At 61.3% G+C, this 223,923-nt stretch carries 224 protein-coding genes and 2 tRNA genes (2 of these 226 cut by a window edge); 116 read left to right on the top strand and 110 right to left on the bottom strand.

Annotation, left to right across the window (positions count from 1 at the left end):
• The 17 genes from ACX3VQ_RS07785 to ACX3VQ_RS07705 form a co-directional block, all read left to right on the top strand.
• On the top strand, positions 1-727 hold the 3' portion of the coding sequence (locus ACX3VQ_RS07785; protein ID WP_462580308.1) for a phage portal protein. 431 nt of this gene lie to the left of the window's left edge; the window shows 727 of its 1,158 coding nt (coding positions 432-1,158); its start codon lies beyond the left edge, outside the window; its stop codon occupies positions 725-727.
• Positions 724-1,032, top strand: coding sequence for a DUF6127 family protein (locus ACX3VQ_RS07780; RefSeq protein ID WP_462570602.1), 309 nt, complete (start codon positions 724-726; stop codon positions 1,030-1,032). Before ACX3VQ_RS07785 ends, ACX3VQ_RS07780 begins: the two co-directional genes overlap by 4 nt.
• Positions 1,029-1,430, top strand: a complete 402-nt coding sequence (locus tag ACX3VQ_RS07775; protein ID WP_462580307.1) for an HK97 family phage prohead protease — start codon at positions 1,029-1,031, stop codon at positions 1,428-1,430. Before ACX3VQ_RS07780 ends, ACX3VQ_RS07775 begins: the two co-directional genes overlap by 4 nt.
• Positions 1,431-1,510: 80 nt before the next feature.
• Positions 1,511-2,653 carry a phage major capsid protein gene (locus tag ACX3VQ_RS07770; protein WP_462580305.1) on the top strand — a complete coding sequence of 381 codons (1,143 nt, stop codon included), beginning with the start codon at positions 1,511-1,513 and terminating at the stop codon, positions 2,651-2,653.
• A 141-nt stretch (positions 2,654-2,794) separates the two neighbouring features.
• Entirely contained in the window at positions 2,795-3,340 is a 546-nt protein-coding gene (locus tag ACX3VQ_RS07765; protein ID WP_462580304.1) for a head-tail connector protein, read from the top strand.
• Positions 3,341-3,512: 172 nt separating this feature from the next.
• A complete protein-coding gene (locus ACX3VQ_RS07760; RefSeq protein WP_462580303.1) occupies positions 3,513-3,899 on the top strand; it encodes a DUF3168 domain-containing protein in 387 nt (128 codons plus the stop codon).
• A 14-nt stretch (positions 3,900-3,913) separates the two neighbouring features.
• Positions 3,914-4,321, top strand: a complete 408-nt coding sequence (locus ACX3VQ_RS07755; RefSeq protein WP_462570612.1) for a phage tail tube protein — start codon at positions 3,914-3,916, stop codon at positions 4,319-4,321.
• Complete coding sequence (locus ACX3VQ_RS07750) at positions 4,318-4,632, top strand: GTA-gp10 family protein (protein ID WP_462580301.1); 315 nt, start codon at positions 4,318-4,320, stop codon at positions 4,630-4,632. Before ACX3VQ_RS07755 ends, ACX3VQ_RS07750 begins: the two co-directional genes overlap by 4 nt.
• On the top strand, positions 4,629-4,835 hold the full coding sequence (locus ACX3VQ_RS07745; RefSeq protein WP_462580299.1) for a phage tail assembly chaperone: 207 nt from the start codon (positions 4,629-4,631) through the stop codon (positions 4,833-4,835). The genes ACX3VQ_RS07750 and ACX3VQ_RS07745 overlap by 4 nt, the downstream gene beginning before the upstream one ends.
• On the top strand, positions 4,819-5,394 hold the full coding sequence (locus ACX3VQ_RS07740; protein WP_462580298.1) for a tail tape measure protein: 576 nt from the start codon (positions 4,819-4,821) through the stop codon (positions 5,392-5,394). The genes ACX3VQ_RS07745 and ACX3VQ_RS07740 overlap by 17 nt, the downstream gene beginning before the upstream one ends.
• Positions 5,395-5,409: 15 nt before the next feature.
• The gene (locus ACX3VQ_RS07735) at positions 5,410-7,731 is read left to right on the top strand and encodes a DUF2460 domain-containing protein (RefSeq protein WP_462580297.1); all 2,322 of its coding nucleotides are present in this window, start codon (positions 5,410-5,412) and stop codon (positions 7,729-7,731) included.
• Positions 7,731-8,543 (top strand): DUF2163 domain-containing protein, encoded by an 813-nt coding sequence (locus ACX3VQ_RS07730; RefSeq protein WP_462580296.1) that lies wholly within the window; start codon positions 7,731-7,733, stop codon positions 8,541-8,543. The genes ACX3VQ_RS07735 and ACX3VQ_RS07730 overlap by 1 nt, the downstream gene beginning before the upstream one ends.
• On the top strand, positions 8,540-8,953 hold the full coding sequence (locus tag ACX3VQ_RS07725) for an NlpC/P60 family protein (RefSeq protein ID WP_462580295.1): 414 nt from the start codon (positions 8,540-8,542) through the stop codon (positions 8,951-8,953). Before ACX3VQ_RS07730 ends, ACX3VQ_RS07725 begins: the two co-directional genes overlap by 4 nt.
• Before the next feature lie 12 nt (positions 8,954-8,965).
• Complete coding sequence (locus ACX3VQ_RS07720) at positions 8,966-11,152, top strand: GTA baseplate fiber-binding domain-containing protein (protein ID WP_462580294.1); 2,187 nt, start codon at positions 8,966-8,968, stop codon at positions 11,150-11,152.
• Between the two features lie 18 nt (positions 11,153-11,170).
• Positions 11,171-11,629 carry a DUF2793 domain-containing protein gene (locus ACX3VQ_RS07715; protein ID WP_462580293.1) on the top strand — a complete coding sequence of 153 codons (459 nt, stop codon included), beginning with the start codon at positions 11,171-11,173 and terminating at the stop codon, positions 11,627-11,629.
• Positions 11,630-11,814: 185 nt separating this feature from the next.
• Entirely contained in the window at positions 11,815-12,888 is a 1,074-nt protein-coding gene (locus ACX3VQ_RS07710) for an OmpA family protein (RefSeq protein ID WP_462580291.1), read from the top strand.
• Positions 12,889-13,118: 230 nt separating this feature from the next.
• Positions 13,119-13,547: a superoxide dismutase family protein gene (locus ACX3VQ_RS07705; RefSeq protein ID WP_462580290.1), complete on the top strand. Its 429-nt coding sequence runs from the start codon at positions 13,119-13,121 to the stop codon at positions 13,545-13,547.
• Between the two features lie 81 nt (positions 13,548-13,628).
• Here the strand turns inward: ACX3VQ_RS07705 and ACX3VQ_RS07700 are convergent, their stop codons facing one another.
• The 7 genes from ACX3VQ_RS07700 to ACX3VQ_RS07670 form a co-directional block, all read right to left on the bottom strand.
• On the bottom strand, positions 13,629-15,236 hold the full coding sequence (locus tag ACX3VQ_RS07700) for an MFS transporter (protein WP_462580289.1): 1,608 nt from the start codon (positions 15,234-15,236) through the stop codon (positions 13,629-13,631).
• A 26-nt stretch (positions 15,237-15,262) separates the two neighbouring features.
• On the bottom strand, positions 15,263-15,958 hold the full coding sequence (queC, locus tag ACX3VQ_RS07695; RefSeq protein WP_462580288.1) for a 7-cyano-7-deazaguanine synthase QueC: 696 nt from the start codon (positions 15,956-15,958) through the stop codon (positions 15,263-15,265).
• A gap of 75 nt (positions 15,959-16,033) precedes the next feature.
• Positions 16,034-16,444, bottom strand: a complete 411-nt coding sequence (locus ACX3VQ_RS07690; RefSeq protein WP_462580287.1) for a DUF3617 domain-containing protein — start codon at positions 16,442-16,444, stop codon at positions 16,034-16,036.
• A gap of 88 nt (positions 16,445-16,532) precedes the next feature.
• Positions 16,533-17,441, bottom strand: coding sequence for an Hsp33 family molecular chaperone HslO (gene hslO, locus ACX3VQ_RS07685; protein ID WP_462580286.1), 909 nt, complete (start codon positions 17,439-17,441; stop codon positions 16,533-16,535).
• A gap of 36 nt (positions 17,442-17,477) precedes the next feature.
• Positions 17,478-18,410 carry an ornithine carbamoyltransferase gene (gene argF, locus ACX3VQ_RS07680; protein WP_462580284.1) on the bottom strand — a complete coding sequence of 311 codons (933 nt, stop codon included), beginning with the start codon at positions 18,408-18,410 and terminating at the stop codon, positions 17,478-17,480.
• The gene (locus ACX3VQ_RS07675; protein ID WP_462580283.1) at positions 18,410-19,594 is read right to left on the bottom strand and encodes an acetylornithine transaminase; all 1,185 of its coding nucleotides are present in this window, start codon (positions 19,592-19,594) and stop codon (positions 18,410-18,412) included. Before ACX3VQ_RS07675 ends, argF begins: the two co-directional genes overlap by 1 nt.
• 121 nt (positions 19,595-19,715) lie before the next feature.
• Entirely contained in the window at positions 19,716-20,480 is a 765-nt protein-coding gene (locus ACX3VQ_RS07670) for a cold-shock protein (protein ID WP_462570637.1), read from the bottom strand.
• A gap of 249 nt (positions 20,481-20,729) precedes the next feature.
• On the opposite strand from ACX3VQ_RS07670, the gene ACX3VQ_RS07665 reads away from it, so the two are divergent.
• A complete protein-coding gene (locus tag ACX3VQ_RS07665) occupies positions 20,730-21,218 on the top strand; it encodes a protein tyrosine phosphatase family protein (RefSeq protein ID WP_462580282.1) in 489 nt (162 codons plus the stop codon).
• Positions 21,219-21,238: 20 nt separating this feature from the next.
• Here the strand turns inward: ACX3VQ_RS07665 and ACX3VQ_RS07660 are convergent, their stop codons facing one another.
• The gene (locus ACX3VQ_RS07660; protein WP_462580281.1) at positions 21,239-22,660 is read right to left on the bottom strand and encodes an amidohydrolase; all 1,422 of its coding nucleotides are present in this window, start codon (positions 22,658-22,660) and stop codon (positions 21,239-21,241) included.
• Positions 22,661-22,719: 59 nt separating this feature from the next.
• Here ACX3VQ_RS07660 and ACX3VQ_RS07655 point away from each other — a divergent pair, with 59 nt between their 5' ends.
• The 3 genes from ACX3VQ_RS07655 (at position 22,720) to ACX3VQ_RS07645 (ending at position 25,805) form a co-directional block, all read left to right on the top strand.
• Positions 22,720-23,139: a hypothetical protein gene (locus ACX3VQ_RS07655; RefSeq protein WP_462580280.1), complete on the top strand. Its 420-nt coding sequence runs from the start codon at positions 22,720-22,722 to the stop codon at positions 23,137-23,139.
• Positions 23,132-24,091, top strand: coding sequence for a sterol desaturase family protein (locus ACX3VQ_RS07650; RefSeq protein ID WP_462580278.1), 960 nt, complete (start codon positions 23,132-23,134; stop codon positions 24,089-24,091). Before ACX3VQ_RS07655 ends, ACX3VQ_RS07650 begins: the two co-directional genes overlap by 8 nt.
• Positions 24,092-24,218: 127 nt before the next feature.
• Positions 24,219-25,805, top strand: a complete 1,587-nt coding sequence (locus tag ACX3VQ_RS07645; protein WP_462580277.1) for a GMC family oxidoreductase — start codon at positions 24,219-24,221, stop codon at positions 25,803-25,805.
• Between the two features lie 67 nt (positions 25,806-25,872).
• Here the strand turns inward: ACX3VQ_RS07645 and ACX3VQ_RS07640 are convergent, their stop codons facing one another.
• The 20 genes from ACX3VQ_RS07640 to ACX3VQ_RS07545 form a co-directional block, all read right to left on the bottom strand.
• On the bottom strand, positions 25,873-28,251 hold the full coding sequence (locus ACX3VQ_RS07640) for a TonB-dependent receptor (RefSeq protein ID WP_462580276.1): 2,379 nt from the start codon (positions 28,249-28,251) through the stop codon (positions 25,873-25,875).
• A gap of 263 nt (positions 28,252-28,514) precedes the next feature.
• Positions 28,515-29,903 carry an ammonium transporter gene (locus tag ACX3VQ_RS07635; RefSeq protein WP_462580274.1) on the bottom strand — a complete coding sequence of 463 codons (1,389 nt, stop codon included), beginning with the start codon at positions 29,901-29,903 and terminating at the stop codon, positions 28,515-28,517.
• 17 nt (positions 29,904-29,920) lie between these two features.
• On the bottom strand, positions 29,921-30,259 hold the full coding sequence (locus ACX3VQ_RS07630; RefSeq protein WP_462570646.1) for a P-II family nitrogen regulator: 339 nt from the start codon (positions 30,257-30,259) through the stop codon (positions 29,921-29,923).
• Positions 30,260-30,427: 168 nt separating this feature from the next.
• Complete coding sequence (locus ACX3VQ_RS07625) at positions 30,428-31,162, bottom strand: endonuclease/exonuclease/phosphatase family protein (protein WP_462580273.1); 735 nt, start codon at positions 31,160-31,162, stop codon at positions 30,428-30,430.
• The gene (locus ACX3VQ_RS07620) at positions 31,131-31,706 is read right to left on the bottom strand and encodes a pyridoxamine 5'-phosphate oxidase family protein (protein ID WP_462580271.1); all 576 of its coding nucleotides are present in this window, start codon (positions 31,704-31,706) and stop codon (positions 31,131-31,133) included. The genes ACX3VQ_RS07625 and ACX3VQ_RS07620 overlap by 32 nt, the downstream gene beginning before the upstream one ends.
• The gene (locus ACX3VQ_RS07615) at positions 31,706-32,587 is read right to left on the bottom strand and encodes an alpha/beta fold hydrolase (protein ID WP_462580270.1); all 882 of its coding nucleotides are present in this window, start codon (positions 32,585-32,587) and stop codon (positions 31,706-31,708) included. Before ACX3VQ_RS07615 ends, ACX3VQ_RS07620 begins: the two co-directional genes overlap by 1 nt.
• Positions 32,588-32,624: 37 nt before the next feature.
• Positions 32,625-34,160 carry a peptide chain release factor 3 gene (locus ACX3VQ_RS07610; protein WP_462580269.1) on the bottom strand — a complete coding sequence of 512 codons (1,536 nt, stop codon included), beginning with the start codon at positions 34,158-34,160 and terminating at the stop codon, positions 32,625-32,627.
• Positions 34,161-34,181: 21 nt separating this feature from the next.
• The gene (locus ACX3VQ_RS07605; protein WP_462580267.1) at positions 34,182-35,144 is read right to left on the bottom strand and encodes a hypothetical protein; all 963 of its coding nucleotides are present in this window, start codon (positions 35,142-35,144) and stop codon (positions 34,182-34,184) included.
• Complete coding sequence (pheT, locus tag ACX3VQ_RS07600) at positions 35,137-37,548, bottom strand: phenylalanine--tRNA ligase subunit beta (protein ID WP_462580266.1); 2,412 nt, start codon at positions 37,546-37,548, stop codon at positions 35,137-35,139. Before pheT ends, ACX3VQ_RS07605 begins: the two co-directional genes overlap by 8 nt.
• On the bottom strand, positions 37,545-38,645 hold the full coding sequence (gene pheS, locus ACX3VQ_RS07595; protein ID WP_462580265.1) for a phenylalanine--tRNA ligase subunit alpha: 1,101 nt from the start codon (positions 38,643-38,645) through the stop codon (positions 37,545-37,547). The genes pheT and pheS overlap by 4 nt, the downstream gene beginning before the upstream one ends.
• Before the next feature lie 216 nt (positions 38,646-38,861).
• Positions 38,862-39,221, bottom strand: a complete 360-nt coding sequence (rplT, locus tag ACX3VQ_RS07590; protein WP_462570658.1) for a 50S ribosomal protein L20 — start codon at positions 39,219-39,221, stop codon at positions 38,862-38,864.
• Between the two features lie 26 nt (positions 39,222-39,247).
• Complete coding sequence (gene rpmI / locus ACX3VQ_RS07585) at positions 39,248-39,451, bottom strand: 50S ribosomal protein L35 (RefSeq protein ID WP_165195972.1); 204 nt, start codon at positions 39,449-39,451, stop codon at positions 39,248-39,250.
• Between the two features lie 363 nt (positions 39,452-39,814).
• Positions 39,815-40,351 (bottom strand): molybdopterin-binding domain-containing protein, encoded by a 537-nt coding sequence (locus ACX3VQ_RS07580; RefSeq protein ID WP_462570660.1) that lies wholly within the window; start codon positions 40,349-40,351, stop codon positions 39,815-39,817.
• 8 nt (positions 40,352-40,359) lie between these two features.
• Positions 40,360-41,376, bottom strand: a complete 1,017-nt coding sequence (gene moaA / locus ACX3VQ_RS07575) for a GTP 3',8-cyclase MoaA (RefSeq protein ID WP_462580264.1) — start codon at positions 41,374-41,376, stop codon at positions 40,360-40,362.
• Positions 41,373-42,185, bottom strand: coding sequence for a peptidylprolyl isomerase (locus ACX3VQ_RS07570; RefSeq protein ID WP_462580263.1), 813 nt, complete (start codon positions 42,183-42,185; stop codon positions 41,373-41,375). Before ACX3VQ_RS07570 ends, moaA begins: the two co-directional genes overlap by 4 nt.
• Positions 42,178-42,933: a respiratory nitrate reductase subunit gamma gene (gene narI, locus ACX3VQ_RS07565; protein ID WP_462570665.1), complete on the bottom strand. Its 756-nt coding sequence runs from the start codon at positions 42,931-42,933 to the stop codon at positions 42,178-42,180. The genes ACX3VQ_RS07570 and narI overlap by 8 nt, the downstream gene beginning before the upstream one ends.
• Before the next feature lie 2 nt (positions 42,934-42,935).
• Positions 42,936-43,622, bottom strand: coding sequence for a nitrate reductase molybdenum cofactor assembly chaperone (gene narJ, locus ACX3VQ_RS07560; RefSeq protein WP_462580261.1), 687 nt, complete (start codon positions 43,620-43,622; stop codon positions 42,936-42,938).
• Positions 43,619-45,166 carry a nitrate reductase subunit beta gene (gene narH / locus ACX3VQ_RS07555; RefSeq protein ID WP_462580260.1) on the bottom strand — a complete coding sequence of 516 codons (1,548 nt, stop codon included), beginning with the start codon at positions 45,164-45,166 and terminating at the stop codon, positions 43,619-43,621. The genes narJ and narH overlap by 4 nt, the downstream gene beginning before the upstream one ends.
• Positions 45,163-48,900, bottom strand: coding sequence for a nitrate reductase subunit alpha (locus ACX3VQ_RS07550; RefSeq protein WP_462580259.1), 3,738 nt, complete (start codon positions 48,898-48,900; stop codon positions 45,163-45,165). The genes narH and ACX3VQ_RS07550 overlap by 4 nt, the downstream gene beginning before the upstream one ends.
• Positions 48,897-51,644, bottom strand: coding sequence for a nitrate/nitrite transporter (locus ACX3VQ_RS07545; RefSeq protein ID WP_462580258.1), 2,748 nt, complete (start codon positions 51,642-51,644; stop codon positions 48,897-48,899). Before ACX3VQ_RS07545 ends, ACX3VQ_RS07550 begins: the two co-directional genes overlap by 4 nt.
• A 216-nt stretch (positions 51,645-51,860) precedes the next feature.
• Here ACX3VQ_RS07545 and ACX3VQ_RS07540 point away from each other — a divergent pair, with 216 nt between their 5' ends.
• The 3 genes from ACX3VQ_RS07540 to ACX3VQ_RS07530 all read left to right on the top strand — a co-directional run bounded on the left by ACX3VQ_RS07540 (position 51,861) and on the right by ACX3VQ_RS07530 (position 54,383).
• Complete coding sequence (locus ACX3VQ_RS07540; protein WP_462580256.1) at positions 51,861-52,547, top strand: helix-turn-helix domain-containing protein; 687 nt, start codon at positions 51,861-51,863, stop codon at positions 52,545-52,547.
• A gap of 158 nt (positions 52,548-52,705) precedes the next feature.
• A complete protein-coding gene (locus ACX3VQ_RS07535; protein WP_462580731.1) occupies positions 52,706-53,170 on the top strand; it encodes a hypothetical protein in 465 nt (154 codons plus the stop codon).
• A gap of 22 nt (positions 53,171-53,192) precedes the next feature.
• Complete coding sequence (locus ACX3VQ_RS07530; protein ID WP_462580254.1) at positions 53,193-54,383, top strand: NnrS family protein; 1,191 nt, start codon at positions 53,193-53,195, stop codon at positions 54,381-54,383.
• Between the two features lie 13 nt (positions 54,384-54,396).
• On the opposite strand, the gene hisN is transcribed toward ACX3VQ_RS07530, so the two are convergent.
• On the bottom strand, positions 54,397-55,167 hold the full coding sequence (gene hisN / locus ACX3VQ_RS07525) for a histidinol-phosphatase (protein ID WP_462580253.1): 771 nt from the start codon (positions 55,165-55,167) through the stop codon (positions 54,397-54,399).
• Positions 55,168-55,460: 293 nt separating this feature from the next.
• Here hisN and ACX3VQ_RS07520 point away from each other — a divergent pair, with 293 nt between their 5' ends.
• Complete coding sequence (locus ACX3VQ_RS07520; RefSeq protein WP_462580252.1) at positions 55,461-56,423, top strand: helix-turn-helix domain-containing protein; 963 nt, start codon at positions 55,461-55,463, stop codon at positions 56,421-56,423.
• Here ACX3VQ_RS07520 and ACX3VQ_RS07515 read toward each other — a convergent pair.
• On the bottom strand, positions 56,420-57,355 hold the full coding sequence (locus tag ACX3VQ_RS07515) for a ribose-phosphate pyrophosphokinase (protein ID WP_462570679.1): 936 nt from the start codon (positions 57,353-57,355) through the stop codon (positions 56,420-56,422). The two genes, ACX3VQ_RS07520 and ACX3VQ_RS07515, sit on opposite strands and share 4 nt — an antisense overlap.
• A 194-nt stretch (positions 57,356-57,549) precedes the next feature.
• On the opposite strand from ACX3VQ_RS07515, the gene ACX3VQ_RS07510 reads away from it, so the two are divergent.
• Positions 57,550-57,954 carry a hypothetical protein gene (locus ACX3VQ_RS07510; RefSeq protein WP_462580251.1) on the top strand — a complete coding sequence of 135 codons (405 nt, stop codon included), beginning with the start codon at positions 57,550-57,552 and terminating at the stop codon, positions 57,952-57,954.
• 60 nt (positions 57,955-58,014) lie between these two features.
• On the opposite strand, the gene glpX is transcribed toward ACX3VQ_RS07510, so the two are convergent.
• A complete protein-coding gene (gene glpX / locus ACX3VQ_RS07505; protein ID WP_462570682.1) occupies positions 58,015-59,010 on the bottom strand; it encodes a class II fructose-bisphosphatase in 996 nt (331 codons plus the stop codon).
• A 55-nt stretch (positions 59,011-59,065) separates the two neighbouring features.
• Between glpX and ACX3VQ_RS07500 the strand changes: the two genes are divergently transcribed.
• Complete coding sequence (locus ACX3VQ_RS07500; RefSeq protein ID WP_462580250.1) at positions 59,066-59,728, top strand: hypothetical protein; 663 nt, start codon at positions 59,066-59,068, stop codon at positions 59,726-59,728.
• Here ACX3VQ_RS07500 and ACX3VQ_RS07495 read toward each other — a convergent pair.
• The 3 genes from ACX3VQ_RS07495 to ACX3VQ_RS07485 form a co-directional block, all read right to left on the bottom strand.
• Positions 59,688-61,013, bottom strand: a complete 1,326-nt coding sequence (locus ACX3VQ_RS07495) for a homoserine dehydrogenase (RefSeq protein WP_462580249.1) — start codon at positions 61,011-61,013, stop codon at positions 59,688-59,690. The two genes, ACX3VQ_RS07500 and ACX3VQ_RS07495, sit on opposite strands and share 41 nt — an antisense overlap.
• The gene (locus ACX3VQ_RS07490; RefSeq protein WP_462580247.1) at positions 61,006-61,425 is read right to left on the bottom strand and encodes an acyl-CoA thioesterase; all 420 of its coding nucleotides are present in this window, start codon (positions 61,423-61,425) and stop codon (positions 61,006-61,008) included. Before ACX3VQ_RS07490 ends, ACX3VQ_RS07495 begins: the two co-directional genes overlap by 8 nt.
• 82 nt (positions 61,426-61,507) lie before the next feature.
• On the bottom strand, positions 61,508-62,347 hold the full coding sequence (locus ACX3VQ_RS07485; protein ID WP_462580246.1) for a hypothetical protein: 840 nt from the start codon (positions 62,345-62,347) through the stop codon (positions 61,508-61,510).
• 375 nt (positions 62,348-62,722) lie between these two features.
• Here ACX3VQ_RS07485 and ACX3VQ_RS07480 point away from each other — a divergent pair, with 375 nt between their 5' ends.
• The 4 genes from ACX3VQ_RS07480 to ACX3VQ_RS07465 all read left to right on the top strand — a co-directional run bounded on the left by ACX3VQ_RS07480 (position 62,723) and on the right by ACX3VQ_RS07465 (position 65,319).
• On the top strand, positions 62,723-63,373 hold the full coding sequence (locus tag ACX3VQ_RS07480) for an energy transducer TonB (RefSeq protein ID WP_462580244.1): 651 nt from the start codon (positions 62,723-62,725) through the stop codon (positions 63,371-63,373).
• A gap of 62 nt (positions 63,374-63,435) precedes the next feature.
• Positions 63,436-64,212 (top strand): MotA/TolQ/ExbB proton channel family protein, encoded by a 777-nt coding sequence (locus ACX3VQ_RS07475; RefSeq protein ID WP_462570690.1) that lies wholly within the window; start codon positions 63,436-63,438, stop codon positions 64,210-64,212.
• Between the two features lie 85 nt (positions 64,213-64,297).
• On the top strand, positions 64,298-64,828 hold the full coding sequence (locus ACX3VQ_RS07470) for an ExbD/TolR family protein (RefSeq protein WP_462580243.1): 531 nt from the start codon (positions 64,298-64,300) through the stop codon (positions 64,826-64,828).
• A gap of 32 nt (positions 64,829-64,860) precedes the next feature.
• Positions 64,861-65,319 (top strand): ExbD/TolR family protein, encoded by a 459-nt coding sequence (locus ACX3VQ_RS07465; protein WP_462580242.1) that lies wholly within the window; start codon positions 64,861-64,863, stop codon positions 65,317-65,319.
• Between the two features lie 59 nt (positions 65,320-65,378).
• On the opposite strand, the gene ACX3VQ_RS07460 is transcribed toward ACX3VQ_RS07465, so the two are convergent.
• From ACX3VQ_RS07460 to ACX3VQ_RS07445, 4 genes are all read right to left on the bottom strand, one after another.
• Positions 65,379-67,853, bottom strand: coding sequence for a ligase-associated DNA damage response DEXH box helicase (locus tag ACX3VQ_RS07460; RefSeq protein WP_462580240.1), 2,475 nt, complete (start codon positions 67,851-67,853; stop codon positions 65,379-65,381).
• 53 nt (positions 67,854-67,906) lie between these two features.
• On the bottom strand, positions 67,907-69,310 hold the full coding sequence (pgmG, locus tag ACX3VQ_RS07455) for a phosphoglucomutase/phosphomannomutase PgmG (RefSeq protein WP_462580239.1): 1,404 nt from the start codon (positions 69,308-69,310) through the stop codon (positions 67,907-67,909).
• 63 nt (positions 69,311-69,373) lie between these two features.
• Positions 69,374-69,673: a J domain-containing protein gene (locus ACX3VQ_RS07450; RefSeq protein WP_462580237.1), complete on the bottom strand. Its 300-nt coding sequence runs from the start codon at positions 69,671-69,673 to the stop codon at positions 69,374-69,376.
• 4 nt (positions 69,674-69,677) lie between these two features.
• Positions 69,678-70,487: a division plane positioning ATPase MipZ gene (locus tag ACX3VQ_RS07445; protein ID WP_462580235.1), complete on the bottom strand. Its 810-nt coding sequence runs from the start codon at positions 70,485-70,487 to the stop codon at positions 69,678-69,680.
• A gap of 87 nt (positions 70,488-70,574) precedes the next feature.
• On the opposite strand from ACX3VQ_RS07445, the gene panC reads away from it, so the two are divergent.
• Both panC and ACX3VQ_RS07435 read left to right on the top strand, forming a co-directional pair.
• Positions 70,575-71,453, top strand: coding sequence for a pantoate--beta-alanine ligase (gene panC, locus ACX3VQ_RS07440; protein WP_462580234.1), 879 nt, complete (start codon positions 70,575-70,577; stop codon positions 71,451-71,453).
• Positions 71,454-71,511: 58 nt separating this feature from the next.
• The gene (locus ACX3VQ_RS07435) at positions 71,512-72,267 is read left to right on the top strand and encodes a helix-turn-helix transcriptional regulator (RefSeq protein WP_462580233.1); all 756 of its coding nucleotides are present in this window, start codon (positions 71,512-71,514) and stop codon (positions 72,265-72,267) included.
• Between the two features lie 244 nt (positions 72,268-72,511).
• Here ACX3VQ_RS07435 and ACX3VQ_RS07430 read toward each other — a convergent pair.
• A tRNA-Gly gene (locus tag ACX3VQ_RS07430) sits at positions 72,512-72,585 on the bottom strand.
• Between the two features lie 166 nt (positions 72,586-72,751).
• On the opposite strand from ACX3VQ_RS07430, the gene cysD reads away from it, so the two are divergent.
• Genes cysD through ACX3VQ_RS07415 form a run of 3 tightly spaced genes read left to right on the top strand, consistent with a single transcriptional unit; the run spans position 72,752 to position 76,352 of the window.
• The gene (gene cysD, locus ACX3VQ_RS07425; protein WP_462580232.1) at positions 72,752-73,663 is read left to right on the top strand and encodes a sulfate adenylyltransferase subunit CysD; all 912 of its coding nucleotides are present in this window, start codon (positions 72,752-72,754) and stop codon (positions 73,661-73,663) included.
• The gene (gene cysN, locus ACX3VQ_RS07420; protein ID WP_462580231.1) at positions 73,663-75,585 is read left to right on the top strand and encodes a sulfate adenylyltransferase subunit CysN; all 1,923 of its coding nucleotides are present in this window, start codon (positions 73,663-73,665) and stop codon (positions 75,583-75,585) included. The genes cysD and cysN overlap by 1 nt, the downstream gene beginning before the upstream one ends.
• Positions 75,582-76,352, top strand: a complete 771-nt coding sequence (locus tag ACX3VQ_RS07415; RefSeq protein WP_462570702.1) for a 3'(2'),5'-bisphosphate nucleotidase CysQ — start codon at positions 75,582-75,584, stop codon at positions 76,350-76,352. The genes cysN and ACX3VQ_RS07415 overlap by 4 nt, the downstream gene beginning before the upstream one ends.
• Positions 76,353-76,363: 11 nt before the next feature.
• Here ACX3VQ_RS07415 and ACX3VQ_RS07410 read toward each other — a convergent pair whose 3' ends face one another.
• The 6 genes from ACX3VQ_RS07410 to pepN all read right to left on the bottom strand — a co-directional run bounded on the left by ACX3VQ_RS07410 (position 76,364) and on the right by pepN (position 83,327).
• Positions 76,364-76,900, bottom strand: a complete 537-nt coding sequence (locus ACX3VQ_RS07410) for an adenine phosphoribosyltransferase (RefSeq protein ID WP_462570703.1) — start codon at positions 76,898-76,900, stop codon at positions 76,364-76,366.
• A gap of 78 nt (positions 76,901-76,978) precedes the next feature.
• Positions 76,979-77,827 (bottom strand): cytochrome c1, encoded by an 849-nt coding sequence (locus ACX3VQ_RS07405; RefSeq protein WP_462580230.1) that lies wholly within the window; start codon positions 77,825-77,827, stop codon positions 76,979-76,981.
• Positions 77,828-77,848: 21 nt separating this feature from the next.
• Positions 77,849-79,117, bottom strand: a complete 1,269-nt coding sequence (locus tag ACX3VQ_RS07400) for a cytochrome b (protein ID WP_462570705.1) — start codon at positions 79,115-79,117, stop codon at positions 77,849-77,851.
• Positions 79,118-79,134: 17 nt separating this feature from the next.
• Positions 79,135-79,710 (bottom strand): ubiquinol-cytochrome c reductase iron-sulfur subunit, encoded by a 576-nt coding sequence (gene petA / locus ACX3VQ_RS07395; RefSeq protein ID WP_462570706.1) that lies wholly within the window; start codon positions 79,708-79,710, stop codon positions 79,135-79,137.
• 232 nt (positions 79,711-79,942) lie between these two features.
• Positions 79,943-80,704 (bottom strand): peptidoglycan editing factor PgeF, encoded by a 762-nt coding sequence (pgeF, locus tag ACX3VQ_RS07390; RefSeq protein WP_462580228.1) that lies wholly within the window; start codon positions 80,702-80,704, stop codon positions 79,943-79,945.
• Positions 80,697-83,327, bottom strand: coding sequence for an aminopeptidase N (gene pepN, locus ACX3VQ_RS07385; protein WP_462580227.1), 2,631 nt, complete (start codon positions 83,325-83,327; stop codon positions 80,697-80,699). Before pepN ends, pgeF begins: the two co-directional genes overlap by 8 nt.
• Positions 83,328-83,379: 52 nt before the next feature.
• On the opposite strand from pepN, the gene ACX3VQ_RS07380 reads away from it, so the two are divergent.
• On the top strand, positions 83,380-84,162 hold the full coding sequence (locus tag ACX3VQ_RS07380) for an SDR family oxidoreductase (protein ID WP_462580728.1): 783 nt from the start codon (positions 83,380-83,382) through the stop codon (positions 84,160-84,162).
• Here ACX3VQ_RS07380 and ACX3VQ_RS07375 read toward each other — a convergent pair.
• Together ACX3VQ_RS07375 and ACX3VQ_RS07370 are read right to left on the bottom strand one after the other, a co-directional pair.
• Complete coding sequence (locus tag ACX3VQ_RS07375; protein WP_462580726.1) at positions 84,159-85,091, bottom strand: DMT family transporter; 933 nt, start codon at positions 85,089-85,091, stop codon at positions 84,159-84,161. The two genes, ACX3VQ_RS07380 and ACX3VQ_RS07375, sit on opposite strands and share 4 nt — an antisense overlap.
• Positions 85,092-85,111: 20 nt before the next feature.
• Positions 85,112-86,119 (bottom strand): threonine aldolase family protein, encoded by a 1,008-nt coding sequence (locus ACX3VQ_RS07370; protein WP_462580226.1) that lies wholly within the window; start codon positions 86,117-86,119, stop codon positions 85,112-85,114.
• A gap of 51 nt (positions 86,120-86,170) precedes the next feature.
• On the opposite strand from ACX3VQ_RS07370, the gene ACX3VQ_RS07365 reads away from it, so the two are divergent.
• Positions 86,171-86,473: a GNAT family N-acetyltransferase gene (locus tag ACX3VQ_RS07365; RefSeq protein WP_462580225.1), complete on the top strand. Its 303-nt coding sequence runs from the start codon at positions 86,171-86,173 to the stop codon at positions 86,471-86,473.
• A 3-nt stretch (positions 86,474-86,476) separates the two neighbouring features.
• On the opposite strand, the gene ACX3VQ_RS07360 is transcribed toward ACX3VQ_RS07365, so the two are convergent.
• On the bottom strand, positions 86,477-88,033 hold the full coding sequence (locus tag ACX3VQ_RS07360; RefSeq protein WP_462580224.1) for a PH domain-containing protein: 1,557 nt from the start codon (positions 88,031-88,033) through the stop codon (positions 86,477-86,479).
• Positions 88,030-88,527, bottom strand: a complete 498-nt coding sequence (locus ACX3VQ_RS07355) for a PH domain-containing protein (RefSeq protein WP_462570716.1) — start codon at positions 88,525-88,527, stop codon at positions 88,030-88,032. The genes ACX3VQ_RS07360 and ACX3VQ_RS07355 overlap by 4 nt, the downstream gene beginning before the upstream one ends.
• 103 nt (positions 88,528-88,630) lie before the next feature.
• Between ACX3VQ_RS07355 and mobA the strand changes: the two genes are divergently transcribed.
• On the top strand, positions 88,631-89,158 hold the full coding sequence (mobA, locus tag ACX3VQ_RS07350) for a molybdenum cofactor guanylyltransferase (protein WP_462580223.1): 528 nt from the start codon (positions 88,631-88,633) through the stop codon (positions 89,156-89,158).
• Positions 89,159-89,171: 13 nt separating this feature from the next.
• Here mobA and ACX3VQ_RS07345 read toward each other — a convergent pair.
• Positions 89,172-89,246, bottom strand: a tRNA-Thr gene (locus ACX3VQ_RS07345).
• Between the two features lie 89 nt (positions 89,247-89,335).
• On the opposite strand from ACX3VQ_RS07345, the gene ACX3VQ_RS07340 reads away from it, so the two are divergent.
• The 10 genes from ACX3VQ_RS07340 (at position 89,336) to ACX3VQ_RS07295 (ending at position 98,577) form a co-directional block, all read left to right on the top strand.
• Complete coding sequence (locus ACX3VQ_RS07340) at positions 89,336-89,494, top strand: hypothetical protein (protein ID WP_462570718.1); 159 nt, start codon at positions 89,336-89,338, stop codon at positions 89,492-89,494.
• A gap of 33 nt (positions 89,495-89,527) precedes the next feature.
• Positions 89,528-90,214, top strand: coding sequence for a 2,3-diphosphoglycerate-dependent phosphoglycerate mutase (gene gpmA, locus ACX3VQ_RS07335; protein WP_462580222.1), 687 nt, complete (start codon positions 89,528-89,530; stop codon positions 90,212-90,214).
• Between the two features lie 22 nt (positions 90,215-90,236).
• On the top strand, positions 90,237-90,716 hold the full coding sequence (purE, locus tag ACX3VQ_RS07330) for a 5-(carboxyamino)imidazole ribonucleotide mutase (RefSeq protein WP_462570720.1): 480 nt from the start codon (positions 90,237-90,239) through the stop codon (positions 90,714-90,716).
• Between the two features lie 117 nt (positions 90,717-90,833).
• Positions 90,834-91,919 (top strand): 5-(carboxyamino)imidazole ribonucleotide synthase, encoded by a 1,086-nt coding sequence (locus tag ACX3VQ_RS07325; RefSeq protein WP_462580221.1) that lies wholly within the window; start codon positions 90,834-90,836, stop codon positions 91,917-91,919.
• A gap of 2 nt (positions 91,920-91,921) precedes the next feature.
• Complete coding sequence (locus ACX3VQ_RS07320; RefSeq protein WP_462580220.1) at positions 91,922-92,422, top strand: dihydrofolate reductase; 501 nt, start codon at positions 91,922-91,924, stop codon at positions 92,420-92,422.
• The gene (locus tag ACX3VQ_RS07315; protein WP_462580219.1) at positions 92,419-93,672 is read left to right on the top strand and encodes a dipeptidase; all 1,254 of its coding nucleotides are present in this window, start codon (positions 92,419-92,421) and stop codon (positions 93,670-93,672) included. Before ACX3VQ_RS07320 ends, ACX3VQ_RS07315 begins: the two co-directional genes overlap by 4 nt.
• Complete coding sequence (locus ACX3VQ_RS07310; protein ID WP_462580217.1) at positions 93,669-94,604, top strand: bifunctional riboflavin kinase/FMN adenylyltransferase; 936 nt, start codon at positions 93,669-93,671, stop codon at positions 94,602-94,604. Before ACX3VQ_RS07315 ends, ACX3VQ_RS07310 begins: the two co-directional genes overlap by 4 nt.
• Positions 94,601-97,633 (top strand): isoleucine--tRNA ligase, encoded by a 3,033-nt coding sequence (ileS, locus tag ACX3VQ_RS07305; RefSeq protein ID WP_462580216.1) that lies wholly within the window; start codon positions 94,601-94,603, stop codon positions 97,631-97,633. The genes ACX3VQ_RS07310 and ileS overlap by 4 nt, the downstream gene beginning before the upstream one ends.
• Complete coding sequence (gene lspA, locus ACX3VQ_RS07300; protein WP_462570727.1) at positions 97,630-98,133, top strand: signal peptidase II; 504 nt, start codon at positions 97,630-97,632, stop codon at positions 98,131-98,133. The genes ileS and lspA overlap by 4 nt, the downstream gene beginning before the upstream one ends.
• Before the next feature lie 33 nt (positions 98,134-98,166).
• Positions 98,167-98,577, top strand: a complete 411-nt coding sequence (locus tag ACX3VQ_RS07295) for a DUF3035 domain-containing protein (RefSeq protein ID WP_462570728.1) — start codon at positions 98,167-98,169, stop codon at positions 98,575-98,577.
• Positions 98,578-98,812: 235 nt separating this feature from the next.
• Here the strand turns inward: ACX3VQ_RS07295 and ACX3VQ_RS07290 are convergent, their stop codons facing one another.
• Positions 98,813-100,114 (bottom strand): hemolysin family protein, encoded by a 1,302-nt coding sequence (locus tag ACX3VQ_RS07290; RefSeq protein WP_462580214.1) that lies wholly within the window; start codon positions 100,112-100,114, stop codon positions 98,813-98,815.
• Positions 100,115-100,274: 160 nt separating this feature from the next.
• Here ACX3VQ_RS07290 and ACX3VQ_RS07285 point away from each other — a divergent pair, with 160 nt between their 5' ends.
• The gene (locus ACX3VQ_RS07285) at positions 100,275-100,955 is read left to right on the top strand and encodes an OmpA family protein (protein ID WP_462580213.1); all 681 of its coding nucleotides are present in this window, start codon (positions 100,275-100,277) and stop codon (positions 100,953-100,955) included.
• Between the two features lie 183 nt (positions 100,956-101,138).
• Here the strand turns inward: ACX3VQ_RS07285 and ACX3VQ_RS07280 are convergent, their stop codons facing one another.
• Entirely contained in the window at positions 101,139-101,930 is a 792-nt protein-coding gene (locus ACX3VQ_RS07280) for a 3'(2'),5'-bisphosphate nucleotidase CysQ (protein WP_462580212.1), read from the bottom strand.
• Between the two features lie 138 nt (positions 101,931-102,068).
• Here ACX3VQ_RS07280 and sucC point away from each other — a divergent pair, with 138 nt between their 5' ends.
• From sucC to ACX3VQ_RS07265, 3 genes are all read left to right on the top strand, one after another.
• A complete protein-coding gene (gene sucC, locus ACX3VQ_RS07275; RefSeq protein ID WP_462580211.1) occupies positions 102,069-103,268 on the top strand; it encodes an ADP-forming succinate--CoA ligase subunit beta in 1,200 nt (399 codons plus the stop codon).
• 81 nt (positions 103,269-103,349) lie between these two features.
• Complete coding sequence (locus tag ACX3VQ_RS07270) at positions 103,350-104,102, top strand: electron transfer flavoprotein subunit beta/FixA family protein (RefSeq protein WP_462580209.1); 753 nt, start codon at positions 103,350-103,352, stop codon at positions 104,100-104,102.
• A gap of 28 nt (positions 104,103-104,130) precedes the next feature.
• The gene (locus ACX3VQ_RS07265) at positions 104,131-105,060 is read left to right on the top strand and encodes an electron transfer flavoprotein subunit alpha/FixB family protein (protein WP_462570734.1); all 930 of its coding nucleotides are present in this window, start codon (positions 104,131-104,133) and stop codon (positions 105,058-105,060) included.
• Positions 105,061-105,154: 94 nt separating this feature from the next.
• Here ACX3VQ_RS07265 and ACX3VQ_RS07260 read toward each other — a convergent pair whose 3' ends face one another.
• The 6 genes from ACX3VQ_RS07260 to ACX3VQ_RS07235 all read right to left on the bottom strand — a co-directional run bounded on the left by ACX3VQ_RS07260 (position 105,155) and on the right by ACX3VQ_RS07235 (position 112,387).
• Positions 105,155-106,447: a DUF445 domain-containing protein gene (locus ACX3VQ_RS07260; RefSeq protein WP_462580208.1), complete on the bottom strand. Its 1,293-nt coding sequence runs from the start codon at positions 106,445-106,447 to the stop codon at positions 105,155-105,157.
• A gap of 30 nt (positions 106,448-106,477) precedes the next feature.
• Positions 106,478-109,966: an efflux RND transporter permease subunit gene (locus ACX3VQ_RS07255; RefSeq protein ID WP_462580207.1), complete on the bottom strand. Its 3,489-nt coding sequence runs from the start codon at positions 109,964-109,966 to the stop codon at positions 106,478-106,480.
• Positions 109,967-109,972: 6 nt separating this feature from the next.
• Positions 109,973-111,172: an efflux RND transporter periplasmic adaptor subunit gene (locus ACX3VQ_RS07250; RefSeq protein ID WP_462580206.1), complete on the bottom strand. Its 1,200-nt coding sequence runs from the start codon at positions 111,170-111,172 to the stop codon at positions 109,973-109,975.
• 221 nt (positions 111,173-111,393) lie between these two features.
• Entirely contained in the window at positions 111,394-111,660 is a 267-nt protein-coding gene (locus tag ACX3VQ_RS07245) for a GlsB/YeaQ/YmgE family stress response membrane protein (protein ID WP_462580205.1), read from the bottom strand.
• Positions 111,661-111,817: 157 nt separating this feature from the next.
• Entirely contained in the window at positions 111,818-112,117 is a 300-nt protein-coding gene (gene sciP, locus ACX3VQ_RS07240) for a CtrA inhibitor SciP (RefSeq protein WP_462580203.1), read from the bottom strand.
• Positions 112,118-112,387: a hypothetical protein gene (locus ACX3VQ_RS07235; RefSeq protein ID WP_462580202.1), complete on the bottom strand. Its 270-nt coding sequence runs from the start codon at positions 112,385-112,387 to the stop codon at positions 112,118-112,120. It abuts the gene before it with no gap.
• 185 nt (positions 112,388-112,572) lie between these two features.
• On the opposite strand from ACX3VQ_RS07235, the gene mnmA reads away from it, so the two are divergent.
• Positions 112,573-113,742 carry a tRNA 2-thiouridine(34) synthase MnmA gene (gene mnmA / locus ACX3VQ_RS07230; RefSeq protein WP_462580200.1) on the top strand — a complete coding sequence of 390 codons (1,170 nt, stop codon included), beginning with the start codon at positions 112,573-112,575 and terminating at the stop codon, positions 113,740-113,742.
• 13 nt (positions 113,743-113,755) lie between these two features.
• Here the strand turns inward: mnmA and ACX3VQ_RS07225 are convergent, their stop codons facing one another.
• Complete coding sequence (locus tag ACX3VQ_RS07225; protein WP_462580199.1) at positions 113,756-114,121, bottom strand: hypothetical protein; 366 nt, start codon at positions 114,119-114,121, stop codon at positions 113,756-113,758.
• 49 nt (positions 114,122-114,170) lie between these two features.
• Here ACX3VQ_RS07225 and ACX3VQ_RS07220 point away from each other — a divergent pair, with 49 nt between their 5' ends.
• Entirely contained in the window at positions 114,171-115,307 is a 1,137-nt protein-coding gene (locus ACX3VQ_RS07220) for a serine hydrolase domain-containing protein (RefSeq protein WP_462580198.1), read from the top strand.
• Here the strand turns inward: ACX3VQ_RS07220 and ACX3VQ_RS07215 are convergent.
• Genes ACX3VQ_RS07215 through pdxH form a run of 3 tightly spaced genes read right to left on the bottom strand, consistent with a single transcriptional unit; the run spans position 115,300 to position 117,538 of the window.
• Complete coding sequence (locus ACX3VQ_RS07215) at positions 115,300-116,064, bottom strand: PhzF family phenazine biosynthesis protein (RefSeq protein WP_462580197.1); 765 nt, start codon at positions 116,062-116,064, stop codon at positions 115,300-115,302. The genes ACX3VQ_RS07220 and ACX3VQ_RS07215 overlap by 8 nt on opposite strands.
• Positions 116,061-116,978: a cation diffusion facilitator family transporter gene (locus ACX3VQ_RS07210; protein ID WP_462580196.1), complete on the bottom strand. Its 918-nt coding sequence runs from the start codon at positions 116,976-116,978 to the stop codon at positions 116,061-116,063. Before ACX3VQ_RS07210 ends, ACX3VQ_RS07215 begins: the two co-directional genes overlap by 4 nt.
• Entirely contained in the window at positions 116,975-117,538 is a 564-nt protein-coding gene (gene pdxH, locus ACX3VQ_RS07205) for a pyridoxamine 5'-phosphate oxidase (RefSeq protein WP_462580724.1), read from the bottom strand. The genes ACX3VQ_RS07210 and pdxH overlap by 4 nt, the downstream gene beginning before the upstream one ends.
• Positions 117,539-117,836: 298 nt before the next feature.
• Between pdxH and ACX3VQ_RS07200 the strand changes: the two genes are divergently transcribed.
• The 3 genes from ACX3VQ_RS07200 to fabI are packed head-to-tail and all read left to right on the top strand — an operon-like array spanning position 117,837 to position 120,606.
• Positions 117,837-118,781, top strand: coding sequence for a DnaJ C-terminal domain-containing protein (locus tag ACX3VQ_RS07200; RefSeq protein WP_462580195.1), 945 nt, complete (start codon positions 117,837-117,839; stop codon positions 118,779-118,781).
• Complete coding sequence (locus ACX3VQ_RS07195) at positions 118,778-119,773, top strand: YihY/virulence factor BrkB family protein (protein WP_462580193.1); 996 nt, start codon at positions 118,778-118,780, stop codon at positions 119,771-119,773. Before ACX3VQ_RS07200 ends, ACX3VQ_RS07195 begins: the two co-directional genes overlap by 4 nt.
• An 8-nt stretch (positions 119,774-119,781) precedes the next feature.
• On the top strand, positions 119,782-120,606 hold the full coding sequence (gene fabI, locus ACX3VQ_RS07190) for an enoyl-ACP reductase FabI (protein ID WP_462580721.1): 825 nt from the start codon (positions 119,782-119,784) through the stop codon (positions 120,604-120,606).
• Between the two features lie 112 nt (positions 120,607-120,718).
• Here the strand turns inward: fabI and ACX3VQ_RS07185 are convergent, their stop codons facing one another.
• Together ACX3VQ_RS07185 and ACX3VQ_RS07180 are read right to left on the bottom strand one after the other, a co-directional pair.
• Positions 120,719-122,410 (bottom strand): hypothetical protein, encoded by a 1,692-nt coding sequence (locus tag ACX3VQ_RS07185; protein ID WP_462580192.1) that lies wholly within the window; start codon positions 122,408-122,410, stop codon positions 120,719-120,721.
• 202 nt (positions 122,411-122,612) lie between these two features.
• Positions 122,613-122,870 carry a helix-turn-helix domain-containing protein gene (locus ACX3VQ_RS07180; RefSeq protein ID WP_462580191.1) on the bottom strand — a complete coding sequence of 86 codons (258 nt, stop codon included), beginning with the start codon at positions 122,868-122,870 and terminating at the stop codon, positions 122,613-122,615.
• Positions 122,871-122,899: 29 nt separating this feature from the next.
• Between ACX3VQ_RS07180 and ACX3VQ_RS07175 the strand changes: the two genes are divergently transcribed.
• The 17 genes from ACX3VQ_RS07175 to ACX3VQ_RS07095 all read left to right on the top strand — a co-directional run bounded on the left by ACX3VQ_RS07175 (position 122,900) and on the right by ACX3VQ_RS07095 (position 141,127).
• Positions 122,900-123,808, top strand: a complete 909-nt coding sequence (locus tag ACX3VQ_RS07175) for a tyrosine-type recombinase/integrase (RefSeq protein ID WP_462580190.1) — start codon at positions 122,900-122,902, stop codon at positions 123,806-123,808.
• A gap of 231 nt (positions 123,809-124,039) precedes the next feature.
• Positions 124,040-124,729 (top strand): polysaccharide biosynthesis/export family protein, encoded by a 690-nt coding sequence (locus tag ACX3VQ_RS07170; RefSeq protein ID WP_462580189.1) that lies wholly within the window; start codon positions 124,040-124,042, stop codon positions 124,727-124,729.
• A gap of 48 nt (positions 124,730-124,777) precedes the next feature.
• The gene (locus tag ACX3VQ_RS07165; protein ID WP_462580188.1) at positions 124,778-126,967 is read left to right on the top strand and encodes a GumC family protein; all 2,190 of its coding nucleotides are present in this window, start codon (positions 124,778-124,780) and stop codon (positions 126,965-126,967) included.
• A gap of 80 nt (positions 126,968-127,047) precedes the next feature.
• Positions 127,048-128,109, top strand: coding sequence for a GDP-mannose 4,6-dehydratase (gmd, locus tag ACX3VQ_RS07160; protein WP_462580187.1), 1,062 nt, complete (start codon positions 127,048-127,050; stop codon positions 128,107-128,109).
• Entirely contained in the window at positions 128,106-129,041 is a 936-nt protein-coding gene (gene fcl, locus ACX3VQ_RS07155) for a GDP-L-fucose synthase (protein WP_462580186.1), read from the top strand. The genes gmd and fcl overlap by 4 nt, the downstream gene beginning before the upstream one ends.
• A gap of 3 nt (positions 129,042-129,044) precedes the next feature.
• Complete coding sequence (locus tag ACX3VQ_RS07150; protein WP_462580185.1) at positions 129,045-130,310, top strand: WcaI family glycosyltransferase; 1,266 nt, start codon at positions 129,045-129,047, stop codon at positions 130,308-130,310.
• Entirely contained in the window at positions 130,307-131,020 is a 714-nt protein-coding gene (locus ACX3VQ_RS07145) for an FkbM family methyltransferase (protein ID WP_462580183.1), read from the top strand. Before ACX3VQ_RS07150 ends, ACX3VQ_RS07145 begins: the two co-directional genes overlap by 4 nt.
• Positions 131,017-131,787 (top strand): hypothetical protein, encoded by a 771-nt coding sequence (locus ACX3VQ_RS07140; RefSeq protein ID WP_462580181.1) that lies wholly within the window; start codon positions 131,017-131,019, stop codon positions 131,785-131,787. Before ACX3VQ_RS07145 ends, ACX3VQ_RS07140 begins: the two co-directional genes overlap by 4 nt.
• A 39-nt stretch (positions 131,788-131,826) precedes the next feature.
• Positions 131,827-132,774 carry a class I SAM-dependent methyltransferase gene (locus tag ACX3VQ_RS07135; protein WP_462580180.1) on the top strand — a complete coding sequence of 316 codons (948 nt, stop codon included), beginning with the start codon at positions 131,827-131,829 and terminating at the stop codon, positions 132,772-132,774.
• A gap of 42 nt (positions 132,775-132,816) precedes the next feature.
• Complete coding sequence (locus ACX3VQ_RS07130; RefSeq protein WP_462580179.1) at positions 132,817-133,608, top strand: class I SAM-dependent methyltransferase; 792 nt, start codon at positions 132,817-132,819, stop codon at positions 133,606-133,608.
• Positions 133,609-133,700: 92 nt separating this feature from the next.
• On the top strand, positions 133,701-135,098 hold the full coding sequence (locus ACX3VQ_RS07125) for a hypothetical protein (RefSeq protein ID WP_462580178.1): 1,398 nt from the start codon (positions 133,701-133,703) through the stop codon (positions 135,096-135,098).
• 427 nt (positions 135,099-135,525) lie between these two features.
• The gene (locus tag ACX3VQ_RS07120) at positions 135,526-136,833 is read left to right on the top strand and encodes an oligosaccharide repeat unit polymerase (protein ID WP_462580177.1); all 1,308 of its coding nucleotides are present in this window, start codon (positions 135,526-135,528) and stop codon (positions 136,831-136,833) included.
• A 77-nt stretch (positions 136,834-136,910) separates the two neighbouring features.
• Entirely contained in the window at positions 136,911-137,798 is an 888-nt protein-coding gene (locus ACX3VQ_RS07115; RefSeq protein ID WP_462580176.1) for a glycosyltransferase family 2 protein, read from the top strand.
• A 39-nt stretch (positions 137,799-137,837) separates the two neighbouring features.
• Positions 137,838-138,542, top strand: coding sequence for an acylneuraminate cytidylyltransferase family protein (locus tag ACX3VQ_RS07110; RefSeq protein WP_462580175.1), 705 nt, complete (start codon positions 137,838-137,840; stop codon positions 138,540-138,542).
• A gap of 44 nt (positions 138,543-138,586) precedes the next feature.
• Entirely contained in the window at positions 138,587-139,483 is an 897-nt protein-coding gene (locus ACX3VQ_RS07105; protein ID WP_462580174.1) for an NAD(P)-dependent oxidoreductase, read from the top strand.
• Entirely contained in the window at positions 139,473-140,216 is a 744-nt protein-coding gene (locus ACX3VQ_RS07100) for an SDR family NAD(P)-dependent oxidoreductase (RefSeq protein WP_462580173.1), read from the top strand. The genes ACX3VQ_RS07105 and ACX3VQ_RS07100 overlap by 11 nt, the downstream gene beginning before the upstream one ends.
• Entirely contained in the window at positions 140,213-141,127 is a 915-nt protein-coding gene (locus ACX3VQ_RS07095) for an SMP-30/gluconolactonase/LRE family protein (protein WP_462580172.1), read from the top strand. The genes ACX3VQ_RS07100 and ACX3VQ_RS07095 overlap by 4 nt, the downstream gene beginning before the upstream one ends.
• Positions 141,128-141,140: 13 nt before the next feature.
• Here the strand turns inward: ACX3VQ_RS07095 and ACX3VQ_RS07090 are convergent, their stop codons facing one another.
• Complete coding sequence (locus tag ACX3VQ_RS07090) at positions 141,141-142,574, bottom strand: sugar transferase (RefSeq protein ID WP_462580171.1); 1,434 nt, start codon at positions 142,572-142,574, stop codon at positions 141,141-141,143.
• Positions 142,575-142,919: 345 nt separating this feature from the next.
• On the opposite strand from ACX3VQ_RS07090, the gene ACX3VQ_RS07085 reads away from it, so the two are divergent.
• The 8 genes from ACX3VQ_RS07085 to ACX3VQ_RS07050 all read left to right on the top strand — a co-directional run bounded on the left by ACX3VQ_RS07085 (position 142,920) and on the right by ACX3VQ_RS07050 (position 154,918).
• Positions 142,920-145,496 carry an O-antigen ligase family protein gene (locus ACX3VQ_RS07085; protein ID WP_462580170.1) on the top strand — a complete coding sequence of 859 codons (2,577 nt, stop codon included), beginning with the start codon at positions 142,920-142,922 and terminating at the stop codon, positions 145,494-145,496.
• 694 nt (positions 145,497-146,190) lie between these two features.
• A complete protein-coding gene (locus ACX3VQ_RS07080) occupies positions 146,191-147,204 on the top strand; it encodes a GDP-mannose 4,6-dehydratase (protein ID WP_462570771.1) in 1,014 nt (337 codons plus the stop codon).
• 132 nt (positions 147,205-147,336) lie between these two features.
• A complete protein-coding gene (locus ACX3VQ_RS07075) occupies positions 147,337-147,894 on the top strand; it encodes a DUF4402 domain-containing protein (RefSeq protein WP_462580169.1) in 558 nt (185 codons plus the stop codon).
• A 112-nt stretch (positions 147,895-148,006) separates the two neighbouring features.
• Positions 148,007-148,567 carry a DUF4402 domain-containing protein gene (locus ACX3VQ_RS07070; RefSeq protein WP_462580168.1) on the top strand — a complete coding sequence of 187 codons (561 nt, stop codon included), beginning with the start codon at positions 148,007-148,009 and terminating at the stop codon, positions 148,565-148,567.
• A 136-nt stretch (positions 148,568-148,703) separates the two neighbouring features.
• Positions 148,704-149,183, top strand: a complete 480-nt coding sequence (locus ACX3VQ_RS07065; RefSeq protein ID WP_462580167.1) for a DUF4402 domain-containing protein — start codon at positions 148,704-148,706, stop codon at positions 149,181-149,183.
• 66 nt (positions 149,184-149,249) lie between these two features.
• On the top strand, positions 149,250-149,783 hold the full coding sequence (locus tag ACX3VQ_RS07060; RefSeq protein WP_462580166.1) for a DUF4402 domain-containing protein: 534 nt from the start codon (positions 149,250-149,252) through the stop codon (positions 149,781-149,783).
• A gap of 84 nt (positions 149,784-149,867) precedes the next feature.
• Positions 149,868-150,824: a fimbrial biogenesis chaperone gene (locus ACX3VQ_RS07055; RefSeq protein ID WP_462580165.1), complete on the top strand. Its 957-nt coding sequence runs from the start codon at positions 149,868-149,870 to the stop codon at positions 150,822-150,824.
• A gap of 101 nt (positions 150,825-150,925) precedes the next feature.
• Positions 150,926-154,918: a hypothetical protein gene (locus ACX3VQ_RS07050; protein WP_462580164.1), complete on the top strand. Its 3,993-nt coding sequence runs from the start codon at positions 150,926-150,928 to the stop codon at positions 154,916-154,918.
• Positions 154,919-154,980: 62 nt separating this feature from the next.
• Here ACX3VQ_RS07050 and ACX3VQ_RS07045 read toward each other — a convergent pair whose 3' ends face one another.
• The 9 genes from ACX3VQ_RS07045 to ACX3VQ_RS07005 all read right to left on the bottom strand — a co-directional run bounded on the left by ACX3VQ_RS07045 (position 154,981) and on the right by ACX3VQ_RS07005 (position 162,471).
• Positions 154,981-155,583 carry a hypothetical protein gene (locus ACX3VQ_RS07045; RefSeq protein WP_462580163.1) on the bottom strand — a complete coding sequence of 201 codons (603 nt, stop codon included), beginning with the start codon at positions 155,581-155,583 and terminating at the stop codon, positions 154,981-154,983.
• A 95-nt stretch (positions 155,584-155,678) separates the two neighbouring features.
• Entirely contained in the window at positions 155,679-156,215 is a 537-nt protein-coding gene (locus ACX3VQ_RS07040; protein ID WP_462580162.1) for a demethoxyubiquinone hydroxylase family protein, read from the bottom strand.
• A gap of 10 nt (positions 156,216-156,225) precedes the next feature.
• Positions 156,226-156,714: a disulfide bond formation protein B gene (locus tag ACX3VQ_RS07035; RefSeq protein WP_462580161.1), complete on the bottom strand. Its 489-nt coding sequence runs from the start codon at positions 156,712-156,714 to the stop codon at positions 156,226-156,228.
• An 18-nt stretch (positions 156,715-156,732) separates the two neighbouring features.
• A complete protein-coding gene (locus ACX3VQ_RS07030; RefSeq protein ID WP_462580160.1) occupies positions 156,733-158,109 on the bottom strand; it encodes a S41 family peptidase in 1,377 nt (458 codons plus the stop codon).
• Positions 158,110-158,270: 161 nt separating this feature from the next.
• Complete coding sequence (locus ACX3VQ_RS07025) at positions 158,271-159,518, bottom strand: murein hydrolase activator EnvC family protein (protein ID WP_462580159.1); 1,248 nt, start codon at positions 159,516-159,518, stop codon at positions 158,271-158,273.
• 4 nt (positions 159,519-159,522) lie between these two features.
• Entirely contained in the window at positions 159,523-159,945 is a 423-nt protein-coding gene (locus tag ACX3VQ_RS07020; RefSeq protein ID WP_462580719.1) for a 23S rRNA (pseudouridine(1915)-N(3))-methyltransferase RlmH, read from the bottom strand.
• Positions 159,946-160,004: 59 nt separating this feature from the next.
• Positions 160,005-160,370, bottom strand: coding sequence for a ribosome silencing factor (rsfS, locus tag ACX3VQ_RS07015; protein WP_462570786.1), 366 nt, complete (start codon positions 160,368-160,370; stop codon positions 160,005-160,007).
• A 138-nt stretch (positions 160,371-160,508) separates the two neighbouring features.
• Positions 160,509-161,159, bottom strand: a complete 651-nt coding sequence (locus ACX3VQ_RS07010; RefSeq protein ID WP_462580158.1) for a nicotinate-nucleotide adenylyltransferase — start codon at positions 161,157-161,159, stop codon at positions 160,509-160,511.
• Between the two features lie 34 nt (positions 161,160-161,193).
• On the bottom strand, positions 161,194-162,471 hold the full coding sequence (locus ACX3VQ_RS07005) for a glutamate-5-semialdehyde dehydrogenase (RefSeq protein WP_462580157.1): 1,278 nt from the start codon (positions 162,469-162,471) through the stop codon (positions 161,194-161,196).
• 249 nt (positions 162,472-162,720) lie between these two features.
• Here ACX3VQ_RS07005 and ACX3VQ_RS07000 point away from each other — a divergent pair, with 249 nt between their 5' ends.
• Both ACX3VQ_RS07000 and ACX3VQ_RS06995 read left to right on the top strand, forming a co-directional pair.
• On the top strand, positions 162,721-163,884 hold the full coding sequence (locus ACX3VQ_RS07000) for a peptidoglycan DD-metalloendopeptidase family protein (RefSeq protein WP_462580156.1): 1,164 nt from the start codon (positions 162,721-162,723) through the stop codon (positions 163,882-163,884).
• A 4-nt stretch (positions 163,885-163,888) separates the two neighbouring features.
• Positions 163,889-164,308, top strand: coding sequence for a bactofilin family protein (locus ACX3VQ_RS06995; RefSeq protein WP_462570790.1), 420 nt, complete (start codon positions 163,889-163,891; stop codon positions 164,306-164,308).
• A gap of 57 nt (positions 164,309-164,365) precedes the next feature.
• Here the strand turns inward: ACX3VQ_RS06995 and ACX3VQ_RS06990 are convergent, their stop codons facing one another.
• The 6 genes from ACX3VQ_RS06990 to ACX3VQ_RS06965 form a co-directional block, all read right to left on the bottom strand.
• Positions 164,366-166,039 (bottom strand): long-chain-fatty-acid--CoA ligase, encoded by a 1,674-nt coding sequence (locus ACX3VQ_RS06990; protein WP_462570791.1) that lies wholly within the window; start codon positions 166,037-166,039, stop codon positions 164,366-164,368.
• Positions 166,040-166,100: 61 nt separating this feature from the next.
• Positions 166,101-166,814 (bottom strand): DUF1013 domain-containing protein, encoded by a 714-nt coding sequence (locus tag ACX3VQ_RS06985; RefSeq protein WP_462570792.1) that lies wholly within the window; start codon positions 166,812-166,814, stop codon positions 166,101-166,103.
• A 135-nt stretch (positions 166,815-166,949) separates the two neighbouring features.
• Entirely contained in the window at positions 166,950-168,089 is a 1,140-nt protein-coding gene (locus ACX3VQ_RS06980; protein ID WP_462570793.1) for a glycosyltransferase family 4 protein, read from the bottom strand.
• Complete coding sequence (locus ACX3VQ_RS06975; protein WP_462570794.1) at positions 168,086-169,012, bottom strand: UDP-2,3-diacylglucosamine diphosphatase; 927 nt, start codon at positions 169,010-169,012, stop codon at positions 168,086-168,088. Before ACX3VQ_RS06975 ends, ACX3VQ_RS06980 begins: the two co-directional genes overlap by 4 nt.
• 108 nt (positions 169,013-169,120) lie before the next feature.
• Positions 169,121-169,750: a glutathione S-transferase family protein gene (locus ACX3VQ_RS06970; RefSeq protein ID WP_462580155.1), complete on the bottom strand. Its 630-nt coding sequence runs from the start codon at positions 169,748-169,750 to the stop codon at positions 169,121-169,123.
• Complete coding sequence (locus ACX3VQ_RS06965) at positions 169,743-170,765, bottom strand: NAD(P)H-quinone oxidoreductase (RefSeq protein ID WP_462580154.1); 1,023 nt, start codon at positions 170,763-170,765, stop codon at positions 169,743-169,745. The genes ACX3VQ_RS06970 and ACX3VQ_RS06965 overlap by 8 nt, the downstream gene beginning before the upstream one ends.
• A gap of 142 nt (positions 170,766-170,907) precedes the next feature.
• On the opposite strand from ACX3VQ_RS06965, the gene ACX3VQ_RS06960 reads away from it, so the two are divergent.
• From ACX3VQ_RS06960 to ACX3VQ_RS06945, 4 genes are all read left to right on the top strand, one after another.
• Positions 170,908-171,120, top strand: a complete 213-nt coding sequence (locus ACX3VQ_RS06960; RefSeq protein WP_462580153.1) for a DUF1192 domain-containing protein — start codon at positions 170,908-170,910, stop codon at positions 171,118-171,120.
• A 137-nt stretch (positions 171,121-171,257) separates the two neighbouring features.
• Positions 171,258-173,648: an ATP-dependent Clp protease ATP-binding subunit gene (clpA, locus tag ACX3VQ_RS06955; protein WP_462580152.1), complete on the top strand. Its 2,391-nt coding sequence runs from the start codon at positions 171,258-171,260 to the stop codon at positions 173,646-173,648.
• Between the two features lie 81 nt (positions 173,649-173,729).
• Positions 173,730-175,799 (top strand): S9 family peptidase, encoded by a 2,070-nt coding sequence (locus ACX3VQ_RS06950; RefSeq protein ID WP_462580150.1) that lies wholly within the window; start codon positions 173,730-173,732, stop codon positions 175,797-175,799.
• A gap of 9 nt (positions 175,800-175,808) precedes the next feature.
• Positions 175,809-177,071, top strand: coding sequence for a SulP family inorganic anion transporter (locus ACX3VQ_RS06945; RefSeq protein ID WP_462580149.1), 1,263 nt, complete (start codon positions 175,809-175,811; stop codon positions 177,069-177,071).
• Between the two features lie 12 nt (positions 177,072-177,083).
• On the opposite strand, the gene ACX3VQ_RS06940 is transcribed toward ACX3VQ_RS06945, so the two are convergent.
• The 6 genes from ACX3VQ_RS06940 to ACX3VQ_RS06915 are packed head-to-tail and all read right to left on the bottom strand — an operon-like array spanning position 177,084 to position 181,734.
• Positions 177,084-177,365 (bottom strand): DUF167 domain-containing protein, encoded by a 282-nt coding sequence (locus ACX3VQ_RS06940; RefSeq protein ID WP_462580148.1) that lies wholly within the window; start codon positions 177,363-177,365, stop codon positions 177,084-177,086.
• A 2-nt stretch (positions 177,366-177,367) separates the two neighbouring features.
• Positions 177,368-177,943 carry a gamma carbonic anhydrase family protein gene (locus tag ACX3VQ_RS06935; protein ID WP_462580147.1) on the bottom strand — a complete coding sequence of 192 codons (576 nt, stop codon included), beginning with the start codon at positions 177,941-177,943 and terminating at the stop codon, positions 177,368-177,370.
• A complete protein-coding gene (locus tag ACX3VQ_RS06930) occupies positions 177,940-178,497 on the bottom strand; it encodes a GNAT family N-acetyltransferase (protein WP_462580146.1) in 558 nt (185 codons plus the stop codon). The genes ACX3VQ_RS06935 and ACX3VQ_RS06930 overlap by 4 nt, the downstream gene beginning before the upstream one ends.
• Positions 178,490-179,065 carry a GNAT family N-acetyltransferase gene (locus ACX3VQ_RS06925; RefSeq protein ID WP_462580144.1) on the bottom strand — a complete coding sequence of 192 codons (576 nt, stop codon included), beginning with the start codon at positions 179,063-179,065 and terminating at the stop codon, positions 178,490-178,492. The genes ACX3VQ_RS06930 and ACX3VQ_RS06925 overlap by 8 nt, the downstream gene beginning before the upstream one ends.
• Before the next feature lies 1 nt (position 179,066).
• Positions 179,067-180,062: a porphobilinogen synthase gene (hemB, locus tag ACX3VQ_RS06920; protein WP_462580143.1), complete on the bottom strand. Its 996-nt coding sequence runs from the start codon at positions 180,060-180,062 to the stop codon at positions 179,067-179,069.
• Between the two features lie 40 nt (positions 180,063-180,102).
• Positions 180,103-181,734, bottom strand: coding sequence for a peptidoglycan DD-metalloendopeptidase family protein (locus ACX3VQ_RS06915; protein ID WP_462580142.1), 1,632 nt, complete (start codon positions 181,732-181,734; stop codon positions 180,103-180,105).
• Between the two features lie 197 nt (positions 181,735-181,931).
• Between ACX3VQ_RS06915 and ACX3VQ_RS06910 the strand changes: the two genes are divergently transcribed.
• From ACX3VQ_RS06910 to ACX3VQ_RS06885, 6 genes are all read left to right on the top strand, one after another.
• Positions 181,932-184,553: a helicase-related protein gene (locus ACX3VQ_RS06910; RefSeq protein ID WP_462580141.1), complete on the top strand. Its 2,622-nt coding sequence runs from the start codon at positions 181,932-181,934 to the stop codon at positions 184,551-184,553.
• Entirely contained in the window at positions 184,553-184,876 is a 324-nt protein-coding gene (locus tag ACX3VQ_RS06905) for an RNA-binding S4 domain-containing protein (RefSeq protein WP_462580140.1), read from the top strand. Before ACX3VQ_RS06910 ends, ACX3VQ_RS06905 begins: the two co-directional genes overlap by 1 nt.
• Entirely contained in the window at positions 184,873-185,211 is a 339-nt protein-coding gene (fdxA, locus tag ACX3VQ_RS06900; protein WP_462580139.1) for a ferredoxin FdxA, read from the top strand. Before ACX3VQ_RS06905 ends, fdxA begins: the two co-directional genes overlap by 4 nt.
• Before the next feature lie 280 nt (positions 185,212-185,491).
• Entirely contained in the window at positions 185,492-186,025 is a 534-nt protein-coding gene (locus ACX3VQ_RS06895; protein WP_462570811.1) for a CarD family transcriptional regulator, read from the top strand.
• A 123-nt stretch (positions 186,026-186,148) separates the two neighbouring features.
• Entirely contained in the window at positions 186,149-186,916 is a 768-nt protein-coding gene (locus ACX3VQ_RS06890) for a head GIN domain-containing protein (RefSeq protein WP_462580138.1), read from the top strand.
• A 128-nt stretch (positions 186,917-187,044) separates the two neighbouring features.
• Positions 187,045-187,332 (top strand): hypothetical protein, encoded by a 288-nt coding sequence (locus ACX3VQ_RS06885; protein ID WP_462580137.1) that lies wholly within the window; start codon positions 187,045-187,047, stop codon positions 187,330-187,332.
• Between the two features lie 8 nt (positions 187,333-187,340).
• Here ACX3VQ_RS06885 and ACX3VQ_RS06880 read toward each other — a convergent pair whose 3' ends face one another.
• Positions 187,341-188,279: an L-threonylcarbamoyladenylate synthase gene (locus tag ACX3VQ_RS06880; protein ID WP_462580135.1), complete on the bottom strand. Its 939-nt coding sequence runs from the start codon at positions 188,277-188,279 to the stop codon at positions 187,341-187,343.
• 67 nt (positions 188,280-188,346) lie between these two features.
• Between ACX3VQ_RS06880 and ACX3VQ_RS06875 the strand changes: the two genes are divergently transcribed.
• A complete protein-coding gene (locus tag ACX3VQ_RS06875) occupies positions 188,347-190,089 on the top strand; it encodes an acyl-CoA dehydrogenase (protein WP_462580134.1) in 1,743 nt (580 codons plus the stop codon).
• Between the two features lie 6 nt (positions 190,090-190,095).
• Complete coding sequence (locus tag ACX3VQ_RS06870) at positions 190,096-190,938, top strand: DUF815 domain-containing protein (protein ID WP_462580133.1); 843 nt, start codon at positions 190,096-190,098, stop codon at positions 190,936-190,938.
• Between the two features lie 15 nt (positions 190,939-190,953).
• Here ACX3VQ_RS06870 and ACX3VQ_RS06865 read toward each other — a convergent pair whose 3' ends face one another.
• The gene (locus ACX3VQ_RS06865; RefSeq protein ID WP_462580132.1) at positions 190,954-192,423 is read right to left on the bottom strand and encodes a PQQ-dependent sugar dehydrogenase; all 1,470 of its coding nucleotides are present in this window, start codon (positions 192,421-192,423) and stop codon (positions 190,954-190,956) included.
• An 80-nt stretch (positions 192,424-192,503) separates the two neighbouring features.
• Between ACX3VQ_RS06865 and ACX3VQ_RS06860 the strand changes: the two genes are divergently transcribed.
• Entirely contained in the window at positions 192,504-193,001 is a 498-nt protein-coding gene (locus ACX3VQ_RS06860; protein WP_462580131.1) for a GAF domain-containing protein, read from the top strand.
• A gap of 116 nt (positions 193,002-193,117) precedes the next feature.
• On the opposite strand, the gene ACX3VQ_RS06855 is transcribed toward ACX3VQ_RS06860, so the two are convergent.
• From ACX3VQ_RS06855 to ACX3VQ_RS06830, 6 genes are all read right to left on the bottom strand, one after another.
• Entirely contained in the window at positions 193,118-194,098 is a 981-nt protein-coding gene (locus ACX3VQ_RS06855) for a ParB/RepB/Spo0J family partition protein (protein ID WP_462580129.1), read from the bottom strand.
• The gene (locus ACX3VQ_RS06850) at positions 194,095-194,871 is read right to left on the bottom strand and encodes a ParA family protein (protein ID WP_462580128.1); all 777 of its coding nucleotides are present in this window, start codon (positions 194,869-194,871) and stop codon (positions 194,095-194,097) included. The genes ACX3VQ_RS06855 and ACX3VQ_RS06850 overlap by 4 nt, the downstream gene beginning before the upstream one ends.
• A gap of 24 nt (positions 194,872-194,895) precedes the next feature.
• Positions 194,896-195,507 (bottom strand): 16S rRNA (guanine(527)-N(7))-methyltransferase RsmG, encoded by a 612-nt coding sequence (rsmG, locus tag ACX3VQ_RS06845; RefSeq protein ID WP_462572528.1) that lies wholly within the window; start codon positions 195,505-195,507, stop codon positions 194,896-194,898.
• 8 nt (positions 195,508-195,515) lie between these two features.
• Positions 195,516-197,369 (bottom strand): tRNA uridine-5-carboxymethylaminomethyl(34) synthesis enzyme MnmG, encoded by a 1,854-nt coding sequence (mnmG, locus tag ACX3VQ_RS06840; RefSeq protein ID WP_462580127.1) that lies wholly within the window; start codon positions 197,367-197,369, stop codon positions 195,516-195,518.
• A 109-nt stretch (positions 197,370-197,478) separates the two neighbouring features.
• Positions 197,479-198,756: a tRNA uridine-5-carboxymethylaminomethyl(34) synthesis GTPase MnmE gene (mnmE, locus tag ACX3VQ_RS06835; RefSeq protein ID WP_462580126.1), complete on the bottom strand. Its 1,278-nt coding sequence runs from the start codon at positions 198,754-198,756 to the stop codon at positions 197,479-197,481.
• Positions 198,757-198,774: 18 nt separating this feature from the next.
• Positions 198,775-199,035 (bottom strand): DUF6489 family protein, encoded by a 261-nt coding sequence (locus tag ACX3VQ_RS06830; protein ID WP_462570824.1) that lies wholly within the window; start codon positions 199,033-199,035, stop codon positions 198,775-198,777.
• 115 nt (positions 199,036-199,150) lie between these two features.
• Between ACX3VQ_RS06830 and ACX3VQ_RS06825 the strand changes: the two genes are divergently transcribed.
• Together ACX3VQ_RS06825 and ACX3VQ_RS06820 are read left to right on the top strand one after the other, a co-directional pair.
• Positions 199,151-199,849 carry a dienelactone hydrolase family protein gene (locus tag ACX3VQ_RS06825; RefSeq protein WP_462580125.1) on the top strand — a complete coding sequence of 233 codons (699 nt, stop codon included), beginning with the start codon at positions 199,151-199,153 and terminating at the stop codon, positions 199,847-199,849.
• Positions 199,846-200,247 (top strand): nuclear transport factor 2 family protein, encoded by a 402-nt coding sequence (locus ACX3VQ_RS06820; protein WP_462580124.1) that lies wholly within the window; start codon positions 199,846-199,848, stop codon positions 200,245-200,247. The genes ACX3VQ_RS06825 and ACX3VQ_RS06820 overlap by 4 nt, the downstream gene beginning before the upstream one ends.
• Before the next feature lie 21 nt (positions 200,248-200,268).
• Here ACX3VQ_RS06820 and ACX3VQ_RS06815 read toward each other — a convergent pair whose 3' ends face one another.
• From ACX3VQ_RS06815 to hemE, 4 genes are all read right to left on the bottom strand, one after another.
• Positions 200,269-200,661: a BLUF domain-containing protein gene (locus ACX3VQ_RS06815; protein WP_462580123.1), complete on the bottom strand. Its 393-nt coding sequence runs from the start codon at positions 200,659-200,661 to the stop codon at positions 200,269-200,271.
• A 73-nt stretch (positions 200,662-200,734) separates the two neighbouring features.
• Positions 200,735-202,000, bottom strand: a complete 1,266-nt coding sequence (gene rho, locus ACX3VQ_RS06810) for a transcription termination factor Rho (protein ID WP_462570828.1) — start codon at positions 201,998-202,000, stop codon at positions 200,735-200,737.
• 198 nt (positions 202,001-202,198) lie between these two features.
• Positions 202,199-202,657, bottom strand: coding sequence for a CopD family protein (locus ACX3VQ_RS06805; RefSeq protein WP_462580122.1), 459 nt, complete (start codon positions 202,655-202,657; stop codon positions 202,199-202,201).
• 51 nt (positions 202,658-202,708) lie between these two features.
• Positions 202,709-203,728: a uroporphyrinogen decarboxylase gene (hemE, locus tag ACX3VQ_RS06800; protein WP_462570830.1), complete on the bottom strand. Its 1,020-nt coding sequence runs from the start codon at positions 203,726-203,728 to the stop codon at positions 202,709-202,711.
• A gap of 333 nt (positions 203,729-204,061) precedes the next feature.
• Between hemE and ACX3VQ_RS06795 the strand changes: the two genes are divergently transcribed.
• From ACX3VQ_RS06795 to ACX3VQ_RS06750, 10 genes are all read left to right on the top strand, one after another.
• The gene (locus ACX3VQ_RS06795; RefSeq protein WP_462580121.1) at positions 204,062-204,913 is read left to right on the top strand and encodes a pyruvate, water dikinase regulatory protein; all 852 of its coding nucleotides are present in this window, start codon (positions 204,062-204,064) and stop codon (positions 204,911-204,913) included.
• On the top strand, positions 204,910-205,494 hold the full coding sequence (locus ACX3VQ_RS06790) for a Maf family protein (RefSeq protein ID WP_462580120.1): 585 nt from the start codon (positions 204,910-204,912) through the stop codon (positions 205,492-205,494). The genes ACX3VQ_RS06795 and ACX3VQ_RS06790 overlap by 4 nt, the downstream gene beginning before the upstream one ends.
• Positions 205,491-206,345, top strand: a complete 855-nt coding sequence (aroE, locus tag ACX3VQ_RS06785; RefSeq protein WP_462580119.1) for a shikimate dehydrogenase — start codon at positions 205,491-205,493, stop codon at positions 206,343-206,345. Before ACX3VQ_RS06790 ends, aroE begins: the two co-directional genes overlap by 4 nt.
• Positions 206,342-206,938 (top strand): dephospho-CoA kinase, encoded by a 597-nt coding sequence (coaE, locus tag ACX3VQ_RS06780; RefSeq protein ID WP_462580118.1) that lies wholly within the window; start codon positions 206,342-206,344, stop codon positions 206,936-206,938. Before aroE ends, coaE begins: the two co-directional genes overlap by 4 nt.
• A 71-nt stretch (positions 206,939-207,009) precedes the next feature.
• Positions 207,010-207,702: a DNA polymerase III subunit epsilon gene (dnaQ, locus tag ACX3VQ_RS06775; protein WP_462580117.1), complete on the top strand. Its 693-nt coding sequence runs from the start codon at positions 207,010-207,012 to the stop codon at positions 207,700-207,702.
• Positions 207,703-207,760: 58 nt separating this feature from the next.
• On the top strand, positions 207,761-208,345 hold the full coding sequence (hpf, locus tag ACX3VQ_RS06770) for a ribosome hibernation promotion factor (RefSeq protein WP_462570836.1): 585 nt from the start codon (positions 207,761-207,763) through the stop codon (positions 208,343-208,345).
• 133 nt (positions 208,346-208,478) lie between these two features.
• Positions 208,479-208,940 carry a PTS sugar transporter subunit IIA gene (locus ACX3VQ_RS06765; RefSeq protein WP_462570837.1) on the top strand — a complete coding sequence of 154 codons (462 nt, stop codon included), beginning with the start codon at positions 208,479-208,481 and terminating at the stop codon, positions 208,938-208,940.
• On the top strand, positions 208,930-209,394 hold the full coding sequence (locus ACX3VQ_RS06760; RefSeq protein ID WP_462570838.1) for a PaaI family thioesterase: 465 nt from the start codon (positions 208,930-208,932) through the stop codon (positions 209,392-209,394). The genes ACX3VQ_RS06765 and ACX3VQ_RS06760 overlap by 11 nt, the downstream gene beginning before the upstream one ends.
• A gap of 16 nt (positions 209,395-209,410) precedes the next feature.
• On the top strand, positions 209,411-209,746 hold the full coding sequence (locus tag ACX3VQ_RS06755) for a DUF1491 family protein (RefSeq protein WP_462570840.1): 336 nt from the start codon (positions 209,411-209,413) through the stop codon (positions 209,744-209,746).
• Positions 209,747-209,949: 203 nt separating this feature from the next.
• Positions 209,950-210,618, top strand: a complete 669-nt coding sequence (locus ACX3VQ_RS06750) for a cell wall hydrolase (protein ID WP_462570841.1) — start codon at positions 209,950-209,952, stop codon at positions 210,616-210,618.
• Between the two features lie 63 nt (positions 210,619-210,681).
• Here the strand turns inward: ACX3VQ_RS06750 and xth are convergent, their stop codons facing one another.
• The 3 genes from xth to ACX3VQ_RS06735 are packed head-to-tail and all read right to left on the bottom strand — an operon-like array spanning position 210,682 to position 212,313.
• Positions 210,682-211,479 (bottom strand): exodeoxyribonuclease III, encoded by a 798-nt coding sequence (xth, locus tag ACX3VQ_RS06745; RefSeq protein WP_462580115.1) that lies wholly within the window; start codon positions 211,477-211,479, stop codon positions 210,682-210,684.
• Between the two features lie 38 nt (positions 211,480-211,517).
• Positions 211,518-211,847 (bottom strand): HesB/IscA family protein, encoded by a 330-nt coding sequence (locus ACX3VQ_RS06740; protein WP_462570844.1) that lies wholly within the window; start codon positions 211,845-211,847, stop codon positions 211,518-211,520.
• A 34-nt stretch (positions 211,848-211,881) separates the two neighbouring features.
• A complete protein-coding gene (locus ACX3VQ_RS06735; protein ID WP_462580114.1) occupies positions 211,882-212,313 on the bottom strand; it encodes a CBS domain-containing protein in 432 nt (143 codons plus the stop codon).
• 126 nt (positions 212,314-212,439) lie between these two features.
• On the opposite strand from ACX3VQ_RS06735, the gene ACX3VQ_RS06730 reads away from it, so the two are divergent.
• Positions 212,440-212,733, top strand: coding sequence for a hypothetical protein (locus ACX3VQ_RS06730; protein ID WP_462570848.1), 294 nt, complete (start codon positions 212,440-212,442; stop codon positions 212,731-212,733).
• Between the two features lie 9 nt (positions 212,734-212,742).
• On the opposite strand, the gene ACX3VQ_RS06725 is transcribed toward ACX3VQ_RS06730, so the two are convergent.
• The 4 genes from ACX3VQ_RS06725 to ACX3VQ_RS06710 are packed head-to-tail and all read right to left on the bottom strand — an operon-like array spanning position 212,743 to position 215,715.
• Complete coding sequence (locus tag ACX3VQ_RS06725) at positions 212,743-213,156, bottom strand: (2Fe-2S) ferredoxin domain-containing protein (RefSeq protein ID WP_462580113.1); 414 nt, start codon at positions 213,154-213,156, stop codon at positions 212,743-212,745.
• A gap of 13 nt (positions 213,157-213,169) precedes the next feature.
• On the bottom strand, positions 213,170-213,619 hold the full coding sequence (locus ACX3VQ_RS06720; RefSeq protein WP_462580112.1) for a DUF2497 domain-containing protein: 450 nt from the start codon (positions 213,617-213,619) through the stop codon (positions 213,170-213,172).
• Between the two features lie 57 nt (positions 213,620-213,676).
• Positions 213,677-215,161 (bottom strand): TolC family outer membrane protein, encoded by a 1,485-nt coding sequence (locus tag ACX3VQ_RS06715; RefSeq protein WP_462580111.1) that lies wholly within the window; start codon positions 215,159-215,161, stop codon positions 213,677-213,679.
• 2 nt (positions 215,162-215,163) lie between these two features.
• Entirely contained in the window at positions 215,164-215,715 is a 552-nt protein-coding gene (locus ACX3VQ_RS06710) for a protein-L-isoaspartate O-methyltransferase family protein (protein WP_462580110.1), read from the bottom strand.
• Between the two features lie 178 nt (positions 215,716-215,893).
• On the opposite strand from ACX3VQ_RS06710, the gene ACX3VQ_RS06705 reads away from it, so the two are divergent.
• The 3 genes from ACX3VQ_RS06705 to ACX3VQ_RS06695 all read left to right on the top strand — a co-directional run bounded on the left by ACX3VQ_RS06705 (position 215,894) and on the right by ACX3VQ_RS06695 (position 219,505).
• Complete coding sequence (locus ACX3VQ_RS06705; protein ID WP_462580109.1) at positions 215,894-217,420, top strand: fumarate hydratase; 1,527 nt, start codon at positions 215,894-215,896, stop codon at positions 217,418-217,420.
• A 98-nt stretch (positions 217,421-217,518) separates the two neighbouring features.
• A complete protein-coding gene (locus ACX3VQ_RS06700; RefSeq protein WP_462580108.1) occupies positions 217,519-218,754 on the top strand; it encodes a sensor histidine kinase in 1,236 nt (411 codons plus the stop codon).
• Positions 218,747-219,505, top strand: coding sequence for a LytR/AlgR family response regulator transcription factor (locus ACX3VQ_RS06695; RefSeq protein WP_462580107.1), 759 nt, complete (start codon positions 218,747-218,749; stop codon positions 219,503-219,505). The genes ACX3VQ_RS06700 and ACX3VQ_RS06695 overlap by 8 nt, the downstream gene beginning before the upstream one ends.
• Before the next feature lie 114 nt (positions 219,506-219,619).
• Here the strand turns inward: ACX3VQ_RS06695 and ACX3VQ_RS06690 are convergent, their stop codons facing one another.
• Positions 219,620-219,928 (bottom strand): UrcA family protein, encoded by a 309-nt coding sequence (locus tag ACX3VQ_RS06690; RefSeq protein ID WP_462580106.1) that lies wholly within the window; start codon positions 219,926-219,928, stop codon positions 219,620-219,622.
• A gap of 205 nt (positions 219,929-220,133) precedes the next feature.
• On the opposite strand from ACX3VQ_RS06690, the gene ACX3VQ_RS06685 reads away from it, so the two are divergent.
• Both ACX3VQ_RS06685 and ACX3VQ_RS06680 read left to right on the top strand, forming a co-directional pair.
• Positions 220,134-220,406, top strand: coding sequence for a hypothetical protein (locus tag ACX3VQ_RS06685; RefSeq protein WP_462580105.1), 273 nt, complete (start codon positions 220,134-220,136; stop codon positions 220,404-220,406).
• A gap of 42 nt (positions 220,407-220,448) precedes the next feature.
• The gene (locus tag ACX3VQ_RS06680; RefSeq protein WP_462580104.1) at positions 220,449-221,210 is read left to right on the top strand and encodes a metallophosphoesterase family protein; all 762 of its coding nucleotides are present in this window, start codon (positions 220,449-220,451) and stop codon (positions 221,208-221,210) included.
• Between the two features lie 67 nt (positions 221,211-221,277).
• On the opposite strand, the gene rpsI is transcribed toward ACX3VQ_RS06680, so the two are convergent.
• The 4 genes from rpsI to ACX3VQ_RS06660 form a co-directional block, all read right to left on the bottom strand.
• Positions 221,278-221,814 (bottom strand): 30S ribosomal protein S9, encoded by a 537-nt coding sequence (gene rpsI / locus ACX3VQ_RS06675; RefSeq protein ID WP_462570861.1) that lies wholly within the window; start codon positions 221,812-221,814, stop codon positions 221,278-221,280.
• A complete protein-coding gene (gene rplM, locus ACX3VQ_RS06670; RefSeq protein ID WP_462570862.1) occupies positions 221,814-222,293 on the bottom strand; it encodes a large ribosomal subunit protein uL13 in 480 nt (159 codons plus the stop codon). Before rplM ends, rpsI begins: the two co-directional genes overlap by 1 nt.
• A 281-nt stretch (positions 222,294-222,574) precedes the next feature.
• A complete protein-coding gene (cutA, locus tag ACX3VQ_RS06665; RefSeq protein WP_462580102.1) occupies positions 222,575-222,895 on the bottom strand; it encodes a divalent-cation tolerance protein CutA in 321 nt (106 codons plus the stop codon).
• Positions 222,892-223,923, bottom strand: partial view of a COX15/CtaA family protein gene (locus ACX3VQ_RS06660; protein ID WP_462580101.1) — the 3' portion only. The gene runs 42 nt beyond the window's last position; 1,032 of the gene's 1,074 nt are visible here — the last part of the coding sequence; the start codon falls outside the window, past its right edge; its stop codon occupies positions 222,892-222,894. Before ACX3VQ_RS06660 ends, cutA begins: the two co-directional genes overlap by 4 nt.

Here is a 223,923-nt window from a genome sequence, read left to right as displayed (position 1 = left end):
TGAATACCGCATCGGCGGAAAATGCGTCTCGATGCCCCTTGAAGACGAAGAAGGCTGGCCGGACCTGATCCACATCAAGGCCATGCACCCGGCCGATGACCACTACGGCGCAGGGGCCTTGCGCGCCGCCGAACAACCGATCGCGATCCACAACGCCGCTTCGGCGTGGAACCGCGCCTTGCTCGAAAACGCCGCGCGCCCCTCTGGCGCACTGGTTTACGATGCGGCTGATGGATCGGGACTGACAACCGAACAGTTTGACCGGCTCAAGGCTGAGCTAACCCAGGCATTCGCCGGGCACGGCAATGCCGGGCGCCCGATGCTGCTCGATGGCGGGCTGAAATGGCAATCGATGGCGCTATCCCCCGCCGACATGGACTTTGCCCAGCTCAAGAGCGCGGCGGCGCGCGACATCGCGCTGGCTTTCGGCGTGCCGCCGATGTTGCTCGGGCTACCAGGCGACAACACCTATGCCAATTACCGCGAAGCCAATAGGGCGCTGTGGCGGCTCACCCTGCTGCCGCTGGCGGCCAAGCTGCTTTCCGCCCTGCAGGAAGGGCTTGAACCCTGGTTCCCCGACGCCCGGCTCGCGGTCGATCTGGACCAGATCCCGGCGCTGTCGGAAGATCGCGAGCGGCTGTGGAAACAGGTCGCCGAAGCGGAATTCCTGAGCCGTGAGGAAAAACGCGCTATGCTTGGACTGGAACCTGCCGGAGCGGAGGCATGACGCGCGAGGATTTGCTGGCCCGCCTGATGGTCCAGGCCGCCAATGAAGGCAGTGACCTGGTGACCTTGCGCTCAATAGTAGAGGAAACCACCGAGCTTGCCGCAGACCGGGTGCTAGCGCGGCTCGGTCTGTCGGATGCCGATGCGCAAGAGGACCTTGACGAACTGCGCGAACTGCTTGGCGCATGGCGCGATGCCAAGGCGAGTGCATGGAAGGCGCTGGTCGACTGGTCCGTGCGCGGCATCCTGGCGCTGTTGCTGATCGGGATTGCGGTTCGGCTGGGCGTGACGGAACTGCTGCGATGAGCGGCCCGCTGCGCTTTGCCGGCTATGCGGCACTTTTCAATGTGCCGGACGGTGCGCGCGACACGATCAGGCACGGCGCCTTCGTTCGCACCCTCGGTTCCCGGTCTGCCCCCGTACCGCTGCTGTGGCAGCACAATCCCGATCAGCAGATCGGCGTTGTCGAGACCATGGCCGAGGACGGGCGCGGCCTGCGCGTGATCGCCCGGCTCGACAATCCCGATGGCCGCGCCGCTCAGGCGCTGCGCCAGCGCGCGGTCGACGGGCTCAGCTTCGGTTACCGCGCTCGCGGCTATCAGCGGGACGAAAGCGGGCGGACATTGACTGAAATCGAGCTGTTCGAGGTCAGCCTCGTCACCCATCCGCTCCAGCAAAAGGCAAGAGTTCATCTCGTCGCCTGAGAATCACTCACACCGGAACTCTCACAGCGGCCGCCCTTTGGGCGGCCTTTTTCTTGCCCAACAGAAAGGTTGAATGCCCCATGGAAAACACGCCCACGCACTCCGTCGACCAGCTCGAAGAAAGCTTCGATATTGTCACCCGCCAGGATCAGGTCGAAGAACAGGTCGCTACGCTGCGATCCGACGTCGATGAAGTGAAAGCCCGGCTCGACAGGGTTTCGCGCGCCGCCGCACGGCCCGCTATCGGATCCTCCAGCTCTGCATCGAGCGAAGTCAAAGGCTTTGTCGATGGCTATCTTCGCACCGGCCGCGAAAGCGAGATCAAGTCGATCAGCGGGACGGCCCCGGCCGACGGCGGCTATGCCGTGCCCGACGAGGTCGATGCCCGCATCGTCAGCGAACTGGCCGAGATCAGTCCGATCCGTGCCATCGCCCAGGTCGTGCAGACCGGCAGCTCGGGCTATCGCAAGCTGGTTGCCACCGGCGGCACTGCATCAGGCTGGGTCAGCGAAACTGCATCCCGTCCTGAAACCGGCACGCCCGCATTTGTCGAAATCGCCCCACCCACCGGCGAACTTTACGCCAATCCGGCAGCAAGCCAGGCCATGCTGGACGATGCCGGCTTCGACATCGAAAGCTGGCTGTCGCGCGAGATCGCAATGGAATTTGCCCGCGCCGAAGGTGCCGCCTTCGTCAATGGCACCGGCAGCAACCAGCCTGCCGGTTTCCTGACCGCGCCGACGTCAATTGCCGAGGACGCCGTGCGCGCCTTCGGCACGATCCAGTATATCGGATCGGGCAGCGCAACGGGCTTTGGCACCGCACCAGATTCCAGGCTGGTCGACCTGATCCACACTATGAAATCGGGCCACCGGCAGGGCGCCAGCTTCGTGATGAATTCCGCCACCCTGGCCGAAGTCCGCAAGCTCAAGACCGCCGACGGCGCGTTCCTGTGGCAGCCGGGCATGGTCGAAGGCCAGCCGGACCGTTTGCTGGGCTATCCGGTGGTCGAGGCAGAGGATATGCCCGATATCGCGGCTGGCGCCTTCCCGATCGCGTTCGGCAATTTCCGCCACGGCTATCTGATTGCCGAATCCGGCGCGACGCAGATCCTGCGCGACCCCTATACCAACAAACCCTTCGTCCACTTCTATGCCACCAAGCGGATCGGCGGACAGGTGCTCGACAGCGCGGCAATCAAGCTGCTCAAGATCGAGGCCTGATGACGCCTCCGGCCGGGCAAAGGTTTCCCCTTCCTTCCCGGCTGGCCCCTGCGCCCGCACCGCCGCTGCTCAGCGACAGCAATGTCCGGCAGGTGCGGGCGCCCCTGGCATCACGAAAATGCATGATGAACGGAGAAAAAGATGAAGCGGGCAATCCTCCAACCTGCCGATGTGACCGGCGCGGCCCTGGATGACCTCAAGCAGTGGCTCGGCATCTCCCGTGACGCTGAAGACAGCCAGCTTGTCGGCTTGCTCCATGCCAGTCTTGAACTGTGCGAGGGCTTTACCGGCCAGATGCCGCTCGAATCGGTCTGCGAAGAGGTTCACGCTTCTGCGGCACGCTGGCTTTGCCTCACCACTGCGCCGGTGCGCGCAATCACTGCGGTCAACTCCATGGCAGTCGACGGAACGCAGGTGCCGATCGATCCCGCCGCGTATGAAATCGATATATCAGCGGAGGGGATTGGCAGCATTCGCCTGCTCCAGCCGGTTTCAAGCGGCACAATTGCTGTGACATTTGTGGCTGGAATCGCAGCTGAGTGGAGCGCGCTGCCCGATGCGCTCAAACATGGCATCATCCGGCTTGCCGCGCATCACTATCTTACCCGAGATGCGGCAGGCCGCGACGGGCCTCCGGCCAGCGTTGCCGCCCTGTGGCGGCCCTGGAAACGCCTGAGGCTTCGATGATTGCAACCGATGCCGCGGCGCAAATATCCGCGGCCGTTCAGCGGCTTGAACGCCTCGCAGCGCGGCTCACCGCGGCAAGGGCAAGCCTTGTGGGCAGCGAGGCGCAATCGAACCATGACCATTGGTACCTGCCCGAGCTGCTCTGGCCGACAATTCTGAAAGACCGAAAGTGATGGAAAATCTGCTGAGAGCCGCCCTTCTCGAGTGGCTCCGCACCGATCCGGCCCTCTCATCGCTTAATGCAGTGGAAGAAGAAAGTCCGCTGTCATCGAGCGTGCCGTGGCTGGGCATTGCCGCTTCCGCTTCGACCGACTGGAGCACGAAAGATGCGACGGGACGCGAAATCCGCGTGGCGCTCGAATTGGCGACGCAGGGCGATGATCCGCTCGCCGATGCCAGCCTCGTTTCAGCAGTCGAGCAGCGCATCGAAAGCCTGCCGCAACTGCAGGGCAGCTTTGCCGTGATCAGCGCGCGATTTCTGCGCGCCAGAAGCGAACGCAGACCAAACAACCGGCGGGCAGTCCTGCTCGAATACCGGTTCCGTATCCTTGCCAACTAACGGAGTAACACGCGATGACCGCTCAGAAGGGTTCTGCCTTCCTGCTCAAGATCGGGGACGGCGCGCAGCCCCCCGTATATGACACTGTTGCCGGCCTTCGGACCACGCAGCTCTCGATCAATGGCGACACGGTGGTCGTGACGCACAAGCAATCCGGCGGCTGGCGCGATCTGCTTTCCGGTGCGGGCACCCGATCGGTATCAGTCAGCGCGGCCGGTATTTTCCTGGGTAGCGCCGCTGAAAACGCCGTCCGCAGCCATGCTCTGGCCGGAACCGTCGAGGACTATGAGCTCTCCTTCGAAGACGGGAGCAAATTGCAAGGCCGCTTCCTGGTCCAGCGCCTGGATTACGCCGGGGATTTCAACGGTGAACGCAACTACACGCTCCAGCTGGAAAGCTCGGGCCCGATTGTTGCGGCATGATCCAACCGGCAAACCCGCTGCGTGGCGAAGCCAGCATTGAACTGGGCGGCAAGTGCTTCGTGCTCCGGCCCAGCTTCGAAGCTCTTGTTGCCGCCGAGGAAGAGCTCGGCTCGCTTTTCGCCATTATTGATCGGGCGGCGCAAGGCTCTCTCAAGATTTCCGAGATTGCGGGCCTGGTTTGGCATTGCCTGCCGCCGCAAGATCGGCCGCAGCGCGTGGCAATTGGCGAAGCGGTGCTCAACCTGGGCATGGTCGAAGCCGCCAAGCCGCTTCGCGCGATCTTCGCCCAGGTGCTCAAGGGCCGCCAGTGAGTGACCGGCTGGCCGACGAACTGCCGCGTTGGATTGCCTTGGCCTCGCAGTGTCTCGGCTGGACCCCGGATGTGATCTGGCAGGCCACGCCGGACGAACTGCTGATGGCGCTGAGCCATCCCGATGCCGACAGCAAAAACCCGCTTACCCGCAGTGAATTTGAACATCTGATCGAAAGCGAGCGCAATGGAAGAGACGATTGAAGAGCTAGTGATCGACGTGCGCGCAACCACGGATGGTTTCGCAAGCGACCTGGCCAAAATGCGCTCGTCGCTGGACACAACGCTGGTCGATGGCTTCGATCGCGCCGGAAATTTGCTTGAGCGCGGGCTGCTGAGCGCCATCCGCAGGGGCAGCCTGGGATTCGAAGATCTCAAGCAGGCGGCTTTCCGGGCGCTAGACCAGATCGCCGCGCAGGCGATCCAGACCGGGCTGGGTTCGATCTTCGGTTCGGGCAGCGGCGGCGGAATTGGCGGGCTGCTTGGCAGCGCGCTGGGCGGCCTGTTCGGCTTGCCGGGGCGTGCAACCGGCGGGCCGGTTTCGCCCGGGCGTGGGTACCTGGTTGGCGAACGCGGCCCGGAACTGTTCCTGCCGACAAGCGCAGGCCGTGTCGAACCCTTGCCCTCAGGCCAATCGCCTGTGCGTGACGTGAGGGTAGCGATCCAGCTCGGCGCTCCTGCCGGAACATCTGCACCCACTGCGCTGCAGCGATCCTCGCGCCAGCTCGCGAGCGCCGTACGCCGTGCGTTGCAGGAAGTCTGAGAAGGAATAAGGGCGATGGCATTCTGGCTAGCGCGCAGCCGCCGCGAACAGCAAAGCTCGTTCATCCAGAGATTCGATCCACGTTTCTGGACGATCGATTTTCCGCGCCCGGCGATGGCTTCGGTCATTACCACCGGGCCTGACAGCATGCGCGTCGATTGCGAGTTCCATCACGAGGGAGAATTGGCCGGCCTTATCTGGGAGAGCGTCGATAAACTCGACCACCCCCTTCTCGCCTATGAAACCAGCCTGGACTATTCGCGCACCACACTGTCTTTCAGGTGGCAGTCGACGGGCTTGATCCCGCTCGATCAGGCCAACGGTCCGACATTGACGATCGAAGGGCGCGACCAGGCGGGCAATGCCAGGACGTGGTTCGTGCGCCTGTGGAATTATGCCATTGGCACGCCGACCGATGCGCAAATCAGCCTGCCATTCTCGAATCTGGGCGGGGGCTGGTTCCTGCCGGGCGACCCGGTGAATGCAGCCGCGATAGACCGCATGTTCATCTCGCTCGTCCCGCCCGGCTATGTCGCATCCAGTACCAAGCCGCTTCCCCAGCGTGCCAACGGTCATGCACTCGTTAGCGGGATCAATTGCGATGGTCACAACGCCATGCTCGAGATCGGCGACGTGTTTCTGCCCGAACATGGCGAAGGGCTCGCGACAGCCTATGACGATGCCTTCAATCAAACCCCCGCGCGCCTGGTGCGCAACATGTTCGGGCTCGGCTACCGCGAGGAGGTGATCCATTATGTGGGAATGAGCCACTTTCCCCGCCTCAATGGCGCAGGATCAGCTTCACTCAAAGTCGCTCAACCCGCCGCGCTCTGCACGCCCGCATCCCAATGGCATCAAAGCTACTTCGCAACTTGTCGCGAGTTCGGCTTTGACACGATCACTTCACTGTCCTTCGAGCTGTTCGATGAATATTGTCCCGACGACTGGAAACAGCGTGCGCACGACGGCACGCCCGCGCAAACCGGGTGGGTCCCGCCTTCTTCACTGCTATCGCCTGCCTCGGGCGCCGCGATGGCCTGGTTGCAGCAAGCCGCAGCAGAGTTCACAGCGCTCCAGCAGGCAGCACTTCAGACTGCCAAATTCCAGATCGGCGAACCCTGGTGGTGGGTCATGGCCGATGGGCGGCCATGCTTTTACGATGCCGCCGCCACAACCGCCTTTGGTAGTACGCCGCCGATCATTACCGACATGCGCGCGCCGCTCGACACGGCCCAGCAAGCGCTGCTCGATCAGGCTGGCGTGCTGCTCGCCCAAGCCACTGCCGATCTGGCCCAGGCAGTGCGAAACGCCGCATCGGACACGGCGGAAATCCGGCTGCTCATCTTCACGCCCACCATACTCGATCCGCAGATGCCCGAAATGCGCCGCGCCAATTTGCCGGGCGGCTGGGCCTACCCCGCGTATGACCGGTTGCAGCTTGAAGATTATGACTGGTTGACCAGCGGCGCCGATGCCCTGCGCAAGGCAGCCTATGCCGAAATAGACGAGCGACTGGGCTATCCGATCACCAAGCAGGATTATCTCGCCGGGTTCGTGCTCGACCCGGCTGATGCTGAGCTGCTGTGGCCACGGATCGATCGCGGCCTCGATCAGGCCAGGGCGCGTGGGATTGCGCGTCGCTTTGTCTGGGCGCTGCCGCAAATTGCCCGCGACGGCTACACCCGACTTGCTCCACCAGCAGAGGAAACCATGCAAGCATTCGACAATGTGCTCTATCCCTTCGAGCTTGGGCGGGCTGCCAGCGTCAGCCCCGAATTTTCCACCTCGGTACTGGTCACCGCATCAGGGCATGAGCGGCGCAACACACTGTGGTCTGATGCCCGGCTCCATTTCGACGTCGGACCCGGGATTCGGTCAGAAAAGGAACTTTCACAGCTTATTGCCTTTTTCCGCGCACGGCGCGGTGCAGCGCGCGCCTTCCTGATCAGCGATACGTTCGATTTCAGCAGCAACGGTATGACCGACAGCGCCACAGCCAATGACCAATTGCTCGGCACGGGCGACGGCAGCATATCGCAGTTTCAACTGGTGAAGCGTTATGGCGAAAGCGACCCGCAAGTCCGCCCCATCAGCCGCCCTCAAAGCAGCACAATACGGGTAAGCGTTGATGGTGCCGAAGTGTTCAATTGGTCGCTTCTGGAAGGCGGGAAGATCGAGTTCGATTTACCGCCAGCTAGCGGCGCAGAGGTGCGTGCTGGCTTCCTGTTCAACATTCCCGTTCGCTTCGCCGAAGACCGGATCGATGTTTCGGGCTTCAATTTCCTGGCAGGGGAAGCCCCCAGCATCCCGCTGGTTGAAGTGCGCGAGGCCATCTGATGCCTGTTTTCTTCAAGCAAGAGCTTGAGCCTGTCGCAACATTCTGGCGCATTTATCGCAGCGACGGTGTGACGCTTGGCTTTACAAGCCACGACCGCGACCTGTTCTTCGCGGGACTGATGCACCGTGCTGCTCCAGGCATGGTCCCATCTGCCATCCGCCGCACCCGTGACCTGTCACCGGACAGTGCCGAAGTACAAGGTGCGATCTCGCATGATTCGATCAGCCAATTCGACCTTGAAGCCGGGCTGTTCGACGAAGCGACCATCGAGATCGGCGCGGTGAATTGGGAGAGCCTGGCCTTCGACGTGATCTTCGCCGGTAATCTTGGCCGCATGGAAGAAGGACGCAGCGCCTTTACTGCCGAACTCAAGTCAGCAAAAGCACTGCTCGAACGCGATCTTGTCCCGCGCACCAGCCCTACATGTCGTGCGGGTTTTTGCGACAAGAACTGCGGCCTTTCCGCTCAACGCTTCACACAGCTAAAATCAACCAGCAGCATCGATATTGATGCGAACCGTGTGCAAATAAACGGCATCACCCCATCGAAATTTCTCGATGGACAGCTCCGCTTTCGAACCGGCCCGCAAACCGGCCTGGTATTCTGCATCATTGCTGTCGACGCATCTGGGTTCTTGCTCGATCGGCCGCTGGCAACCGGCACCGCGCAGCAACTTCCGGTCGAGCTCCGAGAAGGCTGCGATCATCGCTTCGAAACTTGCAGCAATCGCTTTTCCAACAGCGTCAATTTTCGCGGTGAACCTTTCCTGCCCGGCAACGACCTGCTGGCACGATACCCCAAACCGCAATGACAAGGGCGGGCGGGCGTGTCGCCGAAGCGGCTGCGGCCATGATCGGCACTCGTTTTCGCCTTCACGGCAGGCATCCGCGCCACGGCCTCGACTGCGTCGGCCTGGTTGTCTGCGCACTTGCGGCAAGCGGACACCCGATCAAATTGCCAATGGGCTACCGCTTGCGCAACAATTCGATCGAAAGCCAGCTGGCAGCTGCCGCGGCGGGTGACATGGTGGAAGTTTCAGGCGGCTTGCTGCCCGGCGACGTCGTGATGGCAATCCCCGGGCCCACGCAGCATCACCTGCTGATCGCCGAAACCCCGCGCTCCTTTGTCCACGCCGATGCCGGGATTGGCAGAGTGGTCAGAACCTTCTCGCCACTGCCCTGGCCGGTTGCGAGACGCTGGCGGATCAAGCCCAACATCTGAGGATTTCCAGTCATGGCAACTATATTGCTTACCGCTGCCGGCACCTTTGCCGGCGGCCCGCTCGGTGGGGCGATAGGAGCGCTTGCCGGGCGCCAGATCGATGCCGCGATCGCAGGCAACCCCGCCCGCGCCGGGCCCCGCCTGAAAGAGCTCTCCGTGACGACTTCCAGCTATGGTCAGCCGGTCGCCCGCCACTTCGGCCGTGTGCGGGCTTCAGGAACGGTGATCTGGGCCACAGAGCTCGTCGAAACAAGCGAGACCAGCGGCGGCGGAAAGGGCAAGCCGAAGACGACAAGCTTCAGCTACTCGATTTCCTTCGCAGTGGCATTGTCGAGCAGGCCGATACAATCAGTTGGCAGGATCTGGGCTGATGGCAATCTGCTGCGCGGCAACGCAGGCGACCTGAAAGCGGGAGGTCTGCTGAGAATTTACAATGGGTATCGCGACCAACTGCCCGACCCGCTGATTTCGGCTGCACTGGGATTAGAGGCACCGGCGTTTCGCGGCCTTGCCTATGTTGTCTTTGAAAATCTGGCGCTCGGCGATTTCGGAAACCGCATTCCGGCGCTGACTTTCGAAATCTTCGCCGACGAGCAAGGGCCAATCGCCCTATCGGACATTGCGCCAGATACGATTGCGGTCGGCGCATTGGGTGAGCTTCCGGAATTGCTTGGCTTTTCCGATGAAGGGGGAGATCTCGCAGGGACGCTAAGCATCGTCGATCAGGTTTTCGATATTGCGAGCGTTGCCGATGGAAAGGGCCTCTCGCTGAATCGGGTGTCCACTGATCAAGTCCAGATTATCGAATTGCCAGAGGAGATTACGGTCCGGGAAACGCGGACGTCAACTACCAACCAGGGACGCGAACGGACGCGCGCTACCGGCATCACCGGGGGCCCTAATGCACTCAGGTATTATGATCCGGCTCGTGATTATCAGATCGGAATTCAACGGGCGCTCGGCGACCCGCGAAAAGGCCTGGAGCGCACCGTCGAATTCCCTGGCACACTGGCAGCACAGGACGCACGGTCTCTAAGCTTGAAGATGGCGCAGGATGCTCGCTGGCGCAGAGAGCAGCTGACCTGGCGCATCGCTGAGCTGAACCCTGAGCTGATACCGGGAAAGATCGTCAGGTTGCCGGGGCAGCCCGGTCATTGGGTGATCGCGAGCTGGGAATGGCTAAACAGCGGCGTCGAGTTGGCGCTGGAACGCATTGTGCCGGCCAGTCCCACCAGCTTGCAGGCCGATCCGGGCACACCGATGCTCCCGATAGACATACCTTGGGCGTCAAGCTGGCTATGGACCTTCGAATTGCCACAGGACGGAACGGGCGCGGGTGCGAACGGGGCATACTTTGCGGCGCTTTCCGCAGAAAATGCAGGTTGGCCAGGGGCCTCGCTTTATCTTGATCAAGCAGGTGCGTTATTGCCGCTCGTGGGAACAAGCCGGAATCGCAGTGTAGCCGGAACGCTGGCTTTGCCGCTTGCTGCGTCAAAATCGCAAATCCTTGAACAGCGTTCGATTATCGAGGTCGAGCTGATTGCAGGCGATCTGGGCTTTGCGTCCAGCACCGCCGCCGGATTGGCAGCTGGCGCAAACAGGCTCCTGATAGGAGCTGAAGTTGTCCAGTTCCTGGAGGCCGAACAACTGACCGAGACACGCTGGAAGCTTTCCGGCCTGCTTCGCGGTCGCGGCGGAACCGAGCACCATGCCCTTGCGGGACATCCGGCCGGGCGCGAAGTCGTGCTGCTGGATGATACGCTAATACAGCTCGACGCAGGCCTGATTGCAGGTATTGCCGCGCAAGTTACAGCGATCGGCCTTGGAGACGATCAGCCCGTAGTCAGCCGATTGCAGCCAAGCGGCATCTCTCTCAATCCGCCCGCTCCGGTCCATGCGCGCATGACGTTGCAAGCGAATGGTGACTGGCACTTGCGCTGGGCTAGGCGTGGGCGCGGCCAATGGCGCTGGCCTGATTTGGTTGACACGCCGCTGGTTGAAGAGAGCGAGGTATACCAGATCGGGCTCGGCCCAGTGGAAACGCCGCTCGTTGACTGGACCGTTACCACAGCCGAGCTGCTGATCGACGTTGCGACGATCACCCAACTCGCCGCCATCCATGGCACCGAAGCGCTGTGGGTTCGACAAATCGGTACCTACGGCAAATCTCCAGCAACTTTCATTGCCAGTATTACTTGAATTTTAGCGGAGCGTACAATGACCCAACCAAGCATCTTCAACAGCACTACACCCCGCTTCTCATTACCGTTACTATTCGCGGGCCAGGCGCAAAAAGAGTTTTTCGTCAATGAAGCACATGTACTGATCGATGTCCTGATGCACATGTCAGTAATGGGGCTGGCTTCAACTCCGCCGTCGACGCCAGCCGAGGGGGAATGCTGGCTGGTAGATACGGCACCCACTGGAGAGTGGGCGGGGCACATTGATTCCATTGCCTTCTTTGCGGCCGGCGCCTGGAGCTTTCTCAATCCCGTTCCAGGCATGCGGGTATTCAACATCAGCCAAGGGCAATATCACCTGTTCGACGGTACGTGGAATGCTTCTGTTGCGGTCGCAATTCCGACCGGCGGTGCGACCGTGGATACTGAGGCGCGCCAAGCGATCGAAGGCCTCCTTTCAGCGCTACAGTCGCAAGGGATTTTGCCAAGTAGTTGAGGGAACCAAACCTGATATCGGGACGTTCCAACCCTAGCGGGATTGTATAGGCGCTGGATCACATGATCTCGCCCTATGAAGCTTTAATGCAACAGTTCCAAACTAATGTCTGCTTGCCTCCGCCCCGCCAAGAGGTTAGAAGAAACTACGACTTTTAGTTTGTACGTGAGAAAGGGAATTTAACTATGCGCAGACTTGTCATAGGACTGGCAATGGCGTCGACAGCGCTTGCCACGCCTGCACTTGCCCGCGATGGCCAATGGTATGTTGGCGTTGATGGCGGCGTGATGCTCGTTGAAGATGCCAATGTAAAAGATACCTCTATCACCGTGGATCATACCGAAGGTTTCGATTTCGGTGGCGTGGTCGGCTATGATTTTGGCGGTTTCCGGCTTGAATCCGAAGCCAGCTACCGCGAGGCAGATCTTGATACAATCGACACCGGTCAAGGAACTTTCGAAGGCCAGGGCAAGGGCAATTTCCTGAGCTTCATGCTCAATGGTTTGCTCGACTTTGGGCCTGATGACGGACTTCAGGGTTTTGTCGGCGGGGGTGTTGGCGTTGCGCGCTCGGATCTCACGGGAACGATCGACTCCAGCGGCCCGGGTCTTTACAATGACTCGGACACGGGCCTCGCTTGGCAGGTTCTGGCTGGCATTCGTGCGCCGTTGAGCGGGAACTGGGATGTTGGCCTGAAGTATCGTTACTTCAACGCTCCCGACGTGAACATTGTCGATGTGACTGGCAGTGCGCTCGAAACCAATATTACCACGCACTCTATACTGGGTTCGTTGATTTACAATTTCGGCGCGGAAGCACCACCTCCTCCTCCGCCTCCGCCGCCACCTCCTCCGCCTCCTCCGCCGCCGCCTCCCCCGCCGCCGCCGCCGCCTCCCCCGGCTCCGGTATGCAACACGGGCCCGTACATCGTCTTCTTTAACTGGGACGAATCGGACATCACGCCGGAAGCCGCGACGGTGCTCGATAACGCTGTTACCGCTTATGCCGATTGCGGCACGGCAAGCGTGATGTTGGCAGGGCACACTGACCGTTCGGGTACGGTGACCTACAACATGGGGCTGGCAGGACGTCGCAATGCTTCGGTCCGCGAATACCTGGGCGGGCGCGGCATTCCTGACAACCGTATTGCCAGCGAAGCCTTTGGCGAATCGCAGCCTCGCGTTCCGACCGAAGATGGTGTGCGCGAACTTCAGAACCGTCGGGTTGAAATAACCTACGGCCCCGGTTCGGGCATGTAAGCTTCGGCTCTCGTCAGAAAGCTGAAAACTCTGAAAGGGGCCGGAGCAATCCGGCCCCTTTTACGTTATAGGCAAGGCATGGGAGTAATAAGGTAAGTGACATGCGAAGAAGTATTTCAACATTTGCGTCCGTCTTCATCAGCCTGACTGCCGGATGTGGAGTACCCAGCAACAGCGGAGAACCGACTGAAGCTGGGGCGGAAAGACAAGTCCTCGCAGAGGGAATATTCATGGACCGAGATGGAGCGGAATTGGGAACTGTTCATTTCTTCCAGGATAAAGGTGCTGCAATCATTGATTTTTCAATCGCGGGGTTGCGGTCAGGTGAGCACGCAATCCACCTTCATACCAACGGTCTTTGCGAAGCGCCTGAGTTCGTGTCAGCAGGTGGTCACCTCAATCCATCGGGCGCAACACATGGAAGCCTGAGCGAAGGTGGAAAACATCTGGGCGATCTGCCCAACATCGAAATCCCTGGCACGGGCTCACTTGCCCAGCAAATTGTGATCGATGGCGACTTGGCCTCGATCCAGTCCGCAATATTCGACGAAGACGGAACTTCAGTCATGATTCACGCCGGCCGGGACGACTATATGACCGATCCGGCCGGGAATGCCGGTCCACGCATTGCTTGTGCCGTTCTCAACCCCGCAAGCTAGCTTCTGGGCTATTCTCGCGAATCTGAATTGGACTCAGGACTCATCGAGCGCCTGGCTAGGCCCTTATGAGTCCTTCCTTGCCTAAATTCCTGTTTCCCCAGCAGCCCTGGCTCGCGAAAGCAATGTCGCACTTGCACGAGGGACCAGCCTGATAGCTCCGGTAACCAGGGCAACGCCGATTGGCATGATCCACAGGGTGGAGATTACGCCCTTGGAAAGGTCCTCGTTGTTGATCGATGAAACATAGCCGGCGAGATAGGGCCCCAAGGCCAGGCCAACCAAGGTAGTGGCCAGAAAAAAGGTCGCCGTTGCGACGCCGCGCATCCGCGGCAAGACAAGCGACTGGCTCGTCGCCGCTGCGGCCCCGAGCGCAGAGGCGGTTAGGAATTGAGCAAAGAACGCCAGGATGAAGAAAAGTGTCAGGTTGTCAGTGGTGAACAGCCAGTATGCCACCGGCACCGGGCTCACCAGGCCAAACATCACCACATACAAGCGCCCGGCCGGATCGCGCTCAAACAGCCAATCGGCTGCACGCCCGCCTAGCGTGACCCCAAGAAATCCCGCTACTGCGCTCGGTCCACCGATCCAGAACCCGAGGCTCCCCTTGTCAATATCAAAGACGCGTTCTGCATAAGGTGCAGTCCAATACGCACTCGCATAAGCCATAAATGCGACCGTGCCGTATCCAAGAATCGTGCACATGAATGCCGCAGACCCCCAGGTCAGCCGGAAAGTCGGCAAGTCGCGGCTCCGCAGCGAACTCGCCCAGCAGAATACCGCATAGTATCCGATCGCCAGCAGGGTCCACTGATCGGTGATCGGCGCGTAGATCAATCCCTCACCCGAATCGAGCAACTCAGTAAGCAGTTTCGCAATGCCGAATGAAATTGCCAGAACGGAGACATTAAGCGCCAATGCACCTCCGCCTCGCCGTGCGGCACCCAGAATCGTGAAGGGCGGAATTACAGTCAGAAGCTCCGTCACAAAACCACGAAACGGCGCCGGGTCCGATGGGGTTTTTATGCCATCGATGGCTCCGCGGATCGGCTCCCTGAGCGTCAATACCCAAAGCGCCAAGAGCAGGCCCGGCAGACCTACCGCAATGAATGCTGCTTGCCATCCTGCGAGATTGAACGGCCCGCCATCGGGGAAGGCTTCGTTCCATCGCTCCACGATCAAGCCGCCGATAAGGAGCGAGATGCCTCCTCCAATATAAAGCCCCGAACTATAGATCGCGAGCGCGGTGGCGCGAAGTCGCGCAGGAAACCAATCCGAGATCAGTGAATAGGCCGAAGGGCTGGCAGTTGCTTCGCCAACCCCTACCCCCACCCTGGCCACAGTCAGTGTAGCTGTATCGCGCGCGAAACCGGAAAAAGCTGTCATTGATGACCAAAGCGTCAGGCCGATGGCCATAAGCCGAACACGTTTCCAGCTGTCCGCCAGCTTCCCTAGCGGGATGCCGAACAGGGCATAAAAAATGGCAAAAGCGGTGCCGTAGAGAAAGCCGAGATAAGCGTCATCAACGCCCAGGTCTGCCTTGATGTCATTGGCCAATATGGAGAGAATTTGTCGGTCGATGAAGTTCAATACGTAGACGAGAACCAGAACCCCTAGCGCGTACCAGCTATAGGCAGGCACCCCTTGGGCTTCGATCTCGGCGGACTCGTGCCGAGCGGCCTGTTCCGACATGCAATTCTCCTGAAAGCGGCGGCCAGTCAAGCCGCATAGCGGGTGCTATCGTGAACGCCCGCTTGGGCAAACCCCTTTTTTCGCAGTCGACAAGAATCGCACAATCCACATGCCGTTCCCGCTTCCGTGGGATCATAACACGACCAACTCCAGACCGGATCCAACCCCAACCTGGAACATTCTGACGCAATGTCCGCTTTGGTCATGTATTGAAGCGGAGCGTGAATCTGGAAAGCTTGGCCCTCTACTCCGGCCCTGGTGCCCAACCGCGCTGTTTCTGCAAAGCTGGAAATGAACTCCGGACGACAATCAGGATAACCCGAATAGTCGAGAGCATTGACGCCAATGTAGATATCGCGCGCATTGGCCGCCTCTGCTGCGGCAACAGTCAGTGAAAGAAATACGAGGTTGCGGGCCGGAACGTAGGTCACCGGAATCGATGCCTCAACTCCAGTCTTGGGGACATCGATATCCGCTGTCAGCGCCGACCCGCCAAAAGCGCGCAGGTCGAGCTCCAGTTCGATATGACGTTCTACCCCCAGCTTCTCGGCGATCCGCTTCGCCGCTTCCAGCTCGCGCCGATGGCGTTGACCATAGTCGATCGACAGCGCGTGGAGCGGATGCCCGCGTTCCTTCGCAATTGCTGCGGTAACCATGGAATCAAGCCCGCCGGAAAGCAGGACCAAAGCCGGCCCGGCCTCAAAATGCCCACTATCAGTCATCGATCCGGATTAGCGTTTGGCTCAACGGATGCAAACCCAAAGTCCCTGGCGGAAGGGTGAGGTTCAGCCCGATGACTACTCGCAGCTGCCGGTTCGCCGTGCCTCGGCCACCAAATGGAAGGGAAGGCCGCCCGCGATACCCTGGCTCTCGATCTGAGCCAATGTGGCCGTTTCGCGCCTGACGCTTGTTCGGCCGTAGCCGTTTCCGCGACAGGTATACTGCACCGTCGTCAGTCCCGGCGCATCATCCACCACAAAACGGCTGCAATTGCGTTCCTGGTGCTGGAGCTGGATCAATTCCTCGCCTGAGCGAAGGCAAATCTTGCGTGCGGGCGAACCATCACGAAAGCGAACGGTCCACTCGCCCTTCTGCAGGCTGTCAAACACGACCGGATGCTTTGGCTGTGCCTGCCCATGGGCAACAGCAGCCCCCGTGGCCAAAGCCACCCCGGCAATCACAGCCAACCATTTACGAGCGTTCAACATTCCAAAGTCCAAGCCATTTTTTCCGCGTGTATTGACTCCCATGCTAGCTAACTAGCGATAAACCGGTCCTGAACAGCGGCGAACCGAATTAGTGGCGAAGAACGAACTCACGCGAACAAAAAGCGCAGTCCACCACGATTTCACCTGCATCGTTGCGCATTTCATCGCGCTCGGAATGCGGGAATCGGGCAATGACACTTTCGAAATGCGCCACAGTGCAGCGGCAGCCCTTGGATAGGCGCGCGCCGGGCTCTGCCCTGATCTCGCCTTCCTCGTGGAACAACCTCCACGCGATAGCCTCCATCGACAACGCAGGATCGACCAGTTCGGCATGGCTGAGGGTTCCCGCCAATATTGCGACGTGCTCCCAGTCAGGATGATCCGGTTGCGCGTTCAGCCGCTCGCGCCCTTCCTCTCCTGCGGGCAAATGCTGAAGCAGTAATCCACCTGCTACACATCCGCTTTCTGTTGCCCGCGCCCCCACCTTGAGCAAGGTCGGAACTTGTTCCGACTGATAGAAATAACGCTCACAAGCGGCAGCCAAGGACGCTCCCTCCAGCGGCACAATCCCCTGGTATCGCTGACCTTTGCCAGTCTCGAAGGTAACGGCAAGCGCTCCCTGCCCGAACAGCGCCGCAAGCGACGTATTCGCGCCCAGCCCCTTGAGCGCGGCCGAGTCAAAATCGGCATAGCCGCGCAACTCGCCATCGCGATAGTCGCAAACGAGCAAGCGCACCGGCCCCTGCTGCGTTTGCGCCTGCATCGTCAGCTGTGCACCTTCCTCTTTCAGCAGGCTTCCCATCAGAGCCGCAATCACCAGAGCTTCCGCCAATAGGTGCTTGACCGGTGCAGGGTAATCATGCGCACTGAGGACTTGATCGAGCACGCGATCCAGCCTCACTGCGCGTCCGCGCGCATCGCGAGACGGCAGACTGAAGCCAAGAATCTGGTCTGCAAAGGTTTCAGGCAAGTCTGTCATGCGGGCAATATGGGCCATGGGCAGCAGAAGATAAGAGCCCGGCGTGCCAAAGGTTCAGAGTTGACCAAAGCACCAGCGCAGCACCGCCTTTTGCGCGTGGATGCGGTTTTCCGCTTCGTCGAACACAACCGATTGCGAGCCTTCGAACACGCTTTCAGTTACTTCATCCCCGACATGCGCCGGCAAACAATGCAGGAAGATTGCATCAGGTTTTGCCCTGCCCATCAACGCATCATTGACCTGATAGGGCGCCATTGCGGCGAGCTTTTCCTCAGCATGTGCCTGCCCCATCGAAATCCAGGTGTCGGTCACAATGACATCCGCGCCCTGCGCCGCAGCGGCTGCATCCTGAGTAAGCGTGACAATCGATCCGCTTGCCCGCGCCATGTCCACAAATTCCGGTTCCGGCTCATAACCCTTCGGGGTGGCCACTCTTACGTTGAACTTCATCAATGCAGCCGCTTCAAGGATCGAATGCAGCACATTGTTGCCATCGCCGAACCATGCGACCTCTAGCCCAGGCAGAGGCTTGCCGTGCTCGATCACTGTCAGCAGGTCTGCCACGATCTGGCATGGATGCGACCGATCGGTGAGGCCGTTGATCACCGGTACACTGGCATGCTGCGCCATTTCCTCGATCTTGGCATGGTCGTCAGTTCGCAGCATGATCGCATCAACCATTCGGCTGAGCACGCGCGCAGTATCGGCTATGGTCTCGCCGCGACCGAGCTGGCTCGACGCCGCATCGAGGACCAGCGTGCCGCCGCCAAGCTGGCGCATGGCGATATCGAAGCTCACCCTTGTCCGGGTCGAACTCTTTTCAAACACCATCCCCAGCACCCGCCCCGAGAGCGGATGATCGGTATCGGGTTCACCTTTCGGCAAAGCCTTGCGAGCTGACTTGCGGTCGATCGCGTCGTTCAGCATCGCAGCGATTGCGTCTCCACCCGCATCGCGGAGATTGAGGAAGTGACGCGGCTGCGACATCACGCATCCGGCGAATAGCTCGCCGTCCCAGCCGAAAGCCTTTCAAAAAATTCGTCAATTTCGGCGTCGCCGATTACCAGCGGCGGCAACACCCGCAGCGTGTTGTCGCCGGCAGCTACGGTCAGCAATTGGTGATTGTCGCGCAGGTGGACAAAGAATGGCCTGCTTTCGGCCTTCATCTTGATCCCCAGCATCAAACCCCTGCCGCGCACGAGTTCGAACAATTCGGGATAATTGCCGATGAACTGCTCAAGCCGGCTGCGCAGGCGCTCGCCCTTCTCGCGCACCGATGCGAGAAACTCATCATTGGCGACAGCTTCCATCACCGCACTTCCAGCAGCCATCGCCAGCGGATTACCGCCGTAAGTCGAGCCATGCGTGCCAAACACCATGCCGCGCGCCGCCTTTTCCGTCGCCAGACAGGCGCCAAGCGGGAAGCCGCCACCGATTCCCTTGGCCGTCGCCAGGATATCGGGCTCGATCCCGTATTGTTCATAGGCGTAGAGCGTACCGGTCCGCGCGACCCCGCATTGCACTTCATCGAGCACCAGCATCAGATCGTGCTGGTCAGCCAGTTCGCGCAGGCCCTTCATGAAGCTGTCAGATGCCGGGCGAATACCGCCTTCACCCTGGATCGGCTCTACCAGGAACCCAGCCGTATGCGGGCCCATCAATGCCTTGGCCGATTCCAGATCATCGAACTCGGCGTATTTGAAGCCCGCAAGCAGCGGAGAGAAGCCGTGGTGCATCTTTTCCTGATTGGATGCACTGATTGTGGCCATGGTGCGCCCGTGAAAGGCGTTCTTGAATGTGATCAGTTCAAACCGGGTCTCGTCACCATCATGCTGGTGATAGGCGCGCGCGGTCTTGATCGCGGTTTCAACTGCTTCAGCACCCGAATTGGTGAAAAAGACCGTGTCGGCAAAGGTGTTGTCAACCAGCGTCTGCGCCAGTTTCTCGCCTTGCGGGCTGCCGTAAAGGTTCGAAACATGCATCAGGGTTTCAGCCTGTTGCTGGATCGCCTTGATCAGGCCCTGATGCGAATGTCCGAGCAGGTTTACCGCGATACCGCTGGCGAAATCGAGATATCGCGTGCCGTTTTCATCAATCAGATGACAGTGCTCGCCGCGCACCGGGCGCACACCGCAGCGGGGATAGACAGGCATCAGGGGAGAGATCGACATGGGTGAAACCTCAGGCAATTTTCGAATCGGACAAATGAGAAATGGCGGCCCCAAGGACCGCCATTCCGCGTCGTTTAAATGCTGGCAGGCGGTCGGTCAATTGACCGCGCCAAGCAGGTGATCAACCCTGGACGGGGGCGAGGTTGACCGCCGAGTGCTTCCCTCGCCGGTCGACTTCGAGATCGAACTCGTAACGTTCGCCCTCATTCAAACCCTGGAGCCCCGAACGTTCGACAGCACTGATGTGCACGAAAGTATCGGGCTGGCCATCGTCGCGCACCAGGAAACCGAAGCCCTTCATCGAATTGAAGAACTTCACGGTACCAGTGGCCCTTTCGCCGGTCAGCTCGCGCTGCGGCGCCGCAGGGCGCTTTTCTACCGCGATCACATCGCCGACAACCTGCAGATCCTGGGCGGAAACCTTGCCGCCACGGTCCACCAGGTTGAATTCAAGCTCCTGGCCTTCGGCAAGACTCTCTAGCCCCGCACGCTCAACCGCGCTGATATGGACGAAGATATCTTCGCCGCCGCTGTCCTGCTGGATGAAGCCGAAGCCCTTCTGGCCATTGAAGAACTTGACCGTTCCCTTGCCAGTGCCGACGACCTGTGCAGGCATGCGATTGAAACCGCCGCCTCCGGCTCCGCCGCCTCCGCCAGGTCCGCGGCCACCGCCTCCGGGGCCGCGCCCGCCGCCACCGCCGAAGCGATCACCGCCACCGGGGCTGCGATCTTCACCAAATCCACGGCCACCACCACCGAATCGATCCTGCTGCCCAAAATTGTCGCGTGGGGGGAAATTATCGCCGCCACCGAAGGGATCGAAGCCGTCTTCGCCGAATCCGTCGCGCTTGTCCCGGCCCCGGCGGCGCCCTCTATCGTAACCCATAACTTAATTCGTACCTTGTCTCTCCGCCCGAACAAACTCACATCGATACCGTGAACGGAAGACGGTATCGTTGCTCGGCAGACATCGCGACATAAATGCCGCAACCCCTACCTGAATGCATGTAACATAGCGCACAAAGCCCTACGAGGCGAATAATTTAACATCGCCTCCCTTATTGCCGCAAAAATGTGACATTTTCGCATTCTGTTCGTTGCTGCAAATGCTTGCGCCGGAGCTTGCAATTGGGTGATGAGTCAGGCGAATCGCACCAATCCTGTGCGCAAATACGGAGACAATGCGATGAGCGAGTTTCGCGAACTTTCGCCAACCATGATGGTCAGCCCGCAAGTCAGGCCGGCCGATATAGCAGCAGCGGCCCAGGCGGGCGTGACGCTGGTGATCAACAACCGGCCAGACGGGGAGGCGCCCGACGAGCCGCAAGGCCCCGAAATCGAAGCCGCCGCCCGTGCCGCTGGCATGGATTACATCGCCATCCCGATCGGCCATTCGGGCTTCAGCGAACCGCAAGTAGAGGCAATGGAGCAAGCGCTGGCCGGTGCCAACAAGGTGCTGGGCTATTGCCGCAGCGGGACACGATCGACGCTGCTGTGGTCATTGGCGCAGGCGCGCAGCGGCGTTGATCCCGATGAAATCGCCGCTGCAGCGCGAAACGCCGGTTATGACGTGTCGCCGGTCCGCCCGGTTATGGACATGTTCGCCGCGCAGGCCCGGGGCTAGCTACGGGCAATCCCCAAGGCCTATTTGCGATAGTCGAGGGGAGGCGCACGATCTCCCAATAGTGAGCGATACTGGAAATCCGGGCCGCGCGACTGGTCGAACTCGGCCTTGGCTTCCGCACGCAATTCTTCGTTGGTGAACAGCTCGGCCGCCATCAGTGCCATCGCCTTGGCGGCGACCTGCGTTCCCTTGACGCCAATCGAATGGCCGCTTGCAGCCACCGCCTGCCAGCTATGCGCGCTGGTGCCGGGCACCCATGTCGCGGTGCGCACGCCCACAGTCGGCGTGGCCCATGAAACATCCCCCACATCGGTTGAACCGTACCCCAGGCTCTTTTCGTATGGCTGGACTTCAGCCGCGCTTTCAAGCGGCTTGGCTGCATCTCCCAGCGATTGCTGGATCTCCGCCGCCCATGCGCGTTCTTCGTCCGTATAATCGACCCCGCCCACCTGGCGCAGCTTGGCATCCATCACCCTCGCCAGCGTTTCGTTGACCAGCAACGGATTGTTGCCGTGGATGATTTCCCAATCGACCTTGGTGCCGGTGCCCAGCGCCGCGCCGCGTGCCGCGTCTTCCAGCCTTGCCCAGATTTCCTCGACACCCTCGGGATCGGGATGGCGCACGTAATAGAATACTTCGGCGAAATCGGGCACGACATTGGGCGCATTGCCGCCTGCTGTGATCACGTAATGCATCCGTGCCTGCTGCGGCATGTGCTCGTGCATCATATTGGCCATCGTGTTCATCGCCTCGACCCCGTCAAGCGCCGAGCGGCCGCGCTCGGGCGCGCCCGCGGCATGGGCTGAAATACCGTGAAAACGGAATTTGGCCGAACGATTGGCCAGGCTGGTTTGCGCGGCGGCGCTGTTTTCATCATCGGCGTGCCAATGAATCGCAATATCGACATCGTCGAACAGCCCGGCCCGGGTCATGTAGACCTTGCCCGATCCGCCTTCTTCCGCGGGGGTGCCATACAGCCGGATGCGGCCCGGCGTGCCGGTAGCCTCGAGCCAGTTCTTGACCGCAATCGCAGCAGTCAGCGATCCCGCGCCAAACAGATTGTGGCCACAGGCATGGCCAGCCCCCTTTCCATCAACCGGATCGCGCGCTGCCGAGACCGACTGGTTTATACCGGGCAGCGCATCCATTTCCGCCAGAATCGCAATCACCGGACCTCCCTTACCCCATTCCGCTACAAAGGCGGTCGGGATTTCGGCAATGCCTGCGCGGATGGTGAAACCTTCTGCGGCAAGCTCTTCCATCATCAAACCGCTTGATCGCCGTTCAAGATAGCCAAGCTCGGCCCAATCCCACAGCTGCCGGGCAACCCGCTCGGTTCGCTCTTGTTGCGCTGTTACTTGCGCAACGGGATCTGCTTCCTGTGCGGCGAGCGGCGCAGCGGCCAATGCCGTGACGGCAAGCAGTCTGGAAATTGATTTCATCGGAATTCCCCTTCTACATCGCAGCTTGCCGCAAAGTTCGCGCCGTGCCAATTGGCAAGATGATGAATTTGCCGCCTGAAATTCTCCAGTTCCTTGGCTCGCTGGTCGCCATCCTCGCGCTGGCTTGGATTGCCTATGCGCTGGGGCTTGGCGGCATGCCCAAGCTGACCGATGCGGATGCGGCGCACAAAGCTGCGGGCGAAGTGGCGGACGGTTTCCAGCCACGCGAGACTTGCGTCGACCGCGATGGCAAGGCCGCGATCCTGCGCGATACTGCTGGCCGGATCCTGCTGCTGAAGCCGCATGGAAACAAGTTTGCCGGGCGAATCCTGGGGCCAACGGCGCGCGCATGGCAGACAGACGGAATGCTGGTGGTTGACAGCGGCGAGCGCCGCTATGGCAAAGTTTCGTTGGACATCGCTGACCCTGACGCTTGGGCTGACGCTGTAAATGCATTAGGATCGCAGGGTCATGCCTGATTTCTCGCCTACCGATTATGCCGTGCCCGGATTTGTTGCGCTGGTGCTGATCGAGATGATCTGGGCCTGGCGCAGGCGCCCCGACGCCTATGAGCCGCGCGATACGCTTACCAGCCTGGCCTTTGGCCTCGGCAGCACGGTTGCCGGCCTGCTGACCGGCGGGGCATTCTTCGCGCTGTTCCTGGCCGTGTGGGAATTTCGCCTGGTCGATTTCGGCCCCGAATGGTGGAGCGTGTGGTGGGCCTGGCCACTGTGCTTCGTGCTCGACGATCTCAAGTACTACTGGGTCCACCGCGCCGGGCACCGCATTCGCTGGATGTGGGCGGCGCATGTGAACCACCATTCAAGCCAGCATTACAACCTTTCGACCGCGCTTCGGCAAAGCTGGACCGGGGCCTTGACCTTCGGCTTCGCCTTCGCCCTGCCGCTGGTGCTGATCGGTTTCCACCCCGTGATGATCGCCATTTGTGCGGGGTTCAACCTGATCTACCAGTTCTGGATCCATACCGAGGCGATCCACCGGATGCCACGCTGGTTCGAAGCGGTGATGAACACGCCCAGCCACCACCGTGTTCACCATGCCACCAACCCGCGCTATCTTGACCGCAATTATGCCGGCGTGTTCATCGTGTGGGACAAGATGTTCGGCACCTTCGAGCCCGAAGATGACCGGGAGCCGATCCGCTATGGCATCATCAGGCAATTGGGCAGTTTCAACCTGCTGTGGGCCGTGTTCCACGAATGGATCGGCATGGTGCAGGATATCTGGCGCGCGCCGTGGCAGCACAAATTGTCATATCTGCTACGCGAACCGGGCTGGAGCCATGACGGCAGCCGCGACACATCCGACACGATCCGCGAGCGTTGGCTGGCGCGGCAGGAAGGCGCAGCGGCTATCCAAAACCCAGTGGCCGATCAAAACCCGATTGCGGGACAGGGCGAGCCTGCCTAACACTCTCCCCATAGAGCGATTTCGAGCGCAGTGGAATCGCTGTGCGACTTGGAAATCGCGGTAAAACAAACGATTAGGGCGGGCAGTCTGACGCAGTCAGAGCGAAATCCGCTCTAGAGGAGAGAGCATGGACACGTTCGATTATATCGTGATCGGTGGCGGCAGCGCGGGCAGCGCGGTTACCGGGCGGCTGGCCGAGGATGGCAGCAAGACGGTGTGCCTGCTTGAGGCAGGCGGGCGCAACAACAACATACTGGTCAAGACGCCAGGCTTCATGCCCTTCCTGCTGAAGAACGCCAATTACCGCTATGAGACCGTGCCGCAGAAAGGGCTCAATGGCCGGATCGGCTACCAGCCGCGCGGCAAGGGATTGGGCGGTTCGAGCGCGATCAATGCCATGGTCTATATTCGCGGCGGCAAGTGGGACTATGACAATTGGGCCGCGATGGGTTGCAGCGGCTGGGCCTATGATGACGTGCTGCCCTATTTCAAACGCAGCGAAGGCAACATCAGGGGCGGAAGCGATTATCACGGCGCCGATGGCCCGCTGTCGGTTGCCGACCAGAAATGGCCCAATCCCACCAGCACCGCCTTTGTCGACAGCGCGGCGCAGCTGCAATTGCCGCGCAATGCGGATTTCAACGGCGAGAAGCAGGAAGGCTTCGGGCTTTACCAGGTGACGCAGAAGGGCGGTGAGCGCTGGTCAGCCGCGCGCGCCTATGTCGAGCCGCTGCGGGGCAAGCCCAATCTCGATATCCGCACCGGCACGTTGGTCGAAAAGCTGGTGATCGAGCAAGGCCGGGTCACCGGAGTCGCGATCAGGCGCGGCGGCAAACGCGAAGTGGTGAAGGCGCGGCATGGGGTTATCCTGTCTGCCGGCGCGTTCAACAGTCCACAGATCCTGATGCTCTCGGGCATCGGCCCGGCCGAGCATCTCAGACAGCACGGGATCGACGTCGCGCTCGACAAGCCTGCTGTCGGCAGCGAATTGCAGGACCATATCGATTACGTCTCGGGCTGGGCGACTGAATCGACCGACCCGATCGGCAATTCGCTGGCGGGTACCTGGCGGATGATCAAGGCGATCATCGAGCATCGCCGCCACCGCACCGGGATCATGACCACCTGTTATGCCGAAAGCGGCGGCTTCTGGAAGGTGATGCCTGATGCCCCCGCACCCGATGTGCAGTGGCATTTCGTTCCGGCCGTGCTGGAAGATCATGGCCGCGAGAAAGTGAACGGGCATGGCTTCTCGCTCCATGCCTGCGCGCTGCGCCCCGAAAGCCGGGGCACGGTGCGCCTGAATTCAGACAACGCCGCCGATGCGCCGCGGATCGATCCCAATTTCCTTGATGACGAGCGTGATATGGCGGTGATGCGCGCAGGCGTGCGGCTGTCGCACAGGATCGTCAGTGCTCCGCCACTGGCCGATTATCACCCGGTCGACCGGCATCCGATCAATATCGACAATGATGCCGAACTCGACCAGCTGATCCGGAGCCGTGCCGACACTGTCTATCACCCCGTCGGCACCTGCCGCATGGGCGCGGACGAGGGGAGCGTGGTCGACACGCAGCTCAAGGCACGCGGGATCGAGGGGCTGTGGATTGCCGACGCATCGATCATGCCGAAGATCGTGAGCGGCAATACCAATGGGCCGAGCATCATGATCGGCGAGCGCTGCGCCGATTTCGTGAAAGCCGCACCAAGCTGAGCCTCGCCAAACAAAAAGGGGGCGGACCTTTCGGCCCGCCCCCCGAATTCTCCGAACTAACCTCCGGTCAGAAGGTCTGGCGGGCAGTGATACCGAACGTCCGTGGCTGGCCAATGTTGTAGCCAAGCCGCGCCCGTCCGCCGCGTTCGCGATCGAACGAGAGCAAGGCGTTCTCGTCAAACAGATTGTTGACGTAAGCCGTCAATGACAGGCCCCTGTCGAATTCCAACCCGGCGCTGATATTGACCAGCTGATAATCGGGCAGCAGCAGATTGACAGTGGTCGATGCATCCGCCGGAGCGCCTCCAAACGGCAGGCCGTGCACGAAAGTGCGCGGGTTGTTTTCCTGGTCCGCAGGCTGTGTGAAACGAGAGCCGACGTGCTGGAACGAGGCGGCGAGGAAGGCGATTGTGCCGCTTGCCAAATCCCATTCGTAGCTGCCGCTGGCGGTCAGCTGGAACTCGGGCACGGAAGGCAGGCGGTTGCCCTCGCGAATGCCAGTAGCCGTGGCCAGCGGTTCGGGCAGGGTGGTGTCGAATTCGGATTCGATCACACTGCCCGACAGGTTGAAATTCAGGCCTTGCACTGGGTTTACCCCAAGCTCGAACTCCAGCCCGAGAGAATGGGCTTCCTCGACGTTGAAGACAATCCGTGACGAACAACTTCCGGCATCGAGCGTGACCTGCAGATTGCTGATATCATTATAGAAACCAGCCGCATTGAAGGTAAAGCCACTTCCTTGCGTCTTCACGCCCACTTCGTAGTTCCACAGCTTCTCGTCCTCGTAATCCTGAAAGCCGCCAAACAGCGCGAGATCCTGCGGGTTGCACAGAGGGGTGTTGAGCGGATCGTTAACCCCGCCAAGGCGGAAGCCGCGCGAAACCTGGGCATTCACCGTAACATTCGGATTAAGTTCGTAGCTGACCAGGAAACGCGGCGTGAAACCATCGGAAGAGGTTTCGTCCACCACCCCGCTGTCACCATTGGCGAACAGGCCGCCGGATGTAATCGTGCGGGTCTCTTCGAAATCGTAGTAGCGCCCGCCAACGGTGACCGTGAGAGCATCGCTCACGGCCAGGCTAGTCTCGCCGAAGATCGCAAGCTGTTCGATATCGTAAGGCAGATCGGAATTGAACGGTGAATCGGCCGGGAAGCCGTTGGCCACCGCGGCTGAGGTTCCCGCGCCCAGCACCTGATCCGTAAAGGCATCATAGCCCGGTGTTGGCAGGCGCTGGTTATAATCGCGCTTGGTATCGGAATAGAACGCCCCGATCAGCCATTGCAGCGGCCCGCTGGTGTTCGACGCAAGCCGCGCTTCCTGGGTGAAGGTTTCCAGCTTGGTGGTGTCGATCAGGTTTGACGGCAGCAATACCGCTTCATCGGGAAAGCCAAGGTCAACCGAGACCGAACCGGTCAGCGCGCTGGCATCGCGGCTCACCACGATATTGCGATCGATGTAGCTCGATACCGAGGTCAGCGTGACGCCGCCGATATCGAAATTCATCGTCAGGTCCGCGATGATCGTTTCATCCTCGAACCCTTCGCGCAGGAGCAGATATTGCTCGCGCTCACCCAGCTGCACCGGAGGGCGGGTGGTGGTGAACGGGTTGGCGAACAGGCTGTAGAATTCCTGCCGGTTGAACCCGTTCGCTTCGACCTTTTGATAGACGATCCGCGGCGTAATCGAGATCCCGTCGCTTGGCTCCAGCGTCAGCGCGATGCGCCCGCCGTAACGCTCGCCATCATTGACGTCTTCCCCGCCTGCCGGGCCGAGTGCATCAACGAAGCCAGCATATTTGGTGTAGTATCCAACCGCACGAACCGCCGCCATATCGCTTAGCGGCACGTTCACCGCGCCCTTGAGATGCCCGCCTACGTCGCCGCCATCGATCAGGTTGAGGTTGGCTTCGACCGCACCTTCCGTGACGCCCAGCTTGGGCTGGTTGGTGATGTAGCGGATGGTGCCGCCAACCGAACCGGAGCCGAACAGCGTGCCTTGCGGGCCGCGCAGAGTTTCCACCCGGTTGAGATCGAACAGATCGAGATCAGGCGTAAACAGCGAGAGCGAAATCACCGATTCGTCAAGATAGACGCCAACCTGTTCCTTCACCCCGGGCTGATCGCGCACGACCTGGCCGGCGGATACGCCGCGCACGGAAACCTGGCTCTGCCCCGGGCCGAGGTTCTGCACCGACAGACCAGCCACATTGCGCGACAGGTCTTCCAGTGTCACTGCGCCCGAACGCTGAATGTCCTCAGCCGTCTGCGCGTTGATCGAGAAAGGCACATCCTGAATTGTTGAATCGCGCTTGGTCGCCGTGACGATGATAACGTTGCCGGTTTCGGCCTCTTCACTTCCGGCGTCCTGCGCCATTGCCGGACTTGCGACTAGGCCAGTGGCACAACCTGCGAGCAATATGGCACGAAGGGTAGTCAATTTCTGCATGGGGTCTCTCCACTAAAATCGGGCGTTGCATCCCGAAATGCGCGGAAATTGATTCGAATTGCGTGCCGACACAATAGCGCGCTTCATACCGACGCTATCTGGCCACAGCCATGTGATATTTCTGCCACTTAAGTGGCTGACAAAAAAGGGGCCGGAGCGGCTGGCTCCGGCCCTTCCAAGTTGGTTTGTTCGCAGGAGGAACAAGGTGAGGCGGGGGAGGAGGGAGAGGAGAGAGAGGTTCCTCACCCCGCCAAACTGGTTGATCAATTATAGGCGCGCTCTCCGTGCTCGCCGATGTCGAGGCCGTCATGCTCGGTCTCTGGCGTAACCCGCAGGCCGATAACTGCCTTGACGATGATGGCGGCGATCGCCGTGCCGATTCCGGCCCACAGTATTGCCACGACCACGGCCTTGATCTGGATCCAGACTTGCGCGCTCATGACATATTCAGCCGCATCGCCCGGTCCGCCGAGAGCCGGGGAATAGACGATCCCCGTGCCGATTGCGCCAACGATCCCGGCGATGCCGTGGATGCCGAACACGTCGAGCGCGTCATCATAACCCAGCTTCGGCTTGAGCTTGGCAACCGCGTAATAGGCGATTGCCGAAGCCACCAGGCCCAGCACAATCGCACCAAGCGGTCCGCTGTTGCCGGCAGCCGGGGTCACCGCGACCAGGCCGGCAATGATGCCCGAGGCAAAGCCGAGCGCCGACGCCTTGTGACCGGCCAGCTTTTCCATCAACATCCAGCCCAGCGCACCTGCGGCGGTGGCCACGAAGGTGTTGATCATGGCCAGCCCGGCAATGCCATCAGCTTCGAGTTCCGAACCTGCATTGAATCCGAACCAGCCCACCCACAGCAAACCGGCGCCAACCAGCGTCAGCGTGAGGCTGTGCGGCGGCATGGGTTCAGTTGGGTAGCCCTTGCGCTTGCCGAGGAACATGGCGAGCACCAGCGCCGAGACACCGGCATTGATGTGCACCACGGTGCCGCCGGCAAAATCGAGCGCGCCCCATTCGAAGATCAGGCCACCGCCCGCCCACACCATATGCGCGATCGGGAAATAGACGATTGTCAGCCAGATGGCCGTGAACAGCATCGCAGCCGAAAACTTGATGCGCTCTACTGTGGCGCCCAGCACCAGCGCCGCGGTAATGGCGGCGAAGGTCATCTGGAAGCTGACGAAAACATACTCGCTGATCACTTCGTCAGAAAAGGTCGCAGCCGTGCTGTCAGGCGTGACACTCGAGAGGAAATAGCTGCCACCGCTGATGAAGGCGCCCAGCATTCCCTCGGGAGCGGCGGGCCCGAACGAGAGCGAATAGCCCCAGCCAACCCAGATCAGCATGGCGAGGCAGGCCGCCCCGCCGACCTGCGTCATGGTGCTGAGCATGTTCTTCTGCCGGGTCAGGCCGCCATAGAACAGCGCCAGCCCTGGCAGGATCATCAGCAGGACGAGTATGGTCGCGGTCATCATCCAGGCATTATTGCCGGGATTGGCGACAGCAGCGGCTGCTTCGACAGCCTCGGCCGGAACGGCTTCGGCCACCGTCTCTGCCACTGCCTCGGCGGCTTCCTGCGCGAAGGCAGCACTTGCGGCAAACATCGAAGCGCCAAGCGCCCCTGTGCCGGTAACGAATTTGCGGATCATTGGTGAACCCCTTGTCATTATAGCGCCGTGTCGCCGGTCTCGCCGGTGCGGATCCGGGTGGCGGAAGCGAGATCGAGGACGAAAATCTTGCCGTCACCGATGGCATCGGTGTTGGCGGCTTGCTGGATCGTCTCGACGACCTGCGCGGCAATCTCGTCGCTGGCTGCGATTTCCAGTTTCACCTTGGGGAGCATATTGGTGGAATATTCCGCTCCGCGGTAGATTTCGGTCTGGCCCTTCTGGCGGCCAAATCCCTTGACTTCGGACACGGTCATGCCCGCGATCCCGATATTGCCCAGCGCGTCGCGGACTTCATCGAGCTTGAATGGTTTGATTACGGCGATGATGAACTTCATCTCTGCCCCCTTCTGCGCACCGGGCCCATCCCGGCTCGAAGAGAACAGCAAAAGCCGTGCCATTTTATGCAAGCTGCTGATAAATTATGATTTACGGCGTAACGAGGCCTGCCTGCAAATAAGGCAAAAGTCGATATAATGCCTATTTATTAATCTCACGCCTAGATTTTAGGCATAGCGCAGCCGCGCCCAGACCGGCAGGTGATCCGATGCCTGAGCCGCCAGCGCGCTGTGATGGACGCCGCTATCGATATAGTCCCAGTGGGGCGTCGCCACGATCCGGTCGAGCGGGGCAACCGGTCGCCGCGCGGGATAGCTTGGCCCTGGAGTGATCTGCTGCCAGCCCACGCCAAAGGCCTGCATGGCGCCGGTCAGGCGCCCCCACTGGTTGAAATCGCCCATGATAACCGTCGGCATGGCAAGCCTGCTCGCGCATTGTTTCAGCATGGCGTGGATCTGGTCCCTGCGCCTGAGGCCTGAAAGATCGAGATGCGCGCCAAGAATCCTGAGGCTCTGCCCTTCGACGACAAGTTCCCCCAGCGCCGCTCCGCGCGGTTCGAGTGTGGGCAGGTCAAGCGGCTCGGCCAGCGTGCAGTCGATCTCGCGCCGCACCAGCAGGGCATTGCCATGCCAGCCCAGGCTTCGCGGCCGCTCAGCGACTGCCAGTGGTCGCCAATGCGTGTCATCAAGCAGCGCGCGCGGAAGAACCGATGCGCGCTGGCCAAAGCGGCGGTCAGCCTCTTGCAAGGCAATGATATCGGCGTCCATCTCGCGCAGCACAGCGATGATCCGATCGGGGTCGCGATTCCCGTCAAGGCCCACTGCCTTGTGGATGTTGTAGCTGGCGAAAGTCAGCTCCACCTGGCGGCGCTCAGCCCGGTCCTGCTTCCGGCTCGCCAGCAATGTAGCGATCGGTGGGGCGCGCAGGCAAACCGTCGATGCTCCGGTCGCGCGAACCAGCCTTGGCAACCCATTTGTCCGGGTCCTGCTGCGCATGATATTTGACCAGCGTTGCACGCTCATGCTCCAGTTGCATAACCGGCACACCCCAGCCGCAGCTGGTCTGCACGCTCTCGACATCGATCACGAAGATCTGGCGCGTGCCGGGCAGCAGCGTGAAATGCGCCGCCAGATCGCTCCATTCATTGTCCTGCGGCAAGACCGCCCGCCCGCGGCCATAGATGCGCAGGATCAGCGCAGGCTGCTGGAAATTGCAGAACATGATCGTGATGCGGCCATCGGCGGCGAGGTGGGCATGGGTCTCGTTGCCCGAACCGCCAAGATCGAGCCAGGCGACCTGTGTGGGCGAGAGCACGCGGAAGGCGTCATAGCCCTTGGGGCTGAGGTTGATGCGCGCGCCCTCGGCAGCCGTGGCGACGAAGAACACCGGCTGCTTGCCGATCATCTCGACATGCTTATCGTTCAGGGAGTCAAAGAAGTCAGCCATCAGAGGAAATCCCGCAGGGTTGCCATGAAGCGGTCAAACTGGTCGTGGTGGAGCCAATGCCCCGCCTGCTCGAACTCGATCACTTCGGCATTGTTGAAATGCTTGATCCGCCCGTCCCTGGCCGGGTTCGAAGCCCAGCTGTCCGCGCCATAGAGCAGCAGTGTGGGGCAGGTGATTGCGCCCCAGACCTGGTGCAGGAACTCGTCGGCAATGTCTTCCACACCCCAGACATTGAGATGCGGGTCAAACTTCCAGCTGAAGGTGCCATCCTCGTTGCGGTTGACGCCGTGAATGGTGAGATGCCGCGCCTGCTCTTCGGTGAGGTAGCTATTTTCCTCGATCATGCGTGCGAAGGCATCCTCGATCGACTTGTATTTGCGCGGCAATCGCCCCGATGCGGCGCGCTTGTTGCCGATCCATTCGGCGAAGCGTTCCGGATAGGGCGTAGAGCGCATTTCCGCCTGCCGCTGCGGGCTGGGGCCAAGCCCCTCTATCGCCACGATCTTCCTGACCATATCGGGAAACACCCCGGCATAGCGCAGCGCGACATTGCCGCCCATCGAATGGCTGACGATCGTGACCGGGCCGACACCAAGCTGGTGGATCAACTGCGCCAGATCATAGACCATGTCATTGGCGCGGTAATTGCCGTCCGACACCCAATCGCTGTCACCATGCCCGCGGTGATCCATCGCCACCACATGCCAATCCTGGCACAATTGTTCGGCGGCCCAATCCCAGCTGCGCGCATGGTCACGACCGCCATGTACCAGCACCAGCGGCGGTTTGCCGCGGTCCTTCTGAGTCTGGGCCCAATCGACATAGTTGAGCCGCAGGCGCTGCGAGATAAAGGTTTGAGAGTTTGGTCCGGCGAAAATCATGGCGCATCCATGCCGCGAAGCCACACGGCCTGCAAGCCTACCGTTCCTTGGTGGCGGAAAAGGTTAGCTCGGGGTTCTTCTCGGCCTGGTAACTCACGTCCCACGGGCTCCTGGCCATGAACACCAGATCGCCATCGCGGTCGCGCGCAAGATTGGCGCGGTTAAAGTCCTCGAAGCTTTTCTGCGCCGCTTCTGTCCCCTTCAGCCACCGCGCCGTGGCGAATGGCGATGCTTCGAGCCCGGCCTCGACCTTGTATTCCGCCTCCAGCCGCGAAATCAGCACTTCGAGCTGAAGCTGGCCGACCACGCCCACAATCCATTGCGCCCCGATCTCCGGATAGAAGACCTGGATCACCCCTTCTTCAGAGAGATCGTCCAACGCCTTCCTCAGCTGCTTGGTCTTGGTCGGATCCTTCAGCACCACACGGCGCAGGATCTCCGGCGCGAAATTGGGCAGGCCGGTGAAGCGGATCTGGTTCTTCTCGCTCAGAGTATCGCCCACCCGCAAGGTGCCGTGGTTGGGAATGCCGATGATGTCGCCCGCCTCGGCGGTGTCGGCCAGCTCGCGGTCCTGCGCGAAAAACAGGATCGGTGAGTGGATCGCGATCGGTTTGCCCAGCCCCGAAGGGGTCAGTTTCATGCCGCGTTTGAAGGTGCCTGAAACCATGCGCATGAAGGCGATCCGGTCACGGTGGTTGGGGTCCATATTGGCCTGGACCTTGAAGATGAAGCCGGTCACCTCGTCACGGGTCGGCGGAATTTGCTCCTCGCCGGCCGGCTGCGGGCGCGGCGGCGGGGCATATTTCGCGATCGCATCGATCAGTTCCTCGACCCCGAAATTCTTCAGCGCCGATCCGAAATAGACCGGGGTCAGGTCGCCATTGCGATAAGCCTCGAGGTCGAATTCGGGATAGCCGATCTGCGCCAGCTCGACATTCTCGGCGATTTCAGCAGGCAGGTCTGCATTCGTATCTCGTTTGCCGAGAAATTCCTTTGACCCTCCCTCGGGCCGCGCCACGCTGCCGCTGGCGAAGTCGAGAATGCCCTGGAACTGGCCGCCCATGCCGACGGGATACATCTGCGGCGAGACATCAAGCGCGAGCATATCCGCGATCTCGTCAAGCAGCTCGAACACCGGGCGGCCTTCACGGTCCACCTTGTTGATGAAGGTGATGATCGGCACACTGCGCAGCCGGCAGACTTCGAACAGCTTGCGCGTCTGCGGCTCGATACCCTTGGCCGCATCGATCACCATGATGGCGGAATCGACCGCGGTCAGCGTGCGGTAGGTGTCTTCGGAGAAATCCTCGTGCCCCGGCGTGTCGAGCAGGTTGAAGGTCACGCCATCGCGTTCGAAGGTCATCACGCTGGATGTGACTGAAATACCGCGCTGCTGCTCGATCTTCATCCAGTCCGATCGCGCGCGCCGGGCCTGCCCGCGTGCCTTCACCTCGCCCGCCAAGTGAATCGCGCCGCCTTGCAGCAGCAGCTTCTCGGTCAACGTGGTCTTGCCAGCGTCAGGATGCGAGATGATCGCGAAGGTGCGCCTGGAATTTCCGGGGTTGGAGGTCATTGGTATCCTGTGACTGGTCGATCATTCACCGACAGCGGCGGCGAGCAGGCGCTCGGCACGCCAGTCGGGGTCGCGGAAGGCGCGCTGCTGCCAGTCTGGAAGCAGGCGGTCAACCACAAGGATGAGGGCAAGGCCTTCGTCCTGGCTCCACCAGCGGCCATTGCGGCGTACCGCTCGCAAAGCATCGGACGATGCATGGCCTCCGCCCTCCGGCGACAGGAAGTACTGGTATATCAGCCACTGGCCCATGCCCTCCATCGTCAGGAACACATCATCCATGACAGCAAAGCCAGCCTTTTCGCCGGTGAACCAGCTTGCGCGGCGGCTGCGCATCATTGCGAGGGCCTCACTGGCGAGATCGCGCGCCCTGGAATCGTCCGTCGCCGCTGCGGAAGCGAACAATGCATCGCGCTCGCGAGACCAGGCGGCAACATATTCCGCATCGCCCTCGAAACGATCCTGGACGATGTCGTCGGTCAGCTCATCGTCGGAAACGCCCACCGCGCTCGGCATGCCTGTCAGTGCCTGATTTGCGAGCTCAGTCTGGCGGATGTGCATCATTTCGTGCAGGAGCACGCCATTCATCATCCGCTCAAGACCAACCTCGCTGCTGACCCCTGCAGCACGCCAAACCGACGGCAGGCTCATGGCAAAATAGCCGCCTTCGCCGCTGGCGAAGGAAATTGGCCCCAGAGGTACTTCTGCGCCGTCGGGCAAGGTGGCGACGCCGCTGTGTGGCTCTGCCGTCATTCCCTCGAACTCGCCTCGCAGCAGAAGGTAGGTGCATTGGCTGTCGACTGCTACGACCGTCGGAAGAGGCTGCGGCGCCAGACCAAGCCATCTCGGTTCCGCACCGCGCCATGTTTCGAGGGCCTGTGCCAGCCAGGCGCGATCATCCTCGTTCATATCGCACTGCGCCCACGCGGGGGTAGAGGCGCACGCCGTCAGCAGCACGGCGGCACCGATGGCTGTGTGTCTAGCCACGCAGCTCCGCCCCCTGCTTGGCGGCCGAGGCCACGATCGCATCGGAAATCGCCTTGAGATCGGCATCCGTATAGCTCTTCCCGGCCGGCTGCAGTGTCACTTCGATGGCAATGGATTTCTTGCCCTCGGGCACACCCTGGCCGGCGAACACGTCAAACACGCGCGCATCGACGATGTTCTGCTTGTCGGCGCCGCGCACGGCACGGACCAGTTCGCCTGCAGCCAATTCGGTCGGAACCAGGAAGGCGAAATCGCGCGTCACCGCCTGCAAGGCGGGCGGCGAGTAATGCGCCCGCGCGAAGCTGCCTCCACCCTTTCTTGCCGGAATCGCGTCAAGGAATATCTCGACCGCCGCAACCGGGCCATCGACGTCGAATGCCTTGCAGGTGTTCGGGTGCAGCATGCCGAAGCGCGCCAGCACATTCTTGGGTCCAAGCCGCAAGGTGGCCGATTGGCCAGGGTGGAACTGATCCCCCGCCTCACCCATCACCATCAGGTTCTGGATCGGCGCACCGGCGGCTTCGAGCAGTGCCAGCGCCTCGGCCTTGGCGTCAAAGGCGTCGAACATCACCGCCTTTCCTGATGCCCAGCCGCGCGGAGTCTTTTCGCCCGCCAGCACAATGCCCAGCGTCGCACGCTCGTCGCTCGTGCCATCCTTGCCGCGGAAATAGCGCCGCCCGATTTCGAACAGGCGAAGGCCGTCCGCCCCGCGATCGAGATTGCGCTTGGCCGCGCTGATCAGGCCGGGCAGCAACGAAGGCCGCATGACCTTCATATCCTCGCTGATCGGGTTTTCGAGCGCCCACAACTGCGCCCGCTCATCCTCAGCTTGGCGAAGGTCAGCGAAATGTGCCGCCTCCGCCTCGGTGATGAAGGACCAGGTGATCGCTTCATTGAGCCCGCGCGCGGCGGCAGCGCGGCGCAGTTTGCGCTCGATCGCCTGCTGCGGCGTTGCGGTCGGGCGGGCGACACCATCCGCGCGCGGCAAGGGCACGCTCTCCACCTTGTCGAGGCCGTGGATGCGCACCACTTCCTCGACCAGATCGGCTGCGCCCTCGATGTCATGGCGGCGCAGCGGGCAGGTGACATTCCAGTCGCCGCCAACCTTGAAATCAAGACTTTCCAGAATGCGCCGCTGCTGCTCGGCTGGCACATCGACACCGCCCAGGCGCAAGGTGAGCCCTGTATCGAACGCGATCTGCTTGGGAACGCTCGGGGGCGAGCCCGCATGCACCTTCTCGCTTGGCGTGCCGCCTGCCAGATCGACGATCAGCCCAGTCAAAAGGTCGAGCCCGTCGTCGAGGAAATCCGGATCAACCCCGCGTTCGAAGCGCGTGCGTGCATCCGAAGACAGGCCCAGTTTGCGCCCGGTCACGCCGATCCGCGCGGGATCGAAATAGGCGATTTCGAGCAGCACGTCACTGGTGCTTTCGCTGACGCCCGAGTGCTCGCCGCCCATGATCCCGGCGATATCATGCACACCGGCATCATCGGCGATCACCGTCATGCTTTCATCAAGCGTGTAGGTCTTTTCGTTGAGCGCTTGGCATTGCTCGCCCTGCTTGGCGCGGCGCGCAACCACCGCGCCGGTCAGCTTGGCAAGGTCATAGGCATGCGCCGGGCGGCCATAGGCCAGCATCAGATAGTTGGTAAGGTCGACCAGCAGCGAGATCGGGCGCTGCCCGGCGCTTATCAGCCGCTGCTGCAACCAGTCGGGCGAGGTGCCGTTTGTCACGCCCTTGACCACGCGGCCATAGAAGGCCGGGCATCCATCGGGATCATCGGTGCGGATTTCTACCGGGCAGGCACCCGCAGCTTCGAAGGCGGGAATCGCAATCGGCTTGAGCGTCCCCAGGCCTGCAGCCGCAAGATCGCGCGCAATACCGTAGACGCCCATGCAGTCGGGCCGGTTGGGGGTGATTGCCACGTCGATCACCGGCGAAGCACCGTGATATTCGGCGAAGCTGGTGCCTACAGGCGCATCATCGGGCAGTTCGATGATGCCGCTGTGCTCATCGCCCAGCTCAAGCTCGCGCACGCTGCACATCATGCCATTCGATTCGACCCCGCGGATCGCGCTCTTGCGCAGCTCCATGCCATTGGCCGGCACCACTGCGCCGGGCAGGCCCAGCACGCCCTTCATCCCTGCGCGGGCATTGGGCGCGCCGCACACCACCTGCAGCGGATCGCCTTCACCCGTGTCAACGGTGAGCACCTGCAGCTTGTCGGCATCGGGGTGCCGGGCAGCGGTGAGCACTTGAGCGACGCGGAAACCGGCGAGCCTGTCCGCTGGGTCTTCCACGCCATCAACCTCGAGCCCGATGGCGTTGAGCGCGTCGACAATCTCCTTCACCGAGGCTCCGGTTTCGAGATGGTCCTTCAGCCATGCAAGCGAGAACTTCATGCTTTCGCTCCTACGCCGGCAGAAAGGGTGGGCTGGTCGAAGGGGCTGAAGCCAAAGTGCCTCAGCCAGCGCACGTCGCCATCGAAGAAGGCGCGCAGATCGTCCATCCCGTATTTGAGCATGGCCAGCCGGTCGACGCCCAGGCCCCAGGCAAAGCCCTGCCATTCGTCAGGGTCGAGGCCGCCCATCTCGATCACGCGGCGGTTGACCATGCCGCTGCCGAGCAGCTCCATCCAGTCATGCCCATCGTCATCGCCTGAACCGCCGACCACGCGGCGGCCGCCTTCGTTGGCATAGCCGACATCGACTTCGACCGAAGGCTCGGTGAAGGGGAAGTAGCTCGGGCGCAGCCGCAGCACGATATCGTCGCGCTCGAAAAACGCCTTGAGGAAAGTCTCGAGCGTCCATTTGAGGTGCCCCAGGTGGATGCCGCGATCGATCACCAACCCTTCCACCTGGTGAAACATCGGCGTGTGCGTCGCATCGCTGTCGCTGCGATAGACGCGGCCCGGCGCGATGATCCTCAGCGGCGCGCCCTGCTCCAGCATGCTGCGGATCTGCACTGGCGAGGTGTGAGTCCTGAGCAGCATGGCGCGCCCATGGCCATCACGGTCGGGGAAATAGAACGTGTCATGCATTGCGCGCGCGGGATGGCTTTCATCCATGTTGAGCGCTGTGAAATTGTGCCAGTCGTCCTCGATCTCAGGCCCGGTAGCGACCGCGAAACCCAGATCGGCGAAGATTTCCGCCAGCTCGTCCATCACCTGGCTCACCGGATGCACCGAGCCCAGCGGCGCCTCGGGTGCAGGCAAGGTCAGGTCCAGCCGCTCGCTGGCCAGCTGCGCCTCCAGCACGGCACTTTCGAGTGCCTGTTTCTTGGCAGCAATTGCATCGGCAACTTCGCCGCGAATAGCCTGGATCGCGGGTGCGGCTGCGCTCCGCTCATCAGGGCTCATCTGGCCAAGCGTCTTCAGCGCCAGGCTGATCCAGCCCTTCTTGCCCAGTGCCGCAAGGCGCTGTTCCTCCAGCGCATCGAGCGTTCCTGCCGCGCCAATCGCGGCCAGTGCCGCATCCTTCTGTGTGGTCAAATCGGTCATTGTGTCAGATTCACTTTCGAGCGCGCTCCGCTAGCGGCAAATGGCGCTCAAGGCAAAGTGCTTTCCGGCCGGGTGAGGTACCCATGCAGGCACCCGTCTGTGCAGGCGGTGCCCGGCGTCAGGATCGAGCTGCCAATTCCGGCCCGCATTCACAAATGGAAAGGCGCCGGAAGTTTCCCCCCAGCGCCTCCCGGAAATTCCAGCCTTCGGCCAGGCTTACGCGGGCAGAGCGCCCTTGGCCTGGGCGATCACCGCCTTGAACGCGCCTTCCTCGTTCATGGCCAGATCGGCCATCGCCTTGCGGTCAAGCTCGATACCGGCAAGCTTTGCGCCGTGCATGAACTGCGAATAGGTGAGGCCTTCGGCGCGCACCGCCGCGTTGATCCGCTGGATCCACAGCGCGCGGAAGTTGCGCTTCTTGATCTTGCGATCGCGATAGGCGTACTGGCCGGCCTTCTCCACCGCCTGGCGGGCGATGCGGATGGTATTCTTGCGGCGGCCGCGATAGCCCTTGGCCTGGTCGAGCAGCCGCTTGTGCTTCTGGCGCGTGGTCACGCCGCGTTTGATGCGAGGCATATCAGATTCTCCTTAAACCAGCGCGCTCAGTCGAGCCCGTAGGGGGCCCATTTCTTCACCGTCTTGGTGTCGGCTTCCGACAATACGGTGGTGCCACGGTTGGTGCGGATATACTTCGCATTATGGCTGATCAGGCGGTGGCGCTTGCCCGCGACACCATGCTTGATCTTGCCGGTTGCGGTGATCTTGAAGCGTTTCTTCACACCGCTTTTGGTCTTCAGCTTGGGCATTTTCATCTCCTAATCAAGAGACACGTCCGAACCGGCCCTGGCAGCCCTTGTCGCCAGGCAGGCAGATGAATCACGTGTCAGTGAAGGCGCGCGCAATAGCGATCTGACCGCAAAATGCAAGGAGTGTTTGACGGGTGCGAGTCCTGCAGGATGGAACACATGGAACACAGTCCAAGGGAAACAAAGCAGCCCTTCCGCAGCGGGGCGGCCAGGCGCGCGAGAGCGAGGGTTTCGCGCGCGCGGATGGACATGCTGCTGAAGCGAGGCGGTACGGCGGATCGCATGGTCAGAGGATAGCCGGTACGCGCAGGGTAGGAAAACAAGCCCTTCCTTCCTTGAAGGAACGGGCGCGGACAGAGCCAATCAGGCACACACCTCGCGCAGGCGGGGCAATGCGCCAGCGATCGAGCAGGGTTTGTGGCGGCTGTCGAATTCCAGTTCCAGCAGGCCGTCCCATGCATCGCGGCAGGCGCCGGTCGATCCCGGCACGCAGAAGATGAAGGCATCGCCCGCCTGCCCGGCAAAGGCGCGCGATTGCATGGTGGCAACCCCCACGCTGGCAAGGCTTTTATGGTGGAACGCCGCCGAAAACCCGTCCATCTCGCGCCGCAGCAAGGGCCTCACCGCCTCGGGCGTATTATCGCGCGGGGAAAAGCCGGTACCGCCGGTGGTGAGGATGATCTCGATCTCGGGCCGCGCCAGCCAGGCCTGCAATTGCGCGCGGATATCGGCGATTTCGTCGCGCACGATGGCGCGATCATACAGCCGGTGCCCTGCGCTCTGGAGCCGTTCGGCCAGCAGCGCGCCCGAACTGTCGGTTTCGAGCGTGCGCGTGTCGGAAATGGTCAGCACCGCCATGCCAAGCGGGTGAAAGGTTAGTGTTTCGTCGATTCCCGGCATGGCCAGCCTTATCCTCCGATGGATGCTAGATGCGGCGTCGCGCCGCTGTTTCCCTCGTGTAGCCGATGCGCCGGAGCCTTTGTGCTGACAAGTGCGCAAATCCGGTTTGTCAAAGCGGATTGATCTCCTTCTTGCAATAGTGGCCGCAGATCGATCCCGCCATCCCCGAACAGGCACAGATGCAGCCTGCCATCCGATGACAGGCGCAGCCGGTTGCAGCTGGCACAGAAATCCCGCGCATAGGGCGCGATGATGCCGATGCGGCCTTTCGCCTGGCGATGCCCCAGCTCCACCGCCGGCCCCGCGCCCGGCCGGCGCGGCAGGCGCTGCCAGCCCGCAGACTCGAGCCGGTCGATCACGCCTTGCCCGGCCACATGGTGCTGATCGAAGAAGGCGGCATTGTCATTGGTGCGCATCACCTCGATGAAGCGCAGCGACAGGTCGCGCGTGGCGACGAAATCGATCATGGCATGGAGTTCATCGTCATTGATCCCGCGCATCAGCACGGCGTTGAGCTTGATACTCTCGAACCCGGCCGCCTGCGCCGCCTCCACGCCGCGCAACACTTCGCCCAAGCGGTCATGCCCGGTGATCGCGGCAAACCGCGCGGGATCGAGCGAATCCACGCTGATGTTGATTGCGCTGATACCTGCATCGCGCCACGCCTGCGCCCGCTCGGCCAGGCGATAGCCATTGGTGGTCATTGCCACGCGGCGAATTCCGGGCACGCTGGCCACAGCGCGCGCCACCTCCTCGAAATCGCGGCGCAATGTCGGCTCGCCCCCGGTGAGGCGGACCTTCCACAGGCCAAGCTGCGCAAAGGCGCCCACTGCGCGGCGGATTTCCTCCACCGTCAGTTCGGCCGGTCGATGGCACGGCTTTTTGTAGCCATCGGGAAGGCAATAGGTGCAGCGAAAGTTGCAGACTTCGGTCAGCGAGAGTCGCAGATATTCGAACCTGCGGCCGATGCCATCGCGCAGGGGAGCGGCCAGCGGCAGGACATCAAGAGCGCGCTTTTCACTCACTGGACCAGCGGCCCGTCAGCGATGGGCAGGCTCACGCCTTCGATACTGGTCTGGCTGGCGAGAATGGCGAGATATTGCGCCACTGCCTTGCGGTAGCTGGCTTCCTCCAGATAGTCGCAGATCGAGGCTTCAACGGCCTCGAATGGCAATTGCTGCCCCTCGGCCCGCCGCCCGGCGCGGATCACATGCACGCCGAAGCGGGTGCGCACCGGCTCGGAGCAGAGCTCGCCCTCGGCGAGGCCGAACAGCGCGGCTTCGAATTCGGCGACGGTCTGCCCCTTGCCGATCTGGCCGAGATTGCCGCCCTGTTCTTTTGACGGGCAGGCGGATTTGGCCTGCGCCAGTTCGGCAAAGCACGCAGGATCGGCTTGCAACGCGCGAATGGCAGTGCGGGCATCGCCCACGGCCAGGCTGTAGGCAAAGCTGTCGTCAGGGCTGGCCGAGAACAGGATGTGCTCCGCCTCGACCAGCGTCTCGCTGGCGAAACGATCGCTATGTGCATCGAAGAAGCGCCGCGCCTCGGCCTCGGTGGCTTCGGGCACGCGCACTTCACGTTCCAGCAACGCATCGATCAGCGCATCATCCGCCGCGAGCGGGCGGCCCTGTGCGTCGAGCCGTTCGCCCGGTTCGATACCCAGCCGCCCGGCCTCGGCCAGCAGCAATTGCCGGATCGCGAGCGCCTCGGTCGCCTCGGTCCATGCGGTGGCGGCATCGGGCGCGGGGTGGTTCTGGGCTTCGGCGGCGATGGCAGCGCGGGGGATTTCGACCCCGCCAACCCGCACTGCCGCGCGTTCGATCACTTCATCCATGGGTGAGGCTCCGGCGCGAACGGACGATCTGATAGCCGCCGCGCCACAGGTACCGGATTGGAGCCGAGAAAATATGGACCAGCCGGGTAAATGGCAGCAGCAGAAAAATCAGCATGCCCAGCACGAGATGTGCCTGATAAGGCCAATCGAGTCCGGCCACATAGCGGCCGACACTTGGTTCGAATGTAAAAATACCCTGCGCCCAGGCAGACAGCCGCAGCATCACTTCGGCATCGTGGTGCGCCAACGAAAATGGCACGGTGGCGAGCCCCAACACCAGCTGCACAAACAGAATGCCAAGGATGGCATTGTCAGCGAACGGCGAATTTCTGCGAATGCGCGCATCGAAAAAGCGCCGGTGCATCAGCAGCACCAGACCTGCAAGGCAGATCAGCCCAGCTACCGAACCGGCATAGATGGCGACCAGTTGCTTGGTTTCCGCCGAGATAAAGTGCCGATAAATGCTGTGCGGCGTCAGAAGACCAACAAAATGGCCCATGAACAGGAACAGGATGCCGATGTGGAACAGGTTCGATCCCCACATAAGTTGCTTTCGCCGGAGCAACTGGCTCGATCCGGCACGCCATGTGTAGGGCTCGCGATCATAGCGGAAAATGCTGCCGATGATCATCACCGCAAGCGCGATATAGGGCAGCGCCCCGAACAGGAATGTGTTGATCCACAGGTCGATCGGAATGGATGGCAAGGCTTCATGGCCAGCAGGAACGGCGGCAGGTGGACTCGACATGATCAGGCTCCTCGCTCAAAGCGCATGGCGGCAAGCTGGCTCGCGGCAACCGGGCAGGCGGCACCCGGATCGGGTGCGGTTTCGGCAGTGAAGCGGATTTCCTCCTCCTCCCACTGCGCATCAAGCTCTTCCAGGCTCTCCGGGTCGTCAACCGGCGGGAGCGCCTTGGCCGCTTCCTCGTCCATTTCGATGCCCGCAATTTCGCACAGCAGCGCGAACAGCGGGGCATAGTCCGACTGCTTTTCGGCCAGCCGCGCGGCGAGCGCGATCAACACCACGCCCGGTTCGGCCAAGGTATCGCGGGCCGCAGCATCGGGCAGCGTCGAGCAATAATCTAGGAACAGCGGCAGGTAATCGGGCAACTCGTTACCTTCCGGCTCCAGCCCCGCATTGAGGTACCGCTGGCGCAGATCGACCATCGCCTGCCCCCGGTCCCGGCTTTCGCCGTGGACGTGTTCGAACAGATGCAGGCTGTGCGCCCGCCCCCGGTCGAACAGCTCGACATAGGATTCCTGCGCGTCGTAAATGTCGCAGGCCTCCAGCCGGGCAAGCAGCGGTTCGAGCGCGGCAACCCCGGCTTGCGGCAAGGCCGGATCGGCGGTCAGCCGCTGGCGGATCTCGCCCGCTACCGCCTGAAGGTCGCGGGTGGGATATTGCAGCAACAGCGAAATCAGATGGAGCGCTTTCATGGCAGCACCTCCCCTGCAATGTGGGGCGTCGGGGTCTGCAGTTTCTTGCGTGCCGGTTTGGCGCCGAACAAATTGCTCTCGCTTGACCCGCCCGAACAGCCATTGCCGAAGGTGAAGCCGCAGGAGCCGCGTTCCTCGAACATGTCCTCGGCATCCTCACGGTGGCCGGTGGGAATGACGAAGCGATCCTCGTAATCGGCCAGCGCCATCACCTTGTACATGTCCTCGATCTGCGCGCCCGTGAGCCCGACAGCCTCGGCTATGCCCTCGTTCCGCACCCCTTCTACCGTCTTCGCGCGCATGTAACCGCGCATTGCCAGCATCCGCTCAAGGCACAGCGCCACCGGTTCCTCATCGCCTGCGGTGAGCAGATTGGCGAGATACTTCAGCGGAATGCGCAAGCTGCGGACATCGGGCATGTTGTTATTGACCGAAATTTGCCCGGCGCTCGCCGCCGCATTGATCGGCGAGAGCGGCGGCACGTACCATACCATCGGCAGAGTGCGGTATTCCGGGTGGAGCGGGAAGGCGACCTTCCATTCCATCGCCATTTTCCACACCGGCGAATGCCGCGCGGCTTCAAGCCATGCTTCCGGCACGCCATCTTTCCGAGCCTGCTCAATCACTTCCGGATCATTGGGATCAAGGAAAATGTCGAGCTGCGCCTGATACAGGTCTTCGACATTCTCGGCCGATGCGGCTTCCTCGATCCGGTCGGCATCATACAGCATCACGCCCAGATAGCGGATGCGCCCGACGCAGGTTTCGCTGCACACCGTCGGCTGGCCCGCCTCGATGCGCGGATAGCAGAAGATGCACTTTTCCGATTTGCCGGTTTTCCAGTTGTAATAGATCTTCTTGTAGGGGCAGCCCGATACGCACATGCGCCAGCCGCGGCACGTCTCCTGATCGATCAGGACGATGCCGTCTTCCTCGCGCTTGTAGATCGCGCCAGAGGGACAGGCGGCGACACAGGTGGGGTTGAGGCAGTGCTCGCACAGCCTGGGCAGATACATCATGAAGGTGTTTTCGAACTGGCCGTAAATCTCTTTCTGTACCCCTTCGAAGTTGTAATCCTCCGACCGCTTGGAAAACTCACCGCCCAGGATTTCCTCCCAGTTGGGGCCCCATTCGATCTTTTCCATCCGCTGCCCGGAAATCAGGCTGCGCGGGCGCGCGGTGGGGAAAGCCTTGCTTTCGCCCGCCTGCTGCAAATGGGCGTAATCGAAGGTGAAGGGCTCGTAATAATCGTCGATCTCGGGCAGGTCGGGATTGGCGAAGATTTTCGCCAGCACCCGCCACTTGCCGCCCATCTTGGGCCGGATCGATCCGCCGGGGGTGCGCACCCAGCCGCCGTTCCAGCGCTTCTGGTTCTCCCAGTCCTTGGGATAGCCGATGCCGGGCTTGGTCTCGACATTGTTGAACCAGGCGTATTCCATGCCCTCGCGGCTGGTCCACACGTTCTTGCACGTGACCGAGCAGGTGTGGCAGCCGATGCACTTGTCGAGGTTCAGGACCTTGCCGATCTGCGCGCGGATTTTCATGCTGCGTTCTCCCCTTCGGCCAAGGCCCCTTCGAGCCAGTCGACCTTGCTGAGCTTGCGCACGATGACATATTCGTCGCGGTTGGAGCCGACCGTGCCGTAATAATTGAAGCCATAGCATTGCTGGACATATCCGCCGATCATGTGCGTGGGCTTGAGGACCGCGCGCGTGACCGAGTTGTGGATGCCGCCGCGCTGGCCCGTGAGCGGCGATCCGGGCACGTTGGTGATCTTCTCCTGCGCGTGATACATGAACAGCGTGCCTTCCTTCATCCGCTGCGAGACGACCACGCGGGCGACCAGCGCACCGTTGGAATTGAAGGTTTCGACCCAGTCATTATCGACCAGACCGGCCTTGGCCGCGTCCACCTCGCTCATCCACACAATCGGCCCGCCGCGCGACAGGGTGAGCATCAGCAGATTGTCGGTATAGGTCGAATGGATGCCCCATTTCTGGTGCGGGGTGATGAAGTTCAGGATCACGTGCGGCGCGTCCTTCGCCTGATCCAGCATCGGCTTGACCGCCTTGGTGTCGATCGGCGGGCGATAGACGCAGAAGCCCTCGCCAAAGGCGCGCATCCACTTGTGATCCTGATAAAGCTGCTGCCGCCCGGTCAGCGTGCGCCACGGGATCAGTTCGTGCACATTGGTGTAGCCCGCGTTGTAGCACACGTGCTCGCTTTCGATCCCGGACCAGGTGGGTGAGGAGATGATCTTCCTCGGCTGCGCCTGAATGTCGCGGAAGCGGATCTTCTCCTCTTCCTTGGGCAGCGCCAGATGCCTGTGGTCGCGCCCTGTGTTCTGCGACAGCGCATCCCACGCCTTGACGGCCACTTCGCCATTGGTTTCGGGCGCCAGCATCAGGATCACCTCGGCGGCATCAATCGCAGTTTCTATCTGCGGCATGCCTTGGGTAGCCCCCTCCTCCAGCACCGTGCCGTTGAGCTTCCTCAGATTTTCGACTTCGTGCTGGGTGTTCCAGCTGATTCCCTTGCCGCCATTGCCAAGCTTGTCCATCAGCGGGCCGAGCGCGGTGAAGCGGTTGTAGAGCCCCGGATAATCGCGCTCGACCACCGCCACATTGGCCATGGTCTTGCCAGGTATCGCCTCGATCTCGCCATGCCCCCAATCGGCCACATCGAAAGGCTGGGCGATCTCTCCGGGCGTGTCGTGCATGATCGGGGTCAGCACCACATCGTGCTCAACGCCGAGGACTTCGGGCGCAATTTCGGAAAACTTCTTCGCGATGCCCTTGTAGATGTCCCAGTCGCTGCGCGATTCCCACACCGGATCGACTGCCGCCGACAGCGGATGAATGAAGGGATGCATGTCCGAGGTGTTGAGATCGTCCTTCTCATACCAGCTGGCGGTGGGCAGGACGATGTCGGAATAGACGCATGTGGTCGACATGCGGAAGTCCAGCGTCACCAGCAGGTCGAGCTTGCCCTTGGGCGCCTCGTCATGCCACTTCACTTCCTTGGGCTTCTGCGCGCCGGTTTCGCCCAGATCCTTGCCCTGAACGCCGTGGGCTGTGCCGAGCAGGTGCTTGAGGAAATATTCGTGCCCCTTGCCCGATGAACCCAGCAGGTTCGAACGCCACACGAACATGTTGCGCGGCCAATTGGCCGGATCGTCCGGGTCGAAGCATGACATTTCCAATTCGCCGGATTTGAGCGCAGCGGAAACGTAATCCTTTGCCTCCATGCCGCTGGCTTTCACCGCTTTGCCCACTTCGAGCGGGTTGGTCTTGAGCTGGGGCGCGCTTGGCAGCCAGCCCATCCGTTCGGCCCGCGCGTTGTAATCGATCAGGCTGGCGTCCCATTCGCCATCAGGCGCGGTAGGGGAAAGGATTTCCTCCACCCCCAGCGTTTCATAGCGCCATTGATCGGTGTGGGCGTAGAAGAAGCTGGTCGAGTTCATCTGGCGCGGCGGGCGGCTCCAGTCGAGCCCGAAAGCCAGCGGCAACCAGCCGGTCTGCGGGCGCAGCTTTTCCTGCCCCACGTAATGCGCCCAGCCACCGCCCGATTGGCCCACGCAGCCGCACATCACCAACAGGTTGATGATGCCGCGATAGTTCATGTCCATGTGATACCAGTGGTTGAGCCCCGCCCCCAGGATCACCATCGACTTGCCTCTGGTCGCTTCCGCATTGGCGGCGAATTCGCGCGCCACGGTGATGATCTGCTCGGCAGGAACTCCGGTGATCTTTTCCGCCCAGGCAGGCGTGTAAGGTTCCATATCGCCGTAATCGCGCGCCACATGCTCGCCGCCCAGACCGCGGTCGAGGCCGTAGTTGGCGCACAACAGGTCGAACACGGTGGCCACGAAAGCCTTGCCATCCTTTAGCTGCAATTGGCGCACCGCCACGCGGCGCTTCAGGACGCTGGGGTGGTCGGTGCCTTCAAAATGGTCATGCTCGCGATTGCCGAAATAGGGGAAGGCAACCTCCACCACTTCATCATGCTGGCCGTCGAGAATATTGGTCATTCTCAGGACGGTATCGGTGCCGCGCCCGTCTTTCTCTTCGAGGTTCCATTTGCCCTTTTCACCCCAGCGGAAACCGGCCGAGCCAGTGGGGGCCACCACTTCATCGGAGGTGTCGTCGATAGCGACGACCTTCCACTCCGGATTGTTGGCTTCGCCCAGACTGTCGAGGAAATCGCTGGCGCGCAGCAGGCTTTCCGGGATCAGGGCCCCGTCCTTTTCCACCAGCCGCACCAGCATCGGCATGTCGGAATATTTGCGGCAATAATCCTCGAAATACTCTGCCTGCCGGTCAAGATGGAATTCACGCAGGATCACATGGCCCATCGCCATCGCCAGCGCTGCATCGGTGCCCTGCTTGGGATTGAGCCACAAGTCGGCGAATTTGGTAGCCTCGGCATAGTCCGGGCTGACCACCGCGACCTTGGTCCCGCGATAGCGCGCCTCGGTCATGAAGTGGGCGTCGGGCGTGCGGGTCTGCGGCACGTTGGAACCCCACATCATCAGGAAGCCGGAATTATACCAGTCCGCGCTTTCGGGAACGTCGGTCTGTTCGCCCCAGGTCATCGGGCTGGCGGGCGGCAGATCGCAATACCAGTCATAAAAGCTCATGCAGGTGCCGCCGAGCAGCGACAGGTAGCGTGACCCCGCCGCATAGCTCACCATCGACATTGCCGGGATGGGGCTGAAGCCGATCACCCGGTCAGGCCCCCAGGTTTTGGCGGTATAGGCATTGGCGGCGGCGATGATTTCGTTCACCTCGTCCCAGGTCGAACGCACGAAGCCGCCGTGGCCGCGGATCGCGGTATAGCTCTTGCGCTTGGCCGGATCCTCGACGATTGAGGCCCACGCGGCAACCGGAGTTCGCACTGCCCGCGCTTCGCGCCACAGCTTGAGCAAGCGAGAGCGCACCATCGGGTATTTCAGCCGCTGCGCCGAATAGATGTACCAGCTATAGCTCGCCCCGCGCGGGCAGCCGCGCGGCTCGTGATTGGGCAGATCGGGCCGGGTGCGCGGATAGTCGGTCTGCTGCGTTTCCCAGGTGATGATCCCGCCCTTGACGTAGATTTTCCAGCTGCACGATCCAGTGCAATTGACCCCGTGGGTGGAGCGCACGATCTTGTCATGCTGCCAGCGCTGGCGATAGCTATCCTCCCAGCCGCGATTTTCATTGGTGGTGACACCGTGACCTTCGGAAAAGGCGACTTTCTTCTGGTTGAAGAACGTCAGGCGGTCGAGAAGGTGGCTCATGCAGCGGCTCCTTTCATGATTGGGGGAACGGCGGCCGGGGCAGGCGGACGCCCGCGCTCAACCTCGTGCAGCAAGCCGCCGCGGCGGGTATAAACCCACCAGGTGAGCGCCGCGCAGCTGGCATAGAAGATCAGGAAGCCCCACAGCGCCGGCATCGGCGATCCGGTGGCGGCGATCGCGCTACCGAAGCTCTTGGGAATGAAGAAGGCGCCATAGGCTGCAATGGCCGAGGTAAAGCCGACGATTGCCGCCGATTCCTTATCCGCCTGCCGCCTCTGGGCCTCGGCTCCAACTTCGGGCATCAGCCGGGGCACTTCCTGGCGCATGATCGCGGGGATCATCTGGAAGGTGGAGGCATTGCCCACCCCGGTCATGAAGAACATGAAGATGAACATCCCCAGGAAGCCCCACCAATTGCCCGCCTGGAGGAACCAGATCACGCCCAACACGCCCAGCATCATGCCCACGAACACCCAGAAGGTTACGCGCCCACCGCCCCAGCGATCGGACACCCAGCCGGTCGCCGCGCGGCTGAGCGCGCCCACCAGCGGGCCGAGGAACACGAACTTGAGCACGTCGATATCGGGGAACTGGTTCTTGGCCAGCAACGGCAATCCGGCAGAAAAGCCGATGAAGCTGCCGAAAGTGCCGGTGTAGAGCCAGCACATCAGCCAGTTGTGCTTGCGCTGGAAAATCACCGACTGTTCGGCAAAGCTGGCCCTGGCATCGGCAATGTCATGCATACCGAACCACGCAAGCAGCGTGCTGGCGATGATGAACGGCACCCAGATGAAGCCCGCATTCTGGAGCCACATCTGCCCGCCCTCGGCGGTCTGCTGCGGGGCGCCGCCCAGCGCGCCGAACATGCCCGCCACAATCACCAGCGGCACCGCGAACTGCATCACCGACACACCAAGATTGCCCAGCCCGGCGTTGAGCGCCAGCGCATTGCCCTTCTGCGCCTTGGGGAAGAAGAAGCTGATGTTCGACATCGACGAGGCAAAATTGCCCCCGCCAAAGCCGCACAGCAGCGCCAGCACCAGGAAAATGACATAGGGCGTGCCAGGGTTCTGCACCGCGTAGCCGATCCCGAATGCGGGGATCAGCAACGAAGCCGTGCTGAGCGTGGTCCACAGCCGCCCGCCGAAGATCGGCACCATGAAGCTGTAGAAGATCCGCAGCGTCGCACCCGACAGGCCCGGCAGTGCCGCCAACCAGAACAGCTGGTCGGTGGTGTAGTCGAAGCCGATCGAAGGCAGCTTGGCCACCACCATCGACCATACCATCCACACCGCAAAGGCAAGCAGCAGCGCGGGGATCGAGATATAGAGGTTGCGGCGCGCGATCCGTTCACCCGTCTGCTCCCAAAAGCCCGGGTCTTCCGGCTTCCATTCGGTCAGCACCTTGCTCGGCTGCGCGGCCGCATGGCGTGTCTCGTCATGCAACCCGGCCATCTCGGGGAACTGCGGCAAGCTGCGGACATCGATACCGCTGGCTTTCTGCTCCATCTGCCGGATCGCCAGATGCATCCACGTCAGCGCGATCGCCACCAGCGCGAACAGCACCATGAAACAGCTGGTCCAGATGCCGGTAAGATCGCTGACCGCCCCGAACACGATCGGCAGGACGAAACCGCCAAGGCCGCCGACCAGGCCGACCAGCCCGCCGACCGCGCCAACATGGTTCGGGTAATAGACCGGAATGTGCTTGTAGACCGCCGCCTTGCCCAGCGACATGAAGAAGCCCAGCACGAACACCGTGATCACGAAGGGCACCAGGCTCATCGAGGTAGAGAAGGCGATCGGCCCCCGGACCCCGTGGATCACATAGTCGGTCGCCGGATAGCTGAGCATGAACAGCAGAACCAGCGAAACGCCAAAGGTCGCATACATGATCTTACGCGCGCCATATTTATCCGACAGCACCCCGCCATAGGCACGGAAAACGCTGGCCGAGAGCGAGAAGCTCGCCGCCAGCATCCCGGCCGTTTTGACATCGGCCCCGTACAGATCGACGATATAGTGCGGCAGCCATAGCGCCAGCGCCACGAAGGCACCGAAGACAAAGAAATAATAGAGCGAAAAGCGCCACACCTGCTCGTTCTTGAGCGGCTCCAGCTGCTGCTTGAGAGACATGGGCTTGGCGCCGCTGGTCCTGCGCGCGACCAGATCTGGATCATCCTTGGCAAGGAGGAAAAACAGCACCGCGGTGATCGCCAATGCGCCTGCCCATAGCTGCGCCACCATGGTCCAGCCGAACGCCACCATAACCCACGGCGCAACGAACTTGGTCAGCGCAGCACCGACATTGCCCATGCCGAAGAAACCAAGTGCCGAGCCCTGCCTCTCCTGCGGATACCATTTCGAGACATAGGCCACGCCAACCGCGAAACCGCCGCCCGCCAGGCCCAGGCCCAGTGCCGCCAGCAGCATCATCAGATAGCTGTCAGTATAGGACAGCAGGAATGTCGAAACCGCCGAAGCGATCATGGTGAGCGCAAAGACGATCCGTCCGCCATATTGATCAGTCCACACTCCCAGCAGGAGGCGCGTGAGCGACCCGGTGAGGATCGGTGTGCCCACCAGCAGGCCGAACTGCGTGTCGGAAAGGCCCAGCTCTGACTTGATCTCGATCCCGATGATCGCGAAGATCGTCCAGACCGCAAAGCAGATCGTGAAGGCAAAGGTGCTGAGACCCAAGGCTCGGTTCTGTTCGGCACTGGTCACATGGTCTCTTGGCGGCATATGCGGCTCCCGGTGAAAGCTCGGTTGACCAGTTCACGATGCAGTGTTGCATCCCGCAATTTCTTGACCAAGATCAAATCGAACCCTGGAAGCCGCGTAAAATCGGCGCGGCCTGATGCAGCACGCGATCCGACCCGATACAGGTCAAGGGTATGGTTGATATGCATCAATCAAGCGGCTACCATCCCTCGCCAGGCAGCAGGGGTGACAAGGTTCATGAGAAGCGGCGAAAAGCCAGAGATCGCCCGGCTACCTCTGTTCCGCGACATGGATGACACCTTGCGTGAACGGGTCTTTTCGGGCTCGTTCCTGCAGGTGTTTCCACCTCAATTGGTCCTGTTCGAGCTTGGGCAGCGCGCCGATTTCCTGCACGTCTTGGTCGACGGCCTGGTTGAGCTTTCCGTCAACAGCGGCGGGCGCGACACCACCATGCGGATCGTCGAGCCGGTCACCAGTTTTATCCTGGCAGCAGTGGTCAACGACCTGCCCTATCTCATGACCGCGCGCACGCTCGAACCCTCGCGCGTCCTGCTCGTGCCGGCCGCATTGATCCGGGAGGTTATCCGGCAGGACGCGGCTTTGATGCAGGCCACCATGCACGAATTGGCCCTTGCCTATCGCGATCTGGTACGCGCGTTGGCGGACATGAAAATGCGCCAGTCAGCTGAACGGCTGGGCAACTACTTGCTGCAACAGGAGAGCCAGCAGACGGCAGAGGGAACCATCCATTTGAAAGGAGAAAAGCGTCTGCTCGCATCCTTGCTGGGCATGACGCCCGAAAATCTCTCCCGCGCATTTTCGACACTGGCCAGCCACGGCGTGAGGGTCAACGGCGGCAAGATCACGATCATGGATCGCGATGCGCTGTGCGAATTTTCACGACCTGACCCGATTCCGGTCTGATCCTGCCTTGGGGGCAAGATCGATCAAATGCATGACCAGTTGCCGCAGCGGCCAGGCTTGTTTGATTCATGTTTTCTAAAACAGCGATAAATGGCGTTTACAATTGATCTTGGTCAAAGCATCTCTTTGCGTCTATCTCCATTCACAACGCCATGCTGATCGATCTGTTTACCCTCGCCCGTGTTGTTCACGTCACCGCCCTGGTGGGGTGGATCGGCGGCGTCTGGTTCGTCACCTTTGTCGTGATGCCGGCCATCGTGCGCAGCGAAGCGCCCGACCGTCGGCTAGAGGCATTCCACCGGATCGAGGCCGGCTTCGCGCCGCAGGCCAGGTTTTGGGTATTGCTGGCCGGAGCTTCCGGATTCTGGATGACCTGGCAGGCAGATTTATGGGGCCGCTTTGCCCAGGTGGACATGTGGTGGATGCACGCCATGCTTGGCCTGTGGCTGGTTTTCTTCATGATGCTGTTCGTTGCCGAGCCGCTGGTTCTGCACCGGCGGATGGCGCGCTCGCCTTCACCAGCGCGCGATTTTCAGCGCATGGTGTTGCTGCACCGGCTGTTGTCCGCGCTCGCACTTGTCACCGTTCTGGGCGCAATGGCGGGCGCCCATGGATTGATCTGATCAGGGCCAAGGCGATTTACCCATGACCATTCTTCTCGCCTCTCCGCATCGCATGCCCTTTCTCGCTGGAACTGCTGGCCTTTGCGGGCTGGCCCTGTGGTGGCTGGTGCAGCTGTATGCGCTACATGGCGGCGGGCCGGTACCGCCGCAAACCCAACTTCCGCCTGCCCTGCTGCATGGTCCGGCAATGATCTATGCGGGTTTTGCTCCCTTCATTTTTGGCTTTTTATTGACCGTGTTCCCGCGCTGGATGGGGCAGGGCGATCTGCTCCCCAAGCAGTTCGGCCCTGTGGGAATAGCACTGCTCGCCGGGGTTCTCACTACGCTGGCGGGCCTTTGGAGCGGATTCGATTGGCTCGCCTTGGCGGGCTTTTGCGTGCTCGCTGCGGGATGGGCTGTAGCCATAGCGGTGCTTGCCAGCGTGCTGCGCCGCAATGCCTTGGCGGCGCGCCCGCGCTGCTGGCATGCATGGTCCGCACTCGGCGCGCTTTGCTTCGGGATCGTAGGGATTGCGGCGGCGACCGGTTTTCTTGCTTCGGGCGATCCGGCATTGCTTGCGCTTGCCAATCGCATTGGCATCGGCGGGCTGCTGCTGCCGATTTTCCTGACTGTTGCCCACCGGATGGTGCCCTTTTTCGCAGGCAATGTGATCGCCGACTATGTGCGCTGGCGGCCAGACTGGCTGCTGGCTGCACTCTGGGGCCTGTTGCTCACTCGGCTTGCGGGAGAACTGCTGCCTTTTGCAGCATTGGCGGCGGCGGCCAATGCCGGGCTCGCGGCGGTAACAGGGCTGATGTGCTGGAAATGGTGGCCCACATCCAGGCCACCAGGCCTTCTGCTGGTGCTGGTGTGGGGCTTCGCATGGGCTCCGCTGGGGTTCGCCTTTGCCGCCATTGACGGCGCGCTCGGCCTGTATGGGCGCGGTGCTGACCACGCATTGATGATCGGCTTTGCCGCAAGCCTGCTGGTCGCCATGGTCACGCGGGTGACACAGGGGCATTCCGGGCGGCCGCTTGAAATGCCTGCTGTTGCCTGGATTGCGTTCGGCGCCTTTCAGGCGGCGGCGGCAAGCCGTATCGTCGCGGGCATCAAAGTCGAAAGCGGTAACTGGCTGATCGTGGCCATTTTCCTGTTCACCCTGGGCCTGCTCCCCTGGGCATTGCGCAATGGCGCAATCTACCTTTTACCCCGGCGCGACGGAAAGGATGGGTGACAGGGGATCAGCCCTACCCCATTGCCTCAAGCACATCTTCCAGCCGCGCCGGATCGCCCAAGGCAATCACGCGCCCGTCCGAACCTGCATCGAGCGGGTTGCCCTGCCAGTCGCTCATCAGCCCGCCGGCGCCCTCAACCACCGGCACCAGCGCGGCATAGTCATAGAGCTTGAGCCCGGCCTCGACCACCAAATCGACATGGCCCGAGGCGACCAGCGCATAATTGTAGCAATCGCCGCCATAGATTATCTTGCGCTCGGCTACCGATTTGGCGACCCCCATGAAGGCATCGACATCGCTGCCGGAAAACTGGTGCGGGGTGGTGGTGGCCAGCACCGCATCGGCAATATCCTTGCACGGCGCGCTGCGCACCGGCCTGCCGTTGAGCGTGGTCCCTTCGCCGAGCACCCCGATCCAACGTTCCCTCAGGATCGGCTGATCGATCACGCCCAGCACCGGCCAGCCATCCTGAAGCAGCGCGATCAGCGTGCCGAAGATCGGACGCCCGGCGATGAAGCTGGTGGTGCCGTCAATCGGATCGAGCACCCATTGCCGCCCGGCGCCCTCGTTGCGCAGCCCGTATTCCTCACCGATGATCCCGTCATCGGGGAAGGTGCGCTCGATAATCGCACGCATGGCCGCTTCTGCCGACCGGTCAGCCTCGGTCACGAAGGTCGCATCATCCTTGCATTCATGCGACCAGTCACCGCGGAACAAGGGGCGGATGGCATTTCCGGCCGCTTCGGCCAGCCGCTGCGCGCACTCGATATCCGCTGCATTCATCGCTTTGCCTCGCTTCGCCATATGTCAACCAAGTCGCAGTCGCACAAAGCCCCTTCGTGAAAGGGCCAGCGGGGCCTGTTACCGGATTGGCGCGCGAAGACAATCGGCTTGAAGTGAATCGGGGGTCGCCTCGCCGTTCGCACACACCGCCGCAGGCAACGGCAACCACTTGATCGCGCGAATTTACAGCGTCTCCTCCCGACCGGCGCGTGTCTCGGCAATGTTTCCCGGAACAATTCGACCGATCGCGACTTTTGTTGTATCATTCCGGGAATTTTTGGGGGTCGCGCTCAGTGGAATACAAAAGTGATGGCGAGCGCTGGCGTCAGACATCGGAGCCATTATCGGGCGTATCGCGCGGCGGCATGCCCCTGTCGATCAACCGTGCACCGGCCGATGACCTGCGGCCATGGGTCGGCAGGCTGGTAGCGGCCAAGATCGAGGCCGACCCGTCCTCGGTCATCCACTGCGGCATGTGCAACGATCTCACCTTCGCGCGGATCGTGCTGCGCGGCGACTGGACCGCGACCGATCGCGAAGGAACAAGCAGTTATCGCGACGAGGTGCTGCTGTTCGGGCCCCAATCTGGTTTTATGCCGCTCAGCTGTACGGGCTCTGTCATCGCTGTGGGAGTGGGGCTGCGGCCGGGTGCGCTCGGGCGGCTGACGGACCGAAACACCGAAAGCTTGATTGACCGGGTCGAGCGGAGCGATCCGCTGGGCCTGGTCGAACACGACCTGTTCAGCGAGTATCCGCCCGATGCCGAGCCCGAACAATGGCTGAACCAGCTCGAAACTGCCTTGCGACGGCGCATCGCCGCGCTCGATCCCGAACCGCCCAATCCGCTGACAAGCGCATTCGAACTGGCCGGATTTGCCGACCCCAACCTTTCGCTCGCAGGGTTTGCCAAGGCACATAACGTCAGCCTGCGCCAGCTGGAGCGGATCGTGAAACGCGATTTCGGGCTTACCCCCAAACAGGTGCTGCGCCGAGCCCGCGCGCTCGACTTCGCGGCACGGCTTTGCGGCGTAGCCGACGAAGCGGAGGCCGAGCAGCTGATGCTGCGCTATTTCGACCAGTCGCACCTGATCCGCGAGTTTGCGGCCTTCTTTGGCACCACGCCGAGCAATTTCTGCGCTGCGCCGCGCCCGCTGATGACGCTCAATGTCGAAATCCGCCAGGCCCGCCGGCTGGAGGAATTGCACCGGCTAGGTCCTGGGCAAACGCGCCCCTGGCTCAGCAGCGGCACGGACTAGTCGAACAGGCTGGAGACGCTGCTTTCATCGGCGATCCGGCGAACGGCCTCGCCGATCAGCGGGGCGATGGTGAGCACCCGGATCCGCTCTGATTTCTCGGTCGCCTCGGTCGGGCGGATGGTATCGGTGATGACCAGTTCCTTCAGCGCCGAACCGTCGACCCGCGCCACTGCGCCGCCCGACAGCACACCGTGGGTGATATAGGCCGCGACGCTGGTCGCCCCCTGATCGAGCAGCGCCTGCGCCGCATTGCACAGCGTGCCGCCCGAATCGACGATGTCATCGATCAGGATGCAGTGCCGCCCCTTTACATCGCCGATGATGTTCATCACTTCGCTTTCGCCCGGCCGGTCACGCCGCTTGTCGACGATGGCGAGCGGAGCATTGTCGAGCCGCTTGGCGAGCGCACGGGCACGCACCACGCCGCCGACATCGGGGCTGACCACCATCAGATCCTGATCACCATAACGCGCCTGGATATCGGCCGCCATCACCGGTGCGGCATAGAGATTGTCGGTCGGGATATCGAAGAAGCCCTGGATCTGGCCGGCATGGAGATCCACCGCCAGCACGCGGTCAGCCCCGGCGCGGGTGATGAGGTCCGCCACCAACTTGGCCGAGATCGGCGTGCGCGGGCCGGGCTTGCGGTCCTGCCGCGCATAGCCGAAATAGGGCACAACGGCGGTGATCCGCTTGGCCGAGGCGCGCTTGAGCGCATCGATGCAGATCAGCAATTCCATCAGATTGTCATTCGCCGGGAAGCTGGTCGGCTGAATCACGAACACGTCTTCGCCGCGCACATTCTCGTGGATTTCGACGAAGATTTCCTCGTCCGCGAAACGCCGCACGCTGGCATCGGTGAGCGGAATCTCGAGATAGGCGGCAACCGCGCGCGCTAGCGGAAGGTTCGAATTGCCGGACATGATCTTCATGAGTGCGAATCCCCGGGTGCAGCTGATGCCCCCCGCCTAGACGAGAGTCATGCAATTGCAACAGAGGAGGGGGTGTTCTCGCCAGCTAATGGGCAGACCCGACCTCGGCGAACTGCAGGAATTGGGTGGGGAGCGGTCATGGCGTCCATGTGGGGAATACGGTACACGGCGATCTTTGCTTTGGAGGCTTTCGCATGGAAGAAGACTACCGAGAGTTCCGCGAAAAATGGGAAAGGGGTACTCGCGACAGAGAGTGCGCCATCCAGCTGCTTTACCTAGCGTGGATGCATTGGGCCGACCCGCCTTTTGTAACGGGAATGTCGGACGACCCGGATGCATTGGAGTTATGGCATCAGATTTATCAATGGTTCGGAGGAGAAGGTTCCACGGACCCCGAGTTTCTGCACGTGGCAGGCATGATGGCTCACATTTTTCCTTGGGTACTTGGACCAGAGGATGAGTGGGCCGCAACCGCCAAGCGGCTGAAAAGCCGGTCATTTGAATTGCAGCCGAATGGATTTACTGCCGAGATGTTTGATGGGCGCGGAGACTATGGGCGCTATTTTGCTCACCAAGCCCGCTTCCGGGCATCCAACTAGCTTGCTTCCGCTATTGGGCCGCCAGCCGGTCGACAACATCAGGTAGATGCAATCAAACCATCACGCAATCCGGTGTTCGCCCCTGATCCAGCGAACGGTGCCGCTTGACGCGCGCATCACCACGCTGTGGGTCGTCATCTTGCCGCTGCGCAGCCGCTTGACCCCGTCGAGCAATGAGCCCGAAGTGACCCCGGTCGCGGCGAAGATGCAATCGCCCTTGGCGAGGTCCTCTAGCTTGTAGATGCGGTCAAAGTCGGTGATGCCGAGCTTGCGCGCGCGAGCCTTCTCGTCCTCGTTGCGGAACACCAGCCGCCCGTTGAACTGCCCGCCGACGCAGCGCAGCGCCGCTGCGGCCAGCACGCCCTCTGGCGCGCCGCCCTGGCCCATGTACATGTCGATCGTGGTATCTTCGTCCGTCACCGCGATCACGCCCGCAACATCGCCATCGCCGATCAGCACCACCCCGCAGCCGAGCGCGCGCAGTTCCGCGATCAGCTCTGCATGGCGCGGCCGGTCAAGCACGCAGACGATGATCTCGCCTGGTTCCACGCCCTTGGCCGCGGCCACCGCCTTGACATTTTCGGTCGGGCTCTTGGCCAGATCGATAATGCCTTCGGGATAGCCCGGCCCCACCGCGATCTTGTCCATATAGGTGTCAGGCGCGTTGAGCAGGTTGCCCTCTTCCGCCGCCGCCAGAACCGCCAGCGCATTGGGCCCGGCCTTGGCGGTGATGGTGGTGCCTTCGAGCGGGTCGAGCGCGATGTCGATCTTCGGCCCCCTGCCCGGCGCGCCGCCCACTTTCTCGCCGATATAGAGCATCGGCGCCTCGTCGCGTTCGCCTTCGCCGATCACCACCGTGCCGTCCATGTACAGGCTGTCGAAGGCCCGCCGCATGGCCTCTACCGCAGCGGCATCGGCGGCCTTTTCGTCGCCGCGCCCGATCAGATGCGACGCCGCGACCGCGGCGGCTTCGGTCACACGGACCATTTCAAGCACCAGCACACGGTCGAGCGCGTTGCCACTGGCCTGCTTCTTGGCGAGGATATCGCTGTTCATGATGAATTCAGTCCCTGAGGTGAGTGTGCCGTTCCCTAGCCATAAGGAAGCGCGCTTGTATAGCAATCACGCAATGCCGATCCTGTGCCATCGCGTGATTTCGGTTTTGGCGGGCGCAGCGCTGACGCTTGTGGCGCAGCCGATCTCCGCGCAGGAAAGCAGCGCTAGCCCTGCCAGCGAGCAACCGCCTGCGCCCCCGCAAAATGAAGTGATCGACATCCTTGTGCCGCCACCGGAAGGTGAAATCGACCCGCGCCGTATTGAGCAGTGCGAGCGCGAGCGGGAGGCTGCAACCATTTCGCGCGATATCGTGGTCTGCCGCGAGATCGTGGAAGATACGTCGCACCGCTACAGCGGCGATCGCGATGCCGCGCAGCGGCGCTATGCCGAGGAGACGGCCTTTGCGGGCGACCTGCAAACGCCCGATGTGGCAGGCCCCGGAATCTTTCGCGGGCCGGCCACGGTAGGCGGCCTGTGCATCCCCGGTCTGCAGAAATGCCCGCCGCCGCCCGCGCTGATGATCGACGTGACGGCGCTTCCCAAAGCGCCGCCCGGATCGGATGCAGACCGGATCGCACGCGGGATGGCCCCGCGCGGCAACGACCAGGGCGATCCGCCTTCGCAAGAGGAACTGCTTGGCCTCCCGCAACGCCAGCCAGGAGGGGGCGAAAGCGATCTCAGTCGGGAAGGATCGGCAGCACCAGAGGGGGCGCAGTAAGGCTGTCCGAACCTTCGAGCAGCGCCAATGCAGCCGTGATGCAGCGTTCCGGCCCTTCATGCGTCACCATCGCAACCAGCACTTCGCCGCCATCATCGCCGCGCCCCTTCTGGATCAGGCTTTCGATCGAGACATCGGCATCGCGCATCGCGGCGGTAATCTCTGCCAGCACGCCGGGGCGATCTGCCACGGTGAAGCGCAGATAGGTGCGCTCGGTACGTTCGCCCGGTTCCGCCGGCGGCATCGGCGCGAGATTGGCCACGGGAATCGAGAAGGGCGCGCCCACTTCGTCGCGCGCGATATCGATCAGGTCAGCCACCACCGCACTGGCAGTTGGGCCTTCGCCGGCTCCGGCGCCCTGGAACAGCAGGCGGCCGGAGAAATTGCCTTCCGCCACCACCGCATTGGTTGGCCCGTCGACGCTGGCAAGCGGATGCTGCTTGGGCACCAGGCAAGGGCGAACGCGCTGCAGCAGGCTGGGCGAACCATCCACGCCCGGCTCGACATCGGTCATCGCGATCAGGCGGATGACATAGCCCAGCGCATCGGCCTGAACGATATCGGCGGCCTTCACTCTTGTAATGCCGGTGGTGCGCACGGCATCGAAATCGAGCCGCGCGCCGAAACCGATCGCGGCGAGGATCGCCAGCTTGTGCGCCGCGTCGATTCCTTCGATGTCGAAGGTGGGATCGGCTTCGGCATAGCCCAACCGCTGCGCCTCGCTCAGTACCTCGGCAAAATCCGCCCCGGTGTCTTCCATCTTCGAGAGGATGTAATTGCAGGTGCCGTTGAGGATGCCATAGATGCTGGTCAGCTGGTTGGCCGATGTGCCTTCGCGCAGCCCCTTCACCACCGGGATGCCGCCCGCCACCGCCGCTTCGAATTTGAGCGCGGTATCGCGCGCTTCGGCAAGCTTGGCGAGATCGAGCCCGTGGTGCGCGATCATCGCCTTGTTGGCGGTGACCACCGGCTTGCCATTGGTGAGCGCTGCCTGCGCCAGCGCCAGTGCGGGCCCCTCTGATCCGCCGATCAGCTCGACAATTACGTCAACATCATCACGCCGCGCCAGCGCCACCGGATCATCTTCCCAGGCAAAAGGCGTCAGATCGACCCCGCGATCGCGATGGCGGTCACGTGCGCTGACCGCGATCACCTGCAATGGGCGGCCTGCGCGCGCCGTCAGCAGATCGCGATTGGTATCGAGCAGCCGGATCACGCCCACCCCGACCGTTCCCAGCCCGGCCAGGCCGATACGCAAGGTTTCAGTTTGCTGGGGCTCAACCATCGATTTTCTTCCCGGCCGCAAAGCCATAGGCGGCGCGCACACTGTCTTCGATACGCTGCGGCTGACCAGTCGCCAGATCGACCCTTACCTGCACCAGGCGGATATCGGCACGATGGCTACCATCTTCGGCGCCGTGCAGTGCGACCAGCATGGTCATGCTGGAATTGCCGATCTTCTCGACTGTTAGGCGACCTTCGATCAGCTCGTCATTGCGGATCGGCACGAGGTAATCGACCTCGGCCCGGCGAACGTGGAATTCGAGATCGTCGGGCATGCCGCAGGCGCGGTGTTCACGAAAGAATTCGGTCACCAGCACGTCAGCATATTCAAGATAGCGCGAATTGAAGACGACCGATTGCGGGTCGACTTCGGCATAGCGCACGCGGAATGTATGGCGGAATGGATATTGCATCGCCGCGCCCCCTAGCGCGGGCAGGGGCCTCAAGGGAAACACTTTGTCTTGGGATCGCGCTAGCTGGGCTTGCCCGGGGCAGCTAGCCTGTGGTCAGCGTGCGGCCGCACGGCCCCAGCGCACCCATTACGAGGGCATAGTCGCGCGCCGCCTGCGCTTTGGCTGCTCCGTCTTGCGACAGGTTGGTGTCGGCGGGCAGCCTCGGCGGCAGGGTGCAGGCGAGCCGGTACCATTCGATCGATTCGGGCGCTGGCGGGCGCGCCGACTGGTCGATGATCTCGCCCCAGGATACGCCCCATGTGGGCGGGCGACCCGGACGACGCAGCACAGTGATCGACACCGGCGAGCCGCTTTCGGTGGCAAGGAAAATCTGCGTTTCCGATTCACCTGCCAGATTGCCCGGCACCGACAGCGCGTCGCTTATCCCGGTCACCACCGGCGGCGAATCGGGGGCCGCGAGCGCAGCCAGTACCGGCCTGAGGCGAGCCTCGAACGCGGGCGTATAGATGAACTGGGCCGATTCGCCCGTCAATTGCAGCTCTCCCGGTCGCCCGGGCACAGTGCGCGCGAAGAGCAGCACTTCCAGCTTCTTGAGCTTGGGCACCTTGCCGCGAGAGTCGAGCGGCACGTCAACGAGATAGCGCAGTTGTTCTCCCACGCCGCTCGCTCCGGAAATCAGGCTGATCGTTTCCGCCTCTATAAAGAGCCGGGCGAATCCCGGCGCGACTCCCGCTGCGCGCTCGGGCTCGAGTTCGATCTGGCGCCTTATCTGCGCCCGTACGACCAGTTCCGCCTGATCTGCCAGGGTTACAATGTCAGCATAGCTTGCCTGCGGGGCAGCCGCCGCTGGCCCTGTCTGAGCCAGCGCCGGAACGCAAGTTGGCGCGCATAGCAAAGCGATAATTAAGTGATTGAATTTCATGTATTTAATTTTCGCTCTCGATCCAGGTGAAGGTGAACTTGAAAATGTTGCCTGGCGGGCTATCAAGGCAACATTATAAGTCGCCTGATAACAGACAATCATCCCTGAATCGCCTATTAACCGATAAAGCGTTTGCCTGAACTTGGCTTGGCCGTTAAAGCGCGAAGCGAAAGCCAGGTTAAGTTGGGGATTTGCTGAACCAGGTTTTAATTGCGGGTTTGGCGGATGCCTGCCTGCGATGCCTCTGGGTAGACGGCGCACCGTTACCCGGTCAGGGAAGAAAGTTGGAGTTTGAGGCTCCGCAAACCGTCAAGTTTGCGGTTGTCTGGTTGTCGGGCCCCGGCCCTGCGAAATAAATGGAGAGAAAGCGACTGGATGGCTTACGCTGACCAACAAACAAGCGGCAATCGCATTGTCGCCATCGTCCTGGTGGCGATAATCCATGTGTTAGTTGGCTACCTGTTTATCAGTGGCCTGGCGATCGAAGCGGTGAAGAAAGTTGCCGAACGTGTGACCACGATCGACATCGAAGAACCGCCGCCTGAGGAACCGGAGGACGAACCACCGCCGCCGGAACCTCAGGAAATGGCACCGCCGCCTCCCGTGGCACCGCCGCCGCCGATCAACATTGCCGTGGCACCGCCGCCGATTCAGACCCGGCCGACGATCCCGCCGCCGGCACCGCCTGCGCTGATCGTTCCGCCGCCGGCACCGCCCGCACCGCCATCCCAGGCACGCGGCGCGACGACCCGCGACGAGCGCCGCTGGGCTGCCCGCATCCAGGAAAACTATCCCTCCCGCGCCCTGCGTGAGGAAATCCAGGGGACGGTTGGTGTTCGCGTCACCGTGACGGCAGATGGCCGCGTTGGTCAATGCCAGGTTACCGCATCGAGTGGTTCCAGCATTCTCGACGAAGCGGCCTGCGTTGGGATGCAGCGCTATGCGCGCTTCAACCCTGCACTGGATGCCGCCGGCAACCCGACTACTGGCGGTTACAGCACCCGTATTACTTATCGACTGAATTAGGCCGCGGCGCATACCACCCCGCCCGGGGCCCTTTGGGGACATTTTTAAGAGGACTTTTCGCAATGACTTTCGAACTTCTTGCTACTGCGGCCGATGTGGCTCCGAACAAGTTTGGCTTCATTGAAGCCATGGAACAGGGCGGCCCTGTCGCCTGGTTTATCCTTGCCGTCATGGTGATCATGAGCGTTGGATCGTTCTATATCCTGATCACCAAGTTGTTTGAGCAAAACAAGATCAACAAGCAGTTCCGCCGCGACGTGGTGGGCAAGTTCTGGCAGGCCAGCACGCTGCAGGAAGGCGCAACCAAGCTTGAAAAGAACAGCGCATGGCGCCAGGTCATCGACGATGCCCTCAAGGCAGAGGACGAGCATGGCAAGATGACCGACAAGCTCGAAGGGCATGACTGGATGCACGGCTCGCTGCAGCGTTCGCAGGATGCGATCAACGCCAAGCTGGCCGGTGGCCTTCCCTTCCTCGCCACCGTCGGCGCGACCGCACCTTTCGTCGGCCTGCTCGGCACCGTGATCGGGATCTACCGCGCGCTCATCAACATCGGCATTGCCGGCTCGGCATCGATCGACAAGGTGGCCGGCCCGGTTGGTGAAGCGCTGATCATGACCGCGATCGGTCTGTTCGTGGCTGTGCCTGCGGTGTTCGCCTACAACTGGCTGCAGAGCCGCAACCGCCGGATCGCGGAGAACCTTTCGGCTTTCTCGACCGATATCCTGGCCAATCTGAACTCGGGCGGCGCAGTTCGGCCGGCAACCAAGGCGCCCGCACGGGCACCTGCCAAGCCGGCAACCACCGCTGGTGGCGTGCAGACGGCTCCAAAGGCCTGATCGCCTGATCGATGAACGGGGGCGGCCAAATGGCAGCCCCCGCCATCAACACCCCTTGGCGAAAAATTACGGATAGGATGTAGCAATGGCGATTTCGACGGGAGGCGGGGCTGATACCCCCATGTCGGACATCAACACCACGCCGCTTGTGGACGTGATGCTGGTGCTTCTGATCATCTTCCTCATCGCGGTTCCGGTGGCGATCCAGACGATCGAGAAGCTTGAATTACCGGTGATGACCACGGTGGAATCGAAAGACAAGGTGGAAAACCTGCTGCTTACCGTCAGCACCACCGATGCAGCGGGCCGCAGTGCCGGCGAACCCGGCTTCGAAGGCGCAGCGCGAAACGGCGAATGCCGGGTCTACTTCAACAACATCACCCCGGTGAGTTCAGAAGATCTCTACGACCAGGCGTTTCGCCGCCTCGAGATTATTGTTGAGCGCGCTGGTGGCCCCGAAGCCCTGATGGCCGATCCCGAACAGATCCCGCAGGTCCATATTCGCGGCGACGTGAATGCGCCGTGGCGCTGCGTGGCTGGCGCGATCTACAACGTTCAGGCCGCCGGCTATCCAACGGTGGGCTTTATTTCGAACCCCGTCGAACCCGGCATCTGACCGACCCGATAGAGACACAGGAGTACTGATCCATGGCAATGTCAGGCGGCAAAGACGATGGCTCGCCGATGATGGAAATGAACATGACGCCGCTGATCGACGTTCTGCTCGTTTTGCTGATCATGTTCATCATCACCATCCCGGTTGCAACACACTCGGTCGATATCGATCTGCCGCAACCGGACCCAAACAACGTGCCCCCACCGATCGATCCGATCAAGAACAAGCTTGTTCTGACCCAGAACAACGAGATTCTCTGGAACGCCGAGCCGATCACGCTGGGAACGCTTGTTGGCCAACTTGAGGGTACGCTGGCAATGCAGCCCGAACCCGAACTTCAGTTCGAGCCGGAAGCGCTGGCCAGCTATGAACTCTCAGTCAATGTGTTGCGGGTGATCAAACAGTCTGGCGTGACCAAGTTCGGTTTCGTCGGCAACGAGAAGTATCGGACCTTTGGCACCGGTGGCCCCGGCGCTGGCGGGCAAGATTAAGGCCCAAATCCGCATATGAATTCGAAGAAGGGGCGGAGCGATCCGCCCCTTTTTTGTGTCTAGCCAGCCTCTCCATCCCGCTCGTCCGCCCGCATCGCTTCGCTCGCCAGCGTCTCCGCCTCGATCAGCAATTCATCGTCCACCGCACCCTGCGGCACTGCCTCGCGCCCGATCATGGTCATCACCGGCACAGCCAAAGGGCTGACCCGGTCAAGCTGGACATGCACCAGCTCGCGCTGCGACCGCTCAAGCAAATCGCCCAATCTTCCGACATCGGTCATCCGCGCGCGGGCATCCGCCCAGGCCGCCTCAAGCAGCACATGATCAGGCTCGTATTTGCGTAGCACGTCATAGATCAGATCGGTCGAAAAGGTGACCTGCTTGCCGCTCTTGCGCTTTCCGGGATGCTGGCGTTCTACCAGCCCGCTGATCACCGCCACTTCGCGGAATGACCTCCGCAGCAGGTGCGATTCCTGCACCCATTGGACGAACTCATGCTCAAGGATATCGGGCGACAGCAAGGGCGCGGGATCGCGCACCGGTTTCAGCCCCCACACCGCCAGCGAATAATCATTGGCGACGAAACCGCCCGGTTGTAGCCCGCGCTGCTCCATCCGGCGGGTGATCAGCATGCCCAGGCTCTGGTTGGCGTTCCAGCCTTCGAAAGTGTAATAAACGCTGTAATGCTTGCGCTGGTGCGAGAAGCTTTCGACCAGCAGCATGCCCGGCCCTGGCATCTGGCTGCGCCAGTCCTGCATCTCCAGCCATTCGCGCACATCATCCGGAAAGCGTGCCCAGCCCGCGCGATCGACCAGCATTGCCCGCACCCGCTCCGACAGGTGCGTGGTCAGCGGCATGCGCGCGCCGCCATAGCTCGGGATGGTGGCGCTCTTCTTCGCCGCCCGCACCACCACGTCCATATCCTTGATCTGCTCGACCTCAAGGCTCAGCCCGGCAAAAAAGAAAGTATCGCCGGGTGAAAGCGTCGCCGCAAAGCGCTCCTCCACCCGCCCCAGATTGCGGCCCCCTTTCCCACCACCTCCCCGGAACCGCACGCTCAGCATCTCGCTGTCCACGATGATGCCTGCATTCATGCGGTGGCGCTGGGCATGTTCGGGATGGGTGAGGCGCCAGGTGCCGCCCCTGTCCCGCACGATCCGCTTGAACTTGTCATAGGCGCGCAGGGCATAGCCGCCATTTTCAACGAAGCCGAGCACGCGCCGCCAAACCTCCGGCGTCACCCAGCCATAGGTCAGCGTCGAGCGCACTTCGGCCAGCAGCTCATCCTCCTGGAACGGCCCAGCGCAGGCGCAGGCCATCACATGCTGCGCCAGCACGTCGAGCCCGCCGGGGCGGAACTCCTCGCCGTCACGCTGCCCCTCATCCACCGCATCCTTGGCCGCAGTTGCCTCAAGGAATTCGAAACGGTTGCCCGGCACCAGGATCGCGCGGCTGGCTTGATCGAGCCGGTGATTGGCACGGCCGATGCGCTGGAGCAGGCGCGAACTGCCCTTGGGCGCCCCCATCTGCACCACACAGTCGATATCGCCCCAGTCGACGCCCAGATCCAAGCTGGCGGTGCACACCAGCGCGCGCAGTTCACCTCGTGCCATGGCATTCTCGACCTTGCGGCGCGCCTCAACCGCCAGCGAGCCATGATGGATGCCGATCGGCAGATTGTCCTCGTTCACATCCCACAGCAGTTGAAAGATGAACTCTGCCAGGAAGCGCGTGTTGGTGAAGACCAGCGTGGTCCTGTTGCGCCTGATCTCGCCATAAAGCTGCGGGATAGCCCAGCGCCCGGCGTGCCCGCCCCAAGGCACGATTTCATCGCGGGGAAGCAGTATCTCGACCTTGGGTGGGGCGCCTTGCTCGCCCTCGACCAGCGTAACCGAATCCACATCGCCCCGCGGGGCCAGCCAGGCGCGAAACCCTTGCGGATCGGCAACCGTTGCAGAAAGCGCCGCGCGCTGCATATCAGGCGCAATCGCTTGCAAGCGGCTGAGCGCCAGCGCCAGCAGATCGCCGCGTTTGCCGGTGGCGAAGGCGTGAACCTCGTCCACCACCACGCGCTTGAGGCCGCGAAACATTTCGAAACTGTCGGGATAGGACAGCAGCAGCGACAGGCTTTCGGGCGTAGTCAACAGCACATGCGGCGGGCGGGCGCGCTGGCGCTTCTTGCGGTCTGCCGGGGTGTCGCCGCTGCGGGTTTCGATCCGGACCGGCAGGGCGATCTCCTCGACCGGGGCCAGCAAATTGCGCTGCACGTCATGCGCAAGCGCCTTTAGCGGCGAGACATAGAGCGTGTGCAGCCCCTCAGGCGGCTGCGCTTTGCCCAGACGTGACGGCGCGAAATCGGCCAGCGTCGGCAGGAAACCCGCCAGCGTTTTGCCCGCGCCGGTATCGGCCACCAGCAGCGCGTGCCTGCCGCTATCCGCCGCCTGCAGCATTTCCGCCTGGTGGCGCCGCACACGCCAATTGCGCCCGGCAAACCAGGCGCTGATCTCCTGCGGGATTTCCGATTGACCGTTCACTTCCCACAGCTGAGCAAATCGTGCGGCATGTGGAAAGCGATAATGCTCGCTGACTAATGCCCCACGCTTGCACCGCGCTTTAGGCCGCTCAACGCCAACTGCTCGTCGATCTGCGCCAGCAGGCGATCGAGACCCTCCTGCGTATCGCTTTCCGCGCGGGCGACCAGCACATCCTGCGTGTTCGAGGCGCGCAGCAGCCACCACCCGTCATCAGTGGTGACGCGCACGCCATCGGTGGAGTCGGCCACGGCATCGCTCTTGGCGATGCGCTCGGCGATCTCGCCGATCGCGGCGAACTTGCGGGCTTCGTCAACCTGGAAGCGCATTTCCGGCGTGTTGAGCATGGCGGGCATGGCGCTGCGCAGTTCGGTCACCGATTTGCCCAGCCTTGCCGAGGCCGCGATCAGCCGCACCCCGGCATAAAGCGCGTCGTCGAAGCCGTAATAGCTGTCGGCAAAGAATACGTGCCCACTCATCTCGCCTGCCAAGGGAGAGGAAACTTCCTTCATCTTGGACTTGATCAGCGAATGGCCGGTCTTCCACATCAGCGGCTTGCCGCCGCATGCGGCGACATGATCGAACAGCGCGCGGCTGGCCTTCACATCGGCGATAACCGTCGCCCCGGGGTGGTCCCTGAGCACATCCTCGGCGTAGATCATCAGCAGCTGGTCACCCCAGATCACGCGGCCCTGGCCATCGATCGCGCCGATCCGGTCGCCATCGCCATCGAAAGCCACTCCGAAATCGAGCTGCTTGTCCGCGACCAGCGCCTTGAGGTCCGCCAGATTGGCCTCGACCGTGGGATCGGGATGATGATTGGGGAAATTGCCATCCACTTCGGTGTAAAGCAGATGATGGGTGCCCGGCAGGCGCGCAGCAAGTTTCTCGAGCGCCGGGCCGGCAGCACCATTGCCCGCATCCCAGCCGACCTTGAGCCCGGCGAGCGCCGCGGGGTCTATCCCGTCCAGCCCCTCAAGCAGCCGCCCGACATACTCTTCGAGGATGTCCTCGCTCTCAGTGGCCCCGGCGCCGCTGGTCCAAGCGCCCTGCGCCGAAACCTCGCCCAGCCGCTGGATATCCGCACCGAAAAACGGGCGCCCCTGGAACACCATCTTGAAGCCATTGTAATTGGAGGGATTATGGCTGCCGGTTATCTGGATGCCGCCGTCCACATCCTCAGTTGATGCCTCGGCGTAATAGAGCATCGGGGTTGGCCCCATGCCAATCCGCACCACGTCGCAGCCGCTCGCGGTCAACCCTTCGACCAGCGCGTGTTCGAGAATGGGTGAGCTGATCCGCCCGTCATAGCCAACCGCGACCCTGCTGCCGCCCGCCTCGCGCAGCATGGTACCAAAGCTGCGGCCGATGGCGCGGGCATCATCTGGCCCAAGCGTTTCACCAATGATCCCGCGAATGTCATATTCGCGCAGCACGGTGGGATGGAATGTGTGATTCATGAAATAAAGCCTGGTTCAATAATGGGGGCCTGACGCAAGCTTAGCCCATACACGGTGCATGCGTCATCCTTGCGGCGGAATCTCTGGCGGCAGTTCATCGAGCAGGAGATCGCGCGCGGCATTGGCTTCGTGCACCTGTTCGTTGGTGCCGCCGCGATCGGGATGGACCATCGCCACAAGACGTTTGTGCGCCTCTACAATCTGCCTGCGGTCGGCCTGTGGCGCCACTCCCAGCAGCTTGCGCGCCCTGTCCAGCGCGCGCTGGCGGGTGGATTGCCCACGCAGATATTCCCACGGCCAGCGCCCGAAAATCAGCTTGCAGGCAAAGCAGGCGATTGCTGCAATGATGAGCAGGCGGATCATGGCCTCAGGCGAGCTCGAGCCGTGGCTGCGGTGGCGCGAATTCGGGCAGCGCCAACGCCTTTACCAGCTCGCGCAATTCCTGCCGTGCGACGAGGTGGCTGGTGCCGAGCTCTCCCAGATGCCCCTTGTCGAGCAGGGTGAGCCCCGAAGGGAACAGCTCGCGGTAGATCACGCGTTCGGAAAGCCCCTGCGCGACGCGGAAACCCACCCGCTTGCTGAGCTCGGCCAGCGCCTGCTCGATACGGGTCATATTACGGGCTTCGATATGGCCGGTGCGGTTGCGCACCACCACCCAGTCCATCTGGCGGCGCTGCTGTTCGATCGTCGCGCGGCTGCGCTTGAGCCGCGCTTCCCAGATCAGCTCGGCATAGAAGCTGAGCCGTTTGACCTTGAAGGTTTCACCTTCGACCTGGCCGATCAGGTCGAAATCGACGAAGCTGTCATTCATCGGAGTGACCAGCGTATCGGCCTCGGTTGCGGCGTGGCGCGCCAGCGGATCGTCGCGCCCCGGCGTGTCATAGACGATATAATCGGCCTGCTGGCCAAGCTCATGGGTGAGCTTTTCAAGCCCCTCCACATCGCCTTCATAGACTCGGAACTCGGCCGTTGGCAGAGCGATCTGGCGCCTGGCGGCGGTATCGGCCCGGTTCTCGAGATAGCGCGCCATGGTGCGCTGGCGCGGGTCGAGATCGATCGCCACCACCCGCGCCCCGCGATAGGCCAGCGCGATGGCGATATGCACCGCCGTTGTGGACTTGCCGGTGCCGCCCTTTTCATTGGCGAAAACGATCCGGTGGGGGTTGCTGGCGGACATGAACGCGCGTGCCTTTCGATTTTCTTGTCTCGCCCGCAACTTGGGCGCTAGGAGGAAAGAGGTTTCAATATCGGAGGGGTTGCCAAGGTGCAAACCGCCACAACGCTCGACATGTTGAGAAATGCACTGGCGGAGCTGCGCCACGCGGGCAGCACGGTGGCCCTGGTCCCCACCATGGGCGCGCTGCACGAGGGGCATCTCGCTCTGGTGCGCGAAGCCAGGGCCAAATGCGACCATGTCGTCGCCTCGATCTTCGTCAACCCTACCCAGTTCGGACCCAACGAGGATCTTGATGCCTATCCGCGCCAATTGGCACAGGATTCGGCGATGCTCGAGGCTGAAGGAGTGGCGCTGCTATGGGCGCCTACTCTTGAAGCGATGTATCCCGACGGCTTCGCCACCACAATTTCGGTCAGCGGGGTGAGCGAAGGCCAATGCGGGGCGGCGCGGCCAGGCCATTTTGATGGCGTGGCCACTGTGGTTTGCAAGCTGTTCAACCAGGTCATGCCCGACATGGCCTTTTTCGGCGAGAAGGATTTCCAGCAGCTCGCAGTGATCCGCGCGATGGCCCGCGACCTCGATCTTACCCGCCCGCATGTACGCGACATCGTGGGTGTGCCGACCGTGCGTGAGGCCGACGGTTTGGCGATGAGCAGCCGCAACCGCTATCTTTCGCAGCGCGACCGCGCCGCAGCAGCCGCACTGCCTCGCGCGATGAAGGCCGCGATTGCCGCAATCGAAGCGGGAGAGGACGTGGGGCAAGCGCTCGCCGCGCTCAAGGATGCGTTGCTCGGCGCAGGCTTTGATCGCATCGATTACGCTGAGCTAGTCGATTCGACTTCTCTGGCAGCCCTTGATAGCGTAAACTGCGTTCCGGCGCGGCTGCTGGTCGCTGCGCGGATCGGGGGAACGCGCCTCATCGACAACATGGGCGTAAGCATAAAGGGTCAATACCAGCCAGCCTGATCGCAGGAACAGGCTGTTAGCAATTCCGCGGGCGGCGGGGCGCGCAAGGTTGATCGCTATGCCAGATAAGGACGATCCGTATTGGGAGGCATTGACGCAAGCCGCGCACTCAGGAACGATTGTCTCGTTCCGGCGTGCCATTCACAGGCTTCTGGACACCCTAAATTTTCAGGCATTGTACTTCCTTGCCCCGATTGTCGCTGATCGGCGCGCCGCCCGCGTGCTGTGGAACATTGGTTTCCCGAGGGAACTGGAGCAGGAATATCAGCAAGGGCTGTGGCAGCATGATCCACTGCCTGACATCGCGCTTTCGCGAACCAGGGCCTTTCGCTTCTCCGACGCGCCGCGCCTGGCCAAGCTGACCAAGGGGCAGCAGGAATTCCTGAAGCGTGCAGGTGAAGGCGTAGGCGTGCTGTGCATCGGTCCCTATGCGCGTTCAGGCTTTGTCGGCGTGGGTCTGCAGATGGAGCGCAAGCCGCTCAAGTCTGCGGATGTGCGAAGAACCCAGGTTGCCGCGCAGCTCTGCTTCCAGCGCTATTGCGATCTGGTAGGGCCAAATACCGATGGCATGCCGGAACTGTCTCAGCGCGAACTGGACGTGATCACCTGGATCGGCGAAGGCAAGAGCAATGCGGTGATCGCGGAAATCCTGGGTATTTCGAAGAATTCAGTCGACAGTTATGTGAAGCGGATCTTCGCCAAGCTGGGTGTTTCCGATCGCACAGCGGCAGCGGTACGCGCCGTATCGCTGGGACTGATAGCGGCGGGCAAGCACAGCCGCCAAGCCGCGCATCGGCCAAGGTGGCTGATTTAAGCGACTCGCAGTTGACCCCCAGTTTGGGGACAAGCCAATTTCAATGCCTGTCGCTACACCTTCACTAGAAACGGCATGTGAGCCTTTCGGGTTCCGAAGCCGGATGCCACCAGAATAACTGGGGTGTCCGGCTTTTCTTTTGAGTTCAGGCTCTGACCTGGAAGAGATGGAGCGGGTAGAGGGGAGTCGCAGACGAACGAGCGCAGCGAGGACAATCGAACCCGCATTGCTGCGATCGAAAGGCTGGAGCGGGTAGCGGGAATCGAACCCGCATAACTAGCTTGGAAGGCTAGGGCTTTACCACTAAGCTATACCCGCCCGCTCACGCCATGCGTCATGGGCGCGCGCAATTGCCACGGTTGCAGGGGATTCGTCAACTGTCTCGACACGTCTCACCTTACACTCCTGCAAGCAATTCTATATTTTCTCCGACGCCTTGAGCCACTAGGCCGCGAGTCAATACTCAATCAATTAGCGAAACCCTATGCGAAGCCTGACCCATCTCGAGCGGCTCGAAGCCGAAAGCATCCACATCATGCGCGAGGTGGTGGCCGAGGCTGAACGCCCGGTCATGCTCTATTCGATCGGCAAGGACAGCGCGGTGATGCTGCATCTGGCGCGCAAGGCGTTTTATCCTGCGCCGCCGCCATTCCCGCTGCTGCATGTCGATACCACCTGGAAGTTCCGCGAAATGTACGATCTGCGCGAAAAGATGGCGCAGGAAGCCGGCATGGAATTGCTGGTGTGGCAAAATGAAGAGGCGCAGGAACGCGGGATCAACCCGTTCGACCATGGCCCGCTGCACACCGATATGTGGAAGACACAGGGGCTGAAGCAGGCGCTCGACCATTACGCGTTCGATGCCGCATTCGGCGGAGCGCGTCGTGACGAGGAAAAAAGCCGCGCGAAGGAGCGCGTGTTTTCTTTCCGCACCGCCAGCCACGGCTGGGACCCGAAGAACCAGCGGCCCGAGCTGTGGAACCTATACAACGCGAAGAAGGCAAAAGGCGAAAGCATCCGCGTGTTCCCCTTGAGCAACTGGACCGAGCTCGACATCTGGCAATATATCATGCGTGAAGGGATCGAGATCGTGCCGCTCTATTTCGCGGCGCAGCGCCCGACCTATGAATGGGAAGGTGGCCTGTTCATGGCCGATGATCCCGACCGGCTTGAGCAGGTTCTTGGCCGCAAGCCGGAAATCACCCCGCGATCCGTGCGCTTTCGCACGCTGGGCTGCTGGCCGCTGACCGGAGCGGTCGAAAGCACGGCCTCGACGCTGGCCGAGGTGGTACAGGAGATGCTGCTCACCTCCACCAGCGAACGCCAGGGACGCGTGATCGACAAGGATGAAGGCGGCGCCGGGATGGAAAAGAAGAAGCAGGAGGGCTACTTCTGATGACCCCCCCTGAGAACCAGCCAGCCTATCGCCCCGATGCGCTGATCGCCGAGGATATCGAGACTTATCTCGAAACCCACCAGAACAAGCAGCTGCTGCGCTTCATCACCTGCGGCAGCGTGGATGACGGCAAGAGCACCCTGATCGGCCGGTTGCTCTATGATTCCAAGATGATCTTCGAAGATCAGCTCGCCGCGCTTGAAAGCGACAGCAAGAAGCAAGGTACGCAGGGGCAGGAGATCGATTTTGCCCTGCTGGTAGATGGGCTTGCTGCAGAACGCGAACAGGGCATTACGATCGACGTCGCCTATCGCTTCTTCGCGACCGAGAAACGCAAGTTCATCGTGGCCGATACGCCCGGCCATGTGCAGTACACGCGCAATATGGTGACCGGCGCCTCCACCGCCGATCTGGCGGTGATCCTGATCGATGCGCGCAAGGGCGTGCTCGAGCAGACACGGCGCCATTCCTACATCGCGCATCTGCTCGGCATCCGGCATATGGTGCTGGCGGTCAACAAGATGGACCTGGTCGGCTATGAGCAGGCCGTGTTCGACCAGATCGTGCGCGATTACCGCAAGTTCGCCGAGGAGATCGGCATTGCGGAGTTTACCACAATCCCGATCTCGGGCTTCAAGGGCGACAATATAACTCAAGCGCCTTCGGCCAATACGCCGTGGTATTCAGGACCCAGCCTGATCCACCACCTCGAAACGGTCGAGCTGGCCAATACTCTGGCGCAGGAGCGTAGCTTCCGCATGCCGGTGCAATGGGTCAACCGGCCCAATCTCGATTTCCGCGGTTTTGCAGGGCTGGTGTCGGACGGCACCATCAAGCCGGGCGATGCGGTGCGGATCGTCCCTTCGGGCAAAACCAGCACGGTCAAAACCATCTCAACCTTCGATGGTGAGCTGGATGAAGCGGTGGCGGGCCAATCGGTCACGCTCACGCTGGAGGACGAGGTCGATTGCAGCCGCGGCGATGTGATCGCGGCAGCGGGCGATCCGCCTGAAGCATCGGACCAGTTCGAAGCCACCATCGTGTGGATGAGCGACGAGGCGCTCAAGCCCGGGCGCGGCTATTGGCTCAAGCTGGGCACACAGACCGTCACTGCCAATGTGCAGCCGCCCAAATACGAGATCTGTATCAACAGCTTTGAGCACCTGGCGGCGAAGACGCTCGACCTCAATGCCATCGGCGTCGCGGAGCTACGCACCGATCGCCCGATCACGTTCGAACCCTATGACAAGAGCCGCCAGCTTGGCGGTTTCATCCTGATCGACAAGTTCACCAATGCCACGGTGGCAGCAGGAATGATTCATTTCAGCCTGCGGCGGGCGCAGAACGTCCACTGGCAACCGAGCGAGATCACCCGCGACGATCACGCCGCGCTCAAGAACCAGAAGCCCCGCGTGCTGTGGTTCACCGGGCTTTCGGGCTCGGGCAAGTCGACCATTGCCAATGAGGTGGAAAAGCGGCTCAACCTGATGAACCGCCACACCTTCCTGCTCGATGGCGACAATGTCCGCCACGGGCTCAATCGCGACCTCGGTTTTACCGAAACGGACCGGATCGAGAATATCCGCCGTATCGGCGAAGTCGCGAAGCTGATGGCAGATGCCGGGCTGATCGTGCTCACTGCCTTCATCAGCCCGTTCCGCGCCGAACGGCGCATGGTGCGCGAGATGTTGCCCGAGGGCGAGTTCATCGAGATCTTCGTCGACACGCCGCTGGAGGTTGCGGAAAGCCGCGATGTGAAGGGTCTCTACAAGAAGGCGCGCGAAGGCCAGCTGAAGAACTTCACCGGGATCGACAGCCCCTATGAACCGCCTGAAAATGCGGAAATTCGTGTCAACACAGTCGAGATGACCCCGGCCGAAGCGGCCGAATATATCATCGAACAGATCCTGCCGCTGAAATGATTGGTGACAAGAGTTCAATCGACGCCGACCTTGCTGCACAGCTGGCTGCGGAAGCGGGGCGTATACTGCTGGATGTGCGCGCGAGCGGCCAATTTCATGGCAAGGCGCTGGGCCAGGAAGGCGACCGGTTGGCCAATGCTTTCCTGTGCGAAGCGCTGCGTCACGAGCGTCCCGATGACGGGCTGCTATCCGAAGAGGAAAGTGATAACCCGGCCAGGCTGGAGAAACGCCGCGTATGGATCATCGACCCGGTCGACGGGACGCGGGAATATGGCGAGGAACGCAGCGACTGGGCCGTACATGTCGGGCTGGCGGTCGGTGGCCAGGCCATGGTGGGTGCGGTTGCATTGCCTGGGCTGACGGCGGAAGACGGGAGCCGGGGGATTGTGCTGCGGTCAGATCAGCCCATGATGCTGCAGCCAGCTGCGGCTGTGCCGCGTCTGGTCGTCAGCCGCACGCGTCCAGCACAGGAAGCCGTGGCAGTGGCAAAGGCGATCGGCGGCGAACTGGTGCCGATGGGCAGTGCCGGTGCCAAAGCCATGGCCGTGGTGCGCGGTGAGGCGGAGATATACCTCCATTCAGGCGGGCAATATGAATGGGACAATTGCGCGCCGGTGGCGGTGGCGCAAGCACACGGGCTGCACTGCTCACGCATCGACGGATCGCCGCTGGTCTACAACAATGCGGACACCTATTTGCCTGACCTGCTGATCTGCCGTCCGGAATGGGCCGAGCGCGTGCTCGAAGAAGTGCGCAAGCTCGGCTGACCGCGGCGCGGCTATTCTCCGTCGAATTGCATCAGGGCGCTGACTTCGACGCTCGCTTCACGTAGCTTGCCCGCACCGCCAAGGTCGGGCAGGTCGATCACGAACAGCGCATCGTCCACCGTTGCCCCCGCCTGGCGCAGAAGCTGCGCAGCGGCCAGCGCGGTGCCGCCAGTGGCGATCAGGTCGTCCACGATCACAACTGTCTGCCCATGCGGGATCGCAAGTGGATCGATCTCGAGCCGGTCGGTGCCATATTCCAGCGCATAGTCGATCCCCAGCACCTTGACCGGCAGCTTGCCCGGTTTTCGCACCGGGACAAAACCGAGCCCCAGCTCCACTGCCACTGCCGCACCAAAGATAAATCCGCGTGCTTCCATGCCCGCGATCGCCTCGGCACCAAGGTCGCGCGCGCGATCGGCCAGGTGCCTGACCGTCGCAGCAAGCCCTAGTGGATGACTGATCAAGGTGGTGATATCGCGGAACTGGATGCCGGGCTGGGGAAAATCCGGCACTGTGCGGATCAGTCCCTTGAGTTCGCTGGGCGTCATTGCGTCATTCTCCAAAGCAAGGCGCCCCACCATCGCGAAGATGGCAGGGCGCCTCAACAATTACATGCGCGAAAAAGATCAGTCTTTCTTGCGCGGTTTGAGCGATGCCCAGATCTGTTTCTTCGAAAGATAGGCCAGGATTGTCGCAAACAGCAGGAACCCAAGCACCGGCCAGCCGGTCTGCTTGCGCTTCACCAGCGTGGGTTCAGCGGTCCAGGTCAGGAATGCCGAAACGTCCTTGGCCATCTGGCTCACTGTTGCCTCTGTACCGTCGGCATAGGTGACCTGCCCATCAGTGGTCAGCGGCGGCGCCATGGCGATGTTCACATTGGCGAAATAGGGGTTGAAGCTCATCCCTGCCGGAACTTCGAAATCCGGGAATTCGGCCAGCACTTCAGGATCGGGCTCGCCATATCCGGTGAGCAGCGAATATACATAATTGCTGCCATCATGGCGCGCCTTGGTGATCAGCGAGAGATCGGGCGGGTGACCCGTGCCGAAATAGGGTACCGGCGGGAAGTGATCGGTCGGCAGCCCCGGCTGGGTAACCACTTCTGAGGTGGCGGGATCGTACTTCGGGATCTGGTACTGCGCCGCTTCGGCCTTAACCTCGGCTTCGCTGTAGGTCAGCTCCTCCAGATTGCGGAAGGCGACATATTGCAGGCTGTGGCACGCTGCACACACTTCCTTGTAGACCTGATACCCGCGCTGGAGCTGGGCATAGTCCCATTTGCCGAACGGGCCATCGAAGCTGAATCCGCCTTCCGGACCATGCGCAACCTTGTGAAGTTCAAGTTCGGCGGTCGGTTCGACAAACTGGCCGTGCTTGGCGAAGGTCGAGAAGGCCGGGCCGACACCAAAGGCAAACGCCCACAAAACCGCGACGGTAAAGCCGATACCGACGACGATGGAAATGATACGGGTCATATCGTTAGCTTTCTTTCGTCCTTAGGCTTCGGTTGCGGCTTTGCCGCCCAGCACTGCGTCGGTGATCGAGTAAGGCAACGGCTCGGGCTTTTCGATCGAGCTGACGATCGGCAGGATCACAAGGAAGTGGAGGAAGTAATACGCGGTCGCGAACTGGCTGAGCATGATGTACGGCTCTTCCGCGTGCGCTCCGCCGAGGTAGAACAGCGCGGCCATGCACGGGATCAGCCCGAACCAGAAGAACTTGCGGAACAGCGGGCGATAGTGGCCGCTTCGCACCGCTCCCTTGTCAAGCCAGGGCAGGAAGAACCACACCAGGATCGAAGCAAACATCGCCAGCACGCCCCAAAGCTTAGCCGGAAGGATGAAGTCGAAGGTAAAGGCGCGCAGGATCGCGTAGAATGGATAGAAGTACCATTCGGGCACGATCAGTGCCGGGGTCGAGAGTGGGTTCGCTTCGATGTAATTGTCCGGGTGGCCCAGCGCATTGGGCGCGAAGAACACCATGATAGCGAAGAAGATCAGCACCACACCGAGGCCGAAACCGTCCTTCGCCGTGTAGTACGGGTGGAACGGCACAGTGTCGCTCTCGCTCTTCACTTCCACCCCGGTGGGGTTGGATGACCCCGGAATGTGCAGCGCCCAAACGTGCAGGATCACCACAGCGGCAATCACGAAGGGCAGCAGGAAGTGCAGGCTGAAAAAGCGGTTCAATGCAGCATTGTCAGGTGCATATCCGCCCAGGATCCAGATCTGCAGATTTTCGCCAACCAGCGGGATCGCGCCGAACAGGCCGGTAATCACCTGTGCACCCCAGAAGCTCATCTGGCCCCAGGGCAGAACATAGCCCATGAAGGCGGTAGCCATCATGAGCAGGAAGATGACCACTCCCAGCAACCAGATCATCTCGCGCGGGGCCTTGTACGAAGAGTAGAAGAAGCCGCGGAAGATGTGGAGATAGACCACGATGAAGAAGAAGCTGGCGCCGTTGGCATGCGCATAGCGCATCAGCCAGCCCCAGTTGACGTTGCGCATGATGTGTTCGACCGTGGCAAACGCAACCGTCTGATTGGCTGCATAATGCATCGCCAGGATAACCCCGGTAATGATCTGTACCACCAGAAAGAAACCGGCCAGAACGCCGAAATTCCACATATAATTGAGGTTGCGCGGTACCGGATAGCCGGCCCCCACTGCGTTATAGACCAGGCGAGGAAGCGGAAGCCTCTCGTCCATCCATTTCATGAACGCATTCTGCGGTTCGTACTGGCGTGCCCAGGCAAAGCTCATCGCAATTCTCTCAGTTCTCAGCCGACGCGGATGACGCTGTCAGAAGTGAATTCGTAATCGGGAACAACAAGGTTGGCTGGTGCCGGACCTTTGCGGATGCGCCCTGCGGTGTCGTAGTGCGAGCCGTGGCAGGGGCAGAAATAGCCGCCATAATCGCCCTTGTTCTCACCCTCCGCCGCACCCAGCGGTACACAGCCCAGATGGGTGCAGATGCCCATGGTCACCAACATGTCGTGGTGGCCATCCTTGGTGCGTTCGATCAAGGAGGCCGGATCGCGCAGCGATGCAACATCAACCGCATTGGCCTCGTCGATCTCTGTCGGTGTCAGGCGGCGCACGAACAGCGGCTGCTTGCGGAATTCGGCCTTGATCGCCTGGCCCGGCTCGATTGCCGAAACATCGACCTCGGTTGTACTGGCGGCCAGCACGTCCCTGGATGGCGACATCTGGCTGACCAGCGGCAGCAGCGTAACCACGCCGCCCACGCCAGCCGCGCTCACCGCAGCAATATGAATGAAATCGCGCCGCCGGAACCCGTCTTCTCCCGCCATAGAGGCGGCATCGGGTGTAACGGTGCCAGTCGTTTCAGCCATCAGCCTTTACCCTGCTAACTTTGTCCGGCCGCACATGCCCCCGGACGCCTTCGGATCAATGCCTTCCCGCCAAACTCACGCCGCGCGATCGCTTGCCTGAAAGACCTCTGACGCTTGATCCCGCTAGGCGGGAAACGCCCATTTGGCGGCGCTGATAGACGCAAAGCTTGGCGATGCCAACCGTGTTTTGGGCACAAGCTGTTCGGTTTCGCGCAAGCGGGTCTGCCCGCCCTCAAGGCAGGGCAATCAGGCTTAGCATGCGGCCATAGTTCGGCTCGCCGCGATGGGTCGCCCGGCGATAGGAATAATACCTGTTTTCGAGAGAATATGTGTCGAGCGCCAAGTCTTCGACCGACCCGATACCGGCGGCTTCCAGCCGCGCCGTGACATAGGCCGGCAGGTCAAATTGCCAGTGGCTAGTGCGGCCAGGGGCAAAGAACCGCCCCTCTTTCGCAGAGAATTTGGCGCGGAAGGGCGCGTCCACTTCATAGCTCGCCTGCGCGATCGTCGGCCCGATCGCAGCCGCTATGCTGGCGCGCTTCGCTCCAAGCTTTTCCATCGCTGCAACGGTGTTTTCCAGCGCACCGCGCCCATCGATGCCACGCGCGCCGCGCCAGCCGGCATGTGCCGCGCCGATCACGCCTGCAGCGCGGTCCGCAAACAGCACCGGCGCACAATCTGCAGTCACGATGCCCAGCACCAGGCCTGGGGTGGAGGTTACCAGCGCGTCCGCCACCGGGCGGCCGCTTGCGCTATCTTCCCACCCTGCATTGACGCACAGCACGTCCGGCGAATGGACCTGATGCGGGGCAACCAGCACCCCGCCAGGCAAGACTCGCTCAGCTGCCGCCGCGCGGTCTGCGCGAATGGCACCCACGTCGCCCTCGCCGCCATAGCCGAACTGATGGAGGCCGCCGCCATGCCCGAAAAAACCGTGCGGAACTCCCTCCAGCACAGCCGATTTCGCGATATCGAAGGATGCCGCGTCAGCCATTCAGACTGCGCGTGACCTGCTCGAATGTGTCGCGCGACAGCTTGGCCCCGGCCAGCCGTTCCAGCTCGCCGCGCATCAGTGCCGCTCGACCATCCTCGATACGTCTCCACCGCCCCAGCGCGGGCACGAAGCGTGCCGCAGTTTGCGGGTTGATCGGATCGAGAGCGAGAATCAGGTCCGCGATCATCCGGTAGCCCTCGCCGCTTTCCACATGGAAGGCGGGCGGGTTGCCGGCCAGCGCCATATAGAGCGAGCGCACGCGGTTGGGGTTCTTGAGCGTGAAATCGGGATGGTCGGCGAGCGCCTTGATATGCCCCAGCACCTTCGGATGGAGCGACAGCGCCTGCAGCGTGAACCATTTGTCGATCACCAGCGCATTGCCCTGATAACGGCTGTAGAATGCCGACAGCCTTTCCTCACGCGCCGGATGCTCAAGCCCGGCGAGCACCATCAGCGCGCCTTGCCGGTCGGTCATATTGTCAGCCGCGTCATATTGCCGTGCCGCCAATTCTGCCGCCTGCGCCGGATCGTGCGCGGCCAGATAGGCCAGTGCCTGCGTCTTGACCTTGCGCGCGCCGCGCGCGCCAGCGCCATCATAGGGCACCTGCGCCGCGCGCTCATACACTGCCTGCAGCGGGCCAGCGAGTTCACGCGCAAGCACCGCCTTGAGCGCTTCGCGCGCGGCATGGATCACGCCCGGGTCCGCCTTGTCGAGCTGCTCCATGAGATAGGTCTGGCTCGGCAGCAGCATCAGCTCGCCGCGCATCGAATCGTCGAGCGCCTTGTCATCCAGCACCGCGCCCAGCGCCTGCACGATCGCCGCTTCGCCTGCTGCACGCCCGCTATCGCCGAGAGCGCTCTTGGCCGCGGCCACCAGATGGCCGACGACCAGCTCCTGCATCGCTTCATAGCGTGCGAAACTGTCATCATCATGCGCGGCGAGCAGCATCAGGTCTTCGCGCGGGACATCACGTTCGATCATCACCGGGGCGGTGAAGCCGCGGTTGATCGAAAGCACCGGCGGCTCCGCGAAGCCGGTAAACGTGAAGCTCTGTACAGCCCGGTCCAGCACCACCAGTTCTTCGCCCCTGTGCCTGCCGCTGGCGCGGTCCAGCAAGGCGATCCTGAGCGGGATCAGCATCGGCTGCTTGTCAGGCTGGCCAGGGGTTGGCGGTACGGACTGCCTCAAAGTCAACGTGACGGTGTCACCCGAGTGCTCCAACTTTACCGCGACACGCGGCGTCCCCGCCTGGGTGTACCACAGGCGAAACTGCGCAAGGTCCAGCCCAGCCCCGTCCTCGATCGCGCGGATGAAATCCTCGCAGGTCGCCGCCTCGCCATCGTGGCGCTTGAAATAGAGGTCCGTGCCCTTGCGAAACCGTTCGGGCCCGCACATCGAACGCATCATGCGGATCACCTCGGCGCCCTTGTTATAGACCGTGGCGGTGTAGAAATTGCTGATCTCGCGATAGCTGTCAGGCCGGATCGGATGAGCCAGGGGGCCGGAGTCCTCCGGGAACTGCGCCGCACGCAGGATGCGCACGTCTTCGATCCGCTTGACCGCCTCGCCCTGCATGTCCTGGCTGAACAGCTGGTCGCGCAGCACGGTGAAGCCTTCCTTGAGGCTCAGCTGGAACCAGTCGCGGCAGGTCACGCGGTTGCCCGACCAGTTGTGGAAATATTCGTGCGCGATCACGCCCTCAACCGCGTCGAAATCGGCATCGGTGGCGGTATCCGGGTCAGCCAGCACATATTTGGTGTTGAAAACGTTGAGCCCCTTGTTCTCCATCGCCCCCATGTTGAAATCGCTGACTGCGACGATGTTGTAGAGATCGAGGTCGTATTCGCGCCCGAATACCTCTTCGTCCCACGCCATCGAGCGGTGGAGCGATTCGAGCGCGTGATCCGTGCGGGCCAGGTCTTCAGCCCGCACCCAGATATTGCATTCGACCTCGCGGCCCGAGGCAGTGGTAAAGGGCTTGGAGTTCGCCACCAGTTCGCCTGCGACGAGCGCAAACAGGTAGGACGGCTTGGGCCAGGGGTCGTGCCACTGCGCCCAGTGGGTGCCATCGGCGTTTTCGCCTTCGCCAACCTTGTTGCCGTTGCAGAGCAGCACCGGGAATTGACCCTTCGCGCCGCTCATCCGCACGCGATAGGTGCTGAGCACATCGGGCCGGTCAGGGAAGAAGGTGATGCGGCGGAACCCCTCGGCCTCGCACTGGGTGCAGAGCATGCCGCTTGAGGCATAGAGCCCCTCAAGCCGTGTGTTCGCCGTGGGATCGACTTCGGTCACGATCTCGATCTCATGCGCATCGCCCGAAAGCGGCAGCATCAGATCGTCCCCGTCCATCGACCAATCGTTGCGGATCTCGCCATCGACCTTGAGCGAAAGCAGCTCGAGCCCGTCGCCATTGAGGCGGATCGTCGGCGACGCATCGGCCTTGGCATTGCGCGCGACCGTGAGCTTCGAGATGACCCTGGTCGCATCGAGGCCAAGGTCGAAAGCGAGCTCGATCTCCGGAACCAGCCATGGGAAGGGCTGGTAATCTTCGCGCCGGATTGCCGGTGGTTCATGCGGAGTGGGGGCGGCGTCCGCCATGTCGGTGCTTTGTGCAATATCCATGGTGGGTGATTTAGGTTGCTTTGCGCTGCAGTCCAACGCTTAGATGGGCAGTATGGCGCAAATGCTGATCTTCGGGCGGGGTTATACGGCAGGGCGTGTCGCCAGCGCGCTGGAAGAGCGCGGCTGGCAAGTAGATGCGACCGGCAGCCGGGGCAATCACGATTTTGCGGACGAATCTGCGGTGCGCGAGGTGCTGGCCGGGGCCAGCCATGTGCTGTCATCGGTGCCGCCCGATCGCGGAAGCGGGCGTGACCCGGTGCTTGCGCGCTATGGCGATGCGCTGCAGGGGCACTGGCTCGGCTATCTCTCCTCAACCGGGGTCTACGGTGACACAAAGGGTGCCTGGGTCGATGAAAGCGCACCTGTGGGCACAGGCAGGCGGTCTGCCCGATCGGAGGCCGATGCAAATTGGTTCGAATTGGGCGCGCGCGTGTTCCGACTGCCCGGAATCTATGGCCCGGGCCGCAGCGCGCTTGACCGGGTGCGTGAGGGAAAGGCGAAGCGGATCGACTTGCCCGATCAGGTGTTCAGCCGGGTCCATGTCGATGACATCGTGTCGGGTGTGCTGGCGGCGATCGAGCGCGGCGCGGCGCCCGGCGCCTACAATCTCGCCGATGATCTGCCCGCGAGCCAGAACGCGGTGATCGAGGAAGCCTGCCGCCTGCTGGGGATCGATCCCCCGCCGCTCCAAACTCTCGAAGAAGCAAAGCTCAGTGAAATGGCGCGCGGTTTCTATGCCGAGAACCGCCGGGTTGCCAACGGCAAGGCCAAGCGCGTGCTCGGCTGGGAGCCGAATTTCCCGACCTACAAGGAAGGCTTGCTGAGCCTGCTTTAATCTACATCATGGCGCAGCACTGTCGCCTGCCCCACCTTGATGCTCTTTTGCTTGCGCGCCCGCAGCGCCAGCAGCATGCCCAGCACCGCCAGCGCCATGCCGCCCGCTGTCAGCGCGGTCCAGCGATAGCCTTCGAACAAGGTGGAGAGCAGCATGGCCACAGCCACCGTCACGATCCCGTTATAGGCCGTACGGCCCGCGCCGATCTGCCGCACAAGATTGTAATGCAGCGGGAAGGTGACGACCGATCCGATCAACGCCAGATAGGTGATCCCCGCCCAATATTGCCAATGCACGGGCAGCGGCGGCGGCCCGGCTGTTGCCAGTGCAAAGGCGAGATCAACCCCGGTGCCGTAAAGCATTGCCCACGCCAGCAGGCTGACCATCGGGATCGCGCGCCCGGTCTCGTTGGCCTGCACCACATTGGCGATCGAGGCAGCCAGCATGCCGCCGATCGCCAGCGAAATGCCCAGCGCCACGTCGCCGTCCAGCGGTGCCGCGCGCCATTCATGCAGCAACAGCATGGAAACACCCGCGATCGCCACTGCGCTGCCCAGTACGAAGCCGCCCTGTATTCTCTCGCCGATGAATAGCCGCGCAAAAAGCGCGTTGGGCACCATCAGCAGCGCGAACATCACCGCGACAATGCCCGAAGTGATGTGCAGTTCGGCGTGATAGACGAACAGGAAATTGCCGCAGAACTGCGCGATCCCAACGCCCACCGCCAGAAGGTGGCCTTTCGCGCTGAGCTTCAGGCTGCGCTTCATCACCAGCGCCAGCAGAAACATGGCCGGGGTGGCCAGCAGGAACCGGTAGAATACCGACCATGCCGCCGCCACACCGTCGATCTGGCCGGTGATCACGAACCAGGTCGAACCCCAGATCGTGCCGGTGAGCAGGAAAGGAATGATCACTGCCGGGCGCAACATCGCCCCTGCCTCTCCAGCGCTCACAGCGAGGCGATCGCGCGCGCCAGCGCCGCGGCGCTTTCCTGCGGCGTATTCCACGCCGTTACGAAACGCGCCGCGTCATCGCCCCAGTCGTAAAATGCGAACCCTTGGCTTCGCAGCGCCTCGCGCTCTTGCGCGGTCAGCCGCACGAACAGCTCGTTGGCTTCGACGGGATGCATCAGCCGCTCCCCGCAGGCCCCGGCAATCTCGGCAGCGGCGGCATTGGCGGCGCGGGCGTTTGCGAGCCATAAATCACCCTCGAGCATGGCGAGGATCTGCGCGGCCTGGTAACGGCCCTTGCATTGCAGATGCCCGGCGCGCTTGCGGCGATATTTGACAAGATCCGCCTGCGCCGGATCGAACAGCACCAGCGCTTCCGCACTCATCCCGCCATTCTTGATGCAGCCGAAGGCCAGCGTGTCGCAAGGCCCCGCCGCCTCCGCCGCCGATCCGCCGAGAAAGGCCGCCGCATTGGCAAAACGCGCGCCGTCCATATGCAGGCCCAATCCGCGCGACTTTGCGAAAGCGCCAAGCGCCGCCAGTTCGCCAGGACGATAGGCGCAGCCATATTCACTTGCCTGCGTGATCGCGATGGCATGTGCCTGCACCTGGTGCACATCGGGCCGGATCGGATCGAGCACTGCGGCAATGGTTGCGGGGGTGAGCTTCGCACCATCGCCCTGCGCCAGCATCAGCTTGGCGCCGTGAAGAAAGAAACCGGGCGCGCCGCCCTCGTCGACTTCGATATGCGCTTCCTTATGGCACACCACCCCGCCATGTGGCTGCACCATGGTCGCCAGCGCCAGGCAATTGGCCGCCGTGCCGGTGGCGATCCAGATCGCCGCACAGTCACGCCCAAACAGGTCGCTGAAGCGCGCATCCAGCTCGGCGCTCAAGCGGTCGCCGTCATAGGGGTTGTCGGGCGCATCGGCGGCGCGCATCGCCTCCCACAGCCGGGGATGAACGGTGGCGGCATTGTCGGACAGGAAAGGGCTTTGCATCGGCATATCCTGTCCGTGTAGAGTTCGCGGCCAACTTGGCAAGCCGGAGCGCATCAAGTGACGCCTGATCAACCGAAAATCACCCATAGCGATTATCAATCTGGTGGAAGATACGTCGCGCATGTACCCGGCGAGCGCGCGACCGGATACCTCGATTGGGAACCGGGCGGAGAGAATATCCGCATCGCGACCCATACCGTGGTGCCTCCCAAGATCGGCGGGCGAGGAATTGGCGGCCTGCTGGTTGAACGATTCGTCGCCGACGCACGCGAGCTCGGTTTCAAGATCGTTCCGAAATGCTCGTTTGTCGCCGCGAAGCTGGCTGGCAATCCAGACTGGAAGGGCTTGATCGCGGCCTGACGCTCAGGTCAACTGCGAGAAATCCTTTGCCGCAACGCTCTCGATAATCGCAGCGCGAAGTTCCCTCGCGCGTGCGAGCGGTATTCCCGGTATCGCCAGCGTGCCGCCCGCAAGCCCCAGATGCAGCGTGGCATAGCCGCGCCGCTGGGCAATCGGCCCCTGCGCAATTTCGACCGAATGCAGCTTGACCCGCGAGGCCACCTGCGTGCGCGGAGAGAACCAGCCGCGCCGGGCAAAAACCTGCTTCACGCTCAAGGCGTGGCGGTTGAATTGCCAGGCATAGAGATTGGCGGCGACGGACCCGAGGGCAAGCGCCAGCGGGGCAAGCACGAATGGCGCGGGTGCCAATATTGCCACGGGGATTGCCGCAAGCGCGAAAAGCCCGCCTTCCAGCGCCGCGCTGTCAAAGCGGTAGTTGCGGCTGGCGCGGCGCCAATCCAGCTCATCCGTGGGCGGCGCGAATCCCGCAGCATGGATGATCGGCGCGATCTCTTCCAAATGCGCAAATGGGGCCACCACATGGCTCGATGATCCCGCATCCTGCGCCAGGCTGACGAATTTGAGCCCGTGCCAGCCGAAGCGGTAACGCAGCAAGCCGGTGCCCAGCTCAAGCGCCTGCACACGGTGCACCGGCATCACCACGTCGGTACGGGTGAACAGCCCCCGGCGGCGGCGGAAACCGCGCGCGGTCTTTTCCAGCACAAAGCCCCAGTCGCGCAGGTAAGTGCGCACCAATCCGGTCACCGAGCCCACCAGCAGCAGCGCGATCAGGCCGGCAATGGCGCTGATGACCTGGACCGCCGGACCCAGGCTTTCGATCCAGCCCTGCTGGCTTTGCGCGAAGCCCAGCCACAGTTCAGGATCCCACAATTCAACGCCGATGAAGGTGTCGGCATACTGGAACAGGCCGCCGATCACTGCGAATACGGCGAGCGAGAACTCGAACAGGCCGAATGTGGTAAGCCGCTTCGCATCCATCGCGAACAACACTTCGCCGTGTTCACCGGCTTCAGCGGTTTCGATCTCTTGAGTGCCGCCTGCCGCGGCCTCTGCCGCATCTTCCTCGCGCCGCGCCCTCACCAGCCGGCGCAGGGCTTCGCCATCTGCCTCCGAAAGATAGGCGAGCTTGAGATCCTCACCGCCCCCGGCCCCGGTTTCGAACTTGACTTCCACCAGGCCAAACAGCCGCGGCAGCAGCTTCTGCTCCAGGCTGACATCCTGTATCCGCTCATACGGAACAGAGCGAGCGGAGCGGCTGATAATCCCGCTTTCGACGCGAATATCCTCTGCCCCGGTAATGTAGGTAAGCCGAAGCCAGTGGAGATAGGCAAACGCGATATTGGCGCCCACCACCACCAGCACAATCGGCAGGAAATACAGCATCCAATCGCCCAGCTCGCCCTCGTCGAAGATGGTCAGCGAAGCAATCACGATCGGAACCGCCAATTGTCCCATCATGGCGGTGGCACGAACCAGGAATGCGCGCGGATCGGTGCGGCGGGCGATCGGCGCATCGACGCTGGAGCTGCCGGTGGCCTTGATCGCGGGGTCGCCGCTCATATCGTTTCGCGCTTTATGTGGCTGCGGATATCCTCGCGCATGTCGCGCGCCAGCGGCTCGCCAAGCCCCGGCAGGCTGACCGAGGCGTTGTGCGTGCCGGCAGTATGCACCGTTAGCGTGGCAAGCCCGAAGAAGCGCTCGATCGGTCCCTGGCTCACATCGATATGCTGCACCCGGCCAAACGGCACCACAGTGTCATGCCGGAACAGCAGGCCCCGCACCACGCGCAAGCGGTCATCGCTCATGACATAGCCGCGCGCATGGTGGCGGCGCAGCGGCAGGCGAAGAATCAGTGCAAGCGCGATCAGCGTCACCGGCACAATGATTACCGCTGGCGGAAGCACGGCTGCACTCTCAAGCACCAGGGCGCCAATGAGGAAGGGGATCGACACGAGTGTTGCCTCGACCCTGAGTGCAGAGAGGTGGTTGGGATGGAGACGGGTCAATGCCTGATCGTCGGCATCCGCAGCGGCGATATCCTTCGGTTCGTCCATGCCGTCTTACATGGCTAAGACGCCTCCATCCCGCAAGGCACAATCGTTCGCTATCGGCGGGTTATGACTGGCCCGGGTGGCGCTAACCCGCTAGCCGGGACGCATGCGAATAGTCGGAGCGATCCTGGCCGGCGGACAAGCACGCCGATTCGGCAGCGACAAGGCCTATGCCACCTACAAGGGCGGGCGATTGATCGATCAGGTGGGCAGTGCGCTGGCGGCACAGTGTGCGGCGCTGGTGATTTGCGGCCGTGATGAGGCCGGTTTTGATTGCCTGGCTGACCGGCCTGAAGCCGGGCTGGGCCCGCTTGGCGGGCTCAACGCGGCACTGCATTATGCACAGGCGCGGGGCTTTGATGCAGTGCTGAGCAGCGGCTGCGATATTCCCAACCTGCCGGATAATCTCGCCGGGATACTGGCCGGCGATGGCGCCGCAATCGTGCAAAGCCAGCCCGTGGTAGGGCTGTGGCCTGCCGTGCTGGCGCAACGGCTTGATGCATATCTGCAAGGCGGTGGGCGGTCGCTATATGGCTTCGCCGAAAGCATCGGCGCGCGACAAATGGAGATCGACCCGCCGCTGCTGAATGTGAACCGCCCTGAGGATCTGGCACAGCTGCACACCGGCGACTGATTACAGCCGGAAATGGTGCTGCTGGGGAGGATTGAACTCCCGACCTCACCCTTACCAAGGGTGCGCTCTACCACTGAGCTACAGCAGCGCTGCGAATGCCGCGCGCCTATTGTCGCGCAAGCACACAATGTCAAGCCACGCTTGAGCTTCCGGCCCATTGGAGGCAAGGCGTTTCGCATGAGTGAAGATCGGGACAAGAATATGTCGCGTGAAGAGCGCCTGGCGGCCAAATTGCGCGAGAATCTGCGCCGCAGGAAGGCCCAAAGCCGCCAGATGTCGCGTGAAACGAGCGAATCGGGGGCCGAGAGGCTTCCCAACAAGCGCGACGACAGCTAACGCGTGTTGCTCCTGACAGCTGGAGCATGATCCTTGCCTAAATTGATCCTCGTCCGACACGGCCAGAGCCAGTGGAACCTCGAAAACCGCTTTACCGGCTGGTGGGATGTTGACCTGACCGAACGTGGCGTCGAGGAAGCCATGGCGGCGGGCGCGCTGATGAAGGATAAGGGCGTGCTGCCGACCCGCGCCTTCACCTCGCTGCAAACCCGCGCGATCCGGACGCTCCATTTCGCGCTGCATCAGGCAGACCGGCTATGGATCCCCGAGGTCAAGAACTGGCGCCTGAACGAGCGGCACTATGGCGCCCTGACCGGGCTCGACAAGCAGGAGACCCGCGAAAGGCATGGCGACGAGCAGGTCCATATCTGGCGCCGCAGTTTCGACGTGCCGCCGCCCGAAATGGGGCCCGGCGGCAAGTATGATCTCTCTGCCGATCCGCGCTATGCCGGGATCGAGGTGCCCCGCACCGAAAGCCTCAAGCTTACGATCGCGCGCGTGCTGCCCTATTGGGAAAGCGATATTTTGCCGGTGCTGGCCAGCGGCGAAACGGTAATCATCTCGGCCCATGGCAATTCCTTGCGTGCGCTGGTGAAGCACCTTTCGCAAATCTCGGACGATGATATCACCGGGCTCGAGATTCCCACCGGCCAGCCGATCATCTATGACTTTGATGAGGTGATGCAGCCGGGCGAACGCTATTATCTCAAGGACAGTTAAGGTCATCATGGGGGCCAAAGGGATGGGACGTGTCGCTATCGTGATGGGCAGCCAGTCGGACTGGCCAACCATGCAATGCGCCGCCGAGGTGTTGGAAGAACTCGAAGTCGAGCACGAAGCGCGGATCATTTCCGCGCACCGCACGCCCGACCGGATGAGCGCCTTTGCCAAGGGCGCCGAAGGCGAAGGTTTCGATGTCATTATCGCAGGCGCGGGCGGCGCGGCGCATCTGCCTGGCATGATCGCCTCGATGACTCACCTGCCGGTGCTGGGCGTGCCGGTGCAATCCAAGGCGCTCAAGGGTATAGATAGCCTGCTTTCGATCGTGCAGATGCCCGCCGGCGTCCCGGTCGGCACGCTGGCGATCGGCGAGGCGGGCGCGCGCAATGCCGGGCTGCTGGCTGCTGCCATTCTCGCGCTGGGCGACGAGGATCTGTCCGAGCGGCTGCAGGCCTGGCGTGCGGCGTGCAGCGCGGCGGTGGGTGAGACACCGGTCGACTAGCTTATTCTATCATGTCCGTTCGGGCTGAGCTTGTCGAAGCCCCGTATTTCTCTTTAAAGCCGAGCTAGAAGGAAGAACGGCCCTTCGACAGGCTCAGGGCGAACGGGGTAGAGTTTCTTGGCGTTAGCACCAGGTTCCACCATCGGCATTCTCGGCGGCGGCCAACTGGGCCGGATGATGGCCATGGCCGCTGCCCAGCTTGGCTACCGCACGATCGGCTATGCGCCAGAGGGCGACAATGTGATGGCCGAAGTCTGCAGCGATTTCTTCACCAACGGCTGGGGCGACAAACGCGCGCTCGCTGCCTTTGCCGCGAAATGCGACGTGGTGAGCTGGGAATTCGAGAACGTGCCGCTGAGCGCGGTCGCGGCGATCCCGCAAAACCTGCTGGCCCCGCACCCGCGCGCGCTCGAAACTGCGCAGGACCGCCTCAAGGAAAAGCGTTTCGTCGAGCGGCTCGGGGGCAAGCCCGCGCCCTATGCCGCAGTCGATTCGGACGAGGACTTCATGCACGCAGTTGAGCGGATCGGCGCGCCCGGTATCCTCAAGACCGCGCGCGACGGTTATGACGGCAAGGGCCAGTGGCGGATCGGATCGGATCGGGATGCTGCCAGCGTTCGCTTCCCGGGGCGCCCATGCGTCTATGAAGGCTTGGTCGATTTCATCACCGAATTTTCGGTCATCCTGGTGCGCAGCGCGGATGGCGAAGTGCGCTATTGGGATTCCACCGCCAATGTGCACAAGGGCGGCATGTTGCTGACTTCGACCCTTCCGGCAGGCGAGATAGTGGAGGCGCAGGTCGAGGCTGCACGCGACATCGCCCGGCAGACCGCCGAAGCGCTGGGTTATGTCGGCGTGCTGACGCTGGAATTCTTCGCCACTGCGCCCGACGGTCCGATGGGGGGGCCGGTGTTCAACGAAATGGCGCCGCGGGTCCACAATTCGGGGCACTGGACCATCGAGGGAGCGGCCACCAGCCAGTTCGAAAACCATATCCGCGCGATCTGCGGCCTTGCGCTGGGCTCGACCGCAACCCGTTTCGAGACCGTCGAGATGCGTAATATCGTGGGCGCCGATGCACTTGGTGCCTATGGAATCCTGGCTGAAGACGGAGAGGCGCATCTGCATCTCTACGGCAAGCGTGAGGTGCGCGAAGGCCGCAAGATGGGCCATGTCACGCGGGTCGGCAAAGCCAGGGCCTGAACATGAACAACGGCCTGTTCCTCATCTATGCCCGCGCCGCCAATGGCGTGATCGGCAAGGATGGCAAGCTGCCCTGGCACCTTTCGGCTGACCTTAAGCGCTTCAAATCGCTGACGCTGGGCAATCCGATGATCATGGGACGCAAGACCTTCGAAGGTTTCCCCGCCCCGCTCCCCGGAAGGCGCCATGTTGTGCTCACCCGCGATCGCGGATGGAGCGCAGAGGGCGCGGAAGTGGCCCATTCGCGCGCCGAAGCGCTCCAGCTTGCAGGTGATAGCCCGGTGGCGGTGATTGGCGGCGCGGAGATCTTTGCGCTGTTCGAACAGGAAGCCGAGCGCATCGAGCTGACCGAAGTACATGCGCACTATGAGGGCGATACCCATATGCCGCCGATCGATCGCGCTATATGGCAGGAGGTATCGCGCGAGGATCACGAAGCGGCAGGCGATAATCCCGCCTATTCCTTCGTGACCTATGAAAGGCGAAGGGAGAGCGCCGCATGATCCGCAAGACTATCTATACGTTGCTTGGGCTGGTGCTGGCGGCAGCGGTCGCTTTTTTCATCTTCGCCCCCGGATATGTCGAGGAGCAGACCAACCGGATCGATGGCCAGCCGCTGATCGAGGTTTCGGACGAGGCCCGGGCGCTGCACAAGACGCTGGCCATCGTCGATCTGCATTCCGATACCTTGCTGTGGAAGCGCAATCTGCTCGAACGCGCGGATCGCGGGCACATGGACCTGCCGCGTTTGCAGGACGGCAATGTGGCGCTGCAGGTGTTTTCCAGCGTGACCAAATCGCCTGACGACCAGAATTACGATTCAAACCCGTCCGACACCGACCAGATCACAGAACTGGTGATCGCCCAGCTCCAGCCGACCCAGACCTGGACTTCATTGCTCGAACGTTCGCTTTGGCATGCTAAGAAGCTGGAGAAGGCGGCAGGGGGCAGCCAGAATGCCCTGTGGCTGGTGCGCAGCGCTGCCGATCTCGAAAAGCTGGAAGATGCGATTGCATGCGAAACCTGCACGCCGATCGGCGAAGCGGTCTGGGCGACGCCTGCGGGGGGCAAGCCGGTTGGCGCGCTGTTCAGCGCCGAAGGGCTGCAGAGCCTTGAGGGCGATATTGCCAATCTCGAAAAGCTCTACGGCGCGGGCATGCGGATGGCGGGGCTGACCCATTTCTTCGACAACGAGCTGGCCGGATCGATGCATGGCGAGGCCAAGGGCGGGCTGACCGAAATGGGCCGCGAAGCCGTGCGCCGCATGGAGGAGATGGGCATGGTGGTCGATATCGCCCATTGCAGCCACCAATGTGTTGCCGAGATATTGGCCATGGCGCGGCGCCCGGTCGTCTCCAGCCACGGCGGAGTGCAGGCGACCTGCAAGGTCAACCGCAACCTCACCGATGACGAGATACGCGGGGTTGCCGCAACCGGCGGGGTGATCGGCGTCGGCTATTGGGAAGGCGCCATTTGCAGCACCGATGCGCGCGCGGCGGCAAGGGCGATGAAGCATATCCGCGATTTGGTCGGCATCGAACACGTCGCGCTCGGCAGCGATTATGACGGAGCGACCACGGTTCGCTTCGACACGTCGCAGCTGATGCAGGTAACGCAGGCGCTGATGGACGAGGGCTTCAGCGAAGCCGAAATCCGCGCTGCCATGGGCGAAAATGCCTTGCGCGTGCTGCGCGCCGGACTGGTGCCACTGGCCCAGCTGCCTGTTGGCGAAACAAGCGAGCCTGCCGCATGAGATGGCTCGATCATCGCGAGGAAATGCCCGTGGCCCTGCGCGGCGCGGTGATTGCGCTGGGCAATTTTGACGGCTTTCACAAGGGGCACCAGGCGGTGGCGGGCGAAGCGATTGCCTGGGCGAAGGACGAAGGTCGCCCCTCGATCATCGCCACTTTCGATCCGCATCCGGTGCGTTTCTTCAGGCCCGATGTGCCGCCGTTCCGCCTGACCACGCTGGAGCAGCGGCAGGAACTCTACCTTGCCGCCGGGGCCACCGCGATGCTGGTGTTCCATTTCGATGGCGAGCTGGCCGGAACCAGCGCGGAGGATTTCATCTCTGACATCCTGATCGAACGCTTCGGCGCGCACGGCGTTGTGACCGGCGGCGACTTCACCTTTGGCAAGGGTGCCAAGGGCAATGTCGGGCTGCTGCGGGAAGTTGGCGGCCAGCTTGGTCTGCACAACCGCGTGGTTGAACCCGTTTCGGATACAGACGGCATTGTGTCATCCAGCCGCATCCGCGAGGCTTTGCGCCAGGGTGACTGCGAAACCGCTGCCCGGCTGCTGACCAGGCCCTTCGCCATTCGCGGGATCGTGGAGCATGGCGACAAGCGCGGGCGCGAATTGGGCTATCCCACGGCCAACCTCGTGATCGACAACTACCTGCGCCCGAAATACGGCATCTATGCGGTGACCGGGCGGATTCTCAGCACCGGCCAAGTGCTGCAAGGCGCCGCCAGCGTGGGCGTGCGCCCGCAGTTCGAGCCGCCCAAGGAGCTGCTCGAACCCTATTTCTTCGATTTCTCGGGTGATCTCTATGGGCAGGAAGTGGAAGTCGCCTTCCATCACTTCCTGCGTCCAGAAGCGAAGTTCGATAGCCTCGATGCGCTGGTGGTGCAGATGGAGAAGGATTGCGACGAGGCGAGAAGGCTTCTAAGCGGCGCGCGATGACTGAAAAGCGCGACTACAGAGACACCGTCTTCCTGCCGAAGACAGACTTCCCGATGAAAGCCGGCCTTCCGCAGAAGGAACCGGGCATTCAGGCGCGTTGGGAGAACGAAGGGCTCTATCGCCAATTGCGCGAGGCACGCGCGGGGCGTGAAAAGTTCATCCTGCATGACGGCCCGCCCTATGCCAATGGCGACATGCATATCGGCCATGCGCTGAACCATATCCTGAAAGACATGGTCTGCCGCACGCAGAACCTGATCGGCAAGGATGCGCCCTATGTGCCCGGCTGGGATTGCCACGGGCTGCCGATCGAATGGAAGATCGAGGAACAATACCGCAAGAAGAAGCTCAACAAGGACGAGGTTCCTGCAAGGGAGTTCCGCGCCGAATGCCGCGCCTATGCGCAGCACTGGGTCGATACCCAGCGCCAACAGCTCAAGCGGCTGGGCATCATGGGCGATTGGGACAATCCCTATCTCACCATGGATTTCGCGGCCGAGGCGGTGATCGTATCCGAGCTGATGAAATTCGCCGAAGCGGGCAACCTCTATCGCGGGGCCAAGCCGGTAATGTGGAGCCCGGTCGAAAAGACCGCGCTGGCCGAGGCCGAGGTCGAATACGAGGACATCACCTCGACCCAGATCGACGTGGCGTTCGAGATTGTTGAGAGCCCGATCCCCGAACTGGTCGGCGCGCATGCGGTGATCTGGACGACCACCCCGTGGACGATCCCGGTCAATCAGGCGATCGCCTATGGGCCTGAGGTTGAGTACCTGCTGACACAGGTAAGTGGGCTTGCAGGGCATCCTCACCCGGAATTTGCAGGCAAGTCTGTGCTTGTTGCCATCGATCTGATCCCCGAGCTTGAGAAGCGTTGGCTTTGTTCATTACAGCCGTTGTCCGGGTATGCTTCGCTGAAAATAAAGGGCTCCGACCTCGCCGGCACCGTCGCCCGGCACCCGATCTACGACCTCCTCAAATCCCGTCACCCCGGCCCCCGAGCCGGGGTCCCGCTGACTTCCAGCGACGCTCAAACAAGCGGGATCCCGGATCAAGTCCGGGATGACGAAGCGTGGGAACGTGCACTCGAATTCTTCGCGCGCCCCCGCCCGTTCCTGCCGGGCGATTTCGTCACCACCGAGAGCGGCACCGGCCTGGTTCATATGTCGCCCGATCATGGCGAGGACGATTTCGACCTGTGCAAGGCGCATGGGATCGATCCTGTGTTCGCGGTCGATGATGGCGGGATCTACCGCGACGACTGGCCGTGGCTTGGCGGGAGTGACGAGCGCCGCCGCAGCGTCATCAACCCCGGCTTCAACGCGCCTGATGGCCCGATCTGCTCCGATCTGCGCGAGGCCGGTGCGCTGCTTTCCGCCAGTGCGGACTACCAGCATAGCTATCCCCACTCGTGGCGCTCGAAAGCCAAGGTAATCTTCCGCTGCACGCCGCAATGGTTCGTGCCGATGGACAAGCCGCTGCCATGGCTTGAGCCCAAGTCGAAAGAAGACAAGAGCTGGGAATCCGAAGGCGGTGCGATTGATCCGTCAGAAGAAGCCCTGTGCGCTGCACCCACCCTGCGTGAGCGTGCGATGGATGAAATTCGCCGCGTGCGCTTCGTGCCAGAAAAGGGCCGCCGCCGCATCGGCAGCATGGTCGAGGGGCGGCCCGACTGGGTGCTTTCCCGCCAGCGCGCCTGGGGCGTGCCGATCACGCTGTTCGTCAATCGCAAGAGCGGCGAATACCTGCAAGACCCGGCGGTGAATCACCGCATCGTCAAGGCCGTGCGCGAAGAAGGCGTCGATGCCTGGGACGAGGCGCGGGCGCAGGAATTCCTCGGGTCCGATTACAAGGCCGAAGATTTCGAGATGGTGACCGACATTCTCGACGTCTGGTTCGATTCGGGCTGCACCCACAGCTTCGTGCTCGAAAGCGGCAAATGGCCCGACCTGCAATGGCCCGCCGATCTCTATCTTGAGGGCTCTGACCAGCACCGGGGCTGGTTCCAGTCCTCACTGCTCGAAAGCTGCGCCACGCGCGGCCGCGCGCCATATGACCAGGTGCTGACCCACGGCTTCACCATGGATGCCAAGGGCAAGAAGATGTCGAAATCGCTCGGCAACACCATCGATCCGCTCAAGGTGATGGAGCAAACCGGCGCGGACATCATCCGGCTGTGGGCGCTTTCGGTCGATTTTACCGAGGATCACCGCATCGGCGATGAAATCCTGAAAGGCGTGGGCGACCAATACCGCAAGCTGCGCAACACCTTCCGCTATCTGCTCGGCGCGCTTGACGGTTTCGTGGGCGACATGGGCGATGCGGGCGAAATCCCCGAGCTCGAACGCTATGTGCTGGCGCTGTTGGCCGATCTTGACGGGAAGCTGCGGCAGGCGGTCGATGATTACGACTACAACACCTATACCCGCCTGCTGGTCGATTTCTGCAATGAAGACCTGAGCGCATTCTTCTTCGATATCCGCAAGGACACGCTTTATTGCGACGGGCCGGATTCGGGCACCCGCAATGCCTATCGCACCGTGCTGGACATCCTGTTCCACGCGCTGGTGCGCTATGCCGCGCCGGTGCTGGTCTACACCGCCGAGGAAGTTTGGAGCACGCGCTATCCCGATGGCGGCAGCGTACATCTGCTTGAATGGCCGGCAGTGCCGGGCGTGGAAGCGGACGGCGGTCGCTGGGAAAAGCTGCGCGTCTTGCGCGAGCGCGTGAACGAGGCGATCGAACCGCTGCGCCGAGACAAGCTGATCCGCTCCAGCCTGGAAGCCGAAGTCACCGTGCCCGCCGATGCGGTGCCCGAAGGCTTCAGCGACGCTGATCTCGCCGAACTGTTCATCACCGCGACAGTCACACGCGGGCAAGGCGCCGACGTGACCGTGAGCAAGAGCAACCACCACAAATGCGGCCGCTGCTGGCGCCTTTTGCCCGAAGTGGCGGAAGACGGCGATCTGTGCGGGCGCTGCGATGATGTGGTAAGCGCGGTGGATGCCTTTGGGGGCGCAGCTGCATGAGCGATCTGTTCACCCGCAACCGGCTGATCGGCATTGGCATTGCCGCGCTGATCTTCGCCAGCGACCAGTTCGTGAAATGGCTGGTGATCGGCCCGCTGCAACTGCGCCAGCGTTATGTGATTGATCTGCTTCCCTTCTTCGACCTGCGCTATACCGAGAACCGCGGGATTTCGCTGGGCCTACTGGAAGCGACCAGCGCCGAAATGCGCTGGATTCTGGTGGGCGTTACCGCGCTGATTGCCATCGTCGTAGCAGTGTGGATGATGCGAGAACGCTTACTGGGCGATATCGCCGGGCTTGGCCTGATCCTGGGCGGTGCGCTGGGCAATATCGTTGACCGCAGCAAATTCGGCTATGTCATCGATTATGCCGATTTCCATATCGGTAACTTCCGCCCGTTCCTGATTTTCAACGTCGCCGACGCCGCTATCACCATAGGCGTGGTGATTATCCTTGCCCGCTCCTTCTTCGTCAGCGAAAAGGAAGCGGCAACAGTTTGAGCGGCCGACAACGCGGCCAATGGAGAATATGCAATGCCCAGCCTGAAAACCCCGATACTGCTGATCGCGACCAGCGCCTTGCTGGCTGGATGCAGCAGTGGCGGCTTTCTCGACCGCGAGCGTCCCGATGAATTCGCGGTGCAACGCCAGGCGCCGCTGGTGGTGCCGCCCGATTTCAATCTCGTGCCGCCCGCTCCGGGCGCCCCGCGCCCCACCGAGGGCACCGCATCCGGGCAGGCGCTGGAGGCATTGTTCGGCGGCCCGGCCCCGCGCAGCCAGGTGGAAACCAGCGCGATCGACCGCGCGGGTGCGGCAGAACCGGGTATCCGCTCTTCGGTCGGCGATCCTGAAACCAATACCGTCGCCAAGGGCAGCGTCACGCGCGATATCATCGCCGCACCGGAAGGTGACGGCGCGAGCGCCCAGGCGGTAATACCTTCCTGATCTGCGCACCCGCATCCGCGGGTGCGATTTCCTCGCTCAAGGGGCCTGCGGCCCAATCGCTGCGGGCGCGCGGTCGCGCTTGCGGCCTGCTGGCTGCAGGCCGTTCTTGGTCGCGGCAGCCAAAGGCCGGAAGCAAAGTCGAAGACGCAGCTGGCCGTGGGCCACCTGCAGGGCCGTCGCGCCTTATGGCGCACAAGCCAAGCAGCGCGGACGCGCTGCGCACGGCGCTTGTGTGTCAATTCGAAGAATTGCGAGAAACAAGCAGCTTGTCGATCCGGCGGCCGTCCATATCCACTACCTCGAAGCGCCATCCCTGGTCGTGGAAGTGATCGCCCTCGACGGGTAGCTGCTTGAGCACGGACAGTACATAGCCCGCGACCGTTCCGAATTCGCGGTCCTCCGCATATTCGGTGCCCAGCCGGTCTGCCAGTGCATCAGCGGAGAATGCGCCAGAAACCAGTAGCGAGCCATCCTCACGCTCGACGATTAGCGGGCCTTCCCCCTGATCCTGATCGCTGGCGAATTCGCCCACAATCGCAATCAGCAGATCAACCGGCGTCACAATCCCGTCCAGATGGCCGTATTCATCGTGGACCATCGCCATCGCAACTTCGGATTGTTGCAGCAAACGGAGCGCATCCATCGCGTCAAGCTGGTCGGGTACCACTTCCGCCTTGCGCATCAATTGCTTGAGATTGACCTTTCTGCCAGCAACCATCGCGCCCAGCACTTCGCGCACTTTCACCACGCCCAGCATATTGTCGGGCGATCCGTCCGCCACCGGCAGCAGCGAATGCGGGCTGTCTTCAATCGCCTGGTGGATTGCGGCTTCATCGGCGTTGATATCGATCCAGTCGACCTCTCTGCGCGGGGTCATCATCTCGCGCACCGGGCGTTCTGCCAGGCGCACCACGCCGGTCAGTATCTGGTGCTGGCCAGCCTCGATCACACCCGAACGCGTGGCATCGGCAAAGATCATGTGCAGTTCTTCCGCGGTGACCGCTGACTGCCCGCCGGGGCGCACCCCCAGCAGGCGGATAAGCAGCGCCGAAGAGCTGTCGAGCACCCACACAAGCGGCGCTGCAACCCGCGCCAGCAGCGCCATCGGCCGCGCCATCACCAGCGCGATCGGCACGGCATGGCGCAGCGCCATTTGCTTGGGCACCAATTCGCCCACCACCAGGCTGAAATAGGTGGTGAGAGCGATCACCAGTGCGAATCCCGTTTCATCCGCCCATTGTGGCGGCAACCCGATAGCCACCAATCGTTCGCCCACGGGGCCTCCCAGGCTTGCGCCTGAATAGGCGCCCGCGATGATCCCGATCAAGGTGATGCCGATCTGCACGGTCGACAGAAACTTGCCCGGATCTGCGGCCAGCTGCAGCGCCACATGGGCGCTGGCCGAGCCCTTGTCGCGCTTGGCCCTAAGGCGCGCGGATTTGGCCGAAACGATCGCCAGCTCGGACATGGCGAACACGCCGTTGAGCACGATCAATCCGGCAATGATGATCACGTCTGGCCAGGGAAAGGATGTCACGGTGATATTCGCTAGCACAATTGGGCCGTCATGCCAGCTTCATTGCGCAATGAACCGCAACCGCCTATGAACACGGTTATGGCGGTCCTTGCCTTGGGGAAGGTGTGGTTGGGGGGCGTGGTGCGGCACTACGTCGCACCAAAGCATAGGAGATTCTTCAATGAAAACTTCCCGACTTTTATTCTCTGGCGTGGCGGCAATTTCGTTACTCGGAACCAGCGCCTGCGTAACCGATCCCAACACCGGCGAGAAAAAGATTTCCCGCACCGCGATCGGTGGGGTTGGCGGCGCTGTTGTGGGCGGCCTTCTGGGCGGCGTAATCGGCGGCAAGACCGCGCGTATCGTTGGCGCTGTCGCTGGCGGCGCGGTTGGCGGCTACGTCGGCTACAAGATGGATCAGCAGATCAAGGAACTTGAGGAAGAGACCGAAGGCACCGGGATCGACGTTACCGAAACAGATGGAGGAAGCGCGTTCCTCGTCAACCTGCCCGATGTGACTTTCACCACCGGCAGCTATTCCATCAGCCCGTCGTTCCAGTCGGCGCTGGACAGCGTGGCGGCGAATCTCGTGAAGTATCCGAACAGCATTGTCGACGTATACGGCCATACCGACACGGTCGGCACGGCGTCATCGAACCAGCTGCTGTCCGAACGGCGCGCACAGGCGGTCGCTAACTACCTGACCAGCCGCGGTGTAGGTTCGGCGCGCCTGCGCTGGCAGGGATTCGGCGAATCCCAGCTCAGGGTTCAGACTGGCGACAACGTGAACGAGCCGCTCAATCGCCGGGTCGAGATCAAGGTCATTCCGCTGACCCAGGCGGAGATCGACGCCGCGCAGTAAGCGCCGGTATCGGGCCAATCAGAAGGGGCCGGGCCGGTTGGTCTGGCCCCTTTTTTTCGGACACCGTTCCAATTGCGCGGGATCGGTGCCGGACAATTTCAATGCAACTGAAGCAGACTCTGGCATCAGACGGAAAACAGCGCGGATGCGCGGCGCCCAGCGCTTGAGGGGCGACACGAAGAATCAGCCCTTTGTACGTGGCGCAAGCTCCGCCGCTCTTCCGGCCAGCCGCGCCACTGCCTCACGGTGGATTTGCGGGGCGCACACCAACACGCCGAAAGCGCGCGGATCGCGCTTGTTGTAGCGCAGCTGGCCGCCAAATGCGTCGGTCACCTCTGCTCCCGCCTCACGCGCGATCAATGTGGCGGCCGCTACGTCCCATTCATAGCCCCAGCGCAGGGTTGCGACCAGATCGGCCTCATTGGCGGCAACCATGGCGATGCGAAGCGCGATCGAATTGGGCTTGTCGACGATGGTCAGGTCGCTGTCTTCGCGCGGCAGCGCGTCGGTGGGCACGCGCGCGCCCGCAAAGGTGCTGCGCTGCGATGCAATGAGCGGCGCATCATTGCGCCATGCGCCCTTGCCCGCGACCGCCAGCCACTCCTCGCCCCGCGCCGGTGCGGCGAGCATGCCGATCAACGGGCGGCCGGCGCTCACCAGCGCCACCGAAACCGCCCAGCCGCTGCGCCCGCGCACGAAATCGCGGGTTCCGTCGATCGGATCTACCAGCCACACAAGCCCCTTGGGCAAGCGCGAACCGCAATCGGCGGTTTCTTCGGACAGCCAGCCCGCTGCCGGCAGCAGCGCACCCAGCTCACGCTTGAGAAAGGCATCGACCGCAAGATCGGCCGCAGATACCGGCGAACCAGGCTCCTTTTCCCAGCTCTCAACCTGGTTCCCCGCCCCGGGCCACAGATCAAACGCGATTCGCCCGGCTTCACGGACGATCGCTTCAAGACGCTGGCTGTCGATCACGTATGGAACCTATCCATCTTTTTATGAGGGCTGGCCCTGCACGCTGAATGGCCACTTTTCAAGGCGGCCAATCCATGCTTAGGCGCTCCGCATACGAATCCGGTTGGAACCGCCCGCAACAAAGGACACGTCCCCCCCATGAATATCCACGAATACCAGGCCAAGGAACTGCTCGCGAAATATGGCATCGGCATCCCTGCCGGCCATGCCGCGCTCACCGTCGAAGAAGCTGTCGAAGGTGCGAAAAAGCTGCCCGGGCCGCTCTATGTGGTGAAGGCGCAGATCCACGCCGGCGGGCGCGGCAAGGGCAAGTTCAAGGAGCTTGGTCCCGATGCCAAGGGCGGCGTGCGCCTGGCCAAGAGCGTCGAGGAAGTCGAAGCCAATGCGAAGGAAATGCTCGGCAATACGCTGGTGACCATCCAGACCGGTGATGCCGGCAAGCAGGTGGGCCGCCTCTATGTCACCGACGGGGTCGATATCGCCAAGGAATACTACCTTTCGATGCTGGTTGACCGCGCATCGGGCCGCGTCGCGATGATCGTTTCGACCGAAGGCGGGATGGATATCGAGGAAGTCGCGCATTCGGCGCCCCAAAAGATCACCACCATCACCATCGACCCGGCGCAGGGCTTCATGCCGCACCATGGGCGCGCCGCGGCCTTCGCGCTGAAACTGACCGGCGATCTCAACAAGCAGGCGCAGAAGCTGACCAAGCAGCTTTACACCGCTTTCATGGATCTCGATTGCGAGATGCTGGAAATCAACCCGCTGGTCGAAACCGAAGACGGCAATCTACTGGTGCTCGACACCAAGATGAGCTTCGATGGCAATGCACTGTTCCGCCACAAGGATGTGGAGGCGCTGCGCGACGTGACCGAGGAAGACCCGGCCGAAGTTGAAGCCTCCGAATACGACCTCGCCTATATCAAGCTCGACGGTAATATCGGCTGCATGGTCAATGGCGCCGGCCTCGCCATGGCGACGATGGACATCATCAAGCTGAACGGCGCCTTCCCCGCCAACTTCCTTGATGTGGGCGGCGGCGCCACCACAGAGAAGGTGACTGCGGCGTTCAAGATCATCCTGAAAGATCCGGCGGTGGAAGGCATCCTCGTCAATATCTTCGGCGGGATCATGAAATGCGACGTAATTGCCAATGGCATCGTGCAGGCGGCGAAGGACGTGAATCTCTCCGTGCCGCTGGTCGTGCGGCTTGAAGGCACCAATGTCGAACAGGGCAAGGAAATCCTGAACAATTCGGGGCTGCCGATCGTGAGCGCCGACGACCTTGGCGATGCGGCGAAGAAAATCGTGGCCGAGGTGAAGAAGGCTGCCTGATGGTGCGGCGCAAACTTGACGTTTACGTAAACGCAAGTTAGTTGGGCGCCCGATAATTCGTTTGAAGAGGAAGGAACTCCCATGAAGATCCTCGTGCCCGTAAAAAGGGTGATCGACTATAATGTGAAGCCGCGCGTCAAATCGGATGGCTCGGGCGTGGACCTGGCCAACGTCAAGATGAGCATGAACCCGTTCGACGAGATCGCGGTGGAAGAGGCGATCCGCATCAAGGAAGCGGGCAAGGCCGAGGAAATCGTGGTGGTTTCGATCGGTCCGGCAAAGGCGCAGGAAACGCTGCGCACCGCGCTGGCGATGGGCGCCGATCGCGCGATCCTGGTGCAGGTTGACGATGGCGTCGAGGTCGAGCCGCTGGCGGTTGCCAAGATATTGAAGGCCATCGCCGACGAGGAAGGCCCCGGCATCGTCATGCTGGGCAAGCAGTCGATTTCGGACGATTCGAACCAGACCGGCCAGATGCTCGCCGCGCTGATGGGCCGCCCGCAGGGCACCTTCGCCAATACGGTCGAGGTCGATGGCGACAGCGTGATCGTGAAGCGCGAGATCGACGGCGGGCTCGAGACAGTAAAGCTGTCGCTGCCTGCGATCATCACCACCGACCTGCGCCTCAACGAGCCGCGCTATGCTTCGCTGCCGAACATCATGAAGGCCAAGCAGAAGCCGCTCGATAACAAGACGCCCGCCGATTACGGGGTCGACATCACCCCGCGCCTCACCACCACTAACGTGTCTGAGCCGCCGGTGCGCCAGGCCGGCGTGAAGGTGGAAGACGTCGACGCGCTGGTTGCCAAGATCAAGGCGCTCGGGATCGCGTAAGCGGCCGGGAGCAGGAAAGGATTCACAGATGAAAACTCTCGTTTGGGTCGAACATGACAACGCCGCGGTCAAGGATGCCACCCTCGCCGCCGTCACCGCCGCTTCAAAGCTCGGTGAAGTGCACCTGCTGGTCGCGGGTTCAGGCTGCGCGGCTGTCGCTGACGAAGCCGCCAAGATCGCCGGGGTGGGCAAGGTCCACCTGGCTGACGATGCGGCCTATGAGCACGCGCTGGCCGAGAACGTCGCTCCGCTGGTGGCAAGCCTGATGGACAGCCATGACGCCTTCGTCTGCCCTGCCACCACCACCGGCAAGAACATCGCGCCGCGCGTGGCAGCCCTGCTTGACGTGATGCAGATCTCCGACATTCTCTCGGTCGAGGGCGAGAAGAGCTTCACCCGCCCGATCTATGCCGGCAACGCCATCGCCACCGTCACCAGTTCGGACCCGAAGCTCGTCATCACCGTGCGCGGCACTGCGTTTGAAAAGGCAGCCCTGGAAGGCGGCAGTGGCACGGTAGAGGCCGTTTCGGGCCCGGGCGATGCTGGCCTCTCCAGCTTCGTCAGCTCGGAAATCGCCAAGAGCGAGCGCCCCGAGCTGACCAGCGCCAAGGTGATCGTATCGGGCGGCCGTGCGCTGAAAGACGCGGCGACCTTCGAGGAAGTGATCATCCCGCTGGCGGACAAGCTGGGTGCGGGGGTCGGCGCCTCGCGCGCCGCCGTGGACGCGGGCTATGTGCCCAATGATTACCAGGTCGGCCAGACCGGCAAGATCGTGGCGCCCGAAGTCTATATCGCGATCGGCATCTCGGGCGCGATCCAGCACCTTGCGGGGATGAAGGATTCAAAGACCATCATCGCCATCAACAAGGACGAGGACGCACCGATCTTCCAGGTGGCGGATATCGGCCTTGTGGCTGACCTGTTCAAGGCGGTGCCCGAGCTGACCGAGAAGCTGTAAGCCAAAGAAAATCTGAAGCTTGAACGAGACCTCCGGCGGGCTAATGTGCCTGCCGGAGGTTTTGTTATGCCGGAGCCGGACTGCCCCGCCCGCCTCACATCCAGCCGGTGATGAAGTGCAGTACCATCCCCACCAGCCCGCCCACGATCGTGCCGTTGATGCGGATGAACTGCAGGTCGCGCCCCACCGCGCTTTCGATCCGCCCGGTGATCGTCACCGCGTCCCAGCGCTTGACCGTTTCTGACACCAGCTGGACGATCTGTCCGCCATAGCGTGTAGCGATCCCCACCATGGTGCGGCGGACCAGCCGGTTGATCTGGAGTTGCAACCGCACGTCCTGCTGCAAAGCCCGCCCGATCTCGACCAGCAGCTTGCGCATTTCGCCGCCCAGCGCGCTTTCCGGATCGCGCGCGCGGCGGATCAGGGACTGGCGAATCCGCTCCCACACGCCCATCCACCATTCGGCCACCGCCGGGTTCTCGATCAGGTCGCGCTTCATGCTCTCGACCCGCTCGCGCGTCACTTCGTCATGCTGCAAGTCGCTGGCAAGCTTTTCCAGACCCTCTTCGATCTTGCTGCGCAGCGGATGTTCGGGATCGACCAGCACTTCCGCCAGCAGGCGATAGAGCCCGTCCAGCACCGAGCCCGAGATACGCTCGTCGAGCCCGGTCCAGCGCAGCACCGCATTGGCGCGCGATTCGATGATCTCGCGCACGGTGTCCTCATTGTCCTCAAGCGTCAGCCCCGCCCAGCGGATGAAGCCATCCATCAGCGGCATGTGGCGGCCATCGGCGATCGCGCCCTCGAGCATCCGGCCCAGCAGCGGGGAGACGTCAATCTTGGCGAATTGCGCGCCGAGCCCGGCCCGGACCTGATTCCCCAACCTATCGGGATCGAGCGATTCGAGCACTTCGGCAAGCAGTTCAGACGCCCCGCCGGTGAGCCGCGCCGCGCCATCGGCATCGCTTGCGGAGCGGAGCGGATCGGTGAGGAAATCGCCCACCGCACGCGCCACATTCATCCCCGCCATGCGCCGCGCGACCACGGCGGGGGTGAGGAAATTCTCGCGCAGGAACTGCGCCATGGTGTCAGCGATGCGGTCCTTGTTCGACGGGATGATCGCGGTATGCGGGATCGGCAGGCCGAGCGGGTGGCGGAACAGTGCGGTCACCGCGAACCAGTCAGCCAGCCCGCCAACCATCGCCGCTTCGGCAAAGGCGTTGACATAACCCCAGGCCGGATGGGCGCCGAGCAGGCCATGCGTGGTGAAGAACACCACCGCCATCGCGGCAAGCATGCCAGTCGCGGTCCAGCGCATGCGGCGCGCACGATCGGGGGTGAGCGGTGCGCCGCCGAATCTGTAGGATGCTGACGTGCTGTCTGTCATGGCCAGCCGCCTAGCACATTATGCGCGCTGTTACTCAGCCGGAGTTGCCAGTGGCCTGGCTGGCCCGCTGTGATCGCCATGCTCGTCACCCGGCTTGTAGGTCAGCAGGCGATTGCGCAACCACGGGCCAATGCGTTTTTCGAACCCGTCAGCCAGGCTGAAACCGGCCGGCACGATCAGCAGCGTGAGCACCGTCGAGAGGATCAACCCGCCAATCACCACTGTGCCCATCGGCGCGCGCCAGGCCCCGTCGCCCGAGAGCGAGATGGCGGTGGGGATCATGCCCGCGGTCATGGCGACAGTGGTCATCACGATCGGCTGCGCGCGTTTGTGCCCCGCCTCCATGATGGCATCGAGCTTGCGCGTGCCCCGCTCCATTTCCTCGATCGCGAAATCGATCAACAGGATCGAGTTCTTCGAGACGATCCCCAGCAGCAGCAGGATGCCGATATAGACCGGCATGCTTTGCGGCTGCCCCGCAAGCCACACCAGGAATATGCCGCCCAGTGGAGCCAGCGCCAGCGAGGTCATGTTGACCAGCGGGCTCATCAGCCGTTTGTAGAGCAGTACCAGCACCGCAAATACCAGCAGCACCCCGGCGACGATGGCGATGATCAGGTTCTTGATCAGTTCCTGTTGCCATTCTTCCTCGCCCACCACCTCGCGCATCACGCCCTGCGGCAGATCCTTGAGAATGGGCAGCGCGTCGAGTTCCTTCTGTGCTTCGCCCTTGATAACCCCTCGCGCAAGGTCGGCCCCCACCAGCACGCGGCGGTTCTGGTTGTAGCGCTGGATCGCGGTCGGGCCGGAGCCGAAGCTGATTTCGGCCACGCGCGATAACGGCACGGTTTCCCCGGTTCGCGTGGGAACCGGCAGGTTCTCGATCGTGGTCATATCGCTGCGTGATTGGCGCGGCAGCTTGACACGGATCGGGATCTGCCGGTCAGCGAGTGAGAATTTGGCAGCATTCTGCTCGATTTCGCCCAGCGTCGCGATACGGATCGTCTGGCTCAGCGCGCTGGTGGTCACACCCAGTTCGGCGGCGATGCCGGGACGCGGCGTGATGATGATTTCCGGCCGGTTGATGTCCGCGCTGACCCGCGGCGCAACCAGCGTATTGAGCCCCTTCATCTGCTCGACCAGCGTAGCAGCGGCCTGTTCCAGCAGGACAGGATCAGACCCGGCCAGCATGACCGTCAAGTCGCGGCCGCTGCCAAACCCGCCCGATTGCGACTGAAACCGCACCCGCGCATCGGGAATCTGGGCAAAGACCGGCGCAAGATCGCGCTCGAAATCAATCAGCGTTCGCTCGCGTTCGTCCTTGAGCGTGACGAAGATTGTGGCATCGCCTTCACGGATCCGCTCCAGCGCCCGTTCAACTTCGGGCTCCTGATACAGCAGATCAGCGATTTGCTTGGTTACCTGCGTTGTTGTTTCCAGCGTCGTGCCGGGCACCATTTCGATCTCGACCCGGCTGCGCCCGTCATCGATCGTCGGCTGAAACTGCGCCGGAACATTCATGAACAGCAGCACAGTGAGCAACAGCGAGAAATAACCGACCATCAGCATCCATGCGCGATGGTCGTAGAACCGCGCCTCGAGCCAGCGCCAGGACTGGTGAATCTGCCCGCCGATCAGGCGCCAGGGCAATCCGAGCGCCTTGAGCGCCAGCCAGCCCGAGGCAATCGCAATGGCGACAATTACTGCCATTTCGAAGATCTGGGCGATTTTTGTGATCAGCGAACGGATCAGGCCGGCGTCTGCACCGCCGGCCTCGCCTGCGATCGTCTGCGAAATAGCCAATTGCTGGACCAGCCCGTAGGACCCCGGCACACCGCCGCCGGGACCGAAAGTCACCAGCATTGGCACCGCCAGCAGCGCGATAACCACGAGGATGGCCGAAACAAGGTACAAGAAACGGTGCCTCGGCGGGTCCAGGCCCTCACGGCGGGCATAGAGCTTACCCCGGTTGAGCGACCAAGCCAGCACCGCCATATAGCGGTCCATCCACTTGCCTTCGCCATGCGCTGCATGGCCCTTCGCTTCGAGGAAATAGGCCGCCAGCATCGGCGTGATCATGCGCGCGACAGCCAGGCTCATCAGCACTGCCACCACCACCGTCAGGCCGAAATTCTTGAAGAACTGCCCTGAAATACCGGGCATCAGACCTACTGGCAGGAATACCGCAACGATGCAGAAACTGGTTGCTACCACCGGCAGGCCGATTTCGTCGGCGGCATCGATGCTGGCCTGATAGGCGCTCTTGCCCATGCGCATATGTCGCACGATGTTCTCGATCTCGACGATCGCATCGTCCACCAGTACCCCCGCGACCAGCCCCAGCGCCAGAAGGGAAAGCTGGTTGAGGTTGAAGCCCATGAGATCCATGAACCAGAACGTGGGTATTGCCGAAAGCGGGATGGCGATCGCGGAAATCACCGTCGCCCGCCAGTCACGCAGGAAGAAGAACACCACCACCACAGCCAGGATCGCGCCTTCGATCATCGCTGACATCGAACTGGTGTATTGTTCCTCGGTGTAACGGACCGTGTCGAACAGCGGGATGAAATTGACGCCGGGATTTTCAGCCTCGATCTCGGCGATAACCTGTTTGGCGCCTTCAAACACGGTCACGTCGGACGCGCCCTTGGCCCGCGACATGGCGAAATTGACCACTTCCTTGCCGCGCACCTTGCTGATCGATGTGCGTTCGGAATAGCCATCGCGCACAGTTGCCACATTGGCCAGCTTGATAGTGCTGCCATCGCCCAACTGGATCTGTCGCTGCGACAATTCATAGGCACTGGCCATATTGCCCAGCACACGCACAGACTGCCGCGTGCCCCCAATCTCGGTCGCGCCGCCGGCAGCATCGACATTGGTCTGCCGCAGGACATTGTTGATCTGGCTTGCGGTAACCCCGAAAGCCTGCATCCGCGGCAGGTCAAGAACCACTTCGATCTCTCGGTCGACCCCGCCGAACCGGTTGACTTCGGCCAGGCCTTCAATGCTGAGCAGGCGTTTGGCCACCGTATCGTCGATAAACCAGCTCAGCTGTTCGATGGTCATGTCATCGGCTTCGACCGCGAAGATGCCGAGGAACCCTCCTGCAATTTCGATCTTGCTGATGCGCGGTTCCAGAATTCCCTCGGGCAGGCTGCCGCGCACGGTGTCGACCGCATTCTTGACCTCGGCCACCGCGTCGTTGGGATCGATGCCGATCTCGAATTCGATCGTGGTGTTCGAATTACCTTCACGCGCTGTCGAATTGATCGAATTGACACCGTTGATCGAGCGGACCGCAGACTCTATCCGCTGCGTGATCTGGTTCTCGATCTCGGTCGGGGCGGCGCCCGGCTGCGAAATCGAGACATTGACCGCTGGAAATTCGATATCCGGGTTGTTGACCACGTCCATCCGCGCAAAACTTACCAGGCCGGCAAACAACAGCGCGATGAAGAACACCAGAGGGATCACCGGATTGCGGATCGACCATGCCGAGATATTGCGGAAATTCATGGCCGATTATTCTCCGCTGGTCTTCTGCACCTTGGGATTCACCGACTCACCGGGGTTGAGGAACCCGCCCGCCCGCAGCACAACCCGTTCGGTGCCATCAAGCCCCTCGACAATCGCCAGTCCGTCACTGGTGACGAGCCCGGTCTTGACCGCGCGGCGTTGCGCCTTGTTCTGCGCATCGATGATATAGACATAGGCACCTTCCTTGTCCGAAAGCACCGCGCTTTCGGGCAAGACCGGCGCCACAACGGTGCCGCTATTGATCGTCGCGGTGGCATAGCCGCCCGGCCGCAGACCTTCGGCATAAGCGAGCGCGATTCGTACCACACCTTGCCGGTTTTGCGCGTCAATCGTAGGTTCAAGCTGCCATACCTGGCCAATAAAAGTCTGGTCGGTGCCAACAGGCACGACCTCCGCTGTGACACCGGGGGTAAGCTTGGCCAGCTGTGCCTCGCCAACACTCGCCAGCAGCTCCATTTCGCCGCCCTTGGCAATGCGGAACAGCGGGGTCGAGCCCGCGCTCACCGTCTGTCCGGGCTCGACATTGCGTTCAAGCACCAGCCCTGCCGCCGGAGCGACGATATCGAGCCGCGCATTGCGCGCCAGCAATTCGTTATACTGCGCCTGGGCGACGGCAACCCGCGCGCGCGCGGCATCGCGAGTTGCGGTCAGCCGGTCGACATCAGCCTTGGAGATGAAACCGCGCTCGACCAGTTGCAGCGCACGATCAAGATTGGCTCGTGCCAGTTCGGCATCGGCCCGGGCCACTTCGATCTGCGCCGCCGCGCTGCGCGCTTGTTGCGACTGTACCGAACGGTCAATCGAGGCCAGTACCTGGCCCGCGCGCACCCATTGGCCCTGCTCAACCGACACAGACACCACACGGCCACCCTCGCCAGCCACGCCCACCGGCATCTCGCGCCGTGCAGCGATCGTTCCGGTCGCCACAATCGAACCTTGAATCCGGGTCTTGCCCGGCGCGACCACCGTTATCGATGGAGCCTGCGAGCGGTCATCACCGCCGGCCACGCTGGCCGCATCGCCATTGCCGAAGAAGAAATAGGCCGCCCCGATGATCGCGACGATCAACAGGCCGGCAAGCGCAAGCCACTTGAGGCGCGAAGGCCGTTCGATCCGGCCCGCAAGGCTATATTCCGACGAGATCGAATCCGCAGATTCGGATTTGATCGTTGATTCGTAATTCATCGCGTTTCCTTTGCACGCGGTGTATTATCCGCATAAGGCACCATGCGCAAGATCTCTTATGCTGCGCCCGGCAGGGCGGCAATGCGCCGCTCGACCAGCGACATAGTGTTACGACGAGGGGCTTGGCGCCTGGTTCCCCGCCGACCAATAAAAAGCGGGGCAGCTGATGCCGCCCCGCCCGGATTTTTTCAATCGATTAGTGAACTGCAGGTCGCGTGCCTTTATCGCACACGGCCTTTCTGAATCAGGTTCACTATCCCCAGCAGGATGACCGCGCCGAGAATAGCCACAATCAACCCGGTGATCGAAAATTCCTGCACGCTGCCAGTGATCCCCAGCAAGGGCCCTGCCACCATATTGCCGATGATCGAGCCGACGCAGCCGACCACGATGTTCCAGAAAACCCCCATCGAAGCGTCGCGATTCATCACCAGGCTGGCCAGCCACCCGGCCACACCCCCCACTATCAAAGCGATAATCCAACCCATTTCGACATCCTCCTTTTGTTCGGATGCCCTCCTTATGGCCCCTTTAGAACTACTGACGCAAGGGCAGAGGCAGATTGGCATGGGCTGAGGCATGAACAGAAAAGCGGCGCGGGAAGCTTCGCCTCCCACGCCGCGCGCGTGAATTTTCTGTTTGCCGTCAGTATTTCAGCTGGCGCTCATAAAGGTCGCGATAATGCTGGATGCGGGTAACACGCAGCCCCTGCATACCCGAACGGTCGACCGCGCGTTGCCAGGAAGCGAACTCCTCCAGCGTAAGGTTGTAGCGCTCGAGCACCTCGTCGATGGTCAGCAAGCCGCCATTGACCGCCGCAACGACTTCCGCCTTGCGCCGCACAACCCAGCGCCTGGTTTCGGGCGACGGCAGGTCGTCAAGCGACAGCGGCTCGCCGAGAGGGCCGATAACCTGAGCGGGACGAATATCTTGGTTCTCAATCATCTATTTCTCTCGGTCGCCTGTTGCCGCTTCACCTTCAGCAGAATTCTCCATGCCACCCGGGCATTTTCGTCCACCTAAAGCTTTATGGTTAACGTAGCGTTTGCCCTCCTCGCCGGAAGCGAAATAACCCGCCGTTGCATCGCCGAAGCTGCTCGTAAGCAGCGGGCTTTCTTCCAGCAAAATCTGGCGCAGATCGCGCGCGGCATTGATCCGCGCAGTCAGTTCGGACCAGCCGAACGCCTTCAGCGCTTTGCCGGTCGATCCCGTCATTGGTCCGGGAGTTGTGAGTCGCTTGTCAAACATCATGTCGGTGCTTCTAGACCCAAGCCCGTCAAGATCAGGTAAAGCCGCAGTTTACCCTGTATTTAGGATTACACGCCCGCTCCCCGCACCCGCAGCCGCTCTGACGCAATGCTGGATTAGGGCCAGAGAGCCGTGTATGGGCGCAGCCGATCATGACCATTGCGATCGATATTGCCGCCGGGCTATCGCCCGAAGCCCTGTTCGCCTTGCCCAAGCCGGCAGGCGAAAGCCGCGTGGTCGTGGCGATGAGCGGCGGTGTCGACAGTTCGGTGGTTGCTGCCTTGGCAGCGGCCAGCGGTGCAGAAGTGATCGGCATCACCCTGCAGCTTTACGATTATGGCGCGGCCACCGGACGCAAGGGCGCATGCTGCGCTGGTGATGACATCCGCGATGCGCGCGCGGTGGCTGACCGGCTGGGCATCGCGCATTACGTGTTTGACCATGAAAGCGCCTTCCGCGAGGAAGTGGTCGAGCAGTTCGCTGACGATTATCTCGCCGGGCGCACTCCGGTGCCCTGCATCCGCTGCAACATGGGGCCCAAGTTCACCGACCTGTTCAAGATGGCGCGCGAACTGGGCGCGGATTGCCTTGCCACGGGGCACTATGTGCGCCGGGTGATGGGGCCTGCCGGGCCAGAGCTGCACCGCCCCCTTCTTTACAGGGCGCTCGATCCGGCGCGTGACCAGTCATACTTCCTATATGGCACCACCGAGGCCCAGCTCGATTATCTACGCTTCCCCTTGGGCGGGCTGCCCAAGCGCCAGGTGCGCGAGCTGGCTGAACGGGCGGGCCTGCGCAATGCCGCCAAGCCCGACAGCCAGGACATCTGCTTTGTGCCCGATGGCGACTATGCCCGGATCGTCGAGAAGATGCGGCCCGAAGGCGGCGCACCCGGCCCGATCGTGCATGCCGCAAGCGGCGAGGTGCTGGGACAGCACAAGGGCATTATCCATTATACCGTTGGCCAGCGCCGCGGGCTCGAGATCGGCGGGCAGGCCGAGCCGCTCTATGTGGTTGGGCTGGATGCCGATAATCGCGCGGTCAGGGTTGGCCCCAGGCACATGCTGGCAGTACGCGCCGCAAGGATCATCGAAACCAACCGTATCGGCCCGCTGCCCGATGCGCCGCTGGCTGCCAAGGTGCGCAGCCTGGCGAAGCCCGTGCCGGTCACGCTCGAAGGTACGCTGGGCGACGGTGCGAGCGCTACGATCCGCTTTGCCGAGCCCGAATTCGGGGTCGCACCAGGGCAGGCGGCAGTGATCTATGCCGGCGAGCGCGTGGTGGGCGGCGGCTGGATCGCGGAAGCAGAAAGCGCGGCCTAGGCTCCCGCGAGCACTAGCCCTCCCACTTCTCAAGCACGCAGCCATAGCCCTCGCGATGGCTCGCGCGGTCGACCGCGATGAGCGGGAAGCGCGCAGTGACGCTTTGCGCCGCCGGATCGTCAACCAGGGTGACGAATTCCATGCCCTCCAGCTTGTCCTTTTCGCAATCTTCCAGGCTGCGGCCTGCAACGAAACGGCACGAGCAGACGACCCGCGCCGAATAGGCGGCGGCGGTTTGGGCATAGGCCTGCGCGGGCGCATAATAACGCCATCCCAGCGCGGCCAGCACGGCGAGAATCGCCAGTAAGATCCAGCCGCCGCGCCCCACGGTCGGGCCTGCCAGGGTGCGGCTGCGCGATTTAGTCCTGGATTGTGCCATTGCCATTCCTGCCATTGCCATTTCAAATTTTGTGCGCGAGTGGGGCGCGATGAAGAACTTGCGGTCGCTGCTCCCTATCGCCACTCTGGCGCTCCTTCCAGCCCTGACTTCGTGCGGGGAGGCTCCGCAGTCGCCGCCACCGCTAAGCGAGCAAGCCCTTGCCGCAGTCACCAAGGATGCCGGTGCCCCCACAAGCGAGCTGGCGCGCGAGGTCGACGATCTTTTCACGCGCGAAGGGCTGGGGGAGACTCGCGCGCTTCTGGTGATGCAGAACGGCAGGATCGCCGCCGAGCGCTATGCTCCGGGTTATGGCGCCGACACCCGCTTCGTCAGCTGGTCGATGGCCAAGACGATCTCCGGCATCATGATCGGCATGCTGGTGGCTGACGGGAGGTTGCGGCTCGACGAGGGCGCCCCGGTTCCTATGTGGCAGCGCCCGGGCGATCCGCGCGGCGAGATCACGCTGCGGCAATTGCTCCAGATGCGTAGCGGGCTGCGCCACACCGAGGCGGGCGATCCACCTTACGAATCCAGCGAAGTACGGATGCTGTTCCTCGATGGGCGCGACGACATGGCGCAATGGGCAGAGGAGCAGCCGCTGGGGGCCGAACCGGGCACTGAGTTCGAATACTCATCCAATACCAGCGTGATCCTGGCCGATATCGCCGCGCGCGCACTGACGGATAGCGAGGATCCGGATGACCGGCGAAGCGCGGTGGCAGACTTTCTCGAAGCGCGGCTGTTTGGCCCACTGGGGATGGACAGCATGGTGCCCGAGTTCGACCGCTCGGGCACGCTGATCGGCGGATCGCTGATCCATGGCAATGCGCGCGACTGGGCAAAGCTCGGCGAATTCCTGCGCCGCAAGGGCGCCGCACCGGGCGGTGAGCAATTGGTGCCGAGCCGATGGATCGAGCAGATGGTAACGCCAAGCCCGCGCAGCCCCCATTACGGCTTCCAGATCTGGCTCAACCGCACGCTTGACGATCCCGAGGCCGAGCATCCGCTGTTCCCCGATCGCGCGCCCTCCACGCTGTTTTCGCTGATCGGGCACATGGGCCAGTATGTGATCGTCTCGCCGCAGCAACGGCTGACGGTGGTGCGGCTGGGCCATTCCAATCGTGACGAGCGCATCGCCATGTTGCAGCAGCTTGCCGATGTGATCGAGCTTTACCCGGTCAGGTAAGTCCCGCCGGGGCGCATTGCCCGCCGAGCCAGACCCTCTCGCCATCGAGCCGGCACTCGAACCGCCCGCCGCGTTCGCTCGCCTGCCAGGCCGAGAAATCCCCGCGCCCAAGCCGCGCGCACCAATAGGGCGTGAGCACTGCATGCGCCGAGCCGGTCGCTGCATCCTCGATACCGCCCGAGAACACCCGGCTGGTGACGTCTGCCCCCATGTCACCCGGCGCGGTGGCGATCAATTGCATGGCTTCCAGCCCGGAGAGATCGGGCGCGAGCGCGCGCACCTCGGCAGCATCATTCAACACCGCCAGCGCATAGCCCGCTGCGTTCCAGCGGATCTCCAGCGGCTGCGCCCCCAACGCCGCTGCGAGCTCGCTCCAGCCGCGCGGCGCGGTGAGGATTGCGGGCAGCGCCAGCTCGTAATGCGCCGCGCCGTCCAGCCGCTGCACATCCAACTCATCGCCCTTGTGCGTGCGCAAGCGGACCCGGTCCGCATCGGAGCGCGCCAGCAGCACATGCCCCGTAGCAAGCGCGCCGTGCCCGCACAGGGCAATCTCGCGATCCGGCGCAAACCAGCGAACAGGATGCGCGCCACCAATCGCAACCTCGCCCACGAAGGCGCTGGCAGGTGCGCCGATTTCGCGCGCCATCGCCTGCATTTCGGCCTCGCCCGGAAACTCGCCGCACAGGATTATCGCTGCCGGGTTGCCGCGTGCGCCCTCGCCCACGAAGGCATCGACATGGACCGGCGGGCGGATCACTCGGCGCGGTCGGGCAGCAGTTCCTCTGCCGCAACCCCTTCCTCGTTGACGAGGCCCTGCGGATCGGGATGGATCAGCACTTCGACCCCGGGGAACTCGCGCGCGATCCGCGCCTCGACCTCGTCCATCAGATCGTGCACCTCGACAATGGTCAGATGCGGCTCGACCGCCATGTGGAACTGGACGAAATCATCCGCGCCGCTGGTGCGCGTGCGCAAATCATGCACTCCGCGGATATCGGGATGGCGGGCCAGGACTTCGAGGAATTCCTCGCGCCGCTGGTCGGGCCATTCCTTGTCCATCAAATGGTTTATCGCCTCGCCGCCCGCGCGCCATGCGCCCCAGGCCAGCCAGGCGGCGATCCCCAGTCCGAACAGCGGATCGGCAATGCCGAAGCCGAGATACTGGTCGAGCACCAGCGCCGCGATCACCGCGAGGTTGAGCAATATGTCAGACTGGTAATGCAGATGATCGGTCTTGATGGCGACCGAACTGGTCCTGGCGATCACATGCCGCTGCCACGCCAGAAGAGCAAAGGTCGCCGCAATCGCGATCAGCGACACGGCAATGCCCTCTTGCGCCGCCGCGGTCTGACCGCCTTCCGCCAACTGCGTGATTGCGCGCAAGGCGATTCCGCCGGCAGAAAGCGTGATCAGCATGACCTGGAAAATTGCCGCCAGCGCTTCGGCCTTGCCGTGCCCGAAGCGGTGGTTCTCGTCTGCCGGGTGTGACGCGACCCACACGCCGATCAGCGTCGCAATGCTGGCGACCAGATCTAGCGCGGTATCGGCCAGGCTGCCGAGCATGGCAGTGGAGCCGGTGCGCCAGCTGGCCCACAGCTTCAGCCCGACCAGGAACAGCGCGGTCGCGATCGAGGCAAGGGCCGCGCTGCGGGTGAGCGATGCCTGTTTCACGGATAAAGCAGCGTGCTGCTCCAGCCGCCTCCAATGCGGGTAAACTGGCGCCGGTCATGCAGCCGGAACGGACGATCCATCCAGAATTCCATTCTTTGTGGATCGAGGCAAAATCCCGTCCAATGCGGCGGGCGCGGCACCGAGCCGACCAGATGGCGCGCAGTCACCTTCGCAATTCGGGACAGAAACTCACTTCGCGACGCGAGCGGGCGCGACTGGTCCGAAGCAAGCGCACCCAGCTGCGAATCGCGGCTGCGGCTGCCAAAATATTCATCGGCCAGCGCCGGATCCACCTCATGCACAAGGCCTTCGATGCGGATCTGGCGGCGCAGGCTTTTCCAGTGGAACAGCAGTGCCGCCTGCACATTGGCGCGGATTTCGCCGCCCTTGCGGCTGTGGGCATTGGTGTAAAAGGTAAAACCCTCCGGCCCGTGCCCCTTGAGCAGCACCATGCGAACCGAAGGCGCGCCATCGGGCGTGGCGGTAGCGAGCGCCATGGCGTTGGGATCATTGGGTTCTGCCGCGCGCGCCTCTGCAAACCAGGCTTCGAACAGCGCCATGGGATCGCCATCGGGAATCTCGCTGGCGGCGAGGCGGACAAGCTGGTCAGGCGTGGGAGTGGGCACGATCAATTCCTACGAGGGTCAGGATCCAATAAGCACATGGAACACATGGAACACAGTCATATAAAGAAAAATCGCGCCACTTCACCCCATGGATTGCCCAATGGATTGAAGGGCATTGCGAGAAAGTCGCAGGAAGGACATGAACAGCCATCCCGCCGCGATAATGCCGCCAGTGCGCGTAGGAAAGCTTCCGCGCTTGCACCGCCGCACTGTTACACCTAGCTAACACGCTATGAGCGATCCCTATTCCACCCTTGGCGTTGCGCGCACGGCCACCGAAGCGGAGATCAAAAGCGCCTATCGCAAGCTGGCGAAGGAGCTGCATCCCGATCGCAACAAGGACAAGCCGAACGCGGCGGAGCGCTTTTCCGACGTGACCAGGGCCTATGACCTGCTCTCCGACAAGGAAAAGCGCGCCCGGTTCGACCGCGGCGAAATCGATGCCGAGGGCAATCCGGCCAATCCCTTTGCCGGGATGGGCGGCGGTTTCGGCGGCGGGGGCGGCCAGCGCAGCTACCGGGCCGAGGATTTCCAGGGCTTCGGCAATGGCGAGATGGATCTGGGCGACATTTTCGAAGGGCTGTTCGGCGGCGGCGGACGGCGCCCGTCAGGCATGGGCGGCGGTTTCGGCAGCCAGCGGCGCCCGCCTCCGCCGCAAAAGGGCGCCGACATCCATTACCGGCTGGCGGTCCCCTTTATCGATGCGGCGGCGCGCAAGGACCAGCGGATCACCCTGTCCGACGGAAAGACGATCGACCTCAAGCTGCCCGCCGGGGTCGAGGATGGCACGCAAATGCGGCTGAAGGGCAAGGGCCAGCAGGGCCCGAGCGGGGCAGGCGACGGCATCGTCACTGTCTCGGTTGGCGGTCACGCCTTCTTCCGGCGCGATGGCGATCATGTGCGCATGGATCTGCCGATCACGCTGGACGAGGCATTGAACGGGGCAAAGATCAAATGCCCGACCGTGGAAGGGCCGGTGATGCTGACCATCAAGCCCGGCACCGATGGCGGCACAGTGATGCGGCTCAAGGGCAAGGGCTGGAGCACCAAAGTGGGCGGGCGCGGCGACCAGCTGGTGACGCTGGAAATCCAGATGCCGGAGGATACCACCGAGCTTGCCAAGCGGCTCGAAGGCTGGAAAGACGAGAGCAACCCGCGCACCAAACTGGGTATGTGACATTGAAGCTGGGTAAATTGCCCGATCCGATAGAACGCGAGATCCACTCGCTTTCCCCGGAAACGCGGCGCAGGGACGCGAAGACCCTGCGCGGCGAGGTGATCAGGCACCTGGGGCCCGGAACCCGTGCTTTCGAAGTCGCCAAGCGCACCGTGATCGGCACTTTCAACGATGGGTTCATCCATGCCGGCAACCTCGCCTATCTGGCGATGCTGGCGATCTTTCCCTTCTTCATCCTGGGCGCGGCGCTGTTCGCGCTCATCGGCGAGACGGGCGAGAAGACCGCGCTGATCGAGGCCATCGTCAACGCTTTTCCGCCCACGGTAGAACGCACCATCGAGCCGGTCGCGCGCGACGTGGTGGAAGCGCGCCACGGCTGGCTGCTGTGGGCGGGCGCGCTGGTGGCGCTGTGGACGGTGTCGAGCCTGGTCGAGACGGTCCGTGACATATTGCGCCGCGCCTATGGCACAAAATCGACCCGCGCCTTCTGGAAATACCGCCTGATCTCAGCCAGTTTCACTCTGGGCGCGGTGGTGCTGTTGGTCACCTCGCTGTTCGCGCAGGTCGCGATCGGCGCAGCGGAGCAGGTGATCGAAGCACGCTTTCCCCAGCTTGCCGGTTCGCTTGCCGGGCTCAGGCTTTCGCGCGTGATTCCCGCGCTGGTGCTGTTCGGATCGCTTTACATGCTGTTCTACACGCTCACCCCGATGGCGTATCGCGCGCGGCGCTATCCCAAATGGCCCGGCGTTGCCTTTGTCACGCTGTGGTCGATCGCGGTGAGCGCCGCACTGCCGCCGGTGCTAAGCATTTTCTTTGCCTATAGCCTCACCTATGGCAGCCTGGCGGGGATCATGGTTGCGCTGTTCTTTTTCTGGCTGATTGGGCTAGGGATGGTTATCGGCGCCGAACTCAACGCAGCGCTGACGGTGACGCCTGAAGAAGAAGAGGCGTTTGCCGGGACGCAGGAGCCTCAAGAGGAGAACACCGCATGAGCGGATCGATGCCCGGATTGATGAACGGCAAACGCGGCCTCATCATGGGGCTTGCCAATGACAAGTCGCTGGCCTGGGGGATCGCCCGGCAGCTGCGCGAACAGGGCGCGGAGCTGGCTTTTTCCTATCAGGGCGAAGCGCTGAAGAAGCGGGTGGACCCGCTGGCCGAGCAGCTGGGCAGCGATTTCCTGATCGAATGCGACGTGTCAGACATGGCCGCGCTCGACGCCGCCTTTGGCGAGCTGAAGGCGCGCTGGAGCACGCTCGATTTCGTGGTCCATGCGATCGGCTATTCGGACAAGAACGAGCTGCGCGGCAAATATGTCGACACCAGCCTCGAGAATTTCCTCATGACGATGAACATATCGGCCTATTCGCTGGTGGCGGTGGCACGGCGCGCCGCCGAGATGATGCCGCCGGTTGACGAAAACGGGAACGGCGGCGGATCGATCCTGACGCTGACCTATTACGGTGCGGAAAAGGTCATCCCGCATTACAATGTGATGGGGGTGGCCAAGGCTGCGCTGGAAACCAGCGTGAAATATCTCGCCAACGATCTGGGGCCGCGCAATATCCGCGTCAACGCGATCAGCGCCGGGCCGATCAAGACGCTGGCGGCCAGCGGGATCGGCGACTTCCGCTATATCCTCAAATGGAACGAGTATAACTCGCCGTTGCGGCGCAATGTCACGATCGAGGATGTCGGCGGGGCAGGGCTCTATTTCCTCTCCGGCCTCTCATCGGGCGTGACCGGCGAAGTGCACCATGTCGACGGCGGCTATCACGTGGTGGGGATGAAGCAGGAAGACGCGCCCGATATCGCGCTGGGGTGAGGATGGTGGGTGGCCAGGCTTTGGCCGCGGCCATCGGCTGTAAGGTCCGTTATCGGGTGTTTGCTTGCCCCGAACACACTATAACGTGGCGGCAGCGACCAGGTGGTTGGCCTCAAGGTAATGACGGGTCGAAAGGCTGGGCGCACTCTTGAAGAAGAGTGGCATCCAATCTCGTGCTTTCAAATGGCTCGAAAGCAGGCATAGGCAATTCCGCCGCGGTGATATCAGACGCATCGATCCAGGTTATGCTACCCCTCCCGCACAGATCGGCTAGCTTTGCATCGTCGAGGTGAATGCTGGAGAGAACAAGAGGCCGGTTGGTCAGATCGGCGCGATTGCGCACCTGGTCGATCGCCGCCAGCGTTGATTCCGTATCGACTATCACGAAGTCGGTGTCTTGCTGCTCGATTTGCGCAGAAAATTTCGCATAACGTGCGACAAATTGATGCGCGGACCAGAGCAGGAATGGCAGTACAAGAGCTGTTGCTCCGCCGAGAAGTACCACAGTTCCGTCCGCCCTCGCCCGGTCGCTGCTGGCCCAATGCAGGTAGCCAAAGCCAGCGAGAATAGCGGTGTTGCCAATCAGTCCATGGAGAGAGCGGTAACCCCACCCGTGCCCCTGATAGGGAAGTAGAAGAGACCGCATTAGCAACATCAATACGAGACCCAGAAAGAGGGCCAGTGCCACGCTGTCTATGCGGCGAATATCTGGCCAAGCTAGAACCAGAAGCGGCAGGAGAAAGAATGGCGTCCACACAAGGAAACGCAGGACATTGAACTCCATCAATGCAGCCCGGGCCAAGTCAATCTGCGCAGCCTTCGTCCATATCGCTTCAAGGTATCCGATCATGCCAGCGCTTGCTCCACTGCCCGCGTGAATTCCAAAAGATGACAGGACAATTGATGGATACGAAAGCCAGAAAAGGCCGGCAGCCGAATATGCCAATGTGTAGACCGCGAAGAGCGTCCAACGACGCTGGATAAGAAGCGATAGAATGAATGGGCCAGCGAATAGCGGGTGATAGGTCACTTGGTGCAAGCCAAGTGACCATGCGCCAAGGGCTAGGACTAACGCGTGCTGCCACCATTTGCCGCGCAGGAAAAGGGCGAGCCACACAAGGTTGAGCGAGAGATGGGCAGTCATTGCGTAGCTGGTCATGGCGTTGACCAGCACTTGTGCTGAAAGCAAATAAGTCGCGAGCACGACACAGACCGCGTTTTGCGATGCAGCAAAGAGCCGGCGCGCAATATCATAAAGCGCCACGAAACCGATCGCCCAAAGAACCGGGTTGAGCAGCGCCGGATCGGCAATCGCCCCAAACCCAGCACGCATCATTGAATTTCCGGGCATGTAGGTGGAGCGCATCAGCGCGTTGCCTGGGGCCTCGCGGAGAAAATCCGGTGAGAGAGCGCGGAAGTATTCACGCCACTCCGGAGCGAGCGGCTGCGCGAGTTGGCCTGAAGCGAAGATCTGCGCATCGAAGAGGGCCATGTGCTCGTCGCGCGTCAACGGATAGTCTAGCATCAACCAATGCGTGCCAGCCCAAAGCGATAGAGCAAGCAGCCCTGCCAGTGTCAGGACAGAAACGGCTGACGGCATCCGATCCGGTAAGCGAACACTCGGCCACCAGAACGCCGCCACCCCAATGGCCGGAAGGATCAATAGTGTCGCCGGAAGATCCTGCGTTCGGAAATAGTGGTGAGGGGGGCCGGGGAAAGCTGGGACAAAAACAAGAAGCGTAAAGGCGAGCAGCGCAAAAAGGCCCGCTGTCCGGCTCAAGAGCCAATTGCTTGTCTGGATCACTTTGCCGCCCCACAAAATCAAGTCGAATTAGCGTAAACTACTAGCGCGAGCGTATTAACCATTCATGCAAAAACCCAACCCTTCCCACGAGCCTGTGCCCTAAAATCTTGCGAAACGGCGACAGGCAGATCTGCGCGCACATTGGACTGCAAGTGATCGAATGTTTGGCCAAGCACAAGATTTTCCCCCTCAAGCTCTGACTTCAAAGCTTCGGCGACATTCCGATCCTGATTCCGGGCCGATCTTCTGGCGTGCCGATGAATTCGATGCCAGCAGCCTCGAAGGCCGAACGTATCTTCGCCAGATTGTCCTTGCGCGATCTTGGAACAGCATCAGCGAGTTCGTAGCGCGAGATCGTCGCAGAACCGACGCCAGTCCTCTTGGCTAGATCTTGAACTGACCAACCAAGGGCGCCGCGTGCCGCCTTTATTTGCTGCGCGGTCAATCCTTCGACTTGCATTGTGATTTAATTTCTATCATATAGGTAGCATGAATGCTCTAAAGTTTGATCGCGAGTGGCGCTCCCAATTCCAACGCCTCGAGGGCGCCTATGCTCCCTCAACAATGCTCAGTTACCGCGCCGATGTCGAGGCTTTCGAATACTGGTGCGTGGAGAATAAGATAGACAGGTCGTTCCCCGCGACGGTCGAGGCAGTATGCCGCTTTCTTGTGGAGCAGGGGCAGTCCAAGGCACCTTCGACGGTGCAGCGCCGGCTTTATGCTATCCGCAAGGTGCATCGCCTGCTCAGGCTGCCTGACCCCACTTATGATGAGGATATCAACCTCGCCCTGCGCAAGGTCCGCCGAGCCCGAGCGATCCGACCACGACAAGCCAAGGGAATGACGCGTGCCTATCTCGACCAGTTTCTGGCCAGTGAGCCCGAAACCCCATGGGGTCTTCGTAACCGCGCCATGCTTGCCCTGGGCTATGAGTTGCTGACGCGGCGCTCGGAACTCATAGCCCTGCGAAACGATGACCTGACCGAGCGCGAGGACGGCACCTTGCGGGTCCTTATCCGCCGTAGCAAGGCGGACCAGTTCGGTCAGGGGCGCATTGCATTTACATCTAAACGCGCGGCTGATCTTCTGAATCAATGGCTTGCTTACCGCGGACCAGAAATCGAGTGGCTGTTCTGCCCGATCTATCAAGGTAAAGTGATCGACCGATGCCTCGAGGCAACCTCAGTGCGACGGGTGATCAAGGAGGCTGCACAGCGGAGCGGGCTCTGCGCCGCACAGATTGCGTCATTCAGCGGCCATTCGATGCGCGTTGGCGCTGCCCAAGACCTTTTGACACGTGGATTTGACACCGCCGCGATCATGCGTGCGGGGGGATGGAAATCCGTGAATGTCCTTGCCCGCTATCTCGAGAAGGCCGAACAGAACGTTTGGCAATGATCCGGCCGGTGGGCTTAGCCCCACTCGAGAATTTCAATGACACTAGATACTAAGTCATCAGCCCAAAAGGGGGCAAGTTGCAAGAACCGGTCGCACACGGATTTTCTTTCGTCGAAAATTTCCTGTCAAGAATGGTTTCTTTGAGTGATTTGATCGGCTAGTGGCATATCCGTCGTACTTGATGGTGCGCCGCGACACTGACGTGTTTAGCCCCCGAAGGAGTTTCTTGTCTTGTTAAGGGCCAGTATTTGCGGGCTGATCGCCGTGGCGCTCACCGCATGTTCTTCCACCAATCTGCCGCGCGGAGAACAGGCCTATGCCATGTTCCCGGCTCCAACCGGCGAAACGCGCCCGAGCGAGTACAAGATTGGCCCGCTTGACGTGCTCAAGATCACCGTATTTCAGGAACCGGACCTGTCGCTCGAGGAAGTTCCAGTTGATGCCAGCGGAGACGTGCTGCTGCCGCTGATCGGACTCGTAGAGGCGGCAGGGAAAACCGGAACTGAATTGTCGACCGCGATCGCTGGGCGCTTGGGGGAGCGCTACCTGATCGATCCGCAGGTTTCGATCATCGTCTCCGAATCCGCTTCGCAGAACATAACGGTCGAAGGCGCGGTCAAGAAGCCGGGCATTTTCGAAATCCAGGGACAATCAAACCTGTTGCAAGCGATGGCGTTGGCAGAAGGTCCAACGCAAACCGCCAAATTGGGCGAGGTGATCGTGTTCCGGCGCAAGGAAGATGGACTCTACGCTGCACAGTTCAACCTTGACGACATTCGCAAGGGTCAGGCCGATAATCCGCAAATTCTGGCCGGTGATATCGTGGTAGTCGGCAATTCTTTCGCCAAGGCGCTGTTCCGCGATTTCCTTCAACTCTCGCCGCTGCTCGCTACCGTGTTCGTGCGGCTTGACGGTCGCTAAGTCGGTATGAGCAGAAGAACCAGTATTATGAATCGCCACGAGAATCAGATGAACAATAAGGGCGGGAACGGTCGCCTCGCGCCAACCTTCGATGACAAATATGATGGCGAGTATGATGCCGACGGCCTAATTTCGATCGACTTTGAGGCAATCTGGGCGGCAGTCTATCGTTCGCGGTTCTGGATCGCAGGTATCATTCTGGCCTGCCTGCTCCTTGGGGTGGTGATCACAATCCTGTCGACGCCGATCTTTCGCGCCACTGCAACAGTACAGATTGACCAGGAAGCAGCCAAAGTTCTTGGCACCGAAGATACGAATGCAACTGCCGCGATCGCGGACTCGGATCGTTTCCTGCAAACCCAGCTGGACGTTATCAGGAGCCGTGCCATAGCCCAGGCGGTGGCCGAGGACCTGCAACTGTTCAACAACCCGCGCTTTCTTGAGCAGATGAATGTCGATGCGGATTCTGTTGAATCGAGCATACTTCCTCCTGAAGAGGCACAACGCGAGCTTGTAATCGAAACGCTTGAGGAGAACCTAGGCGTAAGCCTTCCGCTCGATTCCCGTATCGCCTTGATTGCTTTTGATAGTCCTGACGGGAGCCTCGCTGCCCGCATTGCCAACAGCTTTGCCGAAAACTACATTCGCAACAATCTCCAGCGCAAGTTCGACACCTCTTCTTACGCACGCGAATTCCTGCAGGAGCAATTGCAGGAATCGGCCATCCGGCTGGCTGAATCGGAGCGCGCGGCTCTGGAATATGCGCGACGCACTCGCGTGATCGACGCATCCAATGCGGCAATTGCCACTAGCAATACCGCTACCAATCCGCGCTCGCTGGTGACGGCTACGCTGGTTCAGTTGAACAGCGACTATTCGGCGGCACTCTCCCGCAGGATTGCTGCCCAGCAGGCCTGGGAGACCGCACGGCGAGAGAGCCCGATCAATTTGCCGGAGGCACTCAATAATCTTGCGGTCCAGAACCTGCTCGAAGAACGTGCAAAAGTTCAGGCCGAGTACGAGCAGGAACTGCAGCGGCGCAAGGAGGAATTTCCCAGCGTCAAACAGGCCAAAGCTCGGCTTGACGAGCTTGATCGTCAGATTAACGCCATCGCCTCAAGCATCCAGCAGACTGTCAGGGCTAACTACGAAATGGCTCTTGAGCAGGAGCGCGCGCTCGAGGTCCAAATTGCGCAGCTGAAGACCGAAACTCTTGATGAGCAGGAGCGCGGCGTCCAGCTCGGCATTCTTCAGCGACAGACCAATAATGACCGCCAGCTTTATGATTTGTTGCTGACCCGGTTCAACGCACTCAATGCAGAGGCTGGCGTCCAGGCGAACAACGTCTCGATTGTTGACCGCGCGACGCGACCGGTCGAACCCGTCAGTCCAAATATCCCTCTCAACCTCGCACTCGCGCTATTAGGCGGGATCGGCCTAGCCGGACTGTTCGTGTTCGGACGGGAGCAGTTCTTCGACATGCTCCGCACGCCGGATGATGTAGCCCGCAAGTTGAGCTTGCCACTGCTTGGCGCGAGCCCCAAGGTCGATGAAGGCCAAAGCGTTCAAGAACTTATCCTTGATCCCAAGACCGAAGTATCTGAGCATTACGCAAGTCTACGTTCTTCGCTTGTCCTGGCCACCTCTCATGGGCTGCCGAAAAGCCTCGCCTTTACCAGCGCGGTACAGGGTGAGGGTAAATCCTCTAGCTGCTACGCAACTGCCGTGGCGCTCAGCCGGATTGGCAAACGCGTGTTGGTGATTGACCTCGATTTGCGCCGCCCTAACCAGCACAACCTGTTCGGGATCAAGAATGGCGAAGGCATGTCAGACCTGCTGACCGGAAACAAACAGGCGGCTGAAGTAACGCATGCGACCGAGCATGAAGGTATTTTCTTTATTCCGAGCGGCGGCATCCCGCCGAACCCGACTGACATGCTGGCAAGCCCGGCGCTGCGCACAGTCCTGCAAGAGCTAAACACGCAATATGACATCGTGCTGGTCGACAGCCCGCCGACACTTGGCCTTGCCGACGCCATCGAGATTGCGAGCATTACCGAAGGCTGCCTGTTCGTCACCGAGGCCGGTCGCAACCGTGCCAATAACGTGCGTGGCTCGATACATAGGCTGCAAGCCGGCGGTGCCAATGTGATCGGCGTATTGATGACCAAGTTCGATGCCAAGTCGGCAGGTTATTCCTATAGCTATGGCTACAGCTATCAATATGCATCGGGTTAGGGGAGTTTTGTTTCAGATGGGCCGTGATCGCGTGATCTTGGCCCTGGCGCCCCTTGCTTGATCTCAAGAGTAAAAGATACATGGCAAAAACCGCACTTATCACCGGTGTCACCGGGCAGGATGGCGCCTATCTCGCGCAATTGTTGCTCGAGAAGGGCTATGAGGTGCACGGGATCAAGCGCCGTTCCTCATCCTTCAACACCGGCAGGATCGAGGACATTTATCAAGACCCGCACGTCCCGGATGCCAGATTCCACCTGCACTATGGCGACATGACGGATTCGACCAACCTCATCCGCATCATGCAAGAGGTACAGCCAAGCGAGATCTACAACCTCGCCGCGCAAAGCCATGTTGCAGTTTCCTTCGAGACGCCCGAATACACGGCCAATGCCGATGCAGTCGGCACGCTGCGGCTGCTCGAGGCAATGCGCATACTGGGAATGGAAAAGAGTGCGCGTTTCTACCAGGCCTCGACTTCGGAGCTCTACGGGCTGGTGCAGGAAGTGCCCCAGCGCGAGACGACCCCGTTCTATCCGCGTTCGCCTTACGGGGCGGCCAAGCTCTATGCCTATTGGATCACGGTCAATTACCGCGAAGCCTATGGCATGCACGCGTCAAATGGCATTTTGTTCAATCATGAAAGTCCGCTTCGCGGCGAAACTTTCGTTACGCGAAAGATCACTCGAGCAGCAGCCGCGATTGCGTTGGGGCGCCAGGACCGGCTATATCTGGGCAACCTCGATGCCAAGCGCGACTGGGGCCATGCACGAGAATATGTACGCGGCATGTGGATGATGCTGCAGCAGGACGAGCCGGACGATTACGTGCTGGCGACTGGCGAGACCACGGAAGTGCGAGATTTCGTACGTTGGGCCTTCGACGAAGTTGGATTGCCACTCGAGTTTCGCGGCGAAGGCGCTGAAGAAAAAGGCTATACGATCGGTGACGGCCGTTTGCTGGTCGAAGTCGATTCGCGCTATTTCCGCCCGACCGAGGTCGAACTGCTGCTCGGCGATCCGAGCAAGGCGCATCAAAAGCTGGGCTGGAGGCATGAAACGAGTGCTCGTGAACTCGCCCGCGAAATGGTGCGAGCGGATCTTGAGGTGATGCGCAACGCGCCGATCACCAAGGATGCATGATGGCCTTTTCGCTTGACGGCAAGAAGGTCTACGTGGCTGGCCACAACGGCATGGTCGGCAGTGCGCTGGTCAGGCGGCTTGAACCCGAGGGCTGCGAGATACTTACTTCGGATCGTTCAGCCGACCTGCGAGAACAGGCGAAGGTTCGCGAATGGTATGCCGCAAACCGCCCAGACGCAGTAATTGTCGCTGCCGCTAAGGTCGGCGGAATCCTCGCCAATGACAGCTATCCGGCCGATTTTCTCTACGACAATCTGATGATCGAAGCGAACCTGATTGAAGGTGCGCGGCAGTCGGGTGTTGAGAAGCTGCTCTTTCTGGGATCTTCCTGCATCTATCCCAAGTTTGCCGAACAGCCGATTGTCGAAGAGTCATTGCTGACGGGGTCGCTTGAACCGACCAACGAGTGGTATGCGATCGCCAAGATTGCCGGGATCAAGATGTGCCAAGCTTATCGCAAGCAGCATGGCTGCGATTACATCAGCGCGATGCCAACAAATCTCTATGGGCCAGGCGACAATTTCGACCTTGAAACAAGCCATGTGCTGCCAGCGCTTTTGCGCAAGGCCCACGAAGCTAAACTGCGCAGTGAACAGGACCTGGAAATCTGGGGCAGCGGCGCGCCCCTGCGCGAATTCCTGCATGTCGATGACTGCGCCGATGCGCTGGTGTTTCTGCTCAAGAATTATTCGAGCATGGAGCATGTGAATGTTGGTTCGGGCACGGATATTTCGATCAAGGATCTTGCCCGGCTGGTGATGGATGTGGTCGGCTTGGAGGGCGAGCTGACTTATGACACTTCCAAGCCGGACGGGACGCCGCGCAAGCTTATGTCGGCAGACAAGCTGCGTGCCCTCGGATGGGCTCCGACAATTAAACTGCGTCACGGGGTGGAAAGCACCTATGCGTGGTTTTGCAAGAATGCCATCTGAACAATGAGGATCTTGCTGATCAGCCTGAACTACGCGCCCGAAATGACGGGCATCGGGTTTTACAGTGGTGAGTTCGCGCAACATTTGGCCGCCCAGGGTCATGATGTTGGTGTAATTTGCAGCTATCCTTTTTATCCCGAATGGCGCCGCGATGACAGCTATCCTGGGAGTGGTTGGACCATCAGGACTGAGCAAGGTGTCCAAGTGCACCGGTGTCCTTGTTACATCCCGTCGAGTGTGAGCGGAGTGCGGCGCATCGTTCATTATATCAGTTTCGCATTCGCCGCCTTCTTGCCCGCGCTGAGATTATCTTGGCGGCAAAGGCCGGACGTCGTCATGTTGGTGGCACCTGCCCTGATGGGGGCTTTGCCTGCACTCACCGCCGCGAGAGTGGCGGGCGCACGCAGCTGGCTACATATCCAGGATTTTGAAGTCGAAGCAGGCTTTGCCACCGGGCAGATGGGTCGACACTCGCTATTCGGAAAATGCGCTTTGTGGCTGGAGAAACGCTTGCTTTCGCGCTTTGACCGGGCGACGTCGATCTCGCCCGAAATGTGCAGCAAGATCGTAGAAAAAGGGGTCGAGCCCTCGCGCATCCTTGAGCTGCGCAATTGGGCCAATATTGATGGCATTGTTCCACAAGAGAGCTCCAGCTATCGCGCCGAGTGGGACATCCGCACCCCCTATGTGGCACTCTACGCAGGAAGTATCGCGCGCAAGCAGGGGATTGAGACCGTGATCGACGCAGCGCGGATCATGGCTGATCGAGATGACGTTACATTTATCATCTGCGGCAACGGCCCTACTCGCGGTGACCTGGAACAGCTTGCCGCAGGGCTACCCAATATTCAGTTCCACGATCTCCAGCCAATGGCACTGCTAAGTGAGTTGCTGAATCTCGCCACAGTCCATCTTTTGCCGCAAAAGCGTGACGCAGCAGACCTCGTACTTCCATCCAAACTTGCCAACATGCTGGCATCCGGGCGGCCTGTCGTGGCTGGTGTGGAGCCCGGCCGGGGGCTCGCCCGCGAAGTTGAGGGCGCCGGGCTGACTTGCTCGCCAGAAGATGGCGCAGCCATGGCGAGCGCGATTGAAAGACTGATCGCCGACCGTGAACTTTATCGTAGCTGCGCCACAGAAGCGCGCGTACGGGCCAAACAGCGGTGGAGCAAAGCGTCCATTCTTGCGGCTGCCGAGCGCGAGTTAGTGGCGCTGGCGGAGGGTCACCATGCGCTGACGTCCATCGGGGAGAAGGGATTGAAGAAATGAATTTCGCCAAGGCCCTTCGCGCGTCCTTCGTGCCAGCTTACTGGAAAGGACTGGTTCGCGGAGTCGTGCCTACGATAGATCATGAAGAGGCTTTCGTCGGACTTGAGTTCGCCTCTGTCGTCGACGTCGGCGCCAATGTCGGGCAGTTCTCGCTCTTCGCATCGCACCGTTGGCCCGCCGCGACAATTCATGCATTCGAGCCGATTCCCGATCAGGCAGCACGCTTTTCCGCTGTCCACGGAAACCGGGTGACGTTGCATCGCTGCGCACTAGGTGAGAGCCCCACTTGGTTACCGATCCATATCGCTTCGCGTAAGGACAGCTCTTCGCTTCTACCTCTTGGACGAAGGCAAAAGGCGATGTTCAACATGGACGAAGTGGGCCAGATAGACGTGCCAGTGGAGCGGCTCGATGCGGTGCTTGAACCTGCCGATTTGCCACAGCCATCATTGCTGAAGATCGATGTGCAGGGTTTTGAGTATGAAGTCTTGCGCGGAGCGGGCAGGCTTCTCAGGCACTTCTCTCATATCTATGTGGAGGTATCGTTCACAGAACTCTACGAGGGACAAAGATTATACACCGATATCAAGGCTCTGCTCCTCGACAACGGCCTCACGCTCTTGCGTAATTATAATATCGTTCGAGATACGTTTGGGGCGTTGGTGCAAGCGGATCTGCTCTTCGAGACCCATGAAAGGATCGCGTGTTGATCAAAGCGCTCATCGGCTTGACCAAACCAATTAGGTACCCGCTGGAGAGCCTTTTATATCGCTTCTCACATCAGGGGGATTGCCTGCGCGATCTTAAAGACCGGTATAAAGGTCAACCCATGCTAGTGGTTGGTAATGGCCCGAGTATCAACGAAACTCCTCTAGAATCATTTGCTCACATTCCATCGATCGGGATGAACAAGATCGACCTTCTTTTCACTCGATCGAAATGGCGCCCAAGTATGATCTTGTGCGTCAATAACGTGGTCGTACAACAACATCGCGCAAGCTTCCTCGCGAGTGAAATACCAATCTACCTAGCTTGGAAGGCGCGCTGGTTCCTCAAGGGAAAATCAAAAAACGTACATTATTTCAATCTTTTCGACAGCGAAGAATTCTCGACAGATCTACCATCAGGCGTGGGTTCGGGTGCAACAGTGACATATCCCGCGCTACAGTTTGCTTACTACATGGGGGCTGATCCGGTCATAATTGTTGGCGTTGACCATAACTTTGACCGTAGTGGCGCATCGAACTCCTACGAGAAACGCGTCGGAGAGGATGTGAATCATTTTGATCCAAACTACTTCGCGCATGGCTCAACCTGGGGCATTCCCAATCTTGATGCGAGCGAAGAAGTCTTCTTGCGCAGCCGCCGTGCCTTTGAAGCTGATGGCCGGAAGATCTATGACGCCACAATTGGCGGCAAGCTCCAGATCTTCGAGAAGATCGACATTGAAACAGCAATGAATTTAGTAAAATCCTAATTTGCAGCAGTCATGGACCCTGAATCCGAAAGTGAAAAGATGACCATTGACGCGAAGAAGATCTTGGAATGCATCAAGGGTGCGGAAGACGGGGTGCTCGATAGCAGTCCAAACCGCGTGGTGGACGGCTTTGCCGGCGACAAACTGACTGGCTTGATCCAGCGTCTCACACGCGCGATCGACGGCGACTACCTCGAGGTTGGAGTATTTCAGGGAAGCTCTCTGTTAAATACGGCCTTCTGTAATCCCAGGATACACTGTTACGGAATTGATAATTTTTCCCAGTTCGACGCTAGAGGAGAAAATGAAAGAATAGTGCTCGAGCGCGCGAGAGCGCTTAGTGTCAGGAATTTCACTCTTATAAACAAGGATTTTGAGGACGGGTTACAAGAATTCAAGGGGAAAGTAGGAGTCTATTTCATAGACGGTCCACATGACTATAGAAGTCAGTTGATGTGCTTGATCTATGGCACTAAAATATTGGCCGAGAACGGTTGCATAATCGTAGATGACGCCAATTATGCACATGTCCGGCAAGCGACACGGGACTTCCTGGTGGCGTTCCCTGAATATAAGCTGGTGTTTGAAGCGTATACGAATTGCCATCCTAGGAACATGTCACCCCAGCAGCTTGCGGACGCTCGTGGGGGCTGGTGGGATGGTGTGCATCTGATCGTTCACGACCCGGGAGACGCATTCACTTCTCTGACGCCCCCAACTCCTGGGAACAATCGCTTTATCCGCGATCACAGCATTCATATTGTCAGAGACGCTTCAGTTGCCGCGGAAGCAGCGATGGTCCTGGAAAGTCTTCGGTACCCTTGGCATTTTCCAAAAGCTTTTGCTCGCTACATGCGAAGCCTGCTACGATCTTGGGCAGAGACAAAGAGGCGCTATAGGAATTTCAATACTGATAGCCTCGGCCTCCCATCGCGCGTCGCTGAACTGAAGGCTGAAATTGCAGAGGCGCAGCTACAGACGCGCTGAAATTTGTTTTGATAATAAAGCAGACCGCCCTGACATTTTTAAATGGCTGTCGAACTGCGCAAAATAGGTGAGTTGATGGAAATAAGGAGGGATCTCGGCCCGTTTGAGGCCAGTATCTACCCGGAGTTTGCGGCTGGTGGTTTCAGCCGAAAGGATTGCACGGTTGCCTTCTACACGAGGATCGGTGCGTTGCTTGATCCTTCGATGACCGTTCTTAATCTAGGGGCCGGACGGGGCGCAAATGTTCTTGCCGACCTGTCTCCATTTCGTAGGCAAATCCAAACATTCAAGGGACGCGCAAAGATTGTGATCGGCGCTGATGTCGATAGCGCAATAAACGATAATCCAGATCTCGACGAAACTCGAGTCATTGGATCTGATGGCCGACTACCGATTTGCGACCACACAATTGACATGATTATTTCTGACCATGTTTTCGAGCATGTCGAGAAGCCAGTCCTGCTGGCAAGCGAGGTTGAGAGGGTACTAAAACCTGGAGGCTGGCTATGCGCCAGAACGCCAAATAAGTGGGGCTATATAGGCATCGCTACCCGAACCATACCGAACAGCGCACACGTCAGGATCTTAAGGCAGCTGCAGCCGCACCGTAAGTCAGAAGATGTCTTTCCAACCTACTACAGGATGAATACTGGACGAGCAATTAAAAAATTGTTCCCAGAATCGAACTGGGATCATCACAGCTATGGATATAGCGGTGCTCCAGGTTATCACGCAAACATCAGGTTTGTATTCAGGGCTATCGATTTTTATAACCGATGCATGCCAGACAGTATGGCTGCAAAGCTACATTTATTTTTACGAAAACGAGCATGATCGTAATATATGACATACTGGGATCGTTTGTCTTTGCCGTGCGCAAGAAAGCGAATAGATGCTTATCCAGTGGCGTATTGGAACGCTGGTAAATGGCACGGGTATGGGCCAACCTTGAGAGTAAGGCACTCAGACTCTGGCGTTCTCCAGCTCTAAACACGATTTCAGCCTCGCTATCGCGCGGCATAGCCTATCTTGTTCCGCTTCCGTTTGTCGCCAAAGCGCTGGACATCGATCAGGTGGCACTATGGTTGTTGTTTGCGACCATGCACTCCCTTACCGTTCTGGCGATCGGCAACTTGCCGATAATCTTGATGCATATGGTCGCCCATGCGCGCACCGGTACAGACGCGCCCCGGAATCGGTTATCCACGCTAGTTACGGGAATTAGGTATACATTCAATTGGGCAACCCTGCTTTACGTAATGTTGGCCATACTGGTCTTCACACCACTGCTGTGGCGTCAGATTAACCTAACAAGTGATCATGTATCGGCCTTGGTCGCATGGGGTATTTTCGTGGTCGGAGCGGTTTGTCGCATCCAGACGTTGCCGTATACAACCTATTTGCTCGGCTTGAACGAGGTTGCCGACGTCCGTCGAATGGAAACATTTAGTTGGACGGTGGGCGCGATCGCCAGCGCCATTGGGTTGCTAATCTGGCCGAACATGGCGCTGGCGATGGCGTTGCTCCAAGCTCCGGCACTGCTAAATCTTGCCTCCATGAAAAAATTGGCGACCCGGAAGGATTGGGGCAAGTTAATGGCTGCCACTTCAAAGTCCGGAGGCATATGGCGCGAGATCTTGCCTCGCACAATCCAGGGCACCTTGGGGATCGTCCTGGCTTACCTGACTGTCTACGGGAGTAGCATCATCTATGCCCAAGTGGGCGACAGCGCCTCAATCGCATCCTTTTCCTTTCTTGTGACCCTATTTGGTGTAATTTCTCAGCTCGCAGTTGGCCACACTATGGCCAGTTTGCCTGCAATGTCGCAGGCCTACGCAGCCAAAAATCGAGTGGCACTTCATGCTATAGCAAAGAGATCCAACAATATTGGGATTCTACTGTATTTGGCATTATTGGCTATGGCCTGGACGATATACCACGCCTCTATAGTGGCCGTTCCAGGGGCGCTGCCCAGTATCGACTTCGATCTTTTTATTCTGTTTTGCCTCGCATATTTACCTGTCCGATACGCATCATTCCATTTGCATTTTTTTACGATTACCAATGAGATGAGATGGCACCATTATCAGATGGGCGTCGCGATGTTTTACTTCCCCTTGATTTTCATCTTCGGCATTGATTGGCTGCCCACCTATCCATTGGCACTATTCATAGCAAACCTTGCTTTCGCGGTCCCATTCGCACGCTACCTTACTTTCTCGAAGCTGAACTTTGTATTTGCGCAGGAAAGAACGACGCTTCTTATAATGGTTGTCTCCGTTGCACTTCTTGCTGCTTTGCTAACCGCTGGGGCAGCGTTTTGATGTGCCAGCGGGATTAATCGAGCGCTTATGACCATCCATGCCCTGGGAAAGGCCGCACCCCAAGATCAACCCCACCTTGAAGATTGCGCTCTAGCATGGGGCTATCAATCGCTCGATGGCTTGGGTATTGAGCCGCAATGATGAATTCCTTTAGTAATCGGCTTGGAACGAACGCGGTGCGCGTGGCCGTGATAGCCTACCTTCCGATCACCAAGCTGCGTGATGTAAGCCCCGATTATATGGCTTGGTTAGCTGCGACGGGACTCATACTTTTGGGCTTGGCATGGGCATTCTATTCCATACTTACGCCCTTGCTAAACCCAGGTCCGCGAAATTCAAAACAATTGGCCTGGACATTTTCCCTTCTTTTCACTGAAATTCTCTGGGCAACTGGGAACAAAGAGATTTCGTTTCAAGTTAATCGGCCGTGACTCTACTTACAGCATACTTTCTTGTTTTGGTTATCGTCCTTTTATGGGTGAAAGTTGGTGTTTTTAGCGTACCGTTTATATCTACTTCGGTCTGGCTAGTAGCTATATTAATCTCAGACCTCGGTCTAGTTTCATACCCACGCCCAATTTCGTGGGAAACAGTCGCATTAGTTATCCTTTCGCATAGCTTCTTTCTAGCTGGCTTCTTTTCAATTGCTTCCGGAAAAAATCGAACCGTTATTACCGCAAGGCCAGCGCTGGCAACAGACTTACTACTAGCAATCACGATCGTTTTCGTAACGCTGCAACTGGGGCCTACCTTGGCCAGCGGCCAAATTCCAGTTCTCGGGGCGGCAAGCAATCTGGCGCAGGCGAGGGAACTCCATTGGTCAGGCGAAGAACGCTCGCTCCTCGCCAATATCGCCAAAGTCTTGTCATACCCTTCGATTGCTTTTGTTGTACTCGCCCCGCTCTTCGTGCTTCATAAGAGGCGCTGGAAACTCGTAATGGCCGCGATGGGGTTCCTCGCCTTGGCAGACCAAGCTTTCGCAGAAGGTGGGCGAGCAACCTTGGTTTTCACGGGTCTTGGTGTCGCTGTTTGCTACTTCCTTGTCTATCGCCCAGCGTTCGGGCGCTGGATCGCGGCAGGCGTGTTCGGCGTCTTTCTGGTCTTCCAGCTTTCTTCGAATTTCTACCTCAGCCGAAACCCAAATTTTCGGAGCGACCCAAATTTCTTCATTGAATACAATTGTGCGAAGGCACAATTACCACGCCACTTGTCTAAATTGGATCACGAATGGAAGGCAACTATCCTTTCCAGTTGTTACGCAACCTCCCCTATCCGTCATCTCAATGACTTTTTAGAACTTGAGTGGCCACATCAACTCGGAGCGTACAACGCTGGAGTGATATTTCAGGATACCTTTGACAAGCAACGAGAAAGCATAGCAAGGTACTATCGCGCCAAAGGAGTAGGTGAGAATCCTTGGGCCACCTCAATGCGGGATTTTTGGATCGATTTTGGGTTTTTTGCTTTTCTGGTGTATTTACCGCTTGGTGCGTTCCTTGGCTTGATCAGTGGGCGGGAGCGGCTATCCTCCGAGTCTCAAGTAATTCTTCGGTGTATGTCGATTTCTGCTGCGTTACTGATTCCGTTCATCTCCCCACTTATCATAAGGCCTATATTATTCCCTATAATTGTAGCCCTTATGTTGCCACTCGCATGCTCTATTGTTGTGTCCATTCAATCAAATCATTCTCGTTCTCCAAGTGAAAGGGGCAGACGGCAAAGAAGACGGCGCTAAGTTTACTTCCAATCAAAATGGCTCATATGGCTAGGCAGCTGTCCGCGTAATTCTTAGTTAGATGACGACCGCAATTTATGACCGACATCAGCATCATCATCCGCACCCTCAATGAAGCGAAGTGGTTGCCCACGCTCCTTGGTGCAATCGCGCGCCAGGATACGCATGGGCTCAGCTACGACGTTGTCCTCGTTGATTCAGGATCGACTGATGGCACGCTTGAAATTGCCAAGTCGCATGGCTGCCGGATCGAGACGATCGACAAGTCCGAATTTACCTTCGGACGCTCTCTCAATATCGGATGCGAGGCTGCTTCTGGGCAGCATCTGGTGATGATTTCGGGCCATTGCATCCCACAAGGCCCAAACTGGCTACAGGAGTTGTGCGCCCCGCTTGAAGATGGCCGGTGTGACTATAGCTATGGACGCCAAATATGGCGTGACGGCTATAGCAAGTACAGCGAGAAGCAGCTGTTTCAGAAGTATTTTCCGGAAAAGACGCTGATCCCGCAAGAAGGCTTCTTCTGCAACAATGCCAACAGCGCCGTGACCAAACAGGCTTGGTCACGCTATCGTTTCGACGAGGAGGTGACAGGTCTTGAAGACATGGTGCTTGCGAAGAAATTATGGGCGGACGGCGGCAAGATCGGTTACGTCGCGGAAGCGGTGGTGGAGCACATTCATGAAGAAACCTGGGCGCAAGTGAGGCGTCGTTACGAACGCGAGGCAATCGCTCTTCAGGGCATCCTGCCCGAAGTGCATGTAAGCTTCCTGGACTTCTTGCGTTACACGACTGCGGGAATACTGCTCGATATGAGCTCCGCGCTTCAGGACAAACGCCTGCTGCGTGAGTGCAAAGGTATCGTGCTCTTTCGCAGCATGCAGTATTGGGGCACTTACAGGGGCAATAACGATCACCGCAAACTGTCGCGGGAAAAGCGTGAACAGTACTTTTACCCGAGATAGGCGGAATTGCGCGTTATCCCGGCAAGGAAAGGTTTCGACTTGGAAAATAGCTTCAACACCGTTGCCCTGTTGCCGATGAAGGCAAACAGCGAGCGCGTCAAAGGCAAGAATTTTCGCGAGTTCGCCGGGAAACCGCTCTTTCGTTGGATCCTCGATAGCTTATTGGAAGTCGACGAAATTGAGAAGGTCGTAATCAACACTGATGCCCGACAGATTCTGGCTGAAAATGGCCTTGAGGATGGTGCGGAAGACGGGCGGGTGATGATCCGTGACCGCAAGGTTGAAATCTGTGGAGACATGGTCTCCATGAATTTGGTCCTAGCCGACGATGTCGCAAATGTGTCGGCCGAAACCTATGTGATGACCCATACGACGAACCCGTTGCTCCGACCCGCAACGATTGCCGCTGCGCTTGAGAAATATTCCGAAGGCGTAAGAGATGGATCCTCCGACTCACTGTTCAGCGTCAATCCTGTCCAGACGCGTTTCTATCGGGCGGATGGAAGCGCGATCAACCACGATCCGGACAATCTCATTCGAACCCAAGACCTCGAATCGTGGTACGAGGAGAACTCGAACCTCTATATTTTCAACCGCGGTAGCTTCGCCAAAACCAAAGCTCGTATCGGTGCCGCACCGATACTTCTCCCTATGGACCCGACTGAAGCAATCGATATCGATGGCCAAGCTCAGTGGGAATTGGCAGAGGCCGTTGCCCTCTATCGTCTGGGCCAGAAACCATGACCGCATCGCCAATGATACTGGTTACTTGCCCCCCAATGCTGGGGATGATCGAATCCTTCCGGGCAGATTTTGCCGCGAAGGGCCTGGAAATGACCGCTGCGCAGGTCACGCAGACAATGAGCGAGCAAGAACTCATTGACCTGCTGCCCGGGTTTGACGGCTGGATTATCGGAGACGATCCCGCCAGTTCGCGCGTCCTCGAAGCCGGCGCTTGCGGCAAGCTGCGAGCAATCGTCAAATGGGGAGTCGGCGTGGACAACGTCGACTTTGTGGCGGCCAAGCGACTTGGGCTGAAGTCAGCGAACACTCCTGGCGTTTTCGGCAAGGAAGTAGCCGATCTTGCTATGCACTATGTGAGCGGGCTCGCCCGCCACAGTTTTCGTATCGATCGGGAAATACGCAGCGATTTCGCTTGGCCTAAACCAGCCGGGATATCACTCGCTGGCAAGAACGTCGGGCTTGTTGGCTTTGGCGATATTGGCAAGAACACGGCCAAACGTTTGCTCGCGGCAGAGATGAATCTTTTTGTCTACGATCCCTATTACCAGCATCAGGACTGCATCGATGCCATGCAAATGGTTTGGCCAGAGGGACTTGGGAAGATGGACTTTGTTGTCTTTACAGCACCACTCACTCCGGAAACTCACCACATGCTCAACGTCAACACTTCCAAGCAACTCAAGGATGGTGTGCGGATCGTGAATGTTGGCCGAGGCCCGCTTATTCAAGAGGCGGCACTCGTCGAAGGCCTAGCCAGCGGCAAGATTCATTCGGTGGCTCTCGATGTGTTCGAGACTGAACCTTTCTCGCCAGCTAGCCAACTCCGGCAATATCCCGACAATATTTTTGGAAGCCATAACGCGTCCAACACCATCGATGCCGTGGCAAGAGTTAGCAAGCAAACCATCGCCCTGATTGCAGAGATGCTTTATGATGACTGAGCGCGCCGCCATAGTAACAGGGCCCGAGAGTGGCATCGGCGAAGCGATTGCGGCCGAATTACGCGCGCAAGGTTGGTATGTTTTGGGGATTGGGCTCGGCAAAAATGCTGATGCCTGCGATCGCTATATCCAATTCGACCTTCGGCAATGCGAGCAACGGGATCTGTTCAATTCTCACTGCTTGAGCCCAGCAAGAGAGGCATTAGACGATCGGGCTTTGGGGGCACTCGTCAACAACGCAGCAGTGCAGCTCCTTGCCCCCACCCGTTCGATCGCGCTTGATGACTGGCAGCAAAGTATGACCGTCAATTTGACTGCCCCCTTCCTATTGAGCCAGGCATTCGCGGATAGTCTTGAGGCGGCACAAGGTGCCATTGTGAACATCGGTTCGGTGCACGCGCAGGCTACAAAACCGGGCTTTGTGTCCTATGCTACCAGCAAAGCAGCGCTTCATGGTCTTACCAAGGCACTTGCAGTGGATCTTGGGGGTGCAGTAAGAGTTTGTGCCATCGCCCCTGCAGCCATCGCAACTGATATGCTTGAGGCGGGTTTTGAGGGTCGGGCAAGCGAGCGAGAACAGCTCGACGCATTCCATCCAGCTGGCAGGATTGGCAAGCCTCAGGAAGTCGCGAAAGTTGTGGCATTCCTGCTGCAGCGCGAAATGGCATTTCTTACTGGCTCGATCTTGACACTGGATGGCGGGATCCTCTCACGGCTTCACGACCCCTCATGAACAAGCCGGTTTCGGTTTGGAGTGATCATCGCGCAACGCTGGGTGAGGGAATCATCTGGGATGGGCGGCGCGACCGATTATTTTGGGTCGACATCAAAGAAGCCAGGTTGTTTGAGACACTGCCTCATGAACCAGGGGCCCAGGAGTGGACAATTGTCGGCGATGTTGGTGGGTCAATCGGCTGCATAGCTGTCGACCCCAATAGCGCCGGTTTCTTGGCCGCCACAGGTCGGGGTATTGTGCGGCTGCGCTGCGATGATCTAGCCCGTACCGCAAAGCTCGAGGTGCTGGAGAACGCGCCCGAAACAGAATGGCCAGGTAATCGATTCAACGATGGAGCCATTGATCCGCTTGGCGGTTTCTGGGCCGGCACCATGGACAACAAGGAAGAAAGAGTGAGTGGTGCCTGGTGGCGATGGGATGGCCACGACTTGCTGCAAATGGCAACTGGCTTCAAAGTTACGAATGGGCCTGTTTTCATTCCATTGCGTGACAGAACCTTCAAAGTCTTCTTAACAGACTCTGCCGCCGCCGCGATTTATGTTGGTAAAGTCACACCCCAAAAGGGGCTGCGTGAATTGGAGGTTTGGGCAAGATTTGATCCTCGAGAGGGCTATCCTGATGGCATGTGTCTCGACCACCATGGAAGAATGTGGATCTCATTCTGGGACGGGGCCGCTATTCGCGCATACGATCCATTACAACGAAAGTGCGGCAATGCGGTCGCCGAAGTACGGTTACCTGTAAGGCGACCGACGAAGTTGGCCTTCACACCAGAAGGGAGTTGCTTCGTCACCAGCGCAGCCGTGGGTCTTGCTGGAAAAACGAACGATAATTTGATCGATGGCGCTTTGATAAAAATATCGAACTTGCACCCAGCATTTAGAACCGGACCAGCTCAGGATAATTGACTGCCAAGCCAAACTAAAATGCATTCTTGTGAATAATCACACGGATTGTAAGTAAAATTATAATTAGATCGGATGCAATCGACCAGCCTTGGACATATTCAAGGTCGGCATTCAGACGGTCCGTCAACTGCCTTTCTTCGAACAGACTGCCCCGATGGCCACGCACCTGTGCCAGCCCAGTGATGCCAGGCTTTACGACATGCCGATGCCAATACGCTCCATCAATTTCCCAAAGCATGGTCGACCCGACAGCGGTGCGTTCGGCATGCGGTCGTGGCCCAACGATGCTCATGTCTCCTACAAGTACGTTGATGAATTGAGGTAACTCGTCAAGGCTGGTGCGGCGCAGAAAGTTACCGAACCGAGTAACCCTTGGGTCACTCCGCGAAGTCGTCCTTTTTGCTTCATCATCCTGCATTTCGACCCGCATCGTCCTGAATTTCAGGATCTTGAACTTGCGATTACCAAGGCCGATCCGGTCCTGCTGGAACAATACTGGCCCGCGGCTATCCAATTTGACGAGCACCGCAATAAAGGCGAGCAATGGAGCAATGATAGGCATCAGGGCGAATGTAAAAACCAGATCGAACCCTCGCTTGAGAAAGCGCTGGCTCCAGGAAAGCTGCCCGCTACCCAGGACCAGGCTTGTCTCACCGGATCGTTCGCGAATTGCCAGAGGGCGTAGCGCGCTAAGTTCCGGCATCACGATTTCGGTTCGAACGTCCAGCGATTTCAACATGAAGGCCCATTGCTCCCGCTTTTCCGGGCGACAATGGACCACCACGCCATCAAGGCCGAGGGCCAATCGACCAAGCAAATCGAGCATGGCCGGATTGTCAGGGACGGGCTGCAATCCGATATCGCTCACACTCAGAACCTCTGGTACATGGGGCATCGGCATGGGCATTTCGTCATAAAGATGGAGATGAGCGAACGGGTTCGAGCCAAGCGCCCGCCGCGTCAGCCCAGCAACGCTCATTCGGGCAATGCCGACAAGAAACACGGCAAGAATTGTTCCCAAACCGAGTACCGCTCGCGAAAATTCCTCGCTGATCTTGAGAAAGAAGAAGATGAGGAACATCAGTAAAGATGCCCAGGCCAGCGCGGCGCCAGCGCGCCAGGCGCTGCGTAATCCATCGGCGAGTATGCTCGCAGGATAGCTCTGCACAGCCAACCCGAAGAGGAAATAGATCGGGACGATTGACGCGAGTGTACGGGAGATAAGCTCGATGTCGATCTGGGAAAGATAGGCGAGGCTGGCGACAACATAGGCGGTTGTGATGGCACCAATGTCGAGCAGGATCGCCGCTGCACTTACGCGATGTCGATGACCAGGCTTCGCTTTAAGCTCCGCAAGGAACAGATTCTCACTGCTTACTGGATCGTATTTGCTCACCTCGGAAAGCGCCACTTCTTCACCCTCGAGTCTTGGTTCGTCGACGCCCAATGCTGCGATCCTCTTTCAACTCGATCCACGACCTGTCGCTTGCACTGCGCCTTCGACGCTTGATCCTGATAGCCGAGCAGCAAGTCAAAAAGGCGAATAGCCTATCACGATAATATCGCTACGAGTCTCATAGCAAGCCCGCAATCGTCAGTCGCGAGTTCGATACATATTGCAGAAAGTGAAAAGATAATCGATCCGATATTATGGAATTAGAGGTATCTGTGCAATCAGCCCTCATGAGGTAGACGGCTACCAACCATATACGTAAATGTGCCACCGTTCGAAAATTGAACACTACTGCAGGTGGCAAGATGTAGATGCCGGGATTGCCCGTGGGGAGATTAGTTGAAAACTGAAAAGCAAATCCGAGCTGGTTTCGGAAGCCTGTGGCAAACCGTGGTAGAATATCTCCTCTACGCACTGGTCACGGCCTCAATCATTCTGGGCGGAGCGCCAAGCAGCGCAAACTGGCAGATCCTGGTGATTTGCCTCGTCGCCGCCTGCCTGCTTCCGGTTGCCATTGCGGCAGGAGCGGCCAGGAAATTTGCATCATTGCCGATGGCTCTGAAGGCCGCCGCAATCGCTATCGTCGCGCTACCCTTGCTGCAATTGATACCGCTCCCGCCGGGCATCTGGCAGGCCCTGCCGGGCCGCGAGCTCGCTGGTGAAGTCTTCGGTTTGTTGGGGACCGCAGGGGCGTGGCGCGGGCTCTCGCTGGTGCCGCGCGATACGCTGTTCGGTTTCCTGATGCTCTTGCCAGCAGCAGCAGCCTTCCTTGCAGCGCTGACACTGGATCGGGTTGGGCGCAGGCGGGTCGTATGGGTGCTCATTGCTGTCACTATTCTAGCGCTGCTGGTCGGCCTCATTCAGTTCGGCACGACGGGCTCGACGCTTGATCTTTACGATTCTCGCCATCGCGGCAGCTTCCTCGGCTTCTTCGCCAACCGCAATCACCAAGGGCTGCTTATGGCCATCGGTGGAGCTTTCGCGATCGCAGCCATCAAGGATCGCCTGCGCAACCCGCGGCTTGCGATGGCAGTCGCCGTGCTTGCGGCTATGGTCTTCTTCATTGCTGCGGTTGGCACGCTATCTCGCGCGGGTATTGGCCTGACCACAGCCGGATTGGCGGCGACTTTCTATGCCTGTTTTGTCCACGGCAAGCTGCGTTGGCAGTTCATTGTGGGCGGAGCGGTAGCGGCATTTGCCGCTTTATATTTCGTGACCGTCAGCTCGACTGTCCAGGCGGCACTCGATCGCTTCTCGCAGATCGAGGAGAATGGTCGCCTCGAAATCTGGCAGAAGAGCTCGCCGCTGATCGAACAATACCTGCCATGGGGCGCCGGCCTGGGCAGCTTCACCACCGTCTATCCGGTGATCGAACGGCTCGAGGATATCAACCCGCTCTATTTCAACAGGGTGCACAACGAATATCTTGAACTCCTGATCGAGTTTGGCCTGCCCGGCCTGATCGTCCTCCTGCTGTTCATCTTCCTTTTTGGCAAACGCATCTGGAGTGGTTGGCGCGGCAGGGAGGAACTGGGCGCCTTTGCTCTGCCGTCCGCTGTAAGCATTGTGCTGGTAGGCCTGCATTCGATTGTCGATTATCCGCTCCGCACCCAGAGCCACGCGGTTATCTTTGCTGTAGCATGCGGCTTTCTGTTCGCGCTCCACCGCAAACGTGCGGGCTCTGGCGAAACTGTTAACGACGGGCCATCCTGGACGGATCGAAGCATGAAGCTGAAGGCAATGGGCCTCGCCGGCCAAGCGCTGGCGATCATCGCTTTCGCATTGTTCGTGATTTACCAGCAGCAGAGCGCGTACTCAGTAGACCGCGCCGGCGCCAGCCTGGTCAATGCCGAAGGCGAGGCGATGAGCCCGGCGCAACTTGCCTCGGCCAAGAGATCTCTTGCGCGTCAGCCGCTCGATCAGCCGCTGCTCAACGCCATTTACGCTAGCGAAGTGCGAGGAGGACTCGATGAGACCCAGCGGCGCGCCTATGTGTCGACCCTCGGCAAGCTGGGCTGGCGTGACACCGCCACTCAGCAAAACCTCCTGTTCGAAGCAGCTCGGCGCAATGACCTCGACGCAGCGCTCGACCACATGGATGCACTGCTTCGGCGCGGCAAGCTGGCCGAACAGATCATGCCTCTCCTTGCGCAATTGGAGGTCGATCCAACCGGAACAAGGTTGATGGCCGAGCGCCTTGCGAACAATCCCGTCTGGCGTGAGCGCTATTTCCTCCTAGCCGAGCCCTTGGCCAACCCGGAGATCCTCGACGCGCGCTTGCGGCTGTTTGATTACATGGCCGAACACGACATGCCGGTCGATCGCGTGGAAATGCGCGCGGCGCTTTATGCGCTGTTCAATGCCGGCCGCAAGGACGCGATAGCCGAGATGGTCAGGGCCCAACTTCCCGCCGAAAAGAAGTCGCAATTATTGTACGATCCTGATTTCGATCAATGGCTGGGAGAACCTCCTGAAACTCGTTGGGCCACCGCGCCGCAGGACTGGCGCCTGACCAACCGGTCCGGGATCTCCGCGCAAATCATTGCCGAAGAATGGAGCAGCCGCCTGGTGCTGCGCTGGAACGGCCGGGGCGCCCCGATCATCGCGCGGACCATGACCTTTCTCACCGAAGGCCAGAGGCCGGAGCTGGAGGTGACGCTGAGTGCGGGCAGCCAGCTTCGCGGCCTCGATTCGCTACGCTTTACACTGATCTGCCCCGGCGCGCGCGAGGTGCTGTTTGTGCGCAAGGCTGCGGGTTCGGCAGCAAGCCCCGGGATGGATCGCCGTTCGGCCTTCTACGAGGCCGAGAGCGGCTCGGCCTGCGACTACCCTGAGTTGTTTATCGGCGGTATGCCCAGGGTGGGCAATCGCGGCGCGGATCTGTCGATTGATTCGATCAAGCTGACCGTGCCTTGAGCGTTCCGGGTTTAGTCTTGCGATCGCTGCCGCGTGCCTGCTCCACCGCGCAAGCGCCTGGCGCAGGCACTTGATCAACTGCTGGCAAGCATAACGGCCTTCGTGGCCCACGGGCCCAGTTCGGCGCGGCCGCTGGCAACATCGCCGCCGACCACCCTACCATTGATCCCTAATCTTGCTTGCATTTCGTAGCACAGGGAATGACGGAGAAGACATATCTCGAGAAACGGCGCAGGGCCCGGATACTTGCCTGACATGAACGATATCGCTTCCTTTTCCGGCGATTTTACGCCCTGTTCTGCGCGATATCGCTGCCTGTTATCGCGATTAAATACCCTGTTCTGGCGAAGAACAGGGAAGCGGTGATTACCTTCCAATAACCATCTGTAATCGCGTGAGTAATTTATCGGCGGATTGGGCACAATCACCCTAAAATGGCTGTTTCGCGCCCGAAATGAGCGATTTACCCTGTTAATTCCCTGCCAAACAGGCAAATCAGTGCCGAGACCAGCTGCGCTCGCGCCGCCCCGAATACCCGATAACGCAAACGCGCGGTGATATGATGATGCCTGGTGTCCTGCCCTCCCGTCTTCGGCCTTCGGCGACCAAGCCCGATGCGATTGGCACGGATCGCAGTGCGATGTGGCGCAGGATCAGGCTCGCCAAGTGGCCGCGCGAGCGCTAACCAATGCCCATGCGCTCCGCCCTCATCACCGGCTCCGCCGGCTTCATCGGCTATCACCTGGCCCAGCTGCTGTTGGACGAGGGGTTTGCCGTCACCGGCTATGACGGGATGACCGATTATTACGATGTCCGGCTGAAAGAGCGGCGCCACCAGATGCTGCTGCAAAACCGGCATTTCCGCGCAGAGGTTGGGATGCTTGAGGATTTCGAGCATTTGCGCACCATCGCGGTGGAATCCCGCCCCGACATCATCATCCACCTCGCCGCACAAGCAGGCGTGCGATACAGCCTCGAGAACCCGCGCGCCTATGTCGATGCCAATCTGGTCGGCACGTTCAATGTGATGGAAGTCGCGCGCGAGTTGAAAGTCGCCCATCTGTTGATGGCATCAACCAGCTCGGTCTATGGCGCCAATACGGCGATGCCCTTTACTGAGACAGATGCCTGCGACACGCCGTTGACGCTTTATGCCGCGACAAAGAAGGCAACCGAGGCAATGGGCCACAGCTATGCCCATTTATGGGGCATCCCCACCACGATGTTCCGTTTCTTCACCGTCTATGGCCCCTGGGGCAGGCCCGATATGGCACCGTTTAAATTTACCAAAGGGGTTCTCGAGGGCACGCCGATAGACGTATATAATCACGGCGATATGTATAGGGACTTCACATATGTAACCGATCTGGTTCGCGGCGTCCGGTTGCTTGTCGATGTCCCGCCCCCCGCCGTCGATGCGCGCGGCGAGCCGATCAAGCAAGACAGCCTTTCGCCCGCCGCACCTTTTCGCGTAGTCAATATCGGCAATGGCGAGAAGGTCAGGTTGCTCGATTTCATCGAAGCGATCGAGGAGGCCTGCGGCCGCGAGGCGATCAGGAACCTGCTGCCCATGCAGCAGGGCGATGTTTCGGCAACCTGGGCTGACAACAGCTTGCTGCGCGCGCTAACCGGTTACGCACCGCAAACCTCTGTGCGTGATGGCATGGCACGCTTTGTCGCATGGTACCGCGATTATTACGCAGTATAAGCCCTGCTTTGACACGCGCGGCTGGCAATATGCGCCTGTGGAGCTATACTCGCGTTTCTCGTCGAATTTATTCCCGGGTCGCGGCACGTCTTGAAATCCAATTTCCATCCCGCACAATCCAGGCGAAGCCAATTGGCAACGCAGCGTTTCCGCTGGCGCACGGCCAGCGCACTTGCGGCCTTCAGTTGGCTCACCCTGTTCGCTTCGCCAGCAGCGATCGCCAACCAGTCAGCCCTACGCATCATCAGCAATTCAGAACTTCGTTTCGGAACCTTTGCCGTGCCAACGCGCGGTTTCAGGGAGGTTTCGGCATCGGGCGCCGTGACCAGCGCCGGTGTGTTCGTGCTCAGCGACACTGGCACGGGCCCGGCGCGCTTCACCGTGGAATATGATCGGGGCAACAATGGCCGCAGGCGGATGGATCTTGAAATCGAGCTGGTGATGTCGGCGCCCCCGGCTTTTGGCAGTGGCGGCCTGACGGCCCGGCTCAGCCGTTATCAGACCGATCTGCCTGGTTACAGCTTTATCGAGCCCGGACAGGTCATCCGGATCGAGATGCTCAATTGCGTCCAGCGAGTCTGCTCGATGTCTTTCAATGTTGGCGGACGGCTGGATGTCGAGAGGATCTTTGGCGGAGGGCCGATCGCGATCCCCATTCCTGTCGATGCAGTGCTCGTATCGGTGCGTTAATTTCCGGCAATCCAGGTGCGCCATTCTGGCACATAAGTGTAATTACCTGATTGTAGGCTAAGATTTTCCTGCGAGCTTCTTCCTAGGATGTCCAAATCCTGAGGAGGCAAGCATGATCTCCAAAGAAACCATGGCTATCGTTGCCACTTTTGTGCTGGCCGCTTTACCCGCGCCCTCGCTGGCGGCACCGGGGAATGAGGCAACCGCCTCCGGCAACGCCAGCGCCGAAGTGATCGCCCCCCTGAGGTTCGAAGCGGTTGCCCCGCTGGAGTTCGGCACGCTGGCGGTTTCGCCAAACGACAGCGGATCGATCAGCGTTGACCCAGCCGGCGGCGCCCCGGTCTACACAGGTTCGCTAAGGGCTGCCTGCAGCGCCGCCGCGCTGTGCGATGCTTCACCCGCCCGATTCGCCGTTCGCGGGCAGCCGGGCCGATATTACCGGATCGAATATCCCGATCAGACATATGCGAGCCCGGTCAGCTCATCTGCGCCAGCTCTGCTGGTCAAGCAGATCACTGTCGCGACCGACAACCTTTCTTCCCAGGGAGCGCGCGGCCAATTGAGCGCGGAAGGGGCGGACGGTTTTCGGGTTGGGGGCACGCTGGAAGTTCCCGGCGGAACTGCTGCCGGGAGATACAGGGCCACGTTGAATATAGTTGTTTCCTATGATTGATGCCAGTTTAATGGCAAGCATAACATACTGTATTTATGTGTTTTTATGGCAAAAAGGATTTTTTAAGGGGCACGTAGTTATACCTATGTAAGCACCGGCAACCGCCGGGCGAACCAAAACATTTGGAGACTACGTAATGAAGAAGTTCGTTCTGGCAGCCTTTGGGGCCGCCTTCGCTATCCCGGCTGCCGCTGCGCCCGGCGACACTGACACCGCCCAAGGTGTAGCTACTGCGGTAATCGTTGCGCCGATTTCGATCGTGCATGATGGGGGTGCGCTGGATTTCGGCACGATCGTTCCGGGGACCACTGGCGGTACCGTGGTCGTGACCACCGCCGGCGTGGGTTCAGTTACTGGCGACGTGACATTCGTGCCCACCTCGACCAATTCGGAAGATACCTTCACGGTTACGGGCGATGCCAACCGCGATTTCAACATTGTTGCAGGTAATGAGGTAATGGCTGGCATGTCCTTCACCACGGACGTCGCGACCACAGGAAGCCTCGACGCATCGGGCCTTGCCACTGTTTCTGTCGGGGGCACTTTGACAGTGGCCGCCAATCAGGCCGCCGGCACCTATAATGGTACCTATGACGTGACGGTCAGCTACAACTGATGTCCTGACGAGACCGGCCGCCACTCCGAGTGAGATTGGCGGCCGGCCAGCCAGAGGACCAGCACGATGATCCATCAGAAACTGATCCGAGGCCTAAAAGGACTTAGCGCTGTCTGCACAGCCTGCCTGGCAGTGGCCGCCCATGCCGCGCCCGGCCAAACCGATTTTGCGCAGGGCAAGGCTCAGGTGGAGGTGGCCAGTCCGCCTCAAATCCTGCCGGTTGAAGACCTCCGCTTTGGCCAGATCCTGGCTCCACCAGTTGCTGGTACAGTTACGATTACACCGGCGGGCAGTGTGACCTCTTCGTTCGCTCTTCCCGCGTGGCCAAGCGTCAGGGGGCCGGCCCAATTCCTGGTCCTGGGCGATGCCAACCGCCGCTTCATCACTTCGCATTCCAACAGCACAGTGATCTCGAATGCTAACGGGGCAAGCATGACCGTGAGCAACCTGGCGTTCAATCGCTCCTCTGCAAGCCCGATCAATCGCCTTGATGCGAACGGGTTCTTCATCCTTTATATCGGCGGCACATTGAATGTGCAGGCCAACCAGCAGCCCGGCGATTATTCCGGGGTGTTCGAAGTTACCGTTTTCTATCTTTAAACTAAGGTAGAACCCTTAGGCGTTTACGCGCAATTAACCATATTTGATCCATAGACAGGGCGACACAAACGGGGGTCGCCTGATATGAGTTCCGCATACAAATCTGCCGCATACCGCGCCACACCGACAACCCTTCTGGCGGGCGCTCTGGCTACTATCCTCGCCCTGGGCCCGGCGGGCTCGCTGGCGCAGGATATCGAGCCAACAACGCCCCAGACTGCTCCGCCACCTCCGCCTGAGGGCTCGGTTGGCGCGATGGGCGATATAAACCTGTTCCCGAAGCGGGTGGTGATCAACGGACGCCGTGAAATCGCATCGATCGGGCTCTACAATAAAACCGTCAATCCGGGCGATTACGAAATCCGCCTGGTCGACATGGCAATGACCCCGGATGGGCGCTTACTCGCTCTCGACAAGGAGATTGACGAAGCGACACGGGCGCGCGTGCAAACGGCCAGCGGGCTTTTGCGGCACTCGCCACGCAGGGTCGCATTGCGGGGCAGCGAATCCCAGCTGGTCCGCGTCATGGCCCGGGCCGCTGCCGACATTCCCGACGGTGAATACCGTTCGCACTTCGTTGTCACTTCCGTTCCGCCGATCGATAGTGGCCTTTCCATTGAAAACGCTGCGGGCGGAACGAGCACCGAAGGCATCGGCGTAACCATCCGCCCGCGCTTTGGCATCTCGATCCCGGTAATCGTGCGGATCGGCGATACGACGCTGGACGTAGGCATTGAGGACATCAGCCTGCTCACCTCGCAGGACGGAACCCGCGCCATCCGCTTCACCGTGACGCGCGCGGGAACGCGCTCTGCATTTGGCGATGTGGTAGTCACCGCAAAGGGCGCGGACCAGCCTGTCGCGATTTCCAAAGGCATCGGCGTCTATCCCGAAGTCGACAGCAGGCAGGTGACTATCCCGGTCAACCCCGAGCTTGAGCCACGCTTTGTGTCCCCGGGGACCCGCCTGAGAATCGAGTTCATCGATGATGACTTCAAACCGGGCGCCAAACTTGCCGAACAGGAATTCGTGGTTCCTTGAACCGCCGGAAACTCATCCGGAACGTCAGCGCCGTCAGTTTGGGGGCGGTCGCATTGGCGCTTTGTTCGCTTCCCCAGAACAGGGAAAGCGGCACAAAGCGCATGCCTATGCCCTCGCCGCAGGAGCATAGTGGCAAGAAAGCGCGCGACATCGCTGCGGCCGACATACCCAGGCCCTCGTTCGGGGATGACGCCCCGGCGCGCCCAGCCCCGGCCCCAACTCCTGGCCGGGCAGTAAATATTGCCAACGACACCGATCATACGGACAGGGTCGACGGCCAAGGCACCCAGCAAGCCAGACCTACAGAAGATCGCGAGCCAGCCGCCGCCGCGCCCGCCGGTGAAGCCGCAGCGCCCAAAGCGCTGCGTGATTCCGGCCTAAACGATCCGGGCGCCAGCGCCGCACCAAATGTCGGCGGAGCGATGGTAAAATCTGCGGTCGAAACGCCAGCCGTTGCCGCGCCGCCGATCGTTCTGGCCGGAAACCTTGAACCATTGGCACAGCAAACCGCAGGCGAGTTCGACACAGCTTTCGCGGAGTTCGTGCCGCTGGGCGAACCAGCCGGCTACCTGGCCGATAGATCGAAAGTGCGTATCTGGGATTTCGCCACCGGAATACCGCTCACTCCGGTTGATCCCGTGCACAAGGCACTCGAAAGCAATGACAATGGCCCTGTAGCCGGAGAAGAAGCGGCACCAGTTGAGGCCAGCAATCTGGCCGACGTGGCTGACCAGGTCAGTGATGACAGACCGGCAGCGGACCCAGCCGCGGATGCCGCATCGACACCGTTGGCGGTGCCTGCGCCCTCCCCCGAGCCCGCTCAGCCAGCCGCTGCAGAAATGGTGCAGGAACGCGCGCAAGTGAGCGTTGAAACATCCGCGCCCGACGGTTTGGCCGTGACTGGAATTTCTGCGCCCCAAAGCTCTGCGCTGGTGGATGCAGGCGCCGATGCGGATACGGGTGCAGAAACCGCGGAGGCACCCGGAACCACAGCCAGTGCGGCATCTGCGGCGAAGGTATGGGATTTCGCAACCGGAAAGCCCATCGCTCCGCTTGACAGCATGGCGGATGTTGCCGCCGCAGAGGCAAAAGTTTCAGCCCCGCCAAACTGGCAAGACAATGCAGCGGCTATGGCCGGTGCGCATGTCGAAACACCACCCAATGAGCCGGTCAAAACTCAGGCCGAAGGACAGGTCGAAGCACAGGGCGAAGCACGGGGCGAGGCCCTCACACCAACCGGGGACAGGCCCGGCGTTTCAACGCAGCCGCAGACCGGAGCGCGTGTGTGGGACTTTCGCACTGGTGAGCCGCTTGCCGGTTCTGCTGCATTGCTCAAGACAGATGCTGCTTCATCAGACCTGACACAACTGGTGCCACCATCGCGCGCAACAGGGCAGGCAAGTTCCCCCGGCTATTCTGCTGAAGCGCCCGTGCTTGGCCCACAGGATGAGCTCATCCTCGAAGTCAAGATAAAGGGCATAGACGCAACCGATACGATCATTGCCTATGGCACGCGCAGCGGCATCTATCTGCCGCTTGGCGCCATGGCGCGGATCCTTGATCTCGCCATCACGGTGAGCGATGACGGCAACTATGCGCATGGCTGGATCCTGGACGAGGATCGCGTATTGGCCATCGACCTGCGCCAGAAGCTGGTTGAGTTCGAAACAGCCCAGCGCCCGCTCAAGGGATCGCAGGCGGTGGCTTTCGAAGGCGAAATGTACCTGCAGATCGAACAGTTTGCCGAGTTCCTGCCGATCAGGATCGCGGCGGACCTGCGATCGATGTCGGTCGAAATCGAAACGCTGCAACCCTTCCCGTTCCAGCTGCGGGCAGAGCGTGAGGCAAACAGGAAAAGAATAGAAGCGCGTCAGGGCGGCCGGGAAGCGCGCGATTTCGAGCGGGTGGACCTGCCGTGGCAGGCACTTTCGATTCCTGCGGCGGACGTCGAGCTTCGCGCCGTTTCCGACAGCATTTTCGGCCCGCGCCTGGAAGGCGATTTACGGCTGGCCGGTGATCTGGGCTTTCTTACAGCCGAAGCCTATCTGAGCGGCGAGACTGAAAACGGCCTGACCGCGTCGTTACTGGAGCTTGGCCGGGTCGACCCCGATGGCGATCTGTTGGGCCCGCTTTCCGCCACGGCCTTTTCTGTCGGCGATATTGCCACAGAATCGATGCCGTTGGGTTTGCGCAGCGTTTCGGGCCGCGGCTTCGCGGTCACCAATGCAGCGACGCAAACAACCTCTGTCTTCGACCGTGTGGATTTGCGCGGCATCCTGCCCGACGGCTACGAAGTCGAACTTTACCGGAATGACATCCTGATCGGATCGACGCGTGAAACGGTCAACGGCCAGTTCGAGTTTCTTCAGGTGCCGGTCGATTTCGGGCTAAATGTTTTCCGCCTGGTATTCTTCGGGCCGCAAGGGCAGCGCAGCGAAAGTGTGCGCCGCATCTCTGTTGGTGACGGGCGCGTCTCCGAAGGGCAGCTGGTCTACAATTTCGGCGCCGCACAAAGGGACCAGAACCTACTGGGGGTGACGCCGCCAAACTTCGTGCCTTCACGCGAATTCGGCAACTGGCGCGCCAGCGGGCAGCTTGCCTATGGCGTGAGTTCAGACCTGACAGCGGTGCTGAGCGGAGCCTGGTTCGAACGCGACGGCGACCACTGGGTTTCCTCTGCTGGTTTGCGGACCAGCCTGGGCGGCGCAGCGGTGAAGCTGGATGCGGGGTTTGCCGATGGAGGGGCGCTGGCATTCGAGGGCGGCATCGGCGGGCGCATTGGCCGCTCTGCCATAACGCTTAGCCATACCGAATACAGCGGGCTTTTCCCCGACGAAACCAAGGCGCCTGGGCTGCAGTTTCTGCGCCGCGCGACCGAGCTCGATTTCAACACCACCGTGGAACTGGGCAACCCTGTTACCGGCCTGGTCATTCCGCTCAGCGCGCGGGTGCGCAGTTTTCAGGACGTAAACGGGCGCAGCACATTCCAGGCCGGGATGAGAGCTTCAACCCGCACATCCGGCCTGCTGCTTTCAAACACACTGGATTACTCGCGCACAAGCTCCCCCGATTTCCAGAACAACGCCCAGCTGTTCGGCAATTTCGACCTTGCTACGCTTGGCCGATCCAACACAAGGGCGCGGTTTTCGCTTGGCTACCAGGTCCATCCGCGGCTCGACATCACAAATGCAGGCGCCGAAATCAATCACACGCTTGATGACCGCACCGCACTGCGCGCTTCTGCCAATTATGACTTTTCAAGCCACTCCCCCTTCTTCAGCCTTTCGGCAGTGCGCGATTTTGACCGTTTCAGCCTGGCCTTTGACAGCAATTACTCGTTCTCGAACGATTCCTATTATGTCGGCCTGCGCCTTGGTTTAAGCCTCGGCCGCGATCCCATTAGCAAGCGCGTTTTTGCGGCGCGCCCCGGGCAAGCTACGTCAGGCGGAGCAACGCTGCGCGCCTTCCAGGACCTGAATGGCGACGGCACCTATGGCCCTACAGACCGGCTGCTGCCCGAAGTCGATTTCGTCGTGTTCAACAAGACAGCCTCCACCAACGAGGCCGGTATCGCCAGAATCGGCGGGCTGGGTACCGGGCGGGAAGTGGGTATTCAGATCGATCCAGCCAGCCTTCCGGACATCACACTTGCGCCGGCAAAGCCCGGCGTGGAGGTGGTTCCCAGAGCGGGGCGGCTCCACGCCATCGATTATCCTGTCGTGGCGCTCAGCGAGATTGAAGGAACAGCCAGCTTTGTTTCCAACGGGGTGGCCAAGGGCGTCTCCGGCGTCAGACTGATGCTATCCGAGGAAAACGGGAAGATCGTGGGAATCGTCAAGACAGAGCTCGATGGCTATTACTTTTTTGAACGGGTCATGCCGGGGAGTTACCGCCTCTCCATCGATCCCGCGCAGGCCGGGCGCCTGAATCTGTGCCCGCTGGATTTCGGCACAATTACAGTGGGCTACGAATCCGATGTCATCGCGCGCGACATCGAAATTAAGTCATGCGAAACTCCGCAACCGCGCATCGTGAAGCAGGAAGGGGTCATGCAACCTGGTACGCAAGCCGAATTGGCTGCGGTTTCCCACTAGCAGGGGTGTCTGTCCGGCAAAACCGCCATTGGCGACATTTCGCGGACGATTGTTGCGGCAGGTTATTCGCCGTCAGGCTTGGCGGCGGCATCAGGGGCTTCACCGCCTTCAGGCATTACCGCAGGCGGCGCTCCCTCATCCGGCAAGCCCTGCTGCCGTTCGCGTTCAAGCCGCTCCATATATTCCCGCTCGATCTGCTCGACCCGCGCCTGCTCGGCTGCGGCATCAGCATCAATGGTTGAAAGGCGCTCAGCCCGTGCGGCTTCGATCAACTGGCTAAAGCGTATGTCGGAGCCTTCGCGCTTGTCGGCATAGGCCGCATTGATCATCTGCTGGGTGCAACCAGTCCAGCCGCCCGCACCCGCCGGATCGCACGACATGGTGCCGAAATCACCGATCATCTCGAAACGTTCGACACGCTCGGCCCAGGCAATGTTCTGCGGACTGTCGCTCAATCGCAGGTTTTCGGGAATGCGAAAACGCTCGTCCTCGGCCTTGCGCGCGCAGACCGTGATCTCGCCCTCCGCCGGTGCCGGGCATTCATCAGCCCCATAGACGATCACCATATTGACCTTGTCGCCGGCGTCATCCTGCGCGGCGGCCGGTGTGGCGGCCCAAAACGGCGCGGCGGCGATCAGGGAAAGGGCAAGAATGCGGCGGGTCATCACGATACCTCGGGCAAGTCATGGACAATGCGCATGTTAGAGCGCAGGCGAGTTGAATAGCATATGAAGCGCCTTCACGCGCGGTTTAATCCTGCTCATATTCGTTCGGCAAGTTTGATCGCAGCGCGGCAACCCAGCCTGATCGCCCCCGCCAACAGCGGATAGGCAGGCGCCCTTTCCGCCCCGGCTGCCAGCGCTGTGTCACGATGCGCGCGCTCATCTTCGCGGAACTCATGGATCATGTCCGCAAGTTCCGGTTCGGCCCCGCTTTGCCGCAACCGATCAAGCTGCTGCGAATAATGCCGGTCGATCTCTTCCTCGACCGCTGCGGTACAAGCCATCGCCGCCTCCGGGCCGATCAGCGCGGTTGCCGCACCCAAGGCATAACCCGCGACCGACCAGAAGGGCTGCAGCGCAGTAGGGCGCACCCCGCGCGCAGCGATCATTGCATCAAACCGCGCAAGATGGCCTTCTTCCTGCTCGGCCATATGGACGATTTCCTGCGCGTGCGGGCCGCGATTGCCCAATACGGCAAGCTGTCCCGCATATATCCGTGTAGCGCCATATTCGCCCGCCTGATCAACGCGGATCATACTGTGGAGTTCGTCGCGGGTGATGCCTCGTGTGCTCATCTTCCACCTCTCAAACCGGTCTGGCGCTGCGCCTCAGAAGTTCCCATATCCCGATACCGGCGGCGCAGGAAATGAGGAAATTCCATCCCGCGAGCGAGATTTCGAACAGGTCCCACGGCGCAACGTCGCAGCGGACCAGCGGCGCGTTCATAATCGCATCCAGCGCATCCCCGGTTGTGGGAACGCCGGTCGAACAGGCGGTCAGGCCCTCCCACCAGCCATATTCGACCCCGGCATGGAAGCCGCCGATCGCGCCGGACACGAAAATCGCCAGGCCAGCCAAGGCAATCCAGATCTGCCGCAGCGGTGCGACGAATGAAAGCATGGCCAGCGCCAGCGCGGCGAAATGCGGATAGCGCTGCCACCAGCACATTTCGCATGGGTAAAGGCCAAAGCCATATTGCGCCAGATAGGCACCGCCCAGCAGCAAAGCCGGTACGCTCAAGGCAAGATGTTGTGCCAACAGATCGGCGGGGCGCCCGCCCGGTGTCTTATCCATCGTCCGCAGCTAGCCGATTTACTGTCGCAGCGCCACCGTTGCCCGCGTTGTCCGGCGCAAGGTTTCGAGCGCGTAGTGCAGCTGGAAATCCGCAACCCCCTGCTCCTCGAGTTGGGCCGAAGTCAGGCGGAACCTTGGGTCGACCTGCTTGTCCACCTCCAGCGCTTCATCCTCAAGCCCCAGTTCGTTGATCAGATGCCCGCGCAGGTCACTTTCACGCATGACATATTTGTTGCGCTTCTCAAGGTCCGGGTCGGACAGCTGGGGGACTTCGATATCGGGCTTGATGCCGCCTTCCTGCACCGAATGCCCGGCGGGCGTGTAATAACGCGCCGTAGTGAGCTTGAGCGCAGCATCGCGGCCCAGCGGCAGCAGTGACTGCACACTGCCCTTGCCGAAGCTGCGATCGCCCATGATCAGCGCCCGGCGATGATCCTGCAGTGCGCCGGCGACGATTTCGGAGGCCGAGGCCGAACCGGCATCGATCAGCACGATCAGCGGAATGCCCTCGGCAATTGCGCCCATGAAGCGCTGCGCATCCTGTCGCGGCAGATGGCGGTAATTGGTGATGTCATCAGCGTTATACTGGGCGTTCTCGCCGCGCGCGCGGCCCCGCTGCGACACGATCCGCCCCTCCTTCAGGAACAGATCCGACAGCGCGATTGCCTCGTCGAGCGAGCCGCCCGGATTGGATCGCAGATCGAGCACCAGGCCGTTCATCCGGCCCGCAGCCTCTGTGCGGAGCGCCTGCCAGGCCAGGTGCACGTCGCGTCCGACATTGGTCGAGAATTCATTGACCGTGATCACACCGATCTTGCCGGATTCCAGCTTGTGTGTGACCGGCTCAAGCTCGATCACGCCGCGGGTGACTTTCAATTCCAGCGGTTCGTCGCGCCCAGGACGGAACACTGTAAGCTGAATCGAAGTGCCTTCCGGCCCGCGCATGCGTGCCACGGCTTCGTCAAGATCGCCGCCATAGATCAGCTCGCCATCAAGATGGGTGATAAAATCACCCGCCTTGACCCCGGCCTTTTCTGCCGGGCTGCCGCGGAAGGGAGAGATCACCTTGACCGCGCCGGAATCCATCACCACTGACAGTCCAAGCCCCGAATAATTGCCATCAATCAGCGTGGTGAGACGTTGCAGCGCGGGGCCATCGACATAGGCCGAATGCGGATCGAGCGCACCGAGCATGCCGTCAATCGCGCCGCGGATCAGAACGTCATCTTCGACAGGCTCGACATAATTGGCCTTGATCTGCTGATACGCTGCGAACAGCTTGGCGAATTGCGGGCCCGCCCGGCCATCCACTTGCGCCATGCCGGCGGTGGTGGCCGGGATAAGCGCCACAGCGGTGACAAGCGCGGCGCTGCGCATCAGATCGGCGATTCGCATAGGCAATTGGGCTCCTGTTCTGCCGGAGTTCTATCGCGCAAACCGCCTTAACGCCAGATGAGAGCGCGATCGCGACCCGAAGCGATACGGTTCCTTTGACAAATGTTTTCCCATTCCGCCGCCGGTCAACGGGCACGCAGCCTGCCGAAGATGCATGAAACCTACATGTAATCGAGCGGGTTAACCGGATTTCCATCCCGCCGCAGCTCAAATGTTACCATTGGCTCGCGCACGGATGCGGTGCCGATCGGGCTGCCCCCGATCACCTGGTCCCCCGCAGCAATATTGTTCCGCGCAAGGCCCGTAACCAGGCTGGTGAAACCATTGCCATGTTCGATGATGACGATGCGGCCAAACCCGCGATAGGGGCCGGCAAAGGCGACCCGCCCCTCTGCCGGTGCGATGACCTGCGCGCCCGATGCCGGCCTCAGCCGCAACCCGGTGCTGGCCAGCCCTGCCGCGTCGATCGCGCCGAAGCCGGCCAAGGTGCGGCCCTGAACCGGCATTTGCAGCGGCGCAGGCAGGCCGGTGGGGCGCGGCGTGGGGCTTCCAGCGCCACCATTCATTACCTGCGACGCGCCCGGACGTGGCGGGCGCACCAACGGACCGGGCAGCGCCGCCAGCTCTGCCCGCAGGGAACCCGCACGATCAAGCTCACCAAGCAAGGCATCAAGGTCGCGCGCATCCTCGGTCAGCGCCAGCGCTCGCTGGCTTTCCTTTTGGGCAATCGCCCGTGCCTCGCGCGAGGCGAGGCGTTGCTGGGCGGCCAGCGCGTCAAGTTGGTTGCGCCGCTCAGCCAGGCGGCTTTCACCGCTACGCAAATGCGCCAAAGTGGCCCGGGCATCGCGCTCCAGCGCACGCCCGCGCTCAAGCTGCCTGCGCAAGCCCGATGTCCGGGTGCGGATCTCGGGCAGCGTTGTCTCCAGCACGGCCCGGACATAGACCGTATCCTTGAGCGATCCGGGCTGAAGCGCAGAGAGCACCAAAGGGCGGCGCGCCATGTTCTGCAAGGCTGCAGTCAGGCGAACGATCGGTTGCTGCTGCACCGCCAGACGGGCATCGAGCACGCGGCGCTGGTCAGCAATCAGGGCATAGCGTGCCTGGGCTGCGAGTATGTCAGCTTCGGCCTGCTGGATGCGGGCGGCGAGTGCGGCAGCAATGCGTGCGGTCTTTGCGGCCGCTTCGCTGGCTTCTTCGGCTCCCCGGTCAAGACGCAGCGCACGCTGCGCCGCATCGGCGGCAGCCTGTTCCGCCCGTACAACAGCATCGCGGGCGGCGGCGGGACTATCAAAGACAGCCGCTGCTGCCAGGATTCCGGCTTCACCCGCTTCAGCGCGCGGCAAGCTGGCGAACACCGCCAGGCAAGCCGCAGCGAGGCCGATTAAAAAAAGGCGGTTTCGCGGGTTCATCACCCTACCCTGCCCGATGATAGGGATGCCCGGCAAGGATTGTCGTTGCACGGTAGAGCTGCTCCATCAGCATCGCCCGGGCCAACAGATGCGGCCAGGTGGCCTTACCAAAGGCGAGTAGCAGGTCAGCCTCGCTGCGCTCTTGCTCACCATGCCCATCAGCGGCACCGAGCACGAAGCGCGCCTCGCGCATGCCGTCATCGCGCCAACGGCCCAGGATTTCAGCCAGTTCTTCGGAGGTCAGATTCCTGCCGCGTTCGTCCAGCAGCACGGTTTTGCAGGGGGTTTGCGGATCGGGAACCCTGCCCCCGGTTTCCGCAAGCTCGGTCAATTTTACCGGCCAGGTGAGCCGCTTTTCATAGCGCGCGACCAGCTCTGCCTCGGGCGAACGGGCGATCTTGCCACGAGCGATTACGTGAAGAAGGATGGCAAAGCCTCACTGAAACCTGTTGCTACGGTCCGCAATGACCGCGGGCACGAAACGGGCTACGCAGTGCCGACCGCCGGCTCGTTATCGCCGAACGCCCACATCCGCTCAAGGTTGTAGAAGCTGCGCACTTCGGGGCGGAACAGGTGTACGACCACATCTCCCGCATCGATCAGCACCCAGTCTGCAGCGGGCAGCCCCTCGATACGTGACGAACCGAAACCTTCCTGCTTGATCTTCTCGGCCAGTTTCTGCGCCATAGCCGCAACCTGGCGAGTCGAGCGCCCGGAAGCGATCACCATGTGATCGGCGATCGAGCTTTTTCCCTCAAGCGGGATCGAGACCACCTCTTGCGCCTGGTCGTCATCAAGTTGCGCCAGCACCAGCTCGTGCAGGGCGTCAGCGGATTTGACTGGCCTAGCCATCGAAGGCCGGGCTTTCTGTGTGGTGTCGGCAGCTGCCGGCAAAGGTTGCGCCTGGTTCATAGGCGTTATCGATTCTCCTGTATGTGTGGTTCACGATGCGATGGGCCGCAGAAACGCCGGAAGCGCGCAATATGCGCCTCATGCGCCCCCCTCTCGTGCGACAAGATGACGGGTCAAATTGTCACGAGGCGGGTGGCCGGAATAACGCAAAGCCCAATCCGGATCAGCGCGGCGGATGGCCGTGGCCGAACGTGGATCGGGATCAAAACGCAGTAACACCAGTGCCGGTGCGCTCCATCTGCCCCCTTCTGACAAACCAGCTTTCGGCACACGATAGCGCCTGAGCCAGGCCATGGCGGGGCTTGCCAGGGCAGCGCCATCATAACCGGGCCGCGCGATAACCGCAATCGGCATCATGCGGGCAATTTCGCGCCAGTCGCGCCAGCGGTGAAATTGCGCCAGATTGTCCGATCCCATCAGCCAGATGAAATCGCGTTTGGGAAACCGCCGCTTGAGCGCGCGCAGGGTGTCGACAGTGTAGCGCGTGCCCAGCTCGCTCTCGATCGCGGTGGGCACGATCCGGGCGCCGCGCGCCGCGCGCTGAGCCGATTTAAGCCGCGCCGCAAGCGGGGCCATGCCCTTCACGGGCTTGAGCGGATTGCCCGGTGAAACCAGCCACCAGGCCTCATCCAGCGCCAATGCCTTGATCGCCAAGCGGGTGATCCGGCGGTGGCCGGCGTGTGCAGGGTTGAAGCTGCCGCCCAACAGGCCGGTGCGGATAGGTGCCATGCCGCCCAGCGTCAGGCCTCGCGCTGGCGGCGCATCATGGGCGCGCCTGGCCGCTACCGCGCACTTGCCACTTGTAGGTCGTCAGCCCTTCGAGCGCGACTGGCCCGCGTGCATGCAGGCGCCCCGTGGCAATGCCGATTTCCGCGCCCAGGCCAAATTCGCCGCCATCGGCGAATTGCGAGGAGGCGTTATGCATCACGATCGCGCTGTCGACTTCGGCCAGAAACCGTTCGGCAACTGCATCATCAGTGGTGATGATGGCGTCAGTATGGTGCGAGGAGTGCCGCGCGATATGTTCCATCGCCGCTTCAAGCCCATCGACCATTGCCGCTGAAGCCACAGCCTCGAGATATTCGGTATCCCAGTCATTGTCGCTGGCGGGCTTGACCCGGTTATCGAGCGCCTGGATGCGCGCATCGCCGCGTACTTCGCAGCCGCTATCGATCAGCGCGCCGACCAGTTCGCTGGCGGCGGGAAAGTCCGCATCGACCAACAGCGTTTCGAGCGCCCCGCAAATGCCGGTGCGCCGCATCTTAGCATTGATGACGATCTCGCGCGCCATCGCCGGATCGGCGGCGGCATGGACATAGGTGTGGCAGATCCCGTCGAGATGGGCGAGCACGGGAACCCGGGCATCGGCCTGGACGCGCGCGACCAGCCCCTTGCCCCCGCGCGGCACGATCATGTCGATCAGGCCCGCAGCCTTGAGCATCGCGCCCACCGCCGCGCGGTCCTGCGTCGGGACCAGTTGCACCGCGTCCGGGGGAACGCCCCCGGCCTCAAGCCCGCGCACCAATGCCGCCAGAATCGCGCGGTTCGAATGCACCGCCTCGCTACCCCCACGCAGCAGGGCGGCATTGCCCGCCCGCACGCACAGCGCAGCCGCATCGGCAGTCACATTGGGGCGACTTTCGTAGATGATGCCGATGGTGCCGATCGGCACCCTTACGCGGCTGAGTTTCAGGCCATTGGGGCGTTCGGAATGGTCGATAACATCGCCCACCGGATCGGGCAGCTGCGCCACGGCCTCAACGCCTGCCGCGATGCCTTCGAGCCGGCTTTCGTCGAGCCGCAGACGGTCAAGCATGGCGCCGGTCAATCCATTTGCTTCGCCAGCGGCGATATCCCGGGCATTGGCCGCAAGAATCGCGACCGCATCCTCGCGAAGTGCAGAGGCCGCTTTCATTAGCGCATCAGCCTTGGACTCGCTCGTCATCGCGGCCAGCAATCTTTGTGCGGCGCGCGCATTGCGGGCGAGCCGTTCAATCAGTGTGGTGGAGTCTTCAGTCTGTTTTTCTGCATGTGTTGCCATGACGCGGCTCTTAGCATCGCAAGCCGGCTCTGTCAGGGGGCGATTCTTAGCCCGCATGAGGGCAAAAAGGGGCTATGCTTGGTTAAGTTTTCGCGCCGGAAATTAAAGGTTTCAAGCGGATGCAACGATTCATCGCGCAAGGGGTTCGATTCGCCCCACCCGTTAAGTTTTGATTCGACCTGATCGCCTAAGGCCGATAGGCATTCGCACGGATCGCAAAAAGCGATATAACAAAAAAGAGGGGTCGCATTGTCCAACATTTATTCCGCAAGCGGATGGGGGGGGCGTTTGCAGCGTTGGTTCCCGGATCGCGAATTCTTTATGCGGTCGCAAGGGCAGGTCCGCTTCATCAGGATTTCTTCGCGCGTGCAGATGGCCGCTGCCGCAATTGTCATGGCACTGCTGGTCGGCTGGGCGATCTCGATGGCCGCCATGGCCTGGACGCAATACCGCACCCAGGCTGACCGGATTTCGCTGCTGGAGCGCGAAGCCAAGGTCGCCACCGCAACCGAACGGGTCAACGCCTATCGCCACGATATCGATGCGGTGGCGCAAGACCTGGTCAAGCGGCAGGATTTTCTTGAACAGATTACCGAAGCGATCCCCGCTGACGTGAAATCGGCCAGCGCGGTTTCGGATTCGTCCAATGCCGCTGCCGAAACGATCGACAAGGTCAGCATGGCGGTTCCCGAAGCGGCGGTGTTGGCGCAGATCGAAGCCCGCCAGCTGGCGTATGTCGAGCGCCTGACCCGATATGCCGATCAGCGCGCCGAACGCACAGCCAAGGCAATGCGCAGGCTGGGGCTCAACCCGCAGGCGATGCTGCGCCAGGCCGAACGCCAGGCGATGGGTGGCCCGCTGGAAACCCTCAACACATCGGCGAGCGGTGAAATAGACCCGCGCTTCGAACGGCTCGGGCTTAGCCTGGCACGCATGGCCGCGCTTGAGGAAAGCCTCGATACAATCCCGCAGATCAGCCCCACAAGCCGCCGCCAGACGCGCCTTACTTCGGGCTTTGGCTATCGCCGCGATCCGTTTACCCGCCGCGGCGCGATGCATCGCGGGCTTGATTTCAAGGGGCCGATCGGCACGCCGATCTATGCCGCCGCCAAGGGCCGTGTCACCTATGTCGGGCGCATGTCAGGCTATGGCAATGTGGTTGAAATTCGCCATGGCAACGGCGTTCTGACACGCTACGCCCACCTTTCACGCTTCGTCGCCAAGCCGGGCGACATGGTCGATGTCGGCGATGTCATTGCCAGACTCGGCAATACCGGCCGTTCAACCGGCCCACACCTGCATTTCGAAGTGCGTATTAATGATCGCGCGGTCAATCCGCGCCCCTTTCTGGAGACAGCGCAAGATGTTCTCAAAGAAGCCCGCGGCACCGACGCGGCCGACCGGACAGCATAATTCCATGGCCAGCAATTCAAGCTCCACCTTTTCTGTCATCGGATCCGATGTAAGCATCAAGGGAGATGTAAATGCATCTGCCGATTTGCATGTCGACGGCGCGATCGAAGGCGATATCGCCTGTGCTTCGCTGGTCCAGGGCGAAACCAGCAAGATCACTGGCAGCATCACGGCCGAGACTGCCCGCTTGGCCGGAAAAGTGACGGGATCGATCCGTGCGCGCGAACTGGTGATCCTGCGCAGCGCCAGGATCGAAGGCGATGTTCATTACGAAGCCCTGACCATCGAACAGGGCGCCCAGATTGACGGTCGGTTTGCACATGGCGCGCGCGGCCGCACAAGCGACGCCGTGCAGGCCAGGCCAGCGGGCGGCGACGGGAAATCGGCCACCGGGGAGGAGCCCAAGCTCGGCCTGGTCAGCTAAGCCGGCATTTCAGGCCGCCGAGACAGGGGCGCCCCATTGCGGGCGCCCTTTTACGTGTCAGCCCTCGAATACTTCAGACCTCAGCGCCTTGCGATCGAGCTTGCCGATGATCGTCTTGGGAAGCGCCTCGCGAAGCACCACTTGATCGACCCGTTCGTGCTTGCCAAGCCGGGCGTTGAGCCAATCGCGCAGCTCGCCCGCATCGGTTTGCGCGCCTGGCTCCGGCACAACGTAGGCGCGCGGCATCTCGCCGCGGTATTCATCGGGCACGCCGATCACCAGCGCTTCCTTGACCGCCGGATGCTCCAGGATCACCTCTTCGACCTGGCTCGGGAACACCTTGAACCCGCCCACCGCGATCATGTCCTTGATGCGGTCGACAATCTTGAGGAAACCGTCCTCGTCGATCACGGCCACATCACCGGTGCGTAGCCAGATCTTCCCGTCACGCTCGATCAGCACTTGAGCGCTCGCTTCTGGCTGGTTCCAATAGCCGCGCATCACCTGCGGACCGCACACCGCCAGCTCGCCCGGTTCACCTTCGGGGGCAAGCCGGGTATGGTCCTCCTTATCCAGCAGGATCACTTCGGTGCCCGGCACGACCTGCCCGATGGTGCCGCGCTTGCGCATGCCCTCATAGGGATTGACCGAGACCACGCCCGAGCTTTCGGTGAGGCCATATCCTTCGACCAGGCGCACGCCGGTCACTTCCTCGAATCGGGCATGGACGGGCGCCGGCATCGGCGCGCCGCCCGAAATGCACACCTTGAGCGACGAGAAATCGGTGCTCGATAGTTTGGGGTGGTCGAGCAGCGCCTGGAACATGGTCGGTACGCCGGGGAAGCCGGTGGCCTTGCGGGCAGCGATGGTGGCCAGCACTTGCCCCGATTCGAAGCGCGGAACCATTGCGATCGCGGCTCCGCTCGCCACCGCATGGTTCAAAAGCGCTGTGTTGGCGAAAACATGGAAGAAGGGCAGCGCCCCCATGAACACTTCGTCTTGCGGTTTATCGAACGGATTGATCGCGGCGACTTGCTGAGCATTGATCGCGAGATTGGCATGAGTGAGCATCGCGCCCTTTGGCCGCCCCGTGGTGCCGCCGGTATATTGCAGCAGCGCGACGTCATCAGGCGCAATCGCTATTTCGTGCGAAAGTTTTCCGCCTTTCGCGGCGACCTCGCTCCATCTCCGCACATTGTTGCTGTATTCGACCGATGCGATCTTGCTGCGAGCGAAAGTTTTGAGCGCCAGTCCTTTGTGCCACGGCAGCATATCCGCCAAAGAACCGACCACCAGCGTTTCGAGCTCCGAAGCATCCAGCACTTCGCGCGCCGTGCCGTAAAGCTCCGGCACGTCGAGCGTGACCAGCAATCGCGTGCCCGAATCCGCCACCTGGTGGCTCAGTTCGCCGACCGTGTAGAGCGGCGAAAAGTTGACCACCACCGCACCCGCCATCATGGCGCCGTAATAGGCGGAAGCGTAGATCGGCACATTGGGCAGGAACAGACCGATTCGATCACCGGGCTGCATGCCGTTTGCTACAAGGCCCGCGGCAAAGCACTGCGCCTCTTGATGAATCACCCGATAGGAATAGTCGCGACCCAGAAAATGCAGGAACCGCGCGTCACCGCGCCGGGCGACTGCACGCGCCAGCATCTCCGGCAACGTCAAAGGTTCGAAGCCGACATCCCACGGAGTGGGATGATGATAGCGCGCCCTGCTTACATCCATGTAAGCAGAATGGCTGATCCCCTGTTATCGCACAAGCTAAATACGGTGCGCTGGGTGCAGCTTATTTCGCTTCGCTTTCCTCAGCCGCACGCTTGGCGGCCAGCCAGGCCTCGGCCTCGGCCTCTTGTGCCGCTTCGCCAGCTGCCTTGGTTGCCGCTTCGCGTTCGGCGCGCAATTCCTCGATCAGCTTTTCCTTGTCGCTGCGGCTATCGCCTTCGGGAACTTCGGCGGCTTCGATCCCGGCGCGCTTGGCAGCCTTCGCCACTACTGCATCGAGCTCGCGCTGCGAACACAGGCCCAGCGTGACCGGATCCTTGGGCTGGATATTCTGGATGTTCCAGTGGGTGCGCTCGCGGATCGCGGAGATCGTGTTGCGCGTGGTGCCGATCAGCTTGGAAATCTGCGCGTCGGAGATTTCGGGATGGCTGCGCAGGACCCAGGCGATGCCATCGGGCTTGTCCTGGCGCTTCGACACCGGGGTGTAACGCGGGCCCTTGGTGCGGGTAGCCTCTACCGGGGCTTGCTGCATCTGCAGCTTGTATTCCGGATCGGCCTGGCCGCGCTCGATTTCCGCCTGTGTCAGCTCGCCGACATGCACCGGATCGCGCCCGGTGTATTTGCTGCCTGCAAGATCATCGGCCATTGCCTGCACTTCGAGGATATGCAGGCCGCAGAAATCGGCGATCTGCTCGAAGCTGAGCGCGGTATTGTCGACCAGCCAGGTGGCAGTGGCATGCGGCATCAGCGGAGTGGGTTGTGTTGACCCCTGGGCCATGGTGGAAGCTCCCATCGGTAATCAGGCCTGAAAATAGAAGGGCCGCCCCTTGCGGAGCGGCCATTACGAGACTGTAGATAGGGAAGTGCGGCGGATTCGGCAAGCGCTATGGTAAAGCGGCTGAATTGACGCCGGTCATGCCAGTGCGGCGGTTGGCACCGGAGCGGCCACTGAATCAAATGCGGCCAGCCCTTCAAGAAATTGCCTGCTGGCCTTTTCCCAGCTGAAGCTGGCGCCATAAGCAGCGCACACAGCGCGCTCACAATAACGCGCCGCATCGATCGCGCGGGGCAAGCGTTCGGACAGGGCGCCGACCTCCGGAGTTACGATATCGATCGGCCCTGCAACCGGGAAGGCAGCAACAGGGGTACCGCAAGCCAGCGCCTCGATCATGACCAGCCCGAAAGTGTCAGTGCGGCTGGGAAAAACGAACACATCTGCCCCGGCATAGCATCCGGCAAGTTCGCGGCCGCGCCTCACGCCAAGGAAATGCGCCTTGGGAAACCGCAGCCGGAGTTCGGCGAGAGCCGGCCCGTCACCCACAACCACCTTGGTGCCCGGATATTCGCAACCGAGGAAGGCCTCGATGTTCTTCTCGACCGCGACCCGCCCGACATAGAGCAGGATCGGTCCTTCGAGCCGGGCATATTCGGGCGTGGGAGGCGCATCGGGAGTGAAGCAATCAAGATCGACACCCCTGCTCCAGTGATGGAGACGGGAAATGCCTTGGGTGCGCAGTTCCTCCCTGATGCTTTCGGTGGCCACCATCACTCGCCGAGCTGGGCGATGGAACCAGCGGATATAGGGCCAGAAATGGCGCGCGCTCAGGCCCGTTCGCCGCGCCACATATGCGGGGAACTGCGTGTGATAGGCGGTGGTAAAAGGCACGCGCCTGCTCACGCAATAGTGCCGCGCGGCAAGGCCAAGCGGGCCCTCGGTCGCGATATGGACCGCATCGGGCTGGAGTGAGGCGAGCCGCCGGCCAACTTCGCCCGGCCATGTCAGTGCCAGGCGGATTTCAGGATAGGTGGGGCAGGGCAGTGAGGGATAATCCTCAGGAGAAATGATCGCAATGTCATGCCCCCACCTACGCAGGATTTCGCAAGTGGATGCCAGGGTGCGAACCACACCGTTGGTTTGCGGTTCCCACGCATCGGTAACTATCGCAATACTGACAGGCGCAATGCTGACTGGCGCAATGCTGCAAGGCAAATCGCCCTGCTCTGGCGAGAGCGGCACGCCCACTTTGGCATCGTGCGAGTACAGCATGTTCATGCTGCCTCGCGCCGCTGGGTGCCAACCATCTCGCGGCCTGCTGATTCCTTCTCGCGGCGGGCAATTTCGGCCGGCCAATTGAGAATCTCCATCCGCCCGTCGAAATGCTCGACCAGCGCGGTGCAGCCTTCGACCCAGTCACCATCGTTCCAATACTCGACCGGCCTGCCATGATGGGCAAAGGTGCGGAATTCAGCGGTATGGATATGTCCGCAAACCACTCCGTCGACGCCGCGTTCAGCAGCGGCCTTGGCCACAATCTCCTCATAGCGTCCGATAAACTCGACCGCGTTCTTGACCTTGTGCTTGGCCATTTTCGAAAGCGACCAATAAGGCAGCTCAAGCCTGCGCCGCACCAGATTGACCCATTGGTTGAGCCCCATCACCAAATGGTAGAGCGCGTCACCCACGAAGGCGAGCCAGCGATGCGCCAGCATGACTGCGTCAAACTCGTCTCCATGCAGCACCATGAGCCGCCGCCCGTCAGCCGTGTCATGGAACGCCGCGCGGCATATTTCGACGCCACCGAAATTCAGCCCGGTGAACTGGCGAAACATTTCGTCGTGATTGCCGGGAATATAGACGATCCGGGTCCCGCGCCTGGCGCGCTTGAGGATGCGCCAGACGATGTCATTGTGCTCGGCCGGCCAATAGAACTTCTTCTTGAGCCGCCAGCCGTCGATAATATCGCCGACGAGAAACATCGTTTCGCTATCGGTGTGGTCAAGAAAATCGATCAGCATCCCGGAATTGCACCCCTTTGTGCCCAGATGCACATCGCTGATCCAGATGGTGCGGAAGCGGCGGCGCTCGATCCCTTCCGGCTCGGGCGTTCTGAGCGGGCGCGCAGGGAGGGTGGCAAACCTGCCGATGGATGATGCAAGCTGCGATGGGGGAAGCGGCGGCGCGGCGTTTACAGCCATGGTTTCTGCTCCTGCGACAAATGTCTGACGCTCAGCAGCTATGGCAGCCTAATGTTACAGGCGTGGCGCGGTACGATGACGGTTGGGGGTCACTAAGTCAGCAGCGTGTCAGGCCATCGGGACGAAGCCCGGCAATGCCTGGACCCGATCGATCCAGCGGCAGATATGCGGATAGTCCTCGAGCCCGAAGCTGCCCTCTTCGGCGATATGGGTATAGGCGAACAGGGCTATATCGGCGAGCGAGAAACGGCCCACCGCCATCCACTCGCCGCGCGCCAGATGTTCGTCCATCAGCCGCAATGCTTCGCAACCCGCCACGCGTTTGGCCACAATCTGATCGCGTTGTTGCGGGGTCAAATGGGCTTCACCGATGAAATGGAGCCAGAAACGCAGGGTCGCGATATTCGGCTCATGGTTGTATTGTTCGAAGAACATCCAGCGCAGCATGTCAGCCTGCTCGAACCGACCAGAAGGTATCAATTCGCTGCCCGTGGCCAGATACCAGCATGCGGCATTGCTTTCGGGCAGGAAACGCTGGCCGCCGGAATCTTCAATCTGCAGCACCGGAATGCGGCCGTTGCGGTTGACATGGGCGAGGAATTCCGGCGTCCGGGTCTCGCCCAGCATGATATCATACTGGCGGGTTTCCAGCGGCAAGCCCAGCATCGCGGCAGTCAATTTGATCTTGTAGCAATTGCCGCTGCGCGGATCTTCGTGAAGGGTAAGTCGCTCAGTCACCGCTTACCTCTAGCACAATTTTACCGATATGTTCGCCTGCTTCCATCCGCGCATGCGCCGCTGCGGCCTCGGCCAGGGGAAAAACCTCGTCCATCACCGGCTTGAGCTCGCCAGAAGCGAACAGCGGCCATGCGTTCTGCGCGATTTCATCGGCCAGGGCCGACTTGAACGCATCGGAGCGCGGGCGCAGCGTCGAGCCGGTCAGCGTCAGCCGCTTCATCATGACCAGCGCCATGTTGAGCCTGGCTTCCATCCCGCCCAATACCGCGATCGTCACATGCCGGCCGTCTTTGGCAAGGCATTTGAGATTGCGCGGTACGTAATCGCCTGAAACCATGTCGAGCACTACATTGACGCCCTTGCCGCCAGTAAATTCCTTTACCGCTTCGACGAAATCCGTGTCGCGGTAATTGATCGCCAGGTCCGCGCCCAGATCGCGCGCCGCCCGGCATTTGGCTTCATCGCCGCAAGTCACGATCACTTCCGCGTCGAAGGCCTTGGCCAGCATGATCGCCATGGTGCCGATACCTGACGTGCCGCCATGCACCAGCAATCGCTCTCCATCACGCAGCATCCCGCGTTCGAACACATTGTGCCATACGGTGAACAGGGTTTCGGGCAGCGCCGCCGCCTGAGCCAGCGGCATGGCTTCGGAAACCGGCAGGCAATGCCCCCATGGCGCAGCGCAATATTGGGCATAGCCGCCGCCCGGCGTGAGCGCGGCAACTATTTGGCCGAGCAGTTCCTGCGGCACCTCGCTGCCCACGGCAACCACTTCACCTGCCACCTCAAGCCCTGGCAGCGGCGATGCCCCCGGTGGCGCGGGATAATGCCCCGCGCGCTGGATGCAATCGGGCCGGTTGACCCCAGCATAGGCGACGCGGATCAATACGTCGGCGGGCTTTAATTGAGGCAGTGGCACCTCGCGCAGAGTGAGCACCTCTGGCCCGCCGGGATGGTCGAAACCGGTTGCTTGCATTGTGTCAGGAAGTGTCTGCGCGCTCACGCCACCCATGCGGCCTGCCCCCTAATCGTCAGCCCTTCGCCCATTACCAGCCGTGCTGTGTCGCAAGTGCGACACAATTCGCGATGGGCCATATGGAAGTGGCAAGTAGCCGCACTGTCCATTGACAGCAAGCCATGCAGCTTGCGATGTTATGCTTCGCATGGACCCGGATGATCTGCCGCGCCCCAGGGGCGACGCCGCGAGCAAGCTCGCCAGCGAGGACCTTTCGCCTTATTCGCAAGACGAGTTGCAGGATCGGATTGCTCTGCTCGAGACCGAAATTGTGCGAGTTGAACGCCACAGGCTAAAGGCGGCAGCGCACCGTAACGCGGCGGATCAGCTATTCAGGAAACCCGAACGGTGATCGCCCCCCACGAACTCGGGATTCGCAATTTTGCACCAGTTCCCCATATCGGGGAGAAACGCCTAATATCACTTAACCAGCCCTGTTCACTCTCTCCCGCAAGAGAGAATTCCCGGCCCCTGCTATAGAGTATCTTCATGCCCAGTTTTGCCCAGAACCTTGAAAGAACGCTGCACAATGCGCTCGGCAATGCGTCAGAGCGGCGGCATGAGTATGCCACGCTCGAGCATTTGCTGCTGGCTCTGATCGATGATGAGGATGCAGCGCAAGTGATGGCGGCTTGCGGGGTCGACCTTGCCGAGCTGGGCGAGGTGGTGAAGCAATATCTTGACCAGGAATATCAATCACTTAAGACCGAGGACGGTTCCGACCCGCAGCCGACTGCGGGGTTCCAGCGGGTGATCCAGCGTGCGATCCTGCACGTCCAGTCTTCGGGCAAGGACACCGTTACGGGCGCCAATGTTCTGGTGGCGCTGTTTTCCGAACGCGATTCCTATGCGGTCTACTTCCTGCAACAGCAGGATATGAGCCGGCTCGATGCGGTGAGCTATATCAGTCACGGTATCGGCAAGGGCGGGCGGCAACTCGAATCGAAGACCCCGCCGGGCAGCGATGAAGCGCAGGCCGAAAGCAGCGAACCGGGAAAGGAAGGCGGAAACAAGAAGGAAACCGCGCTTGACCAGTTCACTGTCAATCTCAACATCAAGGCCAAGGCCGGCAAGGTCGATCCGCTGATCGGGCGCGGACCTGAGGTCGACCGCACGATCCAGATCCTGTGCCGCCGCAGCAAGAACAACCCGCTCTATGTCGGGGATCCCGGGGTCGGCAAAACCGCGATTGCAGAAGGGCTCGCCCGCAAGATCGTGGAAGGCGATGTTCCCGAGGTGCTGCAGGATGCCGTGATCTATTCGCTCGACATGGGCGCGCTGCTGGCCGGCACGCGCTATCGCGGCGATTTCGAGGAGCGCTTGAAACAAGTCGTCTCCGAGCTTGAGCAAATGCCCGAGGCGGTGCTGTTTATCGATGAAATCCACACCGTTATTGGCGCGGGGGCAACAAGCGGCGGGGCGATGGATGCCTCGAACCTCTTGAAGCCCGCCCTGTCTTCAGGCGCGATCCGCTGTATCGGCTCGACCACCTATAAGGAATTCCGCAACCATTTCGAAAAGGATCGCGCATTGCTGCGCCGGTTCCAGAAAATCGACGTCAACGAGCCGACGATCGACGAGACGGTCAAGATCCTCAAAGGCCTCAAGACCGCCTTCGAAGATCATCACAAGGTCAAATACACCCCCGATGCGATCAAGGCCGCAGTCGAACTGTCGGCGCGCTACATCAATGACCGCAAACTGCCCGACAAGGCGATCGACGTGATCGATGAAGTGGGCGCGATGCAGATGTTGGTCCCGCCCAGCCGCCGCAAGAAGAAGATCGGCGCAAAGGAAATCGAAGCGGTGATCGCGACCATGGCGCGCATCCCGCCCAAATCGGTCAGCAAGGATGACAAGAAGGCGCTGGAAAACCTTGAGCGCGATCTGAAGCACGTCGTTTTCGGCCAGGACGAGGCCATCCATCGCCTTTCAACCGCGATGAAATTGAGCCGCGCGGGGCTGCGCGATCCTGACAAGCCGATCGGCAGTTTCCTGTTTTCCGGCCCCACCGGCGTCGGCAAGACCGAGGTTGCACGCCAGCTTGCCAGCATCATGGGGATCGAGCTCAAGCGCTTCGACATGTCCGAATATATGGAACGCCACTCGGTCAGCCGCCTGATCGGCGCGCCCCCGGGCTATGTCGGCTATGACCAGGGCGGCTTGCTGACCGACGCGATCGACCAGAACCCGCACTGCGTGCTGTTGCTCGACGAAATCGAAAAGGCACACCCTGACCTGTTCAACATCCTGCTGCAGGTGATGGATAACGGGCGCCTGACCGATCACCACGGCAAGACGGTCGATTTCCGCAATGTGGTGCTGATCATGACCACCAATGCCGGCGCGGCAATGATGGCGTCGCAAGGTATCGGCTTTGGCGATGTGTCCAAGGAAGATGCGGGCGAGGAAGCGGTGAAGAAGATGTTCACCCCGGAATTCCGCAACCGCCTGGATGCAATTGTGCCCTTTGCCTATCTCGGCAAGAGCACCGTTTCCCGTGTGGTCGACAAATTCATCCTCCAGCTCGAACTGCAGCTGGCCGAACAGAATGTGCACATCCAGTTTGACAAGGATGCGCGCGAATGGCTTTCCAACAAGGGCTATGACAAGCTCTATGGCGCGCGCCCGATGGGCCGCTTGCTGCAAGAGAAGATCAAGCAGCCACTGGCGGAAGAGCTGCTGTTCGGCAAGCTTGCGGATGGCGGGGAAGTGCATGTCACGATCAAGGACGGCAAACCGAGTTTCGAGCTTGCGCCCGCGCCGCCCAAGGCCAAGGTGAAGCGAAAGCCAGCCGCCAGGAAGAAGCCCGTCGCGAAGAAAGCGGCACCGAAGAAGCCAGGCGCCGATGCCGGAAGCGAGGCTGACGGCAAAGGCTAGGTTCACGCGAGGCTTTCGCGCTGGCTTTCGGGTCCGGAATATGCATGATCGCGCTCCTTAGTTCCGTCTTGGGGGCCGATCATGAAATCTTTCAAATTCCCGGTGGCTGCGCTGCTGCTGACGGTGCCTTTCGCTGCTCCGCTAAGCGCGGACCAGCATGAAGCCGATCCAGCACCGAATGCAGCATACTTCACCGGGGAAGACCTGTTTGGCCTGACGGTAGCATCCGATCCGCAAATCAGCCCCGACGGGCGGCAGATCGCCTATGTCCGGCACACCAATGACATTATGACTGACAGCACGGTCAGCTCGATCTGGCTGGTGGATGTCGCAAGCGGCGCCGAAACTCCGCTCGTAACCGGTACAGGATCGCATGGCAGTCCGCGCTGGTCGCCCGATGGCTCGCGAATTGCCTATGTCTCGACTGAAAGCGGTGGCGGGCCGGAACTGCATGTGCGCTGGATGGCAAGCGGCGCAAGCGCCGACATCACCGCGCTTCCCGAGGCTCCCGGATCGATTTCCTGGTCCCCCGATGGCGCGCGCATTGCCTATACAACGCGTGTACCGGGCGAAACGCTCAAGCTGGGAACACCGCTTTCACCGCCCGAAGGGGCAAAGTGGAAAGATGGCCCTACGATCATCGACCGGGTTACCTATCGCTTTGACGGAGCAGGCTATCTGAAGTCAGGCTTCACTCAGATTTTTCTGGTCGACGCGGTTGGCGGCGCTCCGCGCCAGTTGACCCATGGCGACCGGCACCACGGCGGCACGCTGGAATGGACACGCGACAGCAAAACCATCCTGATCAGCGGCAATCGTGACGAGGATTGGGAGCTGGCCGGAGTCGACAGCGAAGTATACGCGATCGATGTGACGTCAGGCGAAGTTACCGCCCTCACCACGCGCAATGGCCCCGATGCCAACCCGCAGGTCAGCCCCGATGGCAAGCAGATTGCATGGCTCGGCTTCGACGACCGGGAATTGGCCTATCAGCAAAGCGGCATCTATCTGATGGATCGCGACGGTTCGAACAAGCGCCGCATCGCCGAAAACCTCGATCGCGACATCACCAGCATGGAATGGACCGATGCCGGGCTGTTCGTAGGCTATGAAGAGGAAGGCGCCTATCGCCTCGCGCGGGTATCCTCGTCAGGCGGCGTCAGCCCGATGGGGATCGAGCTGGTCGATACCTATTATTCGCGCCCCTACGCGGGGGGCCATTGGAGCGTATCCAGCAATGGCACGATCGCCTTTACCAGCGGCAGTGCCACCCGCCCCACCGATATCTCGGTATTGCGCGGGAATCGCAGCACACAGCTCACCGCGCTCAACGATCTAAAGCTTGGCGGGAAACGGCTGGGCAAGACCATTGCGCTTGATGTAACCGCCGCTGACGGCACGCGCATTCCCAGCTGGATCGTCCTGCCACCGGATTACAGCGAAGGCAGCCGCGTGCCTCTGATTCTGGAGATTCACGGCGGCCCCTATGCATCCTATGGCCCGCATTTCTCGTCGGATTACCAGATCTATGCCAGCGCGGGCTATGCCACGCTGTTCACCAACCCTGGCGGATCGACCGGCTATGGGCAGACATTCACGGACCGGATCGAAGGCAATTACCCGATCTCCAATCATGACGAGCTGATGGCGGCAGTCGATGCCGCGATTGCAGCAGGGATCGCCGATCCCGACAGGTTGTTCGTCACCGGCGGTTCGGGCGGCGGCATCCTGACCGCATGGATCGTGGGCCAGACCGATCGCTTTGCTGCGGCGGCTTCGTACAAACCGGTGATCAACTGGACCAGCTTGGCCTTGATGAGCGATGCCTATGCTTTCTTTGGCAAGTACTGGATGAAGGGCCAGCCCTGGGAACGGCAGGCGGATTACTGGCGCCGCTCGCCGCTGGCCCATGTTGCCAATGTCAAAACGCCGACATTGGTGATGGTAGGAGACGAAGATTACCGCACGCCGCGCAGCGAAGCAGAGCAATTCTATGGCGCGCTCAAGGTGCTGGGGGTGGACACGGCCTTGTATGTGACGCCCGGAGCCAGTCACGGTGACCTGACCATGAGCCCCAGCCAGCAGGCGGCCAAGGCCGCCGCTGTCATCGCCTGGTTCGACAAATACGCAAAGCGCGATCAAACCAGATAGCGCTGCAACATGAAACCCAAACTGCTGACAACGCTGCCCGGTTATACGCTGGCGGCACTGCGCGGCGATGCAATCGCAGGCGTGACCGTGGCGATGGTCGCGATCCCGCTCAGTATCGCGATCGCGATTGCATCGGGCGCCCCGCCCGAAGCCGGCCTGATCACTGCAATCGTAGGCGGCCTGCTGATCTCGCTACTAGGCGGAAGCCGGGTGCAAATTGGCGGGCCGACCGGCGCTTTCATCGTAGTAGTCTATGGCGTCATCGCAGAGCACGGGTTTGACGGGCTTGTGCTGGCGACTCTGATGGCGGGCGCGATACTGCTGGTGGCAGCGATGCTCAGGCTGGGCAATCTGGTCCGCTACATCCCCGAGGCGGTGGTAAACGGCTTCACCATCGGCATTGCGATCATCATCGCATCCAGCCAGCTCAAGGATTTTTTCGGGCTCGGCGGGCAAGCAATGCCGGCCGATTTCCTGGCCAAGATCGCTGCATTGTGGGACATGCGTGCCAGCTTCAATCCCACCGCCCTGGCAATTGGCGCAGGCGCGCTCTTGTTGATCGTGGCACTGCGGCGGCTGTCAGAAAGATTGCCCGGGCTGATCGTGGCGGTCGCGCTGGCATCAATCATGGTCGCGGTACTGCACTTGCCGGTCGACACGATCGCTTCGCGTTATGGCGAATTGCCGCGCGGCTTGCCGATGCCGCATATTCCGGAAGTTACGGTCGCACGGCTGGCCGAACTGCTTCCTTCCGCCATGATCATCGCCGTGCTTGCGGCAATCGAATCGCTGTTGTCCGCGATTGTCGCTGACCGCATGTTCGAGGGTCGCCACCGCCCCAATGCCGAAGTGCTGGCGCAAGGCTGCGCCAATATCGGCTCCGCCCTGTTCGGCGGACTGCCCGCCACTGGCGCAATCGCGCGCACGGCCACCAATGTGCGGGCGGGCGGGCGGACCCCGGTTGCGGGTCTCGTCCATGCGCTCGTGATTCTGCTCGTGACATTGATTGCGGCCCCGCTTGCGGGCTACCTGGCCATGCCTGCTTTGGCGGCACTACTGATGCTGACGGCCTGGAATATGAGCGAGCCGCATAAATGGCGTAGCTATCTCCAGGGGCCGGCCGCCGACAAATTGCTGCTGCTCACCACACTGGTATTGACGGTGGTGGCGGACCTGACGGTTGCGATCGGTGTAGGGGTTGCCTTCGGACTTGCCCTGCGGCTGCGCAACAGCGAGGTTGAACCGGAAGACTGGTCCAGCCCCGAAAGATAAGCCGCAGCGGCGTTAAAGTTCGATCTTGAACAGCTTGTCGCGCGAGGTTGCGCCGCGCAGCAGTTCAATCCGGGACGGGGCAATGCCAAGCGCTTGTGCCAGCAGTTTGACCACCGCCTGATTGGCGGCGCCATCCTGCGGCTTGGCGCGCACCTTCACCTGCACCTGCCCGCCTTCGATCGAAACGCTCTGTTGCCGCGCGCCCGGGGTAACGCGAACGGCAATCCGCCCTTCAGCGTCGATCAGGCCGCGCATCTGATCGCTCGAGGACAGATCAGCCTTGGCGCGCGCCATGGCTAGCCGTCATCACCCAACGCCTGCTCAACCGCCGCCGCATGGTGCTTCGCATTATCCGCGTAATGCGCAACTCCGATGCGCATGCCAGCTATGGCTGCATCCGACAGCTCGCGCAGGGGTTTGGCGGGGCGGCCGGCCCATAGCGTGCGCGGCTCCATCACCTTGCCCTCTGTCAGCATGGCACCTGCCGCCAGCATGGCGTCACTGCCAATCACCGACTTGTTCATCGCGATCGCGCCCAGCCCCACGAAACCACGATCATGAATGGTGCAGCCGTGCACCATCGCCATATGACCGATCAGCACGTCGTCGCCGATGATCAGCGCAGAGCCCTCCTCATCGCCCGGGCGCGGTGGGTCGCAATGCAGTACGCTGCCATCCTGCACATTGGTGCGCTCGCCGATGCGAATGCGGAACACATCGGCCCGGACTACGCAATTGTACCAGATCGAGCTGCCCGCACCGATTTCTACATCGCCGATTATCGTGCAGCCGGGCGCGATAAAGGCGGTGTCGTGGATCTTGGGCGTTTTCCCGTGGATCGGAATGATGTTGACGCCAGGGCGTATTGTCATTGCGCAGCCTTCCATTGCTCGCGGGTCAGCTTGTACTGGATCGTCGGATTATCCTGCGGAGCATAGGCTGGATCGTCAAATTCGAGCGAAAGGTCGCGCTGCATGCCCAGCTTCTCCATCAGCCGCCAGCTTGGCGCATTGCGTTCGCAGGTCAGGGCAACAAGATGCGGCGCACCGATGCTTGAAAAGGCCCAGTCGACCACTGCGCGCATTGCTTCATAAGCATAGCCCATGCGCCAGCGGTCCTCGCGCACCAGCCAACCAATCTCGTGATCGCCCTGGTTCGGTGCCAGCGGATTGTCGACCAGCTTCATCCCTGCATGGCCCACCAGTTCGCCACTGGACTTCTCGACCATCATCATGAAGCCAAAACCCAGCTTGGCGAACCATGCCATCGACTTGGCATGTTTGGCCTCGATTTCGTGCAACTCCTTGGGGCCGCCCAGATGCTCCATCACCGTAGGGGTATTGAGCAAGCGATATTGCAACGCCGCGTCGCTCTCGTCAGGCTTGCGTAGCACCAGCCGCTCGGTCTCGATCACGATGTCAGCCATGCGCCCCACCCTTTTGGGCCTCCCATTCCTCGCGTCCAATCGAATAGACCACCGTATCGCGCCACGGTGGCTGGTAACGCGCATCGGGATAGTCGAGCTCTTCGCGGCGGCGCATGCCCAGGCGCAGCATAAGGCCCCAGCTGGGCTTGTTCCCTTCAACCGTCAGCGCCACCACTTCCTCCGCATCAAACCGTTCGAACGCCAGATCGAGCGCGGCTGTGGCTGCCTCTCTCGCATAGCCTTGCCCCCAGGTGTCCTCGCGCAGCCGCCAGCCGACTTCCATCGCGCCGGTGACCGTCGACCCGGGCGCATCGGCGTGCTTGAGCCCGCAGAACCCGAGAATCTCCCCATCGGCCTTGCGTTCGACCGCCCAGAAACAATGCCCAAGTCGCGCGGCGCAACTTTCGACGCGGGCGCGCTGCTTGCCCATACCCTCATCGTCGAGCACGCCGCCAAGCCATTGCATCACGGCGGGCGTGTTCGTGACGCGGAAGAACTCCGCCCAATCGCCATCCCCGCGCCAGTCGCGCAGGATCAGCCGGTCGGTCTCGCAACGAAAGCTGGTCATTTCAGCCATTGAGTAAGCGCGCGGCATGCGCAGCGTGATAGGTGAGCACCCCCGCGCAGCCGGCCCGCTTGAACGCCATCAGCGTTTCGAGCACCAGCGCATCGCGCTCCCCCGCGCCGGCAGCAACCGCCGCTTCGATCATCGCATATTCGCCGCTCACCTGATAGGCAAACACCGGAACCTCGAACCGCTCCTTCACCCGCCGCACGATGTCGAGATAGGGGAGGCCCGGCTTGACCATGACGCTGTCGGCCCCCTCGGCCAGATCGAGCGCGACCTCGCGCAGCGCCTCTTCGGCATTGGCTGGGTCCATCTGATAGGTCTTCTTGTCGCCCTTCAGCAATCCACGCGAGCCCACGGCATCGCGGAATGGGCCGTAAAAGGCGCTGGCATATTTCGCGGCATAGCTCATGATCTGGACATTGGGGTGCCCGTTCATCTCCAGCGCCATGCGGATCGCCTTGACCCGCCCGTCCATCATGTCGGATGGGGCGATGATGTCAGCGCCCGCTTCTGCCTGGTTGAGCGCCTGATCGACCAATACCGCCACGGTATCGTCATTCACCACATAGCCGGTATCATCCACCAGCCCGTCCTGCCCGTGCGCGGTATAGGGATCGAGCGCGACATCGGTGAGGATGCCCACATCATCGCCGCACGCATCACGAATCGCGCGGATCGCGCGGCACATCAGATTATCAGGGTTGAGCGCTTCCTCTCCATCGTCGCTGCGCCTGTCGGCAGGTGTGTTGGGGAACAGCGCCACGCAGGGGATTCCCAGGTCTACTGCCTCTTTCGCGCGCGCCGCGATCAGATCGACTGACCAGCGCGAGACGCCGGGCAGGGTCGCAATCGGCTCTTCCACGCCGGTCCCTGCGGTGACGAACAGCGGCCAGATCAGGTCTGCCGGGGTAAGCACATTCTCGCGGTGGAGCGCACGGCTCCAGCCGCTGGCACGGGTGCGGCGCAAACGCAGATTGGGGTAGGATCCATTCATGCGGGCGAGTGTTGCCGCATAATTGCGGGCCGCGCAACGATCAGCGAATTTCGCGCTTGCTGTCGATCCGTTCGATCTCGCGCTGCGGCGCTTCGATCTCTTCGGGGCGTTGCTCGAGGTCTGCAAGGGCAGCGCCCGGCTCGATCTGTTTGAGTTCGGCCAGCGCGGCGCGGAAGTTCAACAACTCGCGCCCCTCCAACTGCGCGCGGTTGACGAACTGCACGCTGCGCGGATCAAGCGCGCGGCCGCCGCGATACATCTCGTAATGCAGGTGCGGGCCGGTCGACAGCCCGGTCGATCCGACATAGCCGATCACCTGGCCCCGCCGGACCTGTTGGCCGCGGCTCACAGCCAGCCGGCTCATATGGCAATAGCGTGTCTGCAACCCATTGCCATGATCAAGCCGCACAGCATTGCCGCAGCCGCCCATGCGCCCGGCACCGCTGACCCGCCCGTCTGTCACGGCCACAATACTGGTTCCGTATCGGGCGTTGAAATCGATCCCGGAATGCATCCGCCGATAGCCCAGGATCGGGTGGCGGCGCATGCCGTATCCTGACGTAATCCGGCCCGGGACCGGCGCGATCAAGCCATTGCGCTGCTCGCCCACGCCCGAAGCTTCATAGAAAATCCCGTCCTCGCCCCAGCGCATCAATTGGGTTTTTGATTGGCCACCCCGGTCGATGCCGGCGTAGAGCACCTTCCCTGCCTGGCGTTCGCCGGTGGCAGCACGGCGATAGGCCACGATCATGTCAAACTCGTCGGTCGAACGGACACTTCGATTGAGGTCGATCTGGCCATCGAGCGCCTTGATGAAATCCTGCACCGCGCCCGCTGGTGCCCCGGCGGCACGCGCCGATCGGTAAAGGCTCTGGCCCACGGTGCCGCGAATGCGCAGCGGCGTGTCGTCGACCCGGATCACCTTGCGGCGCAGCGACAGGTTTCCGGCGTCGTTCTGCACTTCAAGCTGGAGGTCGAACCGTGCGCGAAAGGCCAGCGCATCGAGCGGGCGCGGCGCGCCCTCGCGGGGCCGTCGGCCCAGCGTGATGTCGATCCGTGTGCCTGGCTCGATTTCCGCAAGCGGTATTTCACTGGCGACAAGCTCGTGCACCCGCTGAGCATCGGCCGAACCAAGCCCTGCGCGCTGCAACATGCGGTCAAAACTGTCGCCGCGCGCAAGAGTTGCGACCAGTTCTATTTGCGGGCGCTCCGGAGCTGACGCGAGCGGCTTGACCTGTCGCCCGGCCCCCATCTGCCGCCCGCTGTCACCGCCCAGTGCCAGCGGCGTGATCATATGGCTGCGGAATTCGTCACGCACGGACTGGTTCATCGTCATCGCCGGGCGCGCTTCAAGCGGCGCGAAATCGGGCCATAGTGCCAAGGCCACTGCGCCCAGCCCCAGCATCGTGCCCAATCCGCGAAACCAGCGCGGGCTGCCGATATCTTCGGCCAGATCAGGCGCCAGATCGACGCCATCAAGCTTGCGCGAGATCTCGTCACGCCATTGCTGATAACGCGAGCGCCAGCCACCGAAGCGCTTCAGCACGATCTTGCCCGAACGGCTATTGACGGTGCCCTTTGGTTGAACGGCCGCGCAGTCGCCGTCAAAATCGAGGAATGGCTCCTCAAGCGAGGCCTCGCTCTCGCCTGGCATGTCGCGCAATTGCTCCAAAGCCCCGATCTCCCTTGCGCCCAGTGGTCCCGAGACAGGCGCTGAGCGGTCAATGGCGGAATTCTGTAGCTTATCATAGTAAATCTCTGCTTAATTTACGATCAAGCGAGTCCGCCAAGCGGCGAAGTGTTGAGAAGGCGGGTCGCAACGCCCGGTGGCAGTTGCCCGGCGGGATTCGGCCTGTCACTATCGGCGGCGTGAGCGACGGCACAATCAAGGCGGTCCTGGGCCCGACCAACACCGGAAAGACCCATCTGGCGATCGAGCGGATGTGCGGTCATTCAAGCGGAATGATCGGTTTTCCGCTGCGCTTGCTGGCACGCGAGGTCTATGACCGGGTGCGCGCAATCAAGGGGGACAAGGCGGTTGCGCTGATCACCGGCGAAGAGCGGATCGAGCCACCCGATGCGCGCTATTTCTGCTGCACGGTCGAGGCAATGGACCGCTTGGGCGGCGGTCATGCCTTTGTCGCGCTCGATGAGGCGCAGCTGGCCGCCGATCCCGAGCGCGGGCACATCTTCACCGACCGGCTACTCAATGCGCGCGGGCGAGAGGAAACCATGATCCTGGGCTCGGCGACGATTGAGCCGCTGGTCAGGGCGCTGGTGCCACGGGCGGAAATGGTCCGGCGGCCGCGTTTTTCGACGCTCAGCCACGTCGGTAGCTGTAAATTGTCACGCCTGCCGCCGCGCAGCGCGGTGGTGGGCTTCAGCGCCGAGCAGGTTTACGCCATTGCGGAAGCGCTAAGGCGGTTTCGCGGCGGGGCTGCGGTGGTGATGGGCGCACTTTCACCGGAAACGCGCAATAAGCAGGTAGAATTGTTCCAGAATGGTGATGTGGATTACATCGTGGCCACCGATGCCATCGGCATGGGGCTCAACCTTGACCTCCACCATGTTGCCTTCGCAGCGCTGACCAAGTTCGACGGGCAGCGCAAACGGCGATTGACCCCTGCCGAGATGGCGCAGATCGCCGGGCGCGCCGGGCGGCACCAGCGCGACGGCTCATTTGGCACGGTTTCCGGCATGCGCAGCAGCACCGCCTCGCCCGAGTTCACCGATGAAGAAATCTACGCGATCGAGGAGCACCGCTTTGCCCCGCTCACCCATCTGTTCTGGCGCCAGGCCGAGCCACAATTTGGCGATCTCGCCACGCTGATATCGGATCTGGAGGCCCCGCCAGACGAGCCTGAGTTGCGCCCCGCCCCTGAAGCGATCGATCTGGCCGTGCTCAAGCGGCTGGCAGATGAGCCGATTGCCGCGGGCGTGACCAGTCCGGGCCTGGTGCGCCGCTTCTGGGAGGCTTGCTCGCTCCCTGATTTCCGTTCTGTCGGGCCGGACAATCACGCCCGCTTCGTCGCGCGGCTATGGCAGGATTTACGTGACGGATATCTCGGCGCAGACTATGTCGCTGCGCGCATTGCCGAACTCGACCGGATGCAGGGCGATATCGATACGCTGCAAGGGCGGATAGCCGCGATCCGATCCTGGGCCTATATCTGCCAGCGGCCCGATTGGGTGCTGGCGCGAGACGAGATGTTCGCCCGGGCCCGTGCAGTCGAGGCAAAGCTGTCGGATGCGTTGCACGCGCGCCTGACCGAGAGATTTGTAAACCGAAGGACGTCGCTGCTGATGAAATCGCTTGGACAAGATGGGCAAGGGCTGCGGGTAGAGTTGGCGCCTGACGGAGCGTTGACCGTCGATGGCGAGCCGATCGGGCGGCTCGACGGATTCCGCTTCGTGGTCGAGCCGGATGCGACAGTGGCAGACCGCAAAATGTTGCTGGCTGCCGGAGAGAAGGCTTTGCCCACAATCCTGGCGCAGCGCGCGGAATGGCTGATGTCTCACGGGGCCGCGGAGTTGGAACTGACCGAAGGCGCGATCATGTGGAAAGGGCATCGTCTGGCGACGATCGAGTTCTCCGATGATTTCAGTGCAGCGCGGTTGGTGCTGGTGCGTGAACTGGGTTTGCTGCCCGAGGCCATACGCAAGCGGTTTGAAGGGGCGCTCAAGTCCTGGCTGGATGCCCAGCTGGAACCACTGGCACCCTTGCGCGCTCTGGCCGCAGCGGCACGTGATCCCGCAGCCGGTTCGGAAGCGCGCGCCTTGCTACACACGCTGATTGACGCGCATGGCACGGTCAGCCGCGAGGACGCCGGACTGCAGCATTTGCCCAAGGACATGCGCCCCTATCTGCGCAAGCTGGGGGTGGTGTTCGGCGCGCTCGACATTTTCGCCCATGCGCTGCTCAAGCCGGCGCCGCGGCGGCTGCTCCACGCGTTGGGAATAGACCAGCGCCCGCTCAACGAAGCAATGTTGCCGGTGATCGGCGATGAAAGGCGCCTGCCAGCCGGATATCGCCGCGCCGGTAGCCAGGCAATCCGCGTCGACCTGGCAGAAAAGATCTTGCGCGCTGCATTCGACGCCCGCGCCCGGGCAGCTCCGGCCAAGGCAAGGGGCAAGCCGCCTCAGCGCTTCGTGCTCGACACCGCGCTGGCGGTCTCCATCGGGCTGGAGGCGGACAATATCCCTCGCCTGCTTGGCAGTGCCGGATTCAAGCGCTTTGGCGCGCGCGCATTGGCGGAAGGCGCCTTTGGCCCGCCCGCACCCGATCTTTGGAGCTGGCGCCCTCATCGGCCGGGCGAAGCGTCCAAGGATCGCCGCCCGCAATCCGGCAAGGGCAAGCGCGGTTCGCCGGGAGCGGGGCCTGCTGGTCACAAGCAGCACAAGGGAAAACCAGATCGCGGCAAACCATCCGGGCCTGACAGGCCAACCGCTGGCGGTGGCGCCTTCGATGCGCTCAAGGAGCTGCTTGGCTGATGAGCGGAGCGATGCGACTGGACCGCTTGCTGGTCTATCTCCGCTTCGCCCGCACCCGCAGCCGCGCCAGCGCAATGATCGAACAGGGCCACATGCGGGTCAACGGTATCCATGTTCAGCGCCCAAGCGCGGAAGTTCACCCGGGCGATGTGCTGACCTTTGCCCAAAGCGGTGAAGTAAGAATTGTCGAAGTGATCGAGCTGCCCGAACGGCGCGGCCCGCCGGGAATGGCGCGCTCACATTATCGCGAGCTTGACCGCACGGGCGTAAAGCCACTAGCAGCGGATTTGAATCGCGATCTGGAAGGGGATTCTGCTACATGACCTATGTCGTCACCGACGCCTGCATCCGGTGCAAATATACCGACTGCGTCGAAGTTTGCCCGGTCGATTGCTTTTACGAAGGCGAAACGATGCTGGTCATCAACCCGTCGGAATGCATTGACTGCGGCGTGTGCGAGCCGGAATGCCCGGCAGAAGCGATCCTTCCCGATACCGAGGATGGGCTTGAAAAATGGCTCGAACTCAACACCAAATTCTCGGCAGAATGGCCCAATATAACCAGCCAGAAGGAACCGCCGGCTGACGCAGACGAGCACAAGGGCGAGGAAGGCAAGTTCGAGAAATATTTCACCGACGCGCCAGGCGAAGGCGACTGAAATTGCACAGCGCGCGCCGCACATATGCGGCCTGCGGTTAGCCAACGTGACGCAATGCACAACGCGATTCCGCACCTATTAGGTTGCGACTCGCAATTTTTTTGCCGATGTGCTATATAATTGATCAACCGCACCGGATTCGCACCGGTGCCCGGGTTGAATCAAGGAAAGGCACGGCCGCCAGCACACATCGATAACGCGTCTGCGGAGCCTGCTGTTGCGGGCCCGATTGGGGCTTTTCGACTGTCTGTTCTAGGCCTGCCCAAAGAAAGGAATTTGCATGGCAAGCAAGGCTCCTGCCTTCACGGTCGGCGACTATGTGGTCTATCCCAAGCATGGGGTTGGCCGGGTGATTGAGCTACAAAACGAAGAAATCGCGGGCATGCAGCTAGAGCTCTATGTCCTGCGCTTCGAGAAAGAGCGGATGACCCTGCGGGTGCCCACCAACAAGGTCGAATCGATCGGGATGCGCAAGCTCTCGAGCGACAAGACCCTGAAAGAGGCGATGGATACCCTCAAGGGCAAGCCCAGGGTCAAGCGCACCATGTGGTCGCGCCGGGCCCAGGAATATGAAGCAAAGATCAATTCGGGTGAAATCGTGCTGATCGCCGAAGTTACGCGCGACCTGTTCCGCCCCGAAGATCAGCCTGAGCAGAGCTATTCGGAACGGCAAATCTTCGAGGCAGCCTCCAGCCGGCTTGCGCGCGAACTCGCGGCAATGGAGGAAACCGACGAAGCGACCGCACTCGAGAAAATCCTCGAAGTGCTGCGCACCTATGCGCCGCAATATTACGAGAGCGCCGAAGAAGCCTGATCGACCAGGCGCATTCGGAGTTCGACGGAGGGCTGCCTGAAAGGGCGGCCCTTCTTGCATTTGACGTTGAAGATCGTGCCTTGGTGTATTATGTTGGCAACACGCATTATGCAGGAGAGCACCATGATTCACAAACTCGTCAAGCGAATGGCACCGATCGCCGCCATCGCCCTTTCCGCAGCTGTTGCCGGATGCGGCGATATGAATATCGAAATCGACGGCGAAGAAGGCGTGCCGCTGGCAGAACTCGACATGTCAGGCGATGCGCCAACCAAGCTGGTTCTTGCCGGCCCCGACAAAGTTGTGCTCAGCGAAGGTGAGACACTCGACATCGATGTCGAAGGCGATGCCGAGGTGGTTGAGCTGCTGCGCTTCTCGCTCAAGGACGGCACGCTGGTTGTTTCCCGCAAGAACGGGAAATGGAAGGACACCGGCACCGCAATCGTGCGCGTCACCATGCCAGCACCCAGTGAAATCGTGATCGCCGGGTCGGGCGCGGTCGAAGCTTCTGCGATGGCCGACCACGCCGATGTCACCATCGCCGGTTCTGGCAAGGCCGCAGTGACTGGCGTTGCCGCAACCGCGCTTGAAGTGACGATTGCCGGCTCCGGTTCGCTCAGCGCCAGCGGAACTGCCGAAAGCCTGGACCTAAATATCCTGGGCTCGGGCAAGGCGGATATGGAAGGCCTGAAGGTCGAGAAGGCCGATATCACCGTCGCTGGATCAGGTGATGCAGCCTTCGCCTCCGATGGCCAGGTTGAAGCCAACATCATGGGTTCGGGCGACGTGCGGGTATTCGGCAGCGCGACTTGCGAGATCAGCGCGATGGGTTCGGGCACGCTCAAGTGCCAGCCTGCAACTGCGGCTACAGAAGGTGCAGGCGCTGAATAACCGCCTGTAGTTTGCGGCGCTTCACCGCGCAGCACTGGACAAGCAAGGGCCGCGTGTGAGACAGCGTTCTCATGCGCGGCCTTTCCCTTTTTGCACTTATCTTGTGTTCTGCCGCACTGAGCGGATGCGTGGTTCGCACCGCGGCAGACATTGTCACTGCGCCGGTCAGGCTGGTGAGCAGCGGGGTCGATGCAGCCACCACCAGCCAGTCGGAAGCCGATGAAAAGCGCGGGCGCGAGTTGCGTCAGCGTGAGGAAGAGCTGGGCAAGCTTGATCGCCGCTATCGGGCCCAGCTCAAGCAATGCAGCAAGGGCGATGAGCGCGCCTGTTTCCACGCGCGCGAAACCTATTCGGAAATCCAGATCCTGCTGCGCAACAATCCGGCATTGGCCGAACCCGCGCCACCGCTCGATTAAATACCGGATCAGGCGGCAGCGCGCCTCAGGCGATCATTGATGGCCTTGCCGATGCCAAGCTTGGGCACGGGCGCAACCGCGATGCGTGGCCGCTCGCTCGCGGCGGCCATGTGCAGGCAATCATACAGACGCCGCGCGGCTTCATCGAGGTCGCCCGCCTTCGAAAGCGTGCAATCGCCCGCTATACTGCCAAAACCAATCAGATATTCGTCTGCTTCAGCCTCCTGCGCGCCCAGCCGCACCGGCTTGCCCGGCGCATAGTGGCTGGCCAGCTGCCCAGGGGCTTCGATCGCTGACGGCTCGCCCGCACCATCTGCCTGCTCACCTGTTGCAGCGATCTGCACCGGGCCAGGCCGCAGTTCGTCGCACGAACCATCCTCACGCACCGCGATGATGGTCGATTCCACGCCTGCCTCGCACGGTCCTGCGTCGAGCACGAGGTCGATCTGATCCTCGAGCGAGGCCAGCACGTGCTGCGCGGTCGTGGGGCTGATAAAGCCGCTGCGATTGGCCGAAGGCGCAGCAAGCGGGAAATCGACCGCCGCGAGCAATTTTCGCATCACCGGATGCTTCGGCGCGCGCAGGGCCACCGTGGGTAGCCCCGCCGTCACCGCCGGAGCCAGCCCGGCATCTTCCCGCAGCGGCAGCACCAGCGTAAGCGGCCCTGGCCAATGCGCTGCCATCAGAGCCTTGGCAGCAGCAGAGAGCCGGGCGTATCCCTCCGCCTGTGCTTCGTCGCGCACATGCACAATCAGCGGGTTGAAGTGCGGCCTGCCCTTTGCGGCGAAGATCTTCGCCACCGCCTCGGCACTGTCTGCCCGTGCGGCGAGCCCATATACCGTCTCAGTCGGAACCGCTACCAGCCCGCCCCGCTCTAGAATCGCGGCCGCCCGGGCGATTCCCTCCGCGTCTGCAGGCAGCACTTCCGAAGCGTTCTTGCCGGTCATGCGTGCCCGCTATAGGTGAGGAAGCACAAAGCCAAGTTATTTGCTGCGAGACAAGGATTCGAACGCCGTGACGCCATACACGCCGCCCACCCAGGACCAACTGCTTGCGATCCGCGTGAATGCCGGAATCGAGGAGTTGGCGCAAAGTGAACGCTTCGGCGCCGCGGAACCCGATCTGATCGAAGCAATCGTCGAAGGTGTGGGGCAATTTGCCGCCGGTGAATTCGCTCCGCTCAATCGCCTAGGCGACCTTGAAGGCGCAAAACTCGAAAACGGTGTGGTTCGCCTGCCCGACGGGTTCAAAGCCGCCTATGCTGCCTATGTCGAGCAAGGCTGGAACGCGATCGCCTCGCCCGAAGAATTCGGCGGGCAGGGGCTGCCCTTCACCCTTGCGTGCAATGTGCTGGAAAACCTCGGCTCGGCCAATATGGCGTTCAACCTGCTGCCGATGCTGAGCGTGGGCGCGATCGAGGCGATCGAGCATCACGGCTCGGATGTGCAGAAGGCGAAGTACCTGCCCAATCTGGTGAGCGGCGCATGGTCCGGCACGATGAACCTCACCGAGCCGCAAGCCGGATCCGATGTGGGTGCGCTGCGTAGCACTGCAAAGCCCATCGAAGAGGGCGAGCATGCAGGCAAATATATGATTCAGGGGCAGAAAATTTACATCACCTGGGGTGAGCATGACCTGACGGAGAATATCATCCACCTCGTCTTGGCGCGCCTGCCCGACGCGCCGGAGGGTTCGCGCGGAATCTCGCTTTTCCTCGTTCCCAAATATCACGTGAAGGATGATGGTTCGCGCGGGCCGAAGAACGATTTGCGCTGTGTCAGCCTTGAGCACAAGTTGGGCATCAACGCCTCGCCCACCTGCGTGATGAGCTATGGCGACAATGGCGAATGTATTGGCGAGATCGTGGGCGAGCCCAATCGCGGGCTCACGGCGATGTTCACCATGATGAACAATGCCCGCATCAATGTCGGCAATCAGGGCGTGCAGATAGGCGAGCGGGCGACACAACAGGCCCTGAACTATGCCAGAGAGCGCGTTCAATCGGCCCGCGCCGGTTCGCCGGACAAGAACCCGGTCGCGATCATCGAGCACCCCGATGTGCGGCGCATGCTGCTGCGCATGAAGGCACTGACCGAGGGCGCGCGCGCGCTGCTTTATTACTGCGCGGGGCAGGTTGACCGCGGCACGCTGGATGATAGCGCGGCGAAGATGCGCGCCGAGGTGCTCGTGCCGCTGATCAAGGCGTGGGGCACTGATATTGGCGTCGAAGTGGCAGGCATCGGGATCCAGGTGCATGGCGGCATGGGCTTTATCGAGGAGACCGGCGCGGCCCAGCACTGGCGCGATTCAAAGATCGCCCCGATTTACGAAGGTACCAACGGCATCCAGGCGGCAGACCTCGTCACCCGCAAGCTGGGGCTGGATGCAGGCGGCGCGGTCGATGCGCTGATAGCCGACATCATTAGGGACAGCGCGGACGAGCCCATGCTCCATGCGCTTGCCGAAGATTGCCGCGCGATTGCGCAATGGATGGGCGCTGAGGCAAGCCTGGATGATCGCCTTGCCGGCAGCGTGCCATTCTGCACCATGCTGGCGGTTGCTACTGCAGGCTGGCAGCTGTTGAGGCAGGCGCAGGCCGTGGCTGCTGGTGCTGCGCCCACGCTGGCGCATACCAAGCCGGTAACCGCGCGCTTTTTCCTTGATCGGATCGTGCCGGAAGCAAGCGGCCTCAAGGCGTCAGCCACCGGTGGAGCTGGCCTGCTTTACAGCCTGCCTGCTGAAGCTTTGGGTGGATAGAGGCCGATGATGGGTAATCGCGGGCAAGATCAGGGCGATCCGCTGGCACGCATCGCCGATGCGCTGGAACGGCTTGCGCCAGCATCATCCACCAATACCGACTGGCTTGGCCACGCGGGCTATGTCTGGAATGCAGGACGAATCGCCACCGTCCACCAGCTTGAGGCGTTGCCGCTCGATCGTATCAAGGGGATAGATCGCCAGAAACAAGCGGTGTGCGAGAACGTGCGGCGCCATGCGCTTGGCCACGCGGCGCATGATATGCTGCTATGGGGTGCGCGCGGAATGGGCAAGTCGGCAGTGCTGCGCGCTGCCGTGGCGTCAGAGCAGGCCGAAGATCCTTCGCGATTGGCGCTGGTCGAGCTCGATCCGGGCAATCTGGCGGCGCTGCCCGAGCTTTTCGCCACGCTCGAGCTGATTGAGCGCCGTTTCATCCTGTTCCTTGACGATCTGGCATTCAATCACTCCGCTGACCAGGTGATGCGCCATCTGCGCAGCGCGCTTGAGGGCAGCCTTGTGCCGCGCCCGGCCAATGTCCGGCTTGCGGTCACTTCCAACCACCGGGCGATTGTGGCGCGCACCGGGGATGACCAGCCCGGCCCGCTGCAGGAACGCGATGCGATGGATGATTCGCTTGCGCTTGCTGACCGGTTCGGCCTGCGGCTCGGCTTCCATCCCTGCTCGCAACAGGATTACCTTGCCATCGCCAAGGCACATGCCGATCCGCTCGGTCTGGAAATCGACGAAAGCGAAGCGCTGGGCTGGTCGCGCGCGAGGGGCCCCCTGTCGGGCCGATCGGCGTGGCAGTTCGTGGTTGAACTGGCCGGGCGTGCCGGCAAATCGCTTTAGGGTACCAGGCTGGGGCTACTGCGCGGGCACGATCCGGGCGTAATCGTCCTGCGTGAACACCGCCTGCGAATCTCCCGTCAACTCGCGCTGCGGGCGCAGCGGCGCGGAATTGAGCCGCGCAATTCCCGCGCCCGGCTTCGCACCCGGTGCATGGACGCGCCAGATGATCCCGGCAGTGTCATCGCTCATCAGCAAGGCGCCATCGCCGCCCCATTCGACCCAGGTCGGGCGGCCCTTGGTGGTACCATCCTGGTTCAGGAAACCGCCCAGCACCGGCACCGGTTTGCCCACCGGATTGCCGCGTTCGTCAAAGGCGACGTAGACCAGGTCATAGCCTGAGGGGGGCTTGCGGTTCCACGAACCATGGCGTGCGACAAACGCGCCTCTGGCGAATTTCTCGCCCATCAAATGGCCCTCGGTAGTAAATACCAGGCCAAGCGCGGCAACATGGGGGCCAAGTGCATATTCGGGCTTGCGCGCATATTCGACGATATAGGCCGGTCGCGGAGCATCGACCCGTTCATCGACATTGTCCCTCCAGTAAACCCAGGGCCAGCCATACTGCGCGCCAACAGGCACATTGGTGAGATAGTCAGGCACCAGATCGCTGCCCAGCATGTCGCGCTCATTGACCGTGGTCCACAGCTCCCCGGTCCAGGGGCTGAAGGCCAGCCCGTTGGGATTGCGCAATCCCACCGCGAACTGGCGCTGGCGATTGGTCTCGAGATTATATTCCCAGATCATGGCGCGGCCCTGTTCGGCTTCCATCCCGCCTTCGCCGACATTGGAGGCCGATCCGACTGCGACATACAGCAGCGTGCCTTCTGGATTGATCTCGAGGTTGCGCATCCAGTGGCCGCCGCCAGCAGGCAGGTCCATCAGCTTGCGCGCCTTGCCGGAAACACTTTCCGCGCCCAATTCATACGGAAAAGCAAGCACTTCATCGTGATTGGCAATATAAAGCGTGCCGTCATGCCAGCTCATTCCCGAAGGCGAATCAAGGCCTGCGTCCGCGTCTGCTATCACGCGGCGGATCTCGGCCGCACCGTCGCCATCGCTGTCGCGCAAAAGCACGATCTGGTTGGGCGATTGGCCGGTGGCACCAGCCTTTGTCATCAGCCAGTCCGCGATCCAGGCCATGATCCCGCCATCGGCCTCGCTGGCCGGTGCACGGGTGAGCGCCACCAATATATCGCCATTGGGCAGGGCTTGCACAGTACGTGGGTGTTCGAGCCCTTCGGCAAACCGGCCAACTGCCAGGCCTTCTGCGGGTTGGGGCGCTTCACCCGCTGCCCAGCCGACAGGTTTGGCGATGCGCACAGTCGGCACTATTTCAGCGTTGGGCTCTGCAAGTGTGGGATCGGTTCCGGCAACTGCCTCCACCGAGAGGTCGGCCGTATCGCCGCGTGCGAGCCACCAGAAGGCAGCGCCAAGCAGCAGCAGGATGACAAGAAGTGCGATCAGGATCTTGCGGATGATGCTCATGCCAAGACGCATAAGCCAAGGCCCGACTGGCGGCAATGGGGCTTGTGTTTGCCGCCCTGCCGCGTAGATCGCGTAGCACGATGTATGATTTCAAAGCTGACGCCGGGCTCGAGCCGCCAGAACTCTATCGCCAGTTGCGCAATGCCGCTGACGCCTTGACTGCGGGTGAGCCTGACGGCGTGGCGAACATGGCCAATGTGGCCGCGCTGTTATGGGAATTTGTGCCGAACCTTAACTGGGCCGGTTTCTATCGGATGACAGACGCGAAAGAGGGCTCAAGCGAGCTGGTGCTTGGCCCTTTCGTCGGCAGGCCGGCCTGCATCCGGATTCCGCTGGGTTCGGGAGTTTGCGGCGCGGCAGCGCAAAGCGGCAAGACTCAGCTGGTGGAAGATGTTCTCGCCTTCCCCGGTCATATCGCCTGCGATGCAGCGAGCCGTTCAGAGCTGGTGGTGCCGGTAATGCGCGGCGGGATAGTGATCGCTGTTATCGACCTCGATTCACCCGAACCAGCGCGGTTTTCGCAGGAGGATGCCGAGGGAATTGAAGCGCTCGCCAGGACCCTGTCTGATCGGATTTGATCGGGGAAGAATTTTTATACGTAATTTCATTTACTTGGGCCAATGAAGTTGCGCGGCGCAACTTGCGGCGTGACCGCGGATTGGGCAGAGTCGCGCGGCGCAACTTCCTTCAGCCGTCAGATGTCGCCACCCGTCAGCCGCTGACAGATCAGATCGAGCTGGTCGAGTGTGCGATAGCGGATCGTGACGGCCCCCTTGCGCGGGTCCGCCTCTGTCTTGATTCGCACTGTCAGCCCGAGAAATTCCTCGAGATGCGCCTGGACCGCCGCAATATCGGCATCCTTGGCCGGATCATTGGTGCTGCGCTTGGCCGATTTGCGAAGCCTGGGTGCGGCATCGCCGCGCGCCAGGCCCTCCACCTCGCGCACCGAGAGGTTTTCGCGCACCGCACGCTTGGCCAGCTGCGCCGCGTCATCATGCCCGATCAGCGCGCGGGCATGCCCCATCGACAGCTCACCACCCTCCACCAGGTCAAGCACGGCATCGGGAAGCGCCAGCAAACGCTGCAAATTGGCGACGTGACTGCGCGATTTTTCAACCATTTGCGCGATTTCGGCCTGAGTCAGCCCTTCATCTTCGCTCAATCTGTGATAGGCGCGGGCCTCCTCCACCGGATTGAGGTCTTCGCGCTGGATGTTCTCGATCAAAGCCAGCGCCATGACTTCACGTTCGTCAAGTTCGCGCACTAGTGCGGGAATTTCGTGCAGCTGGGCCTTTTGAGCCGCGCGCCAACGGCGCTCGCCCGCGACCAGCTGATAGCGCCCCTCACCGCGCGGGCGCACAATTATCGGCTGGATCACGCCGCGAGCAGCGATCGACGCCGCAAGTTCGTCAAGCGCAGCTTCGTCAAACCGTTTGCGCGGCTGCCCCGGCATCGGTTCGATCGTGGCAATTGGCAGTGATGCGAGGCCAGATGTAGGGTAAGCCCCTGTTTGAACGTCATCTTTGTCAGGCGCCATGCCATCCGCCTGCATCAGCGGCTCTTCCCGCCTGGTTTCGCCGAGCAATGCGCCCAGCCCCCGCCCCAATTTCTTCTTTCTATCGGCCGAACTGCGCGCCGGCACGGAAAAACGGATCGGATCGGAGGATTCGCTCATGCTGCCTTCCTTTCGGCAGGCAAGCGGCCGATCAATTCGCGGGCAAGGGCAATATAGGCGCGGCTGCCGGCGCAGGAATGGTCATAGACCAGAGCGGGGAGCCCATGGCTGGGCGCTTCAGACAGGCGCACGTTGCGCGGGATTACCGTTTCGAACACCAGATTGCCCAGGCATTCGCGCACATCGTCAGCCACCTGGTCGGTCAAACGATTGCGGCGATCGAACATGGTCAAGCCGACACCGATGATGCCCAGCGCCGGGTTGAAACGTTGCTGCACCTGCTCGACGGTCTGGAGCAACTGGCTAAGCCCTTCCAGCGCGAAAAATTCGCATTGCAGCGGCACCAACAGCGTATCTGCGGCTGACAGCGCATTGAGGGTCAACAGTCCGAGCGAAGGCGGGCAATCGATAAAGCAGATATCGTGGCCGTGATGACCGCGCAGCGCTGTGGCAAGGCGCGAGGTGCGTTTCTCGACCGAAACCAGTTCCACCTCCGCGCCGCTCAGATCAACCGTCGCCGGCACAAGATCCAGGCCGGGGATGCTGGTCGGAACCATTGATTCCCTTAGGGAAACTCCGTCAATCAGCACGTCATAGCTGGAAGCGGTGCGGGCTTCGCTTCTTACCCCCAGGCCGGTCGATGCATTGCCTTGCGGGTCAAGGTCGATCAGCAGCGTGCGCCAACCGATCGCCGCCAATGCGGTGGCGATATTGATTGCGGTCGTGGTCTTGCCCACCCCGCCTTTCTGGTTCGCTATGGCTATCGTAATCATCGGCCTTGTTCCGCCTTCCTGCACTCAAGTGCTTACGATGATCCCCGCCTCCGCATCGGTCAAGGAATGTTCCACGTGAAACAGCTTGCGAATCTGCGCGGGGAGTTCACTCAGTTCCTGCGCCGCTGAACGCCCCTTGGGCAACAGGTAGGCGGTCGCCTTTGTGGAAAAGGGTGCGGATAATCGAAGAAGTTTCTCGAGCGGCGCAAAGGCGCGTGCCGATATGACACGCGCGTGAAAGGGTTCGACTTGCTCCAGCCGTCGCCCCTCGACCCGGCAGAGCGGCAGGTCAAGTGCCTGCGTCATGCGCGTTAGCCACTCCGCCCGGCGCGTGCGCGATTCAACCAGTACAACTTCGCGGCGCGGATCAAGTGCGGCGATCACAAGGCCCGGAAAACCCGCCCCTGTCCCGAGATCAAGCCATGGGCTGGACGTTTCACGTGGAACAAAGCGTAGCAGCTGCGCGCTATCTGCAACATGGCGCCGCCAGATCTGCGCTTCAGATGGGCGTGAAATCAGATTCTGGCGCTGATTCTCCTCCAGCAAGGCCGCAATCAGCGCCTCGAGCCGCTCCATCGCCGCCGCATCTGCAAGAGCCTCGACGTAGCGCCGCGCCCCGGCCTCATCGCTCAGCAATTCGTGGCTCACGCGGCTTTCTGCCTGCGCCGGGCGTGGACCAGCAGGGCCGAGAGCGCCGCAGGGGTAATTCCCGGCACACGGCCCGCTGCTGCCAGGCTGGCCGGTTTGGATGCGATCAGCCGTTCGACCATCTCGTTTGACAGGCCGGGCACTTCGCCAAACGGGAAATCGCCCCCCAAGGCGAGCGCTTCGCTTGCTCGCAAGTCACGCAATTCGGCATCCTGGCGCGCCAGATAGGGCGCGTAGGCAGCATCTTCAGCCATCTCCGCGACCAGCGGATCATCAGCTAGCAATTCAGCGCCGAGCCAAGGCTGCAGATCGGCCACCTCCACGCCCTCATGCCTAAGCCATTCGCTGACCGGCTTAATTCCGCCGTCGCGCCGAACGGGCAGGCCAGCATCGTCAAGCTCCTTCGCCGCGATCCCGGTATCGAAATGCGGCGCCAGTTCCGCCCGCCGCTCCTCGCGCCTCACAAACCATTCAGCCCGTTCGCTGCCGACGCAGCCAGCGGCAATGCCAAGCGGGGTAAGGCGGGTGGAGGCATTGTTGGCGCGCAGTCGCAAGCGATATTCGGCGCGCGCGGTAAGCATGCGATAGGGCTCGCTCACACCTTGCAGCGTAAGATCGTCGACCATCACCGCGATATAGCTGTTGGCCCGGTCAAGCGCAGGCGCCTCGCGACCCAGAACCTGCGCCGCAGCATTGAGCCCGGAGATCAAGCCCTGCGCCGCCGCCTCTTCATACCCGGTAGTCCCATTTATCTGCCCCGCGCAATAAAGCCCTGGAATCGCGCGCAACTGCAAGTCAGCCGTGAGCGCACGCGGATCGATATGGTCATACTCCACGGCATAGCCCGGCACTTCCATCGCTACCTGCTCCAGGCCTGGCATGGCGCGCAACATGGTGAGCTGGACATCACTCGGCAACGAAGTGCTGATCCCGTTGGGGTAGACAAGACGGGTGTCCAGACCCTCCGGCTCGAGGAAGACTTGATGCCCGTCCCGATCGGCGAAGCGGTGGATCTTGTCTTCGATCGACGGGCAATAGCGCGGGCCCGCCGCCTCGATGGCGCCGGTGAACAGCGGTGAACGATGCAGATTGGCGCGGATTACCTCATGCGCCGCCTCGGTCGTGCGGGTGATGGCGCAAAACACCTGCGGATTGATGCGCCGCCCGGTCAGCGGGGACATGGTCCAGTGATCGACATCGGAAGGTTGCTCTTCAAGCCGCGCCCAATCGATCGTACGTCCGTCAAGCCGCGGAGGCGTGCCGGTCTTGAGCCGCGCCATCGGCAGACCTGCCCCGCGCAATTGCGCAGCCAGCCGATGCGCCGCGTTTTCTCCAATCCGGCCGCCGTCAAAGCGCTCCTCACCCCGAAACAAAGTGCCGCCCAGGAAAGTGCCGGTGCAAAGAACCACTGCCGGTGCTTCAAGCGCAGCACCATCGGCCAGATCGAGCCCGCACACGCGATCTCCTGCAAGCCGTAATGCTGCAGCTTCGCCTGCAATCACCTCAAGCCCCGCTTGCGCCCGCACGATCTTCTGCACCGCTGCCCTGAACAATCTGCGGTCAGCCTGCACCCGGGGGCCCCATACCGCGCTCCCCTTGGACCGGTTGAGCATGCGGTAATGGATTGCCCCGGCGTCTGCCGCTCGCCCGATAACGCCATCCAATGCGTCAACCTCGCGGACAAGATGCCCCTTGCCCAGTCCGCCGATCGCCGGATTGCAGCTCATCGCGCCGATAGCATCAAGATCGAAACTGACGAGTCCCACGCGCGCACCCATGCGCGCGGCACCGCAGGCCGCCTCGACCCCGGCATGGCCGCCGCCGACCACAAGCACGTCAAAGCTTCGCATGCGCCGCCCGATACTTGAGCCATGCGGTGCGGTCAAAGAACTTTCGCACATAGCAAGCCGCAACCGTGGCCCGTGAATGTTTCACGTGAAACACTGAAGCTGGCTGGCACTACTTCCCGATACAAAAGCGCCCAAACAGCGCGTCGAGCATATCCTCGGTCGTCGCGCGGCCGACGAACCGGTCAAACCCCAGCCGTGCCTGGCGCAGACATTCGGCGATAATCAGCGGATCAGAATGTCCCCCCGCCTCTCGCAGCGCCGCATGTGCCCCCGCGAGCAAGCCGTGCTGGCGCGCATTGAGCGCCGCTTCACCCGGTTTCGGCATCGCGCCCCGCGCCCGCTCGACAAGTGCCAATTTGAGCTTGGCGATGTTTTCGCCAGTGCGGGCGGACACCCGCCAATCGGGTGCGGCTTTAACCAGATGTGCCTGATCGTCGATCTGTGCCTCAATCTCCCAGCATCCAATTGGTCCGTCGTGTTCAGGCCCCAACCATAGAACCAGATCGGCACGTTCCAGCTGATCGCGCGCGCGGCCAATTCCAATCGCCTCGATCTCGTCCGCGCTTCCTTCTCGCAAACCCGCCGTGTCGACAAAGGTAAAGGGCACGCCGCCTATCGCAACCGAGCGCTCGATAACGTCCCTCGTCGTGCCGGCAACAGGTGAGGTTATGGCTGCTTCGCTCTCACTCAAAGAATTGAAAAGAGTGGATTTTCCTGAATTTGGCGGGCCAGCCAGCACCACCCGATAGCCCTCACCCAAACGCTCTGACTGCGGACGTGCCAGCCAATCGGCCAAATCCTCCGCAAATTGACCGAGCCGCGGCGAGAAATCCGCCGCCAGCCCGCCAACATCGTCCTCATCGCCAAAATCAAGCGCAGCCTCGACCTCGGCAGACAACCGCAACAATGCCTCGCGCCATTGCTCGACCTGGCGCGAAAATCCACCCCCTGCCATCGCGATCGCAGCACTGCGTTGAAGTTCTGTCTGGGCGCTCAGCAAATCGGCAAGCCCCTCAGCCTCGGCCAGATCGATCCGGCCATTGGCGAAGGCCCTGCGCGTGAACTCGCCCGGTTCGGCGCGGCGCAGCCCATGAAACTGCGCAAGCTCGCCTTCAACCGCCGCGATCACCGCCCGCCCGCCATGGCAGTGCATTTCGGCCAGATCTTCGCCTGTCGCTGTATCGGGGCCGGGAAACCACAACACCAGCGCTTCATCAAGCAGTCGGCCATCCGTGCCGTGCAGGCGCGCCAGGCTGGCACGGCGGGGCTCCACCTCGCGCCCCGCAAGCACGCGCAGCGATTCCCCCGCACCCGGCCCGCTGATCCGGATCACGCCGATTGCGGCGGGCGGCGCACCGCTCGAAAGGGCAAAAATCGTGTCGCTCATGCGCGAATGGCGCGCAGCCTATTGATCATCGCCGGATTTCTGCCGCGAGCCGGCCCCGCGCATCCCGCCTTCCATGAAGCTCTGGAACATTTTCAGGCCCAACTGGCCCATCGGCGCGAGTTGCTGGGCATATTCCTGCAACTGATCGGGGTTGGAAACGCCCTTCATCGCCTTGGCGATCGTATCGACATAAACGCTGTTCGCCTTGGACACATCTGGCAGGCCCATGAAGGCGCGGGCCTCTTCGGGCGTGCAGTCGATCTCGATATTGACCTTCATGGCAATTCCTCCACTGGCAAGGCGGGCTCCGGATCCGCCCTCATATATTTGGGTTTGGCAATCACCCCCCACAAGCGATAAGCCGCTTTCGCAGCAAATCAAAGGAGCAACCCTCATGACCGAGACAGTCACGATTCCCACGCTCGATGGAGGCGCCAGTTTCAACGCCTATGTTGCGCGGCCCGAAGGCGCACCTAAAGCTGCAATCATCGTGATCCAGGAAATCTTCGGCGTGAACCCGGGCATCCGCAGCAAATGCGATGGCTGGGCGGCGGACGGCTATCTTGCAGTCGCGCCGGACCTGTTCTTCCGCATGAAACCGGGGATCGTGCTCGATCCAGATGTCGAGGCCGAATTCAACCAGGCGCTCGATTATTTCGGCAAGTACAATCCCGATGACGGGGTGAAGGACATCGAAGCGACAATCCACTGGATCCGCCGGGAGGCTGGTGTGCCCAAGGTCGGCTGCGTGGGATACTGCCTTGGCGGCAAGCTCGCCTATATGACAGCGGCACGCACCGACATCGATGCTTCGGTCGGCTATTACGGGGTCATGATCGACCAGATGCTGGGCGAGAAGCACGGCATCGCCCATCCACTGCTGCTGCATGTGCCCACGGCAGACCATTTCGTCGGGCCGGAAGCGCAGGCCGCGATGCATGCGGGGCTTGACGATCACCCGCGCGTAACCCTGTACGATTACGAAGGGCTCGACCACGGTTTCGCCACTGAAAGGGGCAACCGCCGCAATGAAGAAGGTGCGCAGCTTGCCGACGGACGCACGAAGGCCTTTTTCGCCGAGCATCTGGCATGAGCGCCGCTGCCAAGGGCCTGAAGCGCTGGCATGAAGTGATCAAGGGCGGCAGCGATCCTGCCGCGCTCGCCGCAATCATGCGCGAAGATGCCGTATTCCATTCACCGGTGGTGCACACTCCGCAGGTCGGCCGCCCGATCGTGGTCGCCTATCTCACCGCTGCTGGCGCAACGCTGGGCAATGACAGCTTCACCTATGTGCGAGAGGTAGTGGATGGGGACACCGCAGTGCTCGAATTCACCACTGAAATGGACGGGATCCACGTCAACGGAATTGACATGATCACCTTTGACGAGGAAGGTTTCATCAAGGATTTCAAGGTGATGGTCCGCCCCCTGAAAGCCGTCAACAAGGTCTGGGAAATGATGGCTGCGCAGCTTCAGAAACTGAAGGGCTGACGCACGGCCCTGACTCAGCCCCTAATTCAACGATGCGAAGTTGAGGATGATCCGGCGCAGGCTGGGATCGATATCTTGCGGCAGTTCGGTATCGAGCGCATCGCGCCGCGCCGACACATCGTCGGCAATACGGATATGCCGCATCAGCCAATCAGGGCAGGCGCGCTCCTCGACTGCAATATCCTCGATGATTGAAACCCCGTTGTGGCGCGGATCGGCTTCGATCCGATGCAGCACCCAGGATAAATCCTCGACATTGCCTTCGAGTAATTGCAGGAAATTGCGCCCATTATAAAGCAGCAGGCCGGTCACCGCACGCTCAGCATTGTTACGCCGGCACGATTCAAGGATTGATGCGATCGCCGCTGAATCGATCCCCGCAGCGGTGCTGATATAGACAATTTGGCGCAGCATCAGCCGGGTGATAGCCGGATTGCCCGCAAAGGCAAGCGGCCCCGCAGCATGACCTGCCGGGGCCAGCCCACCCTTACTGGTTCATGGTCGCAAAGAAGTCTTCATTGGTCTTGGAATCCTTCATCTTGTCGAGCAGGAATTCCATCGAATCGATCGTACCCATCTGCATCAGGATGCGGCGCAGGACCCACATCTTCGACATCACGTCCTTGTCGACCAGCAGTTCTTCCTTGCGGGTACCGGACTTGCCGACATCCAGCGCGGGGAAGATCCGCTTGTCCGAAACCTTGCGGTCGAGCACGATTTCCGAATTGCCGGTGCCCTTGAACTCTTCGAAGATCACTTCGTCCATGCGGCTGCCGGTATCGATCAGCGCGGTGGCGATGATCGACAGCGAGCCGCCTTCCTCGATATTGCGCGCCGCGCCGAAGAAACGCTTGGGCCGCTGGAGAGCGTTGGCATCGACACCGCCGGTCAGCACCTTGCCGGAACTGGGCACAACGGTGTTGTAGGCGCGGCCAAGGCGGGTGATCGAATCGAGCAGGATCACCACGTCCTTCTTGTGCTCGACCAGGCGCTTGGCCTTCTCGATCACCATTTCGGCAACTTGCACATGGCGATTGGCCGGCTCGTCAAAGGTAGAAGAAATCACTTCGCCCTTCACGCTGCGCTGCATGTCGGTGACTTCCTCGGGCCGCTCGTCAACCAGCAGCACGATCAGGAATACCTCGGGATGGTTGTCGGTGATCGCTTTGGCGATGTTCTGCAGCAGCACGGTCTTGCCGGTCCGCGGCGGGGCCACAATCAGCGAGCGCTGGCCCTTGCCCTGCGGCGCGATGATGTCGATCACCCGCGCGCTCTTGTCCTTCACCGTGGGATCGGTGGTGTCGAGATTGAGCTTCTCGTCCGGGTAGAGCGGCGTAAGATTGTCAAAATTGGTGCGGTGACGCACGGCGTCGGGATCGTCGTAATTGACGCTGGTAAGGCTGGTCAGCGCGAAATAGCGCTCCCCATCGCGCGGTGCGCGAATCTCGCCTTCAACCGTATCCCCGGTGCGCAGCCCCCATTTGCGAATCTGATTGGGAGATACATAGATATCGTCCGGCCCTGCCAGGTAGTTGGCTTCGGGCGAACGCAGGAAGCCAAAGCCGTCCTGCAGCACTTCGATCGTGCCCAGGCCCATGATCTTGTCGTTATATTCCTCGTCTTCAGCCAGCTCGCGCAGGATGCTGAACAACAGATCCTGGCGGCGCATGGTCGAGGCGCCCTCAACCCCCAGCTCTTCAGCCATGGAGACCAGTTCGGCCGGGGTCTTCTGTTTCAGATCTTTAAGATGCATTGGTATGTCTGTCCGTTACTGAAAATGGCCGGAAGGTCGGTGTCTCGCCTGTGGTGCAAGACATTCGGGCTTGGAGAAAGCAGACCCAGGCCGCGCGGAATGCGGGGCCACAACGCCGGTTGGATGGCCCGAAATAGAATTGCTCGCGAGCCGCGTCAATCGCTGAAATTGCCCTGCCGCGCGCCCAAAGGCAGCGGGCTACATCTGGCGGACAACAATCACCAGGATCACGATCAACACCAGCAGCAGGCCGGGCACCTCGCCCAACATGCGCAATTGCTTCTCGCTCAGTGGCCGCTCGCCCGCAGCGAATTTCTTCGACTGCGAGACCATGAAGCCGTGATAACCGGTAAGCAGGATCACCAGCAGCAATTTGGCATGCAGCCAGCCAAGCCCCGGCGCGCCATCAAACAAGCCCAGCTCCACCGCCATCAACAGCCCCAGCGCCCACACCACAATCAGGCTGGGCGTCAGGATGACCTTGCGCAATAGGTCCATCCGGTGCGCCCACAGCGCCTCTTCGGCCGATCCGGCAGGCGCTCCATGGACGTAGATCATCTGGCGCGGCAGCATGAACAACCCAGCCATCCAGAACACCACGAAGATGATATGGCCGGCCTTGAGCCAGAGATAGGTCATGGCAATAGCATCCTGCATAGCTGGATCATGTAGGAAACCAGCACGTCTACGTCACCCCCGCAGAGTCAATCAGCTGCCGCGCACCGCCGCCACGAGCTGCTCGACATGTTCGATCGGGGTGTGCTGGCCAATCCCGTGACCCAGGTTGAACACATGCGGGCGGGCGGCAAAACATTCGAGAATGAATTCGACCCGCGCCTTGAGCGCATCGCCCCCCGCCATCAACAACAATGGATCCAGATTGCCCTGCACCGGCATTCCTGGCGGCAATTCGCGGTGGGCCCATGCGGGATCAACCGTTTCATCCAGCCCCACCGCATCGACCCCGGTGCGGCGGGCATAGTCGATCAGCTTTTCGCCCGCCCCTTTGGGGAAACCGATCACCGGGCAATCCGGGTGCGAATGCTTGATTGCCGCAGTGATCGCGGCATTGGGTTCGATCACCCAGCGCTCGAACTGGTCGGGCGCCAGGCTGCCAGCCCAGCTGTCGAACAATTGCACCGCCTCGACGCCGGCATCGATCTGCCCGCGCAGATAGGTGATGGTGACCTCTGCAATCGAATCGATTATCGACTGGAAACGCGCCGGATCAAGATAGGCCAGCTCGCGCGTGCGATGCTGGTCGCGGCTGCCCTCGCCCGCCACCATATAGGTGGCAACAGTCCACGGGCTGCCGGCAAAGCCCAGCATGGTCACGCTGTCGTCAAGCTGCGCGCGGCATAGCCGTACGGTCTCGTATACGGCGTCAAAACGCTCATGTTTGGTTGTGAAATCGGCAAGCTCTGCTTCATGCAATGGCGGGGTGAGCCTGGGCCCTTCGCCGGCCGTGAATTCCAGCCCCTGGCCCATGGCATGGGGCACGATCAATATGTCGGAAAACAGGATTGCCCCGTCGAAACCGAATCTCCTGATCGGCTGAAGTGTGACCTCTGCGGCGGCCTCGCTGTCATAGACAAGGTCGAGAAAACCGCCCTTTTCTGCCCTAAGCTCGCGATACTCGGGCAAATAGCGGCCAGCCTGACGCATCAGCCACATGGGCACTTTGTCAGAACGCTTTCCCTTCAGCGTATCGAGCAGCAAACCAGGCATTCGGAAGGTCCAATCAAATAAATAGTATATTTAAAAAGGATTGATGGAGTCTGTTGGCCCTGTGGATTTCGGGGACAAGCGGCTCCTGCCCAATTTTTGCCGGTAATGCAAAGGCCGCAGCATAGGGCGACTCGTTGCCGGGCCCATGTCGAGTCATATTTATCCCTGCTATCCCCAGCCTGTGGGCAACCAGGCCATGCTGTAGACAGACCCGCTAGTTAAGCAGCCGATAGTGGGCATGGAATTGATCCCCGAACTTGTCGCCAGCCTTCTCCCGTGGTTTATGCCCGGAAGGCTCCACAACCCCTGCGACGGGATAAAAACACACCCGCGATGAAGCGAATGCACCTCCATCTTGTTTCGGATTCGACTGGCGAAACGCTTGAGATGATCGCCAAGGCGGCGCTCGCCCAGTTCGACAATCCCGATGTCGTGCGGCATTTCTGGCCGATGGTGCGCTCGCGCCAGCATCTTGACCGGATCGTGCCCTCGCTTGCTGCCAGCCCGGGTCTGGTCCTGTTCACCCTGGTCAATGCCGAAACCCGCGGGCGGCTGGAGGAACATTGCCGCCAGATCGGCCTGCCCGCCGTGCCCGTGCTCGATGCGGTAACTGCTGCCTTCGAAGCGCAATTGGGTGAAGAGGCGCATGGCAAGCCCGGGCGCCAGCATATGATGGACGAAGCCTATTTCAGGCGGGTCGACGCGATCCATTACACCATTGCGCATGATGACGGCGTTGGCTGGGAAGATTGGGAAGAGGCGGACATTGTGCTGGCCGGGGTATCGCGCAGTTCGAAGACGCCGACCAGCATCTATCTGGCCAATCGCGGGTATAAGGTTGCGAATATCCCCCTGGTGGTGGAATCGCCGCCGCCGCCCGCGCTGTTTGGCTTGCGCCACCCACTGGTCGTCGGGTTGACGACGGCGCCGGAACGTCTGGTGCAGGTGCGGCGCAACCGCCTGCTCTCGCTCAACGAGGGTACCGAGACTTCCTATGTCGATTCCGAAAAGGTCCGCGATGAGGTGCAATTTGCGCGGCGCATGTTTGCCGATAATGGCTGGCCGGTGATTGATGTCACGCGCCGTTCGATCGAGGAAACAGCCGCTGCGGTGATCCGCTTCTATCAGGAACGCAAGGACAGTATGCGCGGCGCAAATGATCAGAACGGCGAAGGCGCTATATGATTATCCTGGCGTCAAAAAGCGCGTCACGCCGGGCGATGCTCGATGCGGCTGGTGTCGCCCATGAAGCGATCCCCGCTGCGCTTGACGAGCGCGCGGTTGAAGCGGGCTTGCAAGGCTGCTTGCCTGGCGAGATCGCCGAAGCGCTGAGCGTTGCCAAGGCGCAGGCGGTGGCGCGCGCAAATCCGGGGCGGCTGGTTCTGGGTAGCGACAGCCTGGTGACCTGCGGCGGTCGCCGGTTCGACAAGCCTGCAAGCCGTGCACAGGCGGAAGAGCATTTACGCTACTTTTCCGGCAAGGTGATGGACCTCCACAGCGCCGCTGCACTGGTGCGCGGCGACGCATGCGAATGGAGCGCTTCGTCGCTTGCGCAGCTGCATGTGCGCGAATTGAGCGGTGCCTTTATCGAATCCTACCTCGATGCCGAATGGCCCGAAGTTGGCCATTGTGTCGGGGTGTTCCGCATCGAGGGGCTGGGGGTGCAATTGTTCAGCGGGATCGACGGCGACCACTTCACCGTGCTCGGCATGCCGCTGCTCAGCGTGCTGGGCGCCTTGCGCGAACTGGGGGAGCTGCCCTCGTGAGCAAACCCTATGCCGAAGTGATCGGCGATCCGATCGCGCAGTCGAAAAGCCCGGCGATCCATAATTTCTGGCTCGGCAAGCTCGGGATCGATGCCGAATATCGCGCCTGCCATGTGCGGCCTGGGGAACTGGCTGATTATCTGGCCGCCCGCCGTGAAGATCCGGACTGGCGCGGTTGCAATGTCACGATGCCGCACAAGCAGTCTGTCATTCACCTGATCGACCAGCTTGATCCGGTCGCGCGGCGCATCGGTGCGGTCAACACGCTGGTTCCGCAAGCAGACGGGCTGCTTGGCATCAACACCGACGCAGTGGGGTTCCTTGAGCCGTTGCGAGGCGAGCTCGAACACCGCCATCTGTTTCGCATGGCGCGGGTGCTGGGCACAGGGGGCGCGGCGCGGGCGATCATAACCGCATTGGCGGGCCAGGGATTCACACTGGTCGTTGCGGGGCGCGATCCTGGCAAGGCGCGCGCATTGCTCGATGAACTTGCGCCTGCAAGCGAGCATCACGCGGTCGATCTTGCGCATTTCGCCGATCCCACCGGTTTTGCCTTTGACGATCGCAAGGGTTGCCTGGATCTGGTGGTCAACGCTTCACCGCTGGGTATGCGCGGGCAGCCCGATCTGGCGTTTGACTGGAGCCACGCGCCGCCCGGTGCGATCGCCTATGACATCGTCACCGATCCGCTTGAGACCCACTTCCTCAAATCTGCACGCTCCGCCGGACACAAAACGCTCGACGGGCTCGATATGCTGATCGGTCAGGCTGCCATCGCATTCGAGCATTTCTTCGGTCAGGCGCCGCCGCGCGAACATGATGCGGATATCAGAAGGCTGTTGGCACAATGACGCGGCCCATTATCATCGGACTCACCGGCTCGATCGGTATGGGCAAGTCAACCGTGGCGGAAATGTTTCAGCGCCGCGGTGTGCCGGTGTTCGATGCCGATGCCGAGGTGCGCAAGATGCAGCGCGCCGGGAGTGAGTTGATTGCACCGATCGAGGCTGCCTTCCCCGGATCGACCGGTCCCGAGGGAGTGCGGCGCGATGCGCTGGGGGCGCTGGTGTTTGGAGACAAGCAGGCGCTTGCCCGGCTCGAGGCGATCGTCCATCCGGCGGTGGCGGCAAAGCGGGCCGAATTCCTGATCGAGCATGGCGGCGCGCCGCTGGTGGTGTTCGATATCCCCTTGCTGTTCGAAAAGGGCGGGCATGAAAGCGTGGACACAGTGGTGGTCGTATCCGCGCCGGTCGATGTCCAGCGCAAGCGGGTGCTCGCCCGCGAAGGCATGACGCCTGAGAAATTTGCGCATATCCTGTCATTGCAGGTACCCGATAGCGAGAAGCGCGCACGTGCCGATCACGTGATCGAGACCGGAACTTCACTGGCTGAAACCGAGGCCGCGGTGGCGGATCTGATCGAACGATTGCGGGCCAGCGCCTGACCTTTGGCGATGCGCCGGAATGATGCCGGAAGTGCTTGCCAAATGGGATGGGTGGTCCGATACTGAACTTGATGCGGGAAATCGTTTTCGACACCGAAACCACCGGACTTGACCCAGCTTCGGGTGACCGGATGGTGGAAATCGGTTGCGTCGAGATGATCAACCGGGTGCCCAGTGGCGCCACCTTCCACGCCTATTTCAATCCTGAGCGCGACATGCCCGCCGCGGCAGAAGCCGTGCATGGATTGTCGAGCACCTTCCTGGCTGACAAACCGCTGTTCGCTGAACAGGCCGATGCGCTGTTGCAGTTTCTCGGCGATGCACCGCTGGTAGCGCACAATGCCGGCTTCGATTTCGGCTTTCTCAACAATGAGCTGGCGCTGGTTGGGCGCCCACCGGTCGATCGCGCGCGGATGATCGATACGGTGGCGATCGCGCGCAAGCGCCATCCTGGCGCCAAGGTTTCGCTCGACGCACTGTGCACCCGCTATGGCATCGATCGCAGCCACCGCGTGAAGCACGGCGCACTGCTTGATGCGGAATTGCTCGCACAGGTCTATGTCGAGCTTACCGGCGGCCGGCAGATCGGGCTCGAACTGGCCGCTGAAACCTGCGTGACCGAGATCGCAGTGACCGGCATTTCCACCGTGTCTGGGCCGCAGCAACCCCGCCGCGAACCGCGCGCACACGCAGCAAGCGCCGAAGAGCTCGCGCGGCACCGTGAATTTGTAGGCCGGATCGAAAACCCGCTCTGGTCGAACTGAATGTCCGGGGCCCGCTTCCGGGTTCCGCAAGAACGAGAAGACAGGAGATCGTGCGCAAATGGATATTCGCGTTTCAGGCCATCAGATCGAAACCGGCGCCGCGCTGCAGGAACATGTCACGGACCGGTTGGGCGGGATCGTCGACAAGTACTTCGATCGCGCGCTTTCCTCTCATGTCACTTTCGGCAAGGCGCCCGCAGGCATGTTTGCGTGCGACATCGTAACCCATGTGATGCAGGGGCTGATCCTCAAGGCCCACGCTGAAGCGCAGGACGCGCATCTTGCGCTTGATGCCGCAGCAGCGAAAATCGACAAGCAATTGCGGCGCTACAAGCGCAGGATCAAGGATCGCCATGAGCAGGTGGCGCATGCCCAGCGCGAGGAAAATGCGGCCTACATCCTTGAGGAAGCAGCCTATACGATCTTCGCCAGTGACGAGTCTGAAGACGAGCTCACTAGCGATGCTCCGCCGGTGATTGCCGAGACGAGCGTCGACATTCCCGAGGCAAGCGTGGCTGACGCGGTGATGATGCTCGATCTGCGGGATACCAATGCATTGTTTTTCAAAAACGCTGGAACCGGGCGGCATAATATGGTTTACCGCCGCGCGGATGGTTCGATCGGCTGGGTCGAACCGCGTTAAAGAAGCGCGGCCGGAAGTTGCGGCGGCATGTGCAGCGTCCCTGGAAATCGTCGGTGCAATGCTGCCCGCAAGAGGTGGTGATCGCAGGCGTTGGGGTTGCTTGAAATTTTGACGGACGTGAAACTGGTCTGAAATGAACGCAAATTTTCAATTTCTACCGGAAGCGGTTGCACTTGTGCGGCTGGATTCCAAGCAGGATGTGCTGGCACAGGTCGCGAGCATGTTCGGGCTCGCTTATGGTATCGATTCGGCTGCGGTTCTTGATGGAATTGAAGAACGTGAACGGCTTGGCTCGACCGGATTCGGCGGCGGCGTGGCAATTCCCCATGCGCGCTCCAATTCAGTGACCCGGCCATCCGCCGTGTTGCTGCGATTGGCGCATCCGGTGGAATATGACGCGGCGGACGGCATGCCAGTGGAACTCGTTTTTGGCCTGCTTTCACCCGAAAATGCCGGAGCAACACATCTCCACGCGCTGGCAGCAATTTCGCGTCTGGTGCGCGATGAAAGCGTTCACGAAGCACTGCTTGAAGCGCCTGATGCCGAGGCGCTCTATGCCTTGTTCAGCAACCAGATCGAGAGCGATGCCGCCTGACGGCCCAGCCTCAGGCGCGGAGTTGCACTATCGTGCGCTCGAGCGGCTCTATGCTTCGGCTCCGATCAACACACTGTTTGCATCGCGGCTCGAAATTGTGGGTGAAGGGCGTTCGCGGATTACATTCAGCGTCGACGAATCGAGCTATCATGCGGCGGGGGCCGCACATGGCACGATCTATTTCAAGATGCTCGACGATGCGGCCTTCTATGCTGCCAATACCCGCACTACCGATCGTTTCCTGCTGACGACGTCATTCAACCTCCATTTCACCAAGCCGGTGCGCCGCGGCGAAGTGGTTGCCGAAGGCGTGTGGATCAGCGGCAAGCGCCGTGTTTTCGTTGCCGAGGCGCGGCTGGTCGATGCCGAAGGCGATGAAATCGGGCGTGGAACCGGCACATTCATGCGCTCGCGCATCCCGCTCGCCAGCCTGCCGGGCTACCAGGCAGGCTGAAGGTGGGGTCGGCTTAGTGGAAGGGCGGCTCCCCGCGCATCTCGAAGTGGCGGGAATGATTCGTGCGATCGAATCGCAAGGTGGTTTCGCAAGTGTTATCGCCAAAGGCGAGAGGGACGCCGGAACCATCCTGGTTTTAACTATCTATCGCGGCGAGAACGCAGTTCTTTTCGAAAGAATGCCGCAGCTCGATGGTTCGCGACCATATATTGCTGCAAAGCGGCAAAATCCTGAAAATCAGCAGGAAATTTTCGAATACCTTGAAAAACGGCGCAAGCAGGACCCCGATATCTGGGTTGTGGAGGCAGATATCGCTGATGGAGAACGGTTCATCGCATCCTGGGCGCGTTAACTTGACCTTTGCCGGTTCGGCTCTATTTGGCCGCGCAGCTTCCAGGTGCGTAGGCGGCGCTGTTCGGCAATACGGTCGAAGCGCAGGCACGCAGACGGGGGACGGCCGGCAGGCAAAGATTACGGACCGCTTTTACAAACGCAATTAACGCGATTGGTCCATGCCTGCGTCGGAGCGCGTTCACCGCCCAGAACCAAGAAAATATGATCCGCAGGAGCCATGGGCTCGGGCTTGCCGCTGGCGCGGTTGTGCTCGGCCTTACATTTGCCAGCGCCGAGTTTTCCGGCGCTTTCGCCCAGGTCACCGATCCGGGGCAACAAAAGGCGGTGAACGCCGCCGGTGGTTCGTCTGACGAAACTGCCCCACAGTTCATTTCGCAAGAGGTTGTGCAGCCACTCGCCGATGATTTGGCCGAGAAGTCCGCGTCCAATGCGGATACGGCGCAGGCCAAGGCCGGATCGCTGCGCAATCTGGTTGCGTCAACCGACACAGATTTCGCCCTGTCCGAGCAGATGCACTGCCTTGCCGGTGCGGTCTATTTCGAGGCGCGCGGCGAACCGCTCCCTGGCCAGCTGGCTGTGGCGCAGGTGGTGATCAATCGCGCCGCCAGCGAACGCTTTCCATCAAGCTATTGCGGGGTTGTCTATCAGCGTGCGCAATTCTCATTCGTGAAGGGCGGGGACATGCCGCAGATCAACACCGGGTCGCAGGCCTGGCGGCAAGCCAAGGCGGTTGCCCGGATCGCGCACGAGGGCATGTGGGAATCCGAAGTGCAGGATTCGCTCTATTTCCATGCCAAATATGTCCGGCCCAGCTGGAGCCGCAAGAAGGTTGCCCGCGCGACAATCAGTCAGCACATCTTCTATCGCTGAGCGGGTTCGCGTTACGTGATTTGAGGGGCCCGCCGCAAGGTTGGGCCCCTTTTCCCTGCGTGGTCAATGGCGCAGATCGGCCCATACCGGCGCATGGTCGCTGGCTTTCTCGCGGCCGCGGTGATCGCGGTCCACTCCGACAGCGACCAGCCGGTCGGCCAGCTCCGGACTGAGCAATATGTGGTCGATGCGAAAGCCATGGTCGCGCTGCCAGGCACCGGCCTGATAGTCCCAATAGGTCCACACGCCGCCGCGCGGATTGTGCGTGCGCAAGGCATCGGTCCAGCCATCGGCCAGAAGCCGGGAATAGGCGGCGCGTGATTCGGGCTGCATCAGGGCATCGTCTGCCATGGCCTTGGTTGACCAGACATCATTGTCTTCAGGGATCACGTTGAAATCGCCCAGCACCACGGCGGGCACTTCCTCCGCCCAGATTTCGGCCATTCGAGCCCGCAATCGCTCCATCCAGGCGAGCTTGTAGTCGAATTTGGGGCCAGGCTGCGGGTTGCCGTTGGGCAGGTAGATACAGGCGATGCGGATCCCGCCGACATCGGCTTCAAGATAGCGGGCCTGCTCTTCGCCCGAGCCGTCAGGACCCGGAATGCCAAGCCCGCGCTGCACCTCTTTGGGGCCCGCGATCCCCGCGCGCTCGTCAGCCAGAATGGCGACACCGTTGAAGCTCTTCTGCCCGTGCCAGATCGCGCGATAGCCGATCGCTGCGAATTCTTCGGCCGGGAAGTTCTCGTCCATGCTCTTGATCTCCTGCAGGCAGGCGACCGATGGGCGCGTTTCTTCGAGCCATTCCTTGAGGCGCGGCAGGCGCGCCTTGATACCGTTGATGTTGAATGTTGCTATCTTCATGACAACACTTGTGCCTGAAGACGCGCGAGCGGTCTAATTCAAATCCCGAAGCTTGAACCGCAGCCGCAACCGGCGGCGGCCTGGGGGTTTTCGACCCTGAAGGCTGCCCCGCCCAGTGATTCGACGAAGTCAACCACGCTGCCGGAAACCAGGTCCAGGCTCACCGGATCAACCACCAGCTGCACGCCGTCGGTTTCGCTTACCGCATCTTCGCCCTCTGCCGCTTCGGCAAGATCGAACTTGTATTGGAAGCCGGAACACCCGCCCCCCTCAACCGAAAGGCGCAAGATCGCCGGCCTGGACTGTTTTTGCGCAATCCAGGCTACCCGCTTCGCCGCAGCAGGGGTGAGTGTGAGTGTTGCTGTCATCGTTACACCGATCTAGGTGCTCGCCCACCAATTCTCAAGCACTCTGGATATAGATCCGCATCGCTTCGGCTTCGTGTTCGACCTTGTATGTCTGGTGCTTGACCAGATCGCCGATTGAAATGAAGCCCACCATCGCACTGTCATCAACCACCGGAAGGTGGCGAATCCGCCGCCGCGTCATCAGCGCCAGCGCTTCGTTGATTGGTGTTTTCGGCGCAACAGTGATTGGCGGCGCGGTCATCACTTCGGCAAGCGGGCGGTTGAGGCATACCTCCCCCTCTTCAGCCAGCCGATAGATGACATCGCGTTCCGAGAAAATCCCCACCACGGATCCTCCGCGCATCACCGGCAGCGCGCCGATTCGCTTCTGGGCCAGCAGCGCCACTGCCTCGCGCATCGGCACGGTCGAATCGCAGAAGATGATGTCTTGCGAACTGCGCTTTTCGATGATCCTTGCGATAGTCATCCCAACCTCCTGACCTCCATGCGGAGTGATTCCGAAGGGAAGAATGCCATTCTTGCACCAAAAAGGCGAGTCACGACGCATATGACGGGCATTGCATCGCCGCGCGCGAAGGCCCATGTGGCCCCCATGGTAGCCAAATCCCCACTCGATGATCCTCAGACGGCGGCGCATGCCTGGGCGCGTTATCGCCGCCTGATGCGGTTCATGTTCATGCTCACCGTGGGCACTGTCATGATTGCCATGGCGCTGCTCTACAAGTTCAACGGCATGGTTTCGGTCCATTTCTACATTGCCCTGGCGCTGGGCATGGGATTCATGATGTTGCTCACGAGCGCGCTGATGGGGCTGGTTTTCCTGTCCAACGGGACCGGACATGATGCCGCTGTCGACAACAATATGCCCAGCCATGACGAGGAATAGACCGCTGCGCTAATCGGGGTAGCGCAGGCGAAATTCCTCCACCGGTTTCCCACCAATCAAATGCTGCTGGATAATTGCTTCAAGCACATCCTCACGCGCGGAATGATACCAAACGCCTTCGGGCCAGACGACCGCAATGGGCCCTGCGGCGCAGATTTGCAGGCAATCGGCCTTGGTCCGCTGCACGCCCCCGCAGGGCCTGCCATCGGGATTGATGCGCTTGGGGCCGGACAGCCTCAGTTCGTTCAGGCGGCGCTTGAGGTATTTCCACGAGGCCTCACCTTCCTCGCGCGAGCAGCATTTCTGCTTCTCGCTCATCGCGCAGAGAAAAATGTGCCGCGCGGTGCTTTGGCCGCCGAGTTTGGCGAGCGCCAATTGTGCTTCGTGGAGCGTGTCGGGGGGCGGCTTGTTGCTGGGATCCATCGGCTGTGATGCGCTAGCCGCGCTTGCCGGCGATCCGGGCGATTTCGGCCTGGACCATCTTCTCGACCATGCCGGGCAGGTTCCTGTCGAGCCATTCGGCCAACATCGGGCGCAACATGTCACGCACCATGCCTTCAAGCGAGGTTTCGCCCGAACGCACGATCTGTGGGCGCGCGCCCGGTTCGGCCAGCATGGCCAGCGCCTCGAAATTCTCGCGCATCGATTGGCGCACCGTATCGGTAGTCAGTGGGCCGTCTTCGTCAACAGCGTCATCATTGTCGCGAGCGCCACCTTCGACAAATTCCATGTCCGAAAGATCGAGCACTTCATCTTCTGTTCGCGAATTTGCCAACGGCGGCGAGCTTCCGCGCACCGGGCCGGCGGCATCACGATTGTCCCGTGCGATCACTTTCTTGATCGATTCGAGGATCTCTTCGACCGAAGCTTCACCGTGCTGCGCCATCGCGGCCTATTTCCCTGCTGCTTGTCTTGCGTCCCGCCCAAAAACCGGGTGACACTACTAAGGCGTGCCGCCATCCGATTCATCAAGCGGCCCAATCATCGCGTCAGGCGCCGGGATGTCAACGGTTCTTGTTGACGTTGCCGCAGGCTCAGGGTCGCGTTGCCAGTCAAACATCGCGCCCCGCACCCGATCGTAATTCGCCCGTGGGTCATACAGCACGCTGCCGGTGTCCAGATTGAGGTCGCGCGCCTCGGCTTTGCCCATCGCGGCGAGCACGCTGAAGCCGGCAACATAGGCGTTGCGGCGGGCTGTCACCAATTGCGCCCGCGCCGACAGCAGTTCCTGCTCGGCATTGAGCACATCAAGGATTGTCCGGTTGCCGATGGAATTCTCTGCGCGCACACCTTCCAGGCTGAGCTCGGCGGCGGCCACTGCGGCTTCGGAGCTTTCGATCACGGCGTTCGACGCTTGCCAGTTCGAATAGGCGGCGCGTACTTGCGAGATGATGCTGCGCTCGGCCGCAATAACCTGCTCGAGAGCGGCAGTCTCGCGGGCAAAGGCCTGGCGCTGGCGAGCGGCTGGCAAACCGCCCTGGAAAATCGGGATGGTTACCTGCACGCCGACATTGGCGGTGGTTTCATTTTGCACGAAATTGGCTGCAACCGGACCGCCCAGCGTTCCGTAAAAGTCGGCGTAATCAAGGTTGGCGAAGACGCCCACCGTCGGCAATCGCCCAGCACCTGCCACTTCAGAATCGAACCCAGCGGCATCGGCGCGTTCGCGCGCGGCAATGAGGTCAGGATTGCTTTCCAGCGCGGTTTTCACCGCCTCGCCAACGGTTTCGGGCAGACCGGGCAGCGGCGGCGGGGACTCAAGCTCGCCCGGTGCACGGCCAACCAGCTGGATATAGGTTTCGCGCGCGGCGATCAGGTTTGCCTGGGCATTGCGCAGGTCGCCCTGTGCCACCGCCAGGCGTGATTGGGATTGTGCCACGTCAGTGCGGGTCAATTCGCCGATCTCGAAGCGGTCAGAGGTGGCCTGCAAATTTACGCTCAGCACGTCGACCTGGTTGCCAGCCAGCGTGGCCAGCGCCTCGGTGCGCAGCACATCCATATAGGCGGCAACCACCTGACTGAAGATCACGCTTTCCGTGCCGCGCAGATCGGCCTCACCAGCGGAAACGCGCCGCTTGGCTGCCTTGATCCCGTTGCGTACGGCACCGCCGGAATAGACCGGCACAGTCATGTCCAGGCCGGCCTGGACCCGCCGTTTGGGGGCGGTGAAGCTGTTGGGCGAAACTTTCACAAACTCGATATGGTTGGCGGTCGCAGAAATATTATGCAGCCCCTGCGCGCGCTGAATCGGAACCTCCTCGTCAACCGCTCGCTGCTGTGCGCGTGCAGCGATCAAGTCAGGATTGGTCTCATAGGCACTGATCAGCGCTGAACGCAGATCATCGGCCTGTGCCGCCGCCGGGGCCAGCGCAGAGCCCAGCAGCAAGGCAGCCGCGATGCGCCGCAGGTTTGGGCCCCGATCAGGCAAAATCAGAAACTCCATTCCTTTGGCCGGTCGAAGGAATGCAGCACCGGTATGCCGATTTCAGCCAGCGGCTGCAGCGCCACGTTGCCGCCAGTCTTGCGCCCGGTGGCCAGGCGAGTGACCCCGCGCAAGACCAGCCCGGTTACGATACGCCCGCCTTCTTCGATCCGTTTGGCAAGCGTATCGGGCAATTGCTCGATCGCTCCGTCGATCATGACCAGCGAAAAACCCTTGCGGCCCCGCTTGTTTTCCAATGCTTCTTCCACCGACATGGTTTCAAGCTTTCCTGCCAGCGGACGCACAAGTTCGGCGAGATAGCTGGAACCGGATTCCACCACCAGCACGCCGTCATCAAGCCCTGGCCGCGCTTCGGCCAGCATCATGCCGTGCACCAGCGGGGCGGCGAGGAAACGCCCCTCGCCAAGCGGGATGGCGCGATCCATATAGGCGATGGAACGTACGCCTTCGGGCACGAAGTTCTCACGCGCCACCGATCCCATACGCGCGAGCACGAAGGGCTCGTTCACGCCGCTGGTGCGGAGCTGGCTATCGATCATGGCTTTGCGGGCTAAAGACATATCACTCTTCGTCATGGTTGTTACCGGCTGTATTACACACACAATACACTAGGTCAATTACCTCTAGCGATTGCGATGCTTGCAGCCAAGCGCTTTGACGCTAGGTGCGCGAGGGGACTAAGGGGCGGTGGAATCGACCGACAGGAGCGCAGCTTCGATGAGCGACATGACCATTATCCGCGAAGACGATCTGATCGAGACCGTGGCGGATGCGTTGCAATACATATCTTACTATCATCCGATGGATTACATTCAGGCGCTGGGCAAAGCCTATGACGCGGAACAGGGGCCTGCGGCGAAGGATGCGATCGCGCAGATCCTGACCAACAGCCGGATGTGCGCAGAGGGCCACCGCCCGATCTGCCAGGACACCGGCATCGTCAATGTCTTCATCAAATGGGGGCAGGAGTGCCGCCTCGAATCGCGGCAAAGTTTGCAGGAAGTGGTCGATGAAGGGGTGCGCCGCGCCTACAACCATCCTGAGAACAAGCTTCGCGCCTCGATCCTGGCCGATCCCGCCTTCACCCGCCGCAACACCCGCGACAACACTCCCTGCGTGCTTTCTGTCGAAATGGTGCCAGGCAACAAGATCAGCATTGATGTCGCGGCCAAGGGCGGGGGCAGCGAGAACAAGTCCAAGTTCAAGATGATGAACCCCAGCGACAACATCGTCGACTGGGTGCTCGAACAGATCCCGTCGATGGGCGCCGGATGGTGCCCCCCGGGCATGCTGGGGATCGGAATTGGCGGCACGGCGGAACATTGCATGAAGCTGGCCAAGCAAAGCCTGATGGAACCGATCGATATGGCGCAGCTGAAGGCGCGCGGCGCGCGCAGCGATATCGAGCAGCTGCGGATCGATATTTTCGACGCGGTCAACGCCACCGGGGTCGGCGCGCAGGGGCTGGGCGGGCTCTCAACGATTCTTGACGTCAAGATCCTGGACTGGCCGTGCCATGCGGCGGGCAAGCCGGTGGCGATGATCCCCAATTGCGCCGCTACGCGCCATGCGCATGTGGTGATGGACGGTTCGGGCCCGGCCTATATCCCGCAGCCCGATCTCGATGCCTGGCCCAAGGTGCAGTGGCAGCCCGACGCAGAGGCCAAGCGGGTCAATCTCGACAATCTTACGTCTGAAGAGGTAGCGAGCTGGAAGGCGGGTGACCGGTTATTGCTCAATGGCACAATGCTGACCGGGCGCGACGCCGCGCATAAGCGCATCCAGGAAATGCTTGACAGGGGTGAAGATCTGCCGGTGAATTTCAAAGGCCGCGCGATCTATTACGTCGGCCCGGTCGATCCGGTGATGGGCGAAGTGGTTGGCCCGGCCGGCCCGACCACGGCAACGCGAATGGACAAGTTCACCGAGATGATGCTCGACCTTGGCCTGCTGGCGATGATCGGCAAGGCCGAGCGTGGGCATGATGCAGTCGAGGTTATCAGCCGCTTCAAGGTATCCTACCTGATGGCGGTGGGCGGTGCAGCCTATCTGGTTGCGCGGGCGATCAAGGAAGCAAAGGTGGTCGCTTTCGAAGATCTTGGCATGGAAGCGATCTACGAATTCACGGTGAAGGATATGCCTGTCACCGTCGCGGTCGACAGCGAAGGCACCAATGTCCACACGCTGGCCCCGGCGCAGTGGAAAGAACGGATTGCAAAGGATAAATTGCTCGAAAAGGGCTGAAGCCGGAACGTTCGTCGTTCGATGAACTTTCGATGAACGGCATATCTTGACCGACGACGGATTCGCGCTGGCGCCCTCTGCCAGCTAACAGTCAGGCCATGAAAACGGATTCTCCCAAGTTGCAGTCAACCGTCCCGTTCCGTTCGGTCCTGCTTTCGATACTGGCCTTGTGGGCCGCTTATTTTCTGATCACGTCGATCCGCGGTTTCATAGTCGGGTTTGAGTTTCAGGGCGAAATGCTGTGGCGCCGCGGTGTGGTGACCATGGTCGGCGTGGCGATGACCCTTGTGCTATGGTTGATCCTTCGGCTGATCGAGGCGCGCCCGCTCTGGACGCGGGTTGCGGCGGCGCTGGTCCTCGGATTTCCCCTGGCGATTCCGATCGCGCAGGCGAACCAGTGGATTTTCTCGGAGCTTCAGGCTGCCGAGGAGGAGCGTTACGGACAAGAGCGCGGAATAGTTGTCCGCCGCGACGAGGATGGAAATCTTCTGGTTGATGTGCCTTTGGGCCAGGACGGGCCCAGGGACGGAGCGGGTGCGGCAGATCCGGCGGGGGGCCTTGAATCCAAAAGCGTGATCATTGCGCCCGCACCCACCGAAGGCGAACAGTGGATCAAGATCATCGACATAGCCTTGGGCCGCTATTTCCTGATCCTCGCTTGGGCATCGCTTCATTTCGCAATGCTGGCCGGAGTTGAAGCGCGTTCGGCAGAGCGCCGCGCCGGCGAATTTCGCAACGCCGCGAAGGCGGCCGAGCTGCGGAGCTTGCGCTATCAGGTCAATCCGCATTTCCTGTTCAACACGCTCAATTCGCTTTCGTCTCTGGTGATCACCGGCAAGGCCGAACGCGCCGAACAGATGATCCAGCTGATATCGCGCTTCTATCGCCATAGCCTGGCTGACGATCCCACGACCAATGTCACACTGGCTGACGAATTCGACCTTCAGCGGCTCTACCTCGCCATCGAGGCGGTGCGTTTTCCGGAGCGGCTGCGGAGTGAATTGATCCTGCCGCCCGAGCTCGCCGATGCGCGCGTGCCGGGCATGATCCTGCAGCCGTTGATCGAAAACTCGGTCAGATATGCAGTCTCGCCGGTCAATCGCCCGGTCCTGATCCGGGTGGAGGCGCGCGAGGAGTTCGATCGACTGGTGATCACCGTCAGCGATGATGGGCCCGGAGTGCCAGATAATGTGCGCAACGGTTTCGGTATCGGCCTTGCCAATGTGCGCGACCGGCTGGAGGCCCGTTTCGGCCCCGATATCGTACTTGAGTCGGGCCCGGTTCCTGGTGGATATCGCACCGAAATGCGCATACCATTGACGCGCAATGGCTGAATCAGAGCAAACCGATACACCGCTGAGAACGTTGATCGTTGACGACGAGCCTCTCGCCGTCGAACGGATCCAGGTGATTTGTGCTAAACTGAGCAAGATCAACGTCATCGGAACGGCAAGCGATGGCGCGGCGGCGCTGCGCCTCGCCGAGGCGCTTGCGCCCGACCTTATGCTGCTCGATATGACCATGCCCGAACTCGACGGGTTGGGTGTCGCACACCAGCTGGCCGGGCAGGAGAATCCGCCTGCAATCATTTTCGTGACAGCCCATGATGGCTTTGCGGTCGAAGCATTTGACCTCGAAGCGGTCGATTACGTGCTGAAACCGGTTGCCGCCGATCGGCTCGAGCGGGCGATTGAAAGAGCGGTTTCTCGCCGCGGGTCAGAGCGCAACAGTACCAGCGAATGGCTTGAAGAACTGTGGGTGCCGCACCGTTCGGAACTGATCCGTATCGCAGTGAACGAAGTGAGCCGGATCGATGCCGAGCGTGACTATGTGCGGCTGTTTGTCGGCGATCCGGCCGAAGGTGGGCGCAGCTATCTGCTGCTGCAGACCATCGCGGGGCTGGAGAAGAAACTCGATCCGAGTGAGTTCATCCGCATCCACCGATCCACCATTTTGCGTAAGGATCGCATCAGGGGGCTGAGGCACGATGGGCTGGGAGTGTGGTCGGCAGAGCTGGATTGCGGCGAGGCGTTAAGGATCGGGAGGACTTATCTGCCAAAGGTCAAAGCGATGGCCGGGCGCTGATAGTGCTGTGTTTGAGCCGCTGATAAGGCCGCCTGTAAAGATGCGGCCTGAGCCCCGGGACTGGAAAGGACTCAGGCCGCAAGGCCGCACTTGCGTGCTTGGGGGTGCGTCGGGTTAACCGCCGAGCTGTTGTTCGCTGACAATTTGCGCGAATTGCGCCTTGGCACTTTTGCGCGCCTCATTCAGGCAGCGGCTCTGATCGGGCGGGGTAATGCGGCTGCCAGTGCGAACGCCGTCAACGCCGCAAGCCTGGCGAGCTGCACGTTCGAGTCGCTGCTCGAGCTTCTTCTGTCCTTGCTCGGTCGCGAGATTGAGATCGTGATAGGACACAGATACGCTTTCGCCCTGGGCCTCTCCGGCAATTGCAGGCGTGGTTGCGAGCGCTGCACTGATCGCGGCAGCTGCAAACATGGATTTGAACATAGTTTCCTCCATTTGCGGCGATCTCGGAAAAGAGGGGGCAGAGAGACCGGATCCGCACAACAGGAGATAGGCGATTGCCGGTGCCCGATCAGCTTGCACTCGACATGCACGCAATCCGCATCGACCGGAGCTACGACATACTGATCGATGTCAGATCGCGCCCGACGAACAGCCATTTCCAATCGATGGAAGTTTGCGCAATAATATGACCATGGCGATGGTGATCATCTTTCTGCTGGGGATCGGCAATTTCACTCTGCACAAGGCGGTGCTCGAAAGCCGCCATCCTATGCTGGGGCAGATGCCGTGGTTCGTGCACATGCTAGGCGGCAGGCTGACGCTGGTAACGGAATTCCTGATTCTGCTTGCCGCGCTGCTGCTGGCGTCCAACGGCTGGCCGGGCCTTGCGTGGGGCTATCTCGCCTACACAGCGCTTAACTGCTTCGCCGCCTGGCTGATACTGACCGACCGGATCTGATGCTTTGCTTTCATGCTGCAGCGAATCTGCTAGGCGCCAAACATGGCTAGCGACGCCTCCGTACTGTTCCATGTCAGCGATACCCATTTCGGGGTAGAGGATCGCGCTGCCACGGCCTGGTTTGAGGCGGCGGTGCATCTCGAGCGCCCCGACGCGGTGATCTGCACCGGTGATCTCACTCAGCGCGCGACCCATCGGCAATATGCCCTTGCCGCAAAGTGGTTCGCCAGCCTGGGCGTGCCGCTTATGGTCCAGCCTGGCAATCATGACATGCCCTATTACAATTTGTGGGAGCGTTTCCGCAGGCCCTATGCACGCTTCGGATCGCTTGAGCGGGCCGTGGGTGCAGAGATCGTTCTGGAACATGCCCTGATCGTGCCCTTCGATACCAATGTTCCCGCGCAGTTGCGCTGGCCCTGGTCGGACGGGGTGGTCACGCGGCGTAACCTCGATGCGGCGCTGGCGCGGTTGAAAGCTGTGCACTCAGATCCACGCCCCAAGCTGGTTGCTTGCCATCATCCCCTGTTGGCGGATGAGGATGGGCGCAGGAATCCGACCATTCGCGGGGATACAGCCTTCGCTGAACTGGCTGCGGCAGGGGCCGCCATGGTGCTATCGGGCCATGTGCATTTCCCGTTCGACCAGGTCCGCTCGCGCGAAAACCATGCCATGCGGATGGTAGGGGCGGGGACATTGTCGACCCGGCTGCGCAGGGGGGCGCCGCCGTCCTACAATGTCGTGCGGATTGACGCCGCAGGCATCATCGAAGTTGAGCAACGCGATTTCATCGCTCAGCCTGTCTGACCTAGAGCGCAGATACAAAAAGGGCGGCCCCGAAGGACCGCCCCTTGATTTTCCGCAAGGCTGGAAATCAGCGCTTCGAGAACTGGAAGCTGCGGCGAGCCTTGGCCCGGCCATACTTCTTGCGTTCGACCACGCGGCTGTCGCGGGTAAGGAAGCCAGCGGCCTTGACTGTGGAGCGCAGCGCCGGCTCGTACTTGGTCAGCGCCTGCGAAATGCCATGCTTGACCGCACCGGCCTGGCCCGACAATCCGCCGCCACGCACAGTGGCGATCACATCATACTGGCCCTCACGCTCGGTGATGCCGAAGGGCTGATTGATGATCAGTCGCAGCGTCGGACGCGCGAAGTAGGCTTCCTGATCCTTGCCGTTGACAGTGATCGTTCCCTTGCCGGGCTTGATCCACACGCGGGCCACGGCATCCTTGCGGCGACCGGTGGCATAGGCGCGGCCCTGCGGGTCGAGTTCCTGTTCGCGCAGGGGCACTTCGGCCACAGCGGCGATTTCGGCTGCATCGCCTTCGGGCACATCGCTGGCGATGTCCTTCAGGTCCGCCAGATCCGAAACGGTTTCGTTGCTGGTTTCGCCAGAGTTCTCGATACTCATTATGCGGTGACCTTGTTCTTGCGATTCATGGAAGCTACGTCGAGCAGCTGCGGCGCCTGGCCGTCATGCGGATGCTCGGTACCGGCATAGAGGTGCAGCGCCTTCATCTGCTGGCGACCTAGCGGGCCGCGCGGGATCATGCGCTCGACAGCCTTTTCCAGCACGCGCTCGGGGAAGCGGCCTTCCAGCACCTTGGCCGGGGTGGTTTCCTTGATGCCGCCGGGGTGGCCGGTGTGCTTGTAATAGACCTTATCGCCCATCTTCTTGCCGGTGAACTTCACCTTGTCGGCATTGATAACGACAACATGGTCACCGCAATCGACATGCGGGGTGTAGCTCGGCTTGTGCTTGCCGCGCAGGATGTTGGCGATGATCGTTGCAACGCGGCCGACAACCAGGCCATCGGCATCGATCAGGTGCCATTTCTTTTCGACCTCGGCCGGTTTTATGGACCGGGTCTGCTTGCTAAGCGCCTTCATGGGTTCAACTTCCTAGATTTGGGTAGCCGCAGCGTTTGCCGCCTCGGCCTCGAATCGCGCCCGTGACTTTTTGCCGCAGGTGCGAGAACGGGGCGCAAATGTCGCCTGAGTGCGCGCAAGTCAAGCAAAACCGCGCTTTTCAGTGGAGGTAAAATAATACCGTTTGATTTTGCGCGTCCAGGTTTCGCGCATGGCCCAGCGCTCGCGCGAGCTCCGTTTGCTCCAGCCGCCGCGCGCCCTCGATCAAGCCGTCAGCGCCGGGCATGACCGGGGATATGCCATCAATCTTCTCGCTCCCTCAAAGAGCCAAGCCAGGCCTGTGTGGCAGTTGACGCTGCATCGCACTTCCAACCCATAATTGCAGGAGTATCATAGGGATGGAGTGCCGCCAACCGCCCGGCAGCACGGTCAAGCAAGGCGGCATCGGTCTTGAACAGCACCCCTATTTCCTTGCCGCTCTCGCGCGCACCGCCCCATTCGAAGATCGATTCCACATCCGGCAGCAGGTTGGCGCAAGCGATCAGTTTCTCATCCAGCAAGGCATTCGCTACTTCGCGCGCAGCGCTGCGATCGGGAAAGGGGCACCAGATCAGCGCGCTCATGCCCCGCCCCGACTGCGCCGACCATCTGCATGCATGCCCCAGGCAAGGCCCGCCACCAGCAAAGCCCCGGTCAATTGGTGTGCCACCGCCACCCACAGCGACACTTCGCTCAGGACCGTGGCTATGCCCAGCACTACCATGGTTCCGAACGCACTATGGATGGCGATCGAAGCGCCGCGTTCACGTGTGCGTACGCGCCGTGCCAGCCACACCAGCGCGGCGACAGCAACCCAGGCCCACCAGCGATGGAGAAAGTGCAGCAGGAAGGGATCATGCGTCAGCGCCCAAAGCCAGCCCCGGGCCAGGTCCGGCTGCGGGAAGAACCGCCCATTCATCAACGGCCAGTCATAGGCGGCGTGACCCGCGTTGAGGCCCGCCACCCAGGCCCCGAGCAAGAGCTGGATAAACACCGTGATTGCCACCATCAGCGATGGGCCGGTGAGGCCGGCGGGCCGCGCAGCAGGATCCTTCGCAAGTTGCTGCAGATCGCGCGCCGTCCACACCAATCCGCCCAGCGTGAAGAAGGCAGTAAGCAGGTGCACCGATAGCCAGAAATGGCTGACGTCGGTCATTTCGCCGCTAAGGCCAGAACGCACCATCAGCCAGCCGAAGGTCCCCTGCAACCCGCCCAGCGCCAGCAGTGCCAGCAAGCGCAGCTTGTAACCCTTAGGAATGGCTCCCTTGATCCAGAACCAGGCCAGCGGCAGCGCAAAGGCAAGCCCGATGAGGCGGCCGAGCAAGCGGTGGAACCACTCCCAGAAGAAGATGAACTTGAAATCTGCCAGCGTCATGCCCGCCGGCCCGGCCTCGTAAAGATACTCGGGCGTCTGGCGGTAAAGGTCGAACTCGGCTTGCCACGCCGCCTCGCTCAGCGGGGGCAGCACGCCGGTAATCGGATTCCATTGCGTAATCGAGAGCCCGCTTTCGGTTAGCCGGGTAATTCCGCCCACCATGACGATCACGATCACCATCGCGGCGATCACATACAGCCAGAATGCAAGTGCCAGGGGGCGCGCCGTTTCACGCAC

The sequence above is a fragment of the Altererythrobacter chaiwopuensis genome (assembly GCF_054957735.1).
Note: the sequence above shows the minus strand (reverse complement) of the source record. Positions and strands in the feature narration are given on the sequence as shown.

Coding starts and splice junctions, on each gene's coding strand:
- ACX3VQ_RS07780 (WP_462570602.1), top strand. CDS start 724: ATGACGCGCGAGGATTTGCTGGCCCGCCTGATGGTCCAGGCCGCCAAT.
- ACX3VQ_RS07775 (WP_462580307.1), top strand. CDS start 1,029: ATGAGCGGCCCGCTGCGCTTTGCCGGCTATGCGGCACTTTTCAATGTG.
- ACX3VQ_RS07770 (WP_462580305.1), top strand. CDS start 1,511: ATGGAAAACACGCCCACGCACTCCGTCGACCAGCTCGAAGAAAGCTTC.
- ACX3VQ_RS07765 (WP_462580304.1), top strand. CDS start 2,795: ATGAAGCGGGCAATCCTCCAACCTGCCGATGTGACCGGCGCGGCCCTG.
- ACX3VQ_RS07760 (WP_462580303.1), top strand. CDS start 3,513: ATGGAAAATCTGCTGAGAGCCGCCCTTCTCGAGTGGCTCCGCACCGAT.
- ACX3VQ_RS07755 (WP_462570612.1), top strand. CDS start 3,914: ATGACCGCTCAGAAGGGTTCTGCCTTCCTGCTCAAGATCGGGGACGGC.
- ACX3VQ_RS07750 (WP_462580301.1), top strand. CDS start 4,318: ATGATCCAACCGGCAAACCCGCTGCGTGGCGAAGCCAGCATTGAACTG.
- ACX3VQ_RS07740 (WP_462580298.1), top strand. CDS start 4,819: ATGGAAGAGACGATTGAAGAGCTAGTGATCGACGTGCGCGCAACCACG.
- ACX3VQ_RS07735 (WP_462580297.1), top strand. CDS start 5,410: ATGGCATTCTGGCTAGCGCGCAGCCGCCGCGAACAGCAAAGCTCGTTC.
- ACX3VQ_RS07730 (WP_462580296.1), top strand. CDS start 7,731: ATGCCTGTTTTCTTCAAGCAAGAGCTTGAGCCTGTCGCAACATTCTGG.
- ACX3VQ_RS07725 (WP_462580295.1), top strand. CDS start 8,540: ATGACAAGGGCGGGCGGGCGTGTCGCCGAAGCGGCTGCGGCCATGATC.
- ACX3VQ_RS07720 (WP_462580294.1), top strand. CDS start 8,966: ATGGCAACTATATTGCTTACCGCTGCCGGCACCTTTGCCGGCGGCCCG.
- ACX3VQ_RS07715 (WP_462580293.1), top strand. CDS start 11,171: ATGACCCAACCAAGCATCTTCAACAGCACTACACCCCGCTTCTCATTA.
- ACX3VQ_RS07710 (WP_462580291.1), top strand. CDS start 11,815: ATGCGCAGACTTGTCATAGGACTGGCAATGGCGTCGACAGCGCTTGCC.
- ACX3VQ_RS07705 (WP_462580290.1), top strand. CDS start 13,119: ATGGACCGAGATGGAGCGGAATTGGGAACTGTTCATTTCTTCCAGGAT.
- ACX3VQ_RS07700 (WP_462580289.1), bottom strand. CDS start 15,236: ATGTCGGAACAGGCCGCTCGGCACGAGTCCGCCGAGATCGAAGCCCAA.
- queC (WP_462580288.1), bottom strand. CDS start 15,958: ATGACTGATAGTGGGCATTTTGAGGCCGGGCCGGCTTTGGTCCTGCTT.
- ACX3VQ_RS07690 (WP_462580287.1), bottom strand. CDS start 16,444: ATGTTGAACGCTCGTAAATGGTTGGCTGTGATTGCCGGGGTGGCTTTG.
- hslO (WP_462580286.1), bottom strand. CDS start 17,441: ATGGCCCATATTGCCCGCATGACAGACTTGCCTGAAACCTTTGCAGAC.
- argF (WP_462580284.1), bottom strand. CDS start 18,410: ATGTCGCAGCCGCGTCACTTCCTCAATCTCCGCGATGCGGGTGGAGAC.
- ACX3VQ_RS07675 (WP_462580283.1), bottom strand. CDS start 19,594: ATGTCGATCTCTCCCCTGATGCCTGTCTATCCCCGCTGCGGTGTGCGC.
- ACX3VQ_RS07670 (WP_462570637.1), bottom strand. CDS start 20,480: ATGGGTTACGATAGAGGGCGCCGCCGGGGCCGGGACAAGCGCGACGGA.
- ACX3VQ_RS07665 (WP_462580282.1), top strand. CDS start 20,730: ATGAGTCAGGCGAATCGCACCAATCCTGTGCGCAAATACGGAGACAAT.
- ACX3VQ_RS07660 (WP_462580281.1), bottom strand. CDS start 22,660: ATGAAATCAATTTCCAGACTGCTTGCCGTCACGGCATTGGCCGCTGCG.
- ACX3VQ_RS07655 (WP_462580280.1), top strand. CDS start 22,720: ATGATGAATTTGCCGCCTGAAATTCTCCAGTTCCTTGGCTCGCTGGTC.
- ACX3VQ_RS07650 (WP_462580278.1), top strand. CDS start 23,132: ATGCCTGATTTCTCGCCTACCGATTATGCCGTGCCCGGATTTGTTGCG.
- ACX3VQ_RS07645 (WP_462580277.1), top strand. CDS start 24,219: ATGGACACGTTCGATTATATCGTGATCGGTGGCGGCAGCGCGGGCAGC.
- ACX3VQ_RS07640 (WP_462580276.1), bottom strand. CDS start 28,251: ATGCAGAAATTGACTACCCTTCGTGCCATATTGCTCGCAGGTTGTGCC.
- ACX3VQ_RS07635 (WP_462580274.1), bottom strand. CDS start 29,903: ATGATCCGCAAATTCGTTACCGGCACAGGGGCGCTTGGCGCTTCGATG.
- ACX3VQ_RS07630 (WP_462570646.1), bottom strand. CDS start 30,259: ATGAAGTTCATCATCGCCGTAATCAAACCATTCAAGCTCGATGAAGTC.
- ACX3VQ_RS07620 (WP_462580271.1), bottom strand. CDS start 31,706: ATGGCTGACTTCTTTGACTCCCTGAACGATAAGCATGTCGAGATGATC.
- ACX3VQ_RS07615 (WP_462580270.1), bottom strand. CDS start 32,587: ATGATTTTCGCCGGACCAAACTCTCAAACCTTTATCTCGCAGCGCCTG.
- ACX3VQ_RS07610 (WP_462580269.1), bottom strand. CDS start 34,160: ATGACCTCCAACCCCGGAAATTCCAGGCGCACCTTCGCGATCATCTCG.
- pheT (WP_462580266.1), bottom strand. CDS start 37,548: ATGAAGTTCTCGCTTGCATGGCTGAAGGACCATCTCGAAACCGGAGCC.
- pheS (WP_462580265.1), bottom strand. CDS start 38,645: ATGACCGATTTGACCACACAGAAGGATGCGGCACTGGCCGCGATTGGC.
- rplT (WP_462570658.1), bottom strand. CDS start 39,221: ATGCCTCGCATCAAACGCGGCGTGACCACGCGCCAGAAGCACAAGCGG.
- rpmI (WP_165195972.1), bottom strand. CDS start 39,451: ATGCCCAAGCTGAAGACCAAAAGCGGTGTGAAGAAACGCTTCAAGATC.
- ACX3VQ_RS07580 (WP_462570660.1), bottom strand. CDS start 40,351: ATGCCGGGAATCGACGAAACACTAACCTTTCACCCGCTTGGCATGGCG.
- ACX3VQ_RS07570 (WP_462580263.1), bottom strand. CDS start 42,185: ATGGATGAAGTGATCGAACGCGCGGCAGTGCGGGTTGGCGGGGTCGAA.
- narI (WP_462570665.1), bottom strand. CDS start 42,933: ATGTCGAGTCCACCTGCCGCCGTTCCTGCTGGCCATGAAGCCTTGCCA.
- narJ (WP_462580261.1), bottom strand. CDS start 43,622: ATGAAAGCGCTCCATCTGATTTCGCTGTTGCTGCAATATCCCACCCGC.
- narH (WP_462580260.1), bottom strand. CDS start 45,166: ATGAAAATCCGCGCGCAGATCGGCAAGGTCCTGAACCTCGACAAGTGC.
- ACX3VQ_RS07550 (WP_462580259.1), bottom strand. CDS start 48,900: ATGAGCCACCTTCTCGACCGCCTGACGTTCTTCAACCAGAAGAAAGTC.
- ACX3VQ_RS07545 (WP_462580258.1), bottom strand. CDS start 51,644: ATGCCGCCAAGAGACCATGTGACCAGTGCCGAACAGAACCGAGCCTTG.
- ACX3VQ_RS07540 (WP_462580256.1), top strand. CDS start 51,861: ATGAGAAGCGGCGAAAAGCCAGAGATCGCCCGGCTACCTCTGTTCCGC.
- ACX3VQ_RS07530 (WP_462580254.1), top strand. CDS start 53,193: ATGACCATTCTTCTCGCCTCTCCGCATCGCATGCCCTTTCTCGCTGGA.
- hisN (WP_462580253.1), bottom strand. CDS start 55,167: ATGAATGCAGCGGATATCGAGTGCGCGCAGCGGCTGGCCGAAGCGGCC.
- ACX3VQ_RS07515 (WP_462570679.1), bottom strand. CDS start 57,355: ATGAAGATCATGTCCGGCAATTCGAACCTTCCGCTAGCGCGCGCGGTT.
- ACX3VQ_RS07510 (WP_462580251.1), top strand. CDS start 57,550: ATGGAAGAAGACTACCGAGAGTTCCGCGAAAAATGGGAAAGGGGTACT.
- glpX (WP_462570682.1), bottom strand. CDS start 59,010: ATGAACAGCGATATCCTCGCCAAGAAGCAGGCCAGTGGCAACGCGCTC.
- ACX3VQ_RS07495 (WP_462580249.1), bottom strand. CDS start 61,013: ATGGTTGAGCCCCAGCAAACTGAAACCTTGCGTATCGGCCTGGCCGGG.
- ACX3VQ_RS07490 (WP_462580247.1), bottom strand. CDS start 61,425: ATGCAATATCCATTCCGCCATACATTCCGCGTGCGCTATGCCGAAGTC.
- ACX3VQ_RS07485 (WP_462580246.1), bottom strand. CDS start 62,347: ATGAAATTCAATCACTTAATTATCGCTTTGCTATGCGCGCCAACTTGC.
- ACX3VQ_RS07480 (WP_462580244.1), top strand. CDS start 62,723: ATGGCTTACGCTGACCAACAAACAAGCGGCAATCGCATTGTCGCCATC.
- ACX3VQ_RS07475 (WP_462570690.1), top strand. CDS start 63,436: ATGACTTTCGAACTTCTTGCTACTGCGGCCGATGTGGCTCCGAACAAG.
- ACX3VQ_RS07470 (WP_462580243.1), top strand. CDS start 64,298: ATGGCGATTTCGACGGGAGGCGGGGCTGATACCCCCATGTCGGACATC.
- ACX3VQ_RS07465 (WP_462580242.1), top strand. CDS start 64,861: ATGGCAATGTCAGGCGGCAAAGACGATGGCTCGCCGATGATGGAAATG.
- pgmG (WP_462580239.1), bottom strand. CDS start 69,310: ATGAATCACACATTCCATCCCACCGTGCTGCGCGAATATGACATTCGC.
- ACX3VQ_RS07450 (WP_462580237.1), bottom strand. CDS start 69,673: ATGATCCGCCTGCTCATCATTGCAGCAATCGCCTGCTTTGCCTGCAAG.
- ACX3VQ_RS07445 (WP_462580235.1), bottom strand. CDS start 70,487: ATGTCCGCCAGCAACCCCCACCGGATCGTTTTCGCCAATGAAAAGGGC.
- ACX3VQ_RS07435 (WP_462580233.1), top strand. CDS start 71,512: ATGCCAGATAAGGACGATCCGTATTGGGAGGCATTGACGCAAGCCGCG.
- cysD (WP_462580232.1), top strand. CDS start 72,752: ATGCGAAGCCTGACCCATCTCGAGCGGCTCGAAGCCGAAAGCATCCAC.
- cysN (WP_462580231.1), top strand. CDS start 73,663: ATGACCCCCCCTGAGAACCAGCCAGCCTATCGCCCCGATGCGCTGATC.
- ACX3VQ_RS07415 (WP_462570702.1), top strand. CDS start 75,582: ATGATTGGTGACAAGAGTTCAATCGACGCCGACCTTGCTGCACAGCTG.
- ACX3VQ_RS07410 (WP_462570703.1), bottom strand. CDS start 76,900: ATGACGCCCAGCGAACTCAAGGGACTGATCCGCACAGTGCCGGATTTT.
- ACX3VQ_RS07405 (WP_462580230.1), bottom strand. CDS start 77,827: ATGACCCGTATCATTTCCATCGTCGTCGGTATCGGCTTTACCGTCGCG.
- ACX3VQ_RS07400 (WP_462570705.1), bottom strand. CDS start 79,117: ATGAGCTTTGCCTGGGCACGCCAGTACGAACCGCAGAATGCGTTCATG.
- petA (WP_462570706.1), bottom strand. CDS start 79,710: ATGGCTGAAACGACTGGCACCGTTACACCCGATGCCGCCTCTATGGCG.
- pgeF (WP_462580228.1), bottom strand. CDS start 80,704: ATGGCTGACGCGGCATCCTTCGATATCGCGAAATCGGCTGTGCTGGAG.
- pepN (WP_462580227.1), bottom strand. CDS start 83,327: ATGGATATTGCACAAAGCACCGACATGGCGGACGCCGCCCCCACTCCG.
- ACX3VQ_RS07380 (WP_462580728.1), top strand. CDS start 83,380: ATGGCGCAAATGCTGATCTTCGGGCGGGGTTATACGGCAGGGCGTGTC.
- ACX3VQ_RS07375 (WP_462580726.1), bottom strand. CDS start 85,091: ATGTTGCGCCCGGCAGTGATCATTCCTTTCCTGCTCACCGGCACGATC.
- ACX3VQ_RS07370 (WP_462580226.1), bottom strand. CDS start 86,119: ATGCCGATGCAAAGCCCTTTCCTGTCCGACAATGCCGCCACCGTTCAT.
- ACX3VQ_RS07360 (WP_462580224.1), bottom strand. CDS start 88,033: ATGAGCGGCGACCCCGCGATCAAGGCCACCGGCAGCTCCAGCGTCGAT.
- ACX3VQ_RS07355 (WP_462570716.1), bottom strand. CDS start 88,527: ATGGACGAACCGAAGGATATCGCCGCTGCGGATGCCGACGATCAGGCA.
- mobA (WP_462580223.1), top strand. CDS start 88,631: ATGCGAATAGTCGGAGCGATCCTGGCCGGCGGACAAGCACGCCGATTC.
- ACX3VQ_RS07340 (WP_462570718.1), top strand. CDS start 89,336: ATGAGTGAAGATCGGGACAAGAATATGTCGCGTGAAGAGCGCCTGGCG.
- purE (WP_462570720.1), top strand. CDS start 90,237: ATGGGACGTGTCGCTATCGTGATGGGCAGCCAGTCGGACTGGCCAACC.
- ACX3VQ_RS07320 (WP_462580220.1), top strand. CDS start 91,922: ATGAACAACGGCCTGTTCCTCATCTATGCCCGCGCCGCCAATGGCGTG.
- ACX3VQ_RS07315 (WP_462580219.1), top strand. CDS start 92,419: ATGATCCGCAAGACTATCTATACGTTGCTTGGGCTGGTGCTGGCGGCA.
- ACX3VQ_RS07310 (WP_462580217.1), top strand. CDS start 93,669: ATGAGATGGCTCGATCATCGCGAGGAAATGCCCGTGGCCCTGCGCGGC.
- ileS (WP_462580216.1), top strand. CDS start 94,601: ATGACTGAAAAGCGCGACTACAGAGACACCGTCTTCCTGCCGAAGACA.
- lspA (WP_462570727.1), top strand. CDS start 97,630: ATGAGCGATCTGTTCACCCGCAACCGGCTGATCGGCATTGGCATTGCC.
- ACX3VQ_RS07295 (WP_462570728.1), top strand. CDS start 98,167: ATGCCCAGCCTGAAAACCCCGATACTGCTGATCGCGACCAGCGCCTTG.
- ACX3VQ_RS07285 (WP_462580213.1), top strand. CDS start 100,275: ATGAAAACTTCCCGACTTTTATTCTCTGGCGTGGCGGCAATTTCGTTA.
- sucC (WP_462580211.1), top strand. CDS start 102,069: ATGAATATCCACGAATACCAGGCCAAGGAACTGCTCGCGAAATATGGC.
- ACX3VQ_RS07270 (WP_462580209.1), top strand. CDS start 103,350: ATGAAGATCCTCGTGCCCGTAAAAAGGGTGATCGACTATAATGTGAAG.
- ACX3VQ_RS07265 (WP_462570734.1), top strand. CDS start 104,131: ATGAAAACTCTCGTTTGGGTCGAACATGACAACGCCGCGGTCAAGGAT.
- ACX3VQ_RS07260 (WP_462580208.1), bottom strand. CDS start 106,447: ATGACAGACAGCACGTCAGCATCCTACAGATTCGGCGGCGCACCGCTC.
- ACX3VQ_RS07255 (WP_462580207.1), bottom strand. CDS start 109,966: ATGAATTTCCGCAATATCTCGGCATGGTCGATCCGCAATCCGGTGATC.
- ACX3VQ_RS07250 (WP_462580206.1), bottom strand. CDS start 111,172: ATGAATTACGAATCAACGATCAAATCCGAATCTGCGGATTCGATCTCG.
- ACX3VQ_RS07245 (WP_462580205.1), bottom strand. CDS start 111,660: ATGGGTTGGATTATCGCTTTGATAGTGGGGGGTGTGGCCGGGTGGCTG.
- sciP (WP_462580203.1), bottom strand. CDS start 112,117: ATGATTGAGAACCAAGATATTCGTCCCGCTCAGGTTATCGGCCCTCTC.
- ACX3VQ_RS07235 (WP_462580202.1), bottom strand. CDS start 112,387: ATGACGGGATCGACCGGCAAAGCGCTGAAGGCGTTCGGCTGGTCCGAA.
- mnmA (WP_462580200.1), top strand. CDS start 112,573: ATGACCATTGCGATCGATATTGCCGCCGGGCTATCGCCCGAAGCCCTG.
- ACX3VQ_RS07225 (WP_462580199.1), bottom strand. CDS start 114,121: ATGGCACAATCCAGGACTAAATCGCGCAGCCGCACCCTGGCAGGCCCG.
- ACX3VQ_RS07220 (WP_462580198.1), top strand. CDS start 114,171: ATGAAGAACTTGCGGTCGCTGCTCCCTATCGCCACTCTGGCGCTCCTT.
- pdxH (WP_462580724.1), bottom strand. CDS start 117,538: ATGGCGCTGTTCGAAGCCTGGTTTGCAGAGGCGCGCGCGGCAGAACCC.
- ACX3VQ_RS07200 (WP_462580195.1), top strand. CDS start 117,837: ATGAGCGATCCCTATTCCACCCTTGGCGTTGCGCGCACGGCCACCGAA.
- fabI (WP_462580721.1), top strand. CDS start 119,782: ATGCCCGGATTGATGAACGGCAAACGCGGCCTCATCATGGGGCTTGCC.
- ACX3VQ_RS07180 (WP_462580191.1), bottom strand. CDS start 122,870: ATGCAAGTCGAAGGATTGACCGCGCAGCAAATAAAGGCGGCACGCGGC.
- ACX3VQ_RS07175 (WP_462580190.1), top strand. CDS start 122,900: ATGAATGCTCTAAAGTTTGATCGCGAGTGGCGCTCCCAATTCCAACGC.
- ACX3VQ_RS07165 (WP_462580188.1), top strand. CDS start 124,778: ATGAACAATAAGGGCGGGAACGGTCGCCTCGCGCCAACCTTCGATGAC.
- gmd (WP_462580187.1), top strand. CDS start 127,048: ATGGCAAAAACCGCACTTATCACCGGTGTCACCGGGCAGGATGGCGCC.
- fcl (WP_462580186.1), top strand. CDS start 128,106: ATGATGGCCTTTTCGCTTGACGGCAAGAAGGTCTACGTGGCTGGCCAC.
- ACX3VQ_RS07150 (WP_462580185.1), top strand. CDS start 129,045: ATGAGGATCTTGCTGATCAGCCTGAACTACGCGCCCGAAATGACGGGC.
- ACX3VQ_RS07145 (WP_462580183.1), top strand. CDS start 130,307: ATGAATTTCGCCAAGGCCCTTCGCGCGTCCTTCGTGCCAGCTTACTGG.
- ACX3VQ_RS07135 (WP_462580180.1), top strand. CDS start 131,827: ATGACCATTGACGCGAAGAAGATCTTGGAATGCATCAAGGGTGCGGAA.
- ACX3VQ_RS07130 (WP_462580179.1), top strand. CDS start 132,817: ATGGCTGTCGAACTGCGCAAAATAGGTGAGTTGATGGAAATAAGGAGG.
- ACX3VQ_RS07125 (WP_462580178.1), top strand. CDS start 133,701: ATGGCACGGGTATGGGCCAACCTTGAGAGTAAGGCACTCAGACTCTGG.
- ACX3VQ_RS07115 (WP_462580176.1), top strand. CDS start 136,911: ATGACCGACATCAGCATCATCATCCGCACCCTCAATGAAGCGAAGTGG.
- ACX3VQ_RS07105 (WP_462580174.1), top strand. CDS start 138,587: ATGATCGAATCCTTCCGGGCAGATTTTGCCGCGAAGGGCCTGGAAATG.
- ACX3VQ_RS07100 (WP_462580173.1), top strand. CDS start 139,473: ATGATGACTGAGCGCGCCGCCATAGTAACAGGGCCCGAGAGTGGCATC.
- ACX3VQ_RS07095 (WP_462580172.1), top strand. CDS start 140,213: ATGAACAAGCCGGTTTCGGTTTGGAGTGATCATCGCGCAACGCTGGGT.
- ACX3VQ_RS07080 (WP_462570771.1), top strand. CDS start 146,191: ATGCGCTCCGCCCTCATCACCGGCTCCGCCGGCTTCATCGGCTATCAC.
- ACX3VQ_RS07070 (WP_462580168.1), top strand. CDS start 148,007: ATGATCTCCAAAGAAACCATGGCTATCGTTGCCACTTTTGTGCTGGCC.
- ACX3VQ_RS07065 (WP_462580167.1), top strand. CDS start 148,704: ATGAAGAAGTTCGTTCTGGCAGCCTTTGGGGCCGCCTTCGCTATCCCG.
- ACX3VQ_RS07060 (WP_462580166.1), top strand. CDS start 149,250: ATGATCCATCAGAAACTGATCCGAGGCCTAAAAGGACTTAGCGCTGTC.
- ACX3VQ_RS07055 (WP_462580165.1), top strand. CDS start 149,868: ATGAGTTCCGCATACAAATCTGCCGCATACCGCGCCACACCGACAACC.
- ACX3VQ_RS07050 (WP_462580164.1), top strand. CDS start 150,926: ATGCCTATGCCCTCGCCGCAGGAGCATAGTGGCAAGAAAGCGCGCGAC.
- ACX3VQ_RS07045 (WP_462580163.1), bottom strand. CDS start 155,583: ATGACCCGCCGCATTCTTGCCCTTTCCCTGATCGCCGCCGCGCCGTTT.
- ACX3VQ_RS07040 (WP_462580162.1), bottom strand. CDS start 156,215: ATGAGCACACGAGGCATCACCCGCGACGAACTCCACAGTATGATCCGC.
- ACX3VQ_RS07035 (WP_462580161.1), bottom strand. CDS start 156,714: ATGGATAAGACACCGGGCGGGCGCCCCGCCGATCTGTTGGCACAACAT.
- ACX3VQ_RS07030 (WP_462580160.1), bottom strand. CDS start 158,109: ATGCGAATCGCCGATCTGATGCGCAGCGCCGCGCTTGTCACCGCTGTG.
- ACX3VQ_RS07025 (WP_462580159.1), bottom strand. CDS start 159,518: ATGAACCCGCGAAACCGCCTTTTTTTAATCGGCCTCGCTGCGGCTTGC.
- rsfS (WP_462570786.1), bottom strand. CDS start 160,370: ATGGCTAGGCCAGTCAAATCCGCTGACGCCCTGCACGAGCTGGTGCTG.
- ACX3VQ_RS07010 (WP_462580158.1), bottom strand. CDS start 161,159: ATGGCACCTATCCGCACCGGCCTGTTGGGCGGCAGCTTCAACCCTGCA.
- ACX3VQ_RS07005 (WP_462580157.1), bottom strand. CDS start 162,471: ATGGCAACACATGCAGAAAAACAGACTGAAGACTCCACCACACTGATT.
- ACX3VQ_RS06995 (WP_462570790.1), top strand. CDS start 163,889: ATGGCCAGCAATTCAAGCTCCACCTTTTCTGTCATCGGATCCGATGTA.
- ACX3VQ_RS06990 (WP_462570791.1), bottom strand. CDS start 166,039: ATGGATGTAAGCAGGGCGCGCTATCATCATCCCACTCCGTGGGATGTC.
- ACX3VQ_RS06985 (WP_462570792.1), bottom strand. CDS start 166,814: ATGGCCCAGGGGTCAACACAACCCACTCCGCTGATGCCGCATGCCACT.
- ACX3VQ_RS06980 (WP_462570793.1), bottom strand. CDS start 168,089: ATGAACATGCTGTACTCGCACGATGCCAAAGTGGGCGTGCCGCTCTCG.
- ACX3VQ_RS06975 (WP_462570794.1), bottom strand. CDS start 169,012: ATGGCTGTAAACGCCGCGCCGCCGCTTCCCCCATCGCAGCTTGCATCA.
- ACX3VQ_RS06965 (WP_462580154.1), bottom strand. CDS start 170,765: ATGGGTGGCGTGAGCGCGCAGACACTTCCTGACACAATGCAAGCAACC.
- ACX3VQ_RS06960 (WP_462580153.1), top strand. CDS start 170,908: ATGCTTCGCATGGACCCGGATGATCTGCCGCGCCCCAGGGGCGACGCC.
- clpA (WP_462580152.1), top strand. CDS start 171,258: ATGCCCAGTTTTGCCCAGAACCTTGAAAGAACGCTGCACAATGCGCTC.
- ACX3VQ_RS06950 (WP_462580150.1), top strand. CDS start 173,730: ATGAAATCTTTCAAATTCCCGGTGGCTGCGCTGCTGCTGACGGTGCCT.
- ACX3VQ_RS06945 (WP_462580149.1), top strand. CDS start 175,809: ATGAAACCCAAACTGCTGACAACGCTGCCCGGTTATACGCTGGCGGCA.
- ACX3VQ_RS06940 (WP_462580148.1), bottom strand. CDS start 177,365: ATGGCGCGCGCCAAGGCTGATCTGTCCTCGAGCGATCAGATGCGCGGC.
- ACX3VQ_RS06935 (WP_462580147.1), bottom strand. CDS start 177,943: ATGACAATACGCCCTGGCGTCAACATCATTCCGATCCACGGGAAAACG.
- ACX3VQ_RS06930 (WP_462580146.1), bottom strand. CDS start 178,497: ATGGCTGACATCGTGATCGAGACCGAGCGGCTGGTGCTACGCAAGCCT.
- ACX3VQ_RS06925 (WP_462580144.1), bottom strand. CDS start 179,065: ATGACCAGCTTTCGTTGCGAGACCGACCGGCTGATCCTGCGCGACTGG.
- hemB (WP_462580143.1), bottom strand. CDS start 180,062: ATGAATGGATCCTACCCCAATCTGCGTTTGCGCCGCACCCGTGCCAGC.
- ACX3VQ_RS06905 (WP_462580140.1), top strand. CDS start 184,553: ATGAGCGGAGCGATGCGACTGGACCGCTTGCTGGTCTATCTCCGCTTC.
- fdxA (WP_462580139.1), top strand. CDS start 184,873: ATGACCTATGTCGTCACCGACGCCTGCATCCGGTGCAAATATACCGAC.
- ACX3VQ_RS06895 (WP_462570811.1), top strand. CDS start 185,492: ATGGCAAGCAAGGCTCCTGCCTTCACGGTCGGCGACTATGTGGTCTAT.
- ACX3VQ_RS06890 (WP_462580138.1), top strand. CDS start 186,149: ATGATTCACAAACTCGTCAAGCGAATGGCACCGATCGCCGCCATCGCC.
- ACX3VQ_RS06880 (WP_462580135.1), bottom strand. CDS start 188,279: ATGACCGGCAAGAACGCTTCGGAAGTGCTGCCTGCAGACGCGGAGGGA.
- ACX3VQ_RS06870 (WP_462580133.1), top strand. CDS start 190,096: ATGATGGGTAATCGCGGGCAAGATCAGGGCGATCCGCTGGCACGCATC.
- ACX3VQ_RS06865 (WP_462580132.1), bottom strand. CDS start 192,423: ATGAGCATCATCCGCAAGATCCTGATCGCACTTCTTGTCATCCTGCTG.
- ACX3VQ_RS06860 (WP_462580131.1), top strand. CDS start 192,504: ATGTATGATTTCAAAGCTGACGCCGGGCTCGAGCCGCCAGAACTCTAT.
- ACX3VQ_RS06855 (WP_462580129.1), bottom strand. CDS start 194,098: ATGAGCGAATCCTCCGATCCGATCCGTTTTTCCGTGCCGGCGCGCAGT.
- ACX3VQ_RS06850 (WP_462580128.1), bottom strand. CDS start 194,871: ATGATTACGATAGCCATAGCGAACCAGAAAGGCGGGGTGGGCAAGACC.
- mnmG (WP_462580127.1), bottom strand. CDS start 197,369: ATGCGAAGCTTTGACGTGCTTGTGGTCGGCGGCGGCCATGCCGGGGTC.
- mnmE (WP_462580126.1), bottom strand. CDS start 198,756: ATGAGCGACACGATTTTTGCCCTTTCGAGCGGTGCGCCGCCCGCCGCA.
- ACX3VQ_RS06830 (WP_462570824.1), bottom strand. CDS start 199,035: ATGAAGGTCAATATCGAGATCGACTGCACGCCCGAAGAGGCCCGCGCC.
- ACX3VQ_RS06825 (WP_462580125.1), top strand. CDS start 199,151: ATGACCGAGACAGTCACGATTCCCACGCTCGATGGAGGCGCCAGTTTC.
- ACX3VQ_RS06820 (WP_462580124.1), top strand. CDS start 199,846: ATGAGCGCCGCTGCCAAGGGCCTGAAGCGCTGGCATGAAGTGATCAAG.
- ACX3VQ_RS06815 (WP_462580123.1), bottom strand. CDS start 200,661: ATGCTGCGCCAAATTGTCTATATCAGCACCGCTGCGGGGATCGATTCA.
- rho (WP_462570828.1), bottom strand. CDS start 202,000: ATGCATCTTAAAGATCTGAAACAGAAGACCCCGGCCGAACTGGTCTCC.
- ACX3VQ_RS06805 (WP_462580122.1), bottom strand. CDS start 202,657: ATGCAGGATGCTATTGCCATGACCTATCTCTGGCTCAAGGCCGGCCAT.
- hemE (WP_462570830.1), bottom strand. CDS start 203,728: ATGCCTGGTTTGCTGCTCGATACGCTGAAGGGAAAGCGTTCTGACAAA.
- ACX3VQ_RS06795 (WP_462580121.1), top strand. CDS start 204,062: ATGAAGCGAATGCACCTCCATCTTGTTTCGGATTCGACTGGCGAAACG.
- ACX3VQ_RS06790 (WP_462580120.1), top strand. CDS start 204,910: ATGATTATCCTGGCGTCAAAAAGCGCGTCACGCCGGGCGATGCTCGAT.
- coaE (WP_462580118.1), top strand. CDS start 206,342: ATGACGCGGCCCATTATCATCGGACTCACCGGCTCGATCGGTATGGGC.
- dnaQ (WP_462580117.1), top strand. CDS start 207,010: ATGCGGGAAATCGTTTTCGACACCGAAACCACCGGACTTGACCCAGCT.
- hpf (WP_462570836.1), top strand. CDS start 207,761: ATGGATATTCGCGTTTCAGGCCATCAGATCGAAACCGGCGCCGCGCTG.
- ACX3VQ_RS06765 (WP_462570837.1), top strand. CDS start 208,479: ATGAACGCAAATTTTCAATTTCTACCGGAAGCGGTTGCACTTGTGCGG.
- ACX3VQ_RS06760 (WP_462570838.1), top strand. CDS start 208,930: ATGCCGCCTGACGGCCCAGCCTCAGGCGCGGAGTTGCACTATCGTGCG.
- ACX3VQ_RS06750 (WP_462570841.1), top strand. CDS start 209,950: ATGATCCGCAGGAGCCATGGGCTCGGGCTTGCCGCTGGCGCGGTTGTG.
- xth (WP_462580115.1), bottom strand. CDS start 211,479: ATGAAGATAGCAACATTCAACATCAACGGTATCAAGGCGCGCCTGCCG.
- ACX3VQ_RS06740 (WP_462570844.1), bottom strand. CDS start 211,847: ATGACAGCAACACTCACACTCACCCCTGCTGCGGCGAAGCGGGTAGCC.
- ACX3VQ_RS06735 (WP_462580114.1), bottom strand. CDS start 212,313: ATGACTATCGCAAGGATCATCGAAAAGCGCAGTTCGCAAGACATCATC.
- ACX3VQ_RS06730 (WP_462570848.1), top strand. CDS start 212,440: ATGGTAGCCAAATCCCCACTCGATGATCCTCAGACGGCGGCGCATGCC.
- ACX3VQ_RS06725 (WP_462580113.1), bottom strand. CDS start 213,156: ATGGATCCCAGCAACAAGCCGCCCCCCGACACGCTCCACGAAGCACAA.
- ACX3VQ_RS06720 (WP_462580112.1), bottom strand. CDS start 213,619: ATGGCGCAGCACGGTGAAGCTTCGGTCGAAGAGATCCTCGAATCGATC.
- ACX3VQ_RS06710 (WP_462580110.1), bottom strand. CDS start 215,715: ATGATCGATAGCCAGCTCCGCACCAGCGGCGTGAACGAGCCCTTCGTG.
- ACX3VQ_RS06705 (WP_462580109.1), top strand. CDS start 215,894: ATGAGCGACATGACCATTATCCGCGAAGACGATCTGATCGAGACCGTG.
- ACX3VQ_RS06700 (WP_462580108.1), top strand. CDS start 217,519: ATGAAAACGGATTCTCCCAAGTTGCAGTCAACCGTCCCGTTCCGTTCG.
- ACX3VQ_RS06695 (WP_462580107.1), top strand. CDS start 218,747: ATGGCTGAATCAGAGCAAACCGATACACCGCTGAGAACGTTGATCGTT.
- ACX3VQ_RS06690 (WP_462580106.1), bottom strand. CDS start 219,928: ATGTTCAAATCCATGTTTGCAGCTGCCGCGATCAGTGCAGCGCTCGCA.
- ACX3VQ_RS06685 (WP_462580105.1), top strand. CDS start 220,134: ATGACCATGGCGATGGTGATCATCTTTCTGCTGGGGATCGGCAATTTC.
- ACX3VQ_RS06680 (WP_462580104.1), top strand. CDS start 220,449: ATGGCTAGCGACGCCTCCGTACTGTTCCATGTCAGCGATACCCATTTC.
- rpsI (WP_462570861.1), bottom strand. CDS start 221,814: ATGAGTATCGAGAACTCTGGCGAAACCAGCAACGAAACCGTTTCGGAT.
- rplM (WP_462570862.1), bottom strand. CDS start 222,293: ATGAAGGCGCTTAGCAAGCAGACCCGGTCCATAAAACCGGCCGAGGTC.
- cutA (WP_462580102.1), bottom strand. CDS start 222,895: ATGAGCGCGCTGATCTGGTGCCCCTTTCCCGATCGCAGCGCTGCGCGC.